226 protein-coding genes, 9 tRNA genes, 2 other RNA genes and 1 riboswitch (1 of these 238 running past the window's edge) are annotated in these 225017 nt (G+C 65.1%); of the genes, 84 read left to right on the top strand and 153 right to left on the bottom strand.

Features of this window, described 5'->3' with window-relative positions; genetic code table 11:
* The 4 genes from QO259_RS10565 to QO259_RS10550 form a co-directional block, all read right to left on the bottom strand.
* A protein-coding gene (locus QO259_RS10565) for a TonB-dependent receptor domain-containing protein (protein WP_285949950.1) crosses the window boundary here: on the bottom strand, positions 1-805 show its start. 1040 nt of this gene lie to the left of the window's left edge; only the first 805 of its 1845 coding nucleotides appear in the window; its start codon is at positions 803-805; the stop codon falls past the left edge of the window.
* 178 nt (positions 806-983) lie between these two features.
* A riboswitch (cobalamin riboswitch) is annotated at positions 984-1204 on the bottom strand.
* Between the two features lie 47 nt (positions 1205-1251).
* Positions 1252-2100 carry an OmpA family protein gene (locus QO259_RS10560; RefSeq protein WP_285949949.1) on the bottom strand — a complete coding sequence of 283 codons (849 nt, stop codon included), beginning with the start codon at positions 2098-2100 and terminating at the stop codon, positions 1252-1254.
* Positions 2097-2915 (bottom strand): motility protein A, encoded by an 819-nt coding sequence (locus QO259_RS10555; RefSeq protein WP_207037113.1) that lies wholly within the window; start codon positions 2913-2915, stop codon positions 2097-2099. Before QO259_RS10555 ends, QO259_RS10560 begins: the two co-directional genes overlap by 4 nt.
* Before the next feature lie 105 nt (positions 2916-3020).
* A complete protein-coding gene (locus tag QO259_RS10550; protein WP_285949948.1) occupies positions 3021-3830 on the bottom strand; it encodes a glycerophosphodiester phosphodiesterase family protein in 810 nt (269 codons plus the stop codon).
* 321 nt (positions 3831-4151) lie between these two features.
* Between QO259_RS10550 and QO259_RS10545 the strand changes: the two genes are divergently transcribed.
* The 10 genes from QO259_RS10545 to QO259_RS10500 all read left to right on the top strand — a co-directional run bounded on the left by QO259_RS10545 (position 4152) and on the right by QO259_RS10500 (position 15430).
* Entirely contained in the window at positions 4152-6284 is a 2133-nt protein-coding gene (locus tag QO259_RS10545; RefSeq protein WP_285949947.1) for a TonB-dependent receptor, read from the top strand.
* Positions 6285-6338: 54 nt separating this feature from the next.
* A complete protein-coding gene (locus QO259_RS10540; protein WP_285949946.1) occupies positions 6339-7280 on the top strand; it encodes an ABC transporter substrate-binding protein in 942 nt (313 codons plus the stop codon).
* Positions 7277-8263, top strand: coding sequence for a FecCD family ABC transporter permease (locus tag QO259_RS10535; protein ID WP_285949945.1), 987 nt, complete (start codon positions 7277-7279; stop codon positions 8261-8263). Before QO259_RS10540 ends, QO259_RS10535 begins: the two co-directional genes overlap by 4 nt.
* A complete protein-coding gene (locus tag QO259_RS10530) occupies positions 8256-9284 on the top strand; it encodes a FecCD family ABC transporter permease (protein WP_285949944.1) in 1029 nt (342 codons plus the stop codon). The genes QO259_RS10535 and QO259_RS10530 overlap by 8 nt, the downstream gene beginning before the upstream one ends.
* 4 nt (positions 9285-9288) lie before the next feature.
* On the top strand, positions 9289-10077 hold the full coding sequence (locus tag QO259_RS10525) for an ABC transporter ATP-binding protein (RefSeq protein ID WP_285949943.1): 789 nt from the start codon (positions 9289-9291) through the stop codon (positions 10075-10077).
* Between the two features lie 50 nt (positions 10078-10127).
* On the top strand, positions 10128-10895 hold the full coding sequence (locus QO259_RS10520) for an IucA/IucC family C-terminal-domain containing protein (protein WP_285949942.1): 768 nt from the start codon (positions 10128-10130) through the stop codon (positions 10893-10895).
* Positions 10896-11034: 139 nt separating this feature from the next.
* Positions 11035-11610, top strand: coding sequence for a hypothetical protein (locus QO259_RS10515; RefSeq protein ID WP_207037121.1), 576 nt, complete (start codon positions 11035-11037; stop codon positions 11608-11610).
* A gap of 196 nt (positions 11611-11806) precedes the next feature.
* Positions 11807-12784, top strand: a complete 978-nt coding sequence (locus tag QO259_RS10510; protein ID WP_285949941.1) for an NADPH:quinone reductase — start codon at positions 11807-11809, stop codon at positions 12782-12784.
* Positions 12785-12962: 178 nt separating this feature from the next.
* Positions 12963-14756 carry an SLC13 family permease gene (locus tag QO259_RS10505; RefSeq protein ID WP_285949940.1) on the top strand — a complete coding sequence of 598 codons (1794 nt, stop codon included), beginning with the start codon at positions 12963-12965 and terminating at the stop codon, positions 14754-14756.
* Positions 14757-14980: 224 nt separating this feature from the next.
* Positions 14981-15430: a septal ring lytic transglycosylase RlpA family protein gene (locus QO259_RS10500; protein ID WP_285949939.1), complete on the top strand. Its 450-nt coding sequence runs from the start codon at positions 14981-14983 to the stop codon at positions 15428-15430.
* 157 nt (positions 15431-15587) lie between these two features.
* Here QO259_RS10500 and QO259_RS10495 read toward each other — a convergent pair whose 3' ends face one another.
* Positions 15588-18056 (bottom strand): acyl-CoA dehydrogenase, encoded by a 2469-nt coding sequence (locus tag QO259_RS10495; protein ID WP_285949938.1) that lies wholly within the window; start codon positions 18054-18056, stop codon positions 15588-15590.
* Positions 18057-18363: 307 nt separating this feature from the next.
* Between QO259_RS10495 and QO259_RS10490 the strand changes: the two genes are divergently transcribed.
* Entirely contained in the window at positions 18364-19536 is a 1173-nt protein-coding gene (locus QO259_RS10490; RefSeq protein ID WP_285949937.1) for a GGDEF domain-containing protein, read from the top strand.
* Between the two features lie 42 nt (positions 19537-19578).
* On the opposite strand, the gene QO259_RS10485 is transcribed toward QO259_RS10490, so the two are convergent.
* The 52 genes from QO259_RS10485 to QO259_RS10230 all read right to left on the bottom strand — a co-directional run bounded on the left by QO259_RS10485 (position 19579) and on the right by QO259_RS10230 (position 62852).
* Positions 19579-22671 (bottom strand): efflux RND transporter permease subunit, encoded by a 3093-nt coding sequence (locus QO259_RS10485; protein WP_285949936.1) that lies wholly within the window; start codon positions 22669-22671, stop codon positions 19579-19581.
* Positions 22668-25778, bottom strand: a complete 3111-nt coding sequence (locus QO259_RS10480; protein ID WP_285949935.1) for an efflux RND transporter permease subunit — start codon at positions 25776-25778, stop codon at positions 22668-22670. The genes QO259_RS10485 and QO259_RS10480 overlap by 4 nt, the downstream gene beginning before the upstream one ends.
* Positions 25775-27118 (bottom strand): efflux RND transporter periplasmic adaptor subunit, encoded by a 1344-nt coding sequence (locus QO259_RS10475; RefSeq protein ID WP_285949934.1) that lies wholly within the window; start codon positions 27116-27118, stop codon positions 25775-25777. The genes QO259_RS10480 and QO259_RS10475 overlap by 4 nt, the downstream gene beginning before the upstream one ends.
* Before the next feature lie 278 nt (positions 27119-27396).
* On the bottom strand, positions 27397-28050 hold the full coding sequence (locus QO259_RS10470; RefSeq protein ID WP_285949933.1) for a DNA adenine methylase: 654 nt from the start codon (positions 28048-28050) through the stop codon (positions 27397-27399).
* Positions 27971-28189 (bottom strand): Com family DNA-binding transcriptional regulator, encoded by a 219-nt coding sequence (locus QO259_RS10465; RefSeq protein ID WP_285949932.1) that lies wholly within the window; start codon positions 28187-28189, stop codon positions 27971-27973. The genes QO259_RS10470 and QO259_RS10465 overlap by 80 nt, the downstream gene beginning before the upstream one ends.
* 147 nt (positions 28190-28336) lie before the next feature.
* Positions 28337-28885: an HI_1402-related protein gene (locus QO259_RS10460; RefSeq protein ID WP_285949931.1), complete on the bottom strand. Its 549-nt coding sequence runs from the start codon at positions 28883-28885 to the stop codon at positions 28337-28339.
* A complete protein-coding gene (locus tag QO259_RS10455; RefSeq protein WP_285949930.1) occupies positions 28885-29802 on the bottom strand; it encodes a hypothetical protein in 918 nt (305 codons plus the stop codon). Before QO259_RS10455 ends, QO259_RS10460 begins: the two co-directional genes overlap by 1 nt.
* Positions 29803-29804: 2 nt before the next feature.
* Complete coding sequence (locus tag QO259_RS10450; protein WP_285949929.1) at positions 29805-30632, bottom strand: hypothetical protein; 828 nt, start codon at positions 30630-30632, stop codon at positions 29805-29807.
* Positions 30629-31990: an NACHT domain-containing protein gene (locus QO259_RS10445; protein ID WP_285949928.1), complete on the bottom strand. Its 1362-nt coding sequence runs from the start codon at positions 31988-31990 to the stop codon at positions 30629-30631. The genes QO259_RS10450 and QO259_RS10445 overlap by 4 nt, the downstream gene beginning before the upstream one ends.
* Entirely contained in the window at positions 31987-38049 is a 6063-nt protein-coding gene (locus QO259_RS10440; protein WP_285949927.1) for a phage tail tape measure protein, read from the bottom strand. The genes QO259_RS10445 and QO259_RS10440 overlap by 4 nt, the downstream gene beginning before the upstream one ends.
* Before the next feature lie 9 nt (positions 38050-38058).
* On the bottom strand, positions 38059-38439 hold the full coding sequence (locus QO259_RS10435; RefSeq protein ID WP_285949926.1) for a DUF1799 domain-containing protein: 381 nt from the start codon (positions 38437-38439) through the stop codon (positions 38059-38061).
* A gap of 95 nt (positions 38440-38534) precedes the next feature.
* Entirely contained in the window at positions 38535-38858 is a 324-nt protein-coding gene (locus tag QO259_RS10430; RefSeq protein WP_285949925.1) for a hypothetical protein, read from the bottom strand.
* Between the two features lie 49 nt (positions 38859-38907).
* Positions 38908-39852, bottom strand: a complete 945-nt coding sequence (locus tag QO259_RS10425) for a phage tail tube protein (protein WP_285949924.1) — start codon at positions 39850-39852, stop codon at positions 38908-38910.
* The gene (locus QO259_RS10420; protein WP_285949923.1) at positions 39849-40268 is read right to left on the bottom strand and encodes a phage tail terminator protein; all 420 of its coding nucleotides are present in this window, start codon (positions 40266-40268) and stop codon (positions 39849-39851) included. Before QO259_RS10420 ends, QO259_RS10425 begins: the two co-directional genes overlap by 4 nt.
* Positions 40252-40554, bottom strand: a complete 303-nt coding sequence (locus QO259_RS10415; RefSeq protein ID WP_285949922.1) for a hypothetical protein — start codon at positions 40552-40554, stop codon at positions 40252-40254. Before QO259_RS10415 ends, QO259_RS10420 begins: the two co-directional genes overlap by 17 nt.
* 10 nt (positions 40555-40564) lie before the next feature.
* On the bottom strand, positions 40565-40975 hold the full coding sequence (locus tag QO259_RS10410; protein ID WP_285949921.1) for a DUF1320 domain-containing protein: 411 nt from the start codon (positions 40973-40975) through the stop codon (positions 40565-40567).
* Positions 40972-41481, bottom strand: a complete 510-nt coding sequence (locus QO259_RS10405; RefSeq protein ID WP_285949920.1) for an HI1506-related protein — start codon at positions 41479-41481, stop codon at positions 40972-40974. The genes QO259_RS10410 and QO259_RS10405 overlap by 4 nt, the downstream gene beginning before the upstream one ends.
* Positions 41482-41516: 35 nt before the next feature.
* A complete protein-coding gene (locus QO259_RS10400) occupies positions 41517-42419 on the bottom strand; it encodes a Mu-like prophage major head subunit gpT family protein (RefSeq protein WP_285949919.1) in 903 nt (300 codons plus the stop codon).
* A 15-nt stretch (positions 42420-42434) separates the two neighbouring features.
* Positions 42435-42851, bottom strand: a complete 417-nt coding sequence (locus QO259_RS10395) for a hypothetical protein (RefSeq protein WP_285949918.1) — start codon at positions 42849-42851, stop codon at positions 42435-42437.
* On the bottom strand, positions 42852-43982 hold the full coding sequence (locus tag QO259_RS10390) for a phage protease (RefSeq protein ID WP_285949917.1): 1131 nt from the start codon (positions 43980-43982) through the stop codon (positions 42852-42854).
* 252 nt (positions 43983-44234) lie between these two features.
* Positions 44235-44681: a phage virion morphogenesis protein gene (locus QO259_RS10385; protein WP_285949916.1), complete on the bottom strand. Its 447-nt coding sequence runs from the start codon at positions 44679-44681 to the stop codon at positions 44235-44237.
* 2 nt (positions 44682-44683) lie between these two features.
* On the bottom strand, positions 44684-45895 hold the full coding sequence (locus tag QO259_RS10380) for a phage head morphogenesis protein (protein WP_285949915.1): 1212 nt from the start codon (positions 45893-45895) through the stop codon (positions 44684-44686).
* The gene (locus QO259_RS10375; protein WP_285949914.1) at positions 45885-47501 is read right to left on the bottom strand and encodes a DUF935 domain-containing protein; all 1617 of its coding nucleotides are present in this window, start codon (positions 47499-47501) and stop codon (positions 45885-45887) included. The genes QO259_RS10380 and QO259_RS10375 overlap by 11 nt, the downstream gene beginning before the upstream one ends.
* Positions 47495-48988 (bottom strand): terminase large subunit domain-containing protein, encoded by a 1494-nt coding sequence (locus tag QO259_RS10370; protein ID WP_285949913.1) that lies wholly within the window; start codon positions 48986-48988, stop codon positions 47495-47497. The genes QO259_RS10375 and QO259_RS10370 overlap by 7 nt, the downstream gene beginning before the upstream one ends.
* Positions 48985-49524, bottom strand: coding sequence for a DUF3486 family protein (locus QO259_RS10365; RefSeq protein WP_285949912.1), 540 nt, complete (start codon positions 49522-49524; stop codon positions 48985-48987). Before QO259_RS10365 ends, QO259_RS10370 begins: the two co-directional genes overlap by 4 nt.
* 1 nt (position 49525) lies before the next feature.
* Complete coding sequence (locus QO259_RS10360; RefSeq protein ID WP_285949911.1) at positions 49526-49822, bottom strand: VpaChn25_0724 family phage protein; 297 nt, start codon at positions 49820-49822, stop codon at positions 49526-49528.
* Positions 49819-50166, bottom strand: coding sequence for a DUF2730 family protein (locus QO259_RS10355; protein ID WP_285949910.1), 348 nt, complete (start codon positions 50164-50166; stop codon positions 49819-49821). Before QO259_RS10355 ends, QO259_RS10360 begins: the two co-directional genes overlap by 4 nt.
* A 21-nt stretch (positions 50167-50187) precedes the next feature.
* Positions 50188-50481 (bottom strand): flagellar basal body L-ring protein FlgH, encoded by a 294-nt coding sequence (locus QO259_RS10350; protein WP_285949909.1) that lies wholly within the window; start codon positions 50479-50481, stop codon positions 50188-50190.
* Positions 50478-50870 (bottom strand): hypothetical protein, encoded by a 393-nt coding sequence (locus QO259_RS10345; RefSeq protein ID WP_285949908.1) that lies wholly within the window; start codon positions 50868-50870, stop codon positions 50478-50480. The genes QO259_RS10350 and QO259_RS10345 overlap by 4 nt, the downstream gene beginning before the upstream one ends.
* Positions 50855-51472, bottom strand: a complete 618-nt coding sequence (locus QO259_RS10340) for a transglycosylase SLT domain-containing protein (protein ID WP_285949907.1) — start codon at positions 51470-51472, stop codon at positions 50855-50857. Before QO259_RS10340 ends, QO259_RS10345 begins: the two co-directional genes overlap by 16 nt.
* Positions 51469-51954, bottom strand: a complete 486-nt coding sequence (locus tag QO259_RS10335) for a hypothetical protein (protein ID WP_285949906.1) — start codon at positions 51952-51954, stop codon at positions 51469-51471. Before QO259_RS10335 ends, QO259_RS10340 begins: the two co-directional genes overlap by 4 nt.
* A gap of 71 nt (positions 51955-52025) precedes the next feature.
* Complete coding sequence (locus tag QO259_RS10330) at positions 52026-52337, bottom strand: putative holin (protein ID WP_285949905.1); 312 nt, start codon at positions 52335-52337, stop codon at positions 52026-52028.
* A 212-nt stretch (positions 52338-52549) separates the two neighbouring features.
* Complete coding sequence (locus QO259_RS10325; protein WP_285949904.1) at positions 52550-53140, bottom strand: type VI secretion system-associated protein TagO; 591 nt, start codon at positions 53138-53140, stop codon at positions 52550-52552.
* Between the two features lie 21 nt (positions 53141-53161).
* Positions 53162-53581, bottom strand: coding sequence for a Mor transcription activator family protein (locus tag QO259_RS10320; protein ID WP_285949903.1), 420 nt, complete (start codon positions 53579-53581; stop codon positions 53162-53164).
* Positions 53562-53954, bottom strand: a complete 393-nt coding sequence (locus QO259_RS10315; protein WP_285949902.1) for a hypothetical protein — start codon at positions 53952-53954, stop codon at positions 53562-53564. The genes QO259_RS10320 and QO259_RS10315 overlap by 20 nt, the downstream gene beginning before the upstream one ends.
* Entirely contained in the window at positions 53951-54412 is a 462-nt protein-coding gene (locus tag QO259_RS10310) for an HI_1489 N-terminal domain-containing protein (RefSeq protein ID WP_285949901.1), read from the bottom strand. Before QO259_RS10310 ends, QO259_RS10315 begins: the two co-directional genes overlap by 4 nt.
* Positions 54413-54437: 25 nt before the next feature.
* Positions 54438-54974, bottom strand: coding sequence for a regulatory protein GemA (locus QO259_RS10305; RefSeq protein ID WP_285949900.1), 537 nt, complete (start codon positions 54972-54974; stop codon positions 54438-54440).
* Positions 54971-55414, bottom strand: coding sequence for a hypothetical protein (locus tag QO259_RS10300; RefSeq protein WP_285949899.1), 444 nt, complete (start codon positions 55412-55414; stop codon positions 54971-54973). Before QO259_RS10300 ends, QO259_RS10305 begins: the two co-directional genes overlap by 4 nt.
* Positions 55411-55878, bottom strand: a complete 468-nt coding sequence (locus QO259_RS10295; protein WP_285949898.1) for a hypothetical protein — start codon at positions 55876-55878, stop codon at positions 55411-55413. Before QO259_RS10295 ends, QO259_RS10300 begins: the two co-directional genes overlap by 4 nt.
* A gap of 9 nt (positions 55879-55887) precedes the next feature.
* Positions 55888-55958, bottom strand: an RNA gene (locus QO259_RS10290) — hammerhead ribozyme type II.
* Entirely contained in the window at positions 55957-56217 is a 261-nt protein-coding gene (locus QO259_RS10285) for a hypothetical protein (protein ID WP_285949897.1), read from the bottom strand. Before QO259_RS10285 ends, QO259_RS10290 begins: the two co-directional genes overlap by 2 nt.
* Positions 56214-56534, bottom strand: coding sequence for a host nuclease inhibitor protein (locus tag QO259_RS10280; protein WP_285949896.1), 321 nt, complete (start codon positions 56532-56534; stop codon positions 56214-56216). The genes QO259_RS10285 and QO259_RS10280 overlap by 4 nt, the downstream gene beginning before the upstream one ends.
* Before the next feature lies 1 nt (position 56535).
* Positions 56536-56763: a hypothetical protein gene (locus tag QO259_RS10275; protein WP_285949895.1), complete on the bottom strand. Its 228-nt coding sequence runs from the start codon at positions 56761-56763 to the stop codon at positions 56536-56538.
* Positions 56760-57293, bottom strand: a complete 534-nt coding sequence (locus tag QO259_RS10270; RefSeq protein WP_285949894.1) for a host-nuclease inhibitor Gam family protein — start codon at positions 57291-57293, stop codon at positions 56760-56762. The genes QO259_RS10275 and QO259_RS10270 overlap by 4 nt, the downstream gene beginning before the upstream one ends.
* Positions 57286-57522 (bottom strand): hypothetical protein, encoded by a 237-nt coding sequence (locus tag QO259_RS10265; protein ID WP_285949893.1) that lies wholly within the window; start codon positions 57520-57522, stop codon positions 57286-57288. The genes QO259_RS10270 and QO259_RS10265 overlap by 8 nt, the downstream gene beginning before the upstream one ends.
* Positions 57519-58130 (bottom strand): LexA family protein, encoded by a 612-nt coding sequence (locus QO259_RS10260; protein WP_285949892.1) that lies wholly within the window; start codon positions 58128-58130, stop codon positions 57519-57521. The genes QO259_RS10265 and QO259_RS10260 overlap by 4 nt, the downstream gene beginning before the upstream one ends.
* On the bottom strand, positions 58127-58636 hold the full coding sequence (locus QO259_RS10255; RefSeq protein WP_285949891.1) for a hypothetical protein: 510 nt from the start codon (positions 58634-58636) through the stop codon (positions 58127-58129). Before QO259_RS10255 ends, QO259_RS10260 begins: the two co-directional genes overlap by 4 nt.
* Positions 58633-58956, bottom strand: a complete 324-nt coding sequence (locus QO259_RS10250) for a hypothetical protein (RefSeq protein WP_285949890.1) — start codon at positions 58954-58956, stop codon at positions 58633-58635. Before QO259_RS10250 ends, QO259_RS10255 begins: the two co-directional genes overlap by 4 nt.
* Positions 58953-59912: an AAA family ATPase gene (locus QO259_RS10245; RefSeq protein ID WP_285949889.1), complete on the bottom strand. Its 960-nt coding sequence runs from the start codon at positions 59910-59912 to the stop codon at positions 58953-58955. The genes QO259_RS10250 and QO259_RS10245 overlap by 4 nt, the downstream gene beginning before the upstream one ends.
* Before the next feature lie 77 nt (positions 59913-59989).
* On the bottom strand, positions 59990-61969 hold the full coding sequence (locus QO259_RS10240) for a transposase domain-containing protein (RefSeq protein ID WP_285949888.1): 1980 nt from the start codon (positions 61967-61969) through the stop codon (positions 59990-59992).
* Positions 61966-62448: a helix-turn-helix transcriptional regulator gene (locus tag QO259_RS10235; protein WP_285949887.1), complete on the bottom strand. Its 483-nt coding sequence runs from the start codon at positions 62446-62448 to the stop codon at positions 61966-61968. Before QO259_RS10235 ends, QO259_RS10240 begins: the two co-directional genes overlap by 4 nt.
* A 104-nt stretch (positions 62449-62552) precedes the next feature.
* The gene (locus QO259_RS10230) at positions 62553-62852 is read right to left on the bottom strand and encodes a helix-turn-helix domain-containing protein (protein WP_285949886.1); all 300 of its coding nucleotides are present in this window, start codon (positions 62850-62852) and stop codon (positions 62553-62555) included.
* Between the two features lie 147 nt (positions 62853-62999).
* On the opposite strand from QO259_RS10230, the gene QO259_RS10225 reads away from it, so the two are divergent.
* Positions 63000-63572 carry a helix-turn-helix domain-containing protein gene (locus tag QO259_RS10225; protein WP_285949885.1) on the top strand — a complete coding sequence of 191 codons (573 nt, stop codon included), beginning with the start codon at positions 63000-63002 and terminating at the stop codon, positions 63570-63572.
* A 273-nt stretch (positions 63573-63845) separates the two neighbouring features.
* Here QO259_RS10225 and betA read toward each other — a convergent pair whose 3' ends face one another.
* The 3 genes from betA to betI form a co-directional block, all read right to left on the bottom strand.
* Positions 63846-65534, bottom strand: coding sequence for a choline dehydrogenase (gene betA, locus QO259_RS10220; protein ID WP_285949884.1), 1689 nt, complete (start codon positions 65532-65534; stop codon positions 63846-63848).
* Between the two features lie 196 nt (positions 65535-65730).
* The gene (gene betB, locus QO259_RS10215) at positions 65731-67200 is read right to left on the bottom strand and encodes a betaine-aldehyde dehydrogenase (RefSeq protein WP_285949883.1); all 1470 of its coding nucleotides are present in this window, start codon (positions 67198-67200) and stop codon (positions 65731-65733) included.
* A gap of 61 nt (positions 67201-67261) precedes the next feature.
* Positions 67262-67882 carry a transcriptional regulator BetI gene (gene betI / locus QO259_RS10210; RefSeq protein WP_285949882.1) on the bottom strand — a complete coding sequence of 207 codons (621 nt, stop codon included), beginning with the start codon at positions 67880-67882 and terminating at the stop codon, positions 67262-67264.
* 326 nt (positions 67883-68208) lie between these two features.
* On the opposite strand from betI, the gene QO259_RS10205 reads away from it, so the two are divergent.
* Complete coding sequence (locus QO259_RS10205) at positions 68209-69153, top strand: choline ABC transporter substrate-binding protein (protein WP_285949881.1); 945 nt, start codon at positions 68209-68211, stop codon at positions 69151-69153.
* Positions 69154-69299: 146 nt separating this feature from the next.
* Positions 69300-69376 (top strand) — tRNA-Met (locus tag QO259_RS10200).
* A gap of 140 nt (positions 69377-69516) precedes the next feature.
* Here QO259_RS10200 and argE read toward each other — a convergent pair.
* From argE to QO259_RS10185, 3 genes are read right to left on the bottom strand one after another with little or no spacing between them, the layout of a single operon-like run.
* A complete protein-coding gene (gene argE / locus QO259_RS10195) occupies positions 69517-70710 on the bottom strand; it encodes an acetylornithine deacetylase (protein ID WP_285949880.1) in 1194 nt (397 codons plus the stop codon).
* On the bottom strand, positions 70707-71459 hold the full coding sequence (locus QO259_RS10190; RefSeq protein WP_285949879.1) for a FadR/GntR family transcriptional regulator: 753 nt from the start codon (positions 71457-71459) through the stop codon (positions 70707-70709). Before QO259_RS10190 ends, argE begins: the two co-directional genes overlap by 4 nt.
* The gene (locus QO259_RS10185) at positions 71456-72865 is read right to left on the bottom strand and encodes a YfcC family protein (protein WP_285949878.1); all 1410 of its coding nucleotides are present in this window, start codon (positions 72863-72865) and stop codon (positions 71456-71458) included. The genes QO259_RS10190 and QO259_RS10185 overlap by 4 nt, the downstream gene beginning before the upstream one ends.
* A 404-nt stretch (positions 72866-73269) precedes the next feature.
* Here QO259_RS10185 and QO259_RS10180 point away from each other — a divergent pair.
* The 4 genes from QO259_RS10180 to QO259_RS10165 all read left to right on the top strand — a co-directional run bounded on the left by QO259_RS10180 (position 73270) and on the right by QO259_RS10165 (position 73659).
* Positions 73270-73345: transfer RNA gene (locus QO259_RS10180), tRNA-Asn, on the top strand.
* 24 nt (positions 73346-73369) lie between these two features.
* Positions 73370-73445: transfer RNA gene (locus QO259_RS10175), tRNA-Asn, on the top strand.
* A gap of 31 nt (positions 73446-73476) precedes the next feature.
* Positions 73477-73552: transfer RNA gene (locus QO259_RS10170), tRNA-Asn, on the top strand.
* A gap of 31 nt (positions 73553-73583) precedes the next feature.
* Positions 73584-73659: transfer RNA gene (locus tag QO259_RS10165), tRNA-Asn, on the top strand.
* Positions 73660-73929: 270 nt separating this feature from the next.
* Here QO259_RS10165 and QO259_RS10160 read toward each other — a convergent pair.
* From QO259_RS10160 to QO259_RS20270, 56 genes are all read right to left on the bottom strand, one after another.
* Entirely contained in the window at positions 73930-74283 is a 354-nt protein-coding gene (locus QO259_RS10160) for a cyclophilin-like fold protein (RefSeq protein WP_285949877.1), read from the bottom strand.
* A gap of 202 nt (positions 74284-74485) precedes the next feature.
* On the bottom strand, positions 74486-75232 hold the full coding sequence (locus QO259_RS10155; RefSeq protein ID WP_285949876.1) for an SDR family oxidoreductase: 747 nt from the start codon (positions 75230-75232) through the stop codon (positions 74486-74488).
* A gap of 93 nt (positions 75233-75325) precedes the next feature.
* Positions 75326-76087, bottom strand: a complete 762-nt coding sequence (locus QO259_RS10150) for an SDR family oxidoreductase (RefSeq protein ID WP_285949875.1) — start codon at positions 76085-76087, stop codon at positions 75326-75328.
* 201 nt (positions 76088-76288) lie between these two features.
* A complete protein-coding gene (locus QO259_RS10145) occupies positions 76289-76693 on the bottom strand; it encodes a carboxymuconolactone decarboxylase family protein (RefSeq protein WP_285949874.1) in 405 nt (134 codons plus the stop codon).
* A 558-nt stretch (positions 76694-77251) separates the two neighbouring features.
* Positions 77252-78043, bottom strand: coding sequence for a DNA adenine methylase (locus QO259_RS10140; RefSeq protein ID WP_285949873.1), 792 nt, complete (start codon positions 78041-78043; stop codon positions 77252-77254).
* Positions 77994-78191 (bottom strand): Com family DNA-binding transcriptional regulator, encoded by a 198-nt coding sequence (locus QO259_RS10135; protein WP_285949872.1) that lies wholly within the window; start codon positions 78189-78191, stop codon positions 77994-77996. Before QO259_RS10135 ends, QO259_RS10140 begins: the two co-directional genes overlap by 50 nt.
* A 140-nt stretch (positions 78192-78331) precedes the next feature.
* On the bottom strand, positions 78332-78514 hold the full coding sequence (locus tag QO259_RS10130; RefSeq protein WP_285949871.1) for a hypothetical protein: 183 nt from the start codon (positions 78512-78514) through the stop codon (positions 78332-78334).
* Positions 78515-78563: 49 nt separating this feature from the next.
* Positions 78564-79115 carry an HI_1402-related protein gene (locus tag QO259_RS10125; protein WP_285949870.1) on the bottom strand — a complete coding sequence of 184 codons (552 nt, stop codon included), beginning with the start codon at positions 79113-79115 and terminating at the stop codon, positions 78564-78566.
* Positions 79115-80032, bottom strand: a complete 918-nt coding sequence (locus QO259_RS10120; RefSeq protein ID WP_285949869.1) for a hypothetical protein — start codon at positions 80030-80032, stop codon at positions 79115-79117. The genes QO259_RS10125 and QO259_RS10120 overlap by 1 nt, the downstream gene beginning before the upstream one ends.
* 2 nt (positions 80033-80034) lie before the next feature.
* Complete coding sequence (locus tag QO259_RS10115; protein ID WP_285949868.1) at positions 80035-80865, bottom strand: hypothetical protein; 831 nt, start codon at positions 80863-80865, stop codon at positions 80035-80037.
* Complete coding sequence (locus tag QO259_RS10110) at positions 80862-82226, bottom strand: hypothetical protein (protein WP_285949867.1); 1365 nt, start codon at positions 82224-82226, stop codon at positions 80862-80864. The genes QO259_RS10115 and QO259_RS10110 overlap by 4 nt, the downstream gene beginning before the upstream one ends.
* The gene (locus tag QO259_RS10105) at positions 82223-87703 is read right to left on the bottom strand and encodes a tape measure protein (protein ID WP_285952714.1); all 5481 of its coding nucleotides are present in this window, start codon (positions 87701-87703) and stop codon (positions 82223-82225) included. The genes QO259_RS10110 and QO259_RS10105 overlap by 4 nt, the downstream gene beginning before the upstream one ends.
* Positions 87704-87973: a DUF1799 domain-containing protein gene (locus QO259_RS10100; protein ID WP_285952763.1), complete on the bottom strand. Its 270-nt coding sequence runs from the start codon at positions 87971-87973 to the stop codon at positions 87704-87706.
* 89 nt (positions 87974-88062) lie between these two features.
* Positions 88063-88386: a hypothetical protein gene (locus QO259_RS10095; protein WP_285952713.1), complete on the bottom strand. Its 324-nt coding sequence runs from the start codon at positions 88384-88386 to the stop codon at positions 88063-88065.
* Positions 88387-88436: 50 nt separating this feature from the next.
* A complete protein-coding gene (locus QO259_RS10090) occupies positions 88437-89402 on the bottom strand; it encodes a phage tail tube protein (protein ID WP_285952712.1) in 966 nt (321 codons plus the stop codon).
* Positions 89399-89833, bottom strand: a complete 435-nt coding sequence (locus QO259_RS10085) for a phage tail terminator protein (RefSeq protein ID WP_285952711.1) — start codon at positions 89831-89833, stop codon at positions 89399-89401. The genes QO259_RS10090 and QO259_RS10085 overlap by 4 nt, the downstream gene beginning before the upstream one ends.
* Before the next feature lie 9 nt (positions 89834-89842).
* On the bottom strand, positions 89843-90250 hold the full coding sequence (locus tag QO259_RS10080; protein ID WP_285952710.1) for a DUF1320 domain-containing protein: 408 nt from the start codon (positions 90248-90250) through the stop codon (positions 89843-89845).
* Entirely contained in the window at positions 90250-90816 is a 567-nt protein-coding gene (locus QO259_RS10075) for an HI1506-related protein (protein WP_285952709.1), read from the bottom strand. Before QO259_RS10075 ends, QO259_RS10080 begins: the two co-directional genes overlap by 1 nt.
* A 34-nt stretch (positions 90817-90850) precedes the next feature.
* Complete coding sequence (locus QO259_RS10070; protein ID WP_285952708.1) at positions 90851-91753, bottom strand: Mu-like prophage major head subunit gpT family protein; 903 nt, start codon at positions 91751-91753, stop codon at positions 90851-90853.
* Between the two features lie 56 nt (positions 91754-91809).
* On the bottom strand, positions 91810-92232 hold the full coding sequence (locus QO259_RS10065) for a hypothetical protein (RefSeq protein WP_285952707.1): 423 nt from the start codon (positions 92230-92232) through the stop codon (positions 91810-91812).
* A 45-nt stretch (positions 92233-92277) separates the two neighbouring features.
* Complete coding sequence (locus QO259_RS10060) at positions 92278-93453, bottom strand: phage protease (RefSeq protein WP_285952706.1); 1176 nt, start codon at positions 93451-93453, stop codon at positions 92278-92280.
* A gap of 88 nt (positions 93454-93541) precedes the next feature.
* Positions 93542-94057, bottom strand: a complete 516-nt coding sequence (locus tag QO259_RS10055) for a hypothetical protein (RefSeq protein WP_285952705.1) — start codon at positions 94055-94057, stop codon at positions 93542-93544.
* Positions 94045-94788, bottom strand: coding sequence for a hypothetical protein (locus QO259_RS10050; RefSeq protein WP_285952704.1), 744 nt, complete (start codon positions 94786-94788; stop codon positions 94045-94047). Before QO259_RS10050 ends, QO259_RS10055 begins: the two co-directional genes overlap by 13 nt.
* A gap of 448 nt (positions 94789-95236) precedes the next feature.
* Entirely contained in the window at positions 95237-95680 is a 444-nt protein-coding gene (locus tag QO259_RS10045; protein ID WP_285952703.1) for a phage virion morphogenesis protein, read from the bottom strand.
* A gap of 160 nt (positions 95681-95840) precedes the next feature.
* Positions 95841-97010: a phage head morphogenesis protein gene (locus QO259_RS10040; RefSeq protein ID WP_285952702.1), complete on the bottom strand. Its 1170-nt coding sequence runs from the start codon at positions 97008-97010 to the stop codon at positions 95841-95843.
* Positions 96997-98634 (bottom strand): DUF935 domain-containing protein, encoded by a 1638-nt coding sequence (locus QO259_RS10035; protein WP_285952701.1) that lies wholly within the window; start codon positions 98632-98634, stop codon positions 96997-96999. The genes QO259_RS10040 and QO259_RS10035 overlap by 14 nt, the downstream gene beginning before the upstream one ends.
* Entirely contained in the window at positions 98631-100124 is a 1494-nt protein-coding gene (locus QO259_RS10030; protein WP_285952700.1) for a terminase large subunit domain-containing protein, read from the bottom strand. Before QO259_RS10030 ends, QO259_RS10035 begins: the two co-directional genes overlap by 4 nt.
* The gene (locus QO259_RS10025) at positions 100121-100672 is read right to left on the bottom strand and encodes a DUF3486 family protein (protein ID WP_285952699.1); all 552 of its coding nucleotides are present in this window, start codon (positions 100670-100672) and stop codon (positions 100121-100123) included. The genes QO259_RS10030 and QO259_RS10025 overlap by 4 nt, the downstream gene beginning before the upstream one ends.
* A gap of 4 nt (positions 100673-100676) precedes the next feature.
* Complete coding sequence (locus QO259_RS10020; protein ID WP_285952698.1) at positions 100677-100976, bottom strand: VpaChn25_0724 family phage protein; 300 nt, start codon at positions 100974-100976, stop codon at positions 100677-100679.
* Positions 100973-101317, bottom strand: coding sequence for a DUF2730 family protein (locus tag QO259_RS10015; protein WP_285952697.1), 345 nt, complete (start codon positions 101315-101317; stop codon positions 100973-100975). The genes QO259_RS10020 and QO259_RS10015 overlap by 4 nt, the downstream gene beginning before the upstream one ends.
* A 21-nt stretch (positions 101318-101338) precedes the next feature.
* Positions 101339-101635, bottom strand: a complete 297-nt coding sequence (locus QO259_RS10010) for a flagellar basal body L-ring protein FlgH (protein ID WP_285952696.1) — start codon at positions 101633-101635, stop codon at positions 101339-101341.
* Complete coding sequence (locus tag QO259_RS10005) at positions 101632-102033, bottom strand: hypothetical protein (protein WP_285952695.1); 402 nt, start codon at positions 102031-102033, stop codon at positions 101632-101634. Before QO259_RS10005 ends, QO259_RS10010 begins: the two co-directional genes overlap by 4 nt.
* Positions 102018-102314, bottom strand: a complete 297-nt coding sequence (locus tag QO259_RS10000; protein ID WP_285952694.1) for a hypothetical protein — start codon at positions 102312-102314, stop codon at positions 102018-102020. Before QO259_RS10000 ends, QO259_RS10005 begins: the two co-directional genes overlap by 16 nt.
* A gap of 66 nt (positions 102315-102380) precedes the next feature.
* Positions 102381-102635 (bottom strand): transglycosylase SLT domain-containing protein, encoded by a 255-nt coding sequence (locus QO259_RS09995; protein WP_285952693.1) that lies wholly within the window; start codon positions 102633-102635, stop codon positions 102381-102383.
* On the bottom strand, positions 102632-103150 hold the full coding sequence (locus tag QO259_RS09990) for a hypothetical protein (protein ID WP_285952692.1): 519 nt from the start codon (positions 103148-103150) through the stop codon (positions 102632-102634). The genes QO259_RS09995 and QO259_RS09990 overlap by 4 nt, the downstream gene beginning before the upstream one ends.
* Positions 103150-103497 carry a putative holin gene (locus QO259_RS09985; RefSeq protein ID WP_285952691.1) on the bottom strand — a complete coding sequence of 116 codons (348 nt, stop codon included), beginning with the start codon at positions 103495-103497 and terminating at the stop codon, positions 103150-103152. The genes QO259_RS09990 and QO259_RS09985 overlap by 1 nt, the downstream gene beginning before the upstream one ends.
* Positions 103498-103702: 205 nt before the next feature.
* On the bottom strand, positions 103703-104041 hold the full coding sequence (locus tag QO259_RS09980) for a hypothetical protein (protein WP_285952690.1): 339 nt from the start codon (positions 104039-104041) through the stop codon (positions 103703-103705).
* A 62-nt stretch (positions 104042-104103) separates the two neighbouring features.
* Entirely contained in the window at positions 104104-104451 is a 348-nt protein-coding gene (locus QO259_RS09975; protein WP_285952689.1) for a hypothetical protein, read from the bottom strand.
* Positions 104452-104475: 24 nt separating this feature from the next.
* Positions 104476-104883, bottom strand: a complete 408-nt coding sequence (locus QO259_RS09970; protein WP_285952688.1) for a Mor transcription activator family protein — start codon at positions 104881-104883, stop codon at positions 104476-104478.
* Positions 104873-105256, bottom strand: coding sequence for a hypothetical protein (locus QO259_RS09965; protein ID WP_285952687.1), 384 nt, complete (start codon positions 105254-105256; stop codon positions 104873-104875). The genes QO259_RS09970 and QO259_RS09965 overlap by 11 nt, the downstream gene beginning before the upstream one ends.
* Positions 105253-105702 (bottom strand): HI_1489 N-terminal domain-containing protein, encoded by a 450-nt coding sequence (locus tag QO259_RS09960; protein WP_285952686.1) that lies wholly within the window; start codon positions 105700-105702, stop codon positions 105253-105255. The genes QO259_RS09965 and QO259_RS09960 overlap by 4 nt, the downstream gene beginning before the upstream one ends.
* Positions 105699-106103 (bottom strand): gp16 family protein, encoded by a 405-nt coding sequence (locus tag QO259_RS09955; protein WP_285952685.1) that lies wholly within the window; start codon positions 106101-106103, stop codon positions 105699-105701. Before QO259_RS09955 ends, QO259_RS09960 begins: the two co-directional genes overlap by 4 nt.
* Entirely contained in the window at positions 106100-106567 is a 468-nt protein-coding gene (locus QO259_RS09950; RefSeq protein WP_285952684.1) for a hypothetical protein, read from the bottom strand. Before QO259_RS09950 ends, QO259_RS09955 begins: the two co-directional genes overlap by 4 nt.
* An RNA gene (locus QO259_RS09945) (hammerhead ribozyme type II) lies at positions 106554-106618 on the bottom strand. Before QO259_RS09945 ends, QO259_RS09950 begins: the two co-directional genes overlap by 14 nt.
* A complete protein-coding gene (locus QO259_RS09940) occupies positions 106617-106877 on the bottom strand; it encodes a hypothetical protein (RefSeq protein ID WP_285952683.1) in 261 nt (86 codons plus the stop codon). The genes QO259_RS09945 and QO259_RS09940 overlap by 2 nt, the downstream gene beginning before the upstream one ends.
* Positions 106874-107194 (bottom strand): host nuclease inhibitor protein, encoded by a 321-nt coding sequence (locus QO259_RS09935; protein WP_285952682.1) that lies wholly within the window; start codon positions 107192-107194, stop codon positions 106874-106876. Before QO259_RS09935 ends, QO259_RS09940 begins: the two co-directional genes overlap by 4 nt.
* A gap of 1 nt (position 107195) precedes the next feature.
* The gene (locus QO259_RS09930) at positions 107196-107432 is read right to left on the bottom strand and encodes a hypothetical protein (RefSeq protein WP_285952681.1); all 237 of its coding nucleotides are present in this window, start codon (positions 107430-107432) and stop codon (positions 107196-107198) included.
* 1 nt (position 107433) lies between these two features.
* Complete coding sequence (locus QO259_RS09925) at positions 107434-108069, bottom strand: DUF3164 family protein (protein WP_285952680.1); 636 nt, start codon at positions 108067-108069, stop codon at positions 107434-107436.
* The gene (locus QO259_RS09920; RefSeq protein ID WP_285952679.1) at positions 108066-108320 is read right to left on the bottom strand and encodes a hypothetical protein; all 255 of its coding nucleotides are present in this window, start codon (positions 108318-108320) and stop codon (positions 108066-108068) included. Before QO259_RS09920 ends, QO259_RS09925 begins: the two co-directional genes overlap by 4 nt.
* A 1-nt stretch (position 108321) precedes the next feature.
* Complete coding sequence (locus QO259_RS09915) at positions 108322-108729, bottom strand: hypothetical protein (RefSeq protein WP_285952678.1); 408 nt, start codon at positions 108727-108729, stop codon at positions 108322-108324.
* Positions 108726-109097, bottom strand: a complete 372-nt coding sequence (locus tag QO259_RS09910; RefSeq protein WP_285952677.1) for a helix-turn-helix domain-containing protein — start codon at positions 109095-109097, stop codon at positions 108726-108728. The genes QO259_RS09915 and QO259_RS09910 overlap by 4 nt, the downstream gene beginning before the upstream one ends.
* On the bottom strand, positions 109094-109717 hold the full coding sequence (locus QO259_RS09905; protein WP_285952676.1) for a hypothetical protein: 624 nt from the start codon (positions 109715-109717) through the stop codon (positions 109094-109096). Before QO259_RS09905 ends, QO259_RS09910 begins: the two co-directional genes overlap by 4 nt.
* A 2-nt stretch (positions 109718-109719) precedes the next feature.
* Positions 109720-110439, bottom strand: a complete 720-nt coding sequence (locus QO259_RS09900; RefSeq protein WP_285952675.1) for an AAA family ATPase — start codon at positions 110437-110439, stop codon at positions 109720-109722.
* A 38-nt stretch (positions 110440-110477) separates the two neighbouring features.
* Positions 110478-112562, bottom strand: coding sequence for a Mu transposase C-terminal domain-containing protein (locus QO259_RS09895; RefSeq protein ID WP_285952674.1), 2085 nt, complete (start codon positions 112560-112562; stop codon positions 110478-110480).
* Entirely contained in the window at positions 112559-112996 is a 438-nt protein-coding gene (locus tag QO259_RS09890; protein ID WP_285952673.1) for a hypothetical protein, read from the bottom strand. The genes QO259_RS09895 and QO259_RS09890 overlap by 4 nt, the downstream gene beginning before the upstream one ends.
* Before the next feature lie 2 nt (positions 112997-112998).
* The gene (locus QO259_RS20270; protein WP_353057325.1) at positions 112999-113358 is read right to left on the bottom strand and encodes a helix-turn-helix domain-containing protein; all 360 of its coding nucleotides are present in this window, start codon (positions 113356-113358) and stop codon (positions 112999-113001) included.
* A gap of 153 nt (positions 113359-113511) precedes the next feature.
* Between QO259_RS20270 and QO259_RS09885 the strand changes: the two genes are divergently transcribed.
* A complete protein-coding gene (locus QO259_RS09885) occupies positions 113512-114210 on the top strand; it encodes an XRE family transcriptional regulator (RefSeq protein WP_285952672.1) in 699 nt (232 codons plus the stop codon).
* A 122-nt stretch (positions 114211-114332) separates the two neighbouring features.
* Here the strand turns inward: QO259_RS09885 and QO259_RS09880 are convergent, their stop codons facing one another.
* The 3 genes from QO259_RS09880 to QO259_RS09870 all read right to left on the bottom strand — a co-directional run bounded on the left by QO259_RS09880 (position 114333) and on the right by QO259_RS09870 (position 116644).
* Positions 114333-114821 carry a carboxymuconolactone decarboxylase family protein gene (locus QO259_RS09880; protein ID WP_285952671.1) on the bottom strand — a complete coding sequence of 163 codons (489 nt, stop codon included), beginning with the start codon at positions 114819-114821 and terminating at the stop codon, positions 114333-114335.
* Positions 114822-114914: 93 nt separating this feature from the next.
* On the bottom strand, positions 114915-115520 hold the full coding sequence (locus QO259_RS09875; RefSeq protein ID WP_285952670.1) for a (R)-mandelonitrile lyase: 606 nt from the start codon (positions 115518-115520) through the stop codon (positions 114915-114917).
* A gap of 233 nt (positions 115521-115753) precedes the next feature.
* Positions 115754-116644: a LysR family transcriptional regulator gene (locus QO259_RS09870; protein WP_285952669.1), complete on the bottom strand. Its 891-nt coding sequence runs from the start codon at positions 116642-116644 to the stop codon at positions 115754-115756.
* A gap of 115 nt (positions 116645-116759) precedes the next feature.
* Here QO259_RS09870 and QO259_RS09865 point away from each other — a divergent pair, with 115 nt between their 5' ends.
* The 5 genes from QO259_RS09865 to QO259_RS09845 all read left to right on the top strand — a co-directional run bounded on the left by QO259_RS09865 (position 116760) and on the right by QO259_RS09845 (position 122271).
* Positions 116760-117161 carry a (R)-mandelonitrile lyase gene (locus QO259_RS09865; RefSeq protein WP_285952668.1) on the top strand — a complete coding sequence of 134 codons (402 nt, stop codon included), beginning with the start codon at positions 116760-116762 and terminating at the stop codon, positions 117159-117161.
* 109 nt (positions 117162-117270) lie between these two features.
* Positions 117271-118038: a dihydrofolate reductase family protein gene (locus tag QO259_RS09860; RefSeq protein WP_285952667.1), complete on the top strand. Its 768-nt coding sequence runs from the start codon at positions 117271-117273 to the stop codon at positions 118036-118038.
* A 27-nt stretch (positions 118039-118065) separates the two neighbouring features.
* Positions 118066-119322 carry an MFS transporter gene (locus QO259_RS09855; protein ID WP_285952666.1) on the top strand — a complete coding sequence of 419 codons (1257 nt, stop codon included), beginning with the start codon at positions 118066-118068 and terminating at the stop codon, positions 119320-119322.
* Positions 119319-119972, top strand: coding sequence for an NADPH-dependent F420 reductase (locus QO259_RS09850; protein WP_285952665.1), 654 nt, complete (start codon positions 119319-119321; stop codon positions 119970-119972). Before QO259_RS09855 ends, QO259_RS09850 begins: the two co-directional genes overlap by 4 nt.
* Positions 119973-120219: 247 nt before the next feature.
* On the top strand, positions 120220-122271 hold the full coding sequence (locus QO259_RS09845; protein WP_285952664.1) for a bifunctional DedA family/phosphatase PAP2 family protein: 2052 nt from the start codon (positions 120220-120222) through the stop codon (positions 122269-122271).
* A 394-nt stretch (positions 122272-122665) separates the two neighbouring features.
* Here QO259_RS09845 and QO259_RS09840 read toward each other — a convergent pair whose 3' ends face one another.
* Positions 122666-123457 (bottom strand): COG4705 family protein, encoded by a 792-nt coding sequence (locus tag QO259_RS09840; protein ID WP_285952663.1) that lies wholly within the window; start codon positions 123455-123457, stop codon positions 122666-122668.
* A gap of 277 nt (positions 123458-123734) precedes the next feature.
* The gene (locus QO259_RS09835) at positions 123735-125333 is read right to left on the bottom strand and encodes an ArnT family glycosyltransferase (RefSeq protein ID WP_285952662.1); all 1599 of its coding nucleotides are present in this window, start codon (positions 125331-125333) and stop codon (positions 123735-123737) included.
* Positions 125334-125641: 308 nt separating this feature from the next.
* Here QO259_RS09835 and QO259_RS09830 point away from each other — a divergent pair, with 308 nt between their 5' ends.
* Positions 125642-126316, top strand: coding sequence for a response regulator transcription factor (locus QO259_RS09830; RefSeq protein WP_285952661.1), 675 nt, complete (start codon positions 125642-125644; stop codon positions 126314-126316).
* Between the two features lie 349 nt (positions 126317-126665).
* Positions 126666-127787, top strand: a complete 1122-nt coding sequence (locus tag QO259_RS09825; protein WP_285952660.1) for a glycosyltransferase family 9 protein — start codon at positions 126666-126668, stop codon at positions 127785-127787.
* Between the two features lie 107 nt (positions 127788-127894).
* Here the strand turns inward: QO259_RS09825 and acuI are convergent, their stop codons facing one another.
* From acuI to QO259_RS09810, 3 genes are all read right to left on the bottom strand, one after another.
* Entirely contained in the window at positions 127895-128884 is a 990-nt protein-coding gene (acuI, locus tag QO259_RS09820) for an acrylyl-CoA reductase (NADPH) (RefSeq protein WP_285952659.1), read from the bottom strand.
* A 751-nt stretch (positions 128885-129635) separates the two neighbouring features.
* Entirely contained in the window at positions 129636-130502 is an 867-nt protein-coding gene (locus QO259_RS09815) for a DMT family transporter (protein ID WP_285952658.1), read from the bottom strand.
* Positions 130503-130607: 105 nt separating this feature from the next.
* The gene (locus tag QO259_RS09810; RefSeq protein WP_285952657.1) at positions 130608-132350 is read right to left on the bottom strand and encodes a sodium:solute symporter family protein; all 1743 of its coding nucleotides are present in this window, start codon (positions 132348-132350) and stop codon (positions 130608-130610) included.
* Between the two features lie 312 nt (positions 132351-132662).
* Here QO259_RS09810 and glgP point away from each other — a divergent pair, with 312 nt between their 5' ends.
* From glgP to QO259_RS09765, 9 genes are all read left to right on the top strand, one after another.
* Positions 132663-135179 (top strand): alpha-glucan family phosphorylase, encoded by a 2517-nt coding sequence (gene glgP / locus QO259_RS09805; RefSeq protein WP_285952656.1) that lies wholly within the window; start codon positions 132663-132665, stop codon positions 135177-135179.
* Between the two features lie 321 nt (positions 135180-135500).
* Positions 135501-136613, top strand: a complete 1113-nt coding sequence (gene bioB, locus QO259_RS09800) for a biotin synthase BioB (protein ID WP_285952655.1) — start codon at positions 135501-135503, stop codon at positions 136611-136613.
* A complete protein-coding gene (gene bioF / locus QO259_RS09795) occupies positions 136613-137860 on the top strand; it encodes an 8-amino-7-oxononanoate synthase (RefSeq protein WP_285952654.1) in 1248 nt (415 codons plus the stop codon). The genes bioB and bioF overlap by 1 nt, the downstream gene beginning before the upstream one ends.
* Positions 137861-137970: 110 nt before the next feature.
* A complete protein-coding gene (locus QO259_RS09790; RefSeq protein WP_285952653.1) occupies positions 137971-138750 on the top strand; it encodes an alpha/beta fold hydrolase in 780 nt (259 codons plus the stop codon).
* Positions 138747-139604 carry a malonyl-ACP O-methyltransferase BioC gene (gene bioC, locus QO259_RS09785; RefSeq protein WP_285952652.1) on the top strand — a complete coding sequence of 286 codons (858 nt, stop codon included), beginning with the start codon at positions 138747-138749 and terminating at the stop codon, positions 139602-139604. The genes QO259_RS09790 and bioC overlap by 4 nt, the downstream gene beginning before the upstream one ends.
* Before the next feature lie 16 nt (positions 139605-139620).
* Entirely contained in the window at positions 139621-140322 is a 702-nt protein-coding gene (gene bioD, locus QO259_RS09780; protein WP_285952651.1) for a dethiobiotin synthase, read from the top strand.
* Positions 140323-140377: 55 nt separating this feature from the next.
* Complete coding sequence (locus QO259_RS09775) at positions 140378-141730, top strand: adenosylmethionine--8-amino-7-oxononanoate transaminase (protein WP_285952650.1); 1353 nt, start codon at positions 140378-140380, stop codon at positions 141728-141730.
* A 1625-nt stretch (positions 141731-143355) separates the two neighbouring features.
* Complete coding sequence (locus QO259_RS09770; protein WP_285952649.1) at positions 143356-144954, top strand: isocitrate lyase; 1599 nt, start codon at positions 143356-143358, stop codon at positions 144952-144954.
* Positions 144955-145239: 285 nt separating this feature from the next.
* The gene (locus QO259_RS09765; RefSeq protein ID WP_285952648.1) at positions 145240-146439 is read left to right on the top strand and encodes an aminoglycoside phosphotransferase family protein; all 1200 of its coding nucleotides are present in this window, start codon (positions 145240-145242) and stop codon (positions 146437-146439) included.
* A 1177-nt stretch (positions 146440-147616) separates the two neighbouring features.
* On the opposite strand, the gene QO259_RS09760 is transcribed toward QO259_RS09765, so the two are convergent.
* Positions 147617-148072, bottom strand: a complete 456-nt coding sequence (locus tag QO259_RS09760; protein ID WP_207030738.1) for an REP-associated tyrosine transposase — start codon at positions 148070-148072, stop codon at positions 147617-147619.
* A 342-nt stretch (positions 148073-148414) separates the two neighbouring features.
* On the opposite strand from QO259_RS09760, the gene QO259_RS09755 reads away from it, so the two are divergent.
* From QO259_RS09755 to QO259_RS09705, 11 genes are all read left to right on the top strand, one after another.
* A complete protein-coding gene (locus QO259_RS09755) occupies positions 148415-150178 on the top strand; it encodes an SLC13 family permease (protein WP_285952647.1) in 1764 nt (587 codons plus the stop codon).
* Between the two features lie 173 nt (positions 150179-150351).
* Complete coding sequence (gene pseB / locus QO259_RS09750; protein ID WP_285952646.1) at positions 150352-151350, top strand: UDP-N-acetylglucosamine 4,6-dehydratase (inverting); 999 nt, start codon at positions 150352-150354, stop codon at positions 151348-151350.
* A complete protein-coding gene (gene pseC, locus QO259_RS09745; protein ID WP_285952645.1) occupies positions 151350-152507 on the top strand; it encodes a UDP-4-amino-4,6-dideoxy-N-acetyl-beta-L-altrosamine transaminase in 1158 nt (385 codons plus the stop codon). Before pseB ends, pseC begins: the two co-directional genes overlap by 1 nt.
* Positions 152504-153211 carry a pseudaminic acid cytidylyltransferase gene (gene pseF / locus QO259_RS09740; RefSeq protein WP_285952644.1) on the top strand — a complete coding sequence of 236 codons (708 nt, stop codon included), beginning with the start codon at positions 152504-152506 and terminating at the stop codon, positions 153209-153211. The genes pseC and pseF overlap by 4 nt, the downstream gene beginning before the upstream one ends.
* Entirely contained in the window at positions 153151-154326 is a 1176-nt protein-coding gene (pseG, locus tag QO259_RS09735) for a UDP-2,4-diacetamido-2,4,6-trideoxy-beta-L-altropyranose hydrolase (RefSeq protein WP_285952643.1), read from the top strand. The genes pseF and pseG overlap by 61 nt, the downstream gene beginning before the upstream one ends.
* Positions 154316-154963, top strand: coding sequence for a formyl transferase (locus QO259_RS09730; RefSeq protein WP_285952642.1), 648 nt, complete (start codon positions 154316-154318; stop codon positions 154961-154963). The genes pseG and QO259_RS09730 overlap by 11 nt, the downstream gene beginning before the upstream one ends.
* 1 nt (position 154964) lies before the next feature.
* Entirely contained in the window at positions 154965-155687 is a 723-nt protein-coding gene (locus tag QO259_RS09725) for a formyl transferase (RefSeq protein ID WP_285952641.1), read from the top strand.
* Positions 155671-156717 (top strand): pseudaminic acid synthase, encoded by a 1047-nt coding sequence (gene pseI / locus QO259_RS09720; protein WP_285952640.1) that lies wholly within the window; start codon positions 155671-155673, stop codon positions 156715-156717. Before QO259_RS09725 ends, pseI begins: the two co-directional genes overlap by 17 nt.
* Positions 156710-157384, top strand: coding sequence for a PIG-L deacetylase family protein (locus tag QO259_RS09715; protein ID WP_285952639.1), 675 nt, complete (start codon positions 156710-156712; stop codon positions 157382-157384). Before pseI ends, QO259_RS09715 begins: the two co-directional genes overlap by 8 nt.
* A gap of 715 nt (positions 157385-158099) precedes the next feature.
* On the top strand, positions 158100-158672 hold the full coding sequence (locus tag QO259_RS09710; RefSeq protein WP_285952638.1) for a hypothetical protein: 573 nt from the start codon (positions 158100-158102) through the stop codon (positions 158670-158672).
* A 23-nt stretch (positions 158673-158695) separates the two neighbouring features.
* Positions 158696-160093, top strand: coding sequence for an aminotransferase-like domain-containing protein (locus tag QO259_RS09705; RefSeq protein WP_285952637.1), 1398 nt, complete (start codon positions 158696-158698; stop codon positions 160091-160093).
* 159 nt (positions 160094-160252) lie between these two features.
* Here QO259_RS09705 and QO259_RS09700 read toward each other — a convergent pair whose 3' ends face one another.
* Positions 160253-161467, bottom strand: a complete 1215-nt coding sequence (locus QO259_RS09700; RefSeq protein ID WP_285952636.1) for a capsular polysaccharide export protein, LipB/KpsS family — start codon at positions 161465-161467, stop codon at positions 160253-160255.
* A gap of 325 nt (positions 161468-161792) precedes the next feature.
* Positions 161793-163907 carry a carboxy terminal-processing peptidase gene (locus QO259_RS09695; RefSeq protein ID WP_285952635.1) on the bottom strand — a complete coding sequence of 705 codons (2115 nt, stop codon included), beginning with the start codon at positions 163905-163907 and terminating at the stop codon, positions 161793-161795.
* A 186-nt stretch (positions 163908-164093) separates the two neighbouring features.
* Between QO259_RS09695 and QO259_RS09690 the strand changes: the two genes are divergently transcribed.
* Both QO259_RS09690 and dgcA read left to right on the top strand, forming a co-directional pair.
* Positions 164094-165449, top strand: a complete 1356-nt coding sequence (locus tag QO259_RS09690; RefSeq protein WP_285952634.1) for a M18 family aminopeptidase — start codon at positions 164094-164096, stop codon at positions 165447-165449.
* 78 nt (positions 165450-165527) lie between these two features.
* Positions 165528-166508: an N-acetyl-D-Glu racemase DgcA gene (gene dgcA, locus QO259_RS09685; protein ID WP_285952633.1), complete on the top strand. Its 981-nt coding sequence runs from the start codon at positions 165528-165530 to the stop codon at positions 166506-166508.
* An 87-nt stretch (positions 166509-166595) separates the two neighbouring features.
* On the opposite strand, the gene QO259_RS09680 is transcribed toward dgcA, so the two are convergent.
* The 9 genes from QO259_RS09680 to QO259_RS09640 form a co-directional block, all read right to left on the bottom strand.
* A tRNA-Met gene (locus QO259_RS09680) sits at positions 166596-166672 on the bottom strand.
* A 138-nt stretch (positions 166673-166810) separates the two neighbouring features.
* On the bottom strand, positions 166811-167902 hold the full coding sequence (ychF, locus tag QO259_RS09675) for a redox-regulated ATPase YchF (RefSeq protein ID WP_285952632.1): 1092 nt from the start codon (positions 167900-167902) through the stop codon (positions 166811-166813).
* A 112-nt stretch (positions 167903-168014) separates the two neighbouring features.
* Positions 168015-168599, bottom strand: a complete 585-nt coding sequence (pth, locus tag QO259_RS09670; RefSeq protein ID WP_233076447.1) for an aminoacyl-tRNA hydrolase — start codon at positions 168597-168599, stop codon at positions 168015-168017.
* 33 nt (positions 168600-168632) lie between these two features.
* Complete coding sequence (locus QO259_RS09665) at positions 168633-169280, bottom strand: 50S ribosomal protein L25/general stress protein Ctc (protein ID WP_035471551.1); 648 nt, start codon at positions 169278-169280, stop codon at positions 168633-168635.
* A 131-nt stretch (positions 169281-169411) separates the two neighbouring features.
* Positions 169412-170353 carry a ribose-phosphate pyrophosphokinase gene (locus tag QO259_RS09660; protein WP_207036021.1) on the bottom strand — a complete coding sequence of 314 codons (942 nt, stop codon included), beginning with the start codon at positions 170351-170353 and terminating at the stop codon, positions 169412-169414.
* Positions 170354-170623: 270 nt separating this feature from the next.
* A tRNA-Gln gene (locus tag QO259_RS09655) sits at positions 170624-170698 on the bottom strand.
* A gap of 123 nt (positions 170699-170821) precedes the next feature.
* On the bottom strand, positions 170822-171685 hold the full coding sequence (gene ispE, locus QO259_RS09650; protein WP_285952631.1) for a 4-(cytidine 5'-diphospho)-2-C-methyl-D-erythritol kinase: 864 nt from the start codon (positions 171683-171685) through the stop codon (positions 170822-170824).
* Complete coding sequence (gene lolB, locus QO259_RS09645; RefSeq protein ID WP_285952630.1) at positions 171682-172374, bottom strand: lipoprotein insertase outer membrane protein LolB; 693 nt, start codon at positions 172372-172374, stop codon at positions 171682-171684. The genes ispE and lolB overlap by 4 nt, the downstream gene beginning before the upstream one ends.
* Entirely contained in the window at positions 172349-174112 is a 1764-nt protein-coding gene (locus tag QO259_RS09640; protein ID WP_285952629.1) for a tetratricopeptide repeat protein, read from the bottom strand. Before QO259_RS09640 ends, lolB begins: the two co-directional genes overlap by 26 nt.
* A gap of 307 nt (positions 174113-174419) precedes the next feature.
* Here QO259_RS09640 and hemA point away from each other — a divergent pair, with 307 nt between their 5' ends.
* From hemA to QO259_RS09615, 5 genes are all read left to right on the top strand, one after another.
* The gene (gene hemA, locus QO259_RS09635; RefSeq protein WP_207036017.1) at positions 174420-175694 is read left to right on the top strand and encodes a glutamyl-tRNA reductase; all 1275 of its coding nucleotides are present in this window, start codon (positions 174420-174422) and stop codon (positions 175692-175694) included.
* A gap of 16 nt (positions 175695-175710) precedes the next feature.
* Positions 175711-176799: a peptide chain release factor 1 gene (prfA, locus tag QO259_RS09630; RefSeq protein WP_285952628.1), complete on the top strand. Its 1089-nt coding sequence runs from the start codon at positions 175711-175713 to the stop codon at positions 176797-176799.
* Positions 176796-177626: a peptide chain release factor N(5)-glutamine methyltransferase gene (gene prmC / locus QO259_RS09625; protein ID WP_285952627.1), complete on the top strand. Its 831-nt coding sequence runs from the start codon at positions 176796-176798 to the stop codon at positions 177624-177626. Before prfA ends, prmC begins: the two co-directional genes overlap by 4 nt.
* 453 nt (positions 177627-178079) lie before the next feature.
* Positions 178080-178580, top strand: a complete 501-nt coding sequence (locus tag QO259_RS09620) for an Lrp/AsnC ligand binding domain-containing protein (RefSeq protein ID WP_035471562.1) — start codon at positions 178080-178082, stop codon at positions 178578-178580.
* A gap of 39 nt (positions 178581-178619) precedes the next feature.
* Positions 178620-179363 (top strand): HesA/MoeB/ThiF family protein, encoded by a 744-nt coding sequence (locus QO259_RS09615; RefSeq protein ID WP_285952626.1) that lies wholly within the window; start codon positions 178620-178622, stop codon positions 179361-179363.
* Positions 179364-179373: 10 nt separating this feature from the next.
* On the opposite strand, the gene QO259_RS09610 is transcribed toward QO259_RS09615, so the two are convergent.
* Positions 179374-180135 (bottom strand): lipopolysaccharide kinase InaA family protein, encoded by a 762-nt coding sequence (locus tag QO259_RS09610; protein ID WP_285952625.1) that lies wholly within the window; start codon positions 180133-180135, stop codon positions 179374-179376.
* Between the two features lie 152 nt (positions 180136-180287).
* Between QO259_RS09610 and QO259_RS09605 the strand changes: the two genes are divergently transcribed.
* The gene (locus tag QO259_RS09605; RefSeq protein ID WP_285952624.1) at positions 180288-181655 is read left to right on the top strand and encodes an NAD(P)/FAD-dependent oxidoreductase; all 1368 of its coding nucleotides are present in this window, start codon (positions 180288-180290) and stop codon (positions 181653-181655) included.
* A gap of 64 nt (positions 181656-181719) precedes the next feature.
* Here the strand turns inward: QO259_RS09605 and QO259_RS09600 are convergent, their stop codons facing one another.
* Entirely contained in the window at positions 181720-182694 is a 975-nt protein-coding gene (locus QO259_RS09600; protein ID WP_285952623.1) for a LysR substrate-binding domain-containing protein, read from the bottom strand.
* A gap of 131 nt (positions 182695-182825) precedes the next feature.
* Here QO259_RS09600 and QO259_RS09595 point away from each other — a divergent pair, with 131 nt between their 5' ends.
* From QO259_RS09595 to QO259_RS09570, 6 genes are all read left to right on the top strand, one after another.
* A complete protein-coding gene (locus QO259_RS09595; RefSeq protein WP_285952622.1) occupies positions 182826-183932 on the top strand; it encodes an aldose epimerase family protein in 1107 nt (368 codons plus the stop codon).
* Positions 183933-184241: 309 nt separating this feature from the next.
* Complete coding sequence (locus tag QO259_RS09590; RefSeq protein ID WP_285952621.1) at positions 184242-185231, top strand: arabinose ABC transporter substrate-binding protein; 990 nt, start codon at positions 184242-184244, stop codon at positions 185229-185231.
* A 110-nt stretch (positions 185232-185341) separates the two neighbouring features.
* Positions 185342-186841, top strand: coding sequence for an L-arabinose ABC transporter ATP-binding protein AraG (araG, locus tag QO259_RS09585; protein ID WP_285952620.1), 1500 nt, complete (start codon positions 185342-185344; stop codon positions 186839-186841).
* A gap of 63 nt (positions 186842-186904) precedes the next feature.
* The gene (gene araH, locus QO259_RS09580) at positions 186905-187906 is read left to right on the top strand and encodes an L-arabinose ABC transporter permease AraH (protein ID WP_035471575.1); all 1002 of its coding nucleotides are present in this window, start codon (positions 186905-186907) and stop codon (positions 187904-187906) included.
* 235 nt (positions 187907-188141) lie between these two features.
* Positions 188142-189542 carry a GntP family permease gene (locus tag QO259_RS09575; protein ID WP_285952619.1) on the top strand — a complete coding sequence of 467 codons (1401 nt, stop codon included), beginning with the start codon at positions 188142-188144 and terminating at the stop codon, positions 189540-189542.
* A 70-nt stretch (positions 189543-189612) separates the two neighbouring features.
* Positions 189613-191367, top strand: a complete 1755-nt coding sequence (locus QO259_RS09570; protein WP_207035998.1) for an IlvD/Edd family dehydratase — start codon at positions 189613-189615, stop codon at positions 191365-191367.
* Between the two features lie 18 nt (positions 191368-191385).
* Here QO259_RS09570 and QO259_RS09565 read toward each other — a convergent pair whose 3' ends face one another.
* On the bottom strand, positions 191386-191805 hold the full coding sequence (locus tag QO259_RS09565; protein ID WP_207035997.1) for a secondary thiamine-phosphate synthase enzyme YjbQ: 420 nt from the start codon (positions 191803-191805) through the stop codon (positions 191386-191388).
* 207 nt (positions 191806-192012) lie between these two features.
* Here QO259_RS09565 and attM point away from each other — a divergent pair, with 207 nt between their 5' ends.
* The 3 genes from attM (at position 192013) to QO259_RS09550 (ending at position 195662) form a co-directional block, all read left to right on the top strand.
* On the top strand, positions 192013-192798 hold the full coding sequence (gene attM / locus QO259_RS09560) for an AttM family quorum-quenching N-acyl homoserine lactonase (protein WP_285952618.1): 786 nt from the start codon (positions 192013-192015) through the stop codon (positions 192796-192798).
* 148 nt (positions 192799-192946) lie between these two features.
* Entirely contained in the window at positions 192947-194074 is a 1128-nt protein-coding gene (locus tag QO259_RS09555; protein WP_207035993.1) for a zinc-dependent alcohol dehydrogenase family protein, read from the top strand.
* Positions 194075-194282: 208 nt separating this feature from the next.
* A complete protein-coding gene (locus QO259_RS09550; protein WP_285952617.1) occupies positions 194283-195662 on the top strand; it encodes a class II fumarate hydratase in 1380 nt (459 codons plus the stop codon).
* A gap of 268 nt (positions 195663-195930) precedes the next feature.
* On the opposite strand, the gene QO259_RS09545 is transcribed toward QO259_RS09550, so the two are convergent.
* The 3 genes from QO259_RS09545 to QO259_RS09535 all read right to left on the bottom strand — a co-directional run bounded on the left by QO259_RS09545 (position 195931) and on the right by QO259_RS09535 (position 199883).
* On the bottom strand, positions 195931-197004 hold the full coding sequence (locus tag QO259_RS09545) for an endonuclease/exonuclease/phosphatase family protein (RefSeq protein ID WP_285952616.1): 1074 nt from the start codon (positions 197002-197004) through the stop codon (positions 195931-195933).
* A 106-nt stretch (positions 197005-197110) separates the two neighbouring features.
* Positions 197111-198676: a glycerol-3-phosphate dehydrogenase gene (glpD, locus tag QO259_RS09540; protein ID WP_285952615.1), complete on the bottom strand. Its 1566-nt coding sequence runs from the start codon at positions 198674-198676 to the stop codon at positions 197111-197113.
* Between the two features lie 415 nt (positions 198677-199091).
* Positions 199092-199883 (bottom strand): DeoR/GlpR family transcriptional regulator, encoded by a 792-nt coding sequence (locus QO259_RS09535; protein ID WP_207035986.1) that lies wholly within the window; start codon positions 199881-199883, stop codon positions 199092-199094.
* A 385-nt stretch (positions 199884-200268) separates the two neighbouring features.
* On the opposite strand from QO259_RS09535, the gene QO259_RS09530 reads away from it, so the two are divergent.
* From QO259_RS09530 to QO259_RS09490, 9 genes are all read left to right on the top strand, one after another.
* Positions 200269-200345, top strand: a tRNA-Val gene (locus QO259_RS09530).
* A 26-nt stretch (positions 200346-200371) separates the two neighbouring features.
* Positions 200372-200448, top strand: a tRNA-Val gene (locus QO259_RS09525).
* A gap of 425 nt (positions 200449-200873) precedes the next feature.
* Positions 200874-201971: an ABC transporter ATP-binding protein gene (locus QO259_RS09520; protein ID WP_285952614.1), complete on the top strand. Its 1098-nt coding sequence runs from the start codon at positions 200874-200876 to the stop codon at positions 201969-201971.
* 10 nt (positions 201972-201981) lie between these two features.
* On the top strand, positions 201982-203094 hold the full coding sequence (locus QO259_RS09515; RefSeq protein WP_285952613.1) for an ABC transporter ATP-binding protein: 1113 nt from the start codon (positions 201982-201984) through the stop codon (positions 203092-203094).
* Positions 203081-203944, top strand: coding sequence for a carbohydrate ABC transporter permease (locus QO259_RS09510; protein WP_035471596.1), 864 nt, complete (start codon positions 203081-203083; stop codon positions 203942-203944). Before QO259_RS09515 ends, QO259_RS09510 begins: the two co-directional genes overlap by 14 nt.
* Positions 203945-203950: 6 nt before the next feature.
* Positions 203951-204751, top strand: coding sequence for a carbohydrate ABC transporter permease (locus QO259_RS09505; RefSeq protein ID WP_035471598.1), 801 nt, complete (start codon positions 203951-203953; stop codon positions 204749-204751).
* A 44-nt stretch (positions 204752-204795) separates the two neighbouring features.
* Positions 204796-205068 (top strand): DUF2160 domain-containing protein, encoded by a 273-nt coding sequence (locus QO259_RS09500; protein WP_035471599.1) that lies wholly within the window; start codon positions 204796-204798, stop codon positions 205066-205068.
* A gap of 114 nt (positions 205069-205182) precedes the next feature.
* Positions 205183-206916, top strand: a complete 1734-nt coding sequence (locus QO259_RS09495) for an ABC transporter substrate-binding protein (protein WP_207035977.1) — start codon at positions 205183-205185, stop codon at positions 206914-206916.
* A 202-nt stretch (positions 206917-207118) separates the two neighbouring features.
* The gene (locus QO259_RS09490; protein WP_285952612.1) at positions 207119-207958 is read left to right on the top strand and encodes an HDOD domain-containing protein; all 840 of its coding nucleotides are present in this window, start codon (positions 207119-207121) and stop codon (positions 207956-207958) included.
* A 38-nt stretch (positions 207959-207996) separates the two neighbouring features.
* Here the strand turns inward: QO259_RS09490 and msrC are convergent, their stop codons facing one another.
* From msrC to rutR, 5 genes are all read right to left on the bottom strand, one after another.
* The gene (gene msrC, locus QO259_RS09485) at positions 207997-208470 is read right to left on the bottom strand and encodes a free L-methionine (R)-S-oxide reductase MsrC (RefSeq protein WP_285952611.1); all 474 of its coding nucleotides are present in this window, start codon (positions 208468-208470) and stop codon (positions 207997-207999) included.
* A gap of 108 nt (positions 208471-208578) precedes the next feature.
* The gene (locus QO259_RS09480; protein ID WP_285952610.1) at positions 208579-209379 is read right to left on the bottom strand and encodes a MetQ/NlpA family ABC transporter substrate-binding protein; all 801 of its coding nucleotides are present in this window, start codon (positions 209377-209379) and stop codon (positions 208579-208581) included.
* A gap of 229 nt (positions 209380-209608) precedes the next feature.
* Positions 209609-210262 carry a methionine ABC transporter permease gene (locus QO259_RS09475; RefSeq protein ID WP_035471609.1) on the bottom strand — a complete coding sequence of 218 codons (654 nt, stop codon included), beginning with the start codon at positions 210260-210262 and terminating at the stop codon, positions 209609-209611.
* Entirely contained in the window at positions 210243-211286 is a 1044-nt protein-coding gene (locus QO259_RS09470) for a methionine ABC transporter ATP-binding protein (protein ID WP_207035973.1), read from the bottom strand. Before QO259_RS09470 ends, QO259_RS09475 begins: the two co-directional genes overlap by 20 nt.
* A gap of 159 nt (positions 211287-211445) precedes the next feature.
* Positions 211446-212081, bottom strand: coding sequence for an HTH-type transcriptional regulator RutR (gene rutR, locus QO259_RS09465; protein WP_285952609.1), 636 nt, complete (start codon positions 212079-212081; stop codon positions 211446-211448).
* Positions 212082-212442: 361 nt separating this feature from the next.
* Between rutR and QO259_RS09460 the strand changes: the two genes are divergently transcribed.
* The 11 genes from QO259_RS09460 to QO259_RS09410 all read left to right on the top strand — a co-directional run bounded on the left by QO259_RS09460 (position 212443) and on the right by QO259_RS09410 (position 220128).
* Positions 212443-213051, top strand: a complete 609-nt coding sequence (locus QO259_RS09460; protein WP_035471615.1) for a riboflavin synthase — start codon at positions 212443-212445, stop codon at positions 213049-213051.
* A 360-nt stretch (positions 213052-213411) separates the two neighbouring features.
* Positions 213412-213960: an adenine phosphoribosyltransferase gene (locus tag QO259_RS09455; protein ID WP_035471617.1), complete on the top strand. Its 549-nt coding sequence runs from the start codon at positions 213412-213414 to the stop codon at positions 213958-213960.
* Between the two features lie 54 nt (positions 213961-214014).
* Positions 214015-214503, top strand: a complete 489-nt coding sequence (gene gpt, locus QO259_RS09450; protein WP_207035968.1) for a xanthine phosphoribosyltransferase — start codon at positions 214015-214017, stop codon at positions 214501-214503.
* An 86-nt stretch (positions 214504-214589) separates the two neighbouring features.
* Positions 214590-215282 carry a uracil-DNA glycosylase gene (gene ung / locus QO259_RS09445; RefSeq protein WP_233076439.1) on the top strand — a complete coding sequence of 231 codons (693 nt, stop codon included), beginning with the start codon at positions 214590-214592 and terminating at the stop codon, positions 215280-215282.
* A gap of 128 nt (positions 215283-215410) precedes the next feature.
* A complete protein-coding gene (gene upp, locus QO259_RS09440; RefSeq protein ID WP_035471623.1) occupies positions 215411-216040 on the top strand; it encodes a uracil phosphoribosyltransferase in 630 nt (209 codons plus the stop codon).
* Positions 216037-216657 carry a molybdenum cofactor guanylyltransferase MobA gene (gene mobA / locus QO259_RS09435; RefSeq protein ID WP_285952608.1) on the top strand — a complete coding sequence of 207 codons (621 nt, stop codon included), beginning with the start codon at positions 216037-216039 and terminating at the stop codon, positions 216655-216657. The genes upp and mobA overlap by 4 nt, the downstream gene beginning before the upstream one ends.
* A gap of 9 nt (positions 216658-216666) precedes the next feature.
* Positions 216667-217251 carry a molybdopterin-guanine dinucleotide biosynthesis protein B gene (gene mobB / locus QO259_RS09430; protein ID WP_285952607.1) on the top strand — a complete coding sequence of 195 codons (585 nt, stop codon included), beginning with the start codon at positions 216667-216669 and terminating at the stop codon, positions 217249-217251.
* A gap of 134 nt (positions 217252-217385) precedes the next feature.
* Positions 217386-218189 (top strand): cyclic pyranopterin monophosphate synthase MoaC, encoded by an 804-nt coding sequence (gene moaC / locus QO259_RS09425; protein ID WP_285952606.1) that lies wholly within the window; start codon positions 217386-217388, stop codon positions 218187-218189.
* Positions 218190-218229: 40 nt separating this feature from the next.
* Positions 218230-218691: a molybdopterin synthase catalytic subunit MoaE gene (gene moaE, locus QO259_RS09420; RefSeq protein WP_285952605.1), complete on the top strand. Its 462-nt coding sequence runs from the start codon at positions 218230-218232 to the stop codon at positions 218689-218691.
* Entirely contained in the window at positions 218688-219677 is a 990-nt protein-coding gene (gene moaA / locus QO259_RS09415; RefSeq protein WP_285952604.1) for a GTP 3',8-cyclase MoaA, read from the top strand. The genes moaE and moaA overlap by 4 nt, the downstream gene beginning before the upstream one ends.
* Positions 219678-219837: 160 nt before the next feature.
* Entirely contained in the window at positions 219838-220128 is a 291-nt protein-coding gene (locus tag QO259_RS09410; RefSeq protein WP_110677473.1) for an H-NS family histone-like protein, read from the top strand.
* Positions 220129-220425: 297 nt separating this feature from the next.
* Here the strand turns inward: QO259_RS09410 and QO259_RS09405 are convergent, their stop codons facing one another.
* Positions 220426-222111, bottom strand: coding sequence for a ribonuclease J (locus QO259_RS09405; RefSeq protein WP_285952603.1), 1686 nt, complete (start codon positions 222109-222111; stop codon positions 220426-220428).
* A gap of 230 nt (positions 222112-222341) precedes the next feature.
* Here QO259_RS09405 and purU point away from each other — a divergent pair, with 230 nt between their 5' ends.
* Entirely contained in the window at positions 222342-223190 is an 849-nt protein-coding gene (gene purU / locus QO259_RS09400; RefSeq protein WP_207035951.1) for a formyltetrahydrofolate deformylase, read from the top strand.
* Between the two features lie 37 nt (positions 223191-223227).
* Here purU and dinB read toward each other — a convergent pair whose 3' ends face one another.
* On the bottom strand, positions 223228-224289 hold the full coding sequence (dinB, locus tag QO259_RS09395) for a DNA polymerase IV (RefSeq protein WP_285952602.1): 1062 nt from the start codon (positions 224287-224289) through the stop codon (positions 223228-223230).
* A 12-nt stretch (positions 224290-224301) separates the two neighbouring features.
* Complete coding sequence (gene lexA, locus QO259_RS09390; RefSeq protein WP_285952601.1) at positions 224302-224949, bottom strand: transcriptional repressor LexA; 648 nt, start codon at positions 224947-224949, stop codon at positions 224302-224304.
* Positions 224950-225017 lie beyond the last annotated feature (68 nt).

Below are 225017 nucleotides of genomic sequence, written 5' to 3'. Positions count from 1 at the left end.
GCAGATAGCCGTCGGTGCGGCAGTCGTTGCTGGCGGTGCTGGCATTGAGCGGGAAGCAGTCGTCGTAGTCGGCGTCGGTATCCTGGCGCAGGGCATTCAGGCTCAGACTGGCGTTGGCGCCGAAGCGGTGCGATAGCCCTAACTGAGCCCCGCCGCGCTTGAAGCCATCGCGCTCGCCGCTGGCGTCGCTGGCAAGGGCGTTGAAGCCGTCGCCGTCGCGCCGGAACAGACTGGCGTTGAGGCGGGTAGCGGCGTCACCGGTGGAAACGAACAGGTTCTGTTTCTGCGTGTGCTGGTCGCCGGCGCGCAGGGACAGAGCCGCTTGGGTCCCTTCGCCGCCGCGCCGGGTGAAGATCTGGATCACGCCGCCGATGGCATCGGCGCCGTAGGCGGCAGCGCGCGGGCCGCGCACGATCTCGATGCGCTGGATCGCCTCGACCGGCAGGAACTCCAGGCTGGCGCCGCCGCTGGTGGCGGCATTGATGCGTACGCCGTCGACCAGCACCAGGGTGTGGTCGGATTCGGTGCCGCGCATGAACAGGCTGGTAATGGTGCCGTGCGCGCCGTTCTGCGTGATTTCGATACCGGCGCGGTTCTGCAGCAGGTCGATCACGCTGTCGGCCTGGCTGCGCTCGATCTCCGCGCGGTCGATGATGGTGGTGCTGGCGAGCACGTCGGCCTGCGACTGCGGCAGCCGGTTGGCAGTGACCTGCACGTCGTCGAGCTGCTGGGCTGCGGCGCCGAGGCTTGGCAGCAGCAGGGCCATGGCGACGCCGTGGGCCATGGCGGTAGGACGGTAACCCATGAAAGATGATCCCCAAACGCGTATTGGAACCGTTCTCGTGCGCGGCGCAGTGGCGCTGCGGGCGGTTCCTTGTGTTGCGATGACGCGATGGGAGGGAACGGCGTGACGAAATACGCCGGCCAACGCATTCTGGGCGGCCGGCGTGCGCTGTCGTCACTGGTTTGAGCCCTCCGCATCAACCAGTGAAGAGAACGACGCCGGTCTCCGGACTCACGCGCGGTGATCTTCGATCACCCGACACCGGGCCTTCCCATGAGTGGATGGCGCGCCGCAATAAAGAGCACCGCTGCTCACAGTGGCTGGACACACAAGGTCCACCGGTGTCTGACACGATTACCGTTGCGGGGGCAGTACGGGGCTCTCACCCGTTTCCCGAACACGTCGCTCTCGACGCGCGGATTGTCGCAGCTTCTCGCCGGCCAGGGAAATGGCGCGTCGCGCGCCATTCACGAGCCGTCGCTGCCGGTCTCCTGCAGTACCAGTTCCACCCGGCGGTTGCGCGCTCGGCCCGCGGGAGTGTCGTTATCGGCCAGCGGCTCGGTGGAGGCGTAGCCGATGGCGCGCAGACGACCGCCATCGATACCGTCCAGACGCAGTGCACGCACCACGGCGGCGGCACGGGCCGCGGAGAGCTCCCAGTTGGAGGGAAACTGCGGGGTCGAGATCGGCACGCTGTCGGTATGCCCTTCGACCGAGATGGTGCCCTGGAACTCCTGCAGCAGCGGAATCATCTTCTCGATCAGCGCGCGCCCCTTGTCGCTGACATCCACGGCGCTGGAATCGAACAGCAGATGGTCCTGGATGCGCAGATTGAAGCCGTGCGGGATCGCGGTCACCTGGACCCCGTCGATCTGCGGCAGCGTGTCGTCCACCGGGTCGGGCAGGTCGAACAGCGGCACCGCGAACAGCAGCGGTGTCATCGGCACCAGCGGCGGCGGTGCCGGGCGCGGCGCGTAGAAGCCGACATCGCTGGCCACGGGGGCAGCCGTCAGCTGGCGCGGCGGACGATAGAAACCGAGCTGGGCGGCGCTCGGCGCGGCCTTGGGGGGCACGGGGGCCGGCACCTTGAGTGCCAGCGTCACTGGTGGCGCCGTGGGTTGCTCGGGGGAGGCGAGCTGGCCGCCGTAGAGCGCCAGCATCAGCACGAAGAAGGTGACCAGCAGCAGCAGCAGGTCGAGATAGCTCATCAGCCAGGAGTCGCTCTCGCTGCCACGCCCACCCTCGGCCAGGGCGTCGTCGTCGAACAGCAGCTCGGCGAAGGGGCCCCGCGCGGCGTAGTCCGTGCTGCCACTCATGAGGTCGGGGACGAGAGGTCCGTGGCCGCGGCCTGGCGCGGATCACGCATCTCGTCGCGGTGTTCGACGCGGTAGGTGTTGAGCGCCTCTTCGATGAACGCGGGCAGGCGACGCTTGCTCACCATCATGATGCCCTCGAGGATCATCGTCATAGCCATCAGTCGCGCCTCGGTGCGCCGCTCCAGCTTCACCGCGATCGGCTTGAATACCAGGTTGGCGAGCAGGATGCCGTAGAAGGTGGACATCAACGCCACCGCCAGACGCGGGCCGATGATCGTCAGATCGCCGGCCTGGATCACCTCGAGCATGTTGATCAGCCCGACCAGGGTGCCGAGCATGCCGAATGCCGGGGCGTAGATCGCCATGGTGCGCAGGATCTGCGCCTCGGTACGCTCGCGCGCCTTCACCCGCACCATGCGCCAGCGCAGCATCTCGCGAATCTCCTCCTCGCGGCTGTTGGCGATCACCATCTGCATGCCGGTGCGCAGGAAGGGGTTGGTGACGCCCTCCAGCGCGCTCTCGATGGCGCGGATGTTACCGCGGCTCCAGTGGCGCGACATTTCGACCAGCTGGTCGAGGTCGGCATCGAGCTCGCTCTGCTGGGATTCGCGCCGGAACACCACCGCGATCTGGCGGCACAGGCGCTGCATCTCGGCGAGCGGATAGCTGATGAAGCTGGCGGCCAGGGTGCCGGTGAGCACGATCGCCAGCCCCGGCAGATTGAAGAAGCTGCTCGGGGCCTGAGCGGTGAAGAGCACGACGGTCACCAGCAGCAGCGCACTGGCGACCATGCCGATGAGGGTGGAGGGATTCATGGACGGCTCGCAACCTGGAAACGGGCAGGTTGGCATCATAGCCCGGGGCGGTCGCGGTCAAAGACGCTAACTGACGCGACTAACGGGCGCTTTTCGTGCGCTGTGTCAGACGCCGCCGCGATGCGACTCGGCATGGATCTGCTGCTGGCCGGCATGCTCGATGAAGCGCACCGGGTCATCGCTGATCACGCCGTCCACGCCCCACTCCCACAGCTTGTCGAAGGCGACGGGGTCGTTGGCGGTGTAGCAGAACAGCTTGATCTCCTCGTCGGCGATCTCGCGGGCGCGCTTGACCTTCAGCTTGCGCCAGTCCAGGTGCAGGCTGTAGGCGGAGAGCCGCTCGGTCTCGCGCCACCAGCGCTTGGGGGCCTTGTCGTCGAGCACGCCCAGGCGCAATCGATCCGGGTTCGCCTCCAGCGCCCGAGCTGCGGTGAGGGCGTGACGGTCGAACGAAGAGACGATCAGCTTCTCCGGCGCCAGGGCTTCCAGGGTCGGCGGCAGTGCCGCCTTGACCAGCTCGATCGCATTGCGCCCGCGGGTCACCTTGAGCTCCAGATTGAGGCCCATGTCGAGACGCTTGAGCAGCGCCAGCATCGCTTCGAGGGTAGCCATGCGCTCGCCGCGGAACTGCTCACCGAACCAGGCGCCCACGTCGAGCCGCGCGGCGCTGGCAGCGTCGAAGCGGAACAGCTTGCCGCGCCCGTTGGAGCAGCGCTTGACCCCGGCGTCGTGCCACAGCACCGGGGTGCCGTCGCCGAGCAGTTGAACGTCCAGCTCTACCCACCGGCATCCGGCCGCATGCGCGGCTTGCACCGCCGCCAGCGTATTCTCCGGCGCGCGCGCGGAGAGACCACGGTGCGCGATATAGCGGGGTCCATCGCCCGGGGTGGGCTGAGGGGACGAACTCTGTGTCATGCGTCTAGGGTCTCCGGTGAGAGGTAAGCGGGGGCTGGCCGGCGGGTGTCGCACGCAGGCGCCGGGGCGACGCCCCGAAATCAGGCTTGACCTTCGTCCACGCCGCGGTCGGCGTCAAGACGGCGCGCGGATTATTTGCGGGCGGCCCCTCGCGTTGCTTGCGCAGACAGCCGTAGAGGGCAATGTCGATTCATTCAAAAACAAACGATTCTCATTCGTTGATAATTATGCATTTCATTTGCAATAATCCGCCGGCGTTCACGGCGGTGGCTGGCTGGAGCGCGTGACGACTCGACAAGAATCGAAAACAAGAGGCGAGACATGGGATCAAAGGGAACCGGCATGGTCTGGGGCGCACTAGCGACACTGATGGCGTCGCCGGGTGTGATGGCAGACGGTGCCGATCAACAACCGCTGGTGGTGACAGCGACGCGCTCGGGTGCCGAACAGCAGGACTCCCCGCAGGTGATCCGGGTGATTTCACGCCAGGAGCTGGAACAGCAGCGACGCATCACTTCCGACTCCTCCGAGATACTCAGCAACCTGCTGCCGGACTATTCACCGCCGCGCCAGAAGATGAGCGGAAGTGGCGAGACCCTGCGCGGACGCACGCCGCTGGTGATGATCGATGGTATCCCGCAGTCCAATCCGCTGCGGCCCACGGGGCGCGAGCTGCACACCATCGACTTCTCGATGATCGATCATATCGAGGTGATCAAGGGGGCCAACGCCACCAACGGTCTGGGCGCCGCCGGCGGGGTGATCAACCTGATCACCAAACGCCCCGAGCCGGGCTCGCTCAATCAGCACTTCGAGGCCCAGCTCACCACGCCGACCTCCAAGCTGGATGGCGATACCAACAGTTACCGCACCAACTACGCGGTCAGCGGCAATCGTGGGCCGGTCGACTACCTGTTCTCGTTGAGCTACGAGGACCAGGGGCTGTTCCTGGATGGGAAGGGTGATGCGATCGGCGTCGACAATACCCAGGGCGACCTGATGAACTCCCGCGCCTACGATGTCTTCGGGAAGATCGCTTACTGGTTCGATGAAGACCGGCGTCTGCAGTTGAGTGTCAATCGCTATCGCATCGAGGGGCAGAACGATTACGTCAGCGTGCTTGGTGATCGTAACGCCGGTGTCCCCACGACCTCGCGCCGTGGCGATCCAGAAGGCTCGGCGCCCTTCAACAGTGTCTGGACCACTGGCGTCACCTGGGACGATTACGATCTCGCCGGCATGCATCTCAATGTGCTGGGCTTCTACCAGGATTACGAATCACTGTTCGGGGCGACCAACTCCGGCACCTTCCAGGATCCCGCGATCGCGCCGGTCGGGACGCTCTACGACCAGACCATGGCCGAGACCCGCAAGTACGGCATCAAGACCTCGCTGACCAAGGAGGGGCTGTGGGATGACCGGATCAAGCTGACCTTCGGCTTCGACGCCATGCGCGACGATACCGAGCAGTATCTGTGGGGCACCGATCGCACCTACGTGCCGAAGGTGAAATACACCGATCTGTCTCCGTTCGCCCAGATCGACTTTAGCCCGATCGAGTCGCTGACCTTCTCGGCCGGGGCGCGTTACGAATACGCCAAGCTCGACGTCGATAGCTATCGCACGGTGGCCGCCAACAACGGTGTGCGGGTAGACGGCGGCTCCCCCGACTTCGACGAGACCCTCTACAACGCCGGTGTGGTATGGCGACCGGTGAAACACTGGAGCCTGTTCACCAGCTATTCCGAAGGGTTTGCCATTCCCGATGTCGGCCGCGTGCTGCGCGGTATCGACACGCCCGGACAGTCGGTCGACAGCTTCGAGAATCTGCGCCCCATCGTGACCGACAATATCGAGACCGGGGTGCGCTATGACGATGGTCGCCTCAATGCCGAGCTGAGCTATTACGTGTCGTCTTCCGACTATGGCACGCGCCTGACGACCCGCAACGACGCCTTCGTGATGCAGCGAGAGAAGACCGAGATCGAAGGCATCGAGGCGTCCGTCGGCTATCGCTTCAACGACCGGCACAGCGCCCGGCTTGGCTACTCCCACATGAAGGGACGTTACGACAGTGACGACAATGGCACCCTGGATGCCAAGCTGAACGGGCTCAACGTGGCGCCGGACCGGCTGGTCGCGAGCTGGAGCGCCCGGTGGTCTCCGCGCTGGACGTCGTTCGTGCAGATCGATCACGCTTTCGACAAGGATTTCGACGACAGCAGCAATGGCTGGGACACCGACTTCGACGGTTACACCCTGGTCGATGCCGCCGTCGGCTATCGGCTACCGGTGGGGCAGTTGAATCTCGCCGTCGCTAACCTGTTCGACAAGCAGTACATCACCTACTACTCGCAGAGTGCGCTGGATAGTCCCAATGCGGACTATATGAACGAACGCTACTTCGCAGGGCGAGGGCGGACTATGACCCTGGGCTACAGCGTGGACTTTTGATGTCGCCGACGATATCAGCCGGGCTGGCGTGCCGAGTGATCGAGCGGACCCGCGATGAAACGTCGTGAGTTCATGGCCCGGGCGCTGGCACTGGGCGCCATGCCGACGCTGGCATTGGGTGCCATGCCGGCGCTGGCGCGTGCCGGCATCACGCGCCAGGAAGAGCCAAGCGCGCCGCGCCGAACACAGCGGATCGTCACGCTGTTCCAGGGGGCCACCGATACCGCGGTGGCGCTCGGCGTGGTTCCGGTCGGGGTGGTACTGTCATGGCAGTATCAGCCGATCTACCCCTATCTGCGCCCGGCGCTGGCCCAGTCTGCGCTTCTGGGGTTGGAGACACAGCCCAACCTGGAGCGGATCGCACTGCTGGAGCCGGATCTGATCGTGGCTTCGCGTTTCCGTCATCAGCGTATCGCGCCGCTGCTGTCGGCGCTGGCTCCGCTGACGCTGCTGGATGATATCTACCACTATCGATATACCCTCGAGACGATGGCGCAGGCACTCGACCGCCAGGCTCGGGCCGAGTCTCTGCAGCGGGTGCTGGCATCGCGCATGGCGGGACTACGCGCACGACTGCAGCAACGTTTCGGCGCGCGCTGGCCGCTGACTGTGGCGCTGCTCGATGTCAGGGCCGGCGAGATTCGCAGCTACCTGGCGCCCAGCTTCGGCGGCTCGGTACTGACCCAGCTCGGGTTTGGTTGGCCCCTACAGGTCGAGGGGCAGCCTGGGGTGCTGTTGACACTGAGCGGCGTGGAGAGCCTGCCGGCGCTCGACGCCGACGTCTTCTTCCTGCTACAGCCGCGCGACCGGCCCGCGCGCGAGCACTACGGACGTCTGCGCGGGCATCCACTTTGGCAGCGTCTGGCGGCGGTGCGTCAGGGACGTGTCTGGCAGGTCGATCCGGTAGCCTGGAGTCTCTCCGGGGGCATCCTGGGCGTCTTCGGCATGCTCGACGACCTGGATGCCTGGCTGGATACCACCGAGGCCTCGGCATGAGCCTGCGCACGATTCTGGCTATCGTCGGACTGGCCATCGCCGTGGTGGTGAGCCTGATGGCGGGGGCTCACTGGTCCAGCCCGCTGCAGGTATGGCAGGCGCTGTGGTCGCCGTCACCGACCGATGTCGATGATCTGCTCATTCGTACCACCCGTATGGCTCGCACCCTGGTGGCACTGACGGTGGGCGCAGGGTTGGGCGTGGCCGGCGGTATCATGCAGACCCTGACACGCAATCCGTTGGCATCGCCTGGGCTGCTCGGCGTCAACGCTGGCGCGCTGCTGGTGGTGGTCTGTCTGGCCACCTTGGGGAGCGGCTTGCCAGCGTGGCTGGCGAGCGGCGGCGCCTTCGCAGGCGCGGCGCTGGCGGCACTGGCGGTCTGGGCGATAGCCATGCGTCCAGCAGCCCCGAGTGGGCCGCTGCGACTGATCCTGGCCGGCGCCGCGTTGAGTGCGCTGTTCCATGCTTTCAGTCAGGCGCTGCTGGTGATCGATCAGCAGGGGCTGGATACGATGCTGTTCTGGTTGGCAGGGTCGGTCGCGGCCCGGCCGTTGACGCAGGTCTGGCCGCTGATGCTGATCACGCTGGCGGCACTGCTGGCGTGCTGGCCCTGTCTGCGGCAGTGGAACGTGCTGGCGGCGGGGGAGGCGGTGGCAGTCGGCGCCGGTATCTCGGTGCGGCGCCTGCAACTGATCTCGGTCGTGTGTGTGGTGCTGTTGGCGGGCGCGGCGGTGGCGATGGCGGGCAATATCGTCTTCATCGGGCTGATAGTGCCGCACCTGGCGCGACGTCTGGCAGGGCCGGATCATCGCCACTGGCTGCCGCTGGCGGCGCTGCTGGGTGCCATGCTGCTGCTCGTCGCGGACGTGATGGCGCGGACCCTGATTCCGCCCCGGGAAGTGCCCATCGGCGTGATGACGGCGCTACTCGGGGCGCCGGTGTTCATGGCACTGGTGCGTCGCCAGGGGGGCCGCCATGGGTGAGGCTCGCGCGCTGCGCCTTGGACCCTTTTCGCGTGTCGTTACCTGGCGAGCGTGGCGCCGTGTGGCGCTGGCACTGTTGGTGGTACTGCTGATTCTGCTGGCCTCGCTGGCTCTCGGCGAGGCTGCCGTGTCTGCGCCGCAGTGGCTGGTGGCACTGCGCTCGCCCGATAGCGGCGCTGGCCTGATCCTGTGGCAGCTGCGCCTGCCACGGACGCTGCTGGGAGCGCTGGTGGGGGCGGCCCTGGCGCTTTCTGGCTGGTTGCTGCAGCAGGTCATGCGCAACCCGCTGGCGTCGCCGGATACCTTGGGCGTGACCGCCGGCGCCGCGACTTTGGCGGTCGGCTATCTGGCATTCTTGGCCGCCGATGTCGGCACCGCCTGGATGCCGCTGGCGGCGGCCCTCGGGGCGCTGCTCGCGGTACTGCTGGTGATGCTGGCGGCCTGGCGCGGGGGGGCGACGCCGCTGCGGCTGGTGCTGATGGGCATCGGACTGTCGACGCTGCTGAGTGCGGTGACGACCTTCGTGCTGGTGTCCAGTCCGCTCACCACCACACTGTCGGCCTACGTATGGCTGACCGGTAGCGTTTACGGCGGCAACTGGTCCGATGTCGGGTGGCTCGCGGCTTGCTTCGGTGTGGCGCTCGTGGCGCTGATGCCATTGGTGCGTCTTGCCTTGCTGGCGCCGCTGGACGACGGCTTGGCGGTGGGTATCGGGGTGCGGGTACAGTGGACACGCACGCTGTTGATCCTGCTGGCAGCGGGGTTGGCGGGTATCGCGGTGGCCTGGGGTGGGGCGATGGCTTTCGTCGGCCTGGTGGCACCGCATGTGGCGAGACTTCTGTTGCGCCAGCCGGGCGCGGCGCAGATCGTCATGGCAATCCTGGTCGGCGCGGGCATGACGATGGCGGCAGATCTTGCCGGGCGGCTGCTGTTTCCGCCGCTGGATCTGCCGGCGGGGCTCTTCGTGGCGGCCATCGGAGCGCCGTTCTTTCTGGGATTGATGATGAAACAGGCACGCTGACGCCATGGCGACTCTCTCTGCGAACCGACTCACACTGGGCTACCAGCGGCAGGCCATTCTGCGCGAGCTGTCGCTCGAGCTGCCGGAAGGGCGCATCTCGGTGCTGGTCGGCAGCAACGGCTGCGGCAAGAGCACGCTACTGAAAGCATTGGCTCGACTGCTGACGCCGTGGCAGGGTCAGGTCGCTCTCGACGGTGAGGATATCCGGCAGCGGCCGACCAGGGCGGTGGCCAGGACTTTGTCGCTACTGCCACAGCACCCGGTGGCGCCGGAGGGCATCAGCGTGCGTCAACTGGTGGGGTTGGGCCGCCATCCGCATCAGAGCTGGCTGGCGCAGTGGTCCGAAGACGATGAACGCGCCGTGGCGCAGGCGCTTTCGAGGACCGGCCTCGATGACCTCTCCGAGCAGCGCGTCGAGACGCTTTCCGGTGGCCAGCGTCAGCGTGCCTGGATCGCCATGGCGGTAGCTCAGGACACGCCGCTGATGCTGCTCGACGAGCCCACATCGTTTCTCGATCTGACCCACCAGATGGAGGTGCTCGAATTACTCGTCAGCCTCAACCGTGATGCCGGCAAGACCATTGTCATGGTCCTGCACGATCTCAACCTGGCGTGCCGCTATGCCGACCATATCGTGGCGATTCGCGAGGGTCGTGTTCATGCCCAGGGGCGGCCTCAGGCGGTGATCACCCGTGAACGGGTCAAAGAGATATTCCAGCTCGAGTGCCGGGTGATCGAGGATCCATTCTTCCATACGCCGCTATGCATTCCGTTCGGCAAGGGGGCAGCGTGATGATGCCGGCAGCGGCGCGGGGCCCGCTTGGCCACCAGGATTGCGCTTCGGTGGCGGCCGAGCACCATCGCTATCTGTATGAGTCCCTGTGCCTCGAGTCGGCGGATGCCGCGGGGGCGGCGGCACTGTCGATGACGGCGTTCCGCGACCCCCGGCGCTGCGCTGAACTGCTGGACCGTCTGGGGCCGATTCTCGGCTCGCCCGACCGGCGCACCACCGCCTCGTTGCTGTCGAAGCGCCTGGGTTTTCTGCTCACCGGCGCGCCGCTCTATCTGCTCTCGGTGTGCGATCGCGGGCTCGATCTGGCGCCGGGCAACTGCCTGATCGATATCCGCCACGATGGCCAGGCGTGGCGTTCGACGCTGCCACTGCGCTCGCTGCAACTTCAGCGCTGGGCGCCGGCGTCGCGGGAGCGCGCGCGTCATGCCTTGTTGAAGCAGCTGTTCGCCGGGCTGATCACACCGCTGTGGCAGACCCTGCGTGAGGTGGGCGGCGTGCCGCCGCGCATGCTGTGGGAGAATCTGGCAGTGCGGGTCTATTCACTCTACGAACGCCGCCTGGCCGAGCTCGAAGGCGGGCTGGTCGACGCCGCCGCGCGCCGGCGCTGTGAGGCGGACTACCGCTTCCTGCTCGAGGCCGACCCCGAGCTGTTTGGCATCGACTTCAACCCGCTGGCGCGTTTCCATCACGCCAAGACCCGCCGTGCGGATGGCGTCGAGGTGCGCTACCGGCGCAGTTGCTGCCTCTATTACCGTGCCGCCTGCCCGGTGGCCTACTGCCAATCCTGTCCGCTGAGCCGGTCTCGAACCGAGGGGTGATGCCGGTCCCCGGGGTCGGTGGCGCGCCCGCGGCGATGGAATATGCTAGGCTGCGCGCTTTTGCCTGCCCGCGTCCGGCGGCACGCCAACAGCGTGCGTCAGCGCGGGCGGGGCCGAGTCGATGCGTGCGGAGAGTCCGATGAAAGTCGTTCATGTGAAGAACCCCGAGAGCCGCGAGGCGTGCCTGGCCCAGCTGTGCGCCAATGTCTATGGCCGTGAAGCGGGGCTGGCGCCGCTGGTCACCTTCGCCGGGACCCTGGGCGTGCTGTTCGAGCAGGAGGCCGCACGGCTGTTCGCCCTGACCGACGACGACCGCCAGGTGCTGAGCCTGGCGCTGGTCTCCGCCGACGTCGAGGGGCGCAGCATGGAGCTGGCGATGGTCTCGACACCTCAGGGCGATGGTCATAGCGAGCACAGCGCGCGCCTCATCCGTCTGCTCGCCGAGAAAGCGCCGCTGCGCGTGCTCGCCAATGACGCCGAGGCGCAGCGCTTTTTCCGTGACTGCGGTATCACTCGCTGGATCGATGCCGAGGGCGGCATGCTTGTCGGTCTGGCGCCGCGTCATCCCGAGCCCAAGGGCGGGAAGCTGCCCGGCGTGGTGCGCTTCGACGGCGACGGCATCGTCAAGACCTTCAAGGCCGACCCGGAGACCTTCGAGTCCTACAAGCAGCGCTTCGTTGCCGCGCTGGAGCGCTTTCCCCACAGCGTGATCTGACCCCATCGAGCGGGCCGAGCCTCCGAGCATCAAACCGGCCCGTTCGCGGCGTGTGGCTTGACCCGGCTGGCGAATGGCGCTTGGATGAGGGTTTGGACAGGACTGAGGTATCGACAGGACTGAGGTTCGTGTCGTTCGATACCCCTACGCACGCCAAGTACGCCAAGCTCAACCCGTTTCCCCACAAGGACAGTTCATGGTCAAGCGCATTCAGTTTTCTCGCACCGGCGGCCCCGAGGTGCTCGAGTATGTCGACTTCGAACCGGCAGCGCCCCAGGCGGGCGAAGTGCGCGTCGAGAACCGTGCCATCGGCCTCAACTTCATCGATATCTACTTCCGCACCGGGCTCTATCCGGCGCCGTCGTTGCCGTCCGGGCTGGGCACCGAAGGGGCGGGGGTGGTCGAGGCAGTGGGCGAAGGCGTGACCCACCTTGCTGTCGGTGACCGCGTGGCCTATGCCCAGGGGCCCCTCGGCGCCTACTCGCAGCTGCACGTGCTGCCGGCGGAGAAAGTGGTCAAGCTGCCCGAGGACATCTCCTTCGAGATCGCCGCGGCGTCGATGCTCAAGGGGCTGACGGTGCAGTACCTGCTGCGCCAGACCTTTCCACTGGAGGGCGGCGAGACGATCCTGTTCCATGCCGCGGCCGGCGGTGTGGGCTCCATCGCCTGCCAGTGGGCCAAGGCGCTCGACGTCAAGGTGATCGGCACCGTGGGCTCTGACGAGAAGGCCGAGCTGGCCAAGCGCAACGGCGCCTGGGCGACGATCAACTACCGCAAGGAGAACGTCGCCGAGCGGGTACGCGAGCTGACCGGCGGGGCCATGGTGCCGGTGGTCTACGACTCGGTGGGCAAGGACACCTTCACCACCTCGCTCGACTGTCTCGCCCCGCGCGGGCTGATGGTGAGTTTCGGCAACGCCTCCGGCGCGGTGGAGGGGGTCAATATCGGCATTCTCAACCAGAAGGGCTCGCTCTACCTGACCCGCCCTAGCCTCAACGGCTACGCCGACACGCCTGAGCGGCTGGATGAGATGAGCCTGGATCTGTTCGATCTGCTCGAGAGCGGCAAGGTCAAGATGGATATCGCCCAGCGTTTCGATCTGGCCGACGCGGGCAAGGCGCAGGAGGCGCTGGCGGCGCGGCGCACTACCGGGTCGACGATTCTGATTCCCTGAGCCGCGCCCGTGAGCGCCGGTGCACGGCCGCCGGCGTGACAATGACCTATGCTGCAAAAGCCGGCAGCGCCTCTGGGGCGCTGCCGGCTTTTTCGCTGCTGCGGGCAGGCTCGGCAGGTGGTTTGCCTATCAAACCTGTTGCCGGGAGGGCAGCAGTGCACGACAAGGAGTCATACCCATGCAGGATGCCTATTGGGTCTTCGCGGTCCTCTTTCTGACCCTGGTCGCCTTCGTCTGGGGGCGCTTTCGTTACGACATGGTGGCCATGGCGGCGCTACTGGCGAGCGTGCTGCTGGGGCTGGTGCCCGCCGATCAGGCATTTTCCGGCTTCGGCCATCCGGCGGTGATCACCGTCGCCGCGGTGTTGATTCTGAGTCGTGGCTTCGAACACGCCGGCGTGGTCGACTGGATCGCCGAGAAGACGCTCAAGGCCGGTAGTCGCCCGATCTGGCAGCTCTCGGTGCTCACGGCGACGGTGATCCTGCTATCGGCGATGATGAACAACGTCGGTGCGCTGGCGCTGCTGCTGCCGGTGGCGGTGCGCGTCGCCCGCGAGCACGACACCTCGCCCTCGCTGCTGCTGATGCCGCTGGCCTTCGGTTCGCTGCTGGGCGGGCTGATCACACTGATCGGCACGCCGCCCAATATCATTATCAGTGCCTTCCGCGCCGGACAGGGCGAGGGGCCCTTCAGCATGTTCGACTTCGCCCCGGTAGGCGGTGCGGTGGCGCTGGCGGGGCTCGCCTTCATGATCCTGCTGGGCGGGCGGCTGACGCCGCAGCGCCAGGGGCAGGCCTCCGCCGACGAGCTGTTCGAGACCTCGGCCTATCTCAGCGAGCTGCACGTCAACGAGGACGCCAAGGCGGTGGGCTGGAGCCTGCGCGAGTTGCGCGAGGTGTGCGGCGACCCGGTGCCGGTACTGGCCGTGCTGCGTGGCGAAGAGCGCTACTCCGGCCACCGCTTTTTCGGACCCCTGGCCGCCGGCGACATCCTGCTGCTGGAGGCAGGCCCGGAGGATCTCAAGCTGCTCGAGGACAAAGCGGGGCTGAGCATCAGCGCCAGCGGCGAGGATGACGAGGATAGCGATGACGCGCGGCCCCGACTCGATGCCGATGAGTTGCAGCTGGTCGAGGTGGTGGTACGCAACGACTCGATGATGATCAACCGCACCGTCTCCCAACTGCGCCTGCTCAACCAGCACGGCCTGCATCTGGTGGCGGTCTCCCGCGATGGTACCCGGCTCAAGCAGCGCCTGCGCGAGGTGCGCTTCCAGCCCGGCGATGTCCTGCTGCTGCAGGGCGACGAGAACAACCTGAGCGAGAGCCTGTCGACCCTGGGCTGTCTGCCGCTGGCCAGTCGTAAGCTGGCGCTGGGGCAGCCGCGCCAGCTATGGCTGTCGGTGGGCATCTTCGCGCTGGCGATCGCCGCCATGGTGTTCGATCTGCTGCCCGCGGCCATCGCCATGTCGCTGGCGGCGCTGATCACCCTGGCCCTGGGCGTGCTGCCACTGCGGGAGGGGTATGACGCGATCGAGGGCTCGGTGATCGTGCTGCTGGCGGCGATGCTGCCGGTGGGCAAGGCGCTGGAGACCAGCGGCGGGGCGCAGATGATCGCCGACGCCATGATGTCGGCGGGCAGCGGCTGGCCGCCGGTGGTCACCCTGACGGCGCTGTTCGTGCTCACGCTGCTGCTCTCGAACGTCATCAACAATGCCGCCGCGGCGCTATTGATGGCGCCGATCGCAGCCAATCTGGCCAGCGGCATGCAGGTCTCGCTCGATCCGTTTCTGATGGCGGTGGCGGTGAGCGCCTCCTGCGCCTTCCTCACCCCGATCGGGCATCAGTCCAATACCCTGGTGATGGGGCCGGGGGGCTATCGTTTCCGCGACTACTGGAAGCTGGGGCTGCCGCTGTCGGCGGTGGTCACGCTGACCGCGATTCCTCTCATCTTGCTCATTTGGCCGCTATCATGAGCGCAGCTTCCGTCAGCCGTGATGTTCCGCGATCCGCCATCGCGACCCGCTTGCCGAGAGACCTGCAATTTATGGCCACCATCGATGTTTCCACGGCGCCCGCTCGGGCTAGCGCCGTCGTTCGCGACCACCTGCCCGGTGCCGATTCATCCCGCGCTGATCCGCCACCGGTGCCACCTGGGCGTGCCGCACTCGGGTGGCGGCCGCTGCTCGCCGCGCTCGCCATGAGTCTGCTGCTGGCCGGCTGCGCCACGCCCCACGCCACCCAGTCTGACGCCGCGCCGGCGGCAACCAGCACCACCGGCAAGGCCGCCGGCAAGCGCAAGGCGCCGGGACCGGTGGTAGCGCACGAGCGTGAGCCACGGCCGGTGCCCAACCAGCGCCGCCGGGTCGGCGAAGCGACCTACTACGCGCCCTATTTCGAAGGGCGGCTGACCGCCAGCGGTGAACCCTACGATGGCCAGGCGATGACCGCAGCGCACAAGACGCTGCCGTTCGGTACCCGGGTCAAGGTGACGCATCTGAGCACCGGGGACAGCGCCATCGTGCGAATCAACGACCGCGGGCCCTTCGTCCCCGGGCGCATCATCGATCTGTCGCAGCGGGCTGCCGAGAAGCTGGGACTGATCGATGACGGCACCGCCGACGTCCAGTTACAGGTGCTGGAGCAGTAGTCGGCCTGCCATCTGAGGTTATCGTGAACACTGGGGTTATCCCGAACTGCTGGCGCGCCCCGGCGGCACAAAAAAACGCGGCCCCGTTCTCGAACGGGGCCGCGGCCTTTTGGGAGAGAGAGGCTGGGGATCATTACTGCTGGCCCCCGGCCCCTATTCACGCCGGCGTGGTGTGGGTCTGGCGCTCGTGGTTGGCACTCGGCTGCTGGCTGGTGAAGGCGTCGAAGTCGAAGTCGTCGACCGTCAGCATGTCCAGCACCTCGGCCTCGTGGGCGCGCATGAATACGGCATCCTCCTCGCTCAGCAGGCCGGCTTCTAGACCCGCTTCGATCCACTGCTCGGGGTGCAGTGCGGCTTCCGGCAGTTCGCGCTTGGCGCGCGCCTTGGCCAGCGTGCGATAGATCGTCTCGGCGCGCTCGGCGTTGGCCAGCAGCGCGTTGTAGCGTGCCAGCGGGTTCTCCTGCTGACCCTCTTCCCAGCTGTCCCAGGTATTGCGGGTGAGCTTGTGACGCAGCGCGGTGTCGGTGGAGATCGCCTTGGCGATATCGCGGGTCAGGCTGTCCTGCGGCTTGTGCCAGCGGCGCCCCAGCGGCATCGTGATGCCAGCGAGCAGATGGGCCAGGGCGCGGTTGGGCAGGTTCTCGTAGAGCTCCACCAGGGCCTGCTCGGCGCGGTTGAGCAGGAAGCGGCAGCTGTAGTGGAACAGCGCGGCTTCACCGTCGACCCGGTCACTGTCGTGCCACTGCTTGAGCACCATCGACAGCAGGTAGAGGTTGGAGAGCACGTCGCCCAGGCGCGCCGAGATCATCTCACGCTGCTTGAGCTTGGCGCCCAGGCTGGCCATGGCGGCGTCGGCGCACAGGCCGAAGGCGGAGGAGAGGCGTGCCACCTCCTGCGCATAGGGCTTGGCCAGGGAGTCGAACGGTACCTCGGCGCGGCCGAGTCCCAGCGCCTGGGTGAAGGCGCGCGCGGCGTTGCCGAAGATCAGCCCGGTGTGGCGGAAGAAGAGCTTGTCGAATGCCGCGAAGTCATTGCTGTCCTTGGCCGCCAGCTCGTCGAGCACGTAAGGATGGCAGCGGATCGCGCCCTGACCGAAGATCATCAGGTTGCGGGTCATGATGTTGGCGCCCTCGACGGTGATCGACACCGGCGTGGCACTGAAGCCGATCCCCAGGTAGTTGCGCGGCCCCAGGGTCACGGTACGCCCGCCATGCACGTCCATGGCGTCGATCATCATCTCGCGCTGGAATTCGGTCAGCTGGCTCTTGAGGATCGCCGAGGGCACCGCCGGCTTGACCCCGTGGTCGATGGTGTTGGCGGTCTGCATCACCGCGGCCTGGGAGATATAGGCCTTGGCGGCGAGACGCGCCAGCGGCTCCTGCACCCCCTCCATGTCGGCCACGGCGATGTTGAACTGGCGCCGGATCCGCGCGAAGCCGCCGGTCCAGCCCACCGCGTAGCGCCCGGTGCCGGCAGCGCCGGAGGGCAGGGTGATGCAGCGCCCCACGGAGAGGCACTCGACCAGCATGCGCCAGCCCTGGCCGGCCATCTCCAGCCCGCCGATCAGGTAGTCGAGCGGGATGAACACATCCTTGCCGCGGATCGGACCGTTCATGAACGGGCTGCCGATCGGATGGTGACGGCGGCCGATCTGCATGCCTTCGGTCTCACGCGGGATCAGCGCACAGCTGATGCCGATATCGCTCTCGCCGCGTTCGAGCAGGTTGTCCGGGTCGAACATGCGGAAGGCCAGGCCGACCACGGTGGCTATCGGTGCCAGGGTGATCCAGCGCTTCTCGAAAGTGAGCTTGAGGCCGAGGACTTCCTTGCCTTCGTGCATGCCGCGGCAGACGATACCCACATCGGGGATAGAGGTCGCGTCGCTGCCGGCGCGCGGGCCGGTCAGCGCGAAGCAGGGGATGTCACGGCCATCGGCCAGGCGCGGCAGGTAGTGGTTCTTCTGTTCTTCGGTGCCGTACTTGAGCAGCAGTTCACCCGGGCCGAGCGAATTGGGCACGCCCACGGTGCTCATCAGGGTCTCGTTGAAGGCGAGCTTCTGCAGTACCGCTGACTGCGCCTTGGCCGAGAACTCGAGGCCACCATACGCCTTGGGAATGATCATGCCGAAGAAGCGCTCCTTCTTCAGATAATCCCACAGCTCGGGGGGCATGTCGGCGCGCTCGCGGGCGATCTCCCAGGCGTTGCACATGCCGGCGGCGACCGCGCACTGGTGATCGATGAAGGCTTGCTCCTCGTCGCTCAGGCCGGGGTTGTCGAACGCCAGCAGGCGTTTCCAGTCCGGGCGGCCGCTGAACAGCTCGCCGTCCCAGGCCACGGTGCCGGCATCCAGCGCCACGCGCTCGGTCTCGGAGACCTTGGGCGCGATCTTCTTGAACACCTTGAACAGACGCGGCGACAGCCACAGCCGGCGCAGCGGCTTGAGCCCGCAGATGGCGATGCCGGCGGCGGCGATCAGCAGCAGGACGCCGATGATCTCGGCATCCAGAACCAGCCCCAGTACGCCGAGAACGGCGAGTACCGCGACGGCCGGCAGGGCGCCGGCCTCGCGACGCATGACGACCAGACAGCCGACGATGGCGGCGACGAGAAGCAGCAGTGTGATCATGGCGAACTCCGCAGGAGAAGACGTCGGGAGTGCCGGCCGCAGACACCGCTGCGGGGGACGCTCCCACAAATTCAGACGAGCGTTTGAATTTGGTTTTCAGACTAGCGGATCGCAGGCCGGCTGGCTAGCGTCTCGGCTCTTATCCTTTTGGGCTAGTCGGGCTCGCTTCAGCGTGCCAGACCGCCTGCCGATAGGCTCCTAGACGAGTCGAGGGCACACTAGGGGCGCAGAGACATACGACGCGATGGCCGTCGTCGATCACCGGTCACCATCCATCGATCGCACGCGATCCTCAACGGAAGCCTGAATGAAACTCCTCTTGCGTCTCATGGCCCTGGGTCGGCGCTCGTACAGCATGAACTTCGACCTGCCCCGGTATCGATTCCTGCGTTGGCTCAACGGCTGCGATCGTGCGTTGCCGGACGAGGTGATAAAAAGGCTCAGTGGTGGCGCCATCATGCATCTGCCGCTGCTGTTGGCGGGGATGACGTGCACCTTGCTCGCCGGCGTGGCCATGCTGATCACCACTCCATCGCCGTTCATGCTGGCCTGGGTGATATTGAACCTGGGGCTGATGGCCGGCCGAGTCCTGGAGTACCACTGGCGTCAGCGACGCGCGCAGCGCGGCCAGAGCGCGCCGGTGGACGGGATTCTCATTCTCGTGCTGCTATGGGCGCTGTCACTGGGCGGGCTCGGTGTCTATGCCCTCATGGAGGCGCCACCACCGCTGCAGCTGGTCGCCATCGGTACCTTGCTGGTGGTATCCAGCTCATTTCCCGCCCTGTGCATTGGCCGGCCGCGGCTGTCGGTCCTGCTGGTGCTGCTCGCCGATGTGCCGCTCAAGCTGGCGGTGCCGTTCCAGGCGGAGGGTGCCTACTGGATCTTCGTCGCCCAGGGGCCGGTCTACTGGCTGGCCACGCTATGGTTCAGCTGCTATCTCAATGGCTTCGCCGAGCGGGCCCTGTTGGGGGAGAGCCGCAGCCGCTTCCAGGCGGAACACGATTATCTGACCGGCCTCCACAATCGTCCCGGCTTCTATCGCCGGGTCGATGACTTGCGCCGCAGTGTCGCGGGCGCGCTGCCAGCGACGCTTTACTATATCGATCTGGACGGCTTCAAGCAGATCAATGACCACCAAGGCCACGAGGCCGGCGACGCCCTGCTGGTGGACGTGGCGGCACTCCTTCAGCAGGTGTTGCGTCAGCAGGATCTCGTCGTGCGCTGGGGTGGGGACGAATTTCTGCTGCTACTGTCCGGCGCCAGCGAGTTCCTGGCGTCGGAGATCGCCGAGCGCCTGCTGGCGACCATCAAGGCGCTCGACAAGACCTATCCCGGGGTGGGGATGAGCATTGGCATTGCACGCGAGGCCGACCTCCGTCAGTTGGACGCCGAGCGGCTGATGAAGCTGATCGATCGCGCCGATGCCGCCCTCTATCAGGCCAAGCGCGCCGGCAAGGGGCGCTATCGTCACGCCGGTTGAACGCGGCGAGCCTTACTCCTCGCCGGCGCTGAGTCGGCGTGCTCAGTCGGCGTGCTCGTTGGCCAGCTGCCGCGGGCGCAGGCGCCGATGCAGGCGGTCGAGATAGAGATAGACCACCGGCGTGGTGTAGAGCGTGAGCAGTTGGCTGACCACCAGACCGCCGATGATGGTGATCCCCAGCGGGGCACGCAGGGCGGCGTTCTCGTCGGTGCCCAGCAGCAGCGGCAGGGCGCCCAGAATCGCCGCCAGGGTGGTCATCATGATCGGGCGGAAGCGCACCAGGGCGGCGTGACGAATCGCCTCCAGCGGGCTCATGCCCTGCTCGCGCTCGCAGATCACGGCGAAGTCGATCAGCATGATGGCGTTCTTCTTGACCACCCCGATCAGCAGGATGATGCCGATCAGCGCGATCAGCGTGAACGGCGTATCCAGCGCCATCAGTGCGAGCAGCGCGCCGACCCCCGCCGAGGGCAGCGTCGAGAGAATCGTCAGCGGGTGGATATAGCTCTCGTAGAGAATGCCCAGCACCAGGTAGACGGTGACCAGCGCCGCCAGGATCAGCCACGGCATCGCTTCGATGCCGCTCTGGAAGGTGCCGGCGCTGCCCTCGAAATCGACCTGGATCGCGGTGGGTGGGCGCAGCGCGTCGACCGCTGCGCGAATGCGCTCGGTGGCCTCGCCGAGGGAGACCCCATCCTCGAGGTTGAACGAGATCGTCGTGGCAGCGAACTGCCCCTGGTGATTGACACTGACCGGCGTGGTGCTGCGCTCGATATGGCTGAACGCTGAGATCGGCACCAGGGTATCGTCCTTGCCGCTGACGTAGAGGTCGCCGATCGCCTCCGGCGCCTGGCGATAGGGCGCCGCCACCTCCATCACCACGTAGCGCTGTTCGTCGGCGTCGTAGAGGCTGGCGACCTTGCTCTGGGCGAAGGCCTGGCCCAGGGCGGTATCGATGCTACGCATGTCGACGCCCAGACGCGCGGCCAGGTCGCGATCCACCACCAGCTTGGCCGACTGCCCCTCGCCGCGGTTGTCGCTGTCGATGGCGGTGATGCCGTCGACGCTCTCCATCGCGGTCTGCACCTTCTTCGACCACGTGCCTAGCAGGGCCAGGTCATCGCTCTTGAGCGTGATTTCGTACATCGAGGCGCTGGTCGAGCGGCCGCCGACGCGGATGTCCTGCAGCGGGAACATGAAGGTGCTGACCCCGGGCATGCCCTGGAGACCGGCCATCAGGCGGTTGCCGATGGCCTGGGTCGACTGGGTGCGCTGCGGCTTGAGAGTAATGAACAGCGTCGCCGAGGCGCCGCCGCGGCCCGGGCCGCGACCGCCCATGAAGCCCAGCACGCTGGCCACCGCGGGGTCGGCGGTGAGGCGCTCGCGGACCTGGCGCAGCTTGTCCGAGGCAGCGTCGAACGACAGCGCCTGGTCGGCGCGCATGGTGCCGAGCAGACGCCCGGTGTCCTGCTCCGGCACGAAGCCCTTGTCCACCGCGACGTAGAGATAACCGTTGAGCGCGATCACGCCGAGCAGCGACAGTAGCGTCAGCCGGCGGTGTCTGAGCGCGATGTCCAGGCTGCGTGCGTAGAGGTCGAGACAGCGCCGGCCGAAGCCGGCGAGCGCCCGCGACCAGCGCGGCTCCTGGGCGCGGCTGGGCTTGAGCCAGCGCGCGCAGAGCATCGGCGTCAGCGTCAGCGAGACCAGCAGCGATACCGCGATGGCCAGTGACAGCGTGACCGCGAACTCGTGGAACAGCCGCCCGATGAAGCCGCCCAGCAGCAGCAGCGGAATGAACACTGCCACCAGCGAGACGCTCATCGCGGTGACCGTGAAGCCCACCTCGCGGGCGCCATCCAGCGCCGCCCGCAGCGGCGGTACGCCGCGTTCGATATGGCGCGCGATGTTCTCCACCACCACGATGGCGTCGTCGACCAGAAAGCCGATCGAGACGATCAGCGCCATCAGCGACAGGGTGTCGAGGGAGAAGTCGAACACCCGCATCATGGCGAAGGTGCCCACCAGCGAGACCGGAATGGCGACGCTGGGGATGATGGTGGCGCGGGCGTTGCGCAGAAAGAGAAAGACCACCAGTACCACCAGCGCGATCGCCAGCAGCAGCGTCAGCTGGGTCTCGTGCAGTGACGCCTGGATACCCGGCGCGCGGTCGAGCTCGACGCTGAGATTGACATCCCCCGGCAGCGCCGCGCGGATAGTGTCGAGCCGCTCGCGCACCCCGGCGATGGTCTCGATGATATTGGCCCCGCTGGCCGCGCTGACTATCAGCAGTACTGCCGGGCGGTCGTTCTGGAAACCGACGTTGTAGCGATCCTCGACCCCATCGCGAATGGTGGCGACATCGCCCAGGCGTACCTCGGCACCATCCGTGCCGCGCTTGATCACCACCTGGTCGTAGTCGCTGGCTTCGAGCAGTTGCGAGTCGGTGTCGATCTCCCAGCGGTGGTCGATGTTCTGGACGAAGCCGGTGGGCGACTGGGTGGTGGCGGCGCGCAGCGCTCCGGCCACCGCGTCCAGGGTGATACCGGCGTGGTTGAGCCGGCGCGGGTCGAGGGCGACGCGCACCGCCGGTGACGAGCTGCCGCCGACGCTGACGTCGCCGACCCCCTGGACCTGGGCGATGGGCGGGGCGATCTGGGTATCGGCGAGGCGGTAGAGCTCACCGGTGGGCAGGGTGTTGGAGGTGACCGAGAGAATCAGCACCGGCGCTGCCGAAGGGTTGAGCTTGCGGTAGCTGGGGCGGCTGGTCATGGCGCTGGGCAGCAGCGGCTGGGCATCGTTGATCGCCGCCTGGACCTCCTGGGCGGCGACGTTGATGTCCTTGTCGAGATCGAACTGGACGATGATCCGGCTCGAGCCGCTGCTGCTGCTGGAGGTCATCTGGGTGATCCCGGGAATCCGCCCCAGCGAGCGCTCCAGCGGGGTCGCCACGCTCGACGCCATGGTCTCCGGGTTGGCGCCGGTGAGATTGGCGATCACCAGAATGGTGGGAAAGGAGACGTTGGGCAGCGGCGCCACCGGCAGTCGCTGGTAGGCCAGCGAGCCCAGCATCACCACCGCCATCGCCAGCAGCAGGGTGGCCACCGGGCGACGGACGAAGGGGGCCGAGAGACTCATGCCTCAACCTCGTCGGCGGCCGTGTTCGGCGCGTCTCGCCGCCAGCGCGCCGCCTGGCGGTCGAAGAACAGATACACCACCGGCGTGGTGAACAGCGTCAGCAGCTGGCTGAAGAGCAGTCCGCCGACCATGGTCAACCCCAGCGGCTGGCGCAGCTCGGCGCCGTAGCCGCTGGCGAACATCAGCGGCAGCGCCCCGAGCAGGGCGGCACAGGTGGTCATCATGATCGGCCGGAAGCGCAGCAGCGCCGCGGTGTGGATCGCCTGGGCCGGGGCCATGCCGCGCTCGCGCTGCGCCTCGAGGGCGAAGTCGATCATCATGATGGCGTTCTTCTTGACGATACCGATCAGCAGGATGATGCCGATCACCGCGACCAGACCCAGCGCGCCGCCGCTCAGTTGCAGTGCCAGCAGGGCACCGATCGCCGCCGAGGGCAGGGTCGAGAGAATCGTCAACGGGTGGATGAAGCTCTCGTACAGAATCCCCAGCACGATATACATGGTGACGATGGCGGCCAGGATCAGCCACAGGGTATCCCCGGTGGAATCGTTGTAGGCCAGCGCCGCGCCGCGATAGCTGAGCGTGGTCTGCGCGCTCAGGCTCTCCTGCGCCGCTTGGTCGACCGCAGCGAAGGCCTGCGACAGCGAGTAGCCATCGGCGACGGCGAATGACATCAGCGCCGAGGGGAACTGGTTCTGCCGCTGCAGCGAGAGCGGGGTGGTGGTCTCGTGCAGGCTGACCAGAGTGGTCAGCGGGATGCGTTCGTCGTCGGCGTTGATCACGTAGAGCCGCGAGAGCGCTGCCGGGCCATCGCTGTCGGCGTGGTTGGCGGCGAGCACCACCCGGTACTGGCTGGCCTGGGTGAAGATGGTCGAGACCAGGCGCTGGCCGAAGGCATCGTAGAGCGCGTCGTCGATATCGGCGACGCTGACGCCGAGACGCCCGGCACGGGCGCGGTCGATGGTCACCTGGAGCTTGCGCCCGGCGTTCTGCACGTCGCTGGAGACGCCGGCCAGCGCTGGCGCCTGACGCAGCCGGGCGAGCAGCTTGGCGGCGTCGGTGTCCAGGGTGGCGCGGTCACCCTGGGTCAGCGCGAACTGATAGGGATAGCGGCTGATGGTGTCTTCCAGGGTCAGATCCTGGACCGGCTGCAGCGCCACCGTCAGCCCGGGTATGCCCTGACTCGCCTGGCGCAGCCGGGCGAGCACCGTGTGGAGGCCGTCGCGCGCATCCAGCGGCTTCAGGTTGATCGTCACTCGGCCGCTGTTGAGGGTGGTGTTGGTGCCGTCGATGCCGATGCTCGAGGAGAGACTCGCCACCGCCGGATCGGCGAGCAGGCGGTCGATCAGCTGCTGCTGGCGGACCGACATGGCGTGGAACGAGGTCGACTGGGTGGCGGTGGTGATACCGCGGATCACCCCGGTGTCCTGTACCGGGAACAGCCCCTTGGGGGTGAACGCGAACAGCAGCGCGGTCACCGCCAGGGTGGCCACGGCCACGCCAAGGGTAAGGCCCTGGTGGCGCAGCACCCAGTTCAGGGCGTGCTCGTAGCCACGGGTCAACCGCCCGAACAGACCCTGGCGGCCGCGTACCAGCGCCTCGTCATCACTCTCCTCGACCGCCTCCGGACGATGCTTGAGCCAGCGCGCGCAGAGCATCGGGGTCAGCGTCAGCGAAACGAAGGCCGAAATCACGATCGAGATCGCCAGGGTCAGTGCGAACTCGCGGAACAGCACCCCGACCACGCCGCTCATGAACACCAGCGGAATCAGCACCGCCAGCAGCGATACCGTCAGCGAGAGAATGGTGAAGGCGATCTGGCGGGAGCCCTTGAGCGCGGCGGCCAGCGGCCGCTCACCCTTCTCGATGTAGCGGGTGATGTTCTCCAGCACCACGATGGCGTCGTCGATGACGAAGCCGGTGGCGATGGTCAGTGCCATCAGGGTGAGGTTGTTGAGACTGAAGCCGGCCAGCTGCATGGCGCCGAAGGTACCCACCAGCGACAGCGGCACCGCCAGGCTGGGAATCAGCGTGGCCGGGATGTTACGCAGGAACAGGAAGGTGACCATGACCACCAGCGCAATCGCCAGCATCAGCTCGAACTGCACATCCTTGACCGCGGCGCGGATGGTGGTGGTGCGGTCGGTGAGCACGCGCACGTCGACGCTGCCGGGCAGGGTGCGTTCCAACTGCGGCAGGGTGCGCTTGATGCTGTCGGCGACCGCGACCACGTTGGCCCCGGGCTGGCGCAGCACGTCGATCAGGATCGCGCCGTCCTGGTTGGCACGCGCCGAGAGATAGGCGTTTTCAGCCCCTTCTTCGACCTCGGCGACATCGCCCAGACGCAGCACACCGTTGGCATCGCTCTTGAGTATCAGGTCGCGATAGCCGTCGGCGGAGAGCAGCTGGTCGTTGGCGTCGATGGTATAGGCGCGGTAAGGGCCATAGAGGGTGCCCTTGGCCTGATTGACGTTGGCCGCGGCGATGGCGCTGCGCACCGCGGCCAGATCGAGGCCGTGGGCGGCCAGCTGGCGCGCATCGACGCTGACCCGGATCGCCGGCTGATGGCCGCCGGCCAGCTTGACCTGACCCACGCCGCTGATCTGGGCGATCTTCTGCGCCATGCGCGTGTCGACCAGATCGTAGACTCGGGTCAGCGGCAGGCTCTTGGAACTCACCGCCAGGGTCATGATCGGTACGTCCGCGGGGTTGACCTTGCTGTAGCTGGGCGGGCGCGGCAGATCGTCCGGCAGCAGGGTCTCGGCCTGGCTGAGCGCGGCCTGAACCTCCTGCTCGGCGACTCCCAGGTCCGAGTCGAGGGCGAAGCGCAGGGTGATCAGCGAGGCGCCGCCGGTGCTGGTCGAGCTCATGTCCTCGAGGCCGGCGATCTCGCCCAGTTGATCCTCCAGCGGCGAGGTGACGTGGGAGAGCATCACGTCCGGGCCGGCGCCGGGGTAGAGCGTGGTCACCTGGATGGTGGGGAAGTCCACCTCCGGCAGCGATGAGATCGGCAGCAGACGATAGGCCAGGGCGCCGGCGATCAGGATCGCCAGCATGATCAGCGAGGTGGCGACCGGGCGCAGGATGAACAGGCGAGAGGGGTTCATGAGGCGCTGCCGTCCGCGCCTCCTGCCGGCGCGGCCGAAGCCGCCCCTTGGGTGGCGCTGGTATCCGCGCCATCTCCGCCGCCATCTCCGCCGCTATCTTCGCCACTATCTCCGCCGCTATCACCAGCGTTACTGCCACCCGGCTCATCAGCGCTGGCGCTGCCACTGTCGTCGGTGGACTCCCCCGGCAGGGCATCGCTGACCACACGCACCTTGGCGCCGTCGCGCAGGCTGTCGACGCCGTCCACCACCACGCGCTCGCCGGCGTCAAGGCCACTGGCGATGGCGCTCTGGTGGTTCTCGCTGGCACTCACTTCGACCTCGCGACGCGTGACGCTGTCGTCGGCGTTGACCACGTAGACGTAGTCGCCGTTCTGGCCGGTCTGAATCGCCGGTTCGGGTACGATCACGCGGTCGCGTAGGGTCTGCGAGATCAGGCTGACGTCGACATAGGCATTGGGGTAGAGCCCGCCGCTGGGGTTGTCCAGGGTGGCGCGCAGGCGAATGGTACCGGTGGCGCTGTCGATGCGGCTATCGACGCTGGTCAACTGGCCGTTGACGCTCTGGCCGTCGGGACCGGTCACGCTCACCGCCGGATGTTCGCCGGCTGCCAGGCGCGCCCGCACGGTGTCGACGTAGCGGCTGGGCAGCGAGAAGATCACCGAGATCGGGTCGAGCTGGGTCAGGGTGACGATGGGGTCGCTGTCACCCAACTGCACGATATTGCCGGGGTCGACGTTACGGATACCCACCACGCCGCTGAAGGGCGCGGTGATCCGGGTGTAGTCCAGCTGCACCTGGGCGCTGTCGACCGCCGCCTGGTCGGCGGCCACGCTACCTTCGTACTGACGCACCAGCTGGCGCTGCTGCTCGAGCTCCTGACGCGAGACATAGTTGGTGGAGATCAGCTTCTGATAGCGTGCCAGGTCTTCACGCGCCGAGGCCAACTGGGCCTGATTCTGGCGCAGCTGGCCCTGGGCCTGGGCCAGCGCCGCCTGATAGTCGCGCGGGTCGATCCGTGCCAGCAGTTGGCCTTTCTCCACCCGATCGCCTTCGTTGAAGGCTACCTCGGTCAGCTCGCCCTCGACCCTGGTGCGGATATCGACGCTGCGCAGCGGGCGTACGGTACCCAGGGCGCTGAGGCGCAGCGGCAGATCGCCGCGGCTGGCGCTGACCGCCGACACCGCGGTGGCCGGGGCACCTGCGCGGGCGGAAGGGGTAGCCTTGTCCGCCGGGGCCAGCAACAGGCGATAGGCGACCCCGGCGAGCACCACCAGCAGCAGAATCAGCAGCAACCAGCGCAGCGGACGACGAGGGCGTTGAGTAGGCGAAGACGACATGGGCGGCGGCAATCCTTGGACGGCGTTCGTGATGAGCCTGCGCCAGAAGCGTAGACGCAAACCGTGACAGGCTAAACAGATTCGCAGTCTAACGGAACAGTGTTCACGAAATGCGCAACCTGCACACACGGGTTCGATCCTCGGAATCTTGGCCGTGCGACGAGAAAAAAGCCCGACCATCGTTGTAGCGCGCCAAACGAATCAGGACGCTGCGCCACATGATATGGAACACCGGTAACGGCCGCACAGCCTCCGCGTAAACGGCCGTTATCTCCCGCCTAAAACAGCCCCGCCGGCTCGGCCTCGACGTCCCAACTGAATATGAGCACCTCATGGGCCTCCTGGCCCTTGCCGCCGCCGACGGTGTAGCGGATGTCGGTGCTCTCGATGTGGTAGTTCGCGAACACGCGGCGGATGTCGGGGTGGTCGTTCAGCGAGATGATCGCCTTGCCCTTGAGCTTACCGAGGATGTCGGCCATCTGCTCGTACTCTTCGATGCCAAACGGCACCCCGTATCCCTCAGTCTGCCAGTACGGCGGGTCGAGATAGAACAGCGTGTGGGCGCGGTCGTACCGGGCAATGCACTCCTGCCACGGTAGGCGCTCGATGTAGGTGCTGGCCAGGCGGAGGTGGGCGGCTGAGAGCGATTCCTCCAGGCGCAGCAGGTTGAGCCCCGGTGGGGTTGTGGTTGCGGTGCCGAATGTCTGCCCCTCGATCCTGGCGCCGAAGGCGTTCTGTTGGAGGTAGTAGAAGCGCGCGGCGCGCTGGATGTCGGTGAGCACCTCGACCTGCGCGGGTTGCCCGCGCAGGAAGTAGAGGGCCGCGCCACCGGCGAACGGCTCGACGTAGCATTCATGTGGCGGCATGAGAGGAAAGATGCGATCTGCGAGGCGACGCTTGCCGCCCATCCACGGGATTATCGGTTGAGCCACGAGTGGTCTCCTGGGATCTGGAGCTCGTGGCTCTCTGAGTGTTGATGCGTCCGCAGCGCGGGCACTTGATTTCGAGGGTGTCGAACTGGCCGGCACGGGCCAGCAGCTTGCTACAACCGCTACAGCGGATCGCTTTCATTCATCCAGGCCTTCTGTCGATCTAACGTTTCGCCTAGACTCCCGCGTGCATCGCGCGATGCGGGGAGCCCTGGCCGACACGCAGGCTGGATCTGCTGTTGGGATCGCCGGTGGTGCTGGTACCACCACTGGCGATCGCTCCTCTTTCCTATGCTTCCTCGCTCCACGTCACCGCGCGGAGCGCCTCGGCATCGCCGGCGTCGACCGCCGCCCTGATCTGGTCCTCGAGACGCTGACGCTTGCCGATGACGTCTGTGACGATCGGGCGGTATGCCTCGGCGTTGGCGATCACACGCCGCACCAGCTCCTCGAATGCAATGCCGCGCCGTGCGGCGATACCGTCGAGGGTCGGCGTGTGGGCGTTGTTGTCGGCCTGCCAGGCGCGGGCTTCGGCTTCCTGCTGGGGCCAGGTGTCGATCTCGTATTGCGGGTATTGTCGGCGCAGCTCAGCGAGGTCAGCCTCGGATGCGCGGTTGATCTCATCGAGCTTGCTGGCAGCCAGGGCCTCGACGTCTACCGGTGGCACCTCGTACGGCGCGATCTCGATCCCGCTATCGAGGATCTGCTGGTAGATGCCTCGCGCGCGCTCGTCGGGGTCGTCCGGGGATGCAGTGAAAGGAATCCACCCAAGTTCGGGGTGTTCGATTTCGCAGTCGATAGTGCCGTTGCCGGCGTAGGCGGCATTTCTCAAATCCATCATGCGATCCTCAGCCATAACGTTTTTCTCGAATTCCCCGAGGAGGCCCAGCTGTGCCCCATGCATCGCCACGTTCCGCTTACCGGACCTCGGAAATACGCTGGGTCGTCCTGGTTAGTTGCATTCGTGTAATACAGATTGCTGCCTGCCGCCGTATCACCCGGCTCAAATAGCGTTGAATAGCGATATAGCAAGAACGCATACGTCCCCACCGCGCCGACCTGCGTCGATGGCCCGGCGTTGGCGACCATCGAATCGACCTCGGCGGCGGTGTAGTAATCCGCCTGCAGCGTCACCGTCTTGACGTACTGCGGGTGCGGGTCGGCTTTCGCTTCGTGATCTGCTACCGCGCCTTCGGCCTGACCGGCGGCGGTCTCGGCCCGATCGGCGTCCTCGCTCGCGGACTGCGCGGCGGCGGTCGATTGTTCGCGCGCGGTTTTGACTGCATCCAGATCGCTGTATAGCGCCTCGGCGGCCTGGCGGGCCTGTTGCGTCGCCGTGACGTCGAGTCCCGTTTGCTGCCGATCGGCGGCGGTGGCCGCTCGATCCTCGCCTGTCTGCTGCCTGTCGGCCGCGACCGCTGCCCGGTCCTCGCCGGTCTGCTGCCTGTCGGCCGCCGTGGCCTTGGCATCCAGCGCCGTCTGCTGCCGATCAGCGGCCGTTGCTTGCCGATCCAGCCCGGTCTGTTGGCGATCAGCGGCCGCCTGCTCGGCAGCGGCCTGGGTCGCGTTCATCTGCTCGACCATGCCGTCGTAGCCGGCCTGGATCGAGTCGACCATCTGCCGGCATTCGTCGACGAAAGCGGCGATCATGTCCTGGGTCGCTTCGAACTTGGTGATGAACGGCACCTGGTCGCCGGCGACGATGCGCTTGCCGGTCCAGTTCATCGGGGTGGGTTTGACAAGAGTGAAGGGCACGATCATACCTCCGTGATGGTGAGCGTGGTGCTGCGGTTGCGGTAGTGGTCGTGGGTGTCGCCGTAGCCTTCGCTCATGCGTCCGACGAACTGCGCCGAGAGTCGCTCGAGGCCGGTGCTGTCGGGGTAAAGATCGACGAAGACGTCGCGGATCATGCCGATCTCGGCGATCTCCTCGATCAGGCGCTCGCGATCCCCCGGGGTGAGCCAGTCGAGACTGAAGCGGACCTGCTTGCGTGGGTGGCCACCGCCGATGGTGCGCAGAGTCTGGCCGGCGCTGCGCTCATGAGTGGCCGGGTCTACCCAGGTCGTCTGGACGCCATAGCTCATGTTGGTGGTGGGCTCGAAGGCCAGGCCAAGCACGACCCGGGCGACTTCCAGCGCGCCGGCCGGATTGCTCGGATCATTGAGCGTGAGGCGATATCCGGTGATCGCCGCCGGGGTGACGGTGAGCCGCTTGGTGGGCACCTTGAGCTTGTCGTTGTAGGTGGCCATGTAGGGGTCGATCCCGGCCCGCCAGATCCCCGCCGGGATGATCTCGCCGGTGGAGACCTCGCCGCTGTCGCGGATGACGGTCGAACCGCTGAGCAGCTCGACGCGCAGGGTGCCGGCCGAGGTCAGGTTGTGACCGAGGATGACGATGTCGTCGACGTAGGCACCGGCGGCAAGCGTCCCCGTGATGACCTGGGTGCTGGTGTCGGTGCTGCGCCAGACGCGGTTGCGCTCATTGCGCTGTGTGTTGCCGATCGACAGGCCCTGGGCCTCGGTGGTCGCGCTCAACTCTGCGCGATCGTGGATGTTGTCGAGCACCAGGCGTAGCGCGCGGCTCATAGCAGAATCTCCAGTTCGGCCTTGCCGCCCACCTGCGGCCGCACGGCGATCACGCGACCGATTCGCTCGGCAATCGGCGCCAAGTCGACGCGGATCGACTGGTAGACGGTGACGGTGGACACGTAGGTGTTGACCCGCCAGCGTTCGCGGCGCTCGGCGTGATAGGCCAGGCGCCGGTCGCGCTCGGCGGTGACGTCGCTCTCGACCTGCAGCAGCGTGTCGCGCGTGACCGGCGTCGCCAGTGGGTGGCCGTCCAGGGCCTGAGAGACGGTCGACTCGCTCCAGGCCCGCTGGTAGCGCGCTGCGAGTGCCGGATCGGTATCGTCGATGGTGGCGGCGACCCCACGCAGCTCGGCGTCGTTGCGACCCCAGCGCAGGGTCAGTGCCGACCAGGGCGGCTCGACGGTATCCAGCTCGAGCGTGCCATCGACGATGTCGTCGGGTGCCAGAGTCATGTCGGGCTCACCAGTGGGCGCCGTGAGCACACGCACGTCGAGCCGGTTCAGGGCGTCGATCATCCATCCGGCCCCGAGGGTGTCGCGCAACTGCTCGAGGATCTGCGCGCCGCTGATCGCACTCGATGATTGGATGCCCACGGTGACCTCGGGCAGTGCGGTGGCCGGCGAGACCTCGAGCCCATAGTGGGCGGCGATCCACGCGACCATGGTCATCGGGGTGTCGTGGGGTTCGTGGGCTGCCGCCGTGATGGTGCTGGCGTTGCCCGGGTGGTTATCCAGCGTGAACGCGCCGTTGGCGAGATCCTTGGCATGGGGCGCGGCGTTGCCGTTGTCCCGGGGCTGTACGCTGGACAGCGGCAGATAGCTGACGCGATAGGTGTCGGCCTGCGTCGAGATGCGGTAGGCCGGCACGTTGAAGCAGCGGCCGAGGACCAACGGCACCGGATTGCCGCCGAGTTCGAGGCTGCCGGTATCGATCGGCGTGTCCAGCTTGCTGCTGGTGTCCGTGACCGCGCAGACCAGCTCGCCGCGCTCCCAGGAGCGGATGCCCTCGTTGGTGGCCACTGCGATCAGCCGGAAGTCCGCCCGCGACCAGTGCATGCCGCCCAGGTAGGCGCGCACCGGATAGCCCCGGAACTGGTAGCCGAGCCAGTGGGTGATCCCGCCATCATCGCGCAGGCGGATATCGCCGAACTCGATCAAGCCGTCGATGCGCGTGGAAATACCCACGGCCTCGATCAGCACGTCGTCGTAGACCGGATCGTCGAGATGGTCGGCGATCGGTGCGATATACGGCTGATCGGCCACCTGGAGGACGCCGGCGGCGTGCTCGAGTTCGAGCAGCATGACGCGCTGCTCGTTGGGCTGATCCAGCCACTGCCGGTACTGCTGATCGTTCATACCGGCATCCTCTGTCGCGTCCGTGAGTGTCGGTTACCCTCGGCGACGTTCTCGGCCGTGCGCTTGCTGTGAGCGGCCGTGGCACGGGTGTGGACGGCGGTGTCGCTGCTGGTCTCGACCAGCGCATCGAGCCGCGCCCGCAGTTCGACGTTGTCCTGGCGCAGTGCCTGCAGCTCGGCGACGACCGGCCTCAGGTCGACGGTCGTCGACGGGCCGGCGTCGATGAACGGCATTGGCTGTGACGGCAGCGATCGCACGCCGAGCGAGCCGTCGGCGGTGCGCGTCAGCGGCATGATCGCTTCGGGGCCGGCCTCGCCCATCAGCCCCGTGTCGAAATATGTAGGCTCCTGGACGATGCCGTTGGTGAAGGCGCCACCCTGGGCATACGCGGCGACGCCCTCGGCCCGGCCATAGCGCAGCCAGTGCTCGTAGGCACTGAGGTTGGCGTCGTCCAGTGCCATGTAGAACTGCAGGCCCGACCAGGTGCGTTCCCCGCGATCGCGGTCGTTGAGATACGCGACCTGGTTGGCGACGTAGGTGTCCTCGTCGAAGCGCCGGGTCTGCTGGCCGACGGTGTCCTCACCTGACTGGTAGGTGGGCGACACGCCCTCGTCACGGCCGATCTGCTGATAGTGTGCTTCCAGCGAGCCATAGTCCTTGAGGATCCGGTCATAGACCTCGCCCGGAGTCCAGTCGTCACGGCCGCCCTGACGCTTGGCGTTGACCTCGGCGGTTTTGTTGGTCAAATACGCTGCGGCATCGAACGACGAGCCGACATCGGTGGCGTACTCCGGGAAGATCGCCGAGAGTGAGTCGGCCAGTGACGGTGGCAGCAGTGACACCAGATCGGCGATGGATTGGAGCCGGGTCGACTGCTGGACCTGCTGCTCGAGCGACGAGAGCAGGGTATTGCGCGCCTGGCGCTGCGCCTCGAGCACCTGGCGCTGGACGTTCTCGAGCGAGCCCTGCGCCTCCAGGGATTCGCCGTACTGGTCCTCGAGCCCGGATAGCGCGGACTCGACCTCGGTGTAGATGGCCGCATAGGGTGCTGAGGCCTGGCCGTAGTAGTCGCCGGCGGCGGTGAGATAGGTGGTCTTCGCCTGCCCGAGCTGGCTCAGGGCGTCGGTGTCGCCGGCCTCGGCGCGCACCTGCAGCGCGGCGAACTGACGCCGGGATTCCGCCAGGCGTTCGGCGGGGCTGAGGATCGACTGATCGGAGAGGCGCATCGCGTCGAGCATGTCGCCGATCGTCGCCAGCGCGCGCTTCTCGTTCTCCAACTGACGCTGGCGCTCGTCGGCGGCGGTTTGCGCGACCTCCATCGCACGCTGATAGCGATCGATGAGGCCGTCGACCGCGCCCACGGTGCCGTCGCGATAGAGCGCGGTGCGTTGCAGCAGCGCCTGCTGCTCGGCCGCCTTGTTGCGCTCATCGATCGCCCAGATCTCCTGCTGCAACGCGCGCAGGGTCTCTGGCATTTGTTCGAGTTGGCGTTGACGCTCGCGCGCCAGTGCAGCCTCGCCATTACCCTGGGCGCGGAGCAAGTCGTTCTGCAACGACCAGCGCTGCCGCTCGATCTCCTCGGCCCGCTTGGCGGCGTCGGCGGCGCTCTCGCTGAGCTGGGCGAAGGCGCCGGCCACGCTCATCAGCTCGCTGTAGGTCTGGCGGCCGCTCTCGGTATTCAAATCGAGCGATTCGACCACGGCGCGGAATTGCGCACGGGTCGATTCCGCCGAGAGGCCTGCCGCTTCCAGCGTCGGTGCGATCTGGTCGATGGCGCGCTGGCGCTGCTCCTCGGCGCTGAAGAAGTTGGCGTAGTAGGTCTGCGCCTGGCTCTGCAGGGCGTCGAGTCCGCCGGCGAGCTGCTGCAGATTCAGGGCGGCCTCGACGGCGCGCTCGCCCATATCGTCGAACGTGAGGTTCAGCTCGTCAGCGATGCCGGAGACCGCAGCATGGGCCGCCACGCCCGCGGTGATCTGGGAGAACGCGTCCTCGAGCGAGGTGCTGGTGTCGTCGACCACCTTCTCGGCGTACGTTTTGACATTGCCCGAGAGGCCGTCGATCAGGTTGCCGAGCTGTAGCGCCTGGGCGAGCTGGGGAATAGTGCGCTCTGCACTATCTGCTGTGATCTCGCCGACACGCTCGATCAGCTTGGCGGTGGCCTCCGATGCCTCGTTTTCCAGCGTTTCGCTGACGACGGCGTAGCGCCTGGCCACTAGCTCGCCCAGGGAGTCGTTCTTGAGCCGGGTCTGCCAGCCATCCAGCGCGTTTTTGACGCTCTCGATCTGGGTCTCGTTTGCCGCGCTGGCCAGGGTCTGATCGAGAGCGGCCATGGCATCGAGCATGTCGATCATGTCGCTCGGCTCGAACTTGGTCTTGTCGGTGAAGCCGAACGAGCCGAAGGGCGTTTCGCGGCCAAGGCCGAGATCGCCATCGCGGTAGTAGCCGCTGGAGTAGTACGGGGTGCCACCGGCGCCGAAGTCGCGATCCGGCGTCTCGGCAAAGGATTCGAACCCCGCGGTGTATTTGCGCGAACTGCCGAATATCGAATCGACCACGCCGCCAATGGTAGAACCGACAAATGCCCCGGGAACGCCCCAGAAACTACCGCCGACCGTCCCCAGCATTTGGCCGATATTGCTGTTTGGCGTTTTGCCCGTCAGAGATGTGCCGATTTTATTGCCGACCATCCCGCCGCCCTGATACGCGGCGTAATAGGCAATGGCATTCGTGATAGCAGTCGCGAGACCGGCGGTGGTTGTACCGGCACCGAATGCCGTATTGCTAGCCCCTGCGATGCCCGTCCCGTTGACTACTGAGTTTGCTGACCCGATAGCGGTGCCACTAATACCTCCCTGAACGCCTAGCGAAGCCCCATAAGTGCCGTTGAAGCCTGCCCAGGCATTTTGTGCAGTGGTCCATGCGCCGGAAAGACTGTCAAAGCTCGGCATGCCGAAGCTTGGCATGCTAAATCCGCCACCACCGCCGAAGCCGCCCATGCCTCCGGCGCCGGTGCCGCCCGCCGCGGGCGAGCCGGTACCGGCCAGCGGCAGCCCCAGCGATACCGTGATGCGTCGCGTGGTGTATGCGTGGGCGATTTCGGCGAGCGTCGAGATTGCGACCTGCTTAAACGCATCGAACGTGTTCTTGCCGCCGCTGATCACGTTCTCCCAGAAGTCGACGAACGCGTCGTCGAGGCGCTCGACGCTGCGCTTGATCGCCGTCTCGAGATAGGTCATCTCGCGGTCAACCTTCTTGGCGGCCTTGGTGGCGTCGAAGCCGTAGTCCTCGGCAGCATCGCCGGCGTTCTGGTAGAGCGTCGGGAGCTTAGCGACAGCGGTCAGGTACTGGTCGAGCGTCAGCTTGCCGCCGGCCCAGGCGGTTTGCAGCGTGATCTGGTCGGCGAGGAAGTCGCGCTGGGACTTGGCCACCGGGTCGAGCTTGTCCTGCAGCGCCTGCAGGGCATTGGCCTGGGAGCGGGCGGCCTGCGCGGCGGCGCGATCCGCCTCGGTTTTCTTCTTGGTGACGACAGTATTCTGACGGATTGCGGCTGCGCGCTCGTTCAGCAGTCGCAATGACTCGGCGATCAGCGCACTGGTGTTGCCAGCGCTATCGCCGATGACGAGAGCGGCCGAGAGAGCAGTAGCCGAAAGCTCTGTCTGCACGCCACGCAACAGACCAGTCAGGGTGTCGAGGTTCTGAAGCTGAGCAATGACCATCGACTCGGCCTCTGCGTACCGCTGAGCCCTCGACAGATGCGCTTGTGCTTCGGCCTTATTGCCTTTCTCGATAGCCGAACGGTAGTCCTCGAGAGCCGCAGTCTGCCCCGCCACGGCGCCGGCTTGCTCTGCGTACAGGCCTGTGTAGCCAGCCTGAGTGGCGGCGTATTTTTCCGCTTCTGCAGCAGTCATGCCCAGGGTGTTGCGCGCATCCTGCAACTTTGAGATGTAGCTATCCCAATCCTCGCCGCTTGCGCCCAGCGCTAGTGAGACAGACTGCACACCAACTGACGTGTCTCTGAATTTCCCACCCAGCCCATCCATCCACTGGTCGAGTGTCTTGAATATCGCGACGCCAGAGGTCTGCGACTGGATGACATCCTGCCACTTCTTGTCGTATTCACTCAGACCCGCTTCATTCGCCGCGATGATTCGCTCTTGCTCGCGTAGCTGGGTATTCAGCTCTGCAATTTCGTGGGTGGCTGAACCAGAAAACCCCTGGTACCACATACCCTGATCTTTGCCTTGGTCTTTTAGATCATCGATTTGATCCTGGAGCTTCTTGGCTTCAATCCGAGCTTCGGCGAGGTCCTTTACGATCGGCACGCGATTGGATTCGTACTGAGCCTGCGTGTAGTTATCCAGGCTTTTGACGAGAGCGTCGATCTCACCCTTGGCTTCTCGCGCAGCGGGAGATGTCAGTCCTAGCTCATCGCGGAAGTAGTAAACCGCTGCCCCGGCAAGCATCGCAGCGCCGAGCGGCCCGCCGACCAGCGCCATAGCGCCTGCGGCAGCGCGTGATGCAATAGAGGCGCGCTCTGCTGCGGCTGTATAGGCATTGGTGGCCACGGTATGGGCAGATTTTGCTTCGGTCGCACGGGCGTCGGCTGCAGCCAGATTCGTCAGCGCGAACGCATGCGCGTTGGTACCGGAGGTCGCCTTGGCGTCGGCCACGGCACGCGCATAGATCTGCTCCGAGGCACGAACCTCCGCTGCTGTGCGGCGCATCACCTGTTGCGTGTACTCGACGCCAGCTTCGTAATTGGCCTGTAGCGCGTACTGATTTTTGACGAAAGCCGTCGCGGAGGAACCGAGCGCGCTTGTCAGCTTTACGCCAGCGACCAATGCGAGCGCGCCGAACCCATCAGCCAGAGATTCAATCGTGTCGACTTGTTTGCTCGTCAGATTGTTGGCTTTGGCGAACGCTGGAAGCATGTCGTTATAAACAGAGAGCACGCCGGCGCTGGTATCGGCGAGGTAGCCCACTGCGCCGCCCAGCCCGCCTTCGCCTATTTGCAGGATGCTTTCGCTCAAGGCGCTGTTGAGGGTGCGCAGCGAATTGGAAAGCCCCGAGCCGAGAATGGCCGCCATCTCATCGGTGGCGCCGGCTGCATCCTTCAGTCGCTGGATGAACTCACGTGCGCTATCCGCGCCGCTCGTCAGTACCTGTGCGGCAGGGCCCGCCTCGGATGCGAAGATCTTGAAGGCATCGGCGGTGGAGATATTGGCATCGAGCAGCGTGTCCAGGACGTTGGCCAGGCCGCGGGTCTCGAGATTGACGTCCTGCAGCGTCAGGCCATAGCTCGCCAGGACGTCCTTGGCCTGAGGGGTGATGTTGGAGAGCTGGCGAATGAAACCGAGCACGGCGGTACCGGCGCGGCCAGACTGAATCCCCGCATTGGAGAGGATGCTGATCGCTGTCGTCGTCTCTTCAATCGAGAGCCCCGCCGTCTTGGCGATCGGCGCCGCCTCCTTGAGCGCCTCACCCAACTGCTGGATGTTGGTATTGGATGAGGACGCGGCGGCAGCCATCACATCCATCACCCGATTGAGCTCGCTGACGGGCAATTGCATACCGCCCAGCACGTTGGAGGCAATGTCGGCCGCCTGGGCGAGATCCAATTGCCCGGCGGTGGCCAGGTTCAAAATGCCAGGCGTCGCCGACAGCACCTGGTTGACCTGCAACCCCGCTTGCGCCAAGTACCGCTGCGCCTCGCCTGCTTCCTGCGCGCTATAGCGAGTCGTGGCGCCCAGGGTTCGCGCCTGCTCCTGAAGCGAGCGCATCTGCTCAGCGGTGGCGCCGCTGACGGCACGCAGCCCCAGCATCGTGTCCTGGAATTGGGCCGTCTCGTTGATGACGCGGCCGAGCGTCAACCCACCCAAGGCCGCGGCGGCGAAACCTGCCGCCGTACGGATGCCACTCAGCGCACTGGAGACCCGTGCCGACTGGCTCTCGCTGACGTCGCCGAACTGACGCACATGCCCTTCGGCATCGCGCAAGGTGCCAACGAGCTGGCGCCCATCGCCGGTCAGGCGGACAGATAGCTGAAGGTCATTGGGCATCTACGTCGCTCACGCCTGGAATTCATCGGTGTGGTACACGAGGCGCTCGAGCTTACCTAGCGACTCGTCGATCTGGTGACGCTGAGCGTTCCTTCGCTCATTGGCCGCTCGATCCCGCGCGCTCGTGTCCCGCTTCACGCCTGCCATCTCATTGAGCGCGCCACGCTCGAGCAGCCGGACTTGCCCAAAGCGCTCCCGAAACTCGGTAGGTGCGACGGCATGAAACTCCATCACCATCTTCAGCGCCGGATAATCGAGTCCGGTCGGGCCGCCCATCGGGGCGTGCTTCCACTGGGTGGAGCAGTCGAGAAAGATCTCGAGCGCGGGCCAGTTCTCCGGCAAGACCTCGAACTCGGTAGGCTCTTCCGTGAGTTCGAGGTCATCCGGCACGTTGATGCCGAGCTCGGCGCACTCGCGCTTGTACTCGGCAACGCTGCGTGCCGGCGTGCGTTTGGCCCCAGCGGCCCAGAACGCACCGGCGTCTATCAGGTTCTGGGCCGGTTCTTTTTTGTGATGCTTTCGTGATAGGCGCTGATCAGCGCGACGCTGGCCGCGGGGTCGTTCTTGACCGCGTCGAGTAGTGCGCCGCCCGTCAGCATCTCGCCGTTTTCGCCCGGCACCTCGATATCGGAGACTGAGACCAGCACGGCATCGAGCAACGTAACGTCCTCGGGTTGCTCCTTGACTTGATCGTAGGGCATGACTTTGAAGGTGGCGGTGAAGCGCCCGGTCTGCTCCTTGCCCTGCTCGTCGTAGATGGTGAGCGAGACGGGCTGCTGGTAGCTGCGCTTGGTGTTGAGTTTGAACACGGCATAACTCCTGATTAAGGGCGGCGTAACGGCCTATGAAAGTCGTCGGTCAGCGGCAGACGATGCGCACTTCGTCGTCGCCGGCGATCGGCTCGGGGGTATAGGGAATGGTCAGCATCTGGTCGCCACCGTCGTCGGCGTAGCTCGGCGACTGGATGGTGACTCGCGGCATGCTCAGCTCGATCGTTTTCCCGGCCACGGTGCCGTGCTCGAACACGATCGCGCCGGGCTCCAGCGAGAGCGCACGCTGGAAGAAGTTCACCTCGGCGACACCGGGGTCATCGATCTGCATCGAACCACTCGGCGAGCGGCCGTTGATCGAGATGTCATTGGCGTCGACCACCGTGCGGTGGCGCGTCTGCACGCCCATGTCCAGGCTGAACTGGCTGAACGGGGTCGAGTCGCGGCCGAACACGGTCAGCCCGGTGTTGGCGCTGTTGATCGCCAACGGGTTTTGCCAGGCGGTGAGATCCACCGTCGGCAGTTGCGCGTCGGCGACAGGCCGCAGCAGCGCCATTAGCGTGATGGTCATGGTCGGCACGCTCTGGGCATTGAGTGCGAACTGCACCGTGCCGCGGGCGCCTCGGCCTTCGTGGAGGTTCTTGTCGACGTGGCAGTAGAGACGGCCGGATTCCTCCTTATCCGAGATCGGCGCGTAGACCACCTGGGCGGGGGTATCGCCGTCCGCCGGCACGAGGGTCTCGGCGAAGCCGCACACCTTGAGCAGATCGCCCCAGGGCGGTGCGGTACCCGCCGTGGCCGGCGGCACCATCTCGACGGCGATCTGCACCTGCATGTGCTTCTCGCCCGGCAGGCTCGTGGTGTTGCCGTAGTAGGGGCGGATCACGCTGCGCTGGATGTCATCGCCGGAGAGCGGTGTCACCTCGATAGACGCCGGTTGGATTGCCGCCATCACGTCCGGCAGCGTGTCCGCGTTGTAGCTGGATTCGATGCCGAATCGCATGACACGGCGGTTGGTTTTTTGGCTGCTCACGTTGAGTCTCCCCACCAATAAACGGTTGATAGAACGTCGACCCAGTAGAGGGCGGCGCTGGTTAAGGTCAGTATCTGCCCGCCGTTCCAGCGCACAGCCAGCTCAGCGCCAGGCGGTATCCAGTGAATGAGCCGCTCGAGCAATGGCTCTCGCAGCTCGGCGAGCTGGTCCTTGCCGGTCCCGAACTGACTGCTGCCGTAGCGCGCCACCCCGGTCACCAGCATCACCTCGGTCGAGACGCGATGGCGCACGTGCGGGTGGCGGTCGGCGTGGCTGACACGCTCGCGCCCGTTGACCAGCGTCACGCTCGGCAACGCCTGGTTCTTGCGGGCGCTTTCGAGATCGGCGGCGAGGGTGATCTCGGCCGTCACGGCACCGGCCAGATGCTGCTTCCAGGGCTCAAGACTGAGCAGCATCGCTCTCGCCCGCCGGCGACGAATCGTCGCTCGCCGCCTTGGCCGGTGCCTTCGGTGCCGCCGCCTTGGTGACCTTCAGCGCCGGGTCGGCCCGGAGCAGGTGCCAGGCGCTGCTACCGCTCAGCAGCGTGACCGTGCGCGCTTTGGGGCCGTACTCGACACCACAGCGCGTGACGGGCTGGTCGCCGACAGTGCGGATCGAGAGATGCACCGGCCCGGCCGGAACGCGCTCGGCCTGGGGGCTGGGCTGCTGGGTTTCGGACTGATCGTTCTTGCTCTGTGCCACGGGGCACCTCCTAGAAACTGCCGCCGCCGAACACTCGGCGCCCGGTGTGGAAGTTCACTTCACCGGCACTCTCGGCGAATGCCGAGGGCGCCGGGCCCAGGCGGGCATCACCGCGCGCCACGGCCTGCAGGAACTTGATCGCATCGGCGTAGCGGGCAGCGACCGTCTCGGTAACTTCATCGTCGTAGAGCCGATAGCGGGCGATATCCGCCGCCACGGCGGCGATGACATCGGGCACCGGCGTCACCGGTGTTGTGATGCCAGCGGCCGCCAGGCGCGCGTCGATCTCGCCCTGGGCGTCGGTGCAGGCACGCTGCACCGTCCGCTCGTCGATACCCCCCTGGCCATCGTTGGCCCGCGCGCGGACCTCGGGTTCGCCGAAGCGCTCGATGAGATCCGCCTGGGTGACGTAGGGGGTCATTCGTTGCCGCCGTCTTTCGCAGGAACGGTGCAGTGCTCAACGATCAGGGCGCTGTCGGCTTCCAGTGCCGCGATCTGGGTGTCGTTCAAGGCACTGGTGGCAATCACGCGACCCTGACGGTCGAATCGCAGCCCGGCCCGGCGGCGCGACTCGATACCTCGTGCCGCTCGCACGTAGATCGCCGGCAGTGGCTCATCCGAGTCGTCACCGGTGACCGTGCCCGCGTCCTGCGTGCCGTTATCACCCGTATCGCTGTCGCCCTTGCCGTCATCGCTTGCCACCGGCTGGGCCGGTGTGCTGGGCACGATGACATCGGCATCCGCCGTTGGCGTCTGCGCCTGGCGCTCGGCCTCGGCCTGCGGGTCCGGTGAGGGCTGCTGGAGATCCACTGCCGCGCCGTCGGTTGACTCATCAACGCTTGCCGCCGCGCTGTCCTGCTTGTCAGACTCGGCGCTCGGGGCGCTCTTGCTGGCGGCGGCCCGCTTGGGCTTGCTGGTGGTGGCCATCGTTCGCTCTCCTGGTCAGGGGTTACCCAGCGCGCTTAGGCGGCGCTCGGCAACCAGGGGTTCAACACCAGTGACGAGGTGCCGCGCCACTTGTTGCTGCTGCCTTCGATGCGCTCGCTGTTGAGGATCTCGAGCGCGTCTCCCTCCATGGATTGCGGCACCATGGTGTGCGAGTGCCGCAGCGCCAGCGGGCGCTCGTAGTCGCCTTTGAGGGTGGTCAGGCGAGCACGGGCGGCGGCGTAGCTCTCCGGCGTGAACGGCTGGTTGGAACGCACGATCAACTGCCACAGGCCGGGGCCGACGTTGACCCGTGCATCGACGCCGAACAGGAAGTTGTCCTTCATGAACACTTCGGAATCGTTCAGGTTGGTGATGCTGCGGAACTGGTAATCGCGCCGGCGCTGGAACACGATCGGGCGGATCGCGCGGGTCAAATCCATCACGTACCACGCCGAGCCGGTGCCACCCATGTCGTTGGAAACGGAGGTCTCCTTGCCGTTCTTGTCCAGCACCGGATGCTCGGCGTCGAACAGTTGCTGGCCGTCGAAGCACATCGGGTTGGTGGCCAGCATCTCGACGGTCAGCTCGTTGGGATGCTCGCGGCTCGAGCGCCCCATCTCCTGCATCATCGGGCCGTAGAGGCCGTAGGTGTCGTCTTCGATGCTGTCTCGGCTCACGCCCTCGGTCAGCTCGAACTTGCGGTTACGGATCGAGAACGCGCCGGCACCCAGAGAGTGGATGACGCGATCGCCGAGCCACTCACGCATGCGCGGTAGCTGGCGCAGCCACGGGTAGACCTCGACCGCCGTATTCGAGGGCACCACGGTGCAGAGCTGCTCGAACAGCGAGGCGTTGTCGCCCAGGCTCGAATAGCCTTGCTGAAAGTTGGTGTTGAAGCCCCGGAACAGGGCCTGCAGGTTCGCCTGGTTGAGTTGCATGGTCAGTCCTCGTGATCAGGTCGCCGGGGCGACGTCGAGATAGGCGCCGGAGGTCGGGTCGAACACGACCCACACACCGCCTGCGTCATCGGTGCCATCGACGATGCCCGCGATGGATCGGGTGCCACCGCCGTCGGTGGCCGCGACCGTCTGGGCATCGACCAGGTAACAGCGCCGGCCGATGTGCCCGGAGGTGATCTCATCGGCACCGGTGCTGTTGACGACGCGATGGCTGCCGCGCCGGACTTCGACCGACTCGGCCGCCGGGATCTCGGCACGTTCGACGATGCCCACGGCGGTCAGCCCGGTCGCCTCGCTCGCGGCGATGGCGAGACCGGCCGCGCCGATCACGGCAATCGAGCCGGCGGGTAGTTCGGTGTCCCGCGCCTTGCGATAGGCGCGGCGGATGTTGTCGCGATATGGGGTATTCATTTACGCGCCCTCCTGGGGGTTGGACTTGCGGTAATCTTCCGCGGTGATGCCCATGGAGCGGCACACCGCCAGCTCGGACTCAGTGAGCGGTGCCGGGCCATCCTGCTTGGGCGGCTTGCCACCGGTCTGGCTGGTACCCGACAGCGCCGCGACCGGGGGTGCATCCTGGAGATGTGCCTTCAGCGCCGCGAGGCCCTGCCCCTTGAGCCAATCAGCGGTCGCCTGGCCGGCGATGCGGCCATCCTGCAGGCCCTCTTCGATCAGCCGATCCCGCTCGGCGGTCTCGCCGCCGGCACGCAGCGCCGCGACCTGTTTCTGGGATTCCTCGTACACGCCTCGCGGCACGTACTGGCTCATGTCTGGCGCCGCCGGGGTGCCCGATTTCAGTACGGCAACCGCGTCCTCGGGCTTGGTGTCATCCTCGGCGCCCAGCGCCTGGCGCAGCGCCTTGGCGTCGTCACTGCCGGCTTTCAGCGCGGCGATTGCCTGGTCGATCTGTTCGTCGGTGGCGTCGGTCGCGAGACCCAGCGCCTTGATCAATTGCTCACGATTCACGGTGGAGTCCTCGTCTTGCTGGGGAGCGGTCGACGCCCGCCGGGCGGCAGCCAGCACGGCATCGCCATCGCTGATGGCGGGGTTATTGGTCAGGGACAGGTGCAACAGGTCCAGCACGTCGCCGGTGTCGGCGGCGTAAGGGAACACGGGAGAGAGGTAGCGATACTCGGGCGGCTCACCGTCGGGGCCTGGCGAGACGGCCGCCTTGGCTGTGGCCGTCCACTGGATGACCCCATACAGGCCGTCGGTGCGCCACTCGAGTGAGTCGGGTGCGACCCAGCCGGCTGCCGGCGCTGGCTGGCCATTGGTCTCGCTGAGCAGGGTCTGGTGCTCGTAGTCGACGACGATGTCGGCATTGCGAGTGGCGGCCTGCTGGATGATCCGCCGGGCATGGGCCTCATCGAGTCGCCAAGGACCGCCGCCACGCATCGAGCCGCGCGGCGCGTCGAAGGTGCCGGCGGGGATCAGCCGCGTCTTGTGATCGCTGGCAGAGATGCGCAGCGAGCAGACCGCGACCGGGGCGGCGGTCTGCGCCGAGCAAGCGGCGATATGGCGATGTGAGGATGTCGTAGTCATGCGCCCATGGTGGCGGGCGCACGGGGAGGCTCGGGATTAATGTATTTTGGTAATTTCGGGGGTGGCCGGCGGGGCGATGCGATGGCCGAAAGGGGCGATATCTGAGGGCGATACCGTAATGGGGCGGGAGCCTGACCGGCAACCGTGTTTAAACCCCGTTTAAAATCCGCTGAGGGCGTTCAAGACATTTCGCGCGAGCCATCGTAGCGCAAACGCCTCAGCGCGTCTCACAGCGCCGTGTAGGCGGCCATCCTAAATCGGGTCTTCGAGCCAGTCGCGCAGCGTCTCCAGGATGACCGTATTGTCGACGTCGGACACCCCCAGGAACTCGCGCGCCGGGACGTCTCCCCAGAGCTGGGGGAACTCCTCGGGTGTGCCGCCGAACTGCTGCATCGCGGCATAGACCAGCGAGCTCCCCCACTCGAGTGCGCCCTGGTCGACGACGTAGTGGATCTCGTCATGCAGACGCCGCGTCTCACCGATCAGCGGGTCGGAGTGACTCTTGCGCGCCAGGGTGACCGGAGAATTGGCCGGCCACGGTGTGCCATCAGGTGCCTGCTGTTCCTCGAAGCGGCGCTTGGTCGAGACGATGAAGTACTCGCCCAGCTCCTCAAGTGGCTTGCGCAGATCCTGCCCGCGATCCATCAGCGCGTTGAGCGCTGCGACCACCTGGCGGCTGTCGATCTCGATACCGGCCATGGCTACGGCGCCTCGACTCGGAAAGATTGCAGCACCAACTGACGCCGATCGCTGACGAGCCGCCATACTGCGATGAAGGTTTCCCCGCCGATGGTGAGCCGGCGGCTAATGGTATCTTCGCCCGCCGCCGTAAACGTCGAGCCTGAGTTGAGCAGTTGCGGCAGGTACGCGAAGTCCTCACTGGTCAACGCTCGAGCACCGGCCTCGGCACGCTGCACCTCCAGCACCGAGGCGACATCCAGGGCGAAGTCGTGAAGCGCTGCGCTCTCGTCGATCGCGTCACGGATCTGCACGTTATCGGCCTCGGTGGCCAGCCCCAGGGTGCGGGCCACCGGCAGCGTGTCGGCGGCATCGCCTCGCATCACGCGCTCGGCGTAACGGCGGGCATCATCCGCCACCGAGGGCAAGGCCCGGTAGCTGGTCGCAAGCCGGTCTCGCACCGACGCCGGCATCTCTTGCATGTAGCCCTTGGCGATCGAGTAGTCCCAGGCGCGGGCTTTTTCGGCCATCTGCGAGACGGTACGGCTGACCCGCGCGCCGGGCTGATAGTCCCAGCCCTGGTCGATGCCTGGCGGCGCGCCGGTCTTGCTGTCGGTGGCATCCCAGCCATCCGGGAGCGCCTTGTCCGGCTCGCCACCCAGACGGCGGACGCTGCTCTGGCGGTGGGCGCCGACCACATAGCACGAGCAGCCCCAGCCATTCGGCGGGTAGTGGGTCGCCCAGAACGGATGATCCGGCGGTAGGGTCAGGCCGTCCCAGCTCAGATGCTGCTTGCGTGGGTCGCGCGAGCCGCCGTGGCGATAGACCCAGAAGGTGAACTCGGCGTCCTGCAGCTGCGCCAGGCGCCCGGCGCTGTAGCTGGTCTGGGCATTGGTCTTGTAGATGACGCGGGTGCGCCAGGCACGGCCCTTGGCCGACTCCTCGCCGGTCCAGCCATGCCAGCCGTTGCGCTCGACGATATCCCGGAAGTCCTTACGAAACTCGCCGATGCCTCGCCCCTCCGAGACGAAGCGGTCGCTAGCGGCGGCGAGATCGGAGAGCAGGTCCGCCTTGGCAGCGCCTGCGACCATGAACCCCTGATCGTGGGCACCACGCTCGATGTCGTCCCACCGCGAGGTGGGAACCAGGTTGCCGAGCTTCTGGCGGAAAAACGCCGATTGCTCGGCGAATGAACGCCCGGTAATCGCGCGGACGGAGGGCTGCTCATCCGGCATTGCGCGACTCCGAGCCGTCGACCAAGTCAGCCCGGCCAGCGCCCTCGGCGGCGACCAGAGCGTCTCCGATCAGGTTCCCCAGGCCGTCGCTCTCCAGCTCAGGCTGGGCTGCCATGAGCATCTCGCGGAACTCTTCGAGGCTGTCGGCCCGCTCGAGCATGGTCTCGATCCGCGCCAGCCACTCGGCGATATGGGTGTCTCCTTCACGGGTTAGCCGGTCGGCGATGGCGTCCGCCGGCATCTCTGCCGCGGGGGCTTCCCGTAGCGCGGCCAGCCCGGATGGCCAGCCAGTCGAACGCAGCGCCGCCTGACCCAAGGGCTGCGCCTTGGGCCGCAGGGTCTCTTCATTTTTGCTGGCCGTGGGGATGCCGGTCTTCTCGTGCAGCCACCACAGCGGGATCTTCGCGCCCATGTCGACGAAGGTCGGCAGGTTCTCGGCCAGCGCCTTGTAGTCCTCGGTCTCGCCGAGATCCAGCACGAAGCGCGGCGCACGGCGACGATCGACGATGCCGTGATTGAGCGCGGCCATGGGCCAAAGCATGAAACGCTGGATCGAGCCGCAGTACTGGCGCACGTCAGAGCGGATCAGGCTGGCTTGGGCGCGCTCGTGGACGTTGCCCAAGGCGTTGGTGTTGGTGCCGTCACCGGTGCCGCTGGTCAGCGTCCCGCCCAGGATCACCCGCGCCTTTGATCGCTCGCACCACTTCAGCATCACCTCGTAGATGTCACCCCGCCCCTGGGCGGCTTCCAGGAAGTCGACGCTCATGCCCTCGGGAATGATGCCGGCGGCGTCCTGCCCTAGGCTGACCACGGCGCGCAGCAGCGTTGCCTTCTCCTTGTCGGTCGCCGACTTGGGGTACTTGCCCAGCCGCGCCGGCATGCCGTAGATCTCCAGCAACTGGGCGAGATCCCCCAGGGCGTACTGGCTGAACAGATAGGGCCAGGCCAGCTGGCGATGCAGGCCGGAACGCGCCACGTAACCGGGGCGCGCCTTGTGCCGGTGCTGAATCCAGCCCAGCGGCCACAGCCCGGCACCGTTCAGGCTGCCATCGCGCAGGGTGATCAGGTTCTGCTCTTCCGGGTGCAGGCGGAACCAGGTATGCGGCCGCAGGATCGGCTGCTCGAGATAGCGCATGGCGCCATCGCGCTGCCACGACAGCTCGAGATTGGCCCAGCCATGACCGAGGCCCGTGCCCAGCTCCAGGATGAGGTCCTCGACCTCCAGCCCACTGAATACCTCGGCGGCCTGATCAGCCGCGCGACGCTCGGCGGCGCTGGCTTTGTCGGGCGGCACGATTTGCCATTCCAGCTCCGCCGCCAGTTGCCGGCGTTTGGCGAGGTCGGCGCCGATTTGGGCATCCTTTTCTTCCATGTCCTCGAACAGCTCGGACTGCGCCTTGAGATCGCCTTGCTCAGCCGCCTCCAAAATCCGGTAGAGACGGGCCGGCGTCAGCCCCTTGGAGGGGTGCTCCATGAACTCGCGCTTGAGCTGACCGATACGGGCATCGCCCGCGGTCTGCTGCGCTTCCAGTGCCTGCCCGGCTTCGGCCTCGTCGCTCTCGGCGACCAGGCCGCGGGTGTACTTGCGCGGGACTTTACTCACCATGCCCCACCTCCTGAATCTTCGAAGTCATAGTCGTCGGCGTCGATATCGATACTGGCCGTCATCCCACGGCTGGCGCGCGGGACGCGGATGTAATCCATGGGTGCGTTCTCTTGCCGGCTGGCCGCATGCGCCAGCACGCAAGCCATCGCGCCATCGCCGTGGCGCACGCCGCTGGTCTTGCCCTCCGGCAGGCGCGCGACGCCGCGCACCAACTGGAAGGCGCGATGGTCTTCGACCAGGTCATCGTCCAGCGGCAGCGTGATTGTCTGGTCTTCGAACAGCGCCTTGTAGCGCGGCATCTCCTCGCGGTACCAGTTCTCGGTCGCCTGCACCTGGTCGACGATCGAGCCCCACTCATCGCGCGCCGCTTCGCCGATGTAGGCGCCGTTGCCTCGGCTGTCGATGGCCACGCCTGACAGGCGCGGCAGGCCGTTGCCGGTGGCGAGCAGGATCTGCTCTTGCTGCTTGAAAGGCACGTTGTGCATCTCGATCAGAAACGGCACCGTCCGGTGCAGCGTGTCGCCGATCTCCATCGGTGCGATCACCGAGAGATCGCCGGAGCGCGCGAAGTCCTGGCCGAGCGCATGGCGCCGGCGCGGGTTGAGCTGCTTGAGCAGCGGCGTGAGCTTGTCTCGAATCCAGTCGCTGATGATCGTCGCGCGCTCGGGCTCCGGCAGCGCGTTGAACTCTGGCGTGCCGTCGTAGCGCAGGATCGTCGCGGACTTCATGCACGCTTCGATCGCACTGCGCGAGAGGTACGAGCCGCCGCCGGCACGCGGCACGCAGAACAGCTCCTCGTCCTCGTTGGGGCGGTAGCGATTGATCAACTGCTGGCGCCATTCGGCTTCGTCACTGCGCGACCAGTCGCGCCCGGTGACCCGGCAGATACGCCGATAGAGGCCGTCGGACAGCGCGTCGTCCAGGTCGACCCGGTGCAGCGAGTAGTCATAGCGCCCGGCGCGGATGTCGTTGATCAGCTCGGCGAACGGGTTGTCGTCGCCGTTGTGGGTGCTGATGATGCGGATCTGTCCACCCCAGATGGTCATGGCCATCGCCGCCTTGAGCAGCTCGGCGATGTCATCGACGAAGGCCGCTTCGTCGATCACCAGGCGCTCGCCGGGGCGGCCCTTGGAGCGCAGGTTGCGCGGGTTGGAGGTGAACGCCTGGATCGAGTGACCGCTGTCGAAGCGGATGGTGTAGGTCAGGATCGACTTGTCCTCGTCCTCGAACACCGACTCTTCGATCTGGCTCGCGGCGGCGTTGTAGGCCTTGGCCCAACCGGCGCAATCCTGGATAAAACCCTGAGTCATCTCCTTGTTGTAGGAGATGTAGTAGACGTTGGCGCCGGCCTCGGATGCTGCATAGAGCACGTCGTCCGCCGCTTCGGCGTAGGAGAGACCGATACGCCGCGACTTCTCAATGATCTTGACCGTGCTCTGGTCGCTGACCCAGCGCTGCTGGTAGCCGAGCAGGATGGCATCGCTCACTTCATGCCCTCCATGATCGCGGCACGCAGGGAGGCGACGCCCTCGTTGGAGATTCCCTGGCGGCGCGCGGCCTTCTCGGCGCGAGCGGCGGCGGCCTTGGCGACTTCGCTGCGAATCTTCAGCTCGCGCTCCATCGACACCTTGTCGGCGCTGGCCAGATCTTTCAGGGCACCGGCGAGAAACGCGACGTCCTTGGTCGAGACCTCGGCATCTTCGTCACCCGCGGTGGCCAACTGCTGAAACGCCACCGTGCGCAGCATCTCCGAGAGCAGGCGCCCGATGTCGCTGTTGGGGTCATCCTCCAGCTTGCCGACCCACACCTTGGCCATCTCCTGCGCCTCGCGGTAGCGCTGCATCTGCTCGCGCGCCCCTTTGACGTAGCGGCCCACAGCGCTGCGTGAGGGGGCATCCTCGCCCATGATCCCGTCGAGCTGGTCGACGATATCGTCGATGGTGGCGCGTCCTTCGCGGATGGCACGATCGACACTCTCGCGGATGCGTGGGTCGAGCTTGGTGACACTACTGCGACGCGCCATCTCACTCTCCCGGCTGGGGGCGCTTGATCCCACTGACGCGTGTGCGCCCGGTGGCCACATCGCCACCCCGCGTGGTCAGCGTGGCCACGGTGACGCCACCCACACGCTCGAGGGTGACCAGGTCCTGCTCGGCCAACCACTCGACATCCGCGATCACGCGGTCATAGCTGATGTGGTGCCCGAGGCCTTGTAGGGCGGTACCCAGCAAATAGGCATTGGCGCTATATCCGGTGGACTGCTCGAGCAGCCGCAGCGTCTGCAGACGGCGATCCTCGGTCTCGTATCGTTGGAAGCTCATGATTGTCGGTGGCCCCGCTCGTTCCAAAGGTAGGTATGAATTCGGTCAGTCACCTGACCTTGCGCGCGCTGCGTGGCCGAGATCTCCGCCAGCAGTTGGTTGGTCTTGGCCTGTTCTGCGCGTAGGTGATCAATGTCTTCGCGGCTGGGCAGCGAATGAACCTGATGCTCGAGGGTGGCCATATGCTTCTCGACCTCGTCGATGCGGGCGTCCACGCGGCGGATCGCTTTCTCGCTGGCGCGGGTGCGGTTGATCCACCACACGCCGGCGCTGAACAGGACGATCGACAGCGCCTGCACGAAATCCCAACCCACTTTGATGGCATCCCAGTTGATTGGTCCCATCGGTTCCTCTGCGTCTGCGCGTTATGGATTCGGAGCCAGCGCCCGCGCCTGGCACTCCTGGCTCCGTTGATCGACTCGGGCCAGTCTTAGCCAGCCTCGAGAGCCCCACTGGTGCAGGGCGGTGATGTAGCTGCCGACATCGCGTTGGGAATAATCGCCGAGTGGCTTGGCCGGCTCTGCTTCACGCTCGGTCATCCCGGCGGGGATCGCGCAGACCACCACCGGCGGCTGATTGTCGATCACCGGTGGCAGGGTCGGTGTGCTCTCACAGCCGACCAGCAGTGCGATACCGGCTAGGGCGATAGCGACCCTCATGGCAGATCCTCGATCGCCTGGCGTAGTACCGGTGCCACGGGCGCGTCATCGCTCTCGGGTGCCAGGCGGATACGCTCGGCTGAGGGGCGATAGCGCTCGTCGAGTGTGTCGAGGTCGTTGTTCAGCTCGCGGGTGGCGGTCTCACCGGCAGCGCGCTCCTCGCGCTCCAGGTTGAGTTCTCGGGTTCGCTGGAAGGCCACGTTCATCCAGGCGTCACGAGCGCTCGAAGCCTTCTCGGCCAGCGCGATCGCCTGATCACGCTGGGCCCGCACCTTGTCGATTGTGTAGCGGTTGACGATCCAGCCGCCGATCGATAACACCAGCGCCAGCAGCGCGATCCATACCTGCATCGGCATCATCCTGGCCACCCCCTTCAGAAGTGATAGCACGGCGACCTCCCGCCCCAGGCTCTGACGTAATTCGGCGTGTAGCGCAGCAGGATGCGGTCGACGTAGTCGCGGTTCTCGCGCTTCGCCCAGCCCGCGCGGTTGGTATGTTCGGCCACGTGGCCCCACCACAGCGCCGGATCATCGCCCGCCGCGCGCGCCAGTTTTTGATCGCGCCAGACCCAGCCCAGGCCGCCGTTGTAGCCGGAAAGCGTCATCGCCCAGCGCTGGCAGGCATCGGCGGCATCCACGCGCTGCCAGATCCATCGGTCGTAACGGGCCATAGCCCGCATCGCCCAGCCGGGTGAGTACGGCGCCGCCTCGCCCAGGTCGGGGTAGATCTCGGCTATCCAGGCGCTGGTGGACGGCATGAACTGCGCCAGGCCTTGCGCGCCCACGGGGCTATCGACATCCGGTCGCCAGCCGCTCTCTTGCTGGATCTGCGCGGCGTGGACTGCCACATTGCCGTCCAGCCCCCAGGTCTGCTGGACGATGCGCGTCAGCTCGCGCTGGTAGCGCTTCGCGTTGGCCGGCGGCTGCCAGGCCCAGGCGGGCTGACAGCCGGTCAGCAGCACCAGCAGGACGAGCGCCAAAGCGCGGCTCACGCCTCGACCTCGCGCCATTCGTCGAGGATCTCGGCGCAGTCGTCCAGATGCCCCTTGAAGCGCATCAACAGCCCATAGAGGTGGAGCTTCTCATGTCGTGTCTCCTGCGAGTCCGGCAGGCTGTGATAGCGCTCCATCGCTACGGCGGCGAACTCGACGAGCAGCTCGACACTGTTCTCGCGCCAGTTGTCCGGCACGCCTTGGCCATGGGCTTCTCCGTCGATCTTCAGCGCCGTGGGCAGTGGCTTGGCTGATGACGTGGCCACGGGAGTCGCGGCTGGCGTCGGGGCCGGTTCCGGCGCTTTCTCGGGGCTGGCCTGCATGGCTTCCATCCCGCTCGGCGTGACTCGCAAGCCATCGCCGCGAATGGGGTCGCTGACCTCTTCCAGATATCCCCCGGCGATCAGGCGCGCCAGATGCTGCTCGAGCTGGGCGCGGCCGGCGCGGGTGGCAATGTTGAGCGCCACGCTCACGAGCGACACGGGGCAAGGCCCGCGTCGCTCACGGCTCTCGGCGTGGATAGCGGCGAGGGTGCGGCGGTCGGCGGCGTTCATCAGACGCCCAGCCCGACGGCAATCGCGATCGCGGCCATCAGGATGGCGCGGCGTAGCATCAGCAAAGAGATAGAATCGAGGCCCTTTGCGGAGTGACAGGTGTAATCGCCGGGGCGCGCGTACCAGAACACCCAGCGATCGAGCCAGTAAGCCAGGTATACCGCCCAGAAGATCTTGGTCAGGCTCCAGATCAGCAGGCCGATCTGCTGCGGGTAGACGACCCCTACGGCAGCGGTGGTGATGATGGCCAGCAGCAGGCACGGCCACAGTCGGGTCGCACCCTTGAGCTTGGTGATGAGGGTTTCGAACACGGTGCCGTCTCCGTCGGTGAAGGGTCAGAATCGATGCGCGTAGCGTGAGTTCTGACGTTACCGGCGGGGGCGGTGGCGGCGGGATTAAGATACTTCAACAAAAATGCCCGCCCCGTGAATGGCGGGCGGGCATCTTGGCACTCGGGGCGCTCTGTGGAAAAGTCTAGCGCTGGGTGAGCATGCGCGACAAGCTCTCGCTGCTGGGTTGCGCTTTACCAGTGGCATGCGTCCCGCAAAGGCTTTATTGCTTCTTCCAGACCGGTCAGAGGGAATTGAGCAGTAATAGGAGTACCGTTGAAAGGCGTCGCGCGAACAGTCAGAACATCGTGACCGAGCAGGCTTCGAATCATTCTTACTGGTGCGGCTCCGTCCCATAGCCCAAGCAACATGTGGTCGGTCGACTCGTCCATCCTGATGACATTGGCCTGCTGGTCATCAATGCGAAGAGTGACTTCGCCATATTGATTCAGATCAGACATGAAATTCTCAGCGAAAAACAGCATTAGCGATGTGCTGTTCTCCTGGCAGCGGAGCATGAGGGTCGCTTTTCTTTGCCTTCCAAGGCGGTCTTTGATGGGCTCGCGTGAGTCTGAGGACAAAAGCACCGTCGTCGAGTCATCGATCGGTGATGTCCGCCGCTTGATGCGCCAGGCGGACTCTGTCTCTGCTTTCCCGACCGAAGAGTGCTGGTCATAGCAGGCTAAGCGGCTTTGGCTGTCGCTGATGCTGGCGCAATCCTGATCGGCATTGGCCGCTGTGGCGCCAGCGAGCGTGACCAAAGCTAGTAAGGCAGCTACTTTCATTTCCGTTCCCTTGCGTTTTCGTTATTCGAACAGCTCTGGCTGTACCCGCCGGCGATGGAGTTCCCGCTGCTCGGACAGGATCGAGTAAACGTACATCTCACTGAGCGCATAGTGTTTCGCCAGCTCTGGCACATTGTCACCAGTGTAACGGGCGAAGATCTCGCGGTCGCGTAGCGCCCGGTCCAGATTGCGTCCTTGGGGGACGTATAGCTGCCTGCCGCCAGCGAAGTGGGCCAGTGCGCGCACGGCGCGATAGGCCCGACGTCTGGCCGTGTCCGGGTCATCCCCTGCGCGCAGGTTAGCGGCTTCAATTACCGCAATCATGTCCGATAGCGCTTGCGGCCAACGGTTGCGGATCTCTGGCGCACTCATGCGGTCGAGCGCATCGTCCGGTAGGGCCTCGCCGCCGAACAGGTCTTGGTTATCGTCGTGCGTTGCCATCGTGCCTCCTCGACTTGATCCCCAGCTCTTTCACCATCTCAGCCAACTTCTGACGATTCCGAGCCTTTTGCGCCTCACTCATTTTAGGCCGCCCCAGCCGAGGCCGCTCTGGGCGTGCCGGCAGCGACTGCAGCAGTTGGCGCGGTAGTGGCCAGCGGTTCGAGTCCCTGGCCAGACGTGCAAACGCGACTCGCAGGCGGTTGGTGTCCAGCTCGGCATCCCAACCGATCGGCGCGCCCCACAAGACCTCGGTCCATGTCTTCTGTGTGTACTTCGCTTCCTCCTCCCATGGGGAGCTAGGCAGGTGTAACACCATCAACCGTGCGAGGCCGTCGTTGATCTCGTTGCGGAACCACTGGGCGGGTTGGCTCATGACCTGCGCTCCTGCTCCATCGCCTGTAAGGCCCGCATTACCCCCTTCGAGACTCTGGGCGAGCTTTCGCGCTCGACTTTGGGGCTGGATTGAACAGAGCCCGCTCCCCTGGCTCGCAGCGATTCAACGACGCGTTTCAAGTAGTTGTGATTCTTGAGCGGTCGAGTGTCTTCGCCGGCATCCCGCTTGCCGCGGATAGCCTCTACCGTCTCGCTCAACGCCGTGCCGACCAGCGTGGTGTCGTCGGCCAGACCCAGTACCTCTCGCATCAGCCGTAACTGGCGCTCGTAGGCCGTGGCCCGCGTCTTGCCGCGAAACAGCCCCACATAGCTGACGAGAGGCCGCGCGACATCCGGCGTCAGTTTGGTCAGTAGCGCCATCATCTCGCGCAGCGCTTCGTCTTCAGCGACGTGCTCGAGCAAGAAGGTGGCGTGGCAGCAGGGGCAGCGAATATCCATCGGTTCTCCGGCGTTTACAGGCGGTTTATTCGGTCTCGAAACGCTCGAGCAGCGTGCGCATCAGGCGGCGGTCACGCTGCCACCGCGCGGGCAGTGATAGCTGGCTGGCCAACTGGTCGCGGGTCTGGTGCCGGGCGGCCAACTCGGTGTCGATCGCGGCCAGCAGCGCGCGTTTCTCCTGCTCGACGTCGAGTGCCGCGATGACCGCGCGGAACTGCGCTTCGGTGCGCAGCCAGTCGATGCGCTCGATGCCGAACTGCTGCTTGGCGATAGCCTGGGCGTACTCCCAGGGCGCGCCCAGATCGGCGAGCTGCGCCTCGATCTTGGTCATCTGCTCGTGCTTGTTGAAGGTATTGGGGACGCGGCCCGCACGCTTCGGCGCCCTGGGCTTGAACCCGAGGCGACGCAGCTCATTGATCACCGCGCCGACGTTGCGATCGGTCAGCTCCTTGGCGCTGGAGACCCCTGCAACGCGGCCGAGCAAAGCGCGATATTCGTCATCGCCCAGCCCGAGCTGTGCCTTGGCGACGTGGATCTGCGCCAACTTGCCGCGATGGATCATGATGACCTCCCAATCAGTTGACGTCTGACGGCCTGACACCAACCGCCGCAAGGCTTCCCCTCGTTGCCTTCGGCGTGGCAGTTGAACTGGGCGCGAGCGCGTACGGACTCGGCGAAGTCCCGCTGGGTATGGAGTGATCGGGACGCATCGGACCCCTTGCGCGCCGCGCAGCCTTCGCACATCGGCACCGCCTGGCGCATCGCTCGCCGCAGACGCTGACGCGAGAGCGTCTGACCCGGCTTGGGCTGATAGCTCAGGCAAGTGACCGCTGCGCCGGGGTCGGTCACCCAGCCACCTGACGGCCACTCGCCGCCGTCCTTCATTTCGATCATGCCGTCGATCACGTCGCAGCCGCCGAACCGGGCGCAGTGCATGCACAGGCCATCGACCAGGCCGGACCACTCGGCATTGGTTGGTGCGTAAGGTTTGCGATCGCTCATGACGCTACCTGCTTCGCGGCACGCTGCGCCTTGAGTGCTTCGTGACGCTGGGTGACTTCTTCGTCTTCGAGCAGTCGGATCGCGTCGTTGTTGGCGACCAGATGCCGACGCATGGATGTGGTCGATTCCCACCACGGATGTCGATGGCTGATCTTTTTCTCCGATTCCTTCTTCCCCATGACGCGCTTGGCCAGGCGTTTTTGCTTGCCGCGATAGACGCTCATGGTTCGCTCTTGGAAAAAGCGTTCGCCGATCTCCGTCGGCCCGTCTTCGCCAAGCCCCAGCCAAGCCGGGTCCAGCCGGCTGTCGACATGAACCACGATGCCGAGACGCAGCTTTCCGACCCGCTCCAGCATCAGGCGCACGAGATAGCCGTCGCAGTCGAGATAGACCGGGTGAAACAGGCGCATGACGTCCGCTTCGATAGCCTTCCACTGCTCGGCGGTTGGTTGTGTCGTTGCCATCTGACCTCCGTTTGGCTGCTCATCAGTGCCGGGCCACCACGCCCGACAGACGCCCCGGCTCACGCCAGGACGTTTCGCTTAGGGGTATGGCGAGGTTTGGAGCTTGCTAAGCACCTCGCGGGCTTTTTCGATTTCGTCCTCGCAAAGCAAAGGGGGGCTCGGGTCTGAGTGGAGAGCGTCCAGTAGCTCCTGCGTTGCCTCCTCAAGTTCCTGGCAAAGCGCCAGCCGGTTGCCGTCGAAGTCGATCGCCACGACGCGGCCATCCTGAAACTTCATTCCAGCGGGGTATGTCGGGTCTGCGTCGTCCGGGTAGCGCACCACGATGGTGTGTTCGGTCATGCTTTGATCTCCACGAGCGCCTCACAATCGGCCCGGACGTCCGTGCCCGCCCGCCAAACGTTGTGCGCCATCACTCTGGACCCGGCCCACTCGACGAACCTGACCAAGGCTTCGATCTTCTCTTCCATTGATTGAGCTTCTGGAACACCAGGCACCAGCAGAGTGGTGTTGTCGTAAGCAAGCCGAGCGACAACCTCCACCTCGGTTCGCAAAATCTTCGGCGGACCGGACGCGATCTCGATGGCGCCTGAGGGTGTCCCCACCCCCAGACCGATGTGGCCGCTGGCATAGCAATAGGCGCGGTAGCGAGTGCGCATATCAGTTCATCTCCGGTTGGTGTGTGACGTGGTAGCGGTAGCGGACGCCGGCTGCGACGTCGCTGTGCCGCAGATAGTCAGGTTTGACGTCGACAGCTTCGCCATAGACCTTGCGAGCCACTCGGCGCGCGGCTTCTTCGTGACTCCATGCACAGGTGGCACGCTTGCCGTGGAGTGTGGCCGCATATCCCCCCATGGCATCGCGAACGCGGATGGTGAGCGATGTCATGCGGCCTCCTCGATGCGCTCGGCGTCCTCGAGCAGCTTGGCGACGAGCTTGTCGACTTCGCTGTCGGTGACCTTGATCACGACCTGGTCATCGGTGTCCTGGACGCTGACGCCGAGCCGCTTCAGCTCGGTGGTGGTCAGCTCGTTGAGCGCCTTGCTGATCGGCTCTTCCTTGACCCGGATCATCGCCTCGGCTTGCTCGGGGAAGTGGCGGCGGATCAGCTTCACGACCTGGGCGGCGTCGTCCCACGTGAGCTTGCCCTTGCCCTTGGCCATGCCAACGCGCACGCCGGAGATCACTACCGTGCGGCGCTTGCCTTCCCACAGCTCGGGGTGGGTTTCGATGGCCGCGCGCAGGCGGTCGTGGGCTTCGCTGGCCCGACGCACAAACTCGCGTATCTCGGGCAGCGCGGCGCGCTTGATCGCTTCGATCTGCTGGTTCATCGTCTCGAGCGTTCGGCTCAGGTTGTCGCGCTCGGCGGCGTAGTCCTCGGCGCGCTTGCTGACGATTTCCATAGGGGTATCAGTCACGGTCGTTCTCCTTCTCGATCTCTTGGGTGACGGCCTCGATCGCGGCCATATAGCGCCCGGCGGTGGGGCCATGCAGGCACACCAGGCCGCCCAGGGTGTTGAACTCGTCGTCGCAGACTGTGATTGCGATCTGGTTAGCTCCCAGGCCGCCCATCTCGCAAAGCAGCGTGCCGACTGGGGTGGCGCTCACCTCCTGGAGGTCAGCGAGTCGTAGAACCATCTGGCTCATGCGGGGCTCCTTTGGCTTTCGCGGTTGGTGACGAACGGCGCGAGATAGTCGAGCAGCGCGGCGGTCTCGGTCGCGTCCAGCGCCAGCTCGGTCTCGTGGGTGCAGAGGGTCAACGTGCCGTCGCTGGCCAGGGCGAACAGCGGGTCGTTGACGGCAGTGCCGGCGGTCTCGGCAGGGGCAGCGGCCAACCGCCAAGCGACTCTTCCGCGCTGAGTCAGCGGTACGCTCTCCAGCACGCCTTGGGTCGCCAGCGCGTTGAGCGCTCGGCTGGCCGTGCGGCGCTCGATCTGCAGCGCACCGGCGATCTCGCGCATGGAGCGCGGCACGCCCGCCCGTGAGAGATACGCCTGAATACGCCCCCGGACCGTTTTCGGCGCGGTGACATGCCCGCGCGAGGCGAGCCAGTAGCGGCGGTGGCCACCGGTCGAGTCGTGCTCGACGGCCCCGCGGGCGGAGAGCCTGTGAAGCGCGCTGGCCACGGTATGCCGGCCATCGGCAAGCTGGCTCTGTGCCAGGATCTCTGCCGGGGAGAGCGTGTCGGTGGCGCGCTCGAGTATCTGCTGGATCTCGTCGTCCAGGGCAGAGGCCATATCGATAGCGGTGCTCATGCGTTGCTCCTGGGGGTGAAGCTGGGGTTGCTGGTCGGGTGCCGGCGATGGCGCATGCGCTCGACCACGGCACCGTTGTTCTGGCGGGGTAGGCCCGCGACCGCCCGCTCTTCGGCGGCGATGTCATCGCGGAACCCGGCGAGCAGCTCGTCGATGTCGAGCAGGTCATCCGGGGCGAGACTGGGCCCTTTCTCCGGGTGTGCGTGCTGGCATGGCATCACGCCGGTGTCCTGTTGCTGCCAGAGGCGCAGGATCGCGGCTTGCTGGCTCGCCAGCGGCGGCTCGCACTCGACCGCTGCACGCTCTTCGAATAGGTCCGGGGCCGCGCAGAACTGCGTAAAGCTCACGCCCAGGCGATCCAGACGCAGGTAGGTGAAGCGCGCCATCAGCTCACAGCGCGCCGGGTTGGCCAGATAGCGATCGAGCTGGATGCCGGCACGGGCGATGCCCAGCAGCACGAATCGATCGGCGTAGTACTCGAGCTGCTCGTCAGCGATACGAGTCATGACACACCTCCCTGATGGCGGGCCGCATAGGCCCGCTTCTCTGTGGCGGTCACCGGGCGGTCGAGCACGACGATGCTCAGCACGGTGAGGTTGGCAATCGGCTCCTGGGTGGCATGGGCGAAGTCGTCCATGCCGATCTGCTGCGCCTGAAAGGCGTTGATTGCGGCCAGCTCGAGCACGCCACCAGCGGCTTCGCAGCCGGCCGGGGCGACCTCGATTCGATAGACGTTCAAGTCGTCCAGGGTCGCCATGACTGGGGTCTCTCCATCGAACATGTCTGGATGGCTGGGGCCGGGCACGAGCAGCGCTTGTGCGCTCACGACTCACCTCCCAGGTCCTGCCAGGCGTCGCGGATGTGCTGCGCCGAGGGGCGGCTGGCGCCACCGGCGGCGGCGAACATGCTGGCCAGACGCAGGGTCTGGCAGAGCCCGCGCAGTGCGCCGGGTCGACGTCCGATACCCAGACAGAGCTGGCGCGACTCCTTGTCGTCGATCTGCCAGGCATCCATCACGGCGTTGATGTCGCCGTCCTTGGGACGAGAGAGGCGCACGCGCTTGGCGATGCGCGAGAACAACTGGGCGAAGCCGATCGAGCGGTTACCGCCGGTGAGCTGGCTGTAGACGATCTCGTTGCCGGAGAGCGCCAGACCGATGCCGGCGCCCTCGGCGAGCTGGCGTACTTGATCCAGTGCGCGGGCGGTGAGGTGCTGGGCTTCGTCGATGATCAGCAGGCCGCGGGTATCCCGGATGCGGTCGATGATCGCGCTTTCGGTCAGGTGGGCTGCGCCAGAGGCGCGGATGCCGACCCGCTGAGCGATCCGCGAGAGGATCGGGCCGGTCGCCGCACACGCCGGCGTGGCGGTCACCACCCAGACGTTGGGCGACTGCTGCTGGTAGCGGCCGATGGTGGAGGTCTTGCCGACCCCGGCGCCGCCGTAGACGACGGAGACCGACTCGGCCATCTGGGCAAAACTGAGCGCGGCGATGATGGCGCGGGCACTGGGCGTTTCGACCCAATCCGGGCCGGCGGGCATCTGCGCTTCCAGCTCATCGTTGGCGCGGCGGCTGTCCAGCCAGCGGCGGATCGCGGTTTCGACGCCGCTGACAGACCCCTTGTAATTGCCGTTTAGCCACTGGCTCAAACGGGCTTTACCGACGCCGGTGAGCTGCGACAGGGCGCTCTGAGAGAGGCTTTCGCTCTTCATGGCATCACGCACTTCAGCGATCAGCGCGTCATCATGTTGGGATCGAATGGGTGCCACGTTGGTCTCGCTCATTGCTATACTCCAGGTGCTAGTTGGGATGGGCTCTGCCCATCAGTGGTACCGGCCCCGGCCTGCCTGCCGGGGTCGTTTCAAACCTGCCGTTTCCGCCAGGCTTCGAACTGGGTCTCAATCACCGAGTCCCAGCTGTAACGCTCCGCCGGCGACTCCTCTTCTTCCGCATTCACATCACTGCCGACGACTTTCCGGCGTTCGCCGAAGCTGGCTCGCGTCACGTCTGTCTGTACGGGTGCGTTGTCTTCCGGGGTCAGGGCGGGCGAGTACTGGGCGGCCTCGATCTCGCTCATGCGGCGTTCTGCCTCGACCTGCTGCTTGGCCGATTTGACGCGCTGAGTGCGGTTGCGCCGCCACTCGCGGGCGGCGCTGCTATCACCGAAGCCGACCGCGTGAATGCACTCGATCTCGCCGATGTAGCGGCCGTCGGCCTGATAGGCATGGACGGATTGGTGTAGCGAATCCGGGTCGAAGCGCACGACGACGCGCCGGCCGATATAGGGGATCAGCGCATCACTGCCGTAGCGGTTGCGGCCATCGGCACCGCGCCCGACGTTGAGACCGATCGAGCTATCTCGTTGCACGGTCACGGCCTCGGCGGCGAGCATCCACATGCGGCGCTGCGCGGTGGTCGGCCGGCGGATGCGTTCAGCGTTGCGCTGATAGCTGGCATCGAACGCCTGGGCGTAGGAGAGCCGACCATCGCAGATCTCGGTACGACGACCCTCGGTCTGATTCCAGAGACGAATCGCGTCGGCTAACACGCTGCAGAACTGCTCGAAGGGAATCGCTGTGCTGCCATAGTTCTCAGGTTTGGCCGTCGGGTTGGGGCCGGTGTAGGCGCCGGCGAACTCCCGGCGCTTGTCGGCGTATTCACCCAGGCCACCCACACCGAAGGCGCGCTCGACCGGCTTCGCCTGACCGTGCCCCTTGCCGTTGAAGACACTGGTCCAGTGAATCTGAATGCCGAGCTGTGGCATCAGACCGATGGGATCTTCCTCGCGGACCTTGAAGCGGTAGCGAGTCTTGACCCCACCGGTCATCCACTTGTTGGCGGCGGCGCGGGTGTTGTCGATAGTCACGTGCTCGGGAATGCCGAAGCGCTCCAGCACATCGCCCAGGGCGAGGCGGATCATGTCCGTGTGCTCGGTGCGATCGGTGCGGAAACCGACGATGCGGCGGCTATAGATGTCCTGCCAGAACCAGGTCTTCGGGCGGTCGATGGTCCCATCGGGGAACTGGACGAAGACGTTGTGCTTGTAGCCGTCGCCGTTGAGCCAGTACATGGCATGAAGATCCCGCACGGTGCGCTGCTGTGCCGGGTAGAGGCGGGTCAGTGCCTCCTCGCCTTGGCGGGTCAGCACACGTGTGGTCTTGGGGATCTGGTCGACCCAACGGGTGATCGTGCGCTGGCTCGGCCAAGCCCAGCCATTGTGGCGTGCGGCCTCTGCCGTCCACTGGTAACAAGCGGCAATGGAGGTCTCTTCGGCGCGCAGATATTCGCCCTTGAAGTACTCCCAAGCTTCGGGGGAACACTCAGCGGTAGCGGTGCGGCCTGCGTAGGCAGGCAATAGCGCGGCGAGCCAGTCACTACGGTCGACGCCCTTGATCTCCTTGAGCCAGCGATAGACCGTAGAACGTCCCTCACCCCACGCCTTGGCGGTCTCGGTGGCGGCTTTCGATCGACCCACGCCGCTATCGACCAGCGTCTCGATGGCCTGGACGACTTGCAGCTTCCGCTTAGCTTCGTCCTTCATGCTTTGCGGAGCGCGCTCGTAGACGTCCCACAGGCTCTCGCGGTCCACGACGCCAGCGGGCGCTTTCATCGGCTGCCGCTTGGGCTGCGGTGTTGGCTCTGCAGCTTTCAATAGCGCGGCCTGGGTTTCGACAGGCAGGGAGCTGAATGCGTATTCACGACCACCGCCGCGGCCAGAGCGCTTCCTGCTTTCCCATCCGTGTCGCTTAGCGGAATAGCTGACTCCCTGAGGTGTTGATGGCATACCGGGCAAACCGGCCAGCTCTCTCAGCAAGAACCACTGCCGGACCTGTAAACTCATGCCTCTTCTCCACTGAATAGCTCAAGCTCTGGGATCTCGTGCTTCCTGACGTTCTCGCGGTGCCCGGCCAGCTGCTGCATCGCCCCAGTAACGCCCTGCATCACATCCGCTGCTTCCGCCTCATCGCGGTAAAACCGCGTGAGCTGTGAAACTGCGTCATTCAAGCTGTTCTGAAGATCGAGCAATCCGGCCTGTCCTACCCGTGCACCAGAGGGGATATCGATAACCAGTTTCTGGGCACTGGTGGCGATGTACTGAGTGACGAACGTGGCATCACAGGCGAACTCGAACGGGCGGATTCGCTTGCTCGGCATGGAGCCATCCTTCATCCAGCCGTAGATCGTCCACTCGCTCGTACCGATCAGCTCCGCTACCCGCGGCACGCTGCGGTTGTGCTTGTGTAGCGCATAGTCCAGGCACAGCCTGATCGCGTGCTGCATGTTGTGTGGCTGGGTCGGTTTCCAGCGTTTTCGCGCCATTGGAGTGCTCTCTATGAAACGCTATACAAAATCGGTTCGGTCCTGCGGGTACCGCTCTCAGGTGCTAGCCGGGTAGGCTGCTGATGCCTAAGAAGGAGAGCCGCTCATGCCACGCTTGACTCGACCTGAGCACCACGGTGCTGATGCCTGCCCTGGGTGGTATTCTTCTGCGCATAACGAACAGGCCAGATTTCACTCGGCTCAATGCCGATGGCCTCTGCGATTAGCCGTTCTCCCTTGGGCCAAGGTCGCTCCATGGCAACGCTTAACGTGGTGGGCGAGGAATAGCCGTGGTGCTTGGCCAGCTTGCGCAGGGACCAGCCGGCTTTTCGAAGCGCAGCTACGATGTCGGCGCGGTGCCAGTTGCTTAGGCTGGTTTTTTTGGCGCTGTTTCGTTCGGCCATGACTGAACTCTTTTTAGCTCTATAGGGTTAGTACATGGCCAAATGTAGCGCTATAGAGATCCCGCATCAAGCTCTTTAAAGTTGAATCTGGCCCATTTGAAGCGCTATAGAGCTGAAAGCCTCGACGAATCAAGGATTTAGGCCAAGATGAAAGAGAACGGAAAAGATGAAAGCGAGCTTGCATCTTCCCGCGCGGAAGTTGAAAGCAACTTCATAGAGCGTATGGAGATCTGCTCCGCTAAGGTGGGTAGCGTTTCAGCGCTAGCCAGAGAGGCAGGAATTTCACAGAGCGGTATCAGGAGATACTTCTCAGGAGGTGAGCCGACAAGGCCTCACCTGCTCTCTATTGCGCAGGCCGCAGGCGTGAATGTGCAGTGGCTTGCAACAGGAGAGGGGCGACAGGAGGCGGTGAGCTATCCGCCACGCCAGGAGGGGGAAGCGCTTAGGGTGCGTGAGAACATGCCGGAGTCGCCACCCGAGCCGCCGGTGAGTGGGCTGGATCTGGCACTGCTGGAGAGGGTCATCACGGAGCTGGAGGAGTCGCTGCAGCACTACGGCTTTAAGCTGCGACCCCATGAGAAGGCAGAAACCATAGCGATGGCTTACGACCTTGCGCTACTGCCGGTCACTCGGGAGGCCAACCTAAAGCACCTGCGTCGCATGTTCGATCGTATGGGGGAAAAATCTCGTGAGTACTACGACAGCCAGGCGAGGGATTAAACGGTTCGTGAACACGGGGTGGCTTTATAGAGCAAAGTCCCGCTTCATTTGGCGCATCCCAGGGTGTTGCTGCAGCTGTCTCATTCCGGTTCGCCACCCTGGCGCTTTCAATCCAGTTTGTGCTGTAGCCGTGCAACCCGCGCCGCTCTGCGATTCCGTCCCATTATGTCCACGCTTCCTGCCACCAAATCCCATTCCCCGTTATGTCCCATACTCAGTGTCCCCCCTCAATCGTGGCCGGGCTGAAGACTCGGAAACGCGAGAAAAAGAGGGTCAGGACGCGCGTGCCGGCGTCTTGCGTGCCGGAGCGCCGTTGGCGACGTAGTAGTCGACCTCGGCCGGCGGCAGCGGCGTCTTGCCGCGCACGCGGTCGGCCAGCTTCTCGGCGATCATGATGGTGGTGGCGTTGAGGTTGCCGGTGATGATGATCGGCATGATCGAGGCATCGATCACCCGCAGCCCCTGCAGGCCGTGCACGCGGCCCTCGCCGTCGACCACGGCGTCTTCGCCGGTACCCATGCGGCAGGTGCCGCAGGGGTGGTAGGCGGTCTCGGCGTGTTCACGCACGAAGGCGTCGAGCTCGGCATCGCTCTGCACGCTCGGGCCGGGGGCGATCTCGCGGCCGCGGAACTCGTCCATCGCCGGCTGGTTGATGATCTCGCGGGTCACCCGGATCGCGGCGCGGAACTCTTCCCAGTCGCGCTCGGTGGACATGTAGTTGAACAGGATGCTGGGCGCGCTCCGTGGATCGCGGTCGGTGAGCTGCACGCGGCCGCGGCTCTCCGAACGCATCGAGCCGACATGCGCCTGGAAGCCGTGGGCCTCGACCGCGCTCTTGCCGTTGTAGCTGATCGCGATCGGCAGGAAGTGATACTGCAGATTGGGCCACTCCTCGCGATCGTCGGTGCGGATGAAGGCCCCGGCCTCGAACTGGTTGCTGGCGCCCACGCCCTGGCCCAGGAACATCCACTCGGCACCGATTTTCGGCTGGTTGTACCACTTGAGCGCCGGATAGAGCGAGATCGGCTTCTTGCACTCGTACTGGATGTACATCTCCAGGTGATCCTGCAGATTCTCGCCCACGCCCTTGAGGTCGTGGACCACCTCGATACCGTGCTTCTCGAGCAGCGCCGGGTTGCCCACACCGGAGCGCTGCAGGATCTGCGGTGAGGCGATCGCGCCGCCGCACAGCAGCACTTCGCGGCGCGCCAGCGCCTGCTGCGGCTGATTCTTGTGCAGGTAGTTGACCCCGACCGCGCGCTTGTCCTCGAACAGGATGCGGTCGGTGGTGGCGTGGGTGACGATGGTCAGGTTATCGCGCTGCTTGGCGATATCGAGATAGCCCCGCGCGGTGGACGAACGCCGCCCGTTGGGGGTGGTCGTCCGATCCATCGGACCGAAGCCCTCCTGCTGCGCGCCGTTGAGGTCATCGGTGCGCGGGAAGCCCGCTTCCACGCCCGCATCGATGAAGGCCTGGTAGAGCGGATTGTTACCCGCCTTGGGCGTGGTCACCGAGAGCGGACCATCGCCGCCGTGGAAGTCGTTGGGACCGATGTCGCGGGTCTCCGACTTCTTGTAGTAGGGCAGGCAGTCGAGATAGCGCCAGTCTTCGAGCCCGGGCCGCTTGGCCCAGTTGTCCAGATCCAGCGCGTTGCCGCGGATATAGCACATGCCGTTGATCAGCGAGGAGCCGCCCAGGCCTTTGCCGCGGCCGCACTCCATGCGGCGGTTATCCATGTGCGGTTCGGGGTCGGTCTCGAACGCCCAGTTGTAGCGCTTGCCCTGCAGCGGGAAGGCCAGCGCCGCCGGCATCTGGGTGCGGAAATCGAAGCGGTAGTCGGGACCGCCGGCCTCGAGCAGCAGCACCTTGACCTCGGGGTCCTCGGTCAAGCGGGTGGCCAGCACGTTGCCGGCGGAACCGGCGCCGATGATGATGTAGTCGTATTCGCGAGCCTGTTGCATACACACGCTCCTTGAGTCAGCAAAGGGGTGAGAGAGAAGCCGCGGGGGCGGGCGGGGGAGAGGGCAGCGGGCCGTGGCGGCCCGCCAGCCTCTCAGCGTCTGGATCGTTGCCTAGACGTCGTCTCGTGGTGTCCAGCGCATCGTCTCGGGTCGTCCAAAACGTCGTGCCAGGCACGTCTTAACTAGAACGTCGTACCTAGAACACGGAGGCGAAGGGCCCCATCTCGATCTGCACCGACTTCGTTTGAGTATAGTGCGCCAATGTCTCGACGCCGTTCTCGCGGCCGATACCGGACTGCTTGTAGCCGCCCACCGGCATCTCCGCCGGCGAGTCGCCCCAGGTGTTGACCCAGCAGATACCCGCTTCGAGGCGATGGATCACCCGGTGGGCGCGGTTGAGCCCCTCGGTGAACAGGCCGGCGGCCAGGCCGTACTCGGTGTCGTTGGCGCGGCGGATCACCTCTTCCTCGTAATCGAAGGCCAGAATCGACATCATCGGGCCGAAGATCTCCTCGCGCACGATACGCATCTCGTCACTGCAGTCGGTGTAGACCGTGGGCGCCACCCAGGCGCCCTGGGCGAAGTCGCCTTCGGTCAGGCGCGAACCGCCGATCAGCAGCCGGGCGCCATCCTGCTTGGCGATATCGAGATAGCCGACCACCTTCTCCAGGTGCTCGAAGCTCACCAGCGGGCCGAAGTTGGTCTGCGGGTCGAGCGGGTCGCCGGCCTTGATGCGCTCGACGCGCTCGACGATCTTGGCTTCGAAGGCTTCCTTGACCGAGCGCTGCACGAACACCCGGGTGCCATTGGTGCAGACCTGGCCGCTGGAGTAGAAGTTGGCCATCATCGCGCCGTCGGCGGCGCGGTCGAGATCGGCATCCTCGAACACGATCAGCGGCGACTTGCCGCCCAGCTCCATGGTGACGTCCTTGAGCGTCGAGCCGGCGGCGGCCGACATCACCTTCTTGCCGGTGCCGACCTCGCCGGTGAAGCTGATCTTGGCGATGCCGGTGTGCTTGGTCAGCATCGCGCCGACGCTGCCATCGCCGTGCACCACGTTGAACAAACCATCGGGGAGGCCGGCTTCGGTGAAGATCTCGGCCAGCTTCATCGCGGTCAGCGGTGTCACCTCGCTCGGCTTGAACACCACCGCGTTACCCGCGGCCAGCGCCGGCGCGGCTTTCCAGCAGGCGATCTGGATCGGGTAGTTCCAGGCGCCGATGGCGCCGATCACGCCCAGCGGCTCGCGCCGGGTGTAGACGAAGGAGTCTTCGCGCAGCGGAATCTGGCTGCCCTCGATGGCAGGGGCCAGGCCGGCGAAATATTCCAGCGCATCGGCACCGGTGACCACGTCGACGCTGGCGGTCTCGCTGATCGGTTTGCCGGTGTTGAGCGTCTCCAGCTCGGCCAGCTCGTCGTTGCGTTCGCGCAGCAGGGCCACCGCCTTGAGCAGGATGCGCGAGCGCTCCATGCCGGTCATGGCGGCCCATTCGCGCTGGGCTCGGGTGGCGCTGGCGACGGCCTTGTCGAGGTCCGCGGCGCTGGCCTGCTGGATGCTGGCGATCACTTCGCCGGTGGCCGGGTTGATGGCGTCGAAGGTGGTCTCGCCGCTGGCCGGCGTACGACGCCCATCGATGTAGAGTGTCTGCGTCTCGAGTCGTGCCATGGTGGTCTCCCTTCGAAGTCGAGTGTCTGATGCGAATCTGGGTGTCGAGCGACTGCCCGGCTCAGGCGTAGTCGCTGGTGCGGCGCTCGGTGCGTTGCGGCGTGTCGAGCTGTTCACGCACGTAGTCGTAGGCCAGCTGCCTGGCCCGGTTCACGTCGAGCCCCTCCTGGGCCAGGGCGCCGCGCAGCCATAGCCCGTCGATCAGTGCCGCCAGCCCGCGGGCCGCATCGCGCGCCTGGCGCTTGGGCAGCACGCGGCGGAACTGGCTGCTCAGATTGGAATATAGTCGGCGATCGTTGACCCGTTGCAGCCGCTGCAGGTTGGTGTGGTGCATGCTGCTGGCCCAGAACGCCAGCCAGGTCTTCATCACCGAGCGGCTGGTCTGGCTGCGATCGAAGTTGCCGTCGATGATCGCGTGCAGATGAGCCTGGGGTGGCGCCTCGCCCAGCATGCGGCGGCGCTCGCTGACGGCGCTGCCGAGATCGCCGAGGATATGGCGCATGGTGGCTTCCAAAAGCCCATCCTTGCCATCGAAATAGTGGCTGATGATGCCGGTGGAGACGCCGGCGTGCCGGGCGATGCGGGCGATGGTGGCATCCGCCAGACCGACTTCGTCGATCGCCTCGAGCGTCGCCTCGATCAACTGCCGGCGACGAATGGGCTGCATTCCGACTTTCGGCATAGGGCTCTCCTACTGCGGTCTGAAACGGCGGATACTCAAATTGGCGCCAGGGCGCTTCGACGTAAGGATAGCGGCATTATGCGATTTTTTTATTGAACGGTCAATCAACAAAAAATCTGCTATTGTGATGCCGAATGAAAATGGCATGATTCGATAATCACTGGTTATTGAGTTGGCCGATTCTCAACCGCAAGCCACACAACAGTCGGGAAGTCGCCCGCCAGCAGCCAGGGCTGCGTGCGGCGCTCGAGCCGGGGTGCTTGGGCACTGCGCAACGGTGATGCAGTTCAGGCGTGGGCGTCATTTTCGTATCAGGGAGATCTTGCATGAAACGACAGTCGCTACTGCTGGCCTTCGCCGGCGCCAGCCTGAGCCTCAGCGCCGCCACCCAGGCGGCGGTGCCGGAAAGCTGCCAGAGCGTGCACTTCGCCGAGGTCGGCTGGACCGATATTCAGGCCACCACCGCGCTCACCAGCGTGGTGCTCGAGGGGCTGGGCTATCAGCCGTCTTCCGACACCGTCTCCGTGCCGGTGGCCTATGCCGGGATGAAGAACGGCGATTTCGACATCTTCCTGGGTAACTGGATGCCGTCGATGGCATCGATCAGCGACCCTTACATCGAGCGCGGCGAGGTCGAGCGTCCGCGGGCCAATCTGGAAGGCGCCAAGTACACTCTGGCAGTGCCGCAGTACGTGCTCGATGCCGGCGTCACCTCGGTCAAGGATCTGGACGCCCATGCCGACCAGTTCGGCCACAAGCTGTTCGGCATCGAAGCCGGCAATGACGGCAACATGATCATCCAGAAGATGATCGACGACGATGCCTACGGGCTGGGCGACTGGCAGTTGGTCGACTCCAGCGAGGCCGGCATGCTCGCCGAGCTGAAGGCGCGCACCCGCAACAAGGAGTGGATGGTTTTCCTCGGCTGGGAGCCGCACCCCATGAACACCAATTTCGACATGGGCTATCTGTCCGGGGCCGATGACTACTTCGGGCCGGACTACGGCGGCGCCACGGTCTACACCAATACCCGCGCCGGCTACTCCGACGAGTGCACCAACGTTGGCCAGCTGCTCGACAACCTGAGCTTCACCCTGACGATGGAAAACCAGGTGATGGGGGCGATCATGGACGAGGGCCAGAACGAGAAAGACGCGGCCCGAGCGTGGCTCAAGGCGCATCCGGACACCCTGACGGCATGGCTCGAGGGCGTGACCACGGTGGACGGTCAACCGGGACTGCCGGCGGTCAAGCAGTCGCTGGGGCTGTGAGCCAGCGCGGCTGATGGCGCCGTTCCCGAACCGCTGCGGTTCGGGAACGGCCGCCGCCATGGCAAGGGTTTGCGATCAAGGGCTTGCGGTCGCGACCCGTCACCGGTATAGTGCGCCACCGTTGCCTTACGGCAACGACCCCGGATGGCTACGTAGCTCAGCTGGTTAGAGCACATCACTCATAATGATGGGGTCCCCTGTTCGAATCAGGGCGTAGCCACCAACTCCCCCCGCGGTATCCGATCTTTCTCCCTTTCTCCTGTTTGTTATTGTTCTCTGCGCGATCTCGTTCGTTGCCGTACGCGATCTTTTGCGCGTCCGCCTCGTGCTGGTGCGGCGTCCTGAGGGCTCGCTCCTCACACATCACGCCTGCAGGTATTCACCCAGGCGCTGCATGAACGCCTCACCTTGGGCGAGCTGCTCTTCGCTGATGAACTCGTCTGGCTGGTGCGCCTGGGCAATGCTGCCGGGGCCACAGATGATCGCCTCGAGCCCGGCGTTCTGGAACTGGCCGGCTTCGGTGGCGTAGGCCACCGCCTGGGTCTCGCGCTCGCCCAGCAGATGTCGGCACAGGGCGATGGCATCACGATTGTCGCTGCCGGCGAGGCCGGGCACGGTGTGCGTCAGCGGTGTGGTCTCGATGGCAAAGCGTGCATCGCGGGCCTTCAGTTCCTGCTCCAGGCGTCGGCTGAAGGTGTCGAAGCGCGAGAACACGGCGTCGAAGCCCTGCTCGGGCAGGTGGCGGATCTCCCACTCGAAACTGCACTCCCGGGCCATGATGTTGATCGCGGTGCCGCCCTGGATACGGCCGACGTGGAGGCTCGAGTGGGCGACGTTGAAGTCGGCGTTGGTCTCTCCCTCGCTGACCATCTCGGCCATGATCTCCTCGATGCGGGTGACCAGGCGCGCCGCGACATGGATCGCCGAGATGCCCTGGTCGACCTGACTGGAGTGCGACTCCACGCCGTGCACCACGGTCTTGAGCGAGGTAATGCCTTTCTGCTGGGTTACCGGGTGCATCAGTGTCGGCTCGCCCACCACCACCACCGCGGGGCGCGGGAAGTCCGCCACCAGACGCTCGATCATGCGCGGTGCGCCGAGGCAGCCGATCTCCTCGTCATAGGAGAACGCCAGCCACACCGGCTTCGATAGTTCTGCCGCCGTCCACTGCGGTACTGCAGCCAGGGCGCAGGCGATGAACCCCTTCATGTCGCAGCTGCCGCGGGCGTAGAGCTTGCCGTCCCGGGCGGTCAGGGTGAACGGGTCGCTGCTCCATGGCTGGCCATCCACCGGGACCACGTCGGTATGCCCGGAGAGCACCACGCCGCCCTCGACCGCGGGGCCGATACGCGCCAGCAGATTGGACTTGCTGCCATCGTCGTTTGCGACGCGCCAGCTCTCCACGCCGTGGGCGGTGAGATAGCGCTCGATAAACTCGATCAGCGCCAGGTTGGAGTGGCGCGAGACGGTATCGAAGGCGACCAGCTCGGCGAGCATCTCGGTCGTGGTGTAGTGGGCGCGCGGGGCGTGATTGGTATCTGCGGAAGGTGTCGTCATAGGTCTCTCGTCTCCTCGTTCTGGTGGCCGCCGGCGCGTTGGCTGAGCGCAGTCAGCTCGCCCATGTACCGCTCGGCGGCCTGCATGTGGGCATACATCACGGCCTCGGCGCGCTCGGCGTCGCGGGCGTGAAAGGCCTCGATCAGTTCCAGATGATAGTCGTGGCCGTGGTAGTTGATATCGATCCCCGCCAGCGCCGGGTCGTGGTGCTGGGCTGCCACCACCTTGAGCAGCAGGCCGTTGAGGAACTCGATCAGAAAGCGCAGCAGCGGGTTGGGCGAGACCGCGGCGAGCAGGTTGTGGAAATCGAGCTCGTCCTCGCGCTCGGCGACACCGCGCCCCTCCGGGCGCTGGCTGCAGCAGCGCCCGGCGGTGGCGCTCAGACGTGCCAGGGTGGGGGCGTCGAGTAGCGGCGTGACCTCGCGGGCGAGCGCCGGCTCCAGCAGCTTGCGCAGGGCGTAGATATCCGCCACCGACAGGTCGCGGCTGAAGCAGAAGTTCCACAACAGCTCGTTGGCGGTGGATGCACTCACCTCGGTGATGCTGGCACCCCCGCCGGGGCCGCTGCGGATCCGGATCAGACCCTGGGTCTCGAGCGACTTCAGCGCCTCACGCAGGGTCCACTTGCTGGTGTCCAGGCGCGCGCTCAAGGCGGCCTCGCTCTCCAGCCGAGCGCCGGGTGGCAGCTCGCCGGAGAGGATGCGCTGGCGCAACCCCTCGGCGATCTGATCCGAGCGCTTGCGGCTCACGCCGGCCCCCAGCCGATCGCCACCGCAAAGGCCAGCACCAGCCAACTGAGCAGAAATACCTGGACCAGCAGTGGGAAGAAGAAGCGCACCCAGCGGTCGTAAGGCACGCGGGCGATCGCCAGCATCGCCAGGGTGCCGCCGGAGGTGGGCACCACCATGTTGGTCAGCCCGTCGCCGACCTGAAAGGCCAGAATCGCGGTCTGGCGGGTCATGCCGATCAGGTCGGAGAGCGGGATCATGATCGGCATGGTGGCCATGGCCTGGCCGCTGCCGGAAGGGATGAAGACATTGATCACCGAGTGCACCAGGGTCATCGCCAGGGTCGACACCAGCACCGGCAGGCCCGCCAGGGGCTCGGCCAGCCCATGAACGATGGTGTCGCCGATATGGCCCTGCTCGATCATCACCTGCAGCGCGCGGGCCAAGCCCACCAGCAGCGCGCCGCTGGTCACCGAGGCCGCCCCCTCGAAGAAGTACTGATTGATGCGTGAAGGCGAGAGCTTGGCCATGGCGCCGATGGCCAGCGCCATGGCCACGAACACACCAGAGATCTCGTTGATGTACCAGCCGTGGGCAAAGACCCCGTAGAGCATGATCGCCAGGCCGACGACGAAGGTGGCGAGGACACGGATATCGGCGGCACGCAGGCGGTAGCTCTCGACCGGCTTGTCCAGACTGCCGGCGCGCTCGTCGCGCTCGAGCAGCGAGGTTTCGGCATCCGCCCGCACGCGCTTCAGGTAGCGGCTGGTGTGATGGGCCAGCAGGGCCAGCGCGCCGATGCAGAGCACGCTGCGCAGCCCGGCGCCGGAGAACAGCGGCAGCTGGGCGATCTGGTCCGAGACACCGACGGTATAGACGTTGATCGGCGAGGTGGCGAAGCCGATCCCCACGCCGCCGAGGGCGATGGCGGTGCCGACCAGACGGTCGCCGCCCAGGGCCAGGCCGAGCAGCACTGCCAGCGGGATCAGCGCAATGTTGTTCTCGTAGCCCACGGCCACGCCGAGCCCGCCGAAGACGAAGGTCATCAGCCATACCAGAGCCGTGGGGCGCTCGCGGCCCAGCCGCTTGACCAGGGTGCCGACCAGATTCTCCAGCGCGCCGGTCGCCTCCATCACCCGAAACAGCCCGCCACCGATGAACACGATCACGATGACGCTGGCCGCAGCGATCATGCCCAGCGGGATGGCATGAAAGATCTGAAGCACCGACGGCGCCGGCTGGTCGATCAGATGGAAGGTGTCGGGGATCACCGCGCTGCGCCCGTTGATCTCATGACGCTCGTAGGTGCCGGCGGGAATGATCTGTGTCAGCAGCCACACCGCGGAGAGCAGGCAGAAAATCAGAATGGCGGGGTGAGGGATGCGCTGGTACCAGGGCTTGCGGGTCGAGGTATCGCGTGCCGTCATGGGCACCTCCTGAAAGATCTTGTTGTTGTCGTCGCTCTCTGACGCACCGCGGGGCCGGTCAAAAGGCGCTATTGATTATAATGAATTGACGCTAAGCCGAATGGGCAGAGGTGTCAACGCGACGAACCGGAGGCGAGCGAGGGAAGAGCAGGGGTAGTGCGTGCGAGATTGCCCGAGAGAGTACCCGCTCACCGTCTCGTTTGCGGCGGGCGAGGTGCAGGCAGCTGGGGTAGGGTGGCATGAGCCTTGCGACGGGGCTTGGCAACGCGGGTGCTGCCTGGGGCTTCGTGCCCAGCGCATTGATTGCGTTGGGAAATTCAGCACCAGGAATTCTAGCCCGATGTGCGATTCACCCTTGACGCCTCGAATCCAGTCCGTATACTACGCCGCGTGCTGACAGATGTTCCCCGATAGCTCAGTTGGTAGAGCAAATGACTGTTAATCATTGGGTCGCAGGTTCGAGTCCTGCTCGGGGAGCCAACAGCCAGCACGCGATGAATCCGATCCCCGATAGCTCAGTTGGTAGAGCAAATGACTGTTAATCATTGGGTCACAGGTTCGAGTCCTGTTCGGGGAGCCATCATCGCCCTACATTGCCGGTAACATATCGATCCCCGATAGCTCAGTTGGTAGAGCAAATGACTGTTAATCATTGGGTCACAGGTTCGAGTCCTGTTCGGGGAGCCATCATCGCCCCACATTGCCGGTAACATGTCGATCCCCGATAGCTCAGTTGGTAGAGCAAATGACTGTTAATCATTGGGTCACAGGTTCGAGTCCTGTTCGGGGAGCCATCGATAGGCAAGAAGAATTCCGCTAAGTGGCACCAGCTCTGCATTCATCCCATATTCCGGCGGATGAGGTGTGATTTTTTGCGTTCCAGCACCGGCCTTTTCTAAAGGCGGTTTCGGCAATACCACCACGATAGCCAACCTGGCTGACGTGGGTTTCCGGATTCTCCTCATAGGCCTGGAAACCCGGCCAACCCTTTATTCCTACTACGAACTGTCACAGCCAGCCCCAGTGTGGCCGGGCGGCATCTTCGATGCTGATCTTCCAGAACGCTAATCGGCAGATTCGATTGTGATATTGATCGGTCCGCTGCGATCGATCGCAGCAAAATTGGCATCAAACTGCCCCAGCCTGACCAGACCGCTGGCATGCTGGAATCCCTTGCGGAAGATGGCCAAATTGCCCCAGGGCGCATAGTAGGTGATATCACCGGCTACCGGTTTCATCCCCTTTGAAGCCGTCTCATCCGGCAGACTGCCAGGCAAATCGGCGATCTTTTCGACACCGCCTCCGAAATCGATCAGTTCAAGGTCAAGCGGCAGCATGTCTGCAAAGGCGCGACCGGCGGGCGTTTCTTCAAGCGTGGCGGGGATCCGCTGTCCGTCGACATCAAAAATGATTTTCATGGTATGAGCCTCATCTCTAGCGGGTATATCGGATGCATGCGCAGGCCCCGATGGCAACATTGCGACAAGGCCGATCGCACAAAGACCGGATCGCAGCATGACAGGAAATGTGGCCATCGTGATTCCCGAGGAGTCGTTGAAGAAGATCAGCGGGCGCCAGAGCGCCCGCCGAATCGTGACGGCAAAGTGATACGTGCGTCGCTTACAGCGGCTGCGCGGTCGGGCGGTAGAGGATTTCGTTGATGTCGACATCCTCGGGTTGCGACATCGCGAAAAAGACCGTCCGGGCGAAGGAGTCCGCTGGAATTGCCGCTGAAGCGTAGAAGCCGCCGATGGCCTCGGAGGATTCGGGATCGGTGATATGGCTCGGCAGTTCGGTGTCGATGGCACCCGGCGAAATGATGGTCGAGCGCAGGTTGTAATCCTTGACCTCCTGCCGGAATCCTTCACTGATCGCGCGAACGGCATGTTTGGTCGCACAGTAGACGGTACCGGCCGGCGTCACCTTGTGACCGGCGACAGATGATACGTTGATCAGATGCCCGAATTTCTGCGACTTCATGTACGGCAGGGCAGCAGCGATGCCATAGAGCGTGCCCTTGATGTTGATGTCTATCATGTTGTCCCACTCGTCGACCTTGAGCTTTTCGAGTGGAGACTGCTGCATGAGGCCGGCATTGTTGAGCAGCACATCGATCTTGCCATAAGTGGAAACGGCGGTATCGACCAGTGCCTGCACATCGGCCTGACGGGTGACATCGGTCTTTTTTGCCATGGCCGTGCCACCACTGGCCTGGATCTCATCGACGATGGTTTGCAAACGGTCCATGCGCCGTGCGCCCAGCACGACGGTAGCACCATGCGCGGCTAGATGACGTGCCGTTGCTTCACCGAGCCCACTACTACCGCCGGTAATGACGACAACCTTGCCTTTAATATCTTGAGTCATGATGCTCTCCCGACACTATCTGATAAATGAAAATGATGAATCGTTCTCGTCTGTACGGGCACATGCCAGGCTTGATGCATGCCAGATTCCAGCCTAGTGGGCGGTGAAACCACCATCGACCGGCAGGGCGTGACCAATGACAAAAGTAGAACCGGGGCCGCATAGCCAGACCACGGCCGAGGCAATTTCCTCGGGTTTACCCAGACGGCCGATCGGCTGCTCGCGCAGAACGTCTTCCAGCGGAAGATCGCCACTCTCGACCATCTTTTGCACCATCGGCGTATCGATGGTGCCGGGGCAGACAGCATTGACGCGGATGCCCTGAGAGGCATATTCCAGCGCCGTGCTCTTGGTCATGCCGACCACGCCGTGCTTGGTGCCGTGATAGATCGAGCGTCCGGGAAGGCCGACCAGACCGCCCAGCGAAGAGCAGTTGACGATCGCGCCGCTGCCCTGCTTGCGCATCTGCATGAGTTCATACTTCATGCAGCACCACACGCCAAACAGGTTGATCGAATTGACCCGGTTAAATTCTTCACTGGTGGCATCGGCGGTCTCGGCAGCCAGACTTTGAACGCCCGCGTTATTGAACGCGGCATCGAGACGTCCGTAGGTAGCCACCGTCTGCTCGACGAGGTTGGCGACCTGATCTTCCTGGGCGACATCGCACAGAATGCTGGCCACCTCGTGGCCTTCCTGTCTGAGCGTCTCGACGGCTTCATCGAGCGCCTGCTGGCTGATATCGGAAAGCACGACCCGGGCGCCTTCCTCGGCAAATGCTCTGGCGGTCGCAAAGCCCATGCCCATCGCGGCGCCGGTGACGAGAGCAACCTTGTGAGTGAAATCGTTTGGCATCGGGCTGTCTCCTTTACGGTTCGAAAAGAGGGGAAATGAAGCCAAAAGCCTAGAGGCGACGATCGATATTGATAAGCGCACAAATGCGCTAAGACTTAGTCATTTTGCTCATGAATCGAGTCGCTAGCTCCATTGATCCAGTCGTCGCCTTCATCGCCCGTGGCGGCACGATAGGCCGTGCCGACGGACGAGACACGGAGGTCAACCCGCGATCAACTCGCGTGACTCGAACACTGACTTGAACAACGGCATGGCCGAAAACACCTTGGGCCAGCCGGCGTAGAATGCGAGTTGGGTGAGCGTCTCGGAGGCTTCGACCTTCGACAGCCCGTTATCCATGGCGCGATTGAGATGGAAGGTGACTTGCTCGGGCTGACCGGCGGCTACCAGGGCGCTGACAGTGACCAGACTCCGATCTCTCGCGGCAAGGCCCGGGCGCAGCCATAGATCGAGGAAGAGGGCATCGGTGGTGTACTCGACCACACCTGGGGCGACATCCCCGAAGCGCTCCGCGACCAGTTGCTGACGCTTGGCCTCTGCTTCTTCGTCCAGCGGCAAGCGCTGCGCTGGCGTCGCGGGCGTGTAACCGCGCGGCGTATTTGGCACCGCCTCGCAGACCTTTTGGCACAGCCAACGTTGCACGCTTCGCCCAAATTTGCGCCTTATTTGGCATTAAAAATAACCTGCCGTAATTGACCGATGGGGTATGTCCGTATGCTCCGCTGTGAACCCGCACCCGCGAGTTTGACAATGATAGGTATAGGGCCCTTCGGCAAGGTGTGAGAGGCGCCCTTGTTCGGCACATGTTGGGCAAGCTCGATGATCAGGCTCGCGAGCAGTTATCTCTTCCGGCTTGAGTCGCAGTACGAACCCGCCCAGAGGCGTCCTTTCGACATAGTACCGATCAAACCTTTCCTCTTTGGCGAGTCGCTCCCTCATTTGTCGATTCTCGTCAAGCAACTCAAAATGCTGCTGTTGGAGCTCGAGCAAGGCGGACTGAGCGTTACCAAGCGCGTCTAGAACCTTGCTCACCTCAGTATCCAGCTTGACCTTGTCGGTCACGTCCTTTGCAGCTCGCGCGAGGGCATACGCGCTTCGTACTGCGGTTACCGCTTCACCGATCCCCGTCATGGCGATGTATCTCCTTGTGATTCGTTGTCTTGCTCAGAACAACCCGGCCGGTTCGGCCTCGACATCCCAACTGAAGATCAGCACCTCGCGGGCCTCCTGGCCCTTGCCGCCGCCGACGGTGTAGCGGATGTCGGTGCTCTCGATGTGGTAGTTCGCGAACACGCGGCGGATGTCGGGGTGGTCGTTCAGCGAGATGATCGCCTTGCCCTTGAGCTTACCGAGGATCTCGGCCATGTGCTCATACTCTTCGATGCCGAACGGTACCCCGTAGCCCTCGGTCTGCCAGTACGGTGGGTCGAGGTAGAACAGGGTGTGGGCGCGATCGTATCGGGCGATGCACTCCTGCCACGGCAGGCGCTCGATGTAAGTACTGGCCAGGCGGAGATGGGCGGCTGAGAGCGATTCCTCCAGTCGTAGCAGGTTGAGCCCTGGTGGCGTGGTGGTGGCAGTGCCGAACGTCTGCCCCTCGATCCGGGCGCCGAAGGCGTTCTGCTGGAGGTAGTAGAATCGCGCGGCGCGCTGGATGTCGGTGAGCGTCTCGACACGGGTCATCTTGAGCCACTCGAATACCTGTCGGGAGCTGAGCGCCCACTTGAACTGCCTGACGAACTCCTCAAGGTGGTTCTGGACGATCCTGTACAGGTTCACTAAGTCGCCATTGATGTCGTTGAGCACCTCGACGTCGGCCGGAACGGGGCGCATGAAGTAGAGCGCCGCGCCGCCGGCAAACGGCTCGACGTAGCATTGGTGATCCGGCATCAACGGGAAGATCCGGTCAGCGAGGCGACGCTTGCCGCCCATCCAGGGAATGATCGGTGTGGCCACGAGCTGGCTCCTTGCTTGGTAGGGAGCTCGTGGCTCTCTGGTGGTTCATGTGCCGGCAGCGCGGGCACTTGATTTCGATGATGTCGAACTGGCCGGCACGGGCCAGCATCCTGTTGCAACCGCCGCAGCGGATCTCTTTCAATGCCATGACAAGCCTTTCTAACGCGTTAGAAATCGGCCAGACTTGCCCGACCTCGCGCGAGGTGGGGAGCCTTGCCGGCTTGCAGGCTATGGCTGCAGGTTGGGATCGCCGATGGTGTGTCCGCACCGTCGGCGATCGCTCCTCTTCTATCCGTTTCGGCACTTATCCAAGGCGGCCTCGACGCTCTCGATCTGCTGGCCTGTGAGGCCGCCTCGTTGCAGCCAACGATCAAGGCTGGCTTCAGCCGACTGCTGTGTGAGAGGGTTCTGCCAATCGAAGAGTGCGGCAATCGTGCTCTCGATGATGTCGTCGCTGGTCGTGTAACTCATGGTGGTTTCTCCTGGTTGAGGACACACTGAGCCTGTCATCACGACGTACTCAGCTCACCTCCTCAGGCCACGATATTGCTCGGATCGCCCCGGCATCGCCGGCGTCGACCGCCGCCCTGATCTGGTCCTCGAGACGCTGACGCTTGCCGATGACGTCGGTGACGATCGGGCGGTATGCCTCGGCGTTGGCGATCACACGCCGCACCAGCTCATCGAATGCAATACCACGCCGCGCGGCGATACCGTCGAGGGTCGGCGTGTGGGCGTTGTTGTCGGCCTGCCAGGCGCGGGCTTCGGCTTCCTGCTGGGGCCAGGTGTCGATCTCGTATTGCGGGTATTGTCGGCGCAGCTCAGCGAGGTCAGCCTCGGATGCGCGGTTGATCTCATCGAGCTTGCTGGCAGCCAGGGCCTCGACGTCTACCGGTGGCACCTCGTACGGCGCGATCTCGATCCCGCTATCGAGGATCTGCTGGTAGATGCCTCGCGCGCGCTCGTCGGGGTCGTCCGGGGATGCAGTGAAAGGAATCCACCCAAGTTCGGGGTGTTCGATTTCGCAGTCGATAGTGCCGTTGCCGGCGTAGGCGGCATTTCTCAAATCCATCATGCGATCCTCAGCCATAACGTTTTTCTCGAATTCCCCGAGGAGGCCCAGCTGTGCCCCATGCATCGCCACGTTCCGCTTACCGGACCTCGGAAATACGCTGGGTCGTCCTGGTTAGTTGCATTCGTGTAATACAGATTGCTGCCTGCCGCCGTATCACCCGGCTCAAATAGCGTTGAATAGCGATATAGCAAGAACGCATACGTCCCCACCGCGCCGACCTGCGTCGATGGCCCGGCGTTGGCGACCATCGAATCGACCTCGGCTTTCGTGTAGTAGCTCGCTTGTAGCGTCGAATCCTTGACGTACTGCGGGTGCGGGTCGGCTTTCGCTTCGTGATCTGCTACCGCGCCTTCGGCCTGGCCGGCGGCGGTTTCGGCCCGGTCGGCGTCCTCGGCTGCTGACGTTGCCGCCCCCTCGGCGGCGGTACGGGCATCGCTCACAGCCTGCAGGTCGCCGTAGAGATCTTCGGCGGCCTGGCGGGCCTGCTGCGTTGCCGTGACGTCCTCGCCGGTCTGTTGTCGGTCGGCGGCGGTCGCCGCTCGATCTTCACCAGTCTGTTGCCTGTCGGCCGCGACCGCTGCCCGGTCCTCGCCAGTCTGCTGCCGGTCTGCCGCCGTAGCCTGGGCATTGAGGCCGGTCTGCTCCCGGTCGGCCGCTGTGGCCTGCCGATCGAGCCCGGTCTGCTCGACGTCCTCGGCCGCCTGCTCGGCAGCAGCCTGGGTCGCGTTCATCTGCTCGATCATCTGGTCGTAGCCCTGCTGGATGCTGTCGACCATCTGCCGGCATTCGTCGACGAACGCGGCGATCATGTCCTGGGTCGCTTCGAACTTGGTGATGAATGGAACCTGGTCGCCGGCGACGATGCGCTTGCCGGACCAGTCCATGGGGGTTGGTTTCACCAGGGTGAATGGCACGGTCATACCTCCGTGATGGTGATCGTCGAGGTGTAGTTACGGTAGTGGTCGTGGGTGTCGCCGTAGCCTTCGGTCAGGCGCCCCACGAACTGGCCGGAGAGACGCTCGATGCCGGTACGGTCGGGGTAGAGATCGACGTAGACATCGCGAATCATGCCGATCTCGGCGATCTCTTCGATGAGCCGCTCGCGGTCGCCGGGTAATAGCCAGTCGAGAGCGAACTGCACACGCCGGCGTGGATTGCCACCGCCGATGGTGCGCAGGGTCTGGCCGGCGCTGCGCTCATGAGTGGCCGGGTCTACCCAGGTGGTCTGGACGCCATAGCTCATGTTGAACGCGGGACGGAATGCCAGCCCGGTGACGATCCGTGCGACCTGGAGCGCGCCGGCGGGGTTGCTGGGATCGTCCAGGGTGATGCGGTAGCCGGTGATCGGCGCCGGCTCGAATGTCACCAGCCGACCGGGCACTTGGAGGCGGTCGTTGTAGGTGGCCTGATAGGGGTCGATGCCGGCCCGCCAGACGCCGGCGGGGATGATCTCGCCGGTGGCGATCTCGCCGCTGTCGCGGATGATGCTGGAGCCATTGAGCCACTCGATGCGCAGCGTCCCGGCGGACGTGAGATTGTGGCCGATGATCGCCACCGTATCGGCATAGGTGCCCGCCCCGAGGGTGCCTTCGATGACCTGGGTGCTGGTGCCAGTACTGCGCCAGACGCGGTTACGCTCGTTGCGCTGTGTATAGTCGACCGGTGCGCCGGGGCGCTCGCTGGTCGCGGTGAGCGACGCGCGGTCGTGGATATTGTCGAGGACCAGGCTGAGGCGGTAGTCGGTCATAGCACGATCTCGATGTCGGATTTGCCGCCGGCGCGTGGCGCGACGGCGCTGATGCGGCCGACCCGGCCGGCGATCGGCGGCACGTCGACGGTGACAGCCTGGTGCAGCGACACGGTCGTCAGGTAGACGGTCAGGCGCCAGTACTCGCGCGGCACCCCGTGGTACGCCAGGCGTCGCTGACGCTCGGCGACGACGTCCGCGCTGGATTGCAGCAGGGTGTCGATCGTCTCGCTGTCGGCCAGCGGGTGCGCCGGGAGCGATTGCTCGCCTCGGCTTTCGCGCCACTCGCCCCGCAATCGAGCGGCGAGTGTCGGGTCGTCACGGTCGATGATCGCGGCGACGGTGCGCAGGGGCGCGTCGTTGCGCTCCCAGCGCAGTGTCACCGCCGACCACGGCGGAATGATCTCGTCGAGCTGCAGGCTGCCGTCCTGGACGTCATCCGCTGCCAGCACCACTTCGGCCTCGGCCGGCGGCGCCGTGATGACACGCATGTCGATGCGGGCCAGCGCATCGATGTACCAGGCCGCCCCCACGCTCTGGGCCAGTGCGTCGAGAATCTGGCGGCCCGTGGTCTCGCCATTGCTGTAATAGCCCACGTCGACGGTTGGCAGCGATGTCGTGGGTGCGATCTCGTAGCCGTAGCGTGCCGCGACGAACTCGACGATCTGCATCGGGGTGTCGTGTTGCTCATGCGCGGCGGCGGTTATGTCCGAGTCGTCCCGGCGGTCGTAGTCGAGCGTGAATCCCCCGCCGGCGAGATCGGCAGTCCTGGGCACGGTGTTGCCGATATCGCGGGCGGTGATGCTCAGTAGCGGCAGGTAGCTGACGCGGTAATGCAGCGTATCGGTGCGATCGCGGATCGCCGGAACGTTGAACACCCGCCCCAGCAGCAGTGGTACGGGGCCGCCGCCGTTGGGCAGCGAGCCGGTATCGAGGGGCTCGTCGAGCGCGGCGCTGGTGTCGGTCACCGACATCACGATGCGCCCGCGCTGCGCGGACTGGATGCCGGCATTGATGGCGGTGGCCACGGTGCGAAAATCGGCGCGCGACCAGCGCATGTCGCCCAGCAGCAGGCGCACCGGATAGCCGCGCCACTGATAGCCCAGCCAGGCATCCAACGAGCCGTCGTTGACCAGGGTGATATCACCGATCTCGGCGAGCCCGTCGATGCGTACCGAGATACCGACCGCATCGACCAGGACGTCCAGGTAGGTTGGGTCATCGAGCTGATCGTCGAGCGGGGCCAGGTACGGCTGGTCGGCGATCTGGACGCGGCCGTCGGCATACTCCAGTTCGGCGAGCATGACGCGCCGTTCGTTGGGCGATTCGAGCCAGCGCTGATACTGGACGTCGCTGATCATGCGCCCACCCCACGGCGGCGGGTGCGGGTATTGCGCTCGGTGCGCTCGGTGTTGTCCGCCGTCCGGTCCGAGGCGTCCGCCCCGCGTCCGGTGTTGTCGGCGGTGGCGCGCATCAGAGCGATCAGCTCGTCGTTCTGCCGGCGCAGCGCGGCGTTGTCCTGGCTCAGCCGCTCGACCGCTCGGATCAGTTGGCGTTGTTCCTCGTTTCCTGAGCCTTGTTCGGCCGAGGGCACCGGAGGCGGCGCCATCAGTTGCCGCGTTTCGGTCGCGTTGTAGATTCGCGAGGGGCCGAGATCGACGTACTCCGGGCCTTGCTCGCCGACCAGCGCCCAGCCGCCACTGTGCACCCCGCCGGACGCGTAGGCGGGGATGCCCTCGGCACGGCCGAACTGCAGCCAATGCTCATAGGGCGTCATGCCGCTTTGCTGCATGGCGGCGGCGACGTCCGTCACGGTCCAGTCGTCGCGGTCGTCCTGGCGGATGCGGTTGACCTGCGCCGTCTTGTTTTTCAGGTAGGTGGCTTCGTCGTAGCGCGGCTGGGTCGGATCGGCGTTGTCTTTGGCACTACCCCCACCGGCACTCTCGCGGTAGTACGGCACCACGCCTTCATCGCGGCCGTATTGCTGGTAGTGCTCGCGTGCGGTGAGGTTCGCGGCATCGAACGCCTCGCTGACGTCGCCGATCGTCCAGTCGGTGTGGCCTTCGTAGGCGGTCTGGTTGAGCTGGTCGCGTTTGTTGACGAGATAGGCGGCCTCGTCGAACTGCCCGGTAACGTCGTTATTGGCATACTCGGGGAAGATGTCGCTGAGCGCCTGACTGATGCGGTCCGGCATCAGGTCGATGAGATCCGCGATCGAGGTCAGCGCATCCGACTGCGCGATCTGCGCCCGGAGCTGGTCGCTCAGCGTGTCCCGTGCGCGCTGCTGCTCGCGCAGTAGCTGCTGATCGATCGACTCCAGCGAGCCGAGCTTATCGAGCGACTCGCCGTACTGCTGCTCGAGCGAGCGATAGGTCGACTGCACCTCTTGATAGGCCTGGGCATACTGCGTCGAGCTGTGGCCGTACGCCGCCGCCACGGAATCGAGGTAGGCCCGGCCGCTCTGCTGTGTGTCACCGATCGCGCCCGGGTCGGTCTCGGCGAGCACGGATTGGCGGGCGAACTGATCGCGTGCCTCGGCCAGGCGTGCCATGGGGTCCAGGATCGACTGATCGGAGAGCGCCAGGCTGTCGATCGCCGACCGCAATGACTCGATCCCGCGACGCTCGTCCTCCAGTTGTTGCCGGCGCTCGTCCGCTGCGGTTTGCGCGACATCGATCACGGTCTGATAGCGATCGATGATGCTGTTGACCGCGCCCACGGTGCCGTCGCGATAGAGCGCGGTGCGTTGCAGCAGCGCCTGTTGCTCGGCCGCCTTGTTGCGCTCATCGATCGCCCAGATCTCCTGCTGCAACGCGCGCAGGGTCTCTGGCATTTGTTCGAGTTGGCGTTGGCGCTCGCGCGCCAGTGCAGCCTCGCCATTGCCCTGGGCGCGGAGCAAGTCGTTCTGCAACGACCAGCGCTGCCGCTCGATCTCCTCGGCCCGCTTGGCGGCGTCGGCGGCGCTCTCGCTGAGCTGGGCGAAGGCGCCGGCCACGCTCATCAGCTCGCTGTAGGTCTGGCGGCCGCTCTCGGTATTCAAATCGAGCGATTCGACCACGGCGCGGAATTGCGCACGGGTCGATTCCGCCGAGAGGCCTGCCGCTTCCAGCGTCGGTGAGATCTGGTCGATGGCGCGCTGGCGCTGCTCCTCGGCGCTGAAGAAGTTGGCGTAGTAGGTCTGCGCCTGGCTCTGCAGGGCGTCGAGTCCGCCGGCGAGTTCCTGCAGATTCAGGGCGGCCTCGACGGCGCGCTCGCCCATATCGTCGAACGTGAGGTTCAGCTCGTCAGCGATGCCGGAGACCGCAGCATGGGCCGCCACGCCCGCGGTGATCTGGGAGAACGCGTCCTCGAGCGAGGTGCTGGTGTCGTCGACCACCTTCTCGGCGTACGTTTTAACATTGCCCGAGAGGCCGTCGATCAGGTTGCCGAGCTGTAGCGCCTGGGCGAGCTGGGGAATAGTGCGCTCTGCACTATCGGCGGTGATCTCGCCGACGCGCTCGATCAGCTTGGCGGTGGCCTCCGATGCCTCGTTTTCCAGCGTTTCGCTGACGACGGCGTAGCGCCTGGCCACCAGCTCGCCCAGGGAGTCGTTCTTGAGCCGGGTCTGCCAGCCATCCAGCGCGTTTTTGACGCTCTCGATCTGGGTCTCGTTTGCCGCGCTGGCCAGGGTCTGATCGAGGGCGGCCATGGCATCGAGCAGGTCGATCATGTCGCTCGGCTCGAACTTGGTCTTGTCGGTGAATCCGAACGAGCCGAAGGGCGTTTCGCGGCCACGGCCGAGATCGCCGTCACGGTAGTAGCCGCTGGAGTAGTACGGGGTGCCACCGGCGCCGAAGTCGCGATCCGGCGTCTCGGCGAAGGATTCGAACCCCGCAGTGTATTTGCGCGAACTGCCGAATATCGAATCGACCACGCCGCCAATGGTAGAACCGACAAATGCCCCGGGAACGCCCCAGAAACTACCGCCGACCGTCCCCAGCATTTGGCCGATATTGCTGTTTGGCGTTTTGCCCGTCAGAGATGTGCCGATTTTATTGCCGACCATCCCGCCGCCCTGATACGCGGCGTAATAGGCAATGGCATTCGTGATAGCAGTCGCGAGACCGGCGGTGGTTGTACCGGCACCGAATGCCGTATTGCTAGCCCCTGCGATGCCCGTCCCGTTGACTACTGAGTTTGCTGACCCGATAGCGGTGCCACTAATACCTCCCTGAACGCCTAGCGAAGCCCCATAAGTGCCGTTGAAGCCTGCCCAGGCATTTTGTGCAGTGGTCCATGCGCCGGAAAGACTGTCAAAGCTCGGCATGCTAAATCCGCCGCCACCGCCGAAGCCGCCCATGCCTCCGGCGCCAGTGCCGCCCGCCGCGGGCGAGCCGGTACCGGCCAGCGGCAGCCCCAGCGATGCCGTGATGCGTCGCGTGGTGTATGCGTGGGCGATTTCGGCCAGCGTCGAGATCGCGACCTGCTTGAAGGCATCGAACGTGTTCTTGCCGCCGCTGATCACTTTCTCCCAGAAGTCGACGAACGCGTCGTCGGTGCGCTCCAGGCTGCGCTTGATGATAGTCTCGGTCGCCGTCATCTCACGGCTGACTGTCTTGGCGGCCTTGGTGCCGTCGCTGCTATATACGTCGGCCCAGTAGCCGGCGTTCTGGTAGAGCTTTGGCAACTGCCCGACAGCGGTCAGATACTGGTCGAGCGTCAGCTTGCCGCCGGCCCAGGCGGTTTGCAGCGTGATCTGGTCGGCGAGGAAGTCGCGCTGGGACTTGGCCACCGGGTCGAGCTTGTCGAGGAGGCCCCGCAGCGCGTTCTCGTGAGCCTTCGCCGCCTTGCTCAACGACTTGCCCGCCTTGTCGGCCGCATCGCCGGTGTTGAACATCCACTGGTCGAGCGTCTTGAAGATCTTCACGCCGGATGTCGCGGACTGACGCAGGCGGTCCACTTTCTGATCGAAGGTGTCCAAGCCCTTTTCTAACGTGGCGGCGACGGCTTTCGCCTCTTCCAGCTTGGGACTCAACTCCTGCTGCAGAAACCACGCAGAACCGGGCCGCCCCTGGTTGGTGACCATCTGATCGCGGTTCTGCTTCTCGAGCGCTGAGAACTGCTTCTCCAGCTTCTCGGCTTCGATACGCGCTTCGACAAGATCACGCACCAGTGACGCGCGCTTATTGCGGATCTGGGCATCGGTGAGGCCATCCAGGCTGCCGGTCAGCTCATCGACCTCCTCGCGCGTGGCATTGGCTTTGGCACTGACCAGCCCCAGCTCCTCCCGGAAGGCGTACAGTGCCCCCACCGCGACCAGCGCCGCGCCCACTGGCCCACCGAGCAGCGCCAATGCCGCCGATGCACCGCGGGCCGCCGTGGCCATTGCACCGGCAGCCGCTGTGGATGCGCGCATGGCGCCGGTGTAGGCAGCCTGTGCGGTTGTCGCCGCGCGCGTGGCGGCGGCTTGCTCAGCCGAGGCGAGCGTTGCCGCGCGACTGGCCGATGTCACGCCGGCCTCGGCTTGAGCCAGCTTGGCGTTGGCCGCGGTGAGCTGGTTAGTGACAGTGGCTTCGGATCGGCGCAGCTCCGCCATTCGTGCGACGGACTGCTGGCGGCCTGTCGCCGAGATCTGCGCCTTCAACCGCTGCGCTTCCAGCTCGCGTTCGGCGACCAGCGACACCCGTACCTGCTGCAGGCTCGTCGCATGATTGGCTGCGTCCTGACGCGCAGTCAGCGCGCGGCGAGCTGCCAATGACGCGTTATTGGCCTCCGCCGTCTTCTCCGCTGCCGCGGTCCGAGCCAGTGCCAACTGTCGGCCGGCTTCTGCCGCCGCCGCTTCGCGCTGCGCCTGAGTGTCTCGAATCGTTGCCACGGTGCGCGCCGCATAACCCGCTGCCGATGCAGCTAGTGCACCCGCGACCCGCCCACCGTAGACCGTGGCCAGGACTGTCCCGATCGTGACTAGCTCATCCATGTGGCCGGTTAGGCCGAGGATCGCGTCACCGGTGAGACCGACAGCGTCGCTGACCTGCTGGCTGGTACCTACCCACTCGATCATCTCGTTGCGTGCTACGGTCATCTTCTGGCCGAACGAGGCGATCGCACCACCAAACGTCTTATCGATACCGGCGGCGGCTTTCTCCAGCGCGTTGACCACGATCTCGGCAGTGATACCGCCGGATGACGCAAACGCGCGCAGCTCGCCGAGCGTCATGTTCAGCGAGTCCGCGATCGCGTACATGATCGCCGGGGCTTGTTCCGAGACGGAATTGAATTCATCGCCGCGAAGGGCGCCGGCGGCAAGCCCCTGGGAGAGCTGCACGATGGCGGCCGAGGCTTCCTCAGCCGTGGCACCACTGACCGCGAACGATTTGTTGATGATCTCGACAAGGCGGTAAGTGCGCTCGTAGCCGAGATTGAGCCCGGTCGTGGCGCGGCTCAGGCGGGCATAGAGATTGGCGGTTGATTCGTAGGAAGTCCGGGTGTCGTTGGCGATCGCCATCAGCCGCTGCTGACTCGCGATCAGACGTTCGTTGCTGTCCGAGACTGTGCGGATCTGGTTGGTGGTATTGGTCCAGGCATCCGAATAGTTGATCACCTCTCGCACGGAAAACGCGCCGCCAAGTGCGAGCAGCGAGTTGCGTGCCAGGTCGCTGACCCGGTTGAGGTCGGCGACGTCGCGATTGACGCTGCGCACACTGCGGCCCGTGCGCTCGAACGCCGCGGATGACTGACGGCCAGAGCGATCAGAGGTCGAGCCGAACTCGCGCACCTCACCGGACGCGTCACGCAGGGTGCCCGAGAGATGGCGCCCATCTCCGCGCAGCGTGACTTTGAGAGTGAGATTGTCAGCCATCTAGCGGTTCGCCTTGTTCATCTCATTGAGCGCGCCGCGCTCGAGCAGTCGGACCTGTTTGAAACGTTCGCGCATCTCGGCGAGCGGCACCGCGTGGAACTCCATCACCGTGCGAACTGCTGGGTATTCGAGCCCAGTCAGACCGCCCATCGGGGCATGCTTCCACTGGGTGGAGCAGTCGAGGAATATCTCGAGCGCTGACCAGTTCTCCGGCAATACCTCGAATTCGTCGGTAGACGATTCGTCCTGATCGTCTGACTCGTCCGGCAGACGAACGCCGAGTTCCGCCGCTTCTTCGCGAAACTCGGCTTCCGAGCGAGAAGCCCGGCCACCACCGGCCCAGAAGCGGCCGGCATCAATCAGGTTCTGGGCCGGTTCTTTTTTGCGATCGACTCGTGGTAGGCGCCGACGAGCGCGGTGGAGAGCGCCGGGTCGTTCTTCACTGCGTCGAGCAGCATGTCACCGGCGAGCGGCTGGCCATCTTCGCCACCGATCTCGATGTCGCTGACGTCGACAAGCACGGCGTCGAGCAGCGTCACGCCGTCCGGCTGCTCGAGCAGCTGGTCGTGGGGCATCACCTTGAACGCAGCGGTGAACGAGCCGGTCTGCTCCTTGCCGCGCTCGTCGTAGACGGTCAGGTTGACGGGTTGGCGGTAGGTGCGCTGGGTGTTGAGTTTGAACACGGTATAACTCCTGATTAAGGGCGGCGTAACGGCCTATGAACGTCGTCGGGTCAGCGGCAGATGATCTGGATCTCGTCGTTGCCGGTGAGCGGCTCCGGCGTGTAGGGGATGGTCAGCATCTGTACGCCTTCGTCGTCGGCGTAGCTCGGCGACTGGATGGTGCAGCGCGGCATGACGATCTCGACGATCGAGCCCGGCTCGGTGCCGTGGACGATGCGGATCTCACCCGCCTCCACGCCCTGGGCGCGCTGGAAGTAGTTGACGGTGGCCACGCCGGGGTCGTCGATCTGCATCGAGCCGGAAGGCTGGCGCCCAGTGATAGCAATATCGTTGGCGTCGACCACGGTGCGGTGACGGGTCTGCACCGCCATATCGAGACTGAATTGGTTGAACGGCGTCGCCAGACCGAACACCGTCAGCGGGCCGGTGTTCTGGGTGTTCACCGCCGGCGCCGGGCGCCACGGCGAGAGATCGACCGTCGGCAGCGCGGCATCGACGATCGGGCGCAGCAGCGCCATCATCGTCATCGAGAGCGTCGGGATGCTCTCCGCGTTGAGCGCGATCTGTACCGTGCCCCGCGCGCCGCGGCCTTCGTGCAGCGTCTTGTCGACGTGGCAATAGAGCCGCCCGGACTCCTCCTGGTCTGAAATCGGGGTATAGACCACGCGCGCCGAGCGCGCCTCGACGCCGTTGTCCGGGTCTGCCTCGACGGCGGCTTCCACCGTTTCGGCGAACCCGCACACCTGCAGCAGCGTCCCCCAGGGCGGCGGTGTGCCGGGCGTGCCGGAGGTGGTCAGCTCGACGCCCACCTGCACCTGGACGTGCTTCTCGCCCGGCGCTTGCGGCGCATTGCCGTAGTAGGGCCGGATATAGCTGCGGTCGATGTCGTTACCGGCCAGCGGCGTGACGTCGATGGAGGTCGGCAGGATCGCCGCCATGTCCGGCACGGTGTCCGCGTTGTAGCTCTGCTCGATGCCGAAGCGCAGCACGCGGCGATTGGTTCGTTGATTGCTCACGGGGTTGTCTCCTGCGGTTGATCGGTCCACCAGTAGTCAGTCGAGACGACATCGACCCAGAACAGGGCGCTGTCGGTCATGGCGAGCAGCTGCCCGCCGTTCCAGCGAATCGGCAGCTCCGCGCCGGGCGGCTGCCAGTAGATGAGCTGCGAGAGCACCGGCTGGCGAAGTGCGGCCAACTGGTCTTTTGCGGTGCCAAAGCGCGCGCTACCGAAGCGCGCGACGCCGGTGACGACCATCACCTCGGTGGTTACCTTGTGCCGGGTATGCGGGTGGCGCTCCTGGTGCGTGACCCGCTCACGCCCGCTGATCAGCGTGAGGCTCGGGTTGGCCCGGACCTGCTGGGCGGCCTTGATGTCCGCCGCCAGGCTCGCCTGCACGCCTAGCGCGGCACCGTTCAGCCGCTCCAGCCACGGTTCCAGGGTCAGCATCGCCGCGCCCTAGAAACCGCCGCCGGTGAACACCCGGCGGCTGTCGTTGAACTGAACGTCGCCGGCGGAGCTGGGCGCCTCAGCGGCAGCGCGACCGAGCTTGATGTCGCCCCGTGAGACGCCCAGCAGAAAGCGCATGGCGTCGTCGTAGCGCCCCTTCACCGCGTCGCTGACCTGGTCGTCGTAGAGCCGGTAGCGGGCGATGTCGGCGGCGATCGCGCTGATTGCTCCCGGCACCGGCGCCATCGGCGTCTCGATGCCAGCGGCGGCGAGGCGGCCGTCGATCTCGCCGGCGGCGTCATCGCAGGCGCGCTGCACGGTGCCGGCGTCGATGCCGCCGTTGCCGTCCGGCGCCAGGGCGCGCAGCTCGTCCTCACCGAAGCGCGAGACCAGTGCGGCCTGATCGACGTAGGCCATTACTGAGCGTCCTCGCCGTTATCAGCCGACTGGTCCGGGAACGTGCACGCTTCGACGATCAGCGTCGTGTCGCTCTCGAGCGCGTGGATCTGGTCGGCGCTCAGCGTGGCGAGTGCGATGCCGTGACCCTCGGGCGTGAACACGTGGCCGCAGCGGCGGCGCCGCATCACCGGCTTGCGCGTGCGGATGAACAGCGCGGGGATCTCGGCCTGCTCATCGCTCGCGCTGCTCTTCAGCTCGTCACCGCTCGTCCCCTGGGCGGTGCGCACGCCAGCTTCGGGGTCGACCGCCGGCAGCGCCTCGCCCGAGCCGTCGCCGGTGACCGTTTCCCCGGCCTGTTCCCCGTCCTGCGAGGTTGCGTCACCCGTCACGGTCTCGATCGGGCCGCTGTCCGGCGTATCCCCCGGCTCGGCGGCGGAGATGACCGCCGCTGCCGGTGTTGCCGACGATTCCCCGGTTTCCGGCGTTGCCGAAGATACCTCGACGGCAGATTGTTCGGCCTGGGTCTCGGTGGTCTTCGCGTCGGATTTGGCACTGGTCGAGCGCTTACGGTTGGTGGTGGCCATGTCGCGTTCCTCTCAGATGAATGGAGCCCGGCGCTTACGCGTTCGGCAGCCAGGGGTTCATGATCAGTTGCGAGGTGTTGGCCCACTCGTTGGTGGCACCATTGGCCGCTTGGCCGTTGTTGAGCACCCGCCGCGCAGCGCCTTCCATGTTGCTCGGCACCATGGTGTGGGTATGACGCAGCGCCAGCGGTCGGCCGTGATCGCCCTTGAGTTCCTGCAGACGCTTGCGCGCGGCTTCGTAGGTCTCCGGCGTGAACGCTTCCTGGCAGCGCACGATCAGTTGCCACAAGCCGGGGCCGGCGTTGACGCGCGCATCCGTGCCGAACATGAAGTCGTCGGTCATGAAGACGCGATCGCTATTGAGATCGGTCAGGGCGCGGAACGAGTAGTCCCGACGGCGTTGGAAGATCATCGGCTTGATCGCGCGGGAGAGATCGGCCACATACCAGGCCGGGCCGCTGCCACCGAGATCGTTGGACACCGAGGTCTCCTTGCCCTGGGCATCGAGCACCGGGTGGTCGGCATCGAACAGTTGCTGGCCGTCGTAGCAGATCGGGTTCTTGTCCAAGACCTCGACGGCAAGCTCGTTGGGGTGCTCGCGGCTGGAACGGCCGAACTCCTGGAACGTGGGGCCGTAGAGGCCGTAGGTGTCGTCCTCGATCGCATCGCGGGGCACGCCGGCGGTCAGTTCGAACTTGCGGTTGCGGATCGCGAACTGCGCACCTTCCAGGCCGTGGATGACGCGGTCGCCGAGCCATTCGCGCATGCGCGGCAGCGTCTTGAGCCAGGGGTAGACCTCGACGGCGGTCGTCGAGGGCACCACGGTGCAGAACTGCTCGTACTGCGAGCCGTTGTCGCCGAGTGAGTTGAAGCCCTGCTGGAAGTTTGCGTTGTAGGCGCGGAACAGCACCTGGAGATTGGCGGATGTGAGATCCATCGTCGGTCGTCCTCGAGATTGATGATCGGTGTGGTGTGCGGGGCTCGGCTTGGGGCTTAGCCCAGCGCCACGCCGCTGGTCGGGTCGACGTAGACCCACACGCCGCCATCGCCATCGACGCCGTCGATGATCCCGGCGACCGAGCGCGTGCCGCTGCCATCGGTCAGCGCCACGGTCTGGGCGTCGACGGCGTAGCAGGGCTTGCCGATATCACCGGCGGCGATCTCATCCGCACCGGTAGCGCCGGCCAGCTTGAAATAGCCACGATTGACCTCGGCATGGGCGTCGCCGGAGAGGCCGCCCGAGTTGTCGATCTGCTTGTCGAACACGCCGACAGCGGTCAGGCCAGTGGCCTCGCGGGCGGGCTGCACATAGCCATCGGTATCGATCATGGCCAGCGTGCCGGCGTAGCAGACGGCGCCGGCGAGCACGAGATGGGCGCGGCGCAGGCCGGCGCGGGATGGAGTATTGCGGTTCATCGTGGGTGATCCTCGGTAACGAATTCAGCGAGAGCCGGGCGGTTGTTACTTAGTGGACGCCGGCGCCGGGTTGGCCTTGCGGTATTCCTCGACCGTGATGCCCGCGTTGCGGCAGATGGCCAGCTCGATCTCGGAAGGCGCGTTCGGCTTGTCATCGCCGGGCGGCTTGCCCTGAGTCTGCGAGCTGCCGCGCAGTGCGGCGATCGGCGGGGCGCCGTCGAGGTACGCTTTGCACGCCGCGAGCCCCTGGCCCTTGAGCCAATCCGCCGTTGCCTGGCCGGGGATGCGGCCGTCTTTGACGCCTTCTTCGATCAGCGCCTTCAGCTCGGCGTCATTGCTGCCGGTTCGCAGCGCGGCGATGGTTTGCTGCTGCTCGTCGAACACGGCCTTCGGCACGTACTGAGTCATATCCGGCTGTGCCGGCGTCACGCCGGCTTTCAGCGCGGCCACGACCTCCGCGGGTTTCGCGTCGTCCTTGGCACCCAGCGCCTGGCGCAGGGCCGTTGCGTCTTCCGAGCCGGCCTTCAGTGCGGCGAGTTTCTGGTCGATCTGTTCGTCGGTGGCATCCTTCGCCAGTCCGAGTGCGGCAATCAGCTTTTCGCGGTCCACGATGGTGACCTCCTGGGTTGGGGCGTCATTAGGGCTGTCTTCGGAGCCCTGTAGAGAGCCGCGCCCCATCCGGGCGGCGGCCAGTTCGGTGATAGCGCCGGTGTCGATCGCCGGCGTGTTGGTCAGGGCGACGTGCAGCAGGTCGAGCACATCGCCCGACTGCGCGTCGTAAGGGAAAACGGGGGAGAGATAGAGGTATTCGGGCGGTTCACCAGCCGGTCCTGGCGAGATCGCCTTACTGGCGGCAGCGGTCCACTTCACGCGCCCGTAGAGGCCATCGCTGCGCCATTCCAGCGAACGCGGGTAGACCCAGCCGGCGGCGGGTGCCGGCTTGCCGTTACGCTCCGCGAGCAGCGTCTGGTGTTCGTAGTCGATGACGATATCGGTGGAGCGAGCCGCCGCGCGCTCGATGATCGAACGGGCATGCGCTTCGTCCAGATGCCACGGCCCGCTGCCCTCGAGCGATCCACGCGGCGCTGTGAAGGTGCCGGCGGGAATCAGCCGGGTCAGATCATCGCTGGCGGAGACGCGCAGCGAGCAGACCGCCACGGGGTTGGCGATCGGTGCCGAGCAAGCGGCGACAGGGTGGCGTGGTGCGGGTGTCGTATCCATGGCTGCAGAATCGCAGCCATGGCGGGGGGAACCAATTTAAGGCGTTTTACGAGTTTTCGAAAACCAAAAGGCTAAGCGCGATTTTGAGTCAGTCTTGACTCTCGCCGGTTTCCTTTGCTCTACGCTGGCGAATCTGATGTTCCATCGCGTCAATATGTTTGCGACTTATCAGTGCAGGTAACTGAAACGAATACAGCACTCCAAGAGTCGTGCTAAATAGAAGTCCTCTTTCTAGCCAGAATTGAGACCAGGTTGGCCAGTGGTCATCCAAGCTAACGACAAAAGATAAAACCAATGTAATCAAATAGATATGAAAGATTACAGAGTACTTGAGCAGCTCATTTTTTATCAGCCGGAGGTAATAGGTATCCTGTTTCCAGTTGCGCCCTCTCAAGACTCGATCGTTGGCGACGATTGCCATCACGGCGGCTAGAAAACCAGCAAGAATCGAGAACACCGTGACCAATACGGTCACAGCATCCTCGCTCTTGTGGAACCAGGGCTGCAGTGCCCAAGAGGCTAATGCTGCCAGCGCGACGCTCGCGGCAACATAAAGCACTTTCTTGCGACTGGTTTTGGGTGTCGTTTCGCTTATCTCTGCCATGCGCCTCTCTGGCGTAGCTCTTGCCTGAAGGTTTGGAGCTCGGCCCAGACCTCGATATGGTCGAGATCGTTCTGGCCTTCCTTGCGGCCTAACCGCACCTGCTTTGTCAGGATCACGTCACCTGATCGAATTTCGTTACCCTGACGGGTTTTGATCACGACCTCCGAATCGTCGGGCATTTCGTCGATCACGTCCATCGCAGCATCGTCTAGGGTCGTCAGAACAATGGGTTCTGCCCGGCTACCTCCTGCTGGAGCGATCGTGGTGGTGATGTTGAATTCGCCCCAGTGTCCAGCAAGCACAGCCCTTTGCTGATCATCTTCAGTCTCTTCTGCGAACAGCCCCTGGACTCCACGTCGGAATCGGCGCCATGCACCAGTGAGTCCTTGAAGTTCTTCGCCGTCTAGTTCACGAGTTGCTGCGTAGAGCGTGCCCTTGAGTTTCATCTCTCGCACGCCCTCCTGCTCGAGCGTCCTGCGCTTCTCTTGGTTTGACGCCGGCTCGAAGTCAAAGGTCTGGGTGTTAGGAGGTAAATTCGCTTGGCTGAAGAGGTCCCGTAGATATCTTGCCACCATGCTATAGCCACGCATCGCTCCGTCTGTGCAGATGATCAGCTCGTCTTCGTCGATCAGTACAAAGGCGTCAGCTAGTTTGAAAGCCCGATCTGCTGGTGGTGCCTCTGGAGCGTCGACGTCATGGGCTGTGGCAACATCTGCGCCGAATGTGCCCATAGATTCACCCGGGGCGCCTGCACCGATCGCAATCCTGAGAGGCTCTGCTGCATTCTCCCACGCCGCATGCCGCTGCCTGACTCCGACCACGCCCATCGTTCGAATTGCCACTTTCGTGTCTGCGACCCTTGGAAGCTGTTGCAGCGCTCGCCTTACGAGGCTGGCAAAATTCTCTTGGGGTCGGTTATTGCGAGTATAAACGGCGCGGACATAATGAAGTCTTTTGCTAGTCGGTCGACGGGCCATGAGATGTTCCTGCGTGCGATGTGTGGTGTGTTTTTGTATCTTCTAATGCACGGAAATGTCTATGGCAGATCTCCTACATCCTACATCGAACACCCTCTCAGCGGCGCATCTAACCCCCGTCTAACGCCCTTAGACACCTTTCGGCGGGCCAGCGTAGCGCCCAGCGCTACGGAACGCTTCACAGCGCCTCACAGGCGGCCGGTCAAAAATCCCTCCGCAGGTAGCCGGAGAGCACGTCGAGGATCTCCTCGCGGTCCTCATCGGAGACCCCCAGGAACGGTCGGCCGGGGATGTCGCCCCAGAGATGCGGGAACTCGGCCTTGTCGCCGCCGTAGTGCTGCATGGCTGCATAGATCATTGAGCTACCCCATTCCAGGGCGTCGTCGCTGGCCGCGTAGCTGATCTGGCGAGCGAGCTGGTGGCTCTCTCCTTCGAGAATGCGCGAGTGCCCCTTGCGCTCGACGGTGGTCTCGGAGAGCGGTGCCCAGGGTGTGCCGTCCGGGGCTTCCTTGTCCTGGAAGCGCTCGTGCGTCGACGCGACCATCGCCTCGCCGATCGCCTTGAAGGCCGGTGCGAGCCGCATCGCGCGCTGCTGCATGGCGTTGAGCGCCTGCAATACCTGGTCGTCGTCGAGGGCAATGGACATGCTCTGTCTCCTGGGCGCTGGTCTTGATCGTGCGCCGTCAGCGGCGCAAACTGAGTCTACGAGTGCGAGAGGCCAACATTCGTCTGGCGTACCCAGCGCATCGCGCTGATGAGGTATCTGGGGATGACGAACCAGCCTCGCTCTCTTCCTACCAGCAGTCCTATCTCAGCCGTTCCATCTTGTTTCTCACGTTGCGCTCCGCCGCCGACTCCTTGACCTTGAACAGCGTCAGGAAGTAGTTGCGCTTGCCGTCCTGCGTTCGCTTGAGCGCGGCGCGATACGTCACGCCGTCCACCGTCAGATAGATCAGCCGGCCATCCTCGCCCGCACGGCGGTAGACCTCGCCCTGGTCCAGCAGTGTCTGCACGCGCCGGTAGTCGGTCAGGCCGATCTCCGGGTGCTTCTCGATATGTGCCGCCAGGCTCGCTTGCGAGAGCAGCACCGTGGGTGACTCCGCGCCGAGGATCTCGCGCTCGACCGGGGGGACCACCGCGATGGGGAACTCGCCCTGGATCTCGCCGGCGAAGAAACGGCCGAACAGGTCGCTGGCCACCAGGTCTTGGACGTTGAGCCTGGCCACGTTGGCCTCGACCGTATCCAGTCGACTGAGCCGAGCCGCGACGGCTGTCTCTGCCGCGCCTTTGCCGGGGGCGTAGTCCCAGCCCGGTTGCACGCCCTTTGGCACTTCGGTCAGCTCACCGGTGCGGTCGTTGACGTGCTGGGTCATGCCATCGCTGGGCGCGGTGTCCGGCCCGGTGCGGCCGCTGCGCTCGAGCTGGCGCCGGCTCATGGTCTCGACGCCGCAGTTGCAGCCCCAGCCATTGGGCGGCCAGTGAGTGTGGAACCAAGGGTCGCCGGCGGGTAGCACCAGGCCGTCCCAGCGCTGGTGCTGGATGCGCGGGTTCTCGACGGTGTTGTGAACGTAGCGCCAATACGGCCGCGCGCGGACCACATCGGGGTCGGTCATCTGCTGCCAGCGACCGGCCATGTAGGACGTGTCCATATTGGTCTTGTAGATGACGCGGGTTCGCCACGCGGTGCCGGCCTTGGAGCCTTCGCCGGTCCAGCCTGTCCAGCCGCGTTTGGCGACGATCTCACGGAACTGCTTTCGGAACTCGCCCAGGCTCTGGCCGTTGGCGATGGCGTCGTCGACGGCGGCGCGCAGGTCGGCGAGCAGATCCGCCTTAGTGGCACCGGCGACGACGAAGGCCTTGTCATGCTCATCGCGCCAAAGATCGTCCCAGCGCTCGCTGGGCAGGCTCTGCTTCTGGCGGAAGTAGGCGACCTGCTCGGCGAACGGCCGCCGGAACATGGCGCTAAGCGTCGGCATCGGCTGCTCCGGCTTCATCGCTGACGGTCGAACGTCCGGCGAGGTTGGCGGCCAGGAACGCCTGGCCCATCACCTCGGCAAGCTGGTTCTCGTCCAGGTCGCTAAACGCCTTCAGGATGTCCGCCTGGAGCTGCTCGAAAGACTCGGCCCGATCGACGATGGCCTGGAGCTGATCCACCCAGCCGTCCACCACTGGCTGCGCGTCGCGCTCGAGCACGGCGGCTGCCGGCTCGCGGTAGTGCTCGGGCTGGGCGGGTGTCGGTGCCGCTGGTGCTTCACGCAGGGCGGCCAGGCCCGGTGGCCGTCCGGTTGACCGTAGCACAGCCTGACTGAATGGCTGGGGTTGGGCGCGGGGCGTCAGGATCTCGTCTTGCTCGGTCGCCTCGGGGATGCCGGTCTTCTCGTGCAGCCACCAGCGCGGAATCCGTGCTCCCATATCGACCAGCGTCGGTAGCGTGCTGGCGAGCGTCTGATAGTCCTCGGTCTCGCCCATATCGAGTATGAAGCGCGGCGCGCGGCGGCGACTGTCGATGTTGAAGTTGAGCGCCGCCAGCGGCCACAGGATGTCGCGCTGGATGGTGCCGGCGTACTGGCGGATGTCGGAGCGTATCAGCGATGCCTGGCCCCGCTCATGGACGTTGCCCAGGGCGTTGGTGTTGGTGCCCTCGCCTGTGCCGGAAGTCAGGGTGCCGCCCAGGATCGCCTTGGCCTTGGCGCGCTCGCACCAGTGAATCATCGACTCGAACATATCGGCGCGGCCGCCGGCAGCTTCCATGAACTCGATGGCCATCCCTTCGGGGATGATGCCGGCGGCGTCCTTGCCCATCGAGACCACGGCCCGCAAGAGCGTCGCTTTCTCCTGCTGGGTCGCATTCTTGGGGTACTTGCCGACCCGCGCCGGCAGCCCGTAGATCTCGAGCAGTTGGGCGAGATCGCCGAGGGCGTAGTTCTGGAACAGATAGGGCCAGACCAGCATCCGACCGAGGCCCATCCGCGCCACATAGCCTGGCTTGGCCCGGTGGCGGTGCTGCACCCAGCCCAGCGCCCAGAGGTCGGCGCCGTTGTTGGAGCTGTCGCGCAGCGTGATGCGGTTCTGATCCTCGCCATGTAGCCGAAACCACGAGTGCGGGCGTAGCACGGGCTGCTCGATAAAGCGCTGGCTGCCGTCTCTAGACCAGGTCAGCTCGAGGTTGGCCCAGCCGTGGCCGATGCCGGTACCCAGCTCCAGGATGAGATCCTCGACCTCGATCCCGTCGAACACCTCTGCGGCCTGGTCGGCGGCGCGCTTCTCGGCAGCGCTGGCGTTATCCGGCGGGACGATCTGCCACTCCAGCTCGGCGGCGAGCTGGCGGCGCTTGCCCAGGTCCGCGCCGATCTGCGGGTCTTTCTCCTCCATGTCGTCGAACAGTTCGGATTGGCTTTTGAGGTCGCCCTGTTCGGCGCCTTCGAGGATCTGGTGCAGCTTCGCCGGCGTCAGCCCGCGCGAGGGGTGCTCGGCGAACTCGCGCTTGAGGTTGCCGACCGTGGAGCGCTCGCCCTCGTCGGTCTGCTGGCCGTCCAGGGCGCGGGACTGCTCGTCGCGGCCAGTGCCAAACAGGGCGCGTAATCGTTGTGTCAGGCTCACCAGCCACCCCCTAAACCATCATGTAAGTCGCCGATGTCGTCGTCATCGGCCCAGTTCGAACTGCCGGCCTTGGGGACGGCGATAAAGTCGATCACGGTGGTGTCCAGCTCGGCGGCGTGGTCGGCCAGCACGCAGGCCATGGCGCCATCACCGTGGCGCTCGCCACTGGTTTTACCTTCCGGCAGGCGGGCAACGCCGCGTACCAGCTTGAAGGCGCGGTGGTCATCGATCAGGCCGTCATCCTTGGGAATGGTGATCGAGCCATCCTCGAAGCGAGCCTTGTAGCGGGGCATGCGCTCGCGGTACCAGTTCTCGGTAGCCATTACCTGGTCCACGATCGAGCCCCATTCATCTGTGGCTGACTCGCCCATGTAGGCGCCGTTGCCTCGGCTATCGATCGCCACGCCACACAAGCGCGGTAGCGCGTTACCGATGGCGAACAAGACCTGCTCTTGCTGCTTGAACGGTACGTTGTGCATTTCCATCAGGAACGGCACGGTGCGGTGTAGGGTTTCGCCTATCTCCATGGGGGCGATGACCGAGAGGTCACCGCTACGCGCGAAGTCCTGACCCAGAGCGTGCTGGCGGCGCGGGTCTAGCGCGGCCAGTACGGGCTTGAGATTGTCGGTGATCCAGTCCGCCATCTCGGCGGTGCGCAGCGGCTCCGGCATGGCGTTGAATTCGCGGGTGCCGTTGAAGCGCAGCACCGGGGCAGGCGCCATGCACGCCTCGATCATGACGCGGGTCAGATAGCTGCCGCCGCCCTGAGCGGGGATGCAGAACAGTTCTTCGTCTTCGTTGGGCCTGTAGCGGTTGATGAGCTGCTGCCGCCACTGGGCTTCCCCCTCGCGCGTCCAAGGCTGACCGGTGACACGGCAGATCCGCTTGTAGAACCCATCAGCCAGCGCGTCGTCCAGATCGACCCGGTGCAGGCTGTAGTCGTAACGCCCGGCGCGGATGTCGTTGATCAGCTCGTTGAACGGGTTCTCTTCGCCATTGTGGGTGCTGATGATGCGTATCTGGCCGCCCCAGATCGTCATGGCCATCGCCGCTTTGAGCAGCTCCTCGATGTCGTCAACGAATGCCGCTTCATCGATCACCAGACGCTCACCGGGCCGACCTTTACTACGCAGGTTGCGCGGGTTCGAGGTGAACGCCTGGATCTGGTGGCCGCTGTCGAACTTGATGGTGTAGCTCAGAATCTGCTTGTCTTCGGCCTCGATCACCGACTCTTCGATCTGGCCAGCCGCCGCCTGGTACGCCTTGGCCCATCCGGCGCAGTCTTGAATGAAACCCTGGGTCATCTCCTTGTTGTAGGAGATGTAGTAGACGTTGGCGCCAGCGGCGGACGCCGCATAGAGCACGTCGTCTGCGGCCTCGCCGTAGGAAAGGCCAATGCGGCGCGACTTCTCGATGACCTTCACGGGCGAGGTGTCGTTTACCCAACGCTGCTGATAGGGAAGCAGCACGCTTTCGGGGGCATGGCTCACGACATGCCCTCCAGGATCGCCGCGCGCAAGGCGGCCACGCCGTCGCTGGAAAGCCCTTGGGCACGCCCGGCCGACTCGGCCTTCTCGGCGGCTTCGCGGGCCACTTCCAATCGCAGTTCCTTGGCCCATTTCTTCTGGCTCAAGCTGACTCGGCCGATATCGGCCAGCGCCTTGGTCACGCTGCCGAGCTGCTTGGCGGCTTTGGCCGGATCTTCCTCAGCCTTGCGCATGGCGATCGAGATGCGCAGCAGTTGGTCCTGGACGATCCGCGCGGTGGCATCCAGCAGCGCGCCGGATTCATCCTCCTGCTCGGCCGTCAAGGCGCGGGCGAGCTCCGTCGTCTTGCGCACGTCGCCCATCGCTTCCTCGAACTCCTGCTGGAGGTCGGCGCCGTAGCGGGCGACGCTGGATCGGCTGATCTTGTAGCCGTTGGCCTCAAGCCACTCGGCGAGACCGGAGTAGTCGGCAAAGCCAGAGCTGACGAGCTTCTCGTTCAGTTCGTCGCGGATCTCCGGCGGTAACTCATAGACCTTGGAGCGCGGGGGCATGGGCTCAGGCCTCCGGCAACGGCTGCGCGATGCCGGGCACGCGGGCGAGGCCGTTGGCGACATCGTGGCCACGGGAGGTCAGCGTCACGATCCACCCCGCGCGTGGTGCCTGGGTGATGACGAGACCTTGCTCCTCGAGCCAGGAGAGATCGGCGCGCAGGCGGTCGCGGCTGACGCGGTGGGCGTAGGCACCCACCAGCTCATCGTTGAGCGAATATTCGTTGGTGGTGTACTGGTTACGCCGCGCGAGAATGCGCAGGATCGCCAGCCGCCGGCTCTCGGTCTCGTAGTCCTGGAAGCTCATGTGCGGTTGCCTCGCTCGTTCATCATGTAGGTATGCATGCGGTCGACCAGTTGCCCCTGCGCCTGCTGAGTCGCCTGGATCTGCGCCAGCAGTTGGTTGGTCTTGGCCTGTTCGGCGCGCATCTTTTCGATGTCACCACGGCTCGGCAGTGACTCGACCTGGTGTTCGAGAGAGGTCATATGGCGCTCCACATCGTCGATGCGGGCATCCATCCGGCGAATCGCCGTTTCGCTGGCTCGGGTGCGATTGAGCCACCAGAGACCGGCGGTAAACGCCAGCACTGACAGCCCCTGGATCACATCCCAGAGCACCTTGGCCGCATCCCAGTTGATTGGTCCCATCGGTTCCTCTGCGTCTGCGCGTTATGGATTCGGAGCCAGCGCCCGCGCCTGGCACTCCTGGCTCCGTTGATCGACTTGGGCCAGTCTTAGCCAGCCTCGTGAGCCCCACTGGTGCAGGGCGGTGATGTAGTTGCCGACATCGCGTTGGGAATAATCGCCGAGTGGCTTGGCCGGCTCTGCTTCACGCTCGGTCATCCCAGCGGGGATCGCGCAGACCACCACCGGCGGCTGGTTGTCGATCACCGGCGGCGGCAGGGCCGGTGTGCTCTCACAGCCGACCAGCAGTGCGATACCGGCTAGGGCGATAGCGCGCTTCATGGCAGATCCTCGATCGCCTGGCGTAGCACCGGGGCCACCGGCGCGTCGTCCGTGTCGGGCGCTAGTTCGATACGCTCACGCAGGGGCAGGTAGCGCTGGTCGAGCGTGTCTAGCTGCGCGTTCAGTGCGCGGGTGGCGGTCTCGCCGGCGGCGCGCTCCTGGCGCTCGAGGTTGAGTTCGCGGGTGCGCTGAAAGGCGGTGTTCATCCATGCATCGCGATCCCGCTCGGCGTCTTTTGCGGCCTGTTTGGCATCGGCAAGGTCATCGCGTAGGCCGTCGACCTGGTGTAAGTGCCACCAGACGCCGCCGGCCAGCGCCACGACGATGGCCGCAGCCAGCCAGGCTTTGAACGGCACCGCTGCCAGCAGCCCTCCGAGACGGCTTAGAAGCGATAGCACGGCGACCTCCCACCCCAAGCGCTGACGTACTGCGGCGTGTAGCGCAGCAAGATGCGATCGACATAGTCGCGGTTCTCTCGCCGCGCCCAGCCGGCGCGGTGGGTGTGCTCGGCGACATGCCCCCACCAGCGCTCAGGGTCATCACCCGCCGCGCGGGCGAGCTTCTGGTCGCGCCAGACCCAGCCAAGGCCGCCGTTGTAGCCGGAGAGCGTCATCGCCCAGCGCTGGCAGGCATCGGCAGCATCCACGCGCTGCCAGATCCAGCGGTCATAACGCGCCATCGCGCGCATCGCCCAGCCGGGCGAGTACGGCGCCGCCTCGCCCAGGTCGGGATAGATCTCGACAATTCAGGCGCTGGTGCTCGGCATGAACTGCGCCAGGCCTTGGGCGCCGGCGTGACTATCGACGTCCGGTCGCCATCCACTCTCCTGTTGGATCTGCGCCGCATGCACGGCTACGTTGCCATCCAGCCCCCAGGTCTGCTGGACGACGCGGGTCAGCTCGCGCTGATAGCGCTCGGCGGCCGCGGGCGGCTGCCAGGCCCAGGCGGGCTGACAGCCGGCGAGCAGCGCCAGCGCGGCGATGATCAGCGCGAGCTTCATGCTTCGGCCTCGCGCTGCTGCTGGCGGAGATGGAGCGCTTTGCAGTGGGCGGCAATGCGCCGGTAGAGCACCAGCCGCTCGAGGCTCTGTTCGAGGCCCTGCGAGGCGTGCGGGTCGCGCTGGCCGTCGATCAGCGCCGCGGCACAGTCCAGTGCCAGCGCGTAGCTATCGCGCAGCAGTTCGGCGTCGCGGCAAGCCGGGCTGGTCTGCATGGGCGCCGGCATCGGGCTCGGCGGCGGTTTGGGGGAGTCGGCCGGCGGCGTCGCATCGGGCCGCGTATCCAGCACCTGGCGGCCGGCTGGCGTCACGACCCAACCATTGCCCCGGAACGTGTCTTCCACCGCTTCGAGCCAGCCACGCTCGGTTAGCTCTACAAGCTGCCGCTCGAGGCGTTCGCGCCCGCTGGTGGTCGCGACGTCGAGCGCCACGGCGACCAGCCCCGGCGGGCACGGCCCGCGCCTGGCCTGGCACTCGGTGCGGATAGCCGTGAGGATCTCGCGTTGACGCGAACTCATCACACGCCCAGCCCGACAGCGATGGCCACTGCGGCCATCAAGATCGCGCGACGGATCGTGGCAAGTGACGCCTGCTCGCGCATATGCCGCTCGGCGCCCCAGATGCGCTGCTGGTTGTAGCTCTGGCTTGACTCGAACAGCCGGTGCGGCCGGGCATAGTGGAACACCCAGCGATCCAGCCAGTATGTGATATAGAGCGCCCAGAAGATCTTGGTGAGCGACCACACCAGCAGACCCACCTGCTGGGGGTAGGCAAGCCCCACCGCGGTGGTGGTGACGATGGCCAGCAGCAGGCACGGCCACAGCCGTAGCGAGCCCTTGAGTTTGGTAAGTAGCGTGTCGAACACGGGGCGTCTCCGTCGGTCTTGTCAGAATCGATGCGCGTGCGTGAGTTCTGACGGTACCGGCGGGGCGGGGTGAGGTGAGTTTCAGGCGTTTTACGAAAAACGCCCACCGGTGGTGGGCGTGGGGCTTTTAGATGGCGCTCCGGCGGGCGGTCCGCTCTGGCGCTCTCACGGCATTATCGCTCGCAAGCGGCGGGTGTAAAGGGCATCACATTTCGGCCTTGATTCGGCTCAGATGACCGTTGAGCGGGTTGTAGTACCAACGATGTGCGGCGTTGATCGGCTTACCGCAGTAGATGAAGTAGAAGCTATCCCCCGTGACGCGAGAGAAACCGCCTCCTTCGCGCATGACTTCAGCCTGGCAATCATCCTTGCCGCTCAGCTCCTGGATGGCCAGGGCGAACTCGTTCTTGTAGGTGTCGCTGTCCTGCGAGAGCGCCGCGATCGATAGCGACTCTTCCATGCTGATTTGGTCTTTACCACCGCACCCTGCGAGCCCGCTGCCCAGGGCAGCGATGGCGACCATCGTCGCGACCGTCCTCTTCATCGTTCTTCCCCTCTATCTGTGTCAATACGAGCGCCTTTGGGATTGGCCCAATGGGTGGAGAACTACGAGCGAACGGCCGGCCAGAATTTGCTAGGGCACTCTTCCATGTATTCGAGCATGAACTGGATTGGCTGGCCGGAGCTGATCGATAAGGTTCCATCCGGGTAGTAAATGAACTTCCTGTATCCGACATAGGCGCCAAAGCCATTCTTGCCGTTTACCTCTCCGCATACGGTGTCCGAGTGATTGACTCCTTGGCCGCCCACGACATTCCTGAACTTGGCGGAGTCGGGGTCGCGCAGCTGATTGGCTACGGCTTTTTTGGCTTCCTTCTCAAGATCGGAGTCGCACCCAGCGAGCGCGCTGCCCAGGGCGGCTATAGCGACCATCGTCGCGATTGTCCTCTTCATCGTTCGTTCCCCTGCGTATCGTTCTTAGAACAGTGCCGGCTGATACCGGCGCCGGTGTAGGTCGCGCTGCTCGGCGATGATCGCGTAGACGTGCATCTCGCTGAGCTGGTGGCGACGTGCCAACTCGGAGACGCTGCCACGGGTGCCGCTGAATGTCTCGAAAATCTCCCGATCGCGCAACGCCGTTTCTAATCGCTTGCCGCGGGGCAGATAGAAGGTCTGACCGCCGTGGTGGGTCGAAAGTACCCGCACGACCTGGAATGCGATATAGCGCGCCTGCTGCTCGTCGGCACCGGCATCACGGAAGCGCTGCTCGACCACATGCAGCAGGTCAGTCAGCTTCTGCGGCCATTTGGAGATGATCTCTGGGTCTGCCATGTGCTCCAGGGCGTCGTCGGGGATCTCGGGGAACATGTCATGGTTATCGTTCACTGATGGACCCTCCAATGCCAGTGTCTTGAATCATCTGGTGCAGTCGCTGGCGGTTCCTCGCCGCCTGCTCGGGCGAGAGCTTGGGCCGCCCGAGACGTGACTGCTGCGGGCGCTCCGGCATAGCCTCGAGCAGCGCCCGTGGCGCGGGCCAGCGATTGATGCTCCCGGCTAGACGCTGGAACGCAGTTCTCAGTCGTCGAGTGTCAAGGTCCGCATCCCAGCCGATCGACCGCGCCCAGAGCGTGTCGACCCACGCCTGCTGGGTGTAGGCGATATCGTCCTCCCAGGGGGCGTTCTGTAGGCGCAGCACCACCAGCCGGGCGAGCCCCTGGGCGATCTCATCGCGGAACCACTGTGCAGGCTGGCCGCTCATTGCTGCCTCCCGGCATCCAGCACAGCGAGGGCGCGGGCGACGCCTTTGGCCGGGCGCGTCGCCGTGGATGCCGGCAGCGCACTACTGGCCTCGGCGCGGGCACCCAAGCTCTCAAGGACGCGCTTCAAATAGTTGTGATTGGTGAGCGGCTTGTTCTCGCCGCTATCGCGCTTGGCGCGGATCGCTTCGACGGTCTCGGAGAGCGCCGCGCCAACCAGGCTGGTATCAGCGGCGAGTGCTAGCGCCTCACGGGCCAGCCGGAGCTGGCGCTCGTAGGCGGTGCTGCGGCTCTTGCCCCGGAACAGGCCAAGGTAGGCGACCAGCGGCCGCGAGACCTCGCGCGGTAGATCGGCAAGCACGCCCATCAGCTCGCGCAGCGCCTCGTCCTCTGCGATCTGCTCGAGCGTGAGGTGCGTGTGGCACGCGGGGCAGCGGATCTCTTTCATTGGCCTCTCCGGTTGGCGTCGATTACTAGGCCCTGCATCAAGCGGATCAACTGGTCATCGTCCAGCCAGTCGACACGGTCGGCGCCGAACATATGCTTGGCCATGCCATCGGCGTAGGCCCAGGGGCGGCCGGCGTCTGCCAGCAGCGCTTCGACCTTGCGCATCACGGTGGCTCGGTTGCGCGGCGGCCTCGGCGCTTTTCGGCCTGCCTTGCTGGCCGGCTTGGGCTTCCAGCCCAGGCGCTGAAGTTCATTGATCACCGCACCGACGTTGCGATTCGTGAGCTGTTTGGCACTGCTGACGTCGGCAACGCGGCCGAGCAGTGCGCGGTACTCGTCGTCGGAGAGGCCCAATTGGCTCTTGGCGATATGGATCTGGGCGAGCTTGCCGCGATGGATCATGACGACCTCCCGATCAGTTGACGTCTGACGGCCTGGCACCAGCCACCGCATGGCTTCCCCTCGTTGCCTTTGGCGTGGCAGTCGAACTGGGCGCGAGCACGGACCGATTCGGCGAAATCTCTCTGGGTGTGCAGCGATCGAGAGGCATCGGAGCCTTTGCGCGCTGCGCAGCCTTCGCACATCGGTACCGCCTGGCGCATCGCTTGGCGCAGGCGCTGACGCGAGAGCGTCTGACCCGGCTTGGGCTGATAGCTCAGGCAAGTGACGGCCGCGCCGGGATCTGTCACCCAGCCACCTGCCGGCCACTCGCCGCCGTCCTTCATTTCGATCATGCCGTCGATCACGTCGCAGCCGCCGAACCGGGCGCAGTGCATGCAAAGGCCGTCGACGAGACCTTTCCACTCGGCATTTGTAGGGGCATAGGGTCGTCGCTCAGTCATATTCCTCACCAGTCGGCTGCTCATCAGTGCCGGGCCACCACGCCCGGCAGACGCCCCGGCGGGGGCGTTTCGCTCATGGGTATGGCGAGGTCTGGAGCTTGCTAAGCACCTCGCGGGCTTGTTCGATTTCGTTCTTGCAAAGCAAAGGGGGGCTCGGGTCCGAGTGGAGAGCGTCCAGTAGCTCCTGCGTTGCCTCTTCGAGTTCCTGGCAAAGCGCCAGCCGGTTGCCGTCGAAGTCGATCGCCACGACGCTGCCATCCTGAAACTTCATTCCGGCGGGATAGCTCGGGTCTGCGTCTTCTGGGTAGCGCACCACGATGGTGTGTTCGGTCATGCTTTGATCTCCACGAGCGCCTCACAATCGGCCCGGACGTCCGTGCCCGTCCGCCAAACGTTGTGCGCCATCACTCTGGACCCGGCCCACTCGACGAACCTGACCAAGGCTTCGATCTTCTCTTCCATTGATTGAGCTTCTGGAACACCAGACACCAGCAGAGTGGTGTTGTCGTAAGCAAGCCGAGCGACAACCTCCACCTCGGTTCGCAAAACCTTCGGCGGACCGGACGCGATCTCGATGGCGCCTGAGGGTGTCCCGACTCCCAGGCCGATGTGGCCGCTGGCGTAGCAGTAGGCGCGGTAGCGAGTACGCATATCAGTTCACCTCCGATTGATCTGTGGCGTGCGTGATGTGGTAGCGATAGCGGACGCCGGCGGCGACATCGCTATCGCGCAGGTAGTCATTCACGACGTCTACGGTGTCGCCGTAGACCTTCTGGGCGACCCGTCTAGCTGCCTCTTCGTGGCTCCAGGCACAGGTGGCACGCTGACCTTGGAGCGTGGCGGCATAGCCGCCGATGGCGTCGCGGACGCGGACGGTGGCGGATTTCATCTCATACCCCCGCGATATCGAGGCTGATGGGGCGGTACTGGTCGCTGTTGCCGACCCGTTCATAAAGCCGGATGTAGCTCTTGGAGCCGGTGACCTGGACCGCGTCACTAATGGCGTCCATGGCGCGCTGCCAGCGCTTGTCGTCGATATCGAGCCGACGCAGGCCCAGCACTTGCCCGGTGCGGATGTTACCGGCCTGGTCGACGCGGAAGGCGTCCTGCACGATGGTGGCGATCTCGGGCCGGGCGTCTTTGGTCCACTCGCGCAGGCACTCGTCGATCAATCCCTTGGCGGCCTGCAGTCGCTCGTCGAAGCTGATCGACTCCTGAATGGCGCGAACCACCTTGTAGCGCCCATCGAATGACACGAGCTGGACGTTGCCTTTCTTGCCGCCGATCTGGACGTCGTACTCGCTGGCGGAGGTCTCGACGAACTGCTCGATCTCGCTGAAGGCGTCACTCTTGTAGTCGCGCAGCTCGTCCCGGAGCTGGTTGGCGCGATCGACCAGCGACAGCACCAGCTCGTCGCGCATCTGGTCGATCGGTTTGATCTGGGATTCGGGGATCAGCCGGCCCTTGGCGTCCTGACGGAACCCGGCGGGGATCTGCTGCTCTTGCTTCAGTTGCGGTGTGGTCATTGATGGCTCCCGATTTGCTCTTCGCGTTTGATGTCTTGGCTGACCGCCTCAATGGCGGCCATGTAGCGCGCGGTATGCGCCCCATACAGGCAGACCAGCGCCGCGAAAGGCTCGAACTGGTGCCGGCGGGTGATGGCCACCGCGACGGTCGGTGAGCGCTCGGCGCCCATGTCGTGCAGCAACTCGCTGACACTGGCGCCGCCGATCTCGTCGGTGTCGATCAGCCGCAGAATGGCGTTGGGTGTGGTCATCTCAGGCACCTCGCTTGCTGAAGTCGCCGTTGTTGCGACGGTTATGGCGGTGGTGGCGCATGGGCTCGATCGCGGCGCCGTTCTGGCGCGGCATCTGCTCGGTGGCCTCGACCTCGGCACGCAGCCCGGCCAGCAGCTCGCCGATATCGACGATGTCGGCGGGGTCGATCCAGGGCCCGTGGGTCGGCGCGGCGTGCTGGCGCGGCAGGACGCCGGTGTCCTGCTGCTGCCACAGCCGCAGCGCCGCGGTTTGCTGCGCCGGCAGCAGCGGCTCCGGCTCCAGCGCTAGGCGCTCGAAGCGGTCGACGTTGGCGAGGTATTGCTCGAGGTTCACGCCGTGTCGATTGAGCCGCAGCAGCACGAAGCGGTCGGCGTAGTACTCGAGCTGTTCATCGTCGATGCGGATCATGAGTCGCCCCCGTTGTCAGGGTGGTGTGGGCACTGCTGGCAGGCGCGCCAAGCACGCATGGCCATCGGGTTATGGGTTGGTGTCTCACGTTCGCGGTAGCGCCGACACTGCTGGCTATCGATCTCCACGCCCTGGGCCGGGCAGGTCATCCGATCCAGCGCCTCGATCACCCGCTGTTCGACACCGGTCGTGTTCGGGCTCGGATAGCGGTTGGCGAGTGCCAAAGAGACCGCCGAACGCGACATGCCGATGCGCTCGGCGGCGCGGGTCATGTTGGTTGCCTCGACCTCGGCGGCGAGCAGTTCAACCCAGCGCGGCGGCTCGGCGCCCCAGACGGAGAGATCGATGGATTTACGAACGGCGCTCATGGCTCACCCCCTTCGATCTTGGTGACGCGGGTGTAGACGACTTCTTGCGTGTTGGGGTCGTAGAGTTCCTTGGTGCGGCGGATCTGCGGGGCCATCGGGCCGGTCCAGCGCCCGCTGGCGAGGCGATACCGCGCCGGCAGGTTGGCGCCGCCGGCGCGGGTGATGTGCAGATATCCCGCCAGGGCCAGAAACTGGCAGTACTCCTGGGCGGTGGTTTCGGCGACGGCGCGGCGGGGCGTTGTCGCTGCCTCGGCCAGTTGCGCGGCAGTGAACTCGCCGATGATCTTGATCGTGCGCCAGAGCTGCTCGCGGCCCGGTACCGGCGGCTCGCTGCCGTCGCGGCGTACCCGCGGCGCTTCGACGCCGATATCGCGGATCAGCCGGTACTCGGCGACATCGCCAATGCCTTTGGTGGGGTTGATGCGCTCGATATAGCCGGCGGCGATCAAACCGCGCAGGTAGTCGACAACGCGTGTCCGGGGCATCTCGGGCACGAAGGTGTCGAGCCGGGCCATGGTCACCGGCCGACCGCTGTGCGCGATCAGTCGGATGCCTTCCCAGATCCGCTGGCGACTAGGCACGTCGCCGGCGAGTGTCGATTGCGGTTTACGCTTGGCCATGCTCAACCCCTCCGCGCCGGCGGCTGACCGGTGTGGATCTCGCGCTCGCCCCAGGTGGCGGCGTCGACGCGGTCCCAGCCGTTGGCCAGCGCTTCTTGGTGGATCTGGTAGAGATTGACCGCGACCCGGCGCAGGCAGCCGCGCACGCGGTCGTTGACCAGGAAGAGCAGGTCGTCAGCGATCTCGATATCGGGGTAGCTGCGCGCCGCCAGGGCGCTGACGTCATCCAAACTCGCGGGCTCGGCGGGCACCCATTCGAGCACGCGGTTATGCAGGCGCTCGAGGCGACCCATGGAGGCGGGCACACGCTCTTCACCGATCAAAATGATCGTGCCCTCGCTCGCGTTGTAGAGGTCGGTCAGCACGTTGGCGGCGGCTTTATCGATGACGTACTGGACGTCGTCGACGATCAGCGGACGGCCCGAGCGCGAGAGCTGCTCGGCGATCTGGTCGACCATCTCCGAGATGGTCTTGGCCGGGATCACGCCGATCTCGCGAAGGATCGCCAGCAGGAAGGCTTTCTTGGTCCAGGATTCGCGGCACTCGACGTAGTAGGCGCGGTGCTGGTTGGCAGAGAATGAGGCGGCGAGTGATTTGCCGTAGCCGCTGGGGCCATACATCACCACCAGCCCCGGCAGGCCCGTCGGGCGGCTCGCGGCGCGCTCGATGGCGGCGGCGAGAAGGGCCACATTGGTGAGTGGTACAATCGCATTGACGCTCATATCAGTTCCTTATTGCTGCGGGTGTCATGGGCCGTGGTTCAGACGGCCCGCCGGGTGCGGGTGGGTTGCCGCCCACTCGCATCCATCTCGCTATCCATCACCTTGGCGATGGCCTTGAAATCAGAGTGATTGCGGTAGTGCTCATGCCAGCGCTGGGCGTCCGCCGGCAGCGCTTCCCCGGCTTGTAGCTGGGCTTCCAATCGATACCAGAGGCGATAACGCGCCACCTTGTCCTGCGGGATCTGGAACTTGGGCTCGTCATTGGCGAGCTGTTTGGCACTGGCGCGGGCCTCTTCGACGCGGCGGGCGTTGCTTTCCGGGCGAGCGGACTCGACGCGTGTCAGTTGAACGTCGCCACCGGTGAGGGTCTTGGCTTTGCGCACTAGCCTGTTGAGCTGGCCCTTCTCACGCTTCTCGGCCGCGCGCTCGATCATCGACTGTGGCATCGCCGGGGTGGCGTTGCCGTCGAGTATCGCTTCGCCAATCCACTCCCCATCCAGGCTGTAGATACCCACGGCGCCGGTATCGCGGTAGTCCCAAGCGACGCGGATCTCTTCGCCGTGGAAGTCGCGCAGTGCGTCGAGGAAATAGAGCCCGGAGTTGATGCGAACTTCGCCGCGATGCGTCTTGCGGGTCTCTTGCGGGCGCATCAGTGAGGCGACCACACCGGCGGGAGCGGTCAGCGCTTCAAACCCTTCGGCCTCCGCCGACGTCCACGCTTCCATGGGGCTGCGATGACGCAGATTGCCGGTATCCAGATCGCGGATTTTCGGCAGGCCACGATGCGGACGGTGGTTGTATTGATCGATCGCGCTGCAAAGGCTGTCGTAGAACGCTTGGAATGTCGGGATCTGCTTGGGCTTCAAACCGGCGGCAATGTCGCGACGTGATAAACGGTGCGCGCGAGTACCCGCTTCCTTATCCATATCCGCGCCGATGTAACTCGGCAGGGTTTTAGCGAGTTGAACCAGGATCGAGCGGTGGGCGCGTTCGATAACACCGCGGGCTTGTGAGTTATAAGGCAGCGAGTGCGTAATCGTGCCGCCTAGGCGGTCTACGACTTCATAAACAGTGGTGTTGTCAAAGCCGCTGCCGTTATCGACATAGAACAGGTTAAACATGCCGGCGCGGCTGACCGCGTCGCGCAGGGCATCCAGCGTCGCGAGGGTCGACTCGGCAAGGTTCAGCGCGAAGCCGACGATGCGACGGGTGCCCCAGTCGATCACCAGGGTGATTTCGGGCCGGAATGCTTGCCCGGTCAGCGGGTTGATCACTTCGGCGTCGAAGGTGTGACCGTCGGCGACCCAGCAGTCGTTGGGCCACAGAGTGTCTGCCTTGCGGCGCTTGAACGGCTGCAACGTCTTGAGTTCATGGGCGCCCATGCGGCCGCGCTCGCGGGTTTCCGGCGAGAGCTTCGCCAGCCAGCGGCGCACCTGGTGAATAGAAGGATGCGGCGGCTCGGTCTGCTCGACCAACTGCTGATAAGCGGCTTCGACGGTGGGCTTCTGCGGGCGCTGGTAACGCTTGAGTAATTCCCCGGCCCATGCCGGCACGCTCATATCGGCTTTCTGCCGCTTCGGCGCCAGCCCGCGTTCGCCGTGCTTCTTGTAGTCAGCGATCCAGCGCTTGAGGGTGCGCTCACTGAGCGTCCGCGTGGCGGTCTTGCGATCGTTAGCTAGCACCACGCGCTCGGCGAGATACGGCGAGAGGTCGTCAGTCTCGGCCAGCGTCAGCAGCGTTTGGATGGCCCGCGCCTGGGTGACGTGCTGTGTCATCCGCTGGATTTCGCGCACGAACGCCACGCGGGCACCCATCACCCGGCGCTGTTTCTCGGTCAGCGCGCGCTGCTCGGGGCGTTCGGCCTCGGCGGGCTCGTCAGACGCGGTGACCGTTTCCGGTTCTGCGTCCGCGGCACTGCGCATCAGCAGGGCGTTTTGGGTCTCTGCGGGCAGAACCGCGAAGGCGTATTCGACCGCTTTGGTACCCAGGCGGCGTTGACCTTCCCATGCATGGCGTTTTGCGTATGCACGCACGTTCTGCGGTGTGCCAGGAACACCAGGTAGGCCGGCCAACTCGTTAGCGGTGAACCAGCCGCGTGTGAGGGGAGCGTTCTGATGGCTCATGCCTCTTCTCCCATCAGTTGCTTCAGCTTGCGCATGTCCGCCTTGAGCTGATCCATCATTTGCTGGCGGCGTCCGTATTCCGCGGCCAGCGCTTCGCGGCCATAGGCAACTCGACCGCCGCGCTGGTGGACAAGCCAATCGGTAAAGGCGTGACTGCTGCACACCTCTTCGATCAGCGGCACGCGATAAAAAGGAATGTTGTGATCGGTACGAGCCGGTGAACTCCAGGCGTCGAGCATGTTCTTGCTGACGTCATCCCCCGAGAGGCGGCTCATCTGCGAGGCCACTTCATACCGATCAATGGGGCAGTCTTTCAGCACTGCGCCGACCAGCTCGCTGACTTGGGCGCCGTAGTTGCCACTGCCAGGCGCAGGCACCACCGGCGTGGGGACTTCGAAGATGTCTAGCGTCTGAGTATCTCGAACACGCCGCATGTTCACGCCCCCGTAACAACTTGCCGATGCACGGCGTTAGATGGCGCGTTAGAATCCGCGCAACACTTGGCAACACATGACCCACGCGCGGCTTTCCGCGACTCGGCACGATTGGGCCGCTGGCGGTGCGGTGTACCATCGGCGTTCCACCGCTCCGGCCAGATGACCTCCGGTGGGATGCCTATGGTGCTGGCGAGAGCCCGCTCCATCCGTGGATAGGGCTGCCGCTTGACCGAGGTCAGCGTGCCAAGCTCGACGCCCAGGCGCCGTGAGAGCTCTGCGAAGCTCGAGCCACGCGAGCGGATCTGATACTTGATCCACTCCCAGCGGGCCGAGGGGTTGGTGGGGATGTCCAGTTTCACAGCGTCACTCCGTGGCGTTTTTTCTGGCTGTCTAACCCTGCGTTGTGAGTAAACATATCTCGGAATTCCGCACTCATCAAGCGTTATTCCGAGCGTTTCTTTCTGTTTTTAGCGCGAGGTGGTGCGGAATACTAAACCGCTCCTTTAAAATCAATGGCTTACGCGGAAAAGAATGGAAGTGACAAGCCTGCCGATGTGCGTTCTTTTCCTGATGAGGGAATCGAACGCTTCCGGGAGCGCCTTCAGGAGGCGATGGGAAGCGAAAAACCGCGCGCCTTCGCTAAGCGCAGCGGCATTTCAGAAGGAGCTGTTCGCAGCTATTTGAGCGGGGACACCTTTCCTGGGCTCGACAGGCTTGCGTTACTCGCCCAGGCGCTGGGCGTCGATGCTCAATGGCTTGCATTCGGTGCGGAAAAAAGAACGCCGCCGCCCGAGCTGGACGAGTACGCGCTGGTGCCGCTCTACGATGCCCAGTGCAGCGCTGGCGGCGGGGCCTGGAACGAAGGCTGCCAGGTGCTGACACACATCTCGTTCACGCGGTACTCGCTGCGTAAGCAGGGCCTGACACCGGAGCACCTGTCGGCGATTCGTGTGGATGGGGATTCCATGGAACCGCTGCTGCACAGCGGCGACACGGTGCTGATCGACCACACGCGTACAACGATTGAGGGAGAGGGCATCTACGTTCTGCGCCTCGACGGCCACCTCTACGCCAAGCGGCTCCAGCGCCAGTTCGATGGCGTCGCCATCATCAGCGCGAATCCTATCTACGATAAGGTGATCGTGCCGCGTGACCGGCTGCACGAGCTGGAGATCATCGGCCGCGCCGTCTGGTCGGCTGGCTGGCTGTGACCCAGTGCCAATCAGAACGCAAAAAGGGCCGATCCATGCCGGACCGGCCCTTTTTCATGTTCGCATCGCTTTGGCACTGGATTAGCTATCACTTCGCGCTGTAGGCCCCGTGGCTGCGCGGTTTATCCCACTTTGGAGCAGCTAGTCCCACTTTCCCCCTCCAGTGCCATATCTCCTGCTAACCCACAGGGCGATGATGAATTGTCGATGCCTCGCTCGCCGAAGACATCACCCAGAATCGCCACCGCAGCGGTGGCATTGCCCCAACCGGTGTAGAACGCCAGATGAGTGATGATCTCGGAGAGCTCGTTGGGGGTAACACCGTTGTCCAGTGCCAGATTGAAATGATAAGGCAGCTCGGCGACCTGCTGCTGGGTGATCAGCGCTGACAGGGTCACGATGCTGCGATCCCTGGGGCTCAGGCCGGCCCGGTGCCATAGATCACCGATAACCATATCATCGGTGTAATGGGCGAATGCCGGGGAGACACGGTTCATCTCGGCCTCGCTCGGCGCCGGCGAAAAATCCCGGGACGATTGGGAGTCTGGCATCTGGCTGCAGGCCGCCAGCAAGCTGAATAGGGGGATCGTGCAAAGACGCTTTGTGCGCATGTCGGGGGCTCCAGAAAACGGCGGTGTAAGAACGGCACGCCACGAGGCCAGTGACGAGTGAGCCGGGGGCTCGCGGTGGGGCGTGCCGCCGGATCAGTCCTGATACTGCTCGTCGCTGACCGGCTCCAGCCACTCGACCGCGCTGCCGTCGACCTGATCTTGAATGGCGATATGCGTCATCGAATGTGTGTCGGAAGCGCCGTGCCAGTGTTTGACGCCCGGCGGTGTCCAGATCACGTCGCCTGCCTTGATCACGCGTTTCTCACCGCCTTCTTCCTGAATCCAGCCGCTGCCATCGGTGATGACGAGCGTCTGACCGGCGGGGTGGGTGTGCCAGTTGGAGCGAGCACCTGGTGAGAACGTGACTTCGCCGCCGGTGGTATGGCGGACATCGTTACTATCGAAGAGCGGATCGATCAGGGCGTGGCCCACGAACAGCTCTTCGCTCCCCACGGCCGTATTCCGATCCTGAAGATGGCTGATCTGCGTGCTGTCCGCGTGGGCCATGCCCGCGGCCAGAGTCAAGCTCAGGGCGGTGATCAGGTGGCTCGTTTTCATGGTTGTGTCCTCGGCGTAGCGGTGAGATCGAATGTCGCGATGACCTAAAATCGTCGGGACCAGGTCGAGAAAATCCACTATCGATGCAACCTTTGCACAGCTTCTCGTGGCCGACCATGGGGCGAGCGTGTAAAGAGTCATGAGATGAGCTCATGAATTTCAGGGGCGCGGGGCGGGGACTCAGACAGGGCATTGATCCCAGGGGCGCCGGGGGCGGGGCATCCATTGGCAGTGGGCGTGTCGTCGGACCGTAACGCGTGGGTAATCCGACGGAAGAGCGACACAAGTCGATACCGTCATCGGGTACCGGCGTCAGCGCCAGAGCGAGGAGTGTTGTCGCCGCCGCCCTCTAGTTTGATATTGGCTGCTCCAGATCACTGCTGGCTCAAGGCGTTGACCAGAATCGAGAAGGCGGGAGAAGACTGCCGGCGGTGGGGGTAGTAGAGAAAGTAGCCGGTGAACGGCGGTGACCACGCCTCGAGCACGGCTTCGAGTTTCCCGGCGGCGATGGCGTCTGCCGCCAGACCATCGGGTACGTAGCCGATGCCGTAGCCGTCCATTGCTGCGGTCAACACCGGGTCGATGGTGTTGAACGTCAGCTGTCCTTCTACCTTGACCCGAACTTCGCGACCCTCTTTCTCGAACTCCCAGGCGTAGAGACCACCGTGAGTAGGCAGCCTGAGATTGATGCAGCGGTGTTGGGTCAACTCCTGCGGCGTCTGGGGTCTACCATGCACCCGGAAATAGTCAGGCGAGGCGACGGCACGCATCGCGAAGTCCGGCCCCACGCGCACCGCGATCATGCCCTCGCTGACCTGCTCGCCGAGCCGAATGCCGGCATCGAACTGCGACTCGACGATGTCGGTGAGCTGATACTCCGTCACGACCTCGACATGGATGTCCGGATACTGGCTAAGCACCGGACGCAGCTTGGGCCAAACGAGGGTGTTGGCCGCATAGTCCGTGGTGGTGATGCGAAAGTTGCCGGCGGGGTTGTCGCGGGTATCGATGATCGACCACAGTTCACGCTCCAGCTCGTCGAGCATCGGCACTACCCGGTCCAGCAGCCGCTGCCCCTCCACTGTCGGGGCGACTTTGCGTGTGGTACGTGCCAGCACCTTGATCCCGAGTCGTTCCTCGAGATCGCGAACCGTGTGACTGAGCGCTGATTGGGAGACGCCCAGCTGCGCTGCGGCCTTGGTGAACGTCCCCGCTCTGGCGACCGTAGCGAACGCCACCAGGCCAGTCATGTTCTCTCTCAGCATTCATGAACTCCTTTCATAGGTGCTGCCGGCTCGAGCCACTTATCAATTACCCGAGGGCTGCTAACCTGCGGATGCTATCACCAATGGTGATTTCACCACCCTTCAGGAGGTTCTCATGAAAATCAATCGCGTCGGTACACAGCCGTCCACGTCGGGTCCGGAAGACTACTTTAGCGGCACCGTTCGCATCGACCCGCTGTTCAGCGCCGAAGAGCCCGGACGCACCAGCGGCGCTGCGGTGACGTTCGAACCCGGCGCGCGGACCGCGTGGCACACGCATCCGGCAGGCCAGACTCTCATCGTCACCGCCGGCTTCGGCCGAGTCCAGCGTGAGGGCGGCCCCATCGAGGAGATTCGCCCTGGTGACGTGGTGTGGTTTCCGGCCGGTGAGAAACACTGGCATGGCGCAGCGCCTGATGTCGCCATGACCCATATCGCCATTCAGGAGTCGATCGACGGCAGTCCGGTGACCTGGATGGAGAAGGTGAAAGACGAGCAGTACGAAGGCAAGGCATAACGCCACCCGCGACGGCTCCGGGGCTGTGTTTGCCCCGGGGCGTCACCCTGTCGAGGCTCTGGTCGTCGCGATCTGGCGGCGATACCTCTAAACCCCGAGGAGTGTCGCAATGCGTCCTTGCGTCGTCTCTCACATGATCATGTCACTGGATGGGCGACTGTTGCCGCAACGTTGGGGTACAACGCAGACGGGTAGTCCGATGGACTTCATCGAGCGCATCTACGAAGCCACGGCCAGTCGACTGGAAGGCGACGCCTGGGCGATTGGACGTGGCACCATGAAAGGCTTCTTTCCTGAGCGCGACGTGCCGTCGGCGATCTCTGCAACATCGGAACTAGGCTCTGCAATACGGGAACCAGAGCGTCTGGCATTTCTTGGGGCGCGAGAAAACCGCAGCCTGGCAGTGATCATGGATCCCTCGGGACGTTATGTATACGACTCATCGGCGCTCGATGAGGATCATCTGCTGGTCGTGCTCTCGAATCAGGTGGACGAAGGCTATCTGGCACATCTGCGAGACGTCGGCATTTCATACACGTTCGCGGGTCAAGACGGCCGAGACGTCGGCGCGGCACTGGAGAGTCTGAGGCGGGACTTTGGCGTCTCTCGTCTGCTGCTGGAAGGTGGTGGCACGCTCAACGGCGCATTTCTGGCCGCCGGTGCCATCGATGAAATCAGTACGCTCGTGTATCCCATTGTCGACGGGCTGGCCGGCATCCCGTCGATCTACGACCATGCTGCTGATGCACCCCTGTTTCCTGCCGCGATGGCCTCCCTCGAGTTACTGTCCCACGAAGTGCTGGACCAGGGCGTTGTCTGGCTGCGCTACGCCGTGTTGCACGCTGGCGGCGAGCGGTCTTCAGCATCGTCTGTGTAGTCAGCGTCTTCCGCGTAGAGAGTATCGATGTCATCTTCTTCTACATCGCCCATTCCTCTAGGGTTCTGGGCGGCATCGCTGTCACTGATCGCCATATTCGCCGCTTCGGCGACGCCTATTCCGCTATACGCGATCTATCGTGCCGCCGAGGGTTTGAGCTACTTCGAGCTATCGCTGACGGCGGTGTTTTATTTCGTCAGCGCGATCACGGCGCTGTTAGTCTTCGGGCGGCTTTCCAACCATATCGGACGACGCCCCGTGGTGTTGCTCGCGGTCGTTCTCGCCATGCTGGCCTGCGTCGTGTTCGTGAACGTTTCGGGCGTGGTGTCGCTCATTGCCGGCCGGGTACTGCAGGGGCTTTCCTGTGGCCTCGCTTCCAGTGCAGCCGCCGCTTACGTCACCGATAACGCGCCCTCGCGACCGGCCTGGCTCGCCTCGACGGTCACCAGCACCGGGACCATGGTTGGGCTGACCATCGGCGCGATCAGTTCGGGGGGACTGATCGAATATGCACCTTATCGAACGGTCGTACCCTATCTGCCGATTCTGGCCGGACTGGGCGGCTGCGCAGTGCTGGTGTTGGCTAGCCGGGAGACCTCGCCAAGACATGCCGGTGCACTGGCCTCGCTCAAACCCCAATTCGCCATGCCGGCGGCGAGTTGGAAGCTGTTTCCCGTCGCCGGTTGCCTGTTCGTGGCCACCTGGGCGCTGGGTGGATTCTTCCAGGCCTTCGGTCCTTCGTTGGCGGCCGATCAATTGGGATCCTCAAGTGCGCTAGTCGCCGCCATCGTGTTTTCGTCCTACATGGCGCCTAGCGCCCTGGGCGGTCCCTTGACTGGTACGCTGTCGCCGGTCGCGGCGCAGCGAATCGGCGCCGTCGCCTTCGTTGTCTGTGTGGGTGCTTTACTGGTGTCGCTGTCCGTCGGTGTGATCGCGGCCTTTCTTATCGCCAGTGCCTGCGCGGGCGTGGCTCAGGGAGCGGTACTGTCCGGCACCATTCGGGGTCTGCTCGCCAATGCCGCGCCCCAGGAACGGGCGGGAGTATTCGCGGTGATTTTTACCACTTGCTACGGCGGTGCGGCGGTGCCGTCACTGGTCGCGGGCCAATTCGCGCGGTGGCTGAGCCTGCCGCAGGTGTTGAGCGGCTACTGGGCGCTGTCCATCCTCGCGTGTGTGGTCACGCTGATCGCGGCACGTCATTCGCTCGCGTCGGAGCATATGAACGTGACGGAAAAATCGGAATCGATGAGTGCATCGCCTCGAGGAACCGGGAGATATCCATGAAGATCGGCATTCTGGGGTGCGGCTTGATGGGCGGCAAGCTGGGCGTGCTGTTCGCCCAAGCCGGCCATGACGTGATATTCAGCTATTCGCGGCGTCGGACGAAACTCGACGACCTAGTGCGCCGCGCGGGACCGACGGCATCGGCCGGTACGCCGGCGCAAGCGGTCGCTGCGGCCGACATCGTCCTGCTCGCGGTGCACTGGTCGCGGGTCGACGATGTGCTGGCACAGGCGGGCGATATGACCGGTAAGACGGTGGTGACCTGCTGTGTCCCGTTGGACGCATCGGATTCGGAACTGGTCGTTGGGCATACCGATTCGGGGGCGGAGCAGATCGCTCGCAAGCTGCCCGGTGCGCGGGTGGCCGCCGCGTTTCAGACCACCCCGAGCGAGGTATTCGCTGAGGTGTTCGCCGTCCGCGACCGTCCGATCAAGGCCAACTGTCTGCTCTGCGCCGACGATGCCGAGGCCCGGCGCGCGGCCGAGACGCTCATTTCGGCGATCGGATTCGCGCCGGTCGATGCCGGACCGTTACACATGGCCCGTTATACCGAACCCTTCGCGCTGCTGACCGCCCAGCTCGCCTACGGCACCGCCGATGGCCCAGACTGGGCTTACCGTTTTGGCAAGTTGAGATATGTCATTGAGTAGGTTGGTTGTCGGACCTCGAGTGATCAACCATCCGCTTTGCTATTTCCTACCTCCTGCCTGTTATTCCATCAGAGGCTACCCATAGCGGTTCAAGGTCTCGATGAGTTCCCAACTGCCCAACGCCGTAGGGGCTCGCGCACTCTTGGCTATGCGAACAAGGCTATAAGGTGCTCTTAACGTCGTGCTGACAGGGTGACGTGTCCATGGACATGACCGTTTTACGCCCTAGATTCTGGAGCAGTAGCCGATGCTGGACGCCGTCGTTACCGAGGTCACTCGACTGGCCGCACAGCATGCTCTGGTGGCTTATTTCCTGGTCGGTGTGGCCGCCATGGCTGAGGCGTTGCCGATCGTCGGCACTCTGATGCCGGGGTCCATGCTGATCGTGGGTATCAGTGCTCTGGTCAGCACCGGTGCGCTGGCGAGTGCACCGCTGATTCTCGCTGCCCTGTTCGGGGCGATCACCGGCGACGGGATCTCCTTCTGGCTGGGCCATCACTACGGTGCCCGCCTCGCCGGTTACTGGCCGTTCAGTCGTTACCCGCGTTGGCTCGCGCGAGCCGAAGTGTTTTTCCAGCGCCACGGGGGTAAAGGGGTGTTTCTGGCCCGTTTCATCCAAGGGCCGCGTGCTTTCGTGCCTCTCACTGCCGGCATGAGCGGAATGTCGCCTGGGCGTTTCTACGTCTTCAACGTTGCTTCGGCGGTCTTGTGGGCCGCCACTCACGTGCTGGCCGGTGTCGCGCTGGGGGCGTCGCTGCAGGTCATTGCCCAGGTCGCGATCAGGCTGGTGCTGATGCTGGGGCTTTTATTGCTGTTGAGCTGGCTTGTCGTGTGGACGACGCGCCGAGTGCTGCTGCCCCACGGCGTCACGTGGCTGAAAGCTGGTAGTAGGCGACTGGCAGAGTGGTGCAGACCGCGTTCGACGTTACTTCAGCGCTGCAGCTATCGGTTGATGAATAGCCTGAGCGGTGAAGGGCTCATGCTGGTCGCTGCGATTGCCATGCTGCTCGGCTGCCTATGGATGTTTACGGCGCTTCTCGACAACTTGATGGCGGGAGATCCTCTGGTGAGTGCCAATCAGGCGGTCTTTCACGCGATGCAGGCGCTGCGGACTCACTGGAGTGACACCGTGATGTTGGCGATCACTGAGCTGGGGGATGGTTTCGTGACCACCAGTCTCACCATCGCAGTGACGGCTTGGCTATTGCTTCGCCGTGCTTGGCACGGGGCGCTCTACTGGTTGGCAGCGGTAGGGGGAGCCGCGCTATTCACGCCGGTGATCAAGGCGATGGTGCATTGGCCGCGTCCTACCGCCGGGCTTTACAGCGGCTGGGAGGCCTTTTCCTTTCCCAGCGGCCACGCCACCATCAATACCGTTCTGTATGGCTTTCTGGCCTATCTCGTCGCTCGAGGCTTACCGGTAAGACAGCGTGGCTGGGTGATCGGCGCGGCGATGATGACCGTCATGTGGATCGCACTTTCTCGCCTCTATCTCGGGGCGCATTGGCTGGCCGATGTCCTCGCGGGAATGGCTGTCGGTTCGGCATGGGTGATTCTGCTGGCGATCAGCCATCAGCGTCGTCATGCCCCACCAGCCGAAGCAAGAGGCCTGCTCGCGGTGGTTCTGCTGACGCTGGCCTTGGTGTGGCCGTATCACCTCCACCAGAACTTGGCCACTGATCGTGCTCGTTATACCCCGCAACCTGACATCCAGCAGATGACATGGAGTTCCTGGTCCAAGGGCGGGTATCAGCAATTGCCGCAGCGTCGCATCGATCTCGGCGGTGACAGAGAAGAACCCATGGTCATGCAGTGGGCGGGTGGGTTGGATGCACTGCGCCGGCGCTTGGGTGATGCCGGCTGGCAAGTCGACACCCCCTGGACCGCGATGAGTGCGCTGCACTGGCTGAATCCCGCCAGTCCCGACGAGGCACTGCCAGCCCTGCCAAGACTCGACGTGGGGAGGCCTCCGTCGCTGATTGCTACCTATGCCATGCCGGGGAGGGCGCGCAGGCGTCTAGTCCTGTACGTCTGGCCCACCGATTTCACGCTCACGGGTACCTGTCGGCCATCGCCTCAGCCGCTGTGGGTCGCCTCATTGAGATGGCAGCAACGAGACGGTCTGTTGGGAGTGGTAGCGCTGGAGCGCGATATTCCGTCTTCTCGCGACGCCAGTGGAGTGTTGGCCAGGAGACTGCTGCGTCAATCCGCTGGCCTGTCTGCCCATCGGGTCATCTCCAGCGAGGCAACGGCACTTTGGCTTACGGCTGCGCAGGACTTGGCCCCCCCTTGCAAGTGAAATAGGGAGCAGAAAGATGGCGTGTCATGAGCGCCTGCGCCGGTGGTGGCGTTGCTGCCGTAGTGCAGTCGAGTTGAGATCACTCGTCGCCTGGCGGACGAACGCGTCGAGCGCCCTGTCAGCCATCTCGCCGCCGCCGTCTTCATCACGCTTTGGTTCACGGCGGCGGTAGCTGTTTGCCGATTCTGTTATTCGATGGGGTGGCTTGGGTAGCGAGTCTGGACAGTGTGGTCTGGATAGCCTTGCCATGGAAAATGAAGGGCTCTCGACCTCGAACCTGGGATTAACCCGTAGGCTGATCTCAGGTTCGAGGTATGGCATGCCTATCGCTGGGGGTAGGGGATAGGGGCAAGAGAAGAGGGGAATAAGGGAAGGTGGAAAAGTCGCGTTCAGCTCATGATGCCGTTTCCAGCGCTCTTGCGCGCTTTTCCCGTCGAGAGAGATAGCTGACCAGCGCGATGATGGCGCACATGAAGAGAACATTGGTCCCCGTGCTACCCAGGCCGAGCCCACCGTTGGCGCCAGGCTGCGTCAGGAGATCGCCCAGAGAGGCACCCAACGGGCGGGTCAAGATATAGGCGATCCAGAAAGCGGCAATGGCGTTGGCCTTCAGGAAGAACCAGAAAAACGCGGTGAGCGCGATCAATGAGCCAAACAGGAACAGCGCATGCAGGTAACCGAGGCCAAAATCTTCGGCAACCAGGTCGCCGGCTGCGGTGCCCAGTGCGAAAGTGACGAGAATGGCCGTCCAGTAGAATAGTTCGCGCCGCAGCGTCGTGATTGAATGTATGGAGAGCGTTCTTTCGGTTCGTTTCCAGACGATGAAGACAGCGATTAGTAGTGTCGAAAAGACCAGTGTCGAATCTATCAGGGGAACATGTAGCTGATCAGTCAGATTATCGGTCACCAAGGTGCCAAACACGCTGACCAAGAGCACGTTGCTCCAGTAAAGCCAGGGGATATAACGTTTGGCCTTGAGCTGGGCTGCCAGGAACAAGGCCAGCAGTATCCCGGTCAATAGCGAGGTGGCAGTCAACCCGAAGCCGAGATTGAAGTTGAGAAAATCGGCGCCCGTTTCTCCTACGGTCGTCGACATCATCTTGATGAGCCAGAAGACCAGCGTGACTTCTGGTACCTTGTTCGTCCAGCTTGGTCGACTTTCAGCGGATAGTGATGGTGTAGTCATGATGTCCTCACTGTGGATGGCATTCCCCTTTTTGGGAAGCCATTTCAGTGTGAGTCACAAGGCTTATGACAAACTGATCGCTACTACCGAAAAAGCACAATCCCATGAAGATTATCGATGGATAATGTCTAGTGAAGTAAGTAGAGACGCGCCCTGAGATAAGGCGCGTCTTGTTGTCCGGTGAGTTGATCACGTTGTTCTTCTTTGCCGCATTGTTCCGCGGAATCGGCGAAGATCTCGACACCAGCCCTTGCCGAAGACGCCGCACGGTCGCTCATCAATCCATGGGATGTTTCTTTTCAGCGCTGTCAGCAGGGGCGACGCAGTCTGGATCGAACGCCTCGGGTCTTATGGCGCTGACGGGAAGAATGTCCAGTTGCCCGCTTCGATAGTCGAAGTGATGAACGGCACTCTCGTCTACGGCGAGTTGGTCGATATCCCGATGGCGAGTGACCAGCCAACCGTCGGGATAGTCGAGACGGTATCGGCACAGAGCCTCGGCGGCATTGTCTAGGGTCATCAGGGGGCGAGTCAGCCGCCCTGCGAACTGGAACGTCGCCTGGTAGCCGCCACCATTGTAAGCCACCGGCAGCTGCCTCGACTCCAGTGTACCCAGCAGCTCGCCGGGGGCCCTCACGTCATACCGACTCCAGAAGGGCCCCATCATCCACTGGGTCGCCACAAAGATCGCGATACCGGTACCCACGGCGAGCCCGCGTGCAGCAGAAGCGTCATCTGACCAGCGCTGCCGCCATATCCCCACTGCCAGAAGGACGAGTGCGATGGCGCCCGTTGTCGACAGGTTGTCCGGCCCCACGGCCCCCTTGCCGAATAGACTCAAGCCGCAGCCAACGATGCCCAGAACGGCGATGGCGAGTGAGGGGAGGCGCGTTCGGACGACAGTAGCGGGCGCTGTCGGGCTGCTGGCCAGTCGATCCATGATGAGCAGTGCCAAAGCCGGAAGCATAGGCATGAGGTAATGAATCTGTTTGCCACTGATGAAGCAGAAAATGGCGAAGGGGGTGATCATCCATATCCAGAAGAGCCGCTGGCGTGGTTGACGTGGGCGCAAGGGCCAAGTGGGACGCCACAGCAGCCACGGAAACGTCAGCAGCGGTAACAACGGAGAGTACCACCAGAATGGACGGGCATGAGCCATGGAGTTCTGTAGTCGATTGACGCTCTGCCCCCATAGCAGATCTTGGGCATAATCCCTGCCGCCCAGCCAAGCCGCGGAAAGCGCCCAGCTCGCGAGCAGGGCGATGCCAATGAGCAGGGAGAGCGCCAGCCGGCGCCAGACGGCCCCGCCGAGCGGCGCCGAGCGCCACCAGGGTATACTGGCCACGATCGGCAGCAGCGTGACGAATACCGCAGGCCCCTTGGCCAGCAGTGCCAGCCCCAGCCATATCCCACTGACCAGTGCCTTGCGTAAGGTGAAGTGATCGGAGACGAGTGGGCTGAGGGCTCCCAGTAAGCAGGCGGTCAGCAGAATGTCGAACATCAGCGCGCCGCTGTAGAGATTCCACATCAGCATCGCCATGAGTGCGAGTGGTGCCAGACTCGCCGATGTCTGTGCGTACCCCAGTTGCCTTGCGATGCGGTAGAGCTGCCCCAATGCGAGCAGCGATGCTAGCGGTCCGATGAGCTTTGGCCACCACTCGGTGACGCCGAAAATGGCCCAACCGGCATGTATCAGCCAAAACAGCAGCGGAGGCTTGTCGGCGTAAGTTTCGCCATTCATGTGTGGCACCCAGAATGAGTGGGTGTGCCACATCTCCCACGCGACGGATACGTAGCGCGTCTCATCGATGGGAAGGAAAGAACGGGAGAGGGCGCTGGTGACCGTCAACAGCCATAGGAGAGCGATGACGAGCATGTCTCCGCGGGGAGGAGCCATGAGCCAGCGAGGCAGAGGGAATCTATGCATGTGAAGCAGGCCGCTCATTGGATTTTGCCGTCAGCTTGCCCAGACAGTCTTAGGAAAACATTATTTGCCGAGAGTACTAGCTGTCGGATCAGCAGGCGTGAGAATGATTTTCAAGAACTGACGATATAGGTATCGTTGAACTTGGAATAAGATTTTTATAATATGGCGGTCTTAATGTGTGATCGGCTGTCGCTTTGTTGTCGTCAGTCATCTAGATGTTTTGCTGATTTTTAATCATAATAATCCGTGGTTTCGGGGTGGCCGAATTGCATCTTTTGATTCATGGAGAAGGTGCCCTCTCTCTGGAGTCGTGGCGCCGCTATTTGGTACGACGTTGCCAACGAGTCACGCTGTTCCACCGCGTCGAGCAGGCGGTGCCGGCGGTGGAAGCAGGCGATGTCAACGCCCTGATCCTTTTGGCCGGCGGTGATGATTTCAGCAATAGCCTGGAGACGCTGCGTCGGCTTCGAGATCGCCTGGAACTACCCATTCTAGTCATTGCCGATGTCATGAGTTCAGGACATGCGGCCCGGTTCCTGGACGCGGGTGCAGACGACTTCCTGGCGGCTGATACCGATGCCAGGGAAGTCCTTGCCAGGGTGCGCTGCAAATGCAGACGTTCCAACACGCCTCCGGGTCTAGTCATCTCTGCCGGTGGCTTGATGATAGACATGACAACGATGGAAGTGAGGTGGCAGGGCCTTACGATTCATCCCTCCGCCAAGGAACTACTGATTCTGAAGGCGCTGGCCTCTCAACCGTATCGAGTGTTCACGAAAGCTCAGCTGGAGCAGATATTGTATGGTGCCGGTTTTTGTGCCAAGTCGAACACGATACAGGTATTCATTCACGCGCTTCGAAAAATGACCCACCGAGATGCCATCCTCACGGTCCGCGGCGTAGGCTATTGCCTGGGCCCAGCACCTGCGTGAAAGTGAAATTTCAAGTGAAGCGCTCCGTAAAAGAGAACTCACAGGCGAGGCTTATATAGCTGAATGGATGAGAGCTATTCAGAGAAAAGCGATACAGAGAAGAACGATACAAAAAATAACGACATAAAAAGAACGATATAGAGAGCTAACAGAGCCATGCACACGCCGGCCGTTGGATTTTCGAGAATGTCGGTAAGCGAATTGAGGCCGAGCATCGGCAAGGTACGGCATCGCGCGGACTTTGCGGTAGAAACGACGGTCACGCTATCGTTCTGATGCTGCTTCGACAATGCTGCGTTAAGCTTTGGCTGCGATGGTAGGCGGCGTTTACCTCTCTCTGGAGTTCGATATGAGTGCCGTTCTCACCCAGGTTAGACGTCACGATGGGATGCGACGCTTGGGCAAGCGCCTGGAACGCCGCTGCAAATCGATGGCATACAGCCTGCTGGCACGTTTTTCGCGAGAATCGCAGGCCGTCTCGCCGGAGACATTGCAGAACGTACATCGTGTACTGCTGGTTAGGCCGAATTTTCGCCTGGGCAACGCGGTGATCGGGGCTCGGTTGATCGAGGCCTTTGCGTCGTCCCGGCCGGATATCGCCATCGATTATCTGGGTACGGATACCACGAGCCAGCTGTTCAAGCATATGCCTTTACAGCGCTATTACGCGCACAGCCGTAGTTTTTCCTGGCGCCTCTGGGCACTGATCAGATTGATTCTGGCGCTTCGCCGCAATCGGTACGATCTGGCAATACAGGTAGGAGAAGGTTCTCTCACCAGTTGGCTTTTCTTGCAGCTATGTGGTGCCAGTCGGCTGCTCGGCCAGTCCGGGCGTTTACAGCATACCTATGACTGGTTACTGGATGACACCACCCGGCATGCTTATGATTTATCGGGAAATATTGCCCAGGCCCTGGGGCTGACATGCCAGCGGCTGCCTTGGATGCTCGTGACGAAAGACGAGGCCTCTCATGTGGAAACTCTCTTGCCGAGCGCCACGCGCGGTGGGGTCGTTGGTCTTTTTGTCGGTGGCCACTTGGACAAGCGGCTTCCACTGAATTTCTGGCTTTCCCTGCTCGAGGCTCTTAACGAGAGTCGTGAGCGCTATCTCGTCATGCTGGGGCCTGAAGAGGAGCAGCACCGCTCGGCGTTGATAAAGGCCTGCGGCACCCAGGGCCGGATCTTGCCGCTACTGCCGTTGCGTGATTTTGCAGCGGCGCTGACTCATGTCATCACGCTGATCACACCCGACACCGGGCCCATGCATATCGCGAGTGCCTTGGGAGTGCCTGTTGTTGCGGTCTTGAATAGCGACAAGTCTTACAAGTTCGTGCCTCACGGGATTGCTGACAAAGCGCTGTACCAGCCGAGTGCCGAGGACGTAATGGCATGTCTGAGACGGAGCCCGCTATTGAGCTCTCCCGGGATGCGAACTGAGCACATGCTGGATCGCAAGATGCTGCTCCACTGAGAGTGGGCAGCGCTGGATCCATTGGCCTGCCCTATATGCAGTTGCATTCAGACTGGTGTGACTCGGCTGATCGCTTTCTCGCCACTGTCTCGTAAACCAGTGTGTAATCAGGCGTTGACGTCTACCACGAGCCGACCGCGTATTTCCCCTGCCAGGAGTCGTTCGGCCGCCTCCAGCGTGTCGCCCAAGCGGATGTCATGAGAGATCTCGTCGAGCAGGGCAGGGTCGATATCCTCGGCCAGCCGCGCCCAGGCTCGCTGGCGTTCCTCAGCGGGGCGGGTGACGCTGTTGATCCCGAGCAGGCTGACGCCGCGCAGGATGAAAGGGGCTACCGTGGTGGGGAAGTCCATGCCTTGGGCAAGACCGCAAGCGGCGACCAAGCCATCCGGGCGAGTGTGGGCGCAGACGTTGGCCAGCGTGTGGCTGCCCACCGAGTCGATGGCGGCAAACCACCGCGCCTTGGCCAGAGGCTTGCCGGGGTCTGACAGCTCGCTGCGGTCGATGATCTCGGCGGCGCCCAGGCGCTCCAGGAAGGCCGATTCTTGAAGGCGCCCGGTCGCCGCGATAACACGGTAGCCGCGTGCTGCCAGTATGGCGATGGCGTAGCTGCCGACGCCGCCGTTGGCACCGGTCACCAGCACCTCGCCGCGATCCGGCGTCAGGCCATGGCGCTCCAGCGCCAGCACGCTCAGCATGGCGGTATAGCCGGCGGTGCCGATGGCCATCGCCTGATGCGTGGTCAGCGAGGGCGGCAGCCGGGTGAGCCAGTCGCCGTTGATCCGAGCGCGCTGCGCCAGGCCGCCCCAGTGCGCTTCTCCGATACCCCAGCCGTTGAGCAGAACGCGATCTCCCGCTGCCCATTCGGGATGTTCACTCCGCTCGACCACACCGGCAAGATCGATGCCGGGCACCATGGGGAAGCGGCGCACGACGGCCCCTTTACCGGTGATCGCCAGCGCATCCTTGTAATTGAGCGTGCTCCATTCGACGCGAACCTGGACGTCACCTGGGGGAAGTGAGTCGGCGTCGAGCTGCGTCAGCGCGGCGTGGCTTCGCTGATCGGCTTCGGTCTGCTGTACGAGAATGGCGTTGAACACGTGAACCTCCTGAGCATTGAACGATGAGTCGGAGAGGGGGGACGATCGTCGGATCGATATCGGCGGGATAGCCGAGCGAAGAATTCCTGGCTGAAGAGCACCAGAGACGTCGGCTCGCGTGTCAGGCGGGCCATGCCTTCCTAGGGTTTGTACGAAAAGTCGGCGAGCGAAGGCAAGACAAGGCAAAAATTGGCGAAGAAGCGGAGTTTACGGGGTGTAAATGAGCATTTTGAGGCGATTTTTAACGCGGTATTGCCGAGCGTAGACAGTTTTTCGTATAGAGCCTAGGCTATCTCGCCATATCGGCACTATTCCAGCGATTCAGCGCGTCGGCTACAGGCTATCGAGAGAGGGTGGGTTTACGTCATCGAAATATAATTAGCTTTGCGCTATCTATCGTTTCGAATAGCGCGTACCGTGGGTTTATCCCCAAGGACAGGGGTGATCGCAAGGAGTGCAGCCGGGAAGGCTGTAGCCAGGGACTTACGGACGCGAAGACCGTAGACGACAGCACGTCTGGCATAGCTGACCTCAAGAGTTCTGATGTTCACATCAGACTCTTTTTTTGTTTTCTATTTTTCCGTGAGCATCACAGACCGCACGCTACCTTCCGCCTTCTCTGAAACGAGCATCGATCATCAGCGTGGGTGCCACCCATGCCTATCGAAGCGGTTTTCCTGCCGTACCGCGCGCACTACGCCATCGGCAGGCGCTTTAGCGAAGACCCTGGCCGAGGTGGCCGTCGGTGAGATCAACGGCCGGGCCGTGCGCGCATACCCAGCCAGGCGTTGGCCATTAGCGTGAGGATGGTCAGCGCGCCGCCGTAGAGCGTGGCACTGGGCGGGTCTTCGCCCAGCAGCCACCAGACCCAGAGCGTGCCGAGGATCGCCTCGACCAGATAGAACAGTGCCACCTCGGCGGAGGGCAGGTAGCGGGTGGCGGTGTTGATCAGCGCCGTGGCCAGCGGCATCTGCAGCAGCCCCATGACACCGAGTACGGCATAGCTCTGGGTATCCAGCGCCAGCGGCGTTGCCATTGGCCAGGCGACGAGGGCGGTGAGCACGCCGCCGCCGGCGATCAACGGCAGCCGGTCGAGGGTCGGGTAGCGGCGCAGCAGGGTCAGGTTGGCGCCCACCGCCAGGGCTGACGCGAGCGCGTAGAGGTCGCCCAACAGGCCGTCGCCGCTGAGAGAGCCCGCGAATACCACCAGCAGCCCCAGCATCGCCAGGCCGATCGCCAGCCAGGTGCGTGTTGCCACCGGCTCACGCAGCACGCAGCGCGTCAGGATCGCCGCGAACAGCGGGGCCGTGCTCAGGATCACCACCACGTTGGCTACCCGTGTGTTTACCACCGCCATCACGAACAGCACCGAAATGGCGGCGAGCAGCGCCGATGAGACCAGCGCCGCACCGCGGTGGGCGTTGAGCGTGGCCAGGCGTCGGCGCTGGCAGTAGCAGAGCCCCACCACCAGCGCCATCAGGGCGCCGCGCCAGAACGCGATGTTCCAGCCATCGCTGTCGGCCAGGCGTACCAGCAGGCTGTCGAAGCTGAGTACCACGATGCCGCCGAAGGCCAGGGCCACGCCGCGCGCGTGGCCTTGGGGTGACCAAGTCATCATGCGTTCTCTCCCTGCTCTCTCTCCCAGCTTTCCCTGATCGACGCTCCGGCCGTCGCGGCCGGGCGTTTGCGTTCTCCCTGGCGCCTGCGAGCAGCGCCTTTTTGGCTAGGCGTTCCCCGGGTGGGCGGCCAGCCGCGCGCTGCCGCGCACCCCGGCGACCCGATACCCCACCGCACCGGCCACCAGCAGCATGGCGCCACAGCCCAGCGCCAGCGCATAGGCACCCAGCGTCGCCGAGCGCGAGAGGCCGTAGTCGGCGGCATAGCCGGCGAGGGTGTCGGCGTACTGGAACCACAGGAAGGCGCCGATCGCCACCCCGGCCAGCATGGTCACGATGGCGATACCGCGGGTGCCTTTCTCGGTGGCCGGCGATGGGATCTCGCGCGGGCGATGCAGGCTGGCCAGATATGCCCGCTCGGCGTCGCTGACCTGGGTCAGGCGCGAGGCGATCACGATCGCGACCACGGCAGCCACGGTGCTCACGGCCACCGGGTGCAGATAGACCGGCAGCGTGAACCACTTAGCCTGTAGCGCCAGCGAGAGCAGCAGGTTACCGAGGAAGCCGACGCTCAGCCCCCAGCCCGCGCCGGTGGCGGTGATACGCCGGCTCCAGATGCTCATCAGCGCCACCGGCCCCCAGGAGGAGGCGAACAGGGTGGCCGCGAACCACACCACCGCCATCACCGCCGGCGGCTGGAACAGCGCCAGTACCAGCGTCACCAGCCCCGAGACCAGCACCGCGATACGGCTGGTGCGCATGGCGGCGGCGCCGCTGCGCGAGGCGGGGAGGATATCGTTGGCGATGCTGAAGCCGATGATCGAGAGAAAGGTCGAGCAGGAGGAGAGGCCGGCGGCGAATACGCCGGTCAGGATGACCATGCCCAGCCACATCGGTAGCACGTTGAGCGCGGCCCAGACCATCGAGCGCTCGGCATCGAGCGTCGGCGTGTAGAGATTGATCGCCGCGCCGGTGAGCATCATCAGCGCATAGAAGATCGCCAGCGCCACCGCGGTGAGCATCGCCGAGCGCATCACTACGTGCTCGTTGCGCGCCATCAGATAGCGGCTGGACTGCCACGGGCTGGCGGCCAGCACCGCGGCCCACACCAGCCCCAGGGTGATGCCCCAGGTGGCCGCTTCACCGGGGGTGGCGAAGGCGGCGTCCTTGCCCTTTAGCATGCCGTGCCACAGTGCGATGCCCGGCTTGTCGGTCTGCGCCAGCAGTCCGCCGATCACCCCCTGCCAACCGCCCAGGTCGGTGATGATGTAGAGCGAACCGCCGACCGCGGCCAGCGAGAAGATCACGAACATCACGGTGTCGGTGAGCACCACGCCGGGCGAGCCCGAGTAGAGGATGAAACCGGTGAAGGTAAGCCACACCAGCAGCAGGCCGACCCAGTAGGGCAGCCCGGTCAGCTCCTCGAACATGATCCCTGCGCCCTGCATGACGCCGAGCAGATAGGCGCCGAGACCGACCACCGTGGTCAGGCCGGCGATACGCTGCACCCGGCGGGAGGCGAAGCGCTTGCCGAAGAACTCCGGCACCGTGAGCGCCTCGCTGCGGCGCAGATAGCGTCCGAAGGCCAGCGCACCCAGCAGACAGCCTGAGGTACTGATGGCGGCGAACAGCAGCATCACGAAGGGGTAGCCGGCATAGGCGAAGCCGGTCTCGCCGAGAAAGGCGCTGGTGCTGAGATAGCTCGCCACCAGGGTGCCGAGGATCAGGAAGGTGGGCGCGTTGCGGCCGGCGACGAGATAGTCGTCGAGATGCTTGACGCGGCGCCCGGCCCAGTGGCCGATCGCAAAATAGCCGACGAGGCTCAGGACGATGGCGACGGTGTAGGTCATGGTGCATCGCTCGATTGTGGTTGGTATCGGATCATCGTAAGCGCGAACGCCGCGACGACTGTTTCAGGTGCGTCATTCCACAGAACAGCTGCGACGCGTATCGAAATGGCGCGGCGGATAGTGCCATCGATGTCGCTCGGATGCAGGTCGAATGGTCAACGCCAGCCTCGCGGGCGTGAGGCGTAGAGCTTGAAGCGTGAGGCGGAGGGCGTTCCGGGCCGTGGCGCTTTGGGTATATGCTGGCCCTGGCGCCCGCTCCAGCCGCCGCCGGGTGCGCGCGTTTTTCGTCAATGCCTGCCACGAGGTAATGCGATGTCCTCCCGTGATGATGCCGCCGCGCGCGGCGTGCCCGGCTACGCCCATCTGGCCGAACTGGCCCTCGACCTGAGCTGTACCTGGCACCAGGAGACCGACTGGATCTGGCGCGCGCTGGACCGGCGGCTGTGGGAGCTGACCCACAACCCCTGGGCGGTGCTCCAGGCGGTCTCGCTCGAACGCCTGCGCACCTTTCTCTCCAATGCCGAGAATGCCCAGCAACTGGATGCTTTGATCGAAGCGCGCCACCGCCAGGCGACCCATCACGCCGCTTCGCCCCTGGGTAGTGACGGCGACCCCTTTACCATTGCCTACTTCAGCATGGAGTTCATGCTCAGCGAGGCGCTGCCGATCTACTCCGGCGGGCTCGGCAACGTCGCCGGCGATCAGCTCAAGGCGGCCAGCGATTTTCACCTGCCGGTGGTTGGCGTCGGGCTGCTCTATCAGCGCGGCTATTTCCGCCAGACGCTGGATGCCCAGGGCCGGCAGCAGGCGCTCTATCCCTACAACGACCCGGGCCAGCTGCCGATCTCGCCGGTACGCACCGCCGACGGCGAGTGGCTGCGCATCGAGGTCGCACTGCCGGGCTACGCGATCTGGCTGCAGGTGTGGGAAGCGCGGGTGGGCAACACCAAGCTCTACCTGCTCGATAGCAACGACATCGCCAACTATCCCGCCTATCGCGGTATCACCAGCGAGCTCTACGGCGGTGACGAGGAGATGCGTCTGCGCCAGGAGATGCTGCTGGGGATCGGCGGCTGGCAGCTGCTGGAGCGGTTGGGTATCACGCCGCAGGTGTGCCATCTCAACGAAGGCCACGCCGCCCTGGTGGTGCTGGAGCGCGCGCGGGCCCGCATGGAGCGCACCGGCGAGCCGTTCGAGGTCGCCTTCGCCATCACCCGTGCGGGCAATCTGTTCACCACCCACACCGCGGTGGAGGCGGGGTTCGACCGTTTTTCGCCCAATCTGATCGTGCGCTATCTCGAAGCCTACGCCGAGCAGCGCCTGGGTATTGGCATCGAAGCGCTGCTGGCGCTGGGGCGCAGCAATCCCCAGGACACCAGCGAGCGCTTCAACATGGCCTATCTGGCATGCCGCGGCTGCCATGCGGTCAACGCCGTGAGCCTGCTCCACGAACAGGTTTCGCGGGAGATCTTCCGCCCGCTGTTCGCGCGCTGGCCGGCCGCCGAGGTGCCGATCGGCCACGTCACCAACGGCGTGCACATGCCGACCTGGGCCTCGCCGGCGGCGGAGGCGCTGTGGACCCACTTCTGCGGCCAGCCCCACTGGCTGGCCGGCGAAGGTGAACTCAGCAGCGCCATGGCCAAGGTGCCGGCGGCGCGGCTGTGGCAACTGCGCAAGACCTCCAGCGCCCAATTGGTGAGCTACGCCCGCGAGCTGCTGGCGCGCCAGGTGGCGGTCTCCGGCGGCGGCGCCGAGATCACCGAGCGGGCGCGCCACGTGCTCGACCCCAATGCGCTGACCCTGGGCTTCGCCCGGCGTTTCGCCACCTACAAGCGGCCCAACCTGCTGCTGCACGACCCCGAGCGGCTGGCGCGTCTGCTCGCCGACCCGGCGCGGCCGGTACAGCTGCTGGTGGCCGGCAAGGCCCACCCGGCGGATCGCGAAGGGCAGGCGATGATCCAGCAGTGGGTGGCGTTCTCGCGCCGCGACGACGTACGCGGCCGGGTCATCTTTCTCGCCGACTACGACATGCGCCTGACCCAGGAGCTGGTACGCGGGGTGGATGTGTGGATCAACACCCCGCGCCGGCCGTGGGAGGCGTGCGGTACCAGCGGCATGAAGATCCTGGTCAACGGTGGGCTCAACCTCTCCGAACTCGACGGTTGGTGGGTCGAAGCCTACCGCCCGGAGGTCGGCTGGGCACTGGGCGACGAGCAGGAGCACGGCGACGACCCCGGCTGGGATGCGACCCAGGCCCTGGCGCTCTACGACCTGCTCGAACAGGCGATCGTGCCGACCTTCTTCGAGCGCGACGAGCAGGGCGTTCCCCAGGCCTGGGTCGAGCGCATGCGCGCCAGCATGAGCAGCCTGACCCCGCGCTTCTCGGTCAGCCGCACCCTGCGCGACTACTACCAGCGCTACTACCGCCCGGCGGCGGAGGCCTACCGTCAGCGCGCCGCCAGCGCCGGAGCGCTGGGGCGTGAGATCGCCGCCTGGCACCACGCCATCGAGCAGGCCTGGCCGGCGTTACGCTTCGGTGACAGCCGGGTCGAGGCGCGGGCGGATGGTCACCGCTTCCAGACCTGGCTGCATCTGGGCGGGCTCACGCCCGACGAGGTGCGGGTCGAACTCTACGCCGAAGCCGGCGCTGATCAACCGGCCGTCTGCCATCAGATGTCCGCCGCGCCCGGGGCGACACCGGATGCCTGCGAATTCGTCGCCGAGATCGAGACCACGCGCCCGGCCGCGGACTACACCATCCGGGTCAGGCCCTGGCACGCCGCCGTGGCGCTGCCGCTGGAAGAGCCGCGGGTGCTGTGGCAGCGCTGACGCCAATGACCCGAAGGCGCCGATAAGGTGGTACGCCTGACAAAACCATCTGTAGGAGCGAGCTTCGCTCGCGAAGGGGCGGCCATCAACTTGGCCGCCGTCACCTAACGTCAGACGAAACCACCTGTAGGAGCGAGCTTCGCTCGCTAAGGGGCGGCCACCAACCCGGCCGCCGTCATCTAACGCCTGACGAAACCACCTGTAGGAGCGAGCCTCGCTCGCGAAGGGGGATGTCTTCTGTCAACCTGGATGAGTCTTGAGGTTGACCATGCCGCGTGGCACCATCTGGTCAACCCGTGAAGCATGGATGAGTTGACAAAGATGACCGCCACCCCAGATTCCCGCACCGCGTCTGCGGCCCCCGCGACCCGCCACGATTGGCAGCGCGGTGAGATCGAGGCGCTGCTGGCGCTGCCGTTCAACGACCTGCTGTTCCGGGCGCAGAGCGTGCACCGTGAGCACTTCGACCCCAACGCGGTGCAGATCTCCACGCTGCTCTCGATCAAGACCGGCGCCTGCCCCGAGGACTGCAAGTACTGCCCGCAGTCCGGCCACTACAACACCGGGCTCGAGCGCGAGAAGCTGCTCCAGGTCGAGGCGGTGCTGGAACAGGCGCGCCGCGCCAAGGAGGTCGGCGCCAGCCGCTTCTGCATGGGGGCGGCATGGAAGCATCCCAGCGCCAAGGACATGCCCTACGTGCTGGAGATGGTCAAGGGCGTGCGTGCCCTGGGGTTGGAGACCTGCATGACCCTGGGCATGCTCAGCCGCGAGCAGGCCGAACAGCTCAACGACGCCGGCCTCGACTACTATAACCACAACCTGGACACCTCGCCGGAGTACTACGGCGAGATCATCACCACCCGCACCTATGCCGATCGCCTGGAAACCCTGGATCACGTGCGTCAGGCGGGGATGAAGATCTGCAGCGGCGGCATCCTCGGCATGGGCGAGAGCGTCAATGACCGCGCCGGCCTGCTGCAACAGCTGGCCAATCTGCCCACCCACCCTGAGAGCGTGCCGATCAACATGCTGATCCGCATTCAGGGTACGCCGCTGGAGCATGTCGAGGATCTCGACCCGCTCGATTTCATCCGCACCATCGCGGTAGCGCGCATTCTGATGCCGCGCTCCCACGTGCGTCTGGCGGCGGGGCGCGAGCTGATGAGCGACGAGACCCAGGCGATGGCGTTCTTCGCCGGCGCCAACTCGATCTTCTACGGCGAGCGCTTGCTCACCGCCCAGAATCCGCAGGCGAGCCATGACAAGCAGCTGTTCGAGCGGCTCGGGCTTCACCCCGAGCAGCGCGAAGAGGCCGACGACGCCACCCAGGAGGCGGCGTTGCAGGCGCGGATCGCCAGCGCCCGGCTGGAGGCGTTGACCTCGGATGCCAGCGCGCCCCGGCGTGCCACCCGCGGCGCGGCCGCGGACGTCTGATGCGCGGCGTGGATTCGCTCGATGCGGCGCTGGCGCCGCGCCTGGACGAGCAGCGCGCGCGGGTGCGCTATCGACAGCGCCACACCACCGATGGCGTGGGCCCGCGGGTTCGCCGCGACGGCCGCGACTGGCTCAATGTCTGCAGCAACGATTATCTGGGGCTGGCCGGCGACCCGCGCTTGGCCGAAGCGCTCGCCGCGGGCGCTCGGCGCTTCGGCGTCGGCGGCGGTGCCTCGCATCTGGTATGTGGCCACAGCGAAGCGCACGAGGCGCTGGAACGGCGGCTGGCGGCCTGGACCGGCTGCGAACGGGCGCTGCTCTTCTCCAGCGGCTATCAGGCCAATCTCGGCGTGATCTCGGCGCTGCTGGGGCGTGGCGATATCGCGCTGCATGACCGCTTGAATCACGCCTCGCTGCTCGACGGCACCCGCCTCGCCGGTGCCCGGCTCGAACGCTTCGCGCATGGCGATGCCGCGGCCTGCGAAGCGCGGCTGGCGGCGCTCGGCCGCGAGCGCCGCCGGCTGGTGATCAGCGATGGCGTCTTCAGCATGGACGGCGATTGCGCCGAACTGAACGCGCTGGCGACCCACTGTGAGCGCCACGACGCCTGGCTGATGGTCGACGACGCCCACGGCCTCGGCGTGCTCGGTGAGCACGGGGCGGGCACCCGTGAAGCTCAGGGGCTGACGCCGTGGCGCGTGCCGATCCTGGTCGGCACCCTGGGCAAGGCGCTGGGCACGCACGGTGCCTTCGTCGCCGGCAGCGAGACCCTGATCGAAGCGCTGATCCAGTTCGCCCGACCCTATGTCTACACCACCAGCCTGTCGCCGGCGCTGGCCTGGGCCACCCTGACCAGCTTGGATATCGTGCGCGACGAGCCGGAGCGCCGCGCCCATCTGCAGGCGCTGATCACCCGCTTTCGCCAGCACAGTGCCGGGCTTGCCGAGGTCGGTCTGTCGCCGATGCCGTCGATGACACCGATCCAGCCGCTGCAGATCATGCAGCACGGTGAAGGGGCCAACGAGGCCACGGCGCTGGCGTTGGCCCAGGCGCTGGAAGCACGTGGCATCTGGTGCAGCGCGATCCGCCCGCCGACGGTACCGGTGGGTAGTGCGCGCCTGCGCATCACCTTGAGTGCGGCCCACGCGCTGGCCGATATCGACCGCCTGGGTGAGGCGCTCTACGACGCTGCGCGCCAGGTCATCGGGCAGGGCGGGGCGGTGATGCCGCAGGGGGCGCCGGCATGACGTCCGCTGCTCGCCCGTTGGCTGATCGACCTCTCGCTGATGCGCACCCGGCTGACCCGGGCCTGACCGACTTGCCAGTACCCGGTCGGCACGACTCACGGCAATTAGTGATGCTGCCCGGTTGGGCCCTTGGGGTGACGCCGCTCGAGCCGCTGGCGGACGCACTACGCCAGGATCTGCCCGGCTGGGAGATCACGCTACTCGACTACGCCGCGCTCACATCCCCCGAGGGCGGGCGGCTGGCCTGCCACGACGTCGATGCCTGGCTTGCGGCGCTCGACCGTGAGCTGCCTGACGGCGCTTGGCTGTGTGGCTGGTCACTGGGGGGCATGCTCGCCACTGCGCTGGCGGCTCGGCGCGGTGAGCGAGCCCCCGGTCTGATCACTCTCGCCGCCAATGCCAGCTTCGTGGTGAGGCAGGGCTGGCCTGCAGCGATGGCGGCGGAAACCTTCGCGGCCTTCCGCCAGGGGTTTCAGCGCGCGCCGGCGCGTACCCTCGAGCGTTTTGCCCAGCTGGTCGCCCAGCAGGGGAATGCGCCGCGGCGGCCCGCAGGTAGCCGCCTGGCCCGCGAGCTCTGCGTCGCCTGTGCGGACACGCCCCAGGAGCAGGCGTTGGCAGGGCTTGCGCTGCTCGAGACCCTGGACCTGCGCGAGACGCTGGGGCAGCTTAGCGCGGCCCAGCTGCACCTGTTCGCCGCCGACGATGCGCTGGTGCCCGGTGGCGCCTGCGAGGCCGTCACCGACCGCCTGCCGGCCGCCGGCCGTGCCGAGCGAATCGCGGCGGCGGGCCACGCCTTCCCACTGGAGCGGGCCAGCGAGGTCGCCGCGCGACTGGTGGCCTTCATCACCTCGAATCGCGTCGAACACGCCGATGTGGGGAGTCGGCCATGAGTGAGCTGATGGATACCCCCCGGCTGGCGCGCCAGCGGCGTATCGCCAGCGGTTTTTCCCGTGCTGCTGGCAGCTACGACGCCGCGGCGGGACTGCAACGCGAGGTGGCCGACACGCTGCTGGCGCGGCTGCCGGCTGACTGCCGCCCGGCGGCGGTGCTGGATATCGGCTGCGGCACTGGCTATGTGACCGCCGCGCTGGCACGGCGCTACGCCAGTACCACCCTGGGGCTGGATCTGGCCTCCGGTATGCTGGCGACCGCCCGTGCCAGCCATCCCGAGCCGGCGATCCGCTGGCTCGCAGGCGCGGCCGAACGGCTGCCGCTGGCGGCGGGCAGTGTCGATCTGGTTGCCTCCAGCCTGGCCCTGCAGTGGTGCGACTCGCTGGCGGCGGCGCTCGACGAGGCGCGGCGGGTGCTGCGCCCCGGTGGCTATCTCGCTTTCACCACCCTGTGCGACGGCAGCCTGCGCGAGTGGCAGGGCGCCTGGGAGGCAGTGGATGACGGCGCCCACGTCAACCGCTTCCTGACCGAGGAGACGCTCGCCGCCACCTTGGCACGCCCCGGCTGGCACTGGTGCCGGCATGAGGTCACCACTCGGCGCTGCTGGTATCCCGATCTGGCCGCGGCGCGTCAGGCGCTCAAGGCGATCGGCGCCAATACCGTGGTCGCCGCCGACACGCCTTCTGCCGTTCACACACGATCTTCCGCTCACACACGAACCTCTGCTCCTACAGGGGGCGGACTGGCCGGGCGCGAGCGTCTGGCTCGGCTCGAGGCCGCATTCGAAGAATACCGAAGACCGGCCGGCATCCCGATCAGTTATCGTGTGGCTACGGTTGTGATGCAGCGTTGAAGCGGAGGAAGCCCCCATGCAAGCACTATTCGTCACTGGTACCGACACCGAAGTCGGCAAGACCTTCATTACCGCCGGTTTGATGGCCGCCGCGCGCCGGCGAGGCCTGAGCGTGGTCGGCGGCAAGCCGGTCGCCTCCGGCTGCGACCAGACCCGCGAAGGCCTCAGGAACAGCGACGCCACCACCATCCTGGCCGAGTGCAGTCCGGCGCTCGACTACGACAGCGTCAATCCGGTCGCCCTGGCGCCGGCGATCGCCCCGCACATCGCTGCGCGTGAGGCGGGCATCGCGCTGGGCGTCTCGATGCTGGCCGAGCCGATGCGCGCACTGATCGCCCGCGGCGCCGATCTCACCGTCATCGAAGGCGCCGGTGGCTGGCGGGTGCCGCTCAACGAGCGTGAATCGATCTCCGATCTGGTGATCGAACTGGATCTACCGGTGGTGCTGGTGGTCGGCGTGCGCCTGGGCGCGATCAACCACGCCCGGCTGACGCTGGAGGCGATCCAGCGCGACGGCGTGAAGGTGGCCGGCTGGGTCGCCAACATTCTCGAACCCGATACCCCGCGCATGGAGGAGAACCTCGATGCGCTGGCGCACTGGCTCGGCGAGTACGGCGGCGCTCCCTGCCTGGGCGTGGTGCCCTGGCTGGAGACGCCGGACGCCGAGACCACCGCCGACCTGCTAGACCTCGACGCGCTGCTCGGCAGCCTGAGCTGAGCCAGTGGCGCGGGTGGGGCGGGGCGGCGAGGTTTCACTCCGCAAGAGACGACACATGAACCGTAACAGCGATTGGATGCAGCGCGACCTGGCCAGCCTCTGGCACCCGTGCACACAGATGAAGGACCACGAAACGCTGCCGGTGATACCGATTCGGCGCGGCAAGGGGGTGTGGCTGGAGGATTTCGAGGGCCAGCGCTATCTCGATATCGTCAGCTCCTGGTGGGTCAACGTCTTCGGCCACGCCAACCCGCGCATCAATGCGCGGATCAAGGCGCAGCTCGACGAGCTGGAGCACGTGATTCTCTCCGGCTTCACCCATCAGCCGGTGATCGAGCTCTCCGAACGCCTGGGGCGGCTCGCGCCCGCCGGGTTGGGGCACTGCTTCTATGCCGACAACGGCTCCTCGGCGATCGAAGTGGCGCTCAAGATGAGCTACCACTATTGGCGCAATGTCGGGAAGCCGCAGAAGCGGCGCTTTCTGACCATCACCAACGGCTATCACGGCGAGACCCTGGGGGCGCTGGCGGTGGGGGATGTGGCGCTCTACACCGACACCTACCGCTCGCTGCTGCTGGACGTGATCAAGGTGCCTGCACCGGACGGCTTCGGGCTCCCCAGAGAACAGTGGGTCGAGCAGGCCCGGGCGCGCTTCGCCGAGATGGAAAAGGCGCTGGCGCGCCACGCCGACGAACTGGCGGCGGTGATCGTCGAGCCGCTGATCCAGTGCGCCGGCGGCATGCGCATGTACCCGCCGGAGTATCTCACCTGGCTGCGCGAGGCCTGCGACCGCCATGGCGTGCAGCTGATCTTCGATGAGATCGCGGTCGGCTTCGGGCGTACCGGGACGCTCTTCGCCTGCGAGCAGGCCGGCGTGCGCCCGGATTACCTGTGTCTCTCCAAGGCGCTGACCGGCGGCTATCTGCCGCTCTCGGTAGTGATGACCACCGACGAGATCTACGCCGCCTTCTACGACGACTACGAGACGCTCAAGGCGTTCCTGCACTCCCACAGCTACACCGGCAACCCGCTCGCCTGCGCGGCGGCCCTGGCCACCCTGGATATTTTCGAGCACGACGACGTGATCGCCGCCAACCGCCACAAGGCGGCACTGATGGGGCGCCTGGCCGAGCCGCTGCGCGACCACCCGCACGTCGGCGACGTACGCCAGACCGGCATGGTGCTGGCGATCGAGATGGTCAAGGAGAAATCCAGCCTCACCCCCTACGACTTCCGCGAGCGGCGCGGGCTTCGGGTTTTCCGCCACGCCATCTCCCGCGGTGTGATGCTGCGCCCGCTGGGCAACGTGATCTACTGGATGCCGCCCTACGTGATCAGTGACGAAGAGCTGGAACTAGTGGCCGAGGTCACGCGGGAAGGGCTCAAGATCGCCACCGCCGACGCCTGACGCCCTCCAGCACCCCTCGGTGGCCCGAGGGGTGCTCTCTCACCATTACCACCAATACCGCCATTCGACTGCGATGCCCGCGAAGGGCAAAGCCAGCAATCCCGCCATCGTCGCCCAATACAGGGCTTCGCCACCTGTAGGAGCGAGCTTGCTCGCGAAGAGCAAAGCCACCAACCCCGCCAACGCCGCCCAGCACAGGATTTCGCCACGTGTAGGAGCGAGCTTGCTCGCGAAGAGCGAAGCCACCAACCCCGCCAACGCCGCCCATAGCGGAGGCCATCACCCTGATCCTGTGTTGCGAGGTTATCGATGCAGGTGACGTGATCCAGCATTCGCGAGCAAAGCTCGCTCCTACAGCAGACACTATCCGACGCTGGTGGGTCTGGAGAAGGCAATACCACGAACCCCGCCACCGCCGCCCATAGGGGAGGCCATCACCCTGATCTTGTGCTGTGAGGTTATTGCTGCAGGTGACGTGATCCAGCATTCGCGAGCGAAGCTCGCTCCTACAGCAGACACTATCCGACGCCGGTGGATCTGGAGAAGGCGATACCACCAACCTCGCCAACGCCGCCCAATACAGGATTTCGCCACCTGTAGGAGCGAGCTTGCTCGCGAAGAGCGAAGCCACCAACCTCGCCAACGCCGCCCATAGGGGAGGCCATCACCCTGATCTTGTGCTGTGAGGTTATCGCTGCAGGTGACGTGATCCAGCATTCGCGAGCAAAGCTCGCTCCTACAGCAGAAACTATCCGACGCCGGTGGATCTGGAGAAGGCGATACCACCAACCCCGCCACCGCCGCCCAATACAGGGCTTCGCCACCTGTAGGAGCGAGCTTGCTCGCGAAGAGCGATACCACCAACCTCGCCAACGCCGCCCATATGGGAGGCCATCACCCTGATCTTGTGCTGTGAGGTTATCGCTTCAGGTGACGTGCTCCAGCATTCGCGAGCAAAGCTCGCTCCTACAGCAGAAACTATCCGACGCCGGTGGATCTGGAGAAGGCGATACCACCAACCCCGCCAACGCCGCCCAGTACAGGATTTCGCCACCTGTAGGAGCGAGCTTGCTCGCGAAGAGCGAAGCCACCAACCTCTCCACCGCCACCCAATGCGGGTGGTTCATTACGTGGCGTCAAAGAGACACTGCCGGGCGATATCGCGCCGCCGCGTAGGAAATTAACGTCACGACGCTTGAAAATCGGCTAGCTCCTGCTCGACCAAGGTCGTAGAGATATCGTTGCGTTCATGGCTGGTCGGTGTCGCTCGATGCGGCGTGGTTATCCGGGCGCTGTGCTCACAAGGTCATGATAAAACGACTGTTTTAATATGCGCCTCCGCTTATGCGGCGTCAGTCGAGTTTTTTGAAAAGCATTTTCATATCGCTGGATGGGTCGGGGTCATATGTCATACATGACTACAAAAACCGCTGAAACCGGCATTTTTCGGTAAAAGCCTTACCCCTACGCCACCGAAGTACTGATTGTGGGGCTGGGCTCCGAGCTTCCATAGTGACCTTGCCGAACGACGCTAGACGCAGCATTGGTCGAATTAAAACGCGCGTTTTTCGTCGTCACGATTTCGGCAGAGATAGTCACGAAGCCGACGCCCAAAGGAGTACAGCATGTCTATCTACCAGAGTGACCTCGACGCATTGAAGCGATTGTGTCGCGAGCAGGAAGGACGCTGGGACAATATCAATCCCGAATCGGTGGCACGCATGCGGGCACAGAACCGCTTCCGCACCGGGCTGGATATCGCCCGCTACACCGCCTCGATCATGCGCCGCGACATGCGTGAGTACGACCGTGACCCGTCTCGCTACACGCAGTCCCTGGGCTGCTGGCACGGGTTCATCGGTCAGCAGAAGATGATCTCGATCAAGAAGCATCACGGCACTACGCAAGGGCGCTACCTCTACCTCTCCGGGTGGATGATCGCGGCTCTGCGCTCGGAATTCGGCCCCTTGCCGGATCAGTCGATGCATGAAAAGACCGCCGTGCCGGCGCTGATCGAAGAGCTTTACACCTTCCTGCGTCAGGCCGATGCGCGGGAACTCACGCACCTTTTCCGTGAACTGGATCAGGCACGCAAGCAGGGCAACGAGGTCGCCGCTCGGGGCGTGCTCGAGAAGATCGATAACTTCGAAACCCACGTGGTGCCGATCATTGCCGATATCGATGCCGGCTTCGGCAACGAGGAGGCCACCTACCTGCTGGCCAAGAAGATGATCGAAGCCGGTGCCTGCTGCATCCAGCTCGAGAATCAGGTTTCCGACGCCAAGCAGTGCGGGCATCAGGATGGCAAGGTCACCGTGCCGCACGAGGACTTCGTCGCCAAGATCAACGCCGTGCGCCACGCCTTCCTGGAGCTGGGGGTGGATGAGGGGGTGATCGTCGCGCGGACCGACTCGCTGGGCGCCGGTCTGACCCAGAAGCTGCCGGTGAGCAAGGAGCCGGGCGATCTGGCCCATCAGTACAACAGCTTCCTCTACACCGTGCCGATCTGCAGCGCCGACGATCTCGACGAAGGCGATAGCGTGATCAAGCTCGACGGCGACCTGCGCAAGCCGCTGCGGCTGGCCAATGGCCTCTACCGCTTCCGCTCGGACACCGGCGAAGATCGGGTCGTGCTGGACTGCATCAACGCGCTGCAGAACGGGGCGGACCTTCTGTGGATCGAGACCGAGAAGCCGCACATTGGCCAGATCGCCGGCATGGTCGACCGGATACGTGCGGTGGTGCCGGATGCCAAGCTGGTCTACAACAATTCGCCGTCGTTCAACTGGACGCTCAACTTCCGCCAGCAGGTCTTCGACCGCTGGGAGAGCGAAGGCCGGGATCTCTCTGCCTACGATCGCGCCCAGCTGATGAGCGCCGAGTACGACGACTCCGAGCTGGCGGCTGAAGCCGACCGCTGGGTGCAGAACTTCCAGCGCGATGCTTCCCGGGAGGCCGGTGTGTTCCATCATCTGATCACACTGCCGACCTACCACACGGCAGCGCTCTCCACCGATGAATTGGCCCAGGGCTATTTCGGCGAAGCGGGCATGCTCGCTTACGTGGCCGGGGTGCAGCGCCAGGAGATCCGTCGCGGCATGGCGTCGGTCAAGCATCAGGACATGGCCGGCTCCAATATCGGCGACGACCATAAGGAGTACTTCTCCGGCGCCGCTGCACTCAAGGCTGGTGGTACGCACAATACCATGAACCAGTTCGGCTGAGACTGGCTGCCCGCCAAGACACCGCGTGATCCGCGTTTTACCCTGGCCCCGGCGATCCCGGGGCTGGTTTTTTCTCGTCTACCGCCCGCCTCGATGACCGCCATTTTTTGAAGACGCACGTTTTTTCGAAGACGCACCTTTTTGCGAAGACGAATGCTTCAACTTCTTCATACTCGCGATGACGGCAGCTCTCCCTCGCGATCATGGATATCGAAAATGGTTCCTGATCGCGGCCCTACTGCGCGCTAGATTGCCCCGAAACGACAGCGGGTCGGCGGGGGCAACATGTTCGGTTTCGTGGACCATATCGATGCCGGTGGCGTGGCCGGCTGGTGTGTCGGCAGGGGAACCCAGCCGCTGCCGGGAAGAGGGCGCTGGGCATCCCGCGTGGTGGTAATTTCGGTCAATGATGTCGATCGCTTCAGCGCCTTCTGCCAGGACCCTAGGCCAGACGTGGTACGCGCCGGGGCCGCGCGTGACCCCCACGTGGGCTTTCGCGCGCCGCTGGCGCTGAAGCCGGGCGATCTGGTGCGCGTGCGCTTCGGTCTCGGCGGCCACATGCTGCAGAACGGCGTGGCGGTGATCGGCGATGAGCCGTTGCGCGGTCGCGCCAACGACTCGGGCTTCATGCCGCTGAGGCCCTATGGCGGGCTGGATGCCTATCGCCAGCTGCTCGAGCCGCTGCGTGCCCGGTTCAAGATCGAGGCCTTCCGCCCGCTGTTCGGTCAGACCGGTAAACTGGCCGCCATGGCGCTGCAGACGCCCGAAGGGCGCACGGTGGTGCCCATGGGCATGCCTGCGGCACGCGCCCGGCGCCAGGCGTATCTCTACCGTGAGCTATTGGCACCTCATCGGGTCGCTTGCCCGGCGCTCTCGCTGCGGGTCGATGCCGCGGGCGGTGTCCTGCTGTGTGCCGATTATGTCGCCGGCATCACCCTGGACAAGCACGGGCTGACCGACACGCGGGCCATGCGTACGACCATCGAGTGGGCCAAGCGCCTCAACGACCTGATGCCGAGCCCGGCGCTGGTCGCGCAATTGCGCGAACGTAATCACGCCGACCGCCTGATCGCGCGTAGCTGGCGCCAGCTGCTGGTGGGGCGGCGGGGCGGCGATCTGCGGCTGATCCTGGCCATGCTGTGGAGCGCCGGCGGGCTGCCGCGGGTCTTCTCCCATGGTGACCTGCACCGGGAGAATGTCATCGTCGACGCGAGCAGCGGGCGGCCACTGCTGATCGACTGGGACAACGCCGGCCTGCTCCCGCTCGGTGCCGATCTGGCGCGACTACTGCTCGGTGTGCCGCCACGCCAGGCCGAAGCCTGGATCGGCGGCTCGCGGCAGCTACGCCTGGGTTGGGTCACCTTCACGTATCTCTCCCTGGCCCTGCGCAAGGCCGACTTCATCGGCAGTGCGGACGCCAGCTACCTGGCCCAACGCTTCCAGCAGCTTTCACGCCCAACGGCCGCGTCCCAGTCCTCGCCGTAGTCAGAAGCGGCCCGCTGTAGGAGCGAGCTTGCTCGCGAAGGGCGCGGCACCAACCGAAGACATCGTCACCTGCAGGAGTGAGCTTGCTCGCGAAGGGCGCGGCACCAACCGCAGAGATCATCACCTGTAGGAGCGAGCTTGCTCGCGAAGGGCGTGCCACCAACCGCAGAGATCATCACCTGTAGGAGCGAGCTTGCTCGCGAAGGGCGCGCCACCAGCCACAGAGATCATCACCTGTAGGAGCGAGCTTGCTCGCGAAGGGCGCGCCACAAACCGCAGAGATCGCCACCTGCACACGAAGGGGCCACGGCCTTGGTCTCATGCCGTGGGGGTATCTTTGAAGGCGGCATGGTCCTCCATTCGCGAGCGGAGCTCGCTCCCACAGCAGACACGACCTCGCCATCGTGGATAGTGAAGAGGGCAATGCCACCATCCCCAGTCACCATCATCCACCATAGGCACCGGCCACCTGTAGGAGCGAGCTTGCTCGCGAAGGGCGTGCCACCAACCGCAGACATCATCACCTGTAGGAGCGAGCTTGCTCGCGAAGGGCGCGGCACCAACCGCAGAGATCGCCACCTGCACACGAAGGGGCCATGACCTTGGTCTCATGCCGCGTGGGGGATCTTTGAAAGCGGCATGACCCCCCATTCGCGAGCGGAGCTCGCTCCTACAGCAGACACGATCTCGCCATCGTGGATAGTGAAGAGGGCAATGCCACCATCCCCAGTCACCATCATCCACCATAGGCACCGGCCACCTGTAGGAGCGAGCTTGCTCGCGAAGGGCGTGCCACCAACCGCAGACATCGTCACCTGTAGGAGCGAGCTTGCTCGCGAAGGGCGCGCCACTAGCCGAAGACATCGCCAACTGCACATGGAGCGGCCATGACCTTGGTCTCATGCCGCGTGGGGGATCTTTGAAAGCGGCATGACCCCCCATTCGCGAGCGGAGCTCGCTCCTACAGCAGACACGACCTCGCCATCGTGGATAGTTAAGAGGGCAATGACACCATCCCCAGTCACCATCATCCACCATAGGCGCCGGCCACCTGTAGGAGCGAGCTTGCTCGCGAAGGGCGCGCCACCAGCCACAGAGATCATCACCTGTAGGAGCGAGCTTGCTCGCGAAGGATAAAGCCTCTAACGGCGGAAATCGCCACCAGCGGCGGAAGCGTCTAAAGCCATGCGGCGTCCCAGAGCGGATAGTCCGCTAGGCTTCGCGTGAGACCCGCCCTCAGGGGATTGGCGACGATATAGCGCGCCACATCACGCAGGTCCTCCTCGCGGCGCAGGGCGCGTTCGTGATAACCGGCTTGCCATACCTGCCCACGTCGACCCAGATGTCGGTTGATCTCTCTGGCGCTACGCGATTTGACCCGCTGCAGAAGCCGGGAAAGATCCCCTTGTTCCAACTGCAGCAGCCAGTGCCAGTGATCGGGCATGATCACCCAGCACAGCGAGGTGGCCCGACCCTGACATTGGGCCAGATAGATTTCGCGTGCCAGCGTCTGCCCGGCAGCGAAATCATGGAACCAAGCTTGGCGCTGGCAGGTGACCACGGTCACCGAGTAAATCCTGCCGATCTCGGAATGCCGGCCTCGGCGCAGATGCGAGGTGTGATAGCGCTCCATGAGCCTCTCCTGGCTGATTGATGGCGGCTGTCTACCTCTACATCGGCAGATGGACCCTGTAACCGAGATACTGGGGCAAAACAGTAACATGAAGATTACCAGCGACTGTCGCGATTCGCGGACAGTTGCAAGACAAATCCTGACGTTTTATTCACCTTTCGTAGAGCACTTTACGTAGCGTTATCACACTTGTGTGCCTAGAATCGCGGTTCTGTCGACACGTGAAATCGATTCATTGAAATCGGCATAACGTCATAACTCAAAGGCGTTAATCGAGCGATTTAGGCGTAAAATTCACGCCGTGAATTTCGGCATCGATAACGGTAAGGAGGAAGAGTTGGCATGGGTATCGATGCCTGGTTGAGCATTGCGGCTGTGGTGGCGGTCCTGGGCACACTGGTCTTCACGCGCATTGCGCCGGACGCCATTCTGGTCGGCGCCATGGCGTTTCTGATCTTCACCGATGTGCTCACGCCGCAGCAGGCGCTGGCGGGCTTCGCCAATACCGGGGTGATGACCATCGCCGCGCTCTACGTGGTGGCGGCAGCGCTCAAGGAGACCGGGGCGATCAAGTGGATCGCCAGCCTGCTGCTCGGCCAGCCGAGCACGCTGCGCCGGGCACAATGGCGGGTGATGTTGCCGGCATCGGTGCTGAGCGCCTTCATGAACAACACCACCGTGGTGGCGATGTTCATTCCCGCGATCCAGGACTGGTCCGGTCGCCTGCGCCTGCCACCTTCCAAACTGCTGCTGCCGCTCAGCTATATCTCCATTCTCGGCGGGACCTGCACCCTGATCGGCACCAGCACCAATCTGGTGGTCGATGGCCTGCTGCAGAGCCGCCACGGCATCTCGCTGGGCATGTTCGAACTCACCTGGGTAGGTCTGCCGATCCTGATCGTGGGGGGCGGCTTCATCCTGCTGTTCGCCGGCTGGCTGCTGCCCCAGCGCGATGGCACCAGCTCGCAGCTCGACCAGATCCGCGAGTATAGCGTCGAGGTCGACGTACAGGCCGGCGGGCCGCTGGTGGGCAAGAGTATTGCCGAGGCGGGGCTGCGCAATCTGCAGTTCGGCTATCTCACCGATATTCAGCGTGGCGACGAGCTGATGGCTGCGGTGCCGCCAGAAACCAAGCTGCAGGCAGACGACACCCTGATCTTCGTCGGCGCGCCTGAATGTGCCCGTGAACTGCGCGAAGTGCGCGGCCTGGTACCCACCAACGGCAACGTGCAGAAGCTGGAGATCGCTCACCATCGGCGCTGTCTGGTCGAGGCGGTGATCAGCCCCGATTTCACCGCGATTGGCCAGAGCGTGCGCGAATCGCGTTTCCGCTCGCGCTTCCAGGCGGTGATTCTCTCCATCTCCCGCCACGGGCGGCGGTTGGAAGGCAAGCTGGGTGACGTCGAGTTCCAGGTCGGCGACACCCTGCTGCTGGAGACCGGGCAGCAGTTCGTCGAGCAGTACCGCTACCGTAAGGATTTCCTGCTGGTCAGCCAGCTCAACGACTCCACGCCGCCCAACTTCCAGAAGGCGCCGCTCTCGCTGGGTATTCTCGGGGTCATGGTGCTGCTCAGCGCTACCAACCTGACCTCGATTCTCGAAGCGGCCTTTCTCGCCGCCGGCGCCATGCTGGTGAGCGGCTGCCTGACCATGGGCAAGGCGCGCCGCTATATCGATCTTTCCGTGCTGATCGTGATCGCCGCATCGTTCTCGCTGGGTACCGCGATGAGCGAGTCCGGCGCTGCGCGGGCCATCGCCGAGCAGGTGGTGGGGCAGATCCATACGCCCTGGCTGGCGCTGCTCTTCGTCTATGTGATGACGGTGCTGTTCACCGAGATGATCACCAACAACGCCGCTGCGGTGCTGATGTTCCCCATCGCCATGGCGGTCTCCGACCAGCTCGGAGTCGACTTCATGCCATTCGTCATCGCCGTCACCATTGCCGCCTCGGCCAGCTTCATGACCGCGCTGGGCTACCAGACCAACCTGATGGTGATGGGCCCTGGCGGCTATCGCATGCACGACTACCTCAAGCTCGGCGTGCCGCTCAGCCTGATCGTCGGTCTGGTCAGCGTTACCCTGATACCGCTGATCTGGCATTTCTAGTACCAGCAGTTGGTGGCATGCGCATGTCGCGCTTGCACGAAAGCCAAGTTTGTTCCCTTGCGGGTGGCTTGTTTGCCGCTTTGAACGCTGGGCTAGGCAGTAGCATGAGCGCAAGATGCCGATACCTGCGTGAGCGGGGCGGCGCGTGGCGAAGCGGCCCGAGGTAAAGATGGATGTTCAATGATTCTGTGATCCTGGTCACTGGCGGTACCGGCTCCTTCGGTCACAAGTTCCTGCACATGGTGCTGAGCCAGTACAACCCCCGCAAGGTCATCGTCTATTCGCGTGACGAGATGAAGCAGTGGGAGATGGCCAAGCTGTTCGCGGGTGACGAGCGGGTGCGCTTCTTCATCGGTGATGTCAGAGACCGGGACCGCATTTATCGCGCTCTGGACGGCGTGGACTACGTCGTCCACGCGGCCGCCACCAAGATCGTGCCCACTGCCGAGTACAACCCCTTCGAGTGCGTCAAGACGAACGTCCTGGGCGCCATGAACCTGATCGATGCCTGTATCGACAAGGGAGTGAAGCGGGTGGTGGCGCTCTCCACGGACAAGGCGAGCAGCCCGGTCAACCTCTACGGTGCGACCAAGCTGACCTCCGACAAGCTGTTCGTCGCGGGCAACTCTTATGCCGGCGGTCACGAGACGCGCTTCTCCGTGGTGCGCTACGGTAATGTCATGGGCTCCCGCGGCTCGGTCATCCCGTTTTTTCTCTCGATGCGCGACAAGGGCGTGTTGCCGATCACCGACCCGCGCATGACTCGCTTCATGATCTCGCTGGAAGAGGGCGTCGAGCTGGTCTGGCACGCCTTCGCGGATATGGAGGGCGGCGAGATCTACGTCAAGAAGATCCCTTCGATGAAGGTGACCGATCTGGCACGTGTCGTGGCCCCCGAGGCTCGCCAGGAGATCGTCGGCATCCGCCCTGGCGAAAAGCTGCACGAGCAGATGATCGGTGAAGAGGATGCGCTGCACACCTACGAGTACCCTGACCACTACAAGATCCTGCCCGCAATCAACAAGTGGGATCAGGATGTGAACCGGATCAAGGGGGGAACCCGAGTGGCAGAAGACTTCAACTACTCGAGCCACAATAACGCCGAGTGGATGAGCGACGCGCAGCTGCAGGCGTGGATCGAGCGCAACTGGGACAAGATCGGAGCCATCTGATGATTCCTTACGGCCGGCAGGCGATCGAGCAGGCGGATATCGATGCCGTTCTCTCGGTGCTGCAGTCGGACTTTCTGACCCAGGGGCCGCAGGTGCCGATGTTCGAGCGCACGCTAGCCGACCATGTGGGCGCCCGGCACGCGCTGGCGGTCAATAGCGCCACCTCGGCGCTGCATATTGCCTGTCTGGCGCTGGGCCTAGGTGAAGACGATTGGCTCTGGACCAGCCCGGTGACCTTCGTCGCGTCGGCCAACTGCGGCCGTTACTGCGGTGCCAGTGTCGATTTCGTCGATATCGACCCCAGAACCTACAACCTCTGCCCCAGGGCGCTGGAGGCCAAGCTGCTCGACGCAGAACGCCATGGGCGCTTGCCCAAGGTGGTGGTCGCCGTACATCTGTGCGGCCAGCCCTGCGAGATGCAGGCGATCCATGCGCTGGGCAAGCGCTTCGGCTTCCGGATCATCGAAGACGCCTCACACGCGGTTGGCGGCAAGTATCAGGGGGAGTTCATCGGCAGCGGTCGCTATAGCGATATCACCATCTTCAGCTTTCATCCGGTCAAGATCATTACCACCGCCGAAGGCGGCATGGCGCTGACCAACGATGACAGCCTTGCCGAGAAAATGGCGCTGCTGCGCAGCCACGGGATTACGCGTGATCCGGCTGCCATGACCCATGAAGCCGACGGGCCCTGGTACTACCAGCAGATCGCGCTGGGTTTCAACTACCGCATGACCGAGCTGCAAGCCGCGCTGGGTGTCTCCCAGTCTAAGCGGCTAGATCACTACGTGGCCGAGCGGCATCGTCTGGCTGCGCGCTATGACGCTGCGCTGGCCGAGTTGCCGGTGGTGACACCCTGGCAGCATCCGGATAGCTACTCCGGGCGCCATCTCTATGTCATCCGGCTCGAGCTGGCGAGGATCTCGGCCTCTCACTGCGAGGTGTTCGAGGCACTGCGCGCGCGAGGTGTCGGTGTCAATCTGCACTATATCCCGGTGCATACCCAGCCCTATTACCGCGCACTTGGGTTTGGCGACGGGGATTTTCCGCAGGCGGAGCGCTATTACGCCGAAGCGATCAGTCTGCCGCTGTTCCCTGATCTGAGTGAGTCGCAGCAGGACGAGGTGATTCGTGCGCTGTCCGAGGTGCTGGTGTGACGCGCCTGGCGGTAATCCCCGCGCGGGGCGGTAGCAAGCGGATTCCGCGCAAGAATATCAAGGCCTTCTGTGGCAAACCGATGATTGCCTGGTCCATCCAGGCGGCGCTGGCGAGCCGCTGTTTCGATCGCGTTATCGTCTCGACCGACGATGACGAGATCGCTGCGGTGGCCAGGGCGTGGGGGGCGCAGACGCCCTTCATGCGCCCAGCGGCGCTAGCGGATGATCATACCGGTACGGTGCCGGTCATTGCCCACGCCATCACGGAGATTCAGCAGGCGGGCGTCTCTCTTGAGGCGGTCTGCTGCCTCTACGCCACGGCGCCCTTTGTTGCTGCCGATGACCTGATCGCGGGGCGCGATTGCCTCGAGGGCGAGGATGTCGACTATGCCTTCTCGGTGACCAGCTACGCCTTCCCGATTCAGCGGGCGCTACGCATGACACTCGAAGGGCGGGTTGCAATGTTCGAGCCGCAACATCTCAACACCCGTTCCCAGGACCTGGAAGAGGCGTGGCACGACGCCGGCCAGTTCTACTGGGGCCGCCCGGAGGCCTGGCTGACGGGTCGGCCGCTGTTCTCGGCGCGTGCGGTGCCGGTCAAGCTGCCGCGCCATCGAGTGCAGGATATCGATACGCCAGAAGATTGGCAGCGCGCCGAATGGCTATTCAAGGCCTGGCAGGCGTCATCGGGAGAGAGTGCCTGATGGCATGCGTGGCTTTTCGCGTCGATGCCTCGCTGGAGATCGGTACCGGCCACGTTATGCGTTGCCTGACGCTGGCGACCGCGCTGCGCGAGCGCCACGCGGCGCGATGCTGTTTCCTGTGTCGCGAGCTTCCCGGTCATCTGATCGCGCGTATCGAAGCCGAGGAGTTCGAGGTATTGCGGCTAGTGGCCCCCGCGGCTGCGGAGACATCTCACTCGGGCCAAGGCGCCGGTGAGCCCGCCCATGCAGCCTGGCTGGGCGTCGACTGGTCGCAGGACGCCCGCGAGAGCGCAGACCTGCTCGCGTCGCTCGCCCCGGACTGGCTGGTGGTGGATCACTATGCGCTTGATGCGCGCTGGGAGTCGGCGGTGCGTCCGTCGGGCACGCGGCTGCTCGTCATCGATGATCTCGCCGATCGTGAGCACATCGCCGATTTGCTGCTGGATCAGAACCTGGGCAGGCTGGCAAAGGATTACGCTGGGCTGGTGCCGGCAAACTGCCAGCTGATGATCGGACCGGATTACGCACTGCTGCGCCCGGAGTTCGCCGAGTGGCGTCGGCCCAGTCTGGATAGGCGTGATAGCCGGCCGGGGCTGTCACAGCTGCTGATCAGCCTGGGCGGCGTAGACAAGGACAATGTCACCGCTGAGGTGTTGCAGGCTTTGCGCGATATCGAGCTGCCGCGAACCTGCCGTATCACGGTCGTGATGGGCGCCACCGCGCCTTGGATCGAGGTGGTGAAGCGTGTGGCGGACACCCTCGAACAGCCCACCGAGGTCGTCACCAACGTCAGCGACATGGCGCGACGCATGGCCGAGGCCGATCTGGCGATCGGCGCCGCCGGTAGTACCTCGTGGGAGCGCTGCTGCCTGGGCCTGCCGACCTTGATGCTGGTACTGGCGGAGAATCAACGCTTTATCTCGGACATGCTGGATCGATCCGGCGCCGCTGTGGCCATTTCTCTGCGAGAGGAGAGCGGTAAAGTCTCGTTGAATGACGCTATCCGCCGCTGTCTATCCGTGCCCGGATACCTCGCTGAGATGTCCGCAAAGGCCGCTTCGATTGGCGATGGGTTGGGCGCTCAGCGCCTGGGGAGGTTGATGCATGAACAGTAGGTCTATAACCGTGCTGGTCGACAATGAGTCGTGGATCACACCCTACGCCATGAGACTGGTCGATGGTCTCACGGAGAGAGGCTTTGACGCGGCCTTCTCTGAAAGTATCGAGACCGTTCGACCAGGCTGGATCAACTTCATGCTCGGCTGCACAAAGCTCGTCGGTGAACAGGTGTTGCAGAGAAACCAGCACAACCTGGTCGTGCATGAGAGTCACCTACCTCAAGGCCGCGGCTTTGCGCCCATGACCTGGCAGATATTGGAAGGTAGGAACCGTATCCCCGTCTGCCTGATCGAAGCCGTGTCAGCACCCGATGCCGGCGATATCTGGATCGAAGACGTCATCGAACTGAACGGCAACGAACTATGCGCGGAGTGGCGGGCACGGCAGGGCGAAAAGACGCTCGAGATGTGTCTTGGGTTCGTGGATCGATACGACGAGCTGGTGCCGCGCCAGCAGCAGGGCGAGCCCTCCTGGTACCCTCGCCGCGGCCCCGGCGACAGTCGACTGGATATCGATAGATCACTGCGCGAGCAGTTCGATCTGCTGAGAGTGGTCGATAACGAGCGATACCCGGCTTACTTCGAGATCGAGGGGCAGATCTACACGCTGCAGATCCATAAGGCAGAGGGGTAACATGTCGTCTTTCCAGGACAACAAAACTACTTACCTTTTCGCCAGCTGCAAGACCTGGCACCGACCCTATTTTGACGCCTTGACCGAGGATACCGGTGCAAACTGGGTCTGGGTGTCCTCCCCGGAGGAGCTGATAGAAGCGTTGGCACGGGTAACGCCCAGATATATTTTTTTCCTCCACTGGAGCTGGATCGTTCCACCGTCCATCTGGAACCACCACGAGTGTGTCTGTTTCCATATGACCGATGTGCCCTACGGTCGTGGTGGGAGCCCGTTACAGAATCTGATCATGGCAGGGCATCGTCACACCAAGCTGACCGCCTTGCGCATGGAGGGTGAGATGGACGCCGGCCCGGTTTATGCAAAAAGGGATCTGGCGCTGTCCGGCACAGCACAGCAGATTTATCTAAGAGCGGGCGCCCTGAGCGTGGATATCATGCTCTGGATGATATCGGCCACGCCAGAGCCGACGCCCCAGGTCGGTGAGCCGACCCTCTTCCAGCGCCGTACCCCGGCACAGAGCCGACTTCCCAAAGCCTGGGGACTGGATGGCCTCTATGACTTTATCAGAATGCTGGATGCGGACGGTTACCCGCACGCCTTTTTGGATTACGGTGAGTTCAGACTCGAATTGAGAGACGCGCAGCATCATGGCACTCAGCTGACGGCTGCCGTTACCCTTTACCAACTACCGAATGAGGCCAATGATGGCAGCGATAATTAACGGCCGCAAAATCGGGGAAGGTCACCCGCCTTATGTCATCGCCGAGGTGTCGGCTAACCACAATGGCTCTCTGGAGCGTGCGCTCGAGACGATCAAGTCGGCCCATGACAACGGCGCCCACGCGGTAAAGATACAGACCTACACCGCTGACACCATGACCATCGACTGTGACCGCGATGACTTCATGATTCAGGGCGGTCTTTGGGGTGGTTACAAGCTCTATGACCTTTATCGATGGGCCGAGACACCTTTCGAATGGCATCAGGCAATATTCGAGTACGCTGCCAGCTTGGGCATTACGGTCTTCTCCACCCCGTTCGATGAGTCTGCGGTAGATCTTCTGGAGTCACTGAATACACCCGCTTACAAGATTGCTTCGTTCGAGGCGACCGATCTTCCGCTGATCCGGTATATCGCCAGCAAAGGCAAACCGATCATCATATCGACGGGGATGTGTTCCGAATCGGAAATTGCCGAGGCGGTCGCCGTCGCTCGGGAAGGCGGCTGTGAGAATCTGGTACTGCTTCACTGCATCAGCAGCTATCCGGCGCCGATGGATCAGGCCAACCTGCTTCAGATGCCAGCGCTGACGGAGCGGTTCGGGACCATCCCCGGCCTTTCCGACCATACTCTGGGTACGACTGCTTCGGTGGCTGCGGTCGCGCTCGGTGCCTGCGTGATCGAAAAACACTTCACACTGAGTCGAAACGACAAAGGCCCGGATAGTGAGTTTTCCATCGAACCCGATGAGTTGAAGCGGCTTTGTCAGGAGTCTTTCGATGCCTGGTCAGCCCTGGGGGCGCGCGGTTTCGCTCGTCAGCCATCGGAAGCGGGGAACCGGCACTTCAGACGATCCGTCTATTTCGTCAAGGATCTGGATGCCGGTGAGAAGATCACTGCTGACCATATTCGCCGCATCAGGCCGGGCTTCGGATTGGCCCCCAAATATTTCGACCAGCTCATCGGCAGGCGCGTCAAGCAGCGCGTCGAGCGAGGCATGGCCACGTCCTGGGAGTTGATCGATGAGTAATATCGTCCTGGTGGTGGCGGCACATTCCGATGATGAAGCGCTTGGCTGTGGCGGTACCATGGCGCGGCATGTGGCGGAAGGCGACACCGTCTATGCGCTGTTTCTGGCCGATGGGACCAGTTCGCGAGCTGGCGCTGACTCTGCGGATCGTGAGCGGCGTCAACACGCCGCGGAGTCGGCTCGGCAGCTATTGGGCGCCGAGAAGTATTATTATCTCGACCTGCCGGACAATCGCCTGGATAGCTTAGCGTTGATCGATGTGGTGCAGCCGCTGGAAGCCGTGATCGAAGAGCTGCGGCCCAATATCATCTACACGCATCACTATGGCGATCTGAATGTGGATCATCGGGTGGCCCACCAGGCTGTACTGACCGCCTGTCGCCCGCAGCCACAATCCTGTGTGAAAGAAATCTATGCCTTTCAGGTGATGTCCAGCACGGAATGGAACAGCCCGGGTGTGCTGCCGTTCCTCCCCAGCTACGCTGTCGACATCTCATCCTATCTGGCGACTAAAGAAGCGGCCTTGCAAGCCTATGCCCTTGAAATGCGGGCGTTCCCGCACTCGAGGAGTATCCCGCATCTGCTGGATCTGGCGCGGCACAATGGTGCTGTCCATGGCCTGGAAGCGGCCGAGGTCTTCATGCAGATCAGGCGCATCAGGCAGTAGCCCATGTCATGAACGATACCGATTCCGGTACGTTACGCCGGACGAGATCAAGCTTATCGCGGATTGAGTAGCCTGATGTCTGGCCGATGACTGGTGTCTACTGGGTCGCTCGGTCATTCGCGAGCGAAGCTCGCTCCTACAGGCGGCTCATTCAGGTGTAGGTGGCGTAGGCTGCGTTGGTCGTCCGATCCCTCGCGAGCGCAGCTCGCTCCTACAGGAGGTTCACGCAGGCGTAGGTGTTGGTGCTTCGCTGATGGCGTCGTGCCCATTGTTGATGCGTCTCCGTAAGCGGTAGGGCATGTCTGCTGTAGGAGTGAGCTCTGCTCACGAATTCGTGAGTCTGGCCGCCGTCATCTATAGGGCCGCAGCGTGAGGTGGTGACGGTGGTCCGTGCTGGCCTCGGTAGTTGATGAGGTGTCGGCGGACTGGTCCTTCGCGAGCGCAGCTCGCTCCTACAGGGGACGGATTCGGTCGCGGGTGGCGTGGGCTACGTTGACGGATGCAGCCATTCGCGAGCAAAGCTAGCTCCCACACGGCTCATGCGCACGGGCATACATTTCATCTCGATGCATACAATCTAGTTTGCATGTATTTATCCCTGTATTGAGTGGTTTTTGTATGGCTGCTACCATTCCGAGGTCTATGAGACCCGGGTGGTGTCCGCTACGATTCTCCCCGGTAAGAGTGATGGCGAGATGAGAGCGAGGAGCGCGTTATGATCCAGACAATGCTGGTGCTGGCGGTGATCTTTATCGGGGTGGCGTTCGCCGTCTATCAGGTTTACGACATCTACTACGCGCAGAACGTCGGCGACGACGAAGCGCTGGCGATGCGTGAAGGGGCGAGCCGTGCTTCCGCGGCAGAGAGTGCGTTTGCAGCGCTGCGCGGGGTCTTTCCCGAGCGGTTGGTGAGCGCAGCACAGCGCGACGAGACGCTGTCGCGCAACCCCGAGCCGCTGCTGCGCCGGCGCAAGAGCATTGTGCTGGAGCAGGGAGTGAAGATTCGCTATCTGTCGCTGTGGACCGGTCGTCCGGTGGCGCACGACTGGCGCAAGGCCCTGCTGATCGTGGTGCTGGTCGATTGCCTGGTCGCCATGTTCCTCGGCGGCCTTAGCCTTTATACCGTTGCTTACGAAGTGCCCGGCGCCACCTTTGCCTGGATGAACGACCCCGTGGTGATCCTGGTGCTGCTGGCGCTGGTGATCCTTTTGACCCACGCGGTGGCCAAGCTGGATCTCTACCTGCACGATCTCTATCGCATTGGTCGTCTCAACCGGTATCTCGCCTGATGCCGGTCTGGGCCGAGGACGCCATGCCTTGGCTGCCGCGACTCTCGCTGGCGACGCGTCCGCTCTATCGTGCGATTGCCGATGCGATCGCCGAGGATATTGCCAATGGTCGTCTGGTGCCGAATCAGCAGTTACCGACCCAGCGCCAGCTCGCCGAGCATCTCGGGATCAACTTCACCACCGTGACCCGTGCCTACAACGAAGCGCGGGAGCGTGGCCTGATCGAAGCCCGGGTGGGCAGTGGCAGCTACGTGCGGGGCGAGTCACGCCCCGTCAGGCCGAGTGAGCCGCTGCCTCCGCCGGAAGTTCGGCGCGGTGCGGACATGAGCATGAACCTGCCGCCGGAACCGACGGACACCGCGCTGGCGGCGCAGATGCAGGCCGGGCTGGCGGCTTTGCAGCCGCGCCTGCCCGAGCTGCTGCGCTACCAGGAGTTCGGTGGATCGTTACGTGACCGCGAAGCCGGCGCGAGCTGGCTGTCGCGTCACTGGCCGGAAGTGCCCGTGGCCAGGCTGCAGGTCTGCCCCGGTGCCCAGAGCGCGCTGCTCTCCATTTTGACGCTGTTGAAGGCGACCGAGCCGAATGCCGTGGTGTGCTGCGCTGCGCTGACCTATCCCGGTCTGCGTGCCGTGGCCGGGCAACTGGGCATCCGACTGATTGGCTTGCCGGTCGACGAGGCGGGAATCGACCCCCAGGCTTTTGCCGCGGCCTGCGCGCGCTACTCGCCACGCGCGCTCTACTGCAACCCGACGCTGCACAATCCCACCACCTACACGATGCCGCCCGCCCGGCGCGAGGCGATCGCCGAGGTCGCTCGGCAGTATCAGGTGTCGATCATCGAGGATGATGCCTACGCTGCGCTACCGCGCCAACCGGTGGCACCGCTGGCAAGCTATGCGCCGGAGCTGACTTACTATATTGCCGGGCTGGCCAAGTGTCTGGGCGCGGGCCTGCGGCTGGCCTATGTAGTGGCGCCGGGGCAGGCAGAAACCCGACGCCTGGCCGGTGCCCTGCGCGCGACCACGGTGATGGCGTCTCCGTTGAATGCGGCGCTGGCCACCGAGTGGATCGAGAATGGCGTCGGCGCGCGCTGGCTGGAGGCGATACGTAACGAGACCCGCGCCCGCTATGCGCTGGTCGGCGAGTGGCTGCCTCAGGGTAGCTTCCGCGGGCAGCCGGACGCCTTCCATATCTGGATACCCCTGGCATCGCACTGGAGCCGGGCGGCCTTTGCCCATCGTCTAGGCAGCTTCGATATCAGCGTTGTGCCCAGTGATGCCTTCACCGTCTCCGGGCAGGCGCCGGAAGCGGTGCGTGTCTGCCTGGGTGGTACCATCAGCCGTCAGTCGCTGGCAGTGGCACTGGGTGATATCGCCCAGACTCTGCAGAGCCGCCCGGATCAGCATGTCGGGGTGATTTGACGCCGGTAAACGATGTGTATCTGTCTGTCATTAGCGTCGCTGTAGGATGTACCGATGCGCAACCGCCCGCCCGGGGAGACCCGGGCGGGCGGTTGGCGTTTCAGGCGGGGATGGCAGCGCTGTTGTCGGCTCGGCGGCGCGCAGGCTCGCCGGGCCGGTTCAGGAGGCGACTCGGGCGTGGGAGGCGTGGAGCAGCTGCTCGATCGGCGAGATGTTGGCGGTGAGCCGCTCGGCGGCCTCGATCACGGCGCGATCGCGCCCGGCGCTGGCGTGGAAGTCGCCCTCGATCTGGGTGACGTGGATCAGCACCCGCCGGAAGGCCTGGTAGAGATCGGTCTCGGGCGCGCGCGGATAGCGCCAGAACAGTTCCAGGTCGTCGCTCGCCGCCAGCCCCGGCAGGCAGTAGTGGGCGTCGCTGAGAGCGAATAGCGGACAGCCTTCGGCCAGGGCCAGGTGAGCTTCGGGTTCGCCCTGGCCGACCCAGCCACTGGCGTGGGGCAGCAGTCGCGGTAGCTGCATGGGGTCGAGAAAGCCGAGACGCTCGCCCAGTGCCAGCCGCCGTGCCAGGCGTGCCGCCCAACGGCGGGGCGGGCGCCGATGGTGATCGGCCGCGGTCGGCAGCAGCAGCAGCCGGCAGCGGGCCGAGGCGACGCGGGCGAAGCCGGCGATCACGCGCTCGAGGTGGCAGCGCTGGGGAGCCTGGCCGTCGTGGCCCAATTGGCCCCCGGTGGAGAGAATGAAAAAGGGCCCCTGGTCTAACTCGGCGGCGCGTGTCCGCTGGCCGACCGGCGATGGCGTCATGGGCCAGATGGGGGGCCGCTGGTCGGTCATGGGAGACACGCTCGCGGCTCCACGCCGCGGGGTCAGCCGTGCGCCCAGCCGATAGAGCGTGGGCAGCGCTGGTGCCAGTAACCCGGGTGCCGGCCATACGGCCGGTGCGGCCGGCTCGCTGAGCCCCTCGGCGGCGGCGTGGAACCACCAGGGGTCGCGTGGCAGCAGCGAGCGCGCGCCGCTGCCTTCACGCTCCAGCGTGATGCGGCCCGGACCCAGATAGCCGTGCTCGAAGAGGTGATTGCGGATGCCGTAGCGCCGGGCGAGCGCAACCGCCAGAGCGTGCGCGGGGGGATTCATCTGGAACAGCACTTGGTCGGTCACGTGGTACTGACGCCACAGTTCGCCGAGTACATGGGGCAGCATCGCCAGCGGATCGCGAAAGCTCAGCGCGCCGGGGTGGTGCCAGTAGAGACGCTCACCGAGATGCAAGTGCAACTTGACCACGCGATGCCCATCGTCCAACAGGCGCTGGGCCAGCTGGTCGAAGAAGGGAGAGGCGGGGCCTTCCAGGAACAGATAGGTGCGTTGGGGAAAGAACATGGCGGCGTATCCGGCGTGTCAGGGCCGGTGTGCGCATGCCCGTGATGATGCCCGTAATGAGCGCGCGGGAACGCGATGCCGGCGGGTATTCTGACTCTAGCCACGGCGTTGCGTCGCGGCATGACCCAATCGCATGAATCTGGCGCTGGCTTATATCAGCGTTTTCGCTTCCTCAGGGCCGAGATATCTCAGTCCGGCGGGTGCCGGCGGCGGAGGGTGGGGGAGGAGAGGGCAGAACCCAAATGCCAGACGCCCCATGCAGGGATAGGGCGTCTGGTATTCGCGGGTGCGCGCGGCCCGTGGTGACAGGCCGGCGCGCGGTCGCTCAGTTGGCGGGGGGCTTCTGCATCAGCTGGGCGTAGTCGAGCAGGATCTGCGAGGTTTCCTGCAGCTCGGCGCGGTCGATCGGCTCGACGTCGTCGGCCTTGTCGCCTTTATCGTTCTGCTTGCCCTTGTCGTCCTTGGCGCCCTTGTCGTTCGCGGTGCCACTGTCACTCGCATTCGACTGGCCGTCGTCGGCCGCGGAGCGATCGCGGGCGTCGACCCAGCTCGTCAGCGGTTCCAGGCCTAGCGCGCGGCGCCGCTGATTCTCCAGCGCCAGCTGCTCGGTCTCCTGAGCTTCCATCTCGCGTTTGCGCTGCTCGGCGTTGAGGCTGATGCTGGTCTGCTGCTCGCGCAGACGCTTGATCAACTGAGCCTGTTTCTCCAGATAGACGAAGTCCGGATCGTTGGCGACACGCTTGTCATGGCGGTCCTGCAGGCTCTCCAGATAGCGCCAGGGCTGGCCATACAGCCGGTACTGCACCGGACGCACGCGATCCCAGGGCAGGGCGTTGTCGAGGGCGCTCTCACCGATCTCGTCGGGATCGATCAGGCTCGGGAAGAGAATGTCGGGCTCGACACCGCGGTTCTGGGTGCTCTCGCCGGAGATGCGGTAGAACTTGGCGCGGGTGAGTTTAATCTGGCCGTGGCTCAGATCGCTCAGAGTCTGCACCGTGCCCTTGCCGAAGGTGCGGCTACCGATCACCAGGCCGCGGCCGTAATCCTGGATCGCGCCGGCGAAGATCTCCGAGGCGGAGGCGGAAAGGCGATTGACCAGCACCGCCAGCGGGCCGTCGTAGGCCACGCCGGCGTCGGTGTCGCCATACAGGTTGATGCGACCGCGAGCATCGCGCACCTGCACCGTGGGGCCGCGGTCGATGAACAGGCCGATCATCGAGTTGGCCTCCTGCAGGGCGCCGCCGCCGTCGTTGCGCAGGTCGAGCACGATACCTTCGACGTTCTGCGCCTTGAGCTTGGCGATCTCCTTGGCCACGTCGCGGGTGGTGCTGCGGTAGTCGGTCTCGCCCGCCTGCCAGGCGTCGAAGTCGACGTAGAAGGCAGGCACGGTGATGATCCCGATCTTGTGGGTTTGACCGTCGCGCTGGATCTCCTCGACCTTGCTGTGGGCAGCCTGATCCTCGAGCTTGACCGTGTCGCGGGTGATCTTGACCTGCTGGGTGCGGGTGACGTCGACCGCCTTGGCCGGGATGATGTCGAGGCGCACGGTGGAGCCCTTGGGCCCGCGAATCAGCTCGACCACCTGATCCAGACGCATGCCGACCACATTGACCATGTCGCCGTCGTTGCCCTGACCGACCGCAACGATGCGATCTGCCGGTTGCAGCACGCCGCTCTTGTCCGCCGGCCCGCCGGGCACCAGGCTGGAGACCTTGACGTACTCGCCATCGTTCTGGAGCAGCGCGCCGATCCCCTCGAGCGACAGCCGCATCTGGATGTCGAACGACTCTCCCTGCTGCGGCGAGAGGTATTCGGTATGCGGGTCGACGGTGCCGGTGACCGCGGCCATCAGCAGCACCAGCACGTCCTCGGCATTGGTCTGACGCACCCGGTTGAGCTGGTTGGTGTAGCGATCGTGCAGCGTCTTCTGGATCTGCTCCGGCGTCTGGTCGTTGAGCGACAGCGTCAGCGCGGCGTTCTCGAGGCGCTTGCTCCACAGCGCGTCGAGGGACGCCTCGCTGCCGGCCCAGGGCGAGTCCTTGCGGTCGAGCGCCAGGCGCTCGTTACCGGTATAGGTGTAGTCGATGCCTTGATCGACCCGCGCCACCAGCCACTGCAGGCGCGCTTCGACACGATCCTGGTAACGTGAATAGAAGGCATAGACGCGGTCCAGATCGCCATCCTCGACGGCGTCATCGAGCGTGGTGTCGAGGTCGCTGAAGTCGTCGACGTCGCGCTGCAGCAGATAGGCTCGCTGATCGTCGAGCACGTCGAGCAGGCGCTTGAAGGCGCGCTTCGACCAGGCATCGTCGAGGGTGACCTCAGCGTAGGAGCCGTACTGTATCGCCTCCGCCACTTCCGTCGCCGCCTGGCGCTGTGCATCGGTTGGGGTGGGACCGGCCAGCGCCACGACGCTCCATGCCAGCAGTAGCAAACACATGGCCGCGTGCCGAGCGGCGACAGTCAGGGTTATCAATGAAGCACTCCCGGTTTCCTGTACACTCTGTTCCCTTTAAGACTACCGGCTGTTCCCTTTCAGACCACCGGATCCATGAATCTTTTTCAGGTCCAAAATCCATTGTAGCAGTCGTATCGACTGCCGACCGACCGCCGTTCGAGGAACCTCATGTCCGACCCCGTCGCCGCCGATACCATTTCCGACACAGCGCTCGCCAATAACGCCGTCATCGATCGCCTGATCGATTTCCTCGCCCGCTCGCCCTCGCCCTGGCACGCCACGGCCAATCTCGTCGAGCGTCTCGAAGCCGCCGGCTATCGCCGACTGCGCGAGACCGACAGCTGGCAGCTGACGCCGGGCGACAAGGTCTACGTCACGCGTAACGACAGCTCGCTGATTGCGCTGCAGCTACCGGCTACGCCGCTGCAGGCTCTGCGCATGGTCGGGGCGCATACCGACAGCCCGGCGCTCAGGCTCAAGCCGCAGCCGGCGGTGGTCAACAAGGGCTGGCTGCAGCTGGGCGTGCAGGTCTACGGCGGAGCACTGCTGGCGCCCTGGTTCGACCGTGATCTGGGACTCTCCGGCCGGGTGCATGTTCGTCGAGCCGACGGCCGACTGCAAGGGTTATTGATCAATGTTTCCGAACCCGTGGCGATCATCCCCAGTCTGGCGATCCACCTCGACCGCGAGGCCAACAGCGGCCGCGCCATGAACGCCCAGACCCAGATGGCGCCGGTGTTTCTGCAGGGCGGCCAGGCGGACGACGTGACGCGTCTGCTGCAGCAGTGGATCGCCGCCGAGCACGACATCCAGGACGCCGAGATCGTCGACTTCGAACTGGGCTTCCACGACGTGCAGCCTCCGGCGCGGGTCGGGGTCGCGGGGGAGCTTTTGGCCAGCGCCCGGCTCGACAATCTGCTCTCCTGCTTCATCGGTCTCGAGGCGCTGCTCGGCTGCGATGGCAGCCAGGGGGCGGTATTGGTCGCCAACGACCATGAGGAGGTCGGCAGCGCCAGCGCCTGCGGCGCCCAGGGGCCGTTTCTGGCCGATGTGCTGCGCCGGGTCAATGCGGCGCTGGGCGAGGCCGGTGACGAGGGCTTCGTACGCCTGATCCAGCGTTCGCTGATGATCTCCTGCGACAACGCCCATGCGCTGCACCCCAACTTCGCCGACAAGCACGACCCCAATCATGGGCCGGCGATCAACGCGGGCCCGGTGATCAAGGTCAACGCCAGCCAGCGCTACGCCACCAACAGTGCCACCGCCGCGCTGTTCCACGATCTCTGCCGCGAGGCCGAGGTGCCGGTGCAGCAGTTCGTGACCCGCGCCGACATGGGCTGTGGCAGCACCATCGGGCCGATCACCGCTACCGAGCTGGGCGTGCCCACGATCGATGTCGGCGTGCCGCAGTGGGGCATGCACTCGATCCGCGAGACCGCCGGTACCCGCGACCCGGGCTATCTGATTCGGGCGCTGATCGCGTTCTACAATCGGGCGACGCTCGACACGGCGCACGACGCCTAAGGGTGGTACGACACCAGGGACTGTACGAAAAGAGAAGCCTTATTGGGCGACTCTCTTACCCGGCCTGAGGGGAACAGCATGGCGACACTGAGGGTGGAGGAGACGCGCTTCGCGCTGGCCGAGCGCTTCACCATCTCGCGCGGGGCGCGCAGCGAAGCGCGGGTGGTGACGGTGAGCCTGAGCGACGCCGGCCACGTGGGTCATGGCGAGTGCGTGCCCTATGCCCACTATGGCGAGTCGGTGGCGAGCGTCATCGCGCAGATCGAATCGCTGCGGGAAGCTCTCGCCAGCGGGCTGGATCGCGAGGCGCTGCAGACTCGGCTGCCGGCCGGCGCGGCGCGCAACGCGGTGGACTGTGCGCTATGGGATCTGGAGGCCAAGCGGCGTGCCATGCCGGTGTGGGCGCTGGCGGGGCTGGCGCCGCCGCAGGTGCAGGTATGCGCCTATACGCTGTCGCTGGATACGCCGGCGGCCATGCGCGACAAGGCCCGGTGCCACGCCGAGCGCCCACTGCTCAAGATCAAGCTGGGCGGGGAGGGGGATCTCGAACGCCTGCGCGCGGTGCGCGAGGGAGCGCCGCGGGCGCGGCTCATCGTCGATGCCAACGAGGGCTGGGATCTGCCCACCTACCAGCGTCTCGCGCCGCGGCTGGTCGAGCTGGGTATCGAGATGGTCGAGCAGCCGCTGCCCGCCGCTGACGACGCCTCACTGGCGCAGATCGAGCGGCGGCTGCCGGTGTGTGCCGATGAGGCCTGTCATGATCGCAGCTCGCTGGCAGCACTGGTGGGGCGCTACGACCTGATCAATATCAAGCTCGACAAGAGCGGCGGTCTGACCGAAGCCCTGGCGCTCAAGCGCGAGGCGCAGGCCTTGGGGTTCGGGGTGATGGTGGGCTGCATGGTGGGGTCGTCGCTGTCGATGGCGCCGGCACTGCTGGTGGCCCAGGGGGCGGCGGTGGTCGATCTCGACGGGCCGCTGCTGCTGGCCCGGGACCGCGATCCGGGACTGCACTACGATGCGATGGGGGTGCATCCCGCGCCGCCAGCGCTCTGGGGGTGAGTCCCGCCAGGTTTATCGAGAGGATAGGCAAGACGATGCCCTGCAAAAACGCCAAAGCCCACGCGAGGTGGGCTTTGGCGTCGTATCTGGTGGCTACGCCCTGATTCGAACAGGGGACCCCATCATTATGAGTGATGTGCTCTAACCAGCTGAGCTACGTAGCCGTCGTGGTCACGCTTGATGTGTGACAACGGAGGCGAATACTAGCATAACCCGATGAAACGTCAACGCTTTTTTGCATGAATCCGATCCTCGGGCCATGCCGGGGCGCGCTACTGTCGGGCCCCGGCACATGGCGGCGCTCAGACGTTGAAGCGGAAGTGCATCACGTCGCCGTCCTGGACCACGTAGGCCTTGCCTTCCAGGCGCCACTTGCCGGCTTCCTTGGCGCCGTTCTCGCCGCCCAGGGCGACGAAATCGTCATAGCTGACCACTTCGGCGCGGATGAAGCCCTTCTCGAAGTCGGTGTGGATCACGCCCGCCGCCTGCGGAGCGGTGGCGCCGACCTTGACCGTCCACGCCCGGACTTCCTTCACGCCTGCGGTGAAGTAGGTCTGCAGGCCCAGCAGCCCATAGCCTGCCCGGATGACGCGATCGAGCCCGGGCTCTTCCATACCCATCTCATCGAGGAACATGGCGCGCTCCTCGTCCTCGAGCTCGGCGATCTCCGCTTCCAGCTTGTTGCACACCGGCACCACGACGGCGTTCTCGCTGGCGGCGATGCGACGCACCGTATCGAGATGGGGATTGTTGTCGAAGCCGTCTTCGTTGACGTTGGCGATGTACATCGTCGGCTTGAGCGTCAGGAAACCGAAGCTGCGCAGCTGACGCTGCTCGTCTTCGTCCAGGCCGAAGCTGCGCAGCGGCTGACCCTCGGCCAGATGCGGCTGGATACGATCGAGGATCGCCTTGGTGGCGATTGCCTCCTTGTCGCCGCCCTTGACCACGCGGGTCAGACGCTGGATCGAGCGCTCCACCGCGTCGAGATCGGCCAGTGCGAGCTCGAGGTTGATGGTTTCGATATCGGCGGTGGGGTCGACCTGATTGGCGACGTGGATGACGTTGTCGTCATCGAAGCAGCGCACCACATGGGCGATCGCGTCGGTCTCACGGATGTTGGCCAGGAACTGGTTGCCGAGGCCTTCGCCCTTGGAGGCGCCCTCGACCAGACCGGCGATATCGACGAACTCCATGGTCGTGGGCACGACCTTCTCCGGCTTGACGATCTCGGCCAGCTTGTCGAGCCGCGGGTCCGGCATCGGCACGATGCCGGTGTTCGGCTCGATGGTGCAGAAGGGGAAGTTCTCGGCGTCGATGCCGGAGCGTGTCAAGGCGTTGAAGAGCGTCGACTTGCCGACGTTGGGCAGACCGACGATGCCGCAGTTGAATCCCATGAGCGCTTCCTGGAAAGAGAGTTCGTGACGCGTGAAAGATCGCTATTCTACTCGACCCGTGGCGCCGGCGATAACACGTGTATGGCGCGGGGTCGGCTGACGGGGGCGTGGCTCAGGCGGAAAAGGCGTGCAGGCGATTCATCGCCTTGGCCCAGTGGCCGTCGAGGGCGTCGGGCAGGGTGACGACGATCTCGTCGAGCGCTGCATCGATGGCTTCGCGCTCCGTCTTGCCAGGACGGCCGAGCACATAGTTGGTCACCAGCTTGGCACTGCCCGGGTGGCCGATGCCGACCCGCAGCCGATGAAAGCCGTTGTGGTTGCCGAACGCGCTGATGATGTCGCGCAGGCCGTTGTGGCCGCCATGACCGCCGCCGGTCTTGTAGCGCGCCGTACCCGGGGCGATGTCGAGCTCGTCGTGAGCCACGATTACCTCGTCCGGGGCAATCTTGAAGAACTGGCACAGCGCGGCCACTGAGGCACCGCTGCGGTTCATGAAAGTGGTGGGGTTGAGCAGGTGCAGATCGTGCCTACCCAGGCGGATCTTGGCGTACAGACCCAGAAACTTGCGCTCGGGACGCAGCGTCTGCGCTGCGTCCCTCGCGAGGCGCTCGACCAGCCAGGCGCCGGCATTGTGGCGGGTGTCTTCGTATTCCGGCCCCGGGTTACCGAGACCGATGATCGCTTTCACGTCGCCCATGCCGTCGCCTGCTCTCGTCGCGTGCCGCGAAGCTTACGCTTCGTCTTTCGGTTCGCCGTCTTCGTCGACGCCTTCACCGGCCACTTCGTCGTCACGTGCCACGGTCGGGTGAGTCACGCTGACCACGCCGGCATCGTGCTCTTCGCCGTGGGTCAGTTCGACCAGGGTCACACCTTCCGGCAGCTTGAGGTCGGAGAGGTGGATGGTCTCGCCGAGGCCCAGATTGGCGACGTCGACTTCGAGGTATTCCGGCAGCTTGGACGGCAGGCAGCTGATCTGGACGTCGTTGTTGAGGACGTGGAGCACGCCGCCTTCGTCCTTGACGCCCTTGCAGCTCTCTTCGTTGAGGAAGTGCAGCGGGACGTTCAGGGTCAGCTCGTGGGTCGCATCGACACGCATGAAGTCAGCGTGGGTCACCAGGGCCTTGTACGGATGGCGCTGGAGGTCACGGATGACGACCTGCTCGCTCTTGCCGTCGATCTGGATGTCGATGACCGAGGAGAAGAAGGCTTCGTCTTCGATCGCCTTGTAGAAGGCCGGCTTGTCGATGGTGATCGGCTGCGGGGCGGCTTCGCCACCGTAGATGATCGCGGCGACCTGTTCGTTCTTGCGGCGCAGGCGGCGGCTCGCACCTTTCCCCAGCTCCGTACGAACATTGGCTGTCAGGGTGTAATGGGACATGAGTTGTCACCTCTATCGATAGAAAAGGAGTACGGCACCGCCCGCGACCAGGCCGTGCCGTCTCCATTGGCGCGACTGCCCTCACGGCAGTCGCCTGTGTGTCGGCGCGCGTTACTGACCGTAGTTGCCGGTCAGTGGAACATCGCGCTGACGGATTCCTCGTTGCTGACACGGCGAATGGCTTCGGCGATCAGGCCGGCGACCGTCAGCTGACGGATCTTGCCACTGCGACGCGCAGGTTCGGAGAGCGGTATGGTATCGGCAACCACGAGTTCGTCAAGCACCGAGCCACTAATATTGTCGACCGCGGGACCGGAGAGGATCGGGTGGGTGGCGTAGGCGACCACCCGACGCGCTCCGTGATCCTTGAGCGCCTCGGCGGCCTTGCACAGGGTGCCGGCGGTGTCGACCATGTCGTCGACCACCACGCAGGTGCGGTCCTGGATATCGCCGATGATGTGCATCACCTGGGCCTGGTTGGCCTGCGGGCGGCGCTTGTCGATGATCGCCAGGTCGACGTTGAGCTGCTTGGCGATGGCGCGGGCGCGGACCACGCCGCCGACGTCGGGGGAGACCACCACCAGGTCGTCGTAGTTCTGGCGCTCGATGTCGTCGAGCAGGATCGGCGAGCCGTAGACGTTGTCCACCGGCACGTCGAAGAAGCCCTGGATCTGGTCGGCGTGCAGATCCATGGTCATGACGCGGTCGACGCCGGCCTTGACCATCATGTCGGCGACCACCTTGGCCGAGATCGGTACGCGCGCCGAGCGCACGCGGCGATCCTGGCGGGCATAGCCGAAGTAGGGTACGACGGCGGTGATTCGGGTTGCCGAGGCGCGGCGCAGCGCGTCGACCATCAGAATCAGCTCCATCAGGTTGTCGTTGGTCGGCGCGCAGGTCGACTGCAGAATGAAGACATCCTTGCCGCGCACGTTTTCATTGATCTCGACGGCGATCTCACCGTCGCTGAACTGGCCGACCGTGGCGTGGCCGAGCCGGTTATCGAGGCACTCGGCCACTTTCGCCGCCAGGGCAGCGTTGGCGTTACCGGTGAAAACCATCAATTTAGACACGCGCGGCCACCTTTGAGAGCTGTTTGAAGGTCAGTTGGGACATTCGATCGAAGCAGAGACGAGCAAGACTGCGGCGGGAGAGCGGGTGCTGACGGAGAGTGCCGAGAAGCCGGCGATATGACGTCACGCGCGACGACGCCAGACGCTCGAGGCGCAGGGCGGCAGTCATGGGACGACAGGAGAAGCAGCAGCGCCGGTAGGGAAGTCGTGTGGGCAGAGTGGCCATCGCGTCCCGGTTTCCGTAGGCAGGCTTGCAAAGAGTCAAGGAAGTGGCTGGGGTACCAGGATTCGAACCTGGGAATGCCGGTACCAGAAACCGGTGCCTTACCACTTGGCGATACCCCAGCAATCGTCGGCAGCGCATATTATGCGTAAAAGCGCCGACCGTTGGCTAGCCGTGGATCAAAAACCACGCTCCTGAGTGCGTTGGGCATGACAACCCTGCACTGCGGCGCGTGACTTTCGTCGTCAGGCCGACATGATCTCCAGAGCGCGATGCAGCGGGGAGCGAGCCACGCCGCGTGCCTTGAAGATCTGCCACCCGTCGGGCGCATCGGCGATGACCGCATCGGCCGAGGCTTCGTCCGCGACAGGGCAGAAGACGCAGGCGCCGGTCCCGGTGAGGAGCGCGTCACCGTAGCTCGAGAGCCAGGCGAGGGCGCGGTCGACCTCGGGATAGAGCGCGCGGACGACGCTTTCGCAGTCGTTGCGCCACACCGTCTCGGGGGTGGCCCCGTCGAGTGCGAGGCGCATACTAATGGCGGTGCTGTCACGTGTCAAACCGGGATGCCCAAACACCGCCGCGGTGGAGACCGCGACCCCCGGGTGAACCACCACGAACCAGCGCTCGGCCAGCGCCACCGGGATCAGGCGCTCGCCCACGCCCTCGGCCCAGGCGCTGTCGCCGCGCACGAATACCGGCACGTCGGCACCCAGGCCGAGGCCCAGCGCGGCGAGCCGTTCGCGCCCCAGGTCGAGCTGCCACAGCCGGTCCAGCGCGACCAGGGTGGTTGCGGCGTCGGAGCTGCCACCACCCAGACCGCCACCCATCGGCAGGCGCTTGTCGAGCACGATATCGACCCCGGCACGGCAGCCGGTCTCCTGCTGCAGCAGGCGCGCCGCGCGTACGATCAGATTCTCCTCCGCGCTGACCCCATCGAGCGCCGGGCTCAAGGTGACGGCGCCGTCGTCACGCGGGGTGAAACTGAGGGTGTCGCCATGGTCGAGCAGTTGGAACAGCGTCTGCAGCTCGTGATAGCCGTCGGTGCGGCGCCCGGTGATGCGTAGCAGCAGGTTGAGCTTGGCCGGGGCCGGCAGAACCCAGGACGTCATGGCGTGGTGTCCGCCTGCCCCGGCTGCCACTCGTTGACCACCAGCAGGGCGCGAATGTCGTCATAGGTCATGACCAGGCGCCGCGGCAGCCACAGGCCGCCGGCGTAGGTCCAGTCGCGGTAGGCGATGGTCCAGCCGGCCTGGCGCAGCTGCGCCGGGAAGCCCAGGTCGTCACGCGTCTCGTCGTGCGCCGCACCCGGGGCCGGCAGGCCGCGCACCCAGTAGTCGAGCGCCGAGATCGGCAGCGACCAGCCGAGCTGCTGCTGCATCAGCGCCTCCGGCGAACTGGCCTGGAAGGTGCCGTCGCCGGTGGTCAGCTCGACCGCGCCGGCGCGCCCTTCGAGGACGCTGCGTCCGGTGCCGAAGGGGCCGCTGATGAGCATACGGTAGTGCTGCGGCGTCTGGGTCCAGTCGAGGTTGGCGCTGGTGCTGTCACGCGGGGTGCGCAAGCCTACCTTGCCCGCCACGGTCCAGGTATCGAGCGCTTCGAGCCGACTCTGCTGGCGCTGCCAGTCGTCGGCCTGGCGCGGCGCGCTGGGGGCGGTGGTCTGGCCGGCGCAGCCCGCCAGCCACAGGCTCAGGGCGGCGGCGCCCAGTAGGCGCCAGTGGCGCGATGCCAATGCCGAGAGAGATGACGGGGCCGCACGCGACGTGCTGGCCCGGTCAGGGGTTGGGTACGCTGGTGTCATCGGGACGTCCTGTCGAATCCGAAGCGGGTGAAGGGGTCAAGCGGGGATAGCGGCTCAGCAGCGCGTCGATATCCGGATGCTCGTCGCTGGCGGCCAGGGCGCGGGCGACGAGCGCTCTGGCCTCGTCGTCGAGGCCCTTGGCGGCGAGTACCTCGGCCAGGTGCGCGGCGACCTCCTGGTCGGGCTGGCCGGCATAGGCGCGGCGCAGATAGCCCAGCGCCTTGTCGCTGTCGCCGCGCTTGAAGTAGACCCAGCCGAGGCTATCGAGGATCGCCGGATTCTGCGGTTCCAACTGGTGCGCGCGCTGGATCAGACCCAAGGCCTCGTCGTAGCGGTCGCTGTCGGTGGTGAGCGTGTAGCCGAGGGCATTGAGCGCGGCGGCGTTGTCCGGTTCGCGGGCGATGATATCGCGCAGGGTGGCAATCATGGCGTCGACATCACCCTGGGCGTAGTCGCGCATCGCCCGGCTGTAGAGCAGATCACTGTTGTCGGGGTCGCGCGCGAGGCTGTCGGCGAGCAGGGCGTCGGCGCGCGCGCTGTCATCGGCGGCGTCCAGCGCCTGTACGCCGATCTGGGTCAACAGCGCGCGCTGACGCGGGTGACGCAGGCTCTCGATGCGCACGAAGTTCTCGGCGTCGTCGAAACGTCCGGCTGCGACCAGCATCTGAATCGCCAACGCCCGGGATTCGGCGAAGCCCGGCCCCGGCGCTACCTGGCGGTAGTAGAGCAGGGCATTGTCGGGCTCGTCCTGGGATTCGGCGATGGTACCCAGCAGCAGATAGGCGGTCGGCGGCGTGGCGTCGCGGTCGAGCAGCGGTAGCAGCAGGCGTTTCGCCGGGTCGAGGGCGCCGGCCTCGAGATAGAGCTGGGCCAGCCCCAGGCGCAGGCTGGGGGTGTTGTCGTGCTCGGCCAGCAGCCGGTTCACCTGGGTCTCCGCGGCGTCGAGATCGCCGGCGGCGATCTCGGCCTGGGCCAGGGCCAGTACGAAGCGGGAGTCGTCCGGGGCCAGGGCCTGGCCGCGTCGGGCCAGCGCTGCGGCCTGGGCATTGTCACCGGCCTCGATGGCGATCTGGGCACGGGTCAGCCATAGCTGTGGCTCGGCGGCGTGGGTGCGGGTCAGCCGGGCCAGACGTTGCTGGGCCGCATCGGCCTCGCCGCCGGCCGCTTCCAGCCGTGCCATGGCCAGCTGGGCATCGAGCTGGGTCGGATGCGTGGCGAGAAATGCCCGCAACTGGTCGCGCAGCGGTGACAGCGGGGTGCGCGCCTCGATCGCCAGCTCGACCAGTTCGAGCAGACGCGCCTGCTGCCCGTCGCGGGCCAGCTCGAGGCGGTGGCTCAACGCGCCAGGCCAGTCGCCGCGATCGATGGCGATGCCCGACAGCAGCTCTTCCGGGGCGCTGTCGTCGGGGGCGTACTGCTGCCAGCGCGAGGCCGTGGTGGCGAGCAGCCCGGTGTCGTCGGTATAGCGTGCGGCGAGGGTGGCGCGTTCGGCTAGCGCCGCACTGCGATAGCGTTCGGCCGCGGCCAGGTAGCCGGTGGCCGCGCGGTGAAAGTCGCCGCGCTGCCCGGCCATCTCCGACAGCAGCACCTGCGACAGACCTGCGGCGTCGAAACCGCGGGTGATCGGCGGCGCCGAGGCCATGGGGTCGGCAGTGGGGGCAGCGGTGTCGGCCGACATGCTCTGACAGCCGGCCAGCAGAGCCGCGCAGCCGGCGGCGTATAACAGACGTGTGGGCATGCCGTCCTCGGGATCAGTCGATCGACTCAGCATAACGGCTGGCGGTCGCGGGTCAATCTCGACGCATCGCCCGGGCCCGGGGGGCGTGCGGCAATGACGCAGGGGAGCGCAGACGGGTTGCCTGCTAAGTGTCGTTAGGCTGTGCTAAAATGGCGCAGCCGTCGACGGCCGCGGGCAAGACATGCCGACCTGTGGCAAGCGCGCGGGCCGCGACCTGACATCGCCGCATCCGCTCACCCGCCCGCTGGCCGGCGACGACAGTTGGCGATGGCGCCTCGACCCTTGCAAGATTTTTGACCGTGATTTCATGACGCTGCTAGCTCTGGGTATCAATCACAAGACCGCCGCGGTCGACGTGCGCGAGCGCGTGGCCTTTTCGCCGGCGCAGCTCGAATCCGCGCTGACGCAGCTGCGGGCGCTGCCTGACGTGCGCGAAGCGGCGGTGCTGTCGACCTGCAACCGTACCGAGCTCTACTGCATCACCGTGGACGACGGCGAGCGTCAGCTGGTGGAGTGGCTCGGTGACTTCCACGGCATGCCGGCCAAGGATCTGTTGAGCTGCGCCTACCACTATCACGAGCGCGAGGCTGCGCGTCATCTGATGCGGGTCGCCGCGGGTCTCGATTCGATGGTGCTGGGCGAGCCCCAGATTCTCGGTCAGCTCAAGGATGCCTATCAGATCGCGCGTCAGCACGCCGGTCTCGGCAGCGAACTGGAGCGGCTGTTCCAGCAGACCTTCTCGATCGCCAAGCAGGTGCGCACCGAGACCTCGATCGGTGAGAACCCGGTATCGGTGGCCTACGCCGCGGTCAGCCTGGCGAGCCGCATCTTCGATGACTTCGGCCGCGCCCGGGCGCTGCTGATCGGCGCCGGTGAAACCATCGAGCTGGTCGCCCGGCACCTGCGCGAGGCGGGGATCATGGGGCTGACCGTAGCCAACCGCACCCTACCGCGGGCGCAGGCGCTGGCCGAGACCTGCGGCGCGCGGGCGATCGAATTGAGCGACATTCCCCAGGCGCTGGAGCAGGCCGACATCGTCATCGCCTCCACCGCCAGCGAGCTGCCGATCCTGGGCAAGGGCATGGTCGAGCGCGCGCTCAAGGTGCGCCGCCATCGCCCCATGTTCATGGTCGACATCGCGGTGCCCCGGGATATCGAGCCGGAAGTGGGCGATCTCGCCGATGTCTTCCTCTACAGCGTCGACGACCTGCAGCAGGTGATCGCCGAGAACCGGCGCCACCGCGAGGTGGCGGCGCGTCAGGCCGAGGCGCTGATCGAGCACGGCGTGGAGCAGTGGCTGCACGAGCGTCGGGTGCGCGGTGCCGGCGATCTGATCCGGCGCTACCGCCAGCACGGCGAATCGCTGCGCGAGGATGCCGAGCGCGAGGCGCTGGCCCAGCTGGCCCGCGGCGAGGACCCGGAAGCGGTGATCAAGCGTCTTTCGCATCAGCTCGCCAACAAGCTGATGCACGGCCCCACGCTGCGTCTGCGTGAAGCCTCCGGGCAGTCCCGCCAGGATATCATTCAGGCCGCCGACAGCTTGCTGATCGGCGCCCCCGCCACGACACAGGATTCAGTATGAAAAGACAGGGATGGGCATGAAAGCGTCTCTGCGCGAACGACTGGACGCCTTCCGTGACCGTTTTGAGGAACTCTCCGCGCTGCTCTCCGAGCCGGAGGTGATCGCCGACCAGCCGCGTTTTCGCGATTACTCCCGCGAGTACGCTGAGCTCGAGCCGCTGGTCGAGGCCTGGCGTGACTACTGTCGCACCGAGGGCGACCTCGAGGCGGCGGAGCAGATGCTCAAGGACAGCGACCCCGAGATGCGCGAACTGGCCGAGGAGGAGTGGCATGCCGCGCGTGCCAGCCTTGCCGCTCAGGAAGAGACCCTCAAGCGTCTGCTGGTGCCCAAGGACCCGGATGACGGCAGCGATGTCTTCCTCGAAATCCGTGCCGGCACCGGTGGCGACGAGGCGGCGCTGTTCGCCGGCGATCTGTTCCGCATGTACTCGCGCTACGCCGAGCGCCGCGGCTGGCGTATCGAGGTGGTCAGCGCCAGCCACGGCGAGCAGGGCGGTTACAAGGAGCTGATCGCCCGGGTCAAGGGCGACAGCGTCTACGCCGTGCTCAAGTTCGAGTCCGGTGCGCACCGCGTGCAGCGGGTGCCGGCGACCGAGTCCCAGGGGCGTATCCACACCTCCGCCTGCACCGTGGCGGTGATGCCGGAGGCCGACGCGGTCGGCGACGTCGATATCAACGCCAACGACCTGCGCGTGGACACCTTCCGCTCCAGCGGTGCCGGCGGCCAGCACGTCAACACCACCGACTCGGCGATCCGCATCACCCACCTGCCCACGGGGCTGGTGGTGGAGTGCCAGGAGGAGCGCAGCCAGCACAAGAACCGGGCCAAGGCGATGTCGCTGCTGGCGGCGCGGCTCAAGCAGGCGGCGGTCGATTTCCAGCGCCAGCAGCAGGCCGACACCCGGCGCTCGCTGGTGGGCTCGGGGGATCGCAGCGAGCGTATCCGCACTTACAATTTCCCCCAGGGCCGGCTCACCGACCACCGCATCAACCTGACGCTCTACAAGCTGGGTGAGGTGATGGCCGGCGATCTCGACGAGGTGGTGCAGCCGCTGGTCAACGAGTATCAGGCCGACCAGCTGGCGGCACTGCAGGGCGAGGCGTGACCGCCGACGAGGCGCTGCGTCACGCGGCCCGGCGCCTGAGCGCCTCGCCCAGCGCGCGGCTGGATGCCGAGGTGCTGCTGATGCACGCCCATGGGGTGGATCGCACCTGGCTCTACACCTGGGGCGACCGCGAGCTGCCGGCCGAGAGTGCGGCGCGCTTCGAGGCGCTGATCGAACGCCGCGTGGCGGGCTGGCCGGTCGCCTATCTGACCGGACGGCGCGAATTCTGGGGGCTCGAGCTGGATACCTCGCCGGTCACACTGATCCCGCGGCCGGATACCGAGCGCCTGGTCGAGGCGGCGCTGGCGGTGGCGACGACGGCCCAGGGCACGCTGCTCGATCTCGGCACCGGCACCGGCGCGGTGGCGCTCGCCTTTGCCAGCGAGCGCCCCGACTGGCACGTGCTGGGGGCCGACGTCGAGCCCCAGGCGGTGGCGCTGGCCAGCGCCAACGGCGCGCGCCTGGGGCTGACCAATGCGCGTTTCGTCCAGAGCGACTGGTTCGGCGCGCTGGCCGGGGAGCGCTTCGCAATCATCGTTGCCAATCCGCCCTATATCGATGCCGATGACCCCCATCTAGGCCGCGACGACGTGCGCTTCGAACCGCGCCGGGCGCTGGTCGCCGCGGACGCGGGGCTGGCCGATCTGCGCGCGCTGGTGGCGAGTGCGCCGGCCTTTCTCGAGCCCGGCGGCTGGCTCTGGCTGGAGCACGGCCATACCCAGGCCGGTGCGGTGCGTGCGCTGCTCGGCGACGCGGGCTATGGCCAGATCGCGTCGCTCAGCGACCTGGGCGGGCACGAGCGCGTCAGCGGCGGCCGCTGGGGCTGAATTCGGGCGATGCGCCGAACGCTTTCGCGTCTCACAGGCCCGCTCTTTCACCTCGAGCGCTCGCTTGGGTCGCTCACTTTCGCTCCTCACTTCCCCATCCTCTGACGATGATCCGTATCTCCGAGCGCTGCTGATACAGCGTTTTCTCAATTGTGGCGCGTGCCTAGAGGTCCGACGTGACATCGTGTTAGTAATGATCCCCCCTTACCCGTGGGGAAGCGCTGCATCAATGCCTGCACGGACTCGGCGTCCCCAGCGAATGGCTACGTTGCGCAGTACTCGAAGGCTCGCCTAAACCCATGTTATGTCTCGCCTTCTGCGTTGCGTGCGCGTTGCCCTTGATCTCGTTCGGCGATTGATTCAGCGCTTCCCGAGCGCCTGCCGGCCGTTGCCGCTCGCGGTGGGTGGGGGCTCGTCACGCTTATCTTTCACCGGCTTGGAATAACGACAGCAATGAAAGCCAAATCACGATCGCTGGACCGGATCGATCTCAATATTCTGCGCTGCCTGCAGGAGAATGCGCGCATCTCCTACGTCGACTTGGCGGCTCAGGTGGGGCTCTCCACCACGCCCTGCCTGGAGCGGGTCAAACGGCTGGAGAAGGCGGGCATCATCCGCGGCTACAAGGCGGTGCTCGACCCCGCGGCTCTGCGCGCCAACCTGCTGGTGTTCGTCGAGATCAGCCTGACCACGCAGTCGCCCGCGGTATTCGACGAATTTCGTCGCGCGGTGGCCAAGCTGCCGCAGATCCAGGAGTGTCATCTCGTCTCCGGGCAGTTCGACTACATTCTCAAGTGCCGCATTCCCGAGATGTCGGCCTACCGCCAGCTGCTGGGCGATGTGGTGCTGACCCTGCCCGGCGTGAAAGAATCCAAGAGCTACGTGGTCATGGAAGAGGTCAAGGAGGAGCTGGCACTGCCGATCCCCGACCTCGACCGGCTGGAAGAGAAGTAGCCCGTCCGCCGGCGCGGCACGGGCGCCAGGGGATGAACGATGAACGATGAAGCACTGCTGCGTTACAGCCGCCATATCATGCTCGACGAGATCGACATCGAGGGGCAGCAGCGTCTGCTCGATGCCCATGTGCTGATCGTGGGGGCCGGTGGGCTGGGTTCACCGGCGGCGCTTTACCTGGCCAGTGCCGGGGTGGGGCGGTTGAGCATCGCCGATGACGACCACGTCGAACTTTCCAACCTGCAGCGTCAGATTGCGCATACCCAGGCTAGTCTGGGCGAATCCAAGGCCCGCTCGGCGTGCGCCGCGGCGCGCGCGCTCAATCCGGACTGCCAGGCGCAGCCGCTGACCACGCGCTTGAGCGGCGAGGCGCTGCTCGCCGCGGTCACCGAGGCCGACCTGGTGCTCGACTGCACCGACCGCTTCAGCAGCCGCTTCGCCATCAACCGCGCCTGCGTGGCGAGCCGTACCCCGCTGATCAGCGGTGCCGCGATCCGCTTCTCGGGCCAACTGGCAGTGTTCGACCACGCCGACGACAGCCCCTGCTACGCCTGCCTCTACGGCGAGCAGGGCGATGACGAGGCGCTGAGCTGCGCCGAGAGTGGGGTCATCGCGCCGCTGGTCGGGGTCATCGGCAGCTTTCAGGCGCTGGAGGCGCTCAAGTGGCTGAGCGGTGCCGGCCGAGCGCACCGCGGGCTCTCCACCTTCGATGCGCTCAGCGGAGAGTGGCGCCACTTCGCGCTGCCGCGGGACCCGGCCTGCCCGGTCTGCGCGCCGCGCTGAGAGGGCTGCCTCAGCGATTGGGCAGGGTCAGCGCGCCGAGCCAGCGCTCGACCTCGGCACTCTCGGCCGGGCGCTGGAGATAGCGGCCGAGGAAGCGGCGCCAGGTGGCGCTGCGCCACTGCGGTAGACGGCGGGCGAAGACCTCGAGATCGCGGCGCTTTTCGCGGCCGGCGTTGAGCAGCGGGCGTGACTTTTCCAGGTCGATGAAGCGGGCCTCGAAGCCGGTGGGCGCGTCTGCTGCCGGGCGCAGGAAGACGTGCTTGGCATACAGGCTGCCGTGGCGCCAGCGGCGGCCGTGCAGGGTGGCGAGCAGGTCGGCGCAGGTGTCGACGATGGCGTCGCTGGTCGCCGCCTCGAGCGTCTCCCAGTGGGCGTGATGCTCGATCATGTCGGTGTAGCCGCTCAGCGCCGGGGTCACCAGAATCGCCTGCCAGCGTCCGTCGCGACGCCGCTCCTCGAAGTAGGCGCTCTCCAGCGCGGGAATACCGAGACGGTGAAACGCCGCGATGTTGCGCGCCTCGCGGGCGAAGGTGGGCTCGCCCCAGGGGCGGCTCAGGCTGCGCCCGAGATGATTGGTCTGGCGCTTGAGGAAGAAGTCCCTCGGCGGCAGGCCGGGGGCCTCCAGGGTCATGCGGCACACCTCCGAGTGGCCGCCACGTTCCAGATTGGGCGCGTCCACCGGCGTCAGCGAGAGCGACCACAGGGCATCGAAGTCTTCGAGTTCGTTGGCGGCGAAGTAGGGGCGGGCGTCGGCGGAGAGGAAGCGTTTCACGGGCATTCTCGAACTTGTGGCCAGGGCGGGGCGTGGTATCGTCGATGGCGCGACGACGGTACCGTACGCCTCGCGATCTCATCCGATCTTAACATTTCGTTTAAGCGGCGCTTAATCTTTCGCGCCTCTCGATGCCGATACGCGAGTCGTCGATGCGAGACCGTACAGATGCCTGCGCGGTCCGCGATGCGGCGCTTTCCTTCCCACTGGCGGAGTTCGATGCCCCGATGACAGCCCAGACCACGGCCCAGGCGCCGCTTTCCTACTACCGGGCGAGTCGCCAGGTCGATCTCGCCCCCGCCGCGCCGCTTCGAGGCGAGGTCAAGGCGGATGTCTGCGTGATCGGCGGCGGTGTCACCGGCTGCTCGGCGGCGCTGCATCTGGCCGAGCGTGGCTACCGGGTAGTGCTGCTCGAGGCGGGGGAGATCGGTCACGGCGCCTCGGGGCGCAGCGGCGGCCAGATCCTGCCCGGCTTCGGCACCGAGATGCCGGTGATCGACAAGGCGGTGGGGCGTGACGCGGCGCGGCGGCTGTGGGCGATGAGCTGCGAAGCGGTGCGCCTGACCCAGACGCTGATCGAGACGCATGCCATCCCCTGCGATCTGCGCTGGGGTTACGTGCATGCGGCGGTCAAGCCGCGCCACCTGAAGGCGATGCGCGAGCACGCCGACTATATGGCGCGGACCTTCGACTACCACGGCGAGCAGTGGCTCGACCGCGAGGCCCTGGCCGCCCACGTGCGCACCCCGCGCTATCTGGGCGGGCTCTACGATGCCGGTGGCGGCCACCTCCACCCGCTCAACTACACCCTGGGTCTGGCCCGTGCCGCTCAGCGCGCCGGCGCCGAGCTGCACCCCGACAGCCGTGCCCTCGATGTGATCCAGGGCGACCGGCCGCGGGTCACCACCGCGGCCGGCGAGGTGCGGTGCGATGCCGTGGTGGTCGCCGGCAATGCGTATCTGGGCAACCTGGTACCGGCACTGACCGGGCGCGTCATGCGCGTGGCCAACTACATCATCGCCACCGAGCCGCTGGGGGAGACCCGGGCGGCGAGCCTGCTGCCCAGCGATGCCGCGGTCTCGGATGCCAACTTCGTGCTCGACTACTACCGCCTCTCCGCCGACCGCCGGCTGCTCTACGGCGGCGAGGTGAGCTACACCGGGCGCGAGCCGCGCGGGCTCGATCGACGCATGCGTGACAAGATGCAGGCGCTGTTTCCGGCGCTGCGCGGCGTGGGTATCGACTATCGCTGGGGCGGGGACGTCGGCATCACCCTGAACCGTGCCCCGGATCTGGGGCGGATCGGCCGCAACCTCTACTACGCCCAGGGATACTCGGGCCACGGCATGGCCCTGGCCGGCCTCGCCGGGCAGATCCTGGCCGAAGCGATCGGCGGGCAGTTCGAGCGTTTCGACGACTTCGCCGCCATCCGCCATCGCCACTTCCCCGGCGGCGAGCGCTGGCGGGTGCCGCTGCTGGCGCTGGCGACGACCTTCTATCGACTGCGCGACCGTCTCTGAGAGGCTCCCTCCGGGTGGCCGCGGACGGCACTCGGCTGGCCTCGACTAGTGCGTGCGGGGCTTGTCAGCGCTTGCTCGGGTCGGCGCGGTAGTCGCGGATCATCAGGTGCAGCACGTGCATCAGCCTTGCTGCTCCCGGCGAGAGACGGCGCTCGCGCAGGCTGATCAGGCCGTAGGGCTGGACGCTCAGCGCCTCGGGCGAGGGTAGCGTGGCGAAGCGCGGCTGGGCGCAGAGCAGCTCGGCGACCTCCTGGGTCGTCACCGTGATCGCCTCCGACTTGTCGACCATCGCCAGCGCCATGTAGATGTCCGGGGTGTTGATGATGCGTTCGGGGGGCGCGACACCGAAGTGCAGAAACAGGTGCTCCACCCGCTGACGCATGAGTGAACCGGTCGGCTGCAGCACCCAGGGATAGTCGCGCATGGCGCTCAGGGCCGGCGCCTCGACGCGCGCCAGCGGATGGTCGTGGCGGCAGATGAAGCATAGCGCCTCCTCGCCGATCTCCTCGAAGACGAAGTCGCCCGCGGGCAGGGCGCTGGGAATGCGCGCGATGGCGAAATCGAACTCGCCGTCGCGCAATCGGGGCACCAGATTGTGGCTGACATCGACATCGATGTTGACCTGCAAATGCGGGCTGTCGCGATGGACGCGCTCGACCGCGCTGGCGAGCAGGGTGACCGCCGGCGCCAGCACCGTGCCCACCGAAACCGTACCGGCGTTGCCAGCGCTGAAGGCATTGAGCTCGTCGCCGGCCTGGGCCAGCGAGGTGAACATGCTGCGAGCGTGGCGGATCAGGATCTCACCGTACCAGTTGGGCGTCACGCCGCGGGCGTGGCGCTCGAACAGGCTGACCCCGAGCTGCCCTTCGATATCGCTCAGCAGCTTGGAGGCGGCGGGTTGGCTCATGCCCAGCTGTGCCGCCGCGCGATGCAGGTTGCGGCACTCGTCGAGCGTCACGAACAGCTGCAGATGGCGGAACTTGAGCCGGGCTTTCAGGAACCAGTCGGCGGGCAACGGGGCCTCGGGTCGGGATTTCATGCGCTGGGTGATGCCTCCATTCGACGTTTTACCGATAGCGATCGCCGCCCGGCACAGGCTCAATCGGCGCGACAACCCGTCAGCGGCCCCGGTCGCCGCGGACTGCCTCTGCCACAGGAGTTTCAGCCCCCATGTCCTTGCCTGCCAACATCCAGCGCAGCGCTTTCGGCACCCTGCCCGATGGACGCCCGGTCAGCTGCTATCGGATCACCAACGAAAGCGGCATCGAGCTGCGGGTGATCGACTACGGCGGCATCATCCTCTCGCTGAAGACACCGGATCGTGATGGGCGGCTCGACGATATCGTGCTCGGCTTCGATTCGCTGGCCGATTATCTCTCGCCGGCCTACCGTCAGGCCAACCCCTACTTTGGTGCCCTGATCGGACGTTACGCCAATCGTATCGGTGGCGCCGAATTCAGCCTGGCGGGCCAGCGCTACCGGCTGGCCAGCAACGATGGCGGCAACTCGCTGCACGGTGGCGACCCCGGCTTCGATCGTTGCCTGTGGCAGGCCGAGACCTTCACCGAAGACCGCGGCAGTGGCCTGGTACTGAGCCGTGTCAGTGACGATGGCGAAGCGGGCTATCCGGGGCGACTGAGCGTGCGGGTCAGCTATCTGCTGGGCGATGACGACAGCCTCGAGATCGCCTACCACGCCGAGACCACCCGGGCGACCCCGGTCAATCTGACTCAGCACAGCTACTTCAACCTGCGCGGCGAGGGCAATGGCGATGTGCTCGACCACCGCCTGATGCTGGCGGCCAGCGCCTTTACCCCGGTCGACGAGCAGCTGATTCCCAGCGGCGAGATCGCGCCGGTGGCGGGTACGCCGTTTGATTTCACCTCGCCGATGGCGATCGGCGCGCGCTCGCGCCAGCGCCATCCGCAGCTCGTCCGGGCCGGCGGCTATGACCACAATTTCGTGCTCGATGGCGTTGACGCCGACGAGTCGGGGCTCAGGTTCGCTGCGCGGGTGACCGAGCCCGAGAGCGGCCGGGTGCTCGAGGTCGCCACCAGCGAACCGGGGCTTCAGTTCTACGCTGGCAACGCGCTCGATGGCACGCTGACAGGCAAGGCCGGCCAGCCCTACCGGCAGCACGCCGGGCTGGCGCTGGAAACCCAGCACTTTCCCGACTCGCCGCATCGGCCCGACTTCCCCGATACGGTCCTGCAGCCGGGTGAGGTCTACCGTTCGCGCACTCGCTATCGCTTCTCCTGCCTTGCCGCTTCCGCCTGAGGTTGTTGACGCGACGGTTCGTTCGTCTACCCGCAGCGATCCGCGCCTGGTGGCGCTGTCAGGAGTTAGTTGACACCGTGAACGAAAGTCGCGGAAGACTTTAGTCTGGCGCCATCGGCCCATTGCAGACGGCGGCCCCGCGCCGCGTCTCGTGTCTCTCCCGCTGGATATTCATTTGCGTATCGCAAATCGCGCTCCTCGTTATTAGTTGGTTATTGCGGCAGCGCTTATCGTCGAGCGCGTACGGCGCCGGCTCCCGGCGCGCCAAGAATGACAACCACGCGCCCACGAGGGCAGGGAGAGAGTCGCATGAATCGCAAGGTCATACCGTTGCTGCTGGCGCTGGGCGTCAGCCTGAGCCTGTGTTTCACGCCTGCGCTGGCGCAGGACGAGGTCAAGATCGGTTTCATCGTCAAGAAGCCGGAGCAGGCGTGGTTCATCAACGAGCAGGATGCGGCGACCAAGCTTGGCCAGGAGAAGGGCTTCGAGGTGGTGCGGCTGGCCGGCGAGGATGGCCAGCAGGTGCTGAGCGCGATCGACAATCTCAACTCCCAGGGTGCGCAGGGATTCGTGATCTGCCCGCCGGATGTGCGCCTGGGGCCGGCGATCGTCAACCGTGCCAAACAGTACGGCATGAAGGTGGTGACCGTCGACGACCAGTTCCTGGGCGCCGACGGCAAGCCGATGGCGGATGTGCCGCACCTGGGCATGTCGGGCTACAAGATCGGGCGCCAGGTGGGCGAGGCGATCGCCGCCGAGATGAAGCGGCGCGGCTGGGACCCGCAGGAGGTAGCGGCGCTGCGTATCAGCAACAATGAGCTGCCCACCGCCAAGGCGCGCACCGACGGTGCCACCGACGCGCTGCTCGATGCCGGCTTCGTCGAGCAGAACATCTTCGATGCGCCGCAGCAGAACACCGATACCAGCAGCGCCTTCGCTGCCGCCTCGCCGGTGTTTTCCAAGAACGGGCGCTTCGAGCACTGGGTGATCTACGCCCTCAACGAGGAGAGCGTGCTCGGCGGCGTGCGCGCCAGTGAACAGTACGGCCTCTCTCCGGAGCAGGTGATCGGCGTGGGCATCAACGGCTCGGGCGCCGCCTTCGCCGAATTCTCGCGCCAGAAGCCGACCGGCTTCTACGGCACCGTGGCGGTGAGTTCGACCATGCATGGACGTCAGAGCGCCGACAATCTCTACACCTGGATCACCCAGGACAAGAAACCCCCGGCCAATACCGAAACCACCGGCACGCTGATGACCCGCGACAACTGGCAGCAGGTGCGCGCCGACCTGGGACTCTGAGCGCGTGACGTGGCGGTGCCCGCGGGCGCCGCCACGGCCGCTGTGAGCGATCCCTGCACTGTCTTCAGTGTTCACCCCCGCGGTCGACGGCCGCGTCCAGGAGAGTCGAGATGGCGAATTCCCCAGCCTATCTGCGCGTCGAGGGCGTCACGGTGACCTTCCCCGGGGTCAAGGCCCTCGATGCGGTCAGCTTCGAGGCCCGCCGTGGCGAAGTGCACGCGCTGATGGGCGAGAACGGCGCGGGCAAGTCGACCCTGCTCAAGGTGCTCAGCGGCGTCAACCGGGTCACCGACGGTGCCCTGTGGATCGACGGCGAGCGCCACGTGTTCGCCAACGCCCGCGAGGCGCTCGCTCGCGGGGTGGCGATCATCTACCAGGAACTGACGCTGTCGCCCAACCTCTCGGTGGCCGAGAACCTGCTGCTGGGCCAGCTGCCGGTGCGTTACGGCATGGTCGACCGGCGCGCCCTGCGCAAGCGAGCGCTGGCCATTCTCGAGGAGCTGGGCGAGGGCGCCATTCACCCCGCGACCAAGGTGCGCGAGCTCTCCATCGGCCAGCAGCAGATGATCGAGATCGGCCGCGCGCTGCTGCGCGATGCGCGCATCATCGCCTTCGACGAGCCCACCAGCTCGCTGTCGGTGCAGGAGACACGCCATCTCAAGCGCATCGTGGCGCGGCTGCGCGACGAGGGCCGGGTGGTGCTGTATGTCACCCATCGCATGGAGGAGGTGTTCGAGATGTGCGACGCGGTCACGGTGTTTCGTGACGGGCGCCATATTCGGACCCACCCGACCCTCGATGGGCTCGACCACGACACCCTGGTCAGCGAGATGGTTGGGCGCGAGATCGAGGATGTCTACGGCTACCGCCCGCGTCAGCACGGCGAGGTGCTGATGCGCCTGGAGGGGCTTGCGGGGCGTGGGGTGCGCGCGCCGGTGTCGCTGGAGATTCGCCGCGGCGAGGTGCTGGGTCTGTTCGGACTGGTGGGCGCTGGACGTAGCGAACTGATGCGCCTGGTCTGCGGCGCCGAGCGCGCCTCGGCGGGGCAGGTGGTGTTCGCCGGCGAGGCGCAGCGTTTCGCCAGCGCCCGGGCGGCGATTCGCGCCGGCATCGCGATGTGCCCCGAGGATCGCAAGTCCCAGGGCATCTTTCCGGTCGCCAGCGTCGCCGACAATCTCAATATCAGCTGTCGGCGTTTCTTCCGCCGCTGGGGCGTGTTTCGCCATGTCGGCCGCGAGACCGAGAACGCGCATCACTATATCCGCCAGTTGCGGATCAAGACGCCCGGGCCGCGTACGCCGATCGCCAATCTCTCCGGTGGCAATCAGCAGAAGGTGATCCTGGCGCGCTGGCTGGCCGAGCAGATCGAGCTGTTCGTGATGGACGAGCCGACCCGCGGTATCGACGTCGGCGCCCGACGCGATATCTACGCGCTGCTCTACGATCTTGCCGAGCAGGGCAAGAGCGTGCTGGTGATCTCCAGCGATCTCGCCGAGGTGAGCTCGATCTGTGACCGCATCGGGGTGATGCGCGACGGCGAACTGATCGAGGTGGTGGCGCGCGAGGAGGCCACCCCCGAGCGCCTGCTCGGCCTGGCACTGCCGGCGTGAGGCGCCGAGCCGCCGGCGCTGACGATCTCCATCGACCTTTTCCGTTCCAGAGGATGACCCCGCATGTCCAGTGACAAACTCGTCTCCCAGGCAGCCCCGGCCGCGGTGGGCCGGCGCGGGCTGCCCAAGCCGCTGCGCACCCTGCTCGATACCTCGGGGCTGATTGCCGTATTCGTGCTGCTGTTCATCGGCCTCTCGGTGCTGGTGCCGGACTTCCTGACCGGGCGCAACATCGTCGGTCTGCTGCTTTCGGTGACCCTGATCGGCACCATCGCCACCACCATGATGATGGTGTTGGCGCTGGGTGAGGTGGATCTGTCGGTCGCCTCGATCGTCGCCTTCGCCGGCGTGGTGGCGGCGATGGTCACCTCCAATACCGGCAGCGTCGTCGTCGGGGTGCTGGTGGGGGTTGCCGCCGGCGCCGCGGTGGGCGCCTTCAACGGTTTCGTGGTGGCGCGCTTCGGCATCAACTCGCTGATCGCCACCCTGGCGGCGATGGAGTTCGTGCGCGGGCTGGCCTACATCACCTCCGGCGGCGACGCGGTGATGATCACCGTGCCCGGTTTCTTCGATCTCGGTAGTGCCGCCTTCCTCGGCCTGACCCTGCCGGTGTGGACCATGATCGCCTGCTTCGTGGTGTTCGGCGTGGTGCTCAATCTGACCGCTTTCGGCCGTAACACCCTGGCCACCGGGGGCAACGCTGAGGCTGCCGCGCTGGCCGGGGTCAACGTGCGCCGGCTCAAGATCATCGTGTTCGCGCTGCAGGGGCTGGTGGCGGGTATCGCCGGTGTCCTGCTCACCTCGCGCATGGGTCTGGGCGACCCCAATACGTCACAGGGGCTGGAGCTGGCGGTGATCTCCGCCTGCGTGCTGGGCGGGGTCTCGCTCTCCGGCGGGGTCGCCTCGATCACCGGGGTGCTGGTGGGGGTATTGATCATGGGCTGCGTGCAGAACGCCATGGGGCTGCTCAACGTGCCGACCTTCTATCAATACCTGGTACGCGGCGCGATCCTGCTGCTGGCGGTGATGTTCGATCGCTGGAAACAGGCGCGACGGGCGGGTTGAGCGGCGACGATCTGGCCTACGACTTTGGTCTCCGGTGCCTCGACTTTGGTCTGGGTGGCGCCAGCCGCCACGGTGGGACGCGGCAGACGGGGTGCCGGCTTCGCAAGATTGATATTAAAAAACATATCTTAAAAAGCCTAAATTGCTATTAGTTGGTTATTGATCTCCGCCCGTAACGTGCAGGCTTCCACGCCAAGACGTCCGAGCCATCGCCCGGGCCCGTGAGGAGGAGTTCATGCAAGAGAGCGCACAGGCGGCTTCGGGATTGTCGACCCTGGGCCTGATGGGGATCGCGGCGCTGGCCATCGCCATCCTGCTGGTGCTGATCATCCGGGTGCGGCTGCATCCGTTCTTTGCCCTGGTGATCGTCAGTATCGGCACCGCGCTGGCGACCGGGATCTCGGTCGCCGACCTGCTGCCGACACTACTCGGCGGCTTCGGCAAGACCCTGGGTAACGTGGCGCTGTTGATCGGCTTCGGGGCGGTGCTCGGACGCCTGGTGGCGGTTTCCGGCGGGGCGCGGGTGCTGGCCGACACGCTGATTCGCCTGTTCGGACGTGACAAGGCCCCGCTGGGGCTGTCGATTGCGTGTCTGCTGTTCGGCTTTCCGATCTTTCTCGACGCCGCCTTCGTGGTGATGCTGCCGGTGATCTACTCGGTGGCCCGCGAGCTCAAGGCTTCGCTGCTGCTTTACGGCTTGCCGGCCGCCGGCGCCTTTCTGGTGATGCATGCGCTGATGCCGCCGCATCCGGGGCCGGTGGCCGCGGCGGTGTTCTTGCAGGCGGATATCGGTCAGGTGCTGTTCGTGGCGCTGCTGGTGGGGCTGCCGACCTGGTATCTCACGGGCTATCGACTGTCGCTGGTCCTGGCTCGGCGTGCGCCCTTTCAGCGCGTGCCCGATCTGATGGGGGGCGAGCAGGAGCAGGTTCCCGCCGCCCGGCGTCCGGCGTTTGCCACCGTGCTGCTGGTGCTGCTGCTGCCGCTGGCGCTGATCTTTCTCAACACCGGGCTGTCGACGCTGGCCCAGAGCGGGGCGATCGCCGCCGATGGCGCCCTGGTCCACGCGCTGATGCTGATCGGCGAGACGCCCATCGCGATGCTCATCAGCACCTGCGTGGCGATGTGGTTGCTGGTGCTGCGTTCACGCGAACGCGGCGCGATGGAGTCGATCAACGAGATCGTCGAGCAGGCGCTGGCGCCGGTCTGCAGCATCATCCTGATCACTGGGGCGGGGGGCATGTTCGGTGGGGTGCTGACGGCCAGCGGCATAGGCGACGCGCTGGCGGACAGTCTGCAGACGCTGGGTATGCCGGTGATCCTCGCCGGCTACGTGATCGCCGCGGTGATCCGTGTGGCCCAGGGTTCGGCCACCGTGGCCGGTACCACCGCCGCCGGCATCATGGCGCCGGTGGTCCTCGCCGATCCCTCGCTGGCCGGGCTGCCGGCGGCCTGCATCACCGTGGCGATCGTCGCCGGCGCGATCGGCTATTCGCACGTCAACGATTCCGGTTTCTGGCTGGTGGGGCGTTTTCTCGCCGTCGATACCAAGACCATGCTCAAGACCTGGACCGTGATTTCCACCGCGATCTCGCTGCTGGCCTTTGCCCTGGCCTGGCTGCTGTTCGCGGCGCTGTAGGCACGACCCTGACACGTACTAGACCCTGCGGGGCCGCGCTGCCGGCCCCGGCGGACCAAGGAGAGACGAGATGAGCGATGCTGGCGACAAGACCCCGCGACTGCGCTCCGCGGAGTGGTTTGGCCGGGCCGACAAGAACGGCTTCATGTACCGTAGCTGGATGAAGAATCAGGGCATTCCGGACCACGAATTCCAGGGCAAGCCGATCATCGGCATCTGCAATACCTGGTCGGAACTGACGCCCTGCAACGCCCATTTCCGTAAGCTCGCCGAGCACGTCAAGCAGGGCGTGCTCGAGGCGGGGGGCTATCCGGTGGAGTTCCCGGTGTTCTCCAACGGTGAGTCCAATCTGCGCCCCACGGCGATGTTCACCCGCAATCTGGCGAGCATGGACGTCGAGGAGGCGATCCGCGGCAACCCCATCGATGGCGTGGTGCTGTTGGTGGGCTGCGACAAGACCACCCCGGCACTGCTGATGGGCGCGGCGAGCTGCGATATTCCGGCGATCGTGGTGACCGGCGGGCCGATGCTCAACGGCAAGCACCAGGGCAAGGATATCGGCTCCGGCACGGTGGTGTGGCAGCTCTCCGAGCAGGTCAAGGCGGGTCAGATCTCGATGCACGACTTCATGGCGGCAGAGGCGGGCATGTCGCGCTCGGCGGGTACCTGCAACACCATGGGCACGGCCTCGACGATGGCCTGCATGGCCGAGTCGCTGGGGGTATCGCTGCCCCACAATGCCGCCATCCCGGCGGTGGACTCACGCCGCTACGTGCTCGCCCACCTCTCCGGCAACCGTATCGTCGAGATGGTCCACGAGGACCTCAAACTGTCGAAGATCCTCACCCGTGAGGCGTTCGAGAACGCCATTCGCACCAATGCCGCCATTGGCGGATCGACCAATGCGGTGATCCATCTCAAGGCGATCGCCGGGCGTATCGGGGTCGACCTGAGCCTCGACGACTGGACCCGGATGGGGCGCGGCACGCCGACGATCGTCGACCTGCAGCCCTCCGGGCGCTATCTGATGGAGGAGTTCTACTATGCCGGCGGCCTGCCGGCGGTACTCAAGCGTCTGGGCGATGCCGACCGCCTGCCGCACCCGGATGCGCTGACGGTCAATGGTCGCACGCTGTGGGAAAACGTGCGCGAGGCGCCGCTCTACAACGACGACGTGATCCGCCCGCTCGACAACCCGCTGCGCGACGACGGCGGCATGTGCATCCTGCGCGGCAACCTGGCGCCCAATGGCGCGGTGCTCAAGCCCTCGGCGGCGACCGCGGCGCTGATGAGTCATCGCGGGCGGGCGGTGGTGTTCGAGAACTTCGACGACTACAAGGCGCGCATCAACGACCCCGATCTGGAGGTCTCGCCGGACGACATCCTGGTGATGAAACACTGCGGCCCGCGGGGTTATCACGGCATGGCCGAGGTCGGCAACATGGGCCTGCCGCCGAAGATTCTGGCCCAGGGCATCACCGACATGGTGCGCATCTCGGATGCCCGCATGAGCGGTACCGCCTACGGCACCGTGGTGCTGCACGTGGCCCCGGAGGCGGCCGCCGGCGGCCCGCTGGCGGCGGTCGAGAACGGCGACTGGATCAGCCTGGACTGCGACAGCGGCAAGCTCGAGCTGGAGGTCGACGACGCCGAGATCGCACGCCGCCTGGCTGCCGCCGATCCCACCGCGGCGTCGAATCAGATCGCCAGCAGCGGTGGTTATCGTCAACTCTATATCGAGCACGTACTGCAGGCCGACGAAGGCTGTGACTTCGACTTCCTGCGCGGCTGCCGTGGCGCCGAGGTGCCACGCCACTCGCACTGAGAGTGTGGTCCGGCGGGGTCACTCACCGCTCAGGGTGGCGGTGATCCGGCGTGCGCCGCCGTGCTGGCGGTGCTCGCCCAGCCAGATGCCCTGCCAGGTGCCGCTGAGCAGGCGGCCGTTGTCCACCGCCAGGGTCAGCTGGGTGCCGAACAGGCTGGCGAGAACGTGGGCGGGCATGTCATCCGGGCCTTCGAGGGTGTGACGCAGGCCGTCGAGCCGCTCGGGGGCGATCCGGGCGGCGAACAGCGCCATGTCATGGCGCACGTCGGGGTCGGCGTTCTCGTTCAGGGTCAGCGAGGCCGAGGTGTGCATCAGTTGCAGATGGAGCAGGCCGGTCTGGACCTCGGCCAGTCGCGGCAGTGCCGCCAGGATCTCGTCGGTGACCAGATGAAAGCCGCGCGGGCGCGCGGAGAGCGTGAATTGCTGGCGGTGCCACATGGTTGAGACGTCTCCATGAGTATGTTGAGAGCGGGCATGCCTGGGACCAAAGTCCGCTGTTCATGCCGTTTGGCGGTGGCCTACTCTGACACGTCCGGTCGCCCGGCGGCGAGGCTCGATGCCGCTTGCGGTCGTTGAATCGGGCACCGTATTCGATCCGCGCTCAGCGGCAATGTCGTCTTCGTGTGTTCCAACCAGGAGTGCGTCATGACTACCCCACGTCTTTACATGTTCCAGACCGGCACGCTCAAGTGCCGGGTGTGCAATATCAAGATGAATGCGGGGCTGGATGAGTACGAGATTCCGGTGCCCTGGTACCTGATCACGCATCCGGCGGGCAATGTGGTCATCGACGGCGGCTGCGCCGTCGAGTGCGCCAGCGACCCGGTGGCCCACTGGGGAGACGTCACCGCGGTCTACTGGCCGGTGATGCGGGAGGAGGAGGGGTGTGTCCAGGCGCTGAAGGCCTTCGGCATCGAACCCGAGGACGTGCGCTATGTCCTGCACAGCCACTTGCACCTGGACCACACCGGTGCGACCGGACGCTTCCCCAATGCCACGCATATCGTACGGCGGCGCGAATACGAGTATGCCATGGCGCCGGACTGGTTCGCCGCCGGCGGCTATATCCGCGCCGATTTCGATCGTCCCGGGCTGAAGTGGCATCTGCTCGAGGATGGCGACGACGGCTATGACGTCTTCGGCGACGGCAGCATCCGCTTCATCTTCACCCCGGGGCATGCCCCTGGGCATGCCAGCTTTCTGCTCCAGCTCCCCGAGACCGGCCCGGTGCTGCTGGCGGTGGATGCGGCCTACACCACCGATCACTGGGATGAGAAGGCGCTACCGGGCTTTCTTGCCTCGACCGTGGATACGGTGCGCTCTGTGCGCAAGCTGCATGCACTGGCCGAGAAAACCGGGGCGCTGGTGGTCACCGGCCACGACCCGCAGGCGTGGCCGACCTTCCGTCACGCGCCCGAGTACTATTCCTGACAGACCGAGATTCTCCTGACAGGCCGAGTTTTTCTGACAGACGGAGTGCCGGGCCTGGCATGTCGAATGCCGGGCCCGGCACATCAACGCCAGGCGCACCCGGCATGATGAGGCGTGCCGGGGCGATCCATCGAATAGGGAAGTCGCGATGAAAATGCATGCAGCCGTGATCCACGAGATGCAGAAGCCACGCCCGTACCGGGAGTCGCAGCCGCTGTCGATCGAGGAGGTCGAGCTCGACCCGCCCGGGCGCGGCGAGGTGCTGGTGCGCATGCGCGCCGCCGGGCTGTGCCACTCGGATCTCTCCACCATCAACGGCGATCGGCCGCGGCCGCTGCCGATGGTGCTGGGGCACGAGGCCGCCGGCGAGGTGGTCGAGGTCGGCGAGGGCGTCGAGGATCTCGCGCCCGGCGATCATGTGGTGTTCTCGTTCGCCCCCAGCTGCGGCGCCTGCGCTTCGTGTCTCTCCGGGCGTGCGGCGCTGTGCGCGCCGGGGCAGGTGGCCAATGGCGCCGGGCACCTGCTGGGCGGCGGCATGCGCCTGCACCGGGGCGGGCAGAAGATCTATCACCATATCGGGGTTTCCGGCTTCGCCGAGTACGCGGTGGCCTCGCGACGGTCGCTGACGCGGATCGATGCCGATCTGCCGTTCCATATCGCGGCGCTGTTCGGTTGCGCCGTGCTCACCGGGGTCGGCGCGGTGGTTCATACCGCCGGCCTGCGTCTGGGGCAGTCGGTGCTGGTGGTCGGCCTCGGTGGGGTCGGTCTGGCGGCGGTGATGGGGGCTGCCGGGGGCGGCGCTCGTCAGGTGATTGCCGCCGACATCGCCCCAGACAAGCTGGAAACCGCCAAGGCAATGGGCGCCACCCATGTGGTCAACAGCAGCGACGCCGATGCCATCGAGCAGGTGCGCGAGATCAGCGGCGGTGGGGTGGATATCGCCGCCGAGTTCGCCGGTGTCTCCAGGGCGCTGGAGTTCGCCTACGAGTCTACCGCCCGCGGCGGTACCACGGTGACCTCGGGGCTACCGCATCCGGACGTGCGTTTCGCCATCAGCCCTACGCGGATGGTCGCCGAGGAGCGTACGCTCAAGGGTTCCTATCTGGGCGGGCACGTGCCGTCGCTGGACGTGCCTGAGTATATCGCGCTCTATCGCGCCGGCCGCCTGCCGGTGGAGAAGCTGCTGACCCACCGTCTGAAGCTGGACGAGATCAACCTCGGTTTCGACCGGCTTGCCAGTGGCGAGGCGATCCGCCAAATCATCGACTTCGACTGACGCGTCCAGGCTGCGCCTCGGCGAGACCTGCCACCGCCCGCGCTCCATCCGCGCGGGCGGTGGCGTTTTCGGGGCATGCCCAGCGCTAGCGATGGGCGCTGCAAGCGGTGCTGGGCCTGCTAGTCTTGAGTGAGTTCCGTGAGTGTTCTTAGCGCCGTCCCGCGGCCCGATTTCAACGGCATTCATCCGCCATCGTCAGGAGGCAACCATGACTCAACAGCGTATCGAACGTGACAGCATGGGCGAGCTCGAGGTGCCCGCCAGTGCCCGCTACGGCGCCCAGACCCAGCGCGCCGTGAATAACTTCCCGGTCAGCGGCCAGCCGCTGCCGGGCGAGTTCATCGCCGCGGTGGCGCAGATCAAGCGTGCCGCCGCCGAGGTCAACCAGGAGCTGGGGCTGCTCGACGCGGCGCGCGCCAACGCTATCATCAGCGCCGCCGATGAGATCATCGCGGGGCAGCACGCCGACCAGTTCCCGGTGGATGTGTTCCAGACCGGCTCCGGCACCTCGACCAACATGAACGTCAACGAGGTGATCTCGCATCTGGCCAGCAGCGATTCGCTCACGGTCGGCCCCAACGATCACGTCAACATGGGGCAGTCGAGCAACGACGTGATCCCCACCGCGATCCATCTGGCCGCGGCGGTTCAGGTGCGAGAGCGGCTGCTGCCGGCGCTGCACTACCTGCGCTCGAGCATCGACGACAAGGCGCAGAGTCTCGACGACGTGGTCAAGACCGGGCGCACCCATCTGATGGACGCCATGCCGGTGCGTCTGAGCCAGGAGCTGGGCGGCTGGTCGAGTCAGATCGGCCAGGCGATCGAGCGGCTGGAGGATGGGCTCAAGCGGGTGACGCGCCTGGCGCTGGGCGGCACCGCGGTGGGGACCGGGGTCAACGCCCATCCCGAGTTCGCCCAGCGGGTGGCGGAGCGGCTGGCCCGCGATACCCATCTTGAGTTCCGACCCAACGACAGCTTCTTCGCCAGCCTCGCCTCCCAGGATGCGGCGGTGGAGCTCTCCGGGCATCTGCGCACCTACGCCTGTGCGGTGATGAAGATCGCCAACGACCTGCGCTGGATGAACTCCGGGCCGCTGGCGGGCCTGGGCGAGATCGAGCTGGAGGCACTGCAGCCGGGCAGCTCGATCATGCCGGGCAAGGTCAATCCGGTGATTCCGGAGTCGGCGATCCAGGTGGCGGCCCAGGTGATCGGCAATGACACCGCGATCACCGTGGCGGGCCAGAGCGGCAACTTCCAGCTCAACGTGATGCTGCCGCTGATCGCCCATAATCTGCTCGGATCGATCCGGCTGCTGACCAACGTTAGTCGGCTGCTGGCGGATCGCGCCATCGCCACCTTCAACGTGCGCCGAGACAACATCGAGACGCCGCTGTCCAAGAATCCGATCCTGGTCACCGCGCTCAATTCGGTGATCGGCTACGATGCCGCCGCCGCTGTGGCCAAGAAAGCCTACCAGGGTGGCCGCCCGATCATCGACGTGGCCGAGGAGGAGACCGATCTTTCCCGCGAAGAGCTGGAACGTCTGCTCGACCCGGCCAAGCTGACCGAGGGCGGTATTCCCGGGTGAACGAATGCGACGCGCGCCACCTTTCGGGGTGGCGCACCGGGTTCAGCCGCCTGTAGGAGTGGGCTCGCTCGCGAAGGGCAGTAGCTGATACATTCATCTTCGGCTGACGTGGGCAGCGGGGCTTGGGCTTGCGCGTGCGTTGCGTAATGCCTGGCGATGGCCGCCGGCCAAAGATTCGCGAGCAGAGCTCGCTCCTACAGCAGATATGATCTGGCGTTGGTGGCGTGAAGGGGAGCGCTGCTGTTGCCGGCCAGAGTCAGCGTGTGGCTCATACCGGCGCTTCGCCGTGGCGCTCCTTGGCCTCTTCGATGGTGTCTTCGGCGTCGCGGCGTTCCTCGGCGTCGGCGGCTTCCGGCTCGTTCTCGTCGGCCCGGCTGGGATCGTGGCGCAGGGTGACCAGCATCGGGAAGTGATCCGAACCGATCTCTTTCAGCCGGCGCATTGCCACCAGCGTGAACTGCTCGGAGACGAAGACGTGATCCAGCGGCCAGCGCAGGAATGGGTATTTGGCGTGGAAGGTACTGTACTGACCGCGGCCGCGGCGTAGATCGAGCATGCCGCTGACCTTGCAGAACAGCTTGGTGGTGCGCGACCAGGCGACATCGTTGAGGTCTCCGGCCACCAGCGTCGCTCGCTTGTCACCGGCGATTGCTTCGCCCACCAGCAGCAGCTCGGCATCGCGCCACAGTGACTCGTCGCTCTCCGATGGCGCGGGCGGGCGCGGGTGCAGCGCATGCAGCCGCACGCGCTTGCCGCTTTCCAGGCGCACCCAGGCGTGGATCGAGGGGATGTCATCCTGGATCAGCCACTTCACTTCGACCTCTTCGAGCGGGAGGCGCGAATAGAGGTGCATGCCGTAGAGGTTGTCGAGCGGAATGCGCACCGCGTCGGGGAACTGCTCGCCCAGCGCTTCGTCGAGGCGGTCTCCCCACCAGCGGTCTGATTCCAGCGTCAGCAGCAGGTCGGGCTGGTGCTGCTCGACCTGAGCGATCAGCTTGTGTGCCTGGCGATTGGGGGTGAGCACGTTGGAGACCAGCAGCGTGAGCTCGCGGCTGGCATCGCGCTCGCGTGCCTTGACCACTGCGCAACGGGCCAGCGGGGTCCAGGGGTAGATGCGGGCCCACTGCACGCCAGCGGCGACCAGGCTGGCGCCGACGCCGCACCAGTGCCACCAGGCGTGGGGCTGACAGGCGAGCTGCAGCAGTGCCAGCGCGGTGGCGATACAGGCGATCTGCAGCAGGGGGAAGTCGAAACTTCTCACGCTCCAGTGCCGGATCCGCAGATAGGGCACCAAGGTCACGATCAGTACCAGGCAGCCCAGCAGCGTGAACAGGAGTTGCAAAGCGGAAATCCTCGGAAAAGAGCGGCGGGTGCCTCCAGCGTAGCAGAGGGCCGGGAACACACCGCCGTTTTCCGAGCGCCGGGAACGACGCCCGGCGCGGGGATCGCTACCCGGCCCAGGTCTCGCTCATCGCCGCTGCCGGGCTGGCTACGTTGCTGGCTTCGGTACTGGCTGAGTTCAGGCGCGGATGGGTGGCGAGATAGGCGTCCAGCGCCGCCACCTGGGCCGGCGTCAGCACCAGCCCCAGCTTGGTCCGCCGCCACAGGATGTCGTCACTGGTGCGGGCCCACTCGTGGTCGATCAGATAGTCGACCTCGGCGCGGGTCAGACCGCCACCGAACTCTTCTCCCAGCGCCTCACGGTGGCTGACGCCGTCGAGGAAGCGAAGACACAGGCTGCCGTAGCTGGAGGCGAAGCGCTCTGCCCACGCCGCCGGCAGGAACGCGTAGTCGCGCTGGAGGCGGGCGGCGAACGCCTCGCGGCCATCGATGTCGCCCCCGGGCAGGGTGGCCTCGGCGGTCCACGCCGCACGCATCTGCGGCAGCAGCGGCTGCAGCTTGCGCAGGGCCGCTTCGGCGAGCTTGCGATAGGTGGTGATCTTGCCGCCGAAGATCGACAGCAGCGGGGCGCCGTGGGTGTCGAGGTCCAAGGTGTAGTCGCGGGTCATCGCCGAGGGGTTTTCCGACTCGTCGTCGCACAGCGGGCGCACCCCGGAGTAGGTGGCGATGACATCGTCGCGGCTGAGCTGACGCTGGAAATGGCCATTGAGTACCTTGAGCAGATAGCCGATCTCCTCCTCGCTGATACCGACGCGGGACGGATCGCCCTGATAGCGGCGGTCGGTGGTGCCGATCAGGCTGTAGTGCTGCTGGTAGGGCAGCACGAAGACGATACGCCCGTCCTGATTCTGCAGGATGTAGGCGCGCTCGTCCTGGTTGAGCCGCGGTACGATCAGATGGCTGCCCTGGATCATGCGGATACCGTAGCGCGACTGGCGCTGGGCGCTGCCCTTGACGAAGGACTCGACCCACGGCCCGCTGGCGTTGACCAGTACCTTGCCGCGTACCTGGCTTGTCTTGCCGGAGAGGCGATCTTCCAGCGTCACCCGCCAGCCGCCATTCTCCTCGTTGGCCGCGCTGCAGCGCGTACGCAGGCGGATATCGGCGCCCTTGTCCTGGGCCTGGAGCGCGTTGAGCAGCACCAGACGGGCGTCGTCCACCCAGCAGTCGGAGTACTCGAAGCCGCGCTTGATCTCCGGCACGAGGGGGCCCTGGGCATCGAATGTCAGCCGCTTGGCGTTGGGCAGGCTGTCGCGGTGGCTGAGGTGATCATAGAGGAAGAGCCCGGCACGGATCATCCAGGCGGGGCGCAGGTGCGGCTGGTGGGGCAGAATGAAGCGCATCGGCCAGACGATATGTGGTGCCTTGCGCAGCATCACCTCGCGCTCGCGCAGCGCTTCGCGCACCAGTCGGAACTCGCGGTGTTCGAGATAGCGCAGACCGCCATGGATCAGCTTGCTGCTGGCGGAAGAGGTCGCGCTGGCCAGATCGGCTTGCTCGCACAGCAGCACCGACAGGCCGCGGCCAGCGGCATCGTTGGCGATACCGGTGCCATTGATGCCGCCGCCCACGACGATCATGTCGTAGGTCTTGTCTTGCGCCACCGTGCTCATGCCGTCTCCCCCGTGTCGTGTGAGATGTGTTTTCGAAAACGAAAATAGACCAATCATTTTCGAACATCAATAGGCGGTATCTGCTTTCGCGGTGAAAATCGGCGCTGAGGGCGGGGGCATGAGTCGCTGACTCGCCGCTCGCCTCGGATGGCAGAAGCGCGGGACGCCGTGCCGCGGCGTCGGCGGTGAGCCTGGCCGTCCCGTGGTGGCGTCTCGAGATGGCGTCCAGCGGGGCGGAACAAGGCGGGCTAGCACAGCGGGGCTAAAGCAGGGGGCTAAAACGTGGGGCTAGAACAGGGGGCTAAAACAAGAGGGGCAGCGGATAGGCCGGTGCCGTGACGCCGCCCCGAACCGGGGGTGGGGCGGTGGGAGCAGAGCAGGCCGTGTGTCCGGCGCCGGCTCAATGCGCTGTGACTCAGTTCTCGCTGGCCTGGGCCGCCGCCGCTTCGCCGGCCACATGCAGTTCGACGCCGTGCTCGTGCATCAGGCGGACCAGGGTGTCCGGCGGCTGGCGGTCGGTGAAGAAGGCGTCGACCTGGCTCAGGTTGCCCTGGCGTACCACGGCGTTGCGCTGGAACTTGGAGTGGTCGGCGGCGAGGTAGACCTGGCGCGAGTTGCGGATGATCGCCTGGGCCACGCGCACTTCCTGATAGTCGAACTCCAGCAGCGAGCCGTCGCGGTCGATACCGCTGATGCCGATGATGCCGTAGTCGACCTTGAACTGATTGATGAAGTCGATCGTCGCCTCGCCGATGATGCCGCCATCGCGAGAGCGCACCTGGCCGCCGGCGACGATGACGTTGAAGTCGGTCTTGTGCTGGAGGATGGCGGCGACGTTGAGATTGTTGGTGATCACCTCGAGACCGCTGTGCTGGCACAGCGCCTCGGCGATGAACTCGTTGCTGGTACCGATGTTGATGAACAGGGAGGCCGAGTCGGGAATCTGGGTGACCAACAGCTCGGCAATGCGTCGCTTGGCCTCGAGATTGAGCGTCTTGCGCGTGTGGTAGGCGGTGTTGACGGTGCTCGATTCCAGCCCGGCGCCACCATGGACTCGGCGTACCGCGCCCTCTTCGGCGAGCTGGTTGAGATCCCGGCGAATGGTCTGCGGGGTGACGTTGAACTCCGTTGCCAGCTGCTCGATGGCGGCGTAGCCCTGACGTTTGACCAGGGCGATGATGGCTTCGTGGCGGTCCTGCTGGGTCATGTTGGGTCCTGGGGCGGCTGGCGACACGGTGACAACGCCGCGGGCACAGGCTCGAGCGCGGCGTTGTCCTGCCATGGCCGGCGAGCTGCGCGGCCGATGTTGTGATGCGAATATTATCAGAAGGTGCCGTTCACGCAGGCATAAAAGGGGCCCGAGACGGCTTCTACAGGGCCCTCCAGGGGTAGATCATGGTCTGGTATCTGTTCGCTTGGGGTGATTAAAGTCAGGGCAGACAACGGCTTGGCGAATTTTTTTACGCGCCAAGGGTTGCAATACTCTGCGGCATGGGTAGAATTCGCTTCCGTTGTCACGGCGAGGCAGGCCGGATGACATCGGTGCAAAGTCAGCTAAATCAGTTTGACGGCAGCACCACAGCGACATCAGCAGGACCGTAGCTCAGTTGGTTAGAGCGCCACGTTGACATCGTGGAGGTCAGCGGTTCAAATCCGCTCGGTCCTACCAGTCGCTTCAAAGTGCCCTCAGTTTGCAGGACCGTAGCTCAGTTGGTTAGAGCGCCACGTTGACATCGTGGAGGTCAGCGGTTCAAATCCGCTCGGTCCTACCATCTCGAAACCCCAGGCTCTTGGCCTGGGGTTTTTCGTTGGTATCGTCTGTCTGCCTTTTACTCTTCGTTGGCTTTCTCTAACCGTCTATTCGTCTCTTCGTCTTCACGCTTGTGGTGGCGCTTTTTGCTGCTGCTTGTGCTCTCCCCACGTCTGCGCGATCTGAGTCTTCCCTGCAGCATCGGCTATGTCATTTTTCGAAAAGGCGAGCTTTTCGGAAGCCAACAAAAATAGCGACTTTAGTCGTAATAAAAGGGTGGTTTCACTCTCGTCCAATGGTCGCTGATACTAAGGTTCAATATCGTAAAAGTCCTTTATAATCATGGTTTAAGAGATTATTTCTCGGGCGCGTCGGGCGCACCCTATGGCTTTTTCGAATGGGTGTTTTACGATGCTCGGAAAAGAAAACAAAGGGGTTCCCCGGCCGATGTCATTACAACTCGAAGACGTGACGTTGAAGGTGCGCGGCGAGACTTATATCGACGAGGCCAATCTGCAGCTCGACAGCGGCTCGTTCAACGTCCTGCTTGGCCATACCCTGGCCGGCAAGACCACCCTGATGCGCCTGATGGCGGGGCTGGATACGCCCAGCCGCGGGCGGGTATGGCTGGGCGGCCGCGACATGACCGATGTGCCGGTGCGCCAGCGCAACGTATCGATGGTGTATCAGCAATTCATAAATTATCCCACCCTGAGCGTGTTCGACAATATCGCCTCGCCGCTCAAGCAGGCCAAGGTGGCGCGGGCCGAGATCCAGCGCCGGGTCGAGGAGACCGCCCACATGCTGGGGATCGGCCATCTGCTCGGACGCTATCCGCAGGCGCTCTCCGGCGGCCAGCAGCAGCGCACGGCGATGGCGCGGGCGCTGGTCAAGGACGCCGACCTGGTGCTGTTCGACGAGCCGCTGGTCAACCTCGACTACAAACTGCGCGAGTCGCTGCGGGTGGAGATGCGCAAGCTGTTCGCGTCGCGCGACACCGTGGCGGTCTACGCCACCACCGAACCCGCCGAAGCGCTCGCGCTGGGTGGCACTACGGTGCTGCTCAACGAGGGGCGCATCGTCCAGAGCGGCCCCAGCGGTGAGGTCTATCGCCAGCCCCGCAACATGGAGGCGGCGAGCCTGTTCGGCGAGCCGCCGATCAACCTGCTGGCAGCCGAAGTCACCGCGGGGGAGTGTCGTATCGGCCGCCAGCGGCTGCCGCTGCCGACGGCCTGGCAGCATCTCAAGGAAGGGCACTATCGCCTTGGCGTGCGGCCGCACCACGTCTCCCTGGCGCCGGTGGCCACGGGGGAGACGCTGTGCCTGCCGGTACAGGTGCGGGTGGCCGAGATCGGCGGTTCCGAGACCTTCCTGCATATGACCCACGACGAGATCGATCTGGTCGCGCATCTGGGCGGTATCCACGAGCTGGCGGTGGATCAGGCGCTGGAGATTTATCTGCCGTGCGCCGAGATGTTCGTGTTCGAGCCGGGCGGGGAGCTGTTGCTCTCGCCGGTGTTCCCTGCCACTGCGGCGTGCGCCTGAGGAGACGATCATGGCAGAGATTCGCTTGGCCCAGCTGGCGCACAGCTATCAGGACAATCCGAGCGCGCCCGAGGATTACGCCCTGCGGCGGATGGAGCACGTGTGGGAGCAGGGCGGTGCCTATGCGCTGCTGGGGCCCTCCGGATGCGGCAAGAGCACGCTGCTCAACATCATGTCCGGGCTGCTGGCGCCGTCCGAGGGTGAGGTGCTGTTCGACGGCAAGGCGGTCAATGCGCTGAGCCCGCAGCAGCGCAACATTGCCCAGGTTTTTCAGTTTCCGGTGGTCTACGACACCATGACGGTGTTCGACAACCTGGCGTTCCCGCTGCGCAACCAGGGCAAGCCGAAGGCGACCGTGGAGGCGCGCGTGCGCGAGGTGGCGGCGGCGCTGGAGATCGAGCCGCTGCTGGCGCGCAAGGCGCGCAATCTCACCGCGGACGAGAAGCAGAAGGTGTCGATGGGGCGCGGGCTGGTGCGGGACGATGTCGCCGCGATCCTGTTCGACGAGCCGCTCACGGTGATCGATCCGCAGCTCAAGTGGCGCCTGCGCCGCAAGCTCAAGGAGATCCATCAGCGTTTCAACGTGACCATGGTCTACGTCACCCACGATCAGCTCGAGGCGGCCACTTTCGCCGACAAGATCGCGGTGATGTACGGCGGCCAGATCGTGCAGTTCGGCACCCCGCGCGAACTGTTCGAGACGCCGCGCCACACCTTCGTCGGCTACTTCATCGGTAGCCCCGGGATGAACCTGCTCGAGCTGGAGATCGTGGCGGGGCGGGCTCACTGCCACGGCATCGAGCTGGCGCTGCCAGAGGCCTGGCACGCGCGCCTGGCCGCGCAAGAGGGCGCGCGACTGCAGCTGGGCATCCGCCCGGAGTTCGTCGAGCTGGTGCCGGCTGACGAGGCGACCCTGACCGGGCGCGTCGATCTGATCCAGGACCAGGGCTCGTTCAAGATCATCGACGTGGCGCTCACCGCTGACCCGACCCAGCTCATCAAGGTGCGGGTCGACGAGTACACGAGCCTCGCCGAGGAGACGGTGGGGCTGCATCTGCCCGAGGCGTGGATGCGCTTCTACGCCAACGACCTGCTGCTGGAGATCTCCGATGAAGCCGTATAACAACAAGGCGTGGTGGCTGGTATTGCCGGTCTTCGTGCTGGTCGCCTTCAGCGCCATCATTCCGATGATGACGGTGGTCAACTACTCGGTGCAGGACATCTTCGACCCGAGCACGCGCTACTTCGTCGGCACCGAGTGGTATCGCGAGATCCTCAGCGACCCGCGCCTGCACGATTCGCTGGTGCGTCAGTTCATCTACTCCTTCTGCGTGCTGGCGATCGAGATACCGCTGGGCATCATCGTGGCGCTGTCGATGCCACGGCGCGGCCTCGGCGTCCCGGTCAGCCTGATTCTGCTGGCGTTGCCGCTGCTGGTGCCGTGGAACGTTGTGGGCACCATCTGGCAGATCATCGGGCGCGAGGACATCGGCCTCTACGGGTCGCTGCTCAACGGCCTGGGGATCGACTACAACTACGCCTCCAGCCCGCGGGATGCGTGGATCACCGTGCTGATCATGGATGTCTGGCACTGGACCTCGCTGGTGGCGCTGCTGTGCTACTCGGGGCTGCGCTCGATCCCCGACGTCTACTATCAGGCCGCGCGCATCGACCGCGCCTCGGCCTGGGCGGTGTTTCGCTACATCCAGCTGCCCAAGCTCAAGAACGTGCTGCTGATCGCGGTGATGCTGCGCTTCATGGACAGCTTCATGATCTATACCGAGCCTTTCGTGCTCACCGGCGGTGGGCCGGGCACGGCGACCACCTTCCTCAGCCAGACCCTGACCCAGATGGCGCTGGGGCAGTTCGATCTGGGCCGGGCAGCGGCGTTCTCGCTGATCTACTTCCTGATCATCCTGCTGGTGACCTGGGTGTTCTATACCGCCATGACCCATAACGACGACAAGGGGTGAGACGCCATGCACGTACGCAAGAGTCTGGTGATGCTGCTCTATCTGGTGTTCATCCTGGTGCCGATCTACTGGCTGATCAACATGTCGCTGAAGTCGAACCAGGAGATCCTGGGCGGGCTGACGCTGTGGCCGGTGGCGCCGACGCTGGACAACTATCGTGTCATCTTCACCGAGCCGAGCTGGTACACCAGCTATCTCAACTCGCTCACCTATGTGTCGATGAACATGGCGATCTCGCTGCTGGTGGCGCTGCCGGCGGCCTACGCCTTCTCGCGCTATCGCTTTCTCGGCGATAAGCACATGTTCTTCTGGCTGCTGACCAACCGCATGGCGCCGCCGGCGGTATTTCTGCTGCCGTTCTTCCAGCTCTACTCCGCGGTAGGGTTGTTCGACACCCCGATCGCGGTGGCGCTGGCCCACTGTCTGTTCAATGTACCGCTGGCGGTGTGGATTCTCGAGGGGTTCATGTCCGGGGTGCCCAAGGAGATCGACGAGACCGCCTATATCGATGGCTACAGCTTCCCGCGCTTCTTCGTCTTCATCTTCATTCCGATGATCCGTCCGGGGATCGGCGTGACGGCCTTCTTCTGCTTCATGTTTTCGTGGGTCGAGCTGCTGCTGGCACGCACCCTCACCTCGGTCGACGCCAAGCCGATCGTGGCGCAGATGACACGTACGGTCTCCGCCTCCGGGATCGACTGGGGCGTGCTGGCGGCCGCTGGCGTGGTCGCGCTGCTGCCGGGCATCGCGGTGATCTATTTCGTGCGTAACCACGTGGCCAAGGGCTTCGCCCTGGGGCGGGTGTGAGACATGGCATTCGATTCGATCCCTCGTGCTAGGAGGAAACGCTGATGAGCTGGATGGCCTGGACGCTGCCGACGGCGTCGTTCTTCGTGATCATCGCGCTGATGCTGGTGGGGATGTCGATCTGGCAGACGGTGTCGCCAGGACACCAGCGCAAGGGATTCCTGCCGATCTCCACCACCCGTGGCGATCGCCTGTTCATCGGTCTGCTGGCCGCCGCCTATGCCCATCTGCTGGCACTGGCGCTGACCGGCTGGCCGCTGTGGATCGTCACGCTGGTGTGCGTGGCGGGACTGATCGCACTGCTGAAATGGGGGTGAGACACCGCAAAACCGAGCTGGACGTCACCGGCGCACTCGCTGACGGAGTCACGCGCGGCCGTGGGTCGCCGCCTCCGTCAGGGCGCAGAACCACACAAAAACCGAGGTAACGCTATGTTCAGACAAGCCCACGCCAGCTATCGGCCGCTCACGCTCGGCCTGCTGAGCCTGATACTCGCCAGCGGTGCGGCCCAGGCCGACCAGTACCAGGATGCGGCCAAGCGCTGGCTGCAGGATGAATTCACCCCCTCGACCCTGAGCCCCGAGCAGCAGATGGCGGAGCTGCAGTGGTTCATCGACGCGGCCAAGCCGTTCCGCGGCATGCAGATCAACGTGGTATCGGAGACGCTGACCACCCACAAGTACGAGTCCGAGGTGCTGGCCAAGGCATTCAGCGAGATCACCGGGATTCAACTGCATCACGATCTACTGCAGGAAGGCGACGTGATCGAGAAGTTGCAGACCCAGATGCAGTCCGGGCGCAACATCTACGACGGCTATGTCAACGACTCTGATCTGATCGGGACCCACTCGCGCTACGGCAAGGTGGTCCCGATCTCCGACATGATCAAGGGCGATGCCGCCGCGGTGACCTCGCCGACGCTGGATCTCGACGATTTCATCGGGCTTTCGTTCACCACCGGCCCGGACGGCAAGATCTATCAGCTGCCCGACCAGCAGTTCGCCAACCTCTACTGGTTCCGCGCCGACTGGTTCGATAATCCCGATCTCAAGGCCAAGTTCAAGCAGAAGTACGGCTACGAACTCGGCGTGCCGGTCAACTGGTCGGCCTATGAGGACATCGCCAACTTCTTCACCAACGACGTCAAGGAGATCGACGGCAAACGCGTCTACGGCCACATGGACTACGGCAAGAAGGATCCGTCGCTGGGCTGGCGCTTCACCGATGCCTGGTTCTCGATGGCCGGCGAGGGCGACAAGGGCCTGCCCAACGGGCTGCCGGTCGACGAGTGGGGCATTCGGGTCGAGAACTGTCACCCGGTGGGGTCGAGCATGTCGCGGGGCGGCGGTACCAACAGCCCGGCGGCGGTCTTTGCCACCCAGAAGTACATCGACTGGCTGCACGCCTATGCGCCGCCGGAAGCGCAGGGCATGACCTTCTCCGAAGCCGGCCCGGTGCCCGCCCAGGGCAGCGTGGCGCAGCAGATCTTCTGGTACACCGCCTTCACCGCCGACATGACCAAGCCTGGGCTGCCGGTGGTCAACGCCGATGGCACGCCCAAGTGGCGTATGGCGCCGTCGCCGGTGGGGCCGTACTGGGAGAAGGGCATGAAGAAGGGCTACCAGGACGTGGGTTCTTGGACCTTCATGAAGTCGACCCCGGAGAAGAACCGTCTGGCCGCCTGGCTCTACGCTCAGTTCGTGACCTCCAAGACGGTCTCGCTGAAGAAGACGCTGGTGGGCCTGACCCCGATTCGCGAGTCCGACATCCAGTCCCAGGCGATGACCGACGCCGCGCCCAAGCTGGGCGGGCTGGTGGAGTTCTATCGTAGCCCGGCACGGCTGGAGTGGTCGCCGACCGGTACCAACGTGCCCGACTATCCGAAGCTGGCGCAGCTTTGGTGGCAGTACATCTCGCGCGCGGTCAGCGGCGAGACCAGCGTGCAGAACGCGCTCGATGGCCTGGCCGATGCCCAGGACCGGATCATGGAGCGTCTCGAACGCGCCAATGTTCAGCCGCAGTGCGGACCCAAGCTCAACGAGCCGCGTGATGCACAGTACTGGCTCGACCAGCCGGGCGCGCCCAAGCCCAAGCTCGAGAACGAGAAGCCGCAGGGCAAGACCGTTCCCTACGCCGAGATGGTCAAGTCGTGGCAGGAGAGTTGAGGCTGGAAAACGGTCGCTGACAACGACCAGCAGCGCTATCATGGCCCGCCCAACCCGGCGGGCCTTTTTGTACGTCTTGCCGCTGCCTTCCCTGGCCGGGTATCTGCAGCCGCGGGTTCGGCTTGTGCATGGAGCTTCAGTGAATGTGGGCTCTTCGCGCAGCACGTCCTGCGTCGATGCCGGCCCAAGAGGAGAGTCGTCGATGCGCTACCAGCCGCTGTTCGAACATGTTCACCGCCTGCCCAGCATTCCTGGTGTAGTCGCCGAGCTGATCGCCAGTCTCGACGACGATCGCGCCAGCATTCAGCAGGTGTCGGCCAATATCCGCAAGGATCCGGGGCTCAGTCTCAAGCTGCTGCGTGCGGCCAATTCGGTACGCTACGGGGTCGGGCGCAACGTCGCCTCGATCGACGATGCGATCCTGCTGCTGGGGTTCGAGCGCGTGCGCACGTTGGTGATCGCCTCGGGCATGGTCGGGGTGATCGAGCATGTACCGGGGCTGGATCGGCGCGCCTTCTGGAAGAGATCGTTCACGGTCGCCAATCTGGCCCGCGCGATCGTGCGCCACAGCCGGGTTGGCGGGCTGTCGCCGGAGACCGCTTTCACTTGTGGCATTCTGCATCACGTCGGCTCGGCGCTGATGCATATCGCTCATCCCGAGGTGATGGCGCGCATCGACTCGCTGGTGGCCCAGGGCGCACCGCGCGGCGAGCTGGAGTCGAGCCAGTTCGGCTACACCTTCAGTGAGGTGGGGGCGGAGCTGGGGCGGCGCTGGCGTTTTCCCGAGACCATCTGCCGCGCGCTGACCTATCAGAGCGCACCGCTGGAGGCCGAGCCGTTCTCGCCGTATGCCGCCGCGGTGCATCTGGCCATCGGTATCGATCGCGACGTCGCCAACGGCCAGCGCGAAGAGCATGCCCTGGGCGAGATGCCGCGGGACGTGCGCCGGCCGCTCGCCCTCGATCTGCTGGCGCTCTACGAAGAGAGCGTGTCGAGCCTGCGCGGCGATGACGAACTCGACGTGTTTCTGGGCAAGGCCTGAAGGCCGCCCCGGGCACCATCTCGGGCCTGTCAGGGGGCTCAGCCGTCCAGATCGCTCGCCTCGACGAAGACCCGGCACAGACTTTCGATACCGGCCTGATCCGCGGCGCTGAAGCGTGCCGCCTCGGGGCTATCGATATCGAGAACGCCCCATAGCCTATCCGCGACCACGATGGGAACTACCAGCTCCGAGCGCGAGGCGGCGTCGCAGGCGATATGGTCCGCTACGGCGTGGACATCGTCGACGCGCTGGGTGGTGCGCGAACGCGCCGCGGCGCCGCATACGCCGCGGCTGAAGGGGATCGGGTTGCACGCCGGCTGGCCCTGGAACGGTCCCAGCACCAGGGTTTCCGGCTGGCGCTGCAGGTAGAAGCCGACCCAGTTGAGCGCGTCGAGGGCGTGCATCAGGAAGGCGCTGGTCTGGGCGGCATTGGTGAGCCAGTCGCGGGTGTCGAGCAGGGCGTGCAGTTGGCGCGCCAGGCTGGCGTAGTCGGTATCGGTTCGAGAGGACATGGGCAAAAGCGCTCCTGGAAGTGGATGAAGGCGTCGGCGGGCCGGATGCGGCGCCCCAACGAAAGAACCAGCGCCGGGGCGCTGGTTCTCAGATGGCGTTCGCGGGGGTCATTTCCAACCGGGAACGGCACCGCCCTTGAACATGTCTTCGGCTTTCTGCTCGACCGCGTCGGACTGGTAGGCCTTGACCAGCTCCTGTACCGCCTTGTCATTCTGGTGGCCATCGCGCACCACGATCAGATTGACGTAGGGCGACTCTGCTCCCTCCTTGATCAGCGCGTCGTCCAGCGTCAGGCCGGCCGGCTGGGTGAAGGTCGAGTTGATGAACGCCATGTCGACGTCCGGCAGCACGCGCGGCATCTGCGCGGCCTCGATCTCCTTGAACGAGTAGTCGTGCGGGTTGTCGACGATATCGATCGGGGTGGCCTCGAGATTGCTCGGGTCGTCGAGTTTGATCAGCCCCTTGTTGTGCATGAGGATCAGCGCCCGGCCTTCGTTGGTGGGGTCGTTGGGCAGGGCGATGGTGGCACCGTCGGGCAGATCGTCGATGCTGTCGTACTTGGCCGAGTAGGCGCCGATCGGATAGACGAAGGTCTTGCCGGCGATGGCGAAGTCATAGCCGCGATCCTTCATCATCGCACGCAGGTAGGGCTCGTGCTGATAGGCGTTGGCATCCAGGCTGCCGTCGGCCAGCGCCGCGTTGGGCGTGACGTAGTCGGTGAACTCGACGATCTCGACGTCGAGGCCGTATTTCTCCTTGGCGACCTGCTTGGCGGCCTGCATGACATCGCTTTCCGGGCCGGCCATGGTGCCGACCTTGATGGTGTCGTCAGCCGCGTGAGCGGTACCGGTGATCAGCCCCAGGCCGAGAACGGTGGCGCCGAGCGCGCGCGTGAGTGAAATCGGCATTGACGAAACTCTCCCTGATCGATGAAGCGGATGGCGGCCGGCGGTCGACCGCGCGTGACCGAATCAATATAACGGAATAACCACTCTCTTGGTAATGCATTCTGGTTATGAAGGCTGATCAGAGCGTGGATCATGGGGCGTGGTCATGAGGCGTGATGAGGGGAGTCGGTCATGAGAACCGTCCCGGCGAGTGATCGCCCCGGCTGGCCGGAGCGATCACTCGCCGGGCTTACTTATGATCGCTCTTGCGCACCAGGTAGTCGCCCAGGCTCTGGAACAGCTGCACCATCACCACCAGCACCACCACGGTGATCAGCATCACGGTGGGGTTGAAGCGGTTGTAGCCGTAGCGGATACCGAGATCGCCGAGGCCGCCGCCGCCCACCGCGCCGGCCATGGCGGAGTAGCTGACCAGGGCGACCACGGTGATGGTGAGGCCGTTGATGATGCCGCCGCGGGCCTCCGGCAGCAGCACCTTGAGGATGATCTGCATCGGCGTGGCGCCCATCGACTGCGCCGCCTCGACCAGCCCCGGCGATACCTCGTTGAGTGCGCCCTCGACCAGGCGGGCGACGAACGGGATGGCGGCGATGGTCAGTGGCACGGCGGCGGCATTGGTGCCGATCGAGCTGCCCACGATCATCCGCGTGAAGGGAATGATCGCCACCAGCAGAATGATGAACGGGATCGAGCGGCCGACGTTGGTGATCACCCCGAGCAGGCCGTTGATCACCGGCTGAGCCAGGATCTGGCGTGGCCGGGTGACGTAGAGCAGCACCCCCAGCGGCACCCCGAGCAGGGCGGCGATCAGGCTGGAGACCGCCACCATGTAGAGCGTCTCCAGGGTGGATTGCCAGACGAGATCAATCAGTGCGCTGGACATGGCCGAGCACCTCCACATGCAAATCGAAGGATTCGAGCGTGGCGAGCGCCTGGCGTGTCTGCTCGGCACTGCCCATCAGTTCGGCGATCATCAGCCCCAGGGTGCGGCCCTGGATCGATTCCACCTTGGCCTGCAGGATACTGACGTCGATGCCGTGCTCACGCGCCAGCCGGGAGATCAGCGGGGTCGAGACGCTGTCGCCGGAGAAGGTCAGGCGTACCACTGGGTGGGTGTGCGCGCCGGCCTCGGATTCCAACCGCTCGACCAGCGCCTGGGGTGGCTCGAGTTCGAGAAAGTCGTTGAGGAACTCGCGCCCCAGTCGGGTCGCCGGGGCGGTGAAGAAATCGCCGACGTCGGCTTCCTCGACCAGGCGCCCGTCGGAGATCAGCCCGACCCGATGACAGATGCTCTTGACCACCTCCATCTCGTGAGTGATCAGCAGGATCGTCAGCCCCAGCTGCTGGTTGATCTCCTGCAGCAGCGACAGGATCGAGGTGGTGGTCTGCGGATCGAGGGCCGAGGTCGCCTCGTCACACAGCAGCACCTTGGGCCGGCTGGCGAGGGCGCGGGCGATCGCCACGCGCTGCTTCTGGCCGCCGGATAGCTCGGCCGGGTACTGGCGTGCCTTGTCGGCCAGCCCGGTGAGCTCGAGCAGCGGCATGACCCGCTCGCGGATCGCCCCGCGCGACTCGCGCATCAACTCCAGCGGCAGCGCCACGTTGTCGTAGACGCTGCGGTTGGTCAGCAGGTTGAAATGCTGGAAGATCATCCCGCACTGATGGCGCGCCTGGCGCAGCTGGGCCGGATTCAGCGCGGTCAGCTCCTGGCCGTCGACGAAGACGCGCCCGGCGCTGGGGCGCTCGAGCAGGTTGACGCAGCGGATCAGGGTCGATTTGCCGGCGCCCGAGAGCCCGATGACACCGTGGATGGTGCCCTTGGGCACGGTCAGATCGATATCCTCGAGTGCCTGCACCGCGCGGCCGCCGCTGCCGTAGGTCTTGGAAACCCGTTCAAGTGTGATCATGAAACGTATCGCTACCCTGGGGGCGTGCATATGAAGGCGTAAGACGCCGCAGGGCGTGGCGCGAGCGCGGCCCCGGCGTCGACGAAGCGCGCTAGTATACTGATCGGGGCAGGGCAGGGCGACAGTCGTGGGTTGGCCGCCAGGCGCGGATCACACCTGCTACGGCCGCGGCAGCAGGCCGCCGAGCACGATGCGCTGGACGTTGTCGACGCTGGCGGCGAAGAACGCCGGATCGCTGAGATCCTGGTCGGAGATGGCCTGAATCTGCACCGCGAAATCGGCGTAGTGCTGGGTGGTGCTCCACAGCAGATAGATGAGGTGATAGGGGTCGACCGGGGCGAGCTGGCCGCTGTCGATCCACTGCTGCACCGCGCGGGCCTTGTCGGCCATCAGGCTGCGCTGCTCGGCCAGCACCTTGCTCAGTAGCGGCGCACCCTGGATCACCTCCAGGCAGTAGAGACGCGACGCCTGCGGCTGATCGCGCGCGAGTTCCAGCTTCTGCTGGATATAGCGGCGGATGGCGATTTCCGGCGGCGTCTCGGCACAGATCAGATCCATCGGCACTTGCCAGCAGCTCAGGATACGCTCGAACACCGCCAGGTAGAGCGTCTCCTTGCTGGCGTAGTGGTAGAGCAGGTTGGTCTTGGAGACGCCGGCAAGCTCGGCGATGGCGTCGAGGCTGGCGCCATGCAGGCCGAACTGGGAAAACAGCGACAGCGCCGCGTCGAGGATCGTCTGGCGCCGTGCTTCGCTGGCACGCGCTCGCGCTGTGGCCGGTCGAGGAGAGCTGGTCATGGGCTGTAACGCTGACTCATGGCTATCGTTCATTACATTGGTCACAGCAGCAGGGCTGCACAGGCGTCACATCAGCGGAGCTTAGGGCGACCGGATGTGGCGGCGTGACGAGCCGTCTCTGCGCTGCCGGTCTCCCTTGGGGCTGGACCAGATCACGCGGGCGGTCGTGATCACGCGGGCGACCATGCATGCGGGCAACAATAGTAGGCAGGCCCCGCGATGGGCGTCAATGTCGCGCCTGCGCTCGCGTGCTACCCTACGCAGCGCTCTGGGCGGGTCTGGCAAGCGAGCTGCCGGGCTGGGGTTTTCCGCCCGACTGACTCTCGACTGCTGGCTCAAACGTGAAAAGGAGATCGCTGCGATGTTCACCGGGATCGTTCAGGATATGGGGACCGTGGTCGCCATCGAACCACGCGAGCAGTTGCACACGCACGTGGTGGCGATGTCGCCGGCGCTGCGTGAAGGGCTGGCGCTGGGCGCGTCGGTGGCCCATAACGGCTGCTGCCTGTCGGTCACCGCGATCGACGGCGAGCACGTCAGTTTCGATCTGATGCGCGAGACCCTGCGCCTGACCAATCTCGGCGCGCTCAAGGTCGGTGATCGGGTCAATCTGGAGCGTGCCGCGCGCTTCGGTGACGAGATCGGTGGCCATGCCATGTCCGGGCATATCATGGGTATGGCGCGGCTGACCGAGATCGACGAGGCGCCCAATAATCGCCGGCTGTGGTTCGCACTGCCGGCGGGGCTCGAGCGTTTCGTGTTCGACAAGGGGTATATCGGTATCGACGGTATCAGCCTGACCATCGGCGAGGTGCGCGGCGAACGCTTCTGCGTCAATCTGATCCCGGAGACGCTGGCGCGAACCACCATCGGTGAGCGCCTGCCCGGCGATCAGGTCAATATCGAGATCGACCCGCAGACCCAGGCGATCGTCGAGACGGTGGAGCGCGTGCTGGCCGCTCGGGGCTAGTTCGGCCACCTTGCGTTCATGGGGCGGCAGATGGGTCGCGTCGCTGCGGCGGCTTGGGTAACATAAGCGCCTTTGTGCCTCGTCTTCTGGCGTGTGCTGTGGTCAGCGCCAGAATGTCAGTACGAGAACGTCAGCACTAGGTTCTTTACGAAAAGTCAGCGAGCGAAGGCAAGACAAGGCAAAAATCGGCGAAAACGCGGAGTTTACGGGGTGTAAATGAGCATTTTGAGCCGATTTTTAACGCCGTATTGCCGAGCGCAGGTAGTTTTCGTACAAAACCTAGAGGGGCGGTGCCCGAGAGTCAGCCGCGCGGGTACCCTCACCAGGATGCGCCGATTCCGGCCAATGGAGTTTCTTTAGATGAGCAGTATCTACGGCGACTATATCAAGTCGGTCATCCGTACCGTGCCGGACTGGCCCCAGCCCGGCGTGAACTTTCGTGACATCACGCCGCTTCTGCAGAACAGCGCCGCCTTCCGCAAGCTGATCGACAGCTTCGTGCACCGCTATCAGGAACTCGAGGTCGATGCCATTGCCGCGGTCGACGCGCGCGGTTTCATCGTCGGTGCGCCACTGGCCTACGAGCTGGGCTGCAGCTTCGTGCCGGTGCGCAAGAAGGGCAAGCTGCCGTTCAAGACGATCAGCGAGACCTACTCACTGGAGTACGGTGAGTCCACCGTCGAGCTGCATTCGGATGCCTTCCGCGAGCATGATCGTATCGTGATCATCGACGATCTGATCGCCACCGGCGGCACCATGCTGGCCGCGGCGTCGCTGATCACCCGCAGCGGTGGGCATATCGTCGAACTGGCCTCGATTCTCGATCTGCCCGAGCTGGGCGGTTCGGCCAAGATTCGCGAGGCAGGGTACAGCGTCTTCTCCGTGTGCAGCTTCAACGAAGACGAGTGATTCACGCCGCCGCCGATCACCGGCGGCGGCGCCATCATCGGGTGGAAAAAGAGCATGAGCGCCAATCGTTATCATCAGCTGTTCACGATCTCCTGGGATCAACTCCACCGGGACGTGCGCACGCTCTGCCACCATCTGGTCGAGCGTGACTTCAAGGGCATCGTCGCGATCACTCGTGGCGGGCTGATTCCCGCTGCCCTGATCGCGCGCGAGCTCAACGTGCGCCTGATCGACACGGTATGCATCAAGAGCTACGACGAGCAATCCCAGGGCGAACTCGACGTGATGAAAGGGGTCGAGCACGACGGAGAAGGCTGGCTATTGGTGGATGACCTGGTCGACACCGGCAAGACCGCGCGGGCGGTACGCGAGATGCTGCCCAAGGCGCATTTCGTCACGATCTATGCCAAGCCGGAAGGGCGGCCGCTGGTCGATCAGTATCTCACCGAGGTGGCGCAGGACTGCTGGATCCAGTTCCCCTGGGACCTGGGTCACGCCTACGTCGAGCCGCTGGTCGATCAGGTGCGCACGCCCAAGCCGTGAGCGCGGCGTTTGCCAGTGGCACTAGCTTCCACCGTTTTCCTTTAGGCTTTTCATTACGCCTTCCATTAGCCCACGGAGACACCGGCATGCCTGCGAAAACGCCGCTGCCCGACAGCTGGAACGCCCAGTTGGGGGCGGAGTTCGACGCTGACTACATGCACCAGCTGCGCGCCTTTCTGGCGGCCGAGAAGGCGGCGCACAAGGTGATCTACCCGCACTCCTCGCACTGGTTCCGCGCCTTCGAGCTGACCCCGCTGTCGCAGGTCAAGGTGGTGATCCTGGGCCAGGACCCCTACCACGGCCCCAACCAGGCTCACGGCCTGTGCTTCTCGGTGCGTCCGGGCGTGCCCACGCCGCCGTCGCTGCAGAACATCTACAAGGAGTTGGCCCAGGACGTCGGCACCACGGCGGTTTCCCACGGCTTTCTCGAGCACTGGGCGCGCCAGGGCGTGCTGCTGCTCAACAGCGTTCTCACGGTGGAGCAGGGCAACGCCGGCTCCCACCGCAACCGTGGCTGGGAGCGCTTCACCGACCGTGCCATCCAGGTGGTCAACGAGCAGTGCGAGGGCGTGGTCTTCCTGCTCTGGGGCAGCTACGCCCAGAAGAAGGCCAGTTTCGTCGACCGCCAGCGCCATCTGGTGCTGCATTCGGTGCATCCGTCGCCGCTCTCCGCCCACCGCGGTTTCTTCGGTCAGCGCCACTTCTCCCAGGCCAATGCCTTCCTCGCCGCCCGCGGGCGCGACCCCATCGATTGGCAGCTGCCGACGACACCCGAGTGAGCGGCGGCGCTGGCTCAGGCCGGCGACGCGGATGATCCTCGCGGCGGACGCATGAGTTCGCGTCGCCGCGGGGTGGGCTTGTCGCGTACAATGGGTGGGTTTTTCAATGCTGACGAAGGCGCCTATTCATGAGTGTTCATCCCATCGCCCATCCGCTGGTTCAACATAAGCTCGGACTGATGCGGGCTGCCGATATCAGCACCAAGAGTTTTCGCGAACTGGCCTGCGAAGTGGCCAAGCTGCTGACCTACGAAGCGACCCAGAATCTGGAGCTGGAGCCGGCGACCATCGAGGGCTGGAACGGCGAGCCGATTGCGGTCGAGCAGATCAAGGGCAAGAAAGTCACCATCGTGCCCATTCTGCGCGCCGGTCTGGGCATGCTCGACGGCGTCACCGATCTCATCCCCAGTGCGCGCATCAGCGTGGTCGGTCTCTACCGCAATGAAGAGACCCTCGAGCCGGTGCCCTATTTCGAAAAGTTCGTGAGCGCCCTCGACGAACGCCTGGCAATCGTCATCGACCCCATGCTCGCCACCGGCGGCTCCATGGTAGCGACGCTGGACATGCTCAAGGCGCGTGGCTGCCAGCAGATCAAGGTGATCGTGCTGGTGGCGGCGCCGGAGGGTATCGAGCGCGTTCAACAGGCGCATCCCGAGGTCGAGATCTACACCGCGGCGGTCGACCAGAAGCTCGACGAGCACGGCTATATCGTGCCCGGGCTGGGTGATGCCGGCGACAAGATCTTCGGCACCCGGTGATCGCGACCGCCGAGATCACCGGCGTGGTGCTGGCCGGTGGTCGCGGACAGCGCATGGGCGGTGAGGACAAGGGTTGGGTGGAGCTCGCCCGGCGCCCGCTGATCGAGCATGTGCTGGCGCGCCTGCGGCCGCAGGTCGGCGCACTGGTGATCAGTGCCAACCGCCATCTGTCACGCTACCGTGGCTTTGGCGTGCCGGTGGTCGAGGATGGCACCCCTGGTTTCCCCGGCCCGCTGGCCGGCGCGTACGCTGCCATGCGTGTCGCCACCACGCCCTGGCTGTTGCTGGCGCCGGTGGATACGCCCTGGTTGCCGCTCGATCTCTGCCAGCGGCTGGCGCAGGTGGCGGCGCAGGCCGATATCGTCGTGGTGCATGACGGTGAACGGCTGCAACCGTTGACGGCGCTGGTGCGTACCTCCCTCGAGGCGGATCTGGCACGCTGGCTGGAAAGCGGTGCGGGGCGAGTGCTCGACTTCTACCAGCGCCATCGCTGGTGTCAGGTCGACTTCGCCGACCGCCGTGCCAGTTTTGCCAATCTCAATACCCCGCAGGAGCGCGAGCGCGCCGAACGCTCACTCGGGGTGGAGGCGATGTCGAGAGAGAGGGGCGAAAGATGAGGGCGAGAGATGAGTGAGTCGCTTGCCGCCTGCGCCGGCGGAATTCCGCTGCTCGGCGTGGTGGCCTGGAGCGGTACCGGCAAGACCACGCTGCTCGAGGCGTTGCTGCCGCGGCTGGCCGAGCATGGCTGGCCGGCGGCGGTGATCAAGCACGCCCACCACGCCTTCGACATCGATCAGCCCGGCAAGGATAGTCACCGCCTGCGCCAGGCCGGTGCGATGCCCATGCTGGTGGCCTCCGGCAAGCGCTTTGCGCTGATGATGGAGACGCCAGGGCGTGACGAGCCGGACCTGCCCGCCCTGGTGCGCCAGGTGGCTGCCTTGCGTCCGGCGCTGATTCTGGTCGAGGGGTTCAAGCAGTGGCCGCTGCCCAAGCTCGAACTCTATCGAGGCGAGCACGAGGAGCCATTGCTGGCCAGTGATGACCCTTGGGTCGAGGCGGTGGCGCTCAAGCCGGCCAGTACCATCGATGCGGCTCGTGAGCGCGTGCCGTCGGGGGTGGCGCTGCTCGATCTAGACGATCATGCGGCCATACTGGCATGGATCCTTGCCTGGGCCGAGGCCCGCGCGCCGCGAGACGCCTCTTCGGACTAGCCAGCGTCCAAGGCGCGGGTTCCCGATCCGATCGCGAGGTGTGCTGCAAGGACCCGAGGCGCGGGCGTAACGCCGGTAAATTAACTATGCTGAGAGTTTAGGCGTAAGACTTTGAAAGCGAGGCGAATCCTGTCATGACCTTGACGCATCTCAACGCCCGTGGCGAGGCGCACATGGTCGACGTGGCCGATAAGCCGGAGAGCCGGCGAGAGGCGCGGGCGCGGGGCCGCATCCGTATGCAGCCGGCCACGCTGGCGCTGCTGGCCGAGGGCGGCCTGCCCAAGGGCGACGTGCTGGCCACGGCGCGTATCGCCGGCATCCAGGCGGCCAAGCGAACGCATGAGCTGATTCCACTGTGCCACGCGCTGGCGCTATCGAAGGTGACGCTCGATTTCGAGCTCGACAGCACCCAGAACTGCGTCTGGGTCGAGGCTTTTTGCCGCCTCAATGGCCGCACCGGGGTCGAGATGGAGGCGCTCACTGCGGTATCGGTGGCGTGTCTGACGCTCTACGACATGTGCAAGGCGGTGGATAAGGCGATGATCATCGATAGCGTGCAGCTCGAGGAGAAGCGCGGCGGACGCTCCGGTGACTTCTCGCGCCAGGCCACAGAGGCGCGGCAAGCGGTGCCGGCCGATGCGCGTCCGATGGCACCCGACAACGGTCCAGCGCACGACGAGACACCGGTCGTGTCGGTGCGCTTCCTCGCCGAGTTGCGCGAGCGCCTGGGGGAAGAGCAGACGGAGCTCGATCCGTCGCAGTTGGCGGCAGCCGACATCGCAGGGGTCAAGCGCGCGTTGATGGCGGTCGACCCGCGCTATGCGCTGCTCGCAGAAGGCCGGGTGCTGGCGGCGCGCAATCAGGTCATGGCCACCGATGCCACGCCGGTGGCGCCGGGGGACGAGATCGCCTTCTTTCCGCCGGTGACCGGCGGCTAGCGAGATGATCCAGAATGGCGAACAGCCCGGGGAGCAAGGTATGCAGATCGATATTCGCGTGCAGCAGGCAGCGTTCGATGCCGCCGCCATGCAGCAGCGCCTGACCGCCGGGCGCCGTGATATCGGCGCGCTGGTGAGCTTCACCGGTCTGGTTCGCGACATCAACGAGCGCCCCGATGTCGAAGCGCTGACCCTCGAACACTTCCCGGGCATGACCGAGCAGGCGCTCGAGTCCATCGTCCGCGATGCCGGGGCGCGCTGGCCGCTCACGGGGGTCGGCGTGGTCCACCGGGTCGGTCGGCTGACGCCAGGGGATCCGATCGTGCTGGTGATGGTGACCAGCGCGCATCGGCGGGCGGCCTTCGAGGCCTGCGACTTCATCATGGATCGATTGAAGACGCGGGCGCCGTTCTGGAAGAAAGAGCACACGGCCAGTGGCGACTACTGGGTTTCTGAACGACAGAGCGACCATGACGATGCCGGTCGTTGGGAGCGAGCATGACAGCACTGATCGACGACTTCTCGCGCCGGGTACGCTACGTGCGCATCTCGGTCACCGATCGCTGCGATTTCCGCTGCGTCTATTGCATGAGCGAGGAGATGACCTTTTTGCCGCGGGCCCAGGTGCTCACCCTGGAGGAGCTCGAGCAGGTGGCGCGCGCGTTCACCGAGCTGGGCGTGGAGAAAATTCGTCTGACCGGCGGTGAGCCGCTGGTGCGTCAGGGTGTCGACGGCCTCGTCGAGCGGATCGGCGGGCTGTCTGGCCTGCGTGAACTGGCCATGACCACCAACGGTGCCAGCCTGCGCAAGCACGCCGTGGCGCTCAAGCGCGGCGGTCTGTCGCGGCTCAACATTAGCCTCGACTCTCTCGATCCCGAGCGTTTTCGTCGTCTCACCCGTACCGGCGATCTGGCCAAGGTGATCGACGGTATTCACGCCGCTCAGGATGCCGGCTTCGAGCGTATCAAGCTCAACGCGGTGGTTCTCAAGGGGCGTAACGACGACGAGATTCTCGACCTGGTCGACTTCGCCAGGGCGGAAGGGTTGGATATCAGCTTTATCGAAGAGATGCCGCTGGGGGATGTCTCCGATCACTCGCGCGGGGAGACCTTTTATTCCAGCGACGCTGTCCAGGCGCGGATCGAAACCCGGCATGCGCTGCTGCCTTCTGCCGAATCTTCGCTCGGTCCCTCGCGCTATTTTCGCATGCACGACAGCGACAGCCGAATCGGTTTCATCTCGCCCCATAGCCACAACTTCTGCAGCACCTGTAATCGTGTTCGGGTCACCGTGGAGGGGCGCTTGTTGCTCTGTCTGGGCAACGAGCACTCGGTCGATTTGCGCCACACGCTGCGCCGCTATCCCGGTGAACTCGAACCGTTGAAGGAGCAGATCGTGGCGGCCATGGCGCTCAAGCCGGAGCGACATCACTTCACTACCGATGGCGATGTGCAGGTCGTGAGGTTCATGAATATGACGGGTGGCTAATCGACTTCGCCACCCGGCACGAGTGTCGCCGATTATTAAAAGGTCTGCACTTTGTGCGGGCCTTTTTTTGATTTAAATCCTTGCCAAACTATGCCTCGGGAATATACTTTCTGAAAATGATTCGGCGCAAAGCCGGTAATGCGCATGGTAAGGAGGGACGATGTCCACGGAATCTTTGGAACGTATCGCGCGCAATAAAAATGTGGCGCGCGCCGCTGCTCGCCAGTTGAGCATGGAGCAACTGCACAAGTTGTCCGAAGTCATCAATGAAGTGATCGAGCAAAAACAGCATGAAGATCACCAGCGCCAGCAAGAAGAAGCCGACAAGCAGCGCAAGCTTGCCGAGATTCGTGAAGCGATGAACGATGCCGGGCTGTCGATGGACGACCTGGTCGGTGAACAGCCGCGTAAACGGCGTGGACGTCCGCCCAAGAACGCCAGCAAAGTCTGAGCGCTCAAGGGGCGATATCAGCCGATGCCAACGGGTGAGGGTGGCCGCTCGTGGCGTCGGAACGGGACGGTACGATCCGGGATGGGCCGTGACGAGCCGTAGCGAGATCGGGTCGATATCGTCGTGGCTTTGGCGCTCGGCGCCGCGGCGGGTGACAGATCTCCCGCGACTGAATCCCGGTCGGTGATGTTCTCCCACCGCCGCATCATTGCCGCCGGGTTTTTCCATGAAATCTGAACGCGCCGAGCCTATGCTCGGCGCGTTTTTCGTGCACGGGTGCACGCAGGTAGCGGGCTGTCAGCCGGAGGCCGTGCGTACCTCGTGTTCGGGCTGAGGGTCGGCCGGCATCAACTGCAGATGCAGCTCCGGCAGCTTGGCCAGATGCGCCTTCAGCCACTCGGTGAGGGGAGTGAACAGCTGCTGACGCAGCTGCAGCAGGGAGTCCGCCGGGATGGCGTCGATGCGCTGATCGAGCCAGTCCGCCAGGGCTTCCTCGTCCAGATCGAGCGCGCTCTCGCTGTCCCACAGCAGTCTGCCGATGCGCGTCCAGCCGGTCTCGGTCGGCAGCAGCGTGAGCGCGATCGACAGCGAGCTGGCAGCGCGGCGCGGACTGGTGGCCGCGCCGGGCCTGCCGGCGCGGGTGCGCGGCGAGAGCAGCGTCGGTTGCAGATGGAAGTGGCGACGCGGGCTCAGCGTGCCGTTCTCCAGTGCCAGCAGGTCGCCGTTGACGACCCGCTCCGGCACCGCGATGCCGAGGGTTTCGGCGAGTTCGCGGTGGGCCTCCTGGTGCGTCAGCTCGCCGTGCACCGGCAGCAGCAGGCGCGGCTTGAGCCAGCCGTAGAGCTGGCGCAGCTCGTCCCGCGCGGGATGCCCCGAGGCGTGCAGCGCAGGGTCCGAGTGCTCGTCGTGGATATGCACGTCGAGGCGCTTGAAGCCGTTCTTGAGGCGCTCGATAGGGCGCTCGTTGCCGGGGATGGCGCGCGCCGAGAAGATGACGTGATCGCCCGCTTCCAGATCCAGCAGCGGATGGCGCCCCTGGGCCAGTCGCGACAAGGCCGAGCGCGGCTCGCCCTGGCTGCCGGTGGCGATGATCAAGATCTCCTCCGGCGGCAGATAGCCGAGATCGTAGGTCGGCACCTGCGGCGGAAAGTCCTCGAGATAGCCGAGCTGACGGGCGATGGCGACCATGCGCTCCATCGAGCGACCCAGCAGCGCCACGCGGCGCCCGCAGCGTGCGGCGATCTGCCCCAGCGACTGAATGCGCGCGAGATTGCTGGCAAAGCAACTGACCGCTACCCGTCCACGGCACTCACGGATCACCGCCTCGAGTGCGGCGCCGGCTTCCGACTCGCTGCGCGAGTGACCCTCGACGTCGGCATTGGTCGAGTCGGCCACCACCAGATCCAGCGGCGCCAGGCGCTCGAAGGAGCGCGAGTCGATCGGCGGGCCGATCAGCGGCGCCGGATCGAGCTTCCAGTCGCCGGTGTGCAGCACGCGCGCGCCGGGCGTCTCGATCGCCAGCGCGCAGCTCTCGGGAATGGAGTGGGTGACCGCCACGAAGCCGACCTTGAAGGGGGACTGCTCGACGCTGCTGCCGGGCATCACCGGACGCAGTGCATCGGTGCGCAGACCGCGTTCGAGGAACTTGGCACGCAGCATCTCGATCGCCAGGGGTGTGGCATAGACGGGACAACCCCAGTGGGGCCAGATCCAGGCCAGGGCGCCGATATGGTCTTCATGACCGTGGGTGATGAACACCGCCTCGGGAATCATGCCCTCTGCCGCCAGGTGGGCCACGTCGGGAATCTGCAGCGGGGCGTCGGGCAGATCCTGGCGGATCATCATGCCGCAGTCGACCGCGATCCAGTGATCGTCGTAGCCGTAGAGCGAAAGGTTCATGCCGATTTCACCGCAGCCGCCCAACGGATGAAACAGCAGAGGCGGATAGGTGCGGGGGCGGATCTGCGCGCGCGGACGAAACATCGGCTTCCTTAACGGGAAAAGTCTCGTCTCACTATAAGGCATCGTTCTCGGCCCGCTCAAACCGGGATCGGCGCGCGTAAAGGCGAGCGCCGCAGCCACGGCGAATCGGGTACAATATTGCCGCCCCGAGCGCGGCGGGTGTCGTGCCGCCGCTACCGAGGCAGGTTGCGTCGTCGCGTCCTCTCGGTGCGCGGCGACTTTTCGTTTCATCGACCCTGTCAGCGTGAGTTATGCCGCACAATTATCGTTTGATCGTCTCCTGCCCAGACCGGGTCGGGATCGTGTCCCGCGTCTCGGGCTTCATCGCCGCCCAGGGGGGCTCCATCATCGAGGCCAACCAGCACTCCGACCTCGATAACGGGCGCTTTTTCATGCGCTACGACATTCAATCGGAGGCGCTGGGGGCCGCGGCCTTTCGGGCCGAGTTCGAGACCATTGCCCGCGAATTCGCGATGGATTGGCGGCTGAGCGATGCCAGCCGGCGTCAGCGTGTGGTGCTGATGGTCTCGCGCGAGTCGCACTGTCTGGTCGACCTGCTCTACCGTTGGTCGGCGGGGGAGCTCGATTGCGACATTCCCTGCGTGATCTCCAACCACGATGATCTGCGCGCCCTCGTCGAGTGGCACGGCATCGACTTCCATCGGGTGAGCGTCGACCCCGCCGACAAGGCGCCCGCGTTCGCCGAGGTCGAGCGGCTGATCGATGCGGCCGAGGCCGACAGCGTGGTGCTGGCACGTTACATGCAGATCCTGCCGCCGGCGCTGTGCGAGCGCTACGCCGGGCGCATCATCAATATCCACCACAGCTTTCTGCCGTCCTTCGCCGGCGCCAAGCCTTACCACCAGGCGTTCGAGCGCGGGGTCAAGCTGATCGGTGCGACCTGCCACTACGTCACCCAGGAGCTGGACGCGGGGCCGATCATCGAGCAGGACATTCAGCGGGTGTCGCACTGCCATACACCCCAGGATCTGGTTCGGCTGGGGCGTGACGTGGAGAAGGCCGTGCTCGCCCGCGGCCTGCGCTGGCACCTGCAGGATCGCGTCCTGATCCACGGCAACAAGACCGTCGTCTTCTCCTGAACCTTCGGGCGGTGTCGCTGGCGTCGCGCCGGCGGCGTCAGGCCGGCTGCTCGCCGTCGAACAGGCCGAGCTGGCGCTGTTCGGCCTCCGGCGCCAGGCGCACGCCGACCCCGAGCAGGCGCACCGGGCGGCCGCCGCGTTGCCAGGCGCTTTCCAGCAGCTCGTGGAAGCGCGCATGGATCACGCCGCGGGCGCCGGTCTCCTGAGTGGTGCTGGTGAAGTCGTGAAAGCGCACCTTGACGAACTGCTTGCCGATATCGGGGTGGCCATGGCGGGCCAGGCGTTCGTCGAGACGCACAATCAGCGGTGCCAGCGCCTGGTGGCACTGGGCGAGGTCCGGCAGGTCGCTGTCGTAGGTGGTCTCGACGCTGACCGACTTGCGCTCGCGGGTGACGTTGACCGGCCGGTCGTCGATGCCGTGGGCCAGCTCGTGCAGGCGCTGGCCGAACTTGCCGAAGGTGTCTATCAGTTGCTCCAGCGGCCGCGCGCGCAGTTCGGCGCAGGTGGCGATGCCGAGTCCCGCCAGCTTGGCCGCGGTGGCAGGGCCGACCCCATGCAGCTTGTCGACCGCCAGACCCTCGATGAAGCTCGCCATCTGTGCGGGCGGAATCACGAACAGGCCGTCCGGCTTGTCCCAGTCGCTGGCGATCTTGGCCAGGAACTTGTTGGGTGCCACGCCCACCGAGACCACGATGCCGGTACGCGCGAGCACCTCCTGCTTGAGCCAGTGCGCCATCCAGGTCGCACTCCCCTGGAAACGGGTGACCTCGCTGACGTCGAGATAGGCTTCGTCGAGGGAGAGCGGCTCCACCAGCGGAGTCAGCTCGTGGAATACCGCTTGAATGTCATGCGAGACGCGGCGGTAGCGATCGAAGTCAGGCTTGAGCAGCTTGAGCTCGGGGCATAGACGCAGGGCGCGTGCGGTGGGCATCGCCGAATGGATGCCGTAGCGCCGCGCCGGGTAGTTGCAGGTGGCGATGACCCCGCGCTTGTCGGCACTGCCGCCGATCGCCAGCGGCAGGTCACGCAGCCCGGGGTCGTCGCGCATTTCCACCGCGGCGTAGAAGCAGTCGCAGTCCGCGTGGAGGATCTTGCGCATGGCTGCCGACGGCTACTGCAGACCCAGGCCGTTGCCGCCGCGGATGATGCCTACGCCGAGACCCTCGATATCCAGCTGCTGGTGCTCCAGATCGACTTCGATGGGGGCGAAGTCGGCGTTCTCTGCTAGAAGGGTGACGCGGCGCCCGCGGCGTTGAAAGCGCTTGACCGTGACCTCGTCGTCGAGCCGGGCGACCACGATCTGGCCGTCGCGCACTTCCTGGGTGCGATGCACGGCGAGCAGGTCGCCATCGAGGATGCCGATGTCTTTCATCGACAGCCCACGCACACGCAGCAGGTAGTCGGCCCTGGGGGCGAAGTAGTCCGCCGGCAGTGGGCAGTAGCGGTCGATGTGCTCGGCGGCCAGGATCGGGCTGCCGGCGGCGACGTTACCCACGATCGGCAGGCCGGTTTCGGCGGGGTCGGTGGGTTCCGCGGTCCCGGCCGCAGTGGGCAGTCGGATCCCGCGGGAGGTCCCCGGAATCATGCGGATCACACCCTTGCGATCGAGCGCACGCAGGTGCTCTTCGGCGGCATTGGGAGAGCGGAATCCCAGCGCCTTGGCGATCTCGGCGCGGGTGGGCGGATAGCCGAACTCGGTCATCGTCTTGACGATGAAATCGTAGACGTTCTGCTGCCGGGCGGTGAGCGGTCTCGACATTGGGCGTCTCCCCGGGGCCTGTCAGGGCTTGGTCATGTATACAGTCTGGAATTGTATCCAGTCATGCG

The sequence above is a fragment of the Salinicola sp. JS01 genome, from assembly GCF_030284585.1.
Classification (GTDB): domain Bacteria; phylum Pseudomonadota; class Gammaproteobacteria; order Pseudomonadales; family Halomonadaceae; genus Salinicola.
Note: the sequence above shows the minus strand (reverse complement) of the source record. Positions and strands in the feature narration are given on the sequence as shown.

Excerpts from the sequence above, each read along its gene's own strand:
- QO259_RS10560 (WP_285949949.1), bottom strand. The coding sequence starts at position 2,100 with ATGAGTGGCAGCACGGACTACGCCGCGCGGGGCCCCTTCGCCGAGCTG.
- QO259_RS10555 (WP_207037113.1), bottom strand. The coding sequence starts at position 2,915 with ATGAATCCCTCCACCCTCATCGGCATGGTCGCCAGTGCGCTGCTGCTG.
- QO259_RS10550 (WP_285949948.1), bottom strand. The coding sequence starts at position 3,830 with ATGACACAGAGTTCGTCCCCTCAGCCCACCCCGGGCGATGGACCCCGC.
- QO259_RS10545 (WP_285949947.1), top strand. The coding sequence starts at position 4,152 with ATGGGATCAAAGGGAACCGGCATGGTCTGGGGCGCACTAGCGACACTG.
- QO259_RS10540 (WP_285949946.1), top strand. The coding sequence starts at position 6,339 with ATGAAACGTCGTGAGTTCATGGCCCGGGCGCTGGCACTGGGCGCCATG.
- QO259_RS10535 (WP_285949945.1), top strand. The coding sequence starts at position 7,277 with ATGAGCCTGCGCACGATTCTGGCTATCGTCGGACTGGCCATCGCCGTG.
- QO259_RS10530 (WP_285949944.1), top strand. The coding sequence starts at position 8,256 with ATGGGTGAGGCTCGCGCGCTGCGCCTTGGACCCTTTTCGCGTGTCGTT.
- QO259_RS10525 (WP_285949943.1), top strand. The coding sequence starts at position 9,289 with ATGGCGACTCTCTCTGCGAACCGACTCACACTGGGCTACCAGCGGCAG.
- QO259_RS10515 (WP_207037121.1), top strand. The coding sequence starts at position 11,035 with ATGAAAGTCGTTCATGTGAAGAACCCCGAGAGCCGCGAGGCGTGCCTG.
- QO259_RS10510 (WP_285949941.1), top strand. The coding sequence starts at position 11,807 with ATGGTCAAGCGCATTCAGTTTTCTCGCACCGGCGGCCCCGAGGTGCTC.
- QO259_RS10505 (WP_285949940.1), top strand. The coding sequence starts at position 12,963 with ATGCAGGATGCCTATTGGGTCTTCGCGGTCCTCTTTCTGACCCTGGTC.
- QO259_RS10500 (WP_285949939.1), top strand. The coding sequence starts at position 14,981 with ATGAGTCTGCTGCTGGCCGGCTGCGCCACGCCCCACGCCACCCAGTCT.
- QO259_RS10495 (WP_285949938.1), bottom strand. The coding sequence starts at position 18,056 with ATGATCACACTGCTGCTTCTCGTCGCCGCCATCGTCGGCTGTCTGGTC.
- QO259_RS10490 (WP_285949937.1), top strand. The coding sequence starts at position 18,364 with ATGAAACTCCTCTTGCGTCTCATGGCCCTGGGTCGGCGCTCGTACAGC.
- QO259_RS10485 (WP_285949936.1), bottom strand. The coding sequence starts at position 22,671 with ATGAGTCTCTCGGCCCCCTTCGTCCGTCGCCCGGTGGCCACCCTGCTG.
- QO259_RS10480 (WP_285949935.1), bottom strand. The coding sequence starts at position 25,778 with ATGAACCCCTCTCGCCTGTTCATCCTGCGCCCGGTCGCCACCTCGCTG.
- QO259_RS10475 (WP_285949934.1), bottom strand. The coding sequence starts at position 27,118 with ATGTCGTCTTCGCCTACTCAACGCCCTCGTCGTCCGCTGCGCTGGTTG.
- QO259_RS10465 (WP_285949932.1), bottom strand. The coding sequence starts at position 28,189 with ATGAAAGCGATCCGCTGTAGCGGTTGTAGCAAGCTGCTGGCCCGTGCC.
- QO259_RS10460 (WP_285949931.1), bottom strand. The coding sequence starts at position 28,885 with ATGGATTTGAGAAATGCCGCCTACGCCGGCAACGGCACTATCGACTGC.
- QO259_RS10450 (WP_285949929.1), bottom strand. The coding sequence starts at position 30,632 with ATGAGCCGCGCGCTACGCCTGGTGCTCGACAACATCCACGATCGCGCA.
- QO259_RS10445 (WP_285949928.1), bottom strand. The coding sequence starts at position 31,990 with ATGAACGATCAGCAGTACCGGCAGTGGCTGGATCAGCCCAACGAGCAG.
- QO259_RS10440 (WP_285949927.1), bottom strand. The coding sequence starts at position 38,049 with ATGCCCAATGACCTTCAGCTATCTGTCCGCCTGACCGGCGATGGGCGC.
- QO259_RS10420 (WP_285949923.1), bottom strand. The coding sequence starts at position 40,268 with ATGCTGCTCAGTCTTGAGCCCTGGAAGCAGCATCTGGCCGGTGCCGTG.
- QO259_RS10410 (WP_285949921.1), bottom strand. The coding sequence starts at position 40,975 with ATGACCCCCTACGTCACCCAGGCGGATCTCATCGAGCGCTTCGGCGAA.
- QO259_RS10405 (WP_285949920.1), bottom strand. The coding sequence starts at position 41,481 with ATGGCCACCACCAGCAAGCCCAAGCGGGCCGCCGCCAGCAAGAGCGCC.
- QO259_RS10400 (WP_285949919.1), bottom strand. The coding sequence starts at position 42,419 with ATGCAACTCAACCAGGCGAACCTGCAGGCCCTGTTCCGGGGCTTCAAC.
- QO259_RS10395 (WP_285949918.1), bottom strand. The coding sequence starts at position 42,851 with ATGAATACCCCATATCGCGACAACATCCGCCGCGCCTATCGCAAGGCG.
- QO259_RS10390 (WP_285949917.1), bottom strand. The coding sequence starts at position 43,982 with ATGACTACGACATCCTCACATCGCCATATCGCCGCTTGCTCGGCGCAG.
- QO259_RS10385 (WP_285949916.1), bottom strand. The coding sequence starts at position 44,681 with ATGGCCGGTATCGAGATCGACAGCCGCCAGGTGGTCGCAGCGCTCAAC.
- QO259_RS10380 (WP_285949915.1), bottom strand. The coding sequence starts at position 45,895 with ATGCCGGATGAGCAGCCCTCCGTCCGCGCGATTACCGGGCGTTCATTC.
- QO259_RS10375 (WP_285949914.1), bottom strand. The coding sequence starts at position 47,501 with ATGGTGAGTAAAGTCCCGCGCAAGTACACCCGCGGCCTGGTCGCCGAG.
- QO259_RS10365 (WP_285949912.1), bottom strand. The coding sequence starts at position 49,524 with ATGGCGCGTCGCAGTAGTGTCACCAAGCTCGACCCACGCATCCGCGAG.
- QO259_RS10360 (WP_285949911.1), bottom strand. The coding sequence starts at position 49,822 with ATGAGCTTCCAACGATACGAGACCGAGGATCGCCGTCTGCAGACGCTG.
- QO259_RS10355 (WP_285949910.1), bottom strand. The coding sequence starts at position 50,166 with ATGGGACCAATCAACTGGGATGCCATCAAAGTGGGTTGGGATTTCGTG.
- QO259_RS10350 (WP_285949909.1), bottom strand. The coding sequence starts at position 50,481 with ATGAGGGTCGCTATCGCCCTAGCCGGTATCGCACTGCTGGTCGGCTGT.
- QO259_RS10325 (WP_285949904.1), bottom strand. The coding sequence starts at position 53,140 with ATGAAAGTAGCTGCCTTACTAGCTTTGGTCACGCTCGCTGGCGCCACA.
- QO259_RS10320 (WP_285949903.1), bottom strand. The coding sequence starts at position 53,581 with ATGGCAACGCACGACGATAACCAAGACCTGTTCGGCGGCGAGGCCCTA.
- QO259_RS10315 (WP_285949902.1), bottom strand. The coding sequence starts at position 53,954 with ATGAGCCAACCCGCCCAGTGGTTCCGCAACGAGATCAACGACGGCCTC.
- QO259_RS10310 (WP_285949901.1), bottom strand. The coding sequence starts at position 54,412 with ATGGATATTCGCTGCCCCTGCTGCCACGCCACCTTCTTGCTCGAGCAC.
- QO259_RS10305 (WP_285949900.1), bottom strand. The coding sequence starts at position 54,974 with ATGATCCATCGCGGCAAGTTGGCGCAGATCCACGTCGCCAAGGCACAG.
- QO259_RS10300 (WP_285949899.1), bottom strand. The coding sequence starts at position 55,414 with ATGAGCGATCGCAAACCTTACGCACCAACCAATGCCGAGTGGTCCGGC.
- QO259_RS10295 (WP_285949898.1), bottom strand. The coding sequence starts at position 55,878 with ATGGCAACGACACAACCAACCGCCGAGCAGTGGAAGGCTATCGAAGCG.
- QO259_RS10285 (WP_285949897.1), bottom strand. The coding sequence starts at position 56,217 with ATGACCGAACACACCATCGTGGTGCGCTACCCGGACGACGCAGACCCG.
- QO259_RS10280 (WP_285949896.1), bottom strand. The coding sequence starts at position 56,534 with ATGCGCACTCGCTACCGCGCCTATTGCTATGCCAGCGGCCACATCGGT.
- QO259_RS10275 (WP_285949895.1), bottom strand. The coding sequence starts at position 56,763 with ATGACATCGCTCACCATCCGCGTTCGCGATGCCATGGGGGGATATGCG.
- QO259_RS10265 (WP_285949893.1), bottom strand. The coding sequence starts at position 57,522 with ATGAGCCAGATGGTTCTACGACTCGCTGACCTCCAGGAGGTGAGCGCC.
- QO259_RS10260 (WP_285949892.1), bottom strand. The coding sequence starts at position 58,130 with ATGAGCACCGCTATCGATATGGCCTCTGCCCTGGACGACGAGATCCAG.
- QO259_RS10255 (WP_285949891.1), bottom strand. The coding sequence starts at position 58,636 with ATGACTCGTATCGCTGACGAGCAGCTCGAGTACTACGCCGATCGATTC.
- QO259_RS10245 (WP_285949889.1), bottom strand. The coding sequence starts at position 59,912 with ATGAGCGAGACCAACGTGGCACCCATTCGATCCCAACATGATGACGCG.
- QO259_RS10240 (WP_285949888.1), bottom strand. The coding sequence starts at position 61,969 with ATGAGTTTACAGGTCCGGCAGTGGTTCTTGCTGAGAGAGCTGGCCGGT.
- QO259_RS10235 (WP_285949887.1), bottom strand. The coding sequence starts at position 62,448 with ATGGCGCGAAAACGCTGGAAACCGACCCAGCCACACAACATGCAGCAC.
- QO259_RS10230 (WP_285949886.1), bottom strand. The coding sequence starts at position 62,852 with ATGGCCGAACGAAACAGCGCCAAAAAAACCAGCCTAAGCAACTGGCAC.
- QO259_RS10225 (WP_285949885.1), top strand. The coding sequence starts at position 63,000 with ATGAAAGAGAACGGAAAAGATGAAAGCGAGCTTGCATCTTCCCGCGCG.
- betA (WP_285949884.1), bottom strand. The coding sequence starts at position 65,534 with ATGCAACAGGCTCGCGAATACGACTACATCATCATCGGCGCCGGTTCC.
- betB (WP_285949883.1), bottom strand. The coding sequence starts at position 67,200 with ATGGCACGACTCGAGACGCAGACACTCTACATCGATGGGCGTCGTACG.
- betI (WP_285949882.1), bottom strand. The coding sequence starts at position 67,882 with ATGCCGAAAGTCGGAATGCAGCCCATTCGTCGCCGGCAGTTGATCGAG.
- QO259_RS10205 (WP_285949881.1), top strand. The coding sequence starts at position 68,209 with ATGAAACGACAGTCGCTACTGCTGGCCTTCGCCGGCGCCAGCCTGAGC.
- argE (WP_285949880.1), bottom strand. The coding sequence starts at position 70,710 with ATGACGACACCTTCCGCAGATACCAATCACGCCCCGCGCGCCCACTAC.
- QO259_RS10185 (WP_285949878.1), bottom strand. The coding sequence starts at position 72,865 with ATGACGGCACGCGATACCTCGACCCGCAAGCCCTGGTACCAGCGCATC.
- QO259_RS10160 (WP_285949877.1), bottom strand. The coding sequence starts at position 74,283 with ATGAAAATCATTTTTGATGTCGACGGACAGCGGATCCCCGCCACGCTT.
- QO259_RS10155 (WP_285949876.1), bottom strand. The coding sequence starts at position 75,232 with ATGACTCAAGATATTAAAGGCAAGGTTGTCGTCATTACCGGCGGTAGT.
- QO259_RS10150 (WP_285949875.1), bottom strand. The coding sequence starts at position 76,087 with ATGCCAAACGATTTCACTCACAAGGTTGCTCTCGTCACCGGCGCCGCG.
- QO259_RS10135 (WP_285949872.1), bottom strand. The coding sequence starts at position 78,191 with ATGGCATTGAAAGAGATCCGCTGCGGCGGTTGCAACAGGATGCTGGCC.
- QO259_RS10130 (WP_285949871.1), bottom strand. The coding sequence starts at position 78,514 with ATGAGTTACACGACCAGCGACGACATCATCGAGAGCACGATTGCCGCA.
- QO259_RS10125 (WP_285949870.1), bottom strand. The coding sequence starts at position 79,115 with ATGGATTTGAGAAATGCCGCCTACGCCGGCAACGGCACTATCGACTGC.
- QO259_RS10115 (WP_285949868.1), bottom strand. The coding sequence starts at position 80,865 with ATGACCGACTACCGCCTCAGCCTGGTCCTCGACAATATCCACGACCGC.
- QO259_RS10110 (WP_285949867.1), bottom strand. The coding sequence starts at position 82,226 with ATGATCAGCGACGTCCAGTATCAGCGCTGGCTCGAATCGCCCAACGAA.
- QO259_RS10105 (WP_285952714.1), bottom strand. The coding sequence starts at position 87,703 with ATGGCTGACAATCTCACTCTCAAAGTCACGCTGCGCGGAGATGGGCGC.
- QO259_RS10085 (WP_285952711.1), bottom strand. The coding sequence starts at position 89,833 with ATGCTGACCCTGGAACCGTGGCTGGAGCGGCTGAACGGTGCCGCGCTA.
- QO259_RS10080 (WP_285952710.1), bottom strand. The coding sequence starts at position 90,250 with ATGGCCTACGTCGATCAGGCCGCACTGGTCTCGCGCTTCGGTGAGGAC.
- QO259_RS10075 (WP_285952709.1), bottom strand. The coding sequence starts at position 90,816 with ATGGCCACCACCAACCGTAAGCGCTCGACCAGTGCCAAATCCGACGCG.
- QO259_RS10070 (WP_285952708.1), bottom strand. The coding sequence starts at position 91,753 with ATGGATCTCACATCCGCCAATCTCCAGGTGCTGTTCCGCGCCTACAAC.
- QO259_RS10065 (WP_285952707.1), bottom strand. The coding sequence starts at position 92,232 with ATGAACCGCAATACTCCATCCCGCGCCGGCCTGCGCCGCGCCCATCTC.
- QO259_RS10060 (WP_285952706.1), bottom strand. The coding sequence starts at position 93,453 with ATGGATACGACACCCGCACCACGCCACCCTGTCGCCGCTTGCTCGGCA.
- QO259_RS10055 (WP_285952705.1), bottom strand. The coding sequence starts at position 94,057 with ATGGCAGAGATAAGCGAAACGACACCCAAAACCAGTCGCAAGAAAGTG.
- QO259_RS10050 (WP_285952704.1), bottom strand. The coding sequence starts at position 94,788 with ATGGGCACATTCGGCGCAGATGTTGCCACAGCCCATGACGTCGACGCT.
- QO259_RS10045 (WP_285952703.1), bottom strand. The coding sequence starts at position 95,680 with ATGTCCATTGCCCTCGACGACGACCAGGTATTGCAGGCGCTCAACGCC.
- QO259_RS10040 (WP_285952702.1), bottom strand. The coding sequence starts at position 97,010 with ATGCCGACGCTTAGCGCCATGTTCCGGCGGCCGTTCGCCGAGCAGGTC.
- QO259_RS10025 (WP_285952699.1), bottom strand. The coding sequence starts at position 100,672 with ATGCCCCCGCGCTCCAAGGTCTATGAGTTACCGCCGGAGATCCGCGAC.
- QO259_RS10020 (WP_285952698.1), bottom strand. The coding sequence starts at position 100,976 with ATGAGCTTCCAGGACTACGAGACCGAGAGCCGGCGGCTGGCGATCCTG.
- QO259_RS10015 (WP_285952697.1), bottom strand. The coding sequence starts at position 101,317 with ATGGGACCAATCAACTGGGATGCGGCCAAGGTGCTCTGGGATGTGATC.
- QO259_RS10010 (WP_285952696.1), bottom strand. The coding sequence starts at position 101,635 with ATGAAGCGCGCTATCGCCCTAGCCGGTATCGCACTGCTGGTCGGCTGT.
- QO259_RS10000 (WP_285952694.1), bottom strand. The coding sequence starts at position 102,314 with ATGGCGCGTTATGACCGCTGGATCTGGCAGCGCGTGGATGCTGCCGAT.
- QO259_RS09995 (WP_285952693.1), bottom strand. The coding sequence starts at position 102,635 with ATGAAGCTCGCGCTGATCATCGCCGCGCTGGCGCTGCTCGCCGGCTGT.
- QO259_RS09990 (WP_285952692.1), bottom strand. The coding sequence starts at position 103,150 with ATGAGTTCGCGTCAACGCGAGATCCTCACGGCTATCCGCACCGAGTGC.
- QO259_RS09980 (WP_285952690.1), bottom strand. The coding sequence starts at position 104,041 with ATGAAGAGGACGGTCGCGACGATGGTCGCCATCGCTGCCCTGGGCAGC.
- QO259_RS09975 (WP_285952689.1), bottom strand. The coding sequence starts at position 104,451 with ATGAAGAGGACAATCGCGACGATGGTCGCTATAGCCGCCCTGGGCAGC.
- QO259_RS09965 (WP_285952687.1), bottom strand. The coding sequence starts at position 105,256 with ATGAGCGGCCAGCCTGCACAGTGGTTCCGCGATGAGATCGCCCAGGGG.
- QO259_RS09960 (WP_285952686.1), bottom strand. The coding sequence starts at position 105,702 with ATGAAAGAGATCCGCTGCCCCGCGTGCCACACGCACCTCACGCTCGAG.
- QO259_RS09955 (WP_285952685.1), bottom strand. The coding sequence starts at position 106,103 with ATGATCCATCGCGGCAAGCTCGCCCAGATCCATATCGCCAAGAGCCAA.
- QO259_RS09950 (WP_285952684.1), bottom strand. The coding sequence starts at position 106,567 with ATGAGCAGCCGACTGGTGAGGAATATGACTGAGCGACGACCCTATGCC.
- QO259_RS09940 (WP_285952683.1), bottom strand. The coding sequence starts at position 106,877 with ATGACCGAACACACCATCGTGGTGCGCTACCCAGAAGACGCAGACCCG.
- QO259_RS09935 (WP_285952682.1), bottom strand. The coding sequence starts at position 107,194 with ATGCGTACTCGCTACCGCGCCTACTGCTACGCCAGCGGCCACATCGGC.
- QO259_RS09930 (WP_285952681.1), bottom strand. The coding sequence starts at position 107,432 with ATGAAATCCGCCACCGTCCGCGTCCGCGACGCCATCGGCGGCTATGCC.
- QO259_RS09925 (WP_285952680.1), bottom strand. The coding sequence starts at position 108,069 with ATGACCACACCGCAACTGAAGCAAGAGCAGCAGATCCCCGCCGGGTTC.
- QO259_RS09920 (WP_285952679.1), bottom strand. The coding sequence starts at position 108,320 with ATGACCACACCCAACGCCATTCTGCGGCTGATCGACACCGACGAGATC.
- QO259_RS09915 (WP_285952678.1), bottom strand. The coding sequence starts at position 108,729 with ATGATCCGCATCGACGATGAACAGCTCGAGTACTACGCCGACCGCTTC.
- QO259_RS09910 (WP_285952677.1), bottom strand. The coding sequence starts at position 109,097 with ATGAGCGCCGTTCGTAAATCCATCGATCTCTCCGTCTGGGGCGCCGAG.
- QO259_RS09905 (WP_285952676.1), bottom strand. The coding sequence starts at position 109,717 with ATGGCCAAGCGTAAACCGCAATCGACACTCGCCGGCGACGTGCCTAGT.
- QO259_RS09900 (WP_285952675.1), bottom strand. The coding sequence starts at position 110,439 with ATGAGCGTCAATGCGATTGTACCACTCACCAATGTGGCCCTTCTCGCC.
- QO259_RS09895 (WP_285952674.1), bottom strand. The coding sequence starts at position 112,562 with ATGAGCCATCAGAACGCTCCCCTCACACGCGGCTGGTTCACCGCTAAC.
- QO259_RS09890 (WP_285952673.1), bottom strand. The coding sequence starts at position 112,996 with ATGCGGCGTGTTCGAGATACTCAGACGCTAGACATCTTCGAAGTCCCC.
- QO259_RS09885 (WP_285952672.1), top strand. The coding sequence starts at position 113,512 with ATGGCTTACGCGGAAAAGAATGGAAGTGACAAGCCTGCCGATGTGCGT.
- QO259_RS09880 (WP_285952671.1), bottom strand. The coding sequence starts at position 114,821 with ATGCGCACAAAGCGTCTTTGCACGATCCCCCTATTCAGCTTGCTGGCG.
- QO259_RS09875 (WP_285952670.1), bottom strand. The coding sequence starts at position 115,520 with ATGACTCTTTACACGCTCGCCCCATGGTCGGCCACGAGAAGCTGTGCA.
- QO259_RS09870 (WP_285952669.1), bottom strand. The coding sequence starts at position 116,644 with ATGCTGAGAGAGAACATGACTGGCCTGGTGGCGTTCGCTACGGTCGCC.
- QO259_RS09865 (WP_285952668.1), top strand. The coding sequence starts at position 116,760 with ATGAAAATCAATCGCGTCGGTACACAGCCGTCCACGTCGGGTCCGGAA.
- QO259_RS09860 (WP_285952667.1), top strand. The coding sequence starts at position 117,271 with ATGCGTCCTTGCGTCGTCTCTCACATGATCATGTCACTGGATGGGCGA.
- QO259_RS09855 (WP_285952666.1), top strand. The coding sequence starts at position 118,066 with ATGTCATCTTCTTCTACATCGCCCATTCCTCTAGGGTTCTGGGCGGCA.
- QO259_RS09850 (WP_285952665.1), top strand. The coding sequence starts at position 119,319 with ATGAAGATCGGCATTCTGGGGTGCGGCTTGATGGGCGGCAAGCTGGGC.
- QO259_RS09845 (WP_285952664.1), top strand. The coding sequence starts at position 120,220 with ATGCTGGACGCCGTCGTTACCGAGGTCACTCGACTGGCCGCACAGCAT.
- QO259_RS09840 (WP_285952663.1), bottom strand. The coding sequence starts at position 123,457 with ATGACTACACCATCACTATCCGCTGAAAGTCGACCAAGCTGGACGAAC.
- QO259_RS09835 (WP_285952662.1), bottom strand. The coding sequence starts at position 125,333 with ATGCTCGTCATCGCTCTCCTATGGCTGTTGACGGTCACCAGCGCCCTC.
- QO259_RS09825 (WP_285952660.1), top strand. The coding sequence starts at position 126,666 with ATGAGTGCCGTTCTCACCCAGGTTAGACGTCACGATGGGATGCGACGC.
- QO259_RS09815 (WP_285952658.1), bottom strand. The coding sequence starts at position 130,502 with ATGATGACTTGGTCACCCCAAGGCCACGCGCGCGGCGTGGCCCTGGCC.
- QO259_RS09810 (WP_285952657.1), bottom strand. The coding sequence starts at position 132,350 with ATGACCTACACCGTCGCCATCGTCCTGAGCCTCGTCGGCTATTTTGCG.
- glgP (WP_285952656.1), top strand. The coding sequence starts at position 132,663 with ATGTCCTCCCGTGATGATGCCGCCGCGCGCGGCGTGCCCGGCTACGCC.
- bioB (WP_285952655.1), top strand. The coding sequence starts at position 135,501 with ATGACCGCCACCCCAGATTCCCGCACCGCGTCTGCGGCCCCCGCGACC.
- bioF (WP_285952654.1), top strand. The coding sequence starts at position 136,613 with ATGCGCGGCGTGGATTCGCTCGATGCGGCGCTGGCGCCGCGCCTGGAC.
- QO259_RS09790 (WP_285952653.1), top strand. The coding sequence starts at position 137,971 with ATGCTGCCCGGTTGGGCCCTTGGGGTGACGCCGCTCGAGCCGCTGGCG.
- bioC (WP_285952652.1), top strand. The coding sequence starts at position 138,747 with ATGAGTGAGCTGATGGATACCCCCCGGCTGGCGCGCCAGCGGCGTATC.
- bioD (WP_285952651.1), top strand. The coding sequence starts at position 139,621 with ATGCAAGCACTATTCGTCACTGGTACCGACACCGAAGTCGGCAAGACC.
- QO259_RS09775 (WP_285952650.1), top strand. The coding sequence starts at position 140,378 with ATGAACCGTAACAGCGATTGGATGCAGCGCGACCTGGCCAGCCTCTGG.
- QO259_RS09770 (WP_285952649.1), top strand. The coding sequence starts at position 143,356 with ATGTCTATCTACCAGAGTGACCTCGACGCATTGAAGCGATTGTGTCGC.
- QO259_RS09765 (WP_285952648.1), top strand. The coding sequence starts at position 145,240 with ATGTTCGGTTTCGTGGACCATATCGATGCCGGTGGCGTGGCCGGCTGG.
- QO259_RS09760 (WP_207030738.1), bottom strand. The coding sequence starts at position 148,072 with ATGGAGCGCTATCACACCTCGCATCTGCGCCGAGGCCGGCATTCCGAG.
- QO259_RS09755 (WP_285952647.1), top strand. The coding sequence starts at position 148,415 with ATGGGTATCGATGCCTGGTTGAGCATTGCGGCTGTGGTGGCGGTCCTG.
- pseB (WP_285952646.1), top strand. The coding sequence starts at position 150,352 with ATGTTCAATGATTCTGTGATCCTGGTCACTGGCGGTACCGGCTCCTTC.
- pseC (WP_285952645.1), top strand. The coding sequence starts at position 151,350 with ATGATTCCTTACGGCCGGCAGGCGATCGAGCAGGCGGATATCGATGCC.
- QO259_RS09730 (WP_285952642.1), top strand. The coding sequence starts at position 154,316 with ATGAACAGTAGGTCTATAACCGTGCTGGTCGACAATGAGTCGTGGATC.
- QO259_RS09725 (WP_285952641.1), top strand. The coding sequence starts at position 154,965 with ATGTCGTCTTTCCAGGACAACAAAACTACTTACCTTTTCGCCAGCTGC.
- pseI (WP_285952640.1), top strand. The coding sequence starts at position 155,671 with ATGGCAGCGATAATTAACGGCCGCAAAATCGGGGAAGGTCACCCGCCT.
- QO259_RS09715 (WP_285952639.1), top strand. The coding sequence starts at position 156,710 with ATGAGTAATATCGTCCTGGTGGTGGCGGCACATTCCGATGATGAAGCG.
- QO259_RS09710 (WP_285952638.1), top strand. The coding sequence starts at position 158,100 with ATGATCCAGACAATGCTGGTGCTGGCGGTGATCTTTATCGGGGTGGCG.
- QO259_RS09705 (WP_285952637.1), top strand. The coding sequence starts at position 158,696 with ATGCCTTGGCTGCCGCGACTCTCGCTGGCGACGCGTCCGCTCTATCGT.
- QO259_RS09700 (WP_285952636.1), bottom strand. The coding sequence starts at position 161,467 with ATGTTCTTTCCCCAACGCACCTATCTGTTCCTGGAAGGCCCCGCCTCT.
- QO259_RS09695 (WP_285952635.1), bottom strand. The coding sequence starts at position 163,907 with ATGTGTTTGCTACTGCTGGCATGGAGCGTCGTGGCGCTGGCCGGTCCC.
- QO259_RS09690 (WP_285952634.1), top strand. The coding sequence starts at position 164,094 with ATGTCCGACCCCGTCGCCGCCGATACCATTTCCGACACAGCGCTCGCC.
- dgcA (WP_285952633.1), top strand. The coding sequence starts at position 165,528 with ATGGCGACACTGAGGGTGGAGGAGACGCGCTTCGCGCTGGCCGAGCGC.
- ychF (WP_285952632.1), bottom strand. The coding sequence starts at position 167,902 with ATGGGATTCAACTGCGGCATCGTCGGTCTGCCCAACGTCGGCAAGTCG.
- pth (WP_233076447.1), bottom strand. The coding sequence starts at position 168,599 with ATGGGCGACGTGAAAGCGATCATCGGTCTCGGTAACCCGGGGCCGGAA.
- QO259_RS09665 (WP_035471551.1), bottom strand. The coding sequence starts at position 169,280 with ATGTCCCATTACACCCTGACAGCCAATGTTCGTACGGAGCTGGGGAAA.
- ispE (WP_285952631.1), bottom strand. The coding sequence starts at position 171,685 with ATGACGTCCTGGGTTCTGCCGGCCCCGGCCAAGCTCAACCTGCTGCTA.
- lolB (WP_285952630.1), bottom strand. The coding sequence starts at position 172,374 with ATGACACCAGCGTACCCAACCCCTGACCGGGCCAGCACGTCGCGTGCG.
- QO259_RS09640 (WP_285952629.1), bottom strand. The coding sequence starts at position 174,112 with ATGCCCACACGTCTGTTATACGCCGCCGGCTGCGCGGCTCTGCTGGCC.
- hemA (WP_207036017.1), top strand. The coding sequence starts at position 174,420 with ATGACGCTGCTAGCTCTGGGTATCAATCACAAGACCGCCGCGGTCGAC.
- prfA (WP_285952628.1), top strand. The coding sequence starts at position 175,711 with ATGAAAGCGTCTCTGCGCGAACGACTGGACGCCTTCCGTGACCGTTTT.
- QO259_RS09620 (WP_035471562.1), top strand. The coding sequence starts at position 178,080 with ATGAAAGCCAAATCACGATCGCTGGACCGGATCGATCTCAATATTCTG.
- QO259_RS09615 (WP_285952626.1), top strand. The coding sequence starts at position 178,620 with ATGAACGATGAAGCACTGCTGCGTTACAGCCGCCATATCATGCTCGAC.
- QO259_RS09605 (WP_285952624.1), top strand. The coding sequence starts at position 180,288 with ATGCGAGACCGTACAGATGCCTGCGCGGTCCGCGATGCGGCGCTTTCC.
- QO259_RS09600 (WP_285952623.1), bottom strand. The coding sequence starts at position 182,694 with ATGAAATCCCGACCCGAGGCCCCGTTGCCCGCCGACTGGTTCCTGAAA.
- QO259_RS09595 (WP_285952622.1), top strand. The coding sequence starts at position 182,826 with ATGTCCTTGCCTGCCAACATCCAGCGCAGCGCTTTCGGCACCCTGCCC.
- QO259_RS09590 (WP_285952621.1), top strand. The coding sequence starts at position 184,242 with ATGAATCGCAAGGTCATACCGTTGCTGCTGGCGCTGGGCGTCAGCCTG.
- araG (WP_285952620.1), top strand. The coding sequence starts at position 185,342 with ATGGCGAATTCCCCAGCCTATCTGCGCGTCGAGGGCGTCACGGTGACC.
- araH (WP_035471575.1), top strand. The coding sequence starts at position 186,905 with ATGTCCAGTGACAAACTCGTCTCCCAGGCAGCCCCGGCCGCGGTGGGC.
- QO259_RS09575 (WP_285952619.1), top strand. The coding sequence starts at position 188,142 with ATGCAAGAGAGCGCACAGGCGGCTTCGGGATTGTCGACCCTGGGCCTG.
- QO259_RS09570 (WP_207035998.1), top strand. The coding sequence starts at position 189,613 with ATGAGCGATGCTGGCGACAAGACCCCGCGACTGCGCTCCGCGGAGTGG.
- QO259_RS09565 (WP_207035997.1), bottom strand. The coding sequence starts at position 191,805 with ATGTGGCACCGCCAGCAATTCACGCTCTCCGCGCGCCCGCGCGGCTTT.
- attM (WP_285952618.1), top strand. The coding sequence starts at position 192,013 with ATGACTACCCCACGTCTTTACATGTTCCAGACCGGCACGCTCAAGTGC.
- QO259_RS09555 (WP_207035993.1), top strand. The coding sequence starts at position 192,947 with ATGAAAATGCATGCAGCCGTGATCCACGAGATGCAGAAGCCACGCCCG.
- QO259_RS09550 (WP_285952617.1), top strand. The coding sequence starts at position 194,283 with ATGACTCAACAGCGTATCGAACGTGACAGCATGGGCGAGCTCGAGGTG.
- glpD (WP_285952615.1), bottom strand. The coding sequence starts at position 198,676 with ATGAGCACGGTGGCGCAAGACAAGACCTACGACATGATCGTCGTGGGC.
- QO259_RS09535 (WP_207035986.1), bottom strand. The coding sequence starts at position 199,883 with ATGACCCAGCAGGACCGCCACGAAGCCATCATCGCCCTGGTCAAACGT.
- QO259_RS09520 (WP_285952614.1), top strand. The coding sequence starts at position 200,874 with ATGTCATTACAACTCGAAGACGTGACGTTGAAGGTGCGCGGCGAGACT.
- QO259_RS09515 (WP_285952613.1), top strand. The coding sequence starts at position 201,982 with ATGGCAGAGATTCGCTTGGCCCAGCTGGCGCACAGCTATCAGGACAAT.
- QO259_RS09510 (WP_035471596.1), top strand. The coding sequence starts at position 203,081 with ATGAAGCCGTATAACAACAAGGCGTGGTGGCTGGTATTGCCGGTCTTC.
- QO259_RS09505 (WP_035471598.1), top strand. The coding sequence starts at position 203,951 with ATGCACGTACGCAAGAGTCTGGTGATGCTGCTCTATCTGGTGTTCATC.
- QO259_RS09500 (WP_035471599.1), top strand. The coding sequence starts at position 204,796 with ATGAGCTGGATGGCCTGGACGCTGCCGACGGCGTCGTTCTTCGTGATC.
- QO259_RS09495 (WP_207035977.1), top strand. The coding sequence starts at position 205,183 with ATGTTCAGACAAGCCCACGCCAGCTATCGGCCGCTCACGCTCGGCCTG.
- QO259_RS09490 (WP_285952612.1), top strand. The coding sequence starts at position 207,119 with ATGCGCTACCAGCCGCTGTTCGAACATGTTCACCGCCTGCCCAGCATT.
- msrC (WP_285952611.1), bottom strand. The coding sequence starts at position 208,470 with ATGTCCTCTCGAACCGATACCGACTACGCCAGCCTGGCGCGCCAACTG.
- QO259_RS09480 (WP_285952610.1), bottom strand. The coding sequence starts at position 209,379 with ATGCCGATTTCACTCACGCGCGCGCTCGGCGCCACCGTTCTCGGCCTG.
- QO259_RS09475 (WP_035471609.1), bottom strand. The coding sequence starts at position 210,262 with ATGTCCAGCGCACTGATTGATCTCGTCTGGCAATCCACCCTGGAGACG.
- QO259_RS09470 (WP_207035973.1), bottom strand. The coding sequence starts at position 211,286 with ATGATCACACTTGAACGGGTTTCCAAGACCTACGGCAGCGGCGGCCGC.
- rutR (WP_285952609.1), bottom strand. The coding sequence starts at position 212,081 with ATGACCAGCTCTCCTCGACCGGCCACAGCGCGAGCGCGTGCCAGCGAA.
- QO259_RS09460 (WP_035471615.1), top strand. The coding sequence starts at position 212,443 with ATGTTCACCGGGATCGTTCAGGATATGGGGACCGTGGTCGCCATCGAA.
- QO259_RS09455 (WP_035471617.1), top strand. The coding sequence starts at position 213,412 with ATGAGCAGTATCTACGGCGACTATATCAAGTCGGTCATCCGTACCGTG.
- gpt (WP_207035968.1), top strand. The coding sequence starts at position 214,015 with ATGAGCGCCAATCGTTATCATCAGCTGTTCACGATCTCCTGGGATCAA.
- ung (WP_233076439.1), top strand. The coding sequence starts at position 214,590 with ATGCCTGCGAAAACGCCGCTGCCCGACAGCTGGAACGCCCAGTTGGGG.
- upp (WP_035471623.1), top strand. The coding sequence starts at position 215,411 with ATGAGTGTTCATCCCATCGCCCATCCGCTGGTTCAACATAAGCTCGGA.
- mobB (WP_285952607.1), top strand. The coding sequence starts at position 216,667 with ATGAGTGAGTCGCTTGCCGCCTGCGCCGGCGGAATTCCGCTGCTCGGC.
- moaC (WP_285952606.1), top strand. The coding sequence starts at position 217,386 with ATGACCTTGACGCATCTCAACGCCCGTGGCGAGGCGCACATGGTCGAC.
- moaE (WP_285952605.1), top strand. The coding sequence starts at position 218,230 with ATGCAGATCGATATTCGCGTGCAGCAGGCAGCGTTCGATGCCGCCGCC.
- moaA (WP_285952604.1), top strand. The coding sequence starts at position 218,688 with ATGACAGCACTGATCGACGACTTCTCGCGCCGGGTACGCTACGTGCGC.
- QO259_RS09410 (WP_110677473.1), top strand. The coding sequence starts at position 219,838 with ATGTCCACGGAATCTTTGGAACGTATCGCGCGCAATAAAAATGTGGCG.
- QO259_RS09405 (WP_285952603.1), bottom strand. The coding sequence starts at position 222,111 with ATGTTTCGTCCGCGCGCGCAGATCCGCCCCCGCACCTATCCGCCTCTG.
- purU (WP_207035951.1), top strand. The coding sequence starts at position 222,342 with ATGCCGCACAATTATCGTTTGATCGTCTCCTGCCCAGACCGGGTCGGG.
- dinB (WP_285952602.1), bottom strand. The coding sequence starts at position 224,289 with ATGCGCAAGATCCTCCACGCGGACTGCGACTGCTTCTACGCCGCGGTG.
- lexA (WP_285952601.1), bottom strand. The coding sequence starts at position 224,949 with ATGTCGAGACCGCTCACCGCCCGGCAGCAGAACGTCTACGATTTCATC.